210 protein-coding genes, 1 tRNA gene and 1 pseudogene (2 of these 212 running past the window's edge) are annotated in these 225,708 nt (G+C 72.7%); 95 read left to right on the top strand and 117 right to left on the bottom strand.

The window, feature by feature from the left end:
* The 3 genes from ABTZ91_RS00330 to ABTZ91_RS00340 form a co-directional block, all read left to right on the top strand.
* Positions 1-644 carry the final stretch of an ATP-binding protein gene (locus ABTZ91_RS00330; protein ID WP_352074851.1) on the top strand. Its footprint begins 832 nt before the window's first position, so only the last 644 of its 1,476 coding nucleotides appear in the window; its start codon lies beyond the left edge, outside the window; the stop codon is at positions 642-644.
* Between the two features lie 500 nt (positions 645-1,144).
* On the top strand, positions 1,145-1,351 hold the full coding sequence (locus tag ABTZ91_RS00335; RefSeq protein WP_345486319.1) for a helix-turn-helix domain-containing protein: 207 nt from the start codon (positions 1,145-1,147) through the stop codon (positions 1,349-1,351).
* Positions 1,348-2,733: a tyrosine-type recombinase/integrase gene (locus ABTZ91_RS00340; protein ID WP_352074852.1), complete on the top strand. Its 1,386-nt coding sequence runs from the start codon at positions 1,348-1,350 to the stop codon at positions 2,731-2,733. The genes ABTZ91_RS00335 and ABTZ91_RS00340 overlap by 4 nt, the downstream gene beginning before the upstream one ends.
* A 151-nt stretch (positions 2,734-2,884) precedes the next feature.
* Here ABTZ91_RS00340 and ABTZ91_RS00345 read toward each other — a convergent pair.
* Positions 2,885-2,966, bottom strand: a tRNA-Tyr gene (locus ABTZ91_RS00345).
* A 170-nt stretch (positions 2,967-3,136) separates the two neighbouring features.
* On the opposite strand from ABTZ91_RS00345, the gene ABTZ91_RS00350 reads away from it, so the two are divergent.
* From ABTZ91_RS00350 to ABTZ91_RS00360, 3 genes are all read left to right on the top strand, one after another.
* Complete coding sequence (locus ABTZ91_RS00350; protein WP_345486323.1) at positions 3,137-3,628, top strand: YajQ family cyclic di-GMP-binding protein; 492 nt, start codon at positions 3,137-3,139, stop codon at positions 3,626-3,628.
* Positions 3,629-3,720: 92 nt separating this feature from the next.
* Complete coding sequence (locus tag ABTZ91_RS00355) at positions 3,721-4,245, top strand: methylated-DNA--[protein]-cysteine S-methyltransferase (RefSeq protein ID WP_352074853.1); 525 nt, start codon at positions 3,721-3,723, stop codon at positions 4,243-4,245.
* Positions 4,245-4,871: an alpha-ketoglutarate-dependent dioxygenase AlkB gene (locus ABTZ91_RS00360; protein WP_352074854.1), complete on the top strand. Its 627-nt coding sequence runs from the start codon at positions 4,245-4,247 to the stop codon at positions 4,869-4,871. Before ABTZ91_RS00355 ends, ABTZ91_RS00360 begins: the two co-directional genes overlap by 1 nt.
* 98 nt (positions 4,872-4,969) lie before the next feature.
* On the opposite strand, the gene ABTZ91_RS00365 is transcribed toward ABTZ91_RS00360, so the two are convergent.
* Positions 4,970-5,239 carry a GlsB/YeaQ/YmgE family stress response membrane protein gene (locus ABTZ91_RS00365; protein ID WP_345486325.1) on the bottom strand — a complete coding sequence of 90 codons (270 nt, stop codon included), beginning with the start codon at positions 5,237-5,239 and terminating at the stop codon, positions 4,970-4,972.
* 57 nt (positions 5,240-5,296) lie between these two features.
* Here ABTZ91_RS00365 and ABTZ91_RS00370 point away from each other — a divergent pair, with 57 nt between their 5' ends.
* Positions 5,297-6,529, top strand: a complete 1,233-nt coding sequence (locus tag ABTZ91_RS00370; protein ID WP_352074855.1) for an amino acid permease — start codon at positions 5,297-5,299, stop codon at positions 6,527-6,529.
* Between the two features lie 146 nt (positions 6,530-6,675).
* Here ABTZ91_RS00370 and ABTZ91_RS00375 read toward each other — a convergent pair whose 3' ends face one another.
* From ABTZ91_RS00375 to ABTZ91_RS00435, 13 genes are all read right to left on the bottom strand, one after another.
* A complete protein-coding gene (locus ABTZ91_RS00375; protein ID WP_352074856.1) occupies positions 6,676-7,083 on the bottom strand; it encodes a YccF domain-containing protein in 408 nt (135 codons plus the stop codon).
* The gene (gene htpX / locus ABTZ91_RS00380) at positions 7,080-7,943 is read right to left on the bottom strand and encodes a zinc metalloprotease HtpX (RefSeq protein WP_352074857.1); all 864 of its coding nucleotides are present in this window, start codon (positions 7,941-7,943) and stop codon (positions 7,080-7,082) included. Before htpX ends, ABTZ91_RS00375 begins: the two co-directional genes overlap by 4 nt.
* A 128-nt stretch (positions 7,944-8,071) precedes the next feature.
* The gene (gene mscL / locus ABTZ91_RS00385) at positions 8,072-8,542 is read right to left on the bottom strand and encodes a large conductance mechanosensitive channel protein MscL (protein ID WP_352074858.1); all 471 of its coding nucleotides are present in this window, start codon (positions 8,540-8,542) and stop codon (positions 8,072-8,074) included.
* A gap of 35 nt (positions 8,543-8,577) precedes the next feature.
* Entirely contained in the window at positions 8,578-10,113 is a 1,536-nt protein-coding gene (locus ABTZ91_RS00390) for an NADH-quinone oxidoreductase subunit N (RefSeq protein ID WP_352075259.1), read from the bottom strand.
* Between the two features lie 47 nt (positions 10,114-10,160).
* Positions 10,161-11,714, bottom strand: coding sequence for an NADH-quinone oxidoreductase subunit M (locus tag ABTZ91_RS00395; RefSeq protein WP_352075260.1), 1,554 nt, complete (start codon positions 11,712-11,714; stop codon positions 10,161-10,163).
* 27 nt (positions 11,715-11,741) lie between these two features.
* Positions 11,742-13,742: an NADH-quinone oxidoreductase subunit L gene (locus ABTZ91_RS00400; protein WP_352074859.1), complete on the bottom strand. Its 2,001-nt coding sequence runs from the start codon at positions 13,740-13,742 to the stop codon at positions 11,742-11,744.
* Positions 13,739-14,098, bottom strand: a complete 360-nt coding sequence (gene nuoK / locus ABTZ91_RS00405; RefSeq protein WP_352074860.1) for an NADH-quinone oxidoreductase subunit NuoK — start codon at positions 14,096-14,098, stop codon at positions 13,739-13,741. Before nuoK (ABTZ91_RS00405) ends, ABTZ91_RS00400 begins: the two co-directional genes overlap by 4 nt.
* Positions 14,098-14,661 (bottom strand): NADH-quinone oxidoreductase subunit J, encoded by a 564-nt coding sequence (locus tag ABTZ91_RS00410; protein WP_352074861.1) that lies wholly within the window; start codon positions 14,659-14,661, stop codon positions 14,098-14,100. The genes nuoK (ABTZ91_RS00405) and ABTZ91_RS00410 overlap by 1 nt, the downstream gene beginning before the upstream one ends.
* A complete protein-coding gene (locus ABTZ91_RS00415; protein WP_352074862.1) occupies positions 14,658-15,281 on the bottom strand; it encodes an NADH-quinone oxidoreductase subunit I in 624 nt (207 codons plus the stop codon). Before ABTZ91_RS00415 ends, ABTZ91_RS00410 begins: the two co-directional genes overlap by 4 nt.
* Positions 15,281-16,252 carry a complex I subunit 1 family protein gene (locus tag ABTZ91_RS00420; protein ID WP_352074863.1) on the bottom strand — a complete coding sequence of 324 codons (972 nt, stop codon included), beginning with the start codon at positions 16,250-16,252 and terminating at the stop codon, positions 15,281-15,283. Before ABTZ91_RS00420 ends, ABTZ91_RS00415 begins: the two co-directional genes overlap by 1 nt.
* Positions 16,249-18,327 carry an NADH-quinone oxidoreductase subunit C gene (locus ABTZ91_RS00425; protein ID WP_352074864.1) on the bottom strand — a complete coding sequence of 693 codons (2,079 nt, stop codon included), beginning with the start codon at positions 18,325-18,327 and terminating at the stop codon, positions 16,249-16,251. The genes ABTZ91_RS00420 and ABTZ91_RS00425 overlap by 4 nt, the downstream gene beginning before the upstream one ends.
* Positions 18,324-18,959 (bottom strand): NADH-quinone oxidoreductase subunit B family protein, encoded by a 636-nt coding sequence (locus ABTZ91_RS00430; protein WP_352074865.1) that lies wholly within the window; start codon positions 18,957-18,959, stop codon positions 18,324-18,326. Before ABTZ91_RS00430 ends, ABTZ91_RS00425 begins: the two co-directional genes overlap by 4 nt.
* Positions 18,950-19,378: an NADH-quinone oxidoreductase subunit A gene (locus ABTZ91_RS00435; protein WP_407077871.1), complete on the bottom strand. Its 429-nt coding sequence runs from the start codon at positions 19,376-19,378 to the stop codon at positions 18,950-18,952. The genes ABTZ91_RS00430 and ABTZ91_RS00435 overlap by 10 nt, the downstream gene beginning before the upstream one ends.
* Before the next feature lie 161 nt (positions 19,379-19,539).
* Between ABTZ91_RS00435 and ABTZ91_RS00440 the strand changes: the two genes are divergently transcribed.
* From ABTZ91_RS00440 to ABTZ91_RS00470, 7 genes are all read left to right on the top strand, one after another.
* Positions 19,540-20,901, top strand: a complete 1,362-nt coding sequence (locus ABTZ91_RS00440; protein ID WP_352074867.1) for a sensor domain-containing protein — start codon at positions 19,540-19,542, stop codon at positions 20,899-20,901.
* A 374-nt stretch (positions 20,902-21,275) separates the two neighbouring features.
* Positions 21,276-22,562: a sensor domain-containing protein gene (locus ABTZ91_RS00445; protein ID WP_352074868.1), complete on the top strand. Its 1,287-nt coding sequence runs from the start codon at positions 21,276-21,278 to the stop codon at positions 22,560-22,562.
* 164 nt (positions 22,563-22,726) lie between these two features.
* Positions 22,727-23,380 (top strand): response regulator transcription factor, encoded by a 654-nt coding sequence (locus ABTZ91_RS00450; RefSeq protein ID WP_352075261.1) that lies wholly within the window; start codon positions 22,727-22,729, stop codon positions 23,378-23,380.
* Between the two features lie 341 nt (positions 23,381-23,721).
* On the top strand, positions 23,722-25,659 hold the full coding sequence (locus ABTZ91_RS00455; protein WP_352074869.1) for a 2-oxoacid:acceptor oxidoreductase subunit alpha: 1,938 nt from the start codon (positions 23,722-23,724) through the stop codon (positions 25,657-25,659).
* Positions 25,652-26,704, top strand: coding sequence for a 2-oxoacid:ferredoxin oxidoreductase subunit beta (locus ABTZ91_RS00460; protein WP_352074870.1), 1,053 nt, complete (start codon positions 25,652-25,654; stop codon positions 26,702-26,704). The genes ABTZ91_RS00455 and ABTZ91_RS00460 overlap by 8 nt, the downstream gene beginning before the upstream one ends.
* A gap of 306 nt (positions 26,705-27,010) precedes the next feature.
* Positions 27,011-28,117, top strand: a complete 1,107-nt coding sequence (gene rarD / locus ABTZ91_RS00465) for an EamA family transporter RarD (protein ID WP_352074871.1) — start codon at positions 27,011-27,013, stop codon at positions 28,115-28,117.
* Positions 28,118-28,213: 96 nt separating this feature from the next.
* Positions 28,214-29,083, top strand: a complete 870-nt coding sequence (locus ABTZ91_RS00470) for a mechanosensitive ion channel family protein (protein ID WP_352075262.1) — start codon at positions 28,214-28,216, stop codon at positions 29,081-29,083.
* Positions 29,084-29,177: 94 nt separating this feature from the next.
* Here ABTZ91_RS00470 and ABTZ91_RS00475 read toward each other — a convergent pair whose 3' ends face one another.
* Positions 29,178-29,510, bottom strand: a complete 333-nt coding sequence (locus tag ABTZ91_RS00475; protein WP_352074872.1) for a DUF6401 family natural product biosynthesis protein — start codon at positions 29,508-29,510, stop codon at positions 29,178-29,180.
* 29 nt (positions 29,511-29,539) lie between these two features.
* Positions 29,540-31,117 carry an MFS transporter gene (locus ABTZ91_RS00480; protein WP_352074873.1) on the bottom strand — a complete coding sequence of 526 codons (1,578 nt, stop codon included), beginning with the start codon at positions 31,115-31,117 and terminating at the stop codon, positions 29,540-29,542.
* Between the two features lie 100 nt (positions 31,118-31,217).
* On the opposite strand from ABTZ91_RS00480, the gene ABTZ91_RS00485 reads away from it, so the two are divergent.
* On the top strand, positions 31,218-31,724 hold the full coding sequence (locus ABTZ91_RS00485) for a helix-turn-helix domain-containing protein (RefSeq protein WP_352074874.1): 507 nt from the start codon (positions 31,218-31,220) through the stop codon (positions 31,722-31,724).
* A 215-nt stretch (positions 31,725-31,939) separates the two neighbouring features.
* On the opposite strand, the gene ABTZ91_RS00490 is transcribed toward ABTZ91_RS00485, so the two are convergent.
* Positions 31,940-32,605, bottom strand: coding sequence for a DUF4097 family beta strand repeat-containing protein (locus ABTZ91_RS00490; RefSeq protein ID WP_352074875.1), 666 nt, complete (start codon positions 32,603-32,605; stop codon positions 31,940-31,942).
* A 248-nt stretch (positions 32,606-32,853) separates the two neighbouring features.
* On the opposite strand from ABTZ91_RS00490, the gene ABTZ91_RS00495 reads away from it, so the two are divergent.
* Entirely contained in the window at positions 32,854-33,588 is a 735-nt protein-coding gene (locus tag ABTZ91_RS00495; RefSeq protein ID WP_352074876.1) for a helix-turn-helix domain-containing protein, read from the top strand.
* On the opposite strand, the gene ABTZ91_RS00500 is transcribed toward ABTZ91_RS00495, so the two are convergent.
* Positions 33,585-34,184 (bottom strand): ABATE domain-containing protein, encoded by a 600-nt coding sequence (locus ABTZ91_RS00500; RefSeq protein WP_352075263.1) that lies wholly within the window; start codon positions 34,182-34,184, stop codon positions 33,585-33,587. The genes ABTZ91_RS00495 and ABTZ91_RS00500 overlap by 4 nt on opposite strands.
* A gap of 36 nt (positions 34,185-34,220) precedes the next feature.
* Here ABTZ91_RS00500 and ABTZ91_RS00505 point away from each other — a divergent pair, with 36 nt between their 5' ends.
* The 4 genes from ABTZ91_RS00505 to ABTZ91_RS00520 all read left to right on the top strand — a co-directional run bounded on the left by ABTZ91_RS00505 (position 34,221) and on the right by ABTZ91_RS00520 (position 37,559).
* On the top strand, positions 34,221-34,673 hold the full coding sequence (locus ABTZ91_RS00505) for a VOC family protein (protein WP_352074877.1): 453 nt from the start codon (positions 34,221-34,223) through the stop codon (positions 34,671-34,673).
* A 72-nt stretch (positions 34,674-34,745) separates the two neighbouring features.
* Complete coding sequence (locus tag ABTZ91_RS00510) at positions 34,746-35,717, top strand: HEAT repeat domain-containing protein (RefSeq protein WP_352074878.1); 972 nt, start codon at positions 34,746-34,748, stop codon at positions 35,715-35,717.
* A gap of 190 nt (positions 35,718-35,907) precedes the next feature.
* Positions 35,908-36,558 carry an RNA polymerase sigma factor gene (locus ABTZ91_RS00515; RefSeq protein WP_407077880.1) on the top strand — a complete coding sequence of 217 codons (651 nt, stop codon included), beginning with the start codon at positions 35,908-35,910 and terminating at the stop codon, positions 36,556-36,558.
* Entirely contained in the window at positions 36,555-37,559 is a 1,005-nt protein-coding gene (locus ABTZ91_RS00520; protein WP_352074879.1) for a CU044_5270 family protein, read from the top strand. The genes ABTZ91_RS00515 and ABTZ91_RS00520 overlap by 4 nt, the downstream gene beginning before the upstream one ends.
* Before the next feature lie 13 nt (positions 37,560-37,572).
* Here ABTZ91_RS00520 and ABTZ91_RS00525 read toward each other — a convergent pair whose 3' ends face one another.
* Positions 37,573-38,406 carry an aminotransferase class IV family protein gene (locus tag ABTZ91_RS00525; protein ID WP_352074880.1) on the bottom strand — a complete coding sequence of 278 codons (834 nt, stop codon included), beginning with the start codon at positions 38,404-38,406 and terminating at the stop codon, positions 37,573-37,575.
* A 65-nt stretch (positions 38,407-38,471) separates the two neighbouring features.
* Here ABTZ91_RS00525 and ABTZ91_RS00530 point away from each other — a divergent pair, with 65 nt between their 5' ends.
* Positions 38,472-38,822, top strand: coding sequence for a MerR family transcriptional regulator (locus tag ABTZ91_RS00530; protein ID WP_352074881.1), 351 nt, complete (start codon positions 38,472-38,474; stop codon positions 38,820-38,822).
* Here the strand turns inward: ABTZ91_RS00530 and ABTZ91_RS00535 are convergent.
* The 4 genes from ABTZ91_RS00535 to ABTZ91_RS00550 form a co-directional block, all read right to left on the bottom strand.
* Entirely contained in the window at positions 38,798-39,316 is a 519-nt protein-coding gene (locus tag ABTZ91_RS00535; protein ID WP_352074882.1) for a DUF1203 domain-containing protein, read from the bottom strand. The genes ABTZ91_RS00530 and ABTZ91_RS00535 overlap by 25 nt on opposite strands.
* 85 nt (positions 39,317-39,401) lie before the next feature.
* Positions 39,402-40,514 (bottom strand): hypothetical protein, encoded by a 1,113-nt coding sequence (locus ABTZ91_RS00540; protein WP_352074883.1) that lies wholly within the window; start codon positions 40,512-40,514, stop codon positions 39,402-39,404.
* A 42-nt stretch (positions 40,515-40,556) separates the two neighbouring features.
* Positions 40,557-40,748, bottom strand: coding sequence for a DUF397 domain-containing protein (locus ABTZ91_RS00545; RefSeq protein WP_352074884.1), 192 nt, complete (start codon positions 40,746-40,748; stop codon positions 40,557-40,559).
* A complete protein-coding gene (locus ABTZ91_RS00550; protein ID WP_352074885.1) occupies positions 40,745-41,611 on the bottom strand; it encodes a helix-turn-helix transcriptional regulator in 867 nt (288 codons plus the stop codon). Before ABTZ91_RS00550 ends, ABTZ91_RS00545 begins: the two co-directional genes overlap by 4 nt.
* Positions 41,612-41,753: 142 nt before the next feature.
* Here ABTZ91_RS00550 and ABTZ91_RS00555 point away from each other — a divergent pair, with 142 nt between their 5' ends.
* The 5 genes from ABTZ91_RS00555 (at position 41,754) to ABTZ91_RS00575 (ending at position 47,074) form a co-directional block, all read left to right on the top strand.
* Positions 41,754-42,206: an ATP-binding protein gene (locus ABTZ91_RS00555; RefSeq protein ID WP_352074886.1), complete on the top strand. Its 453-nt coding sequence runs from the start codon at positions 41,754-41,756 to the stop codon at positions 42,204-42,206.
* Between the two features lie 226 nt (positions 42,207-42,432).
* The gene (locus tag ABTZ91_RS00560; protein WP_352074887.1) at positions 42,433-43,395 is read left to right on the top strand and encodes a helix-turn-helix domain-containing protein; all 963 of its coding nucleotides are present in this window, start codon (positions 42,433-42,435) and stop codon (positions 43,393-43,395) included.
* A 10-nt stretch (positions 43,396-43,405) separates the two neighbouring features.
* A complete protein-coding gene (locus tag ABTZ91_RS00565) occupies positions 43,406-44,011 on the top strand; it encodes a Uma2 family endonuclease (RefSeq protein ID WP_407077872.1) in 606 nt (201 codons plus the stop codon).
* Between the two features lie 200 nt (positions 44,012-44,211).
* Positions 44,212-45,444 carry a serine hydrolase domain-containing protein gene (locus ABTZ91_RS00570; protein WP_352074889.1) on the top strand — a complete coding sequence of 411 codons (1,233 nt, stop codon included), beginning with the start codon at positions 44,212-44,214 and terminating at the stop codon, positions 45,442-45,444.
* Positions 45,445-45,754: 310 nt separating this feature from the next.
* On the top strand, positions 45,755-47,074 hold the full coding sequence (locus tag ABTZ91_RS00575) for a M28 family metallopeptidase (RefSeq protein WP_352074890.1): 1,320 nt from the start codon (positions 45,755-45,757) through the stop codon (positions 47,072-47,074).
* A 94-nt stretch (positions 47,075-47,168) separates the two neighbouring features.
* Here ABTZ91_RS00575 and ABTZ91_RS00580 read toward each other — a convergent pair whose 3' ends face one another.
* A complete protein-coding gene (locus ABTZ91_RS00580; protein WP_352074891.1) occupies positions 47,169-48,362 on the bottom strand; it encodes a sigma-E factor regulatory protein RseB domain-containing protein in 1,194 nt (397 codons plus the stop codon).
* A gap of 272 nt (positions 48,363-48,634) precedes the next feature.
* Between ABTZ91_RS00580 and ABTZ91_RS00585 the strand changes: the two are divergent.
* Positions 48,635-48,730: pseudogene (locus tag ABTZ91_RS00585) on the top strand (IS5/IS1182 family transposase); the annotation flags it as partial.
* A gap of 745 nt (positions 48,731-49,475) precedes the next feature.
* On the opposite strand, the gene ABTZ91_RS00590 reads toward ABTZ91_RS00585, so the two are convergent.
* Genes ABTZ91_RS00590 through ABTZ91_RS00600 form a run of 3 tightly spaced genes read right to left on the bottom strand, consistent with a single transcriptional unit; the run spans position 49,476 to position 51,426 of the window.
* Positions 49,476-49,895, bottom strand: coding sequence for a hypothetical protein (locus ABTZ91_RS00590; protein ID WP_352074892.1), 420 nt, complete (start codon positions 49,893-49,895; stop codon positions 49,476-49,478).
* A gap of 58 nt (positions 49,896-49,953) precedes the next feature.
* Positions 49,954-50,367: a VOC family protein gene (locus ABTZ91_RS00595; protein ID WP_352074893.1), complete on the bottom strand. Its 414-nt coding sequence runs from the start codon at positions 50,365-50,367 to the stop codon at positions 49,954-49,956.
* 48 nt (positions 50,368-50,415) lie between these two features.
* Positions 50,416-51,426: a polyprenyl synthetase family protein gene (locus tag ABTZ91_RS00600; protein WP_352074894.1), complete on the bottom strand. Its 1,011-nt coding sequence runs from the start codon at positions 51,424-51,426 to the stop codon at positions 50,416-50,418.
* 309 nt (positions 51,427-51,735) lie between these two features.
* On the opposite strand from ABTZ91_RS00600, the gene ABTZ91_RS00605 reads away from it, so the two are divergent.
* Positions 51,736-53,739: a CocE/NonD family hydrolase gene (locus tag ABTZ91_RS00605; protein WP_352074895.1), complete on the top strand. Its 2,004-nt coding sequence runs from the start codon at positions 51,736-51,738 to the stop codon at positions 53,737-53,739.
* A gap of 84 nt (positions 53,740-53,823) precedes the next feature.
* Here the strand turns inward: ABTZ91_RS00605 and ABTZ91_RS00610 are convergent, their stop codons facing one another.
* Positions 53,824-55,113 carry an LAETG motif-containing sortase-dependent surface protein gene (locus ABTZ91_RS00610; protein WP_352074896.1) on the bottom strand — a complete coding sequence of 430 codons (1,290 nt, stop codon included), beginning with the start codon at positions 55,111-55,113 and terminating at the stop codon, positions 53,824-53,826.
* A gap of 304 nt (positions 55,114-55,417) precedes the next feature.
* Here ABTZ91_RS00610 and fahA point away from each other — a divergent pair, with 304 nt between their 5' ends.
* On the top strand, positions 55,418-56,653 hold the full coding sequence (gene fahA, locus ABTZ91_RS00615) for a fumarylacetoacetase (RefSeq protein WP_352074897.1): 1,236 nt from the start codon (positions 55,418-55,420) through the stop codon (positions 56,651-56,653).
* A 9-nt stretch (positions 56,654-56,662) separates the two neighbouring features.
* On the opposite strand, the gene ABTZ91_RS00620 is transcribed toward fahA, so the two are convergent.
* Together ABTZ91_RS00620 and ABTZ91_RS00625 are read right to left on the bottom strand one after the other, a co-directional pair.
* Positions 56,663-57,418, bottom strand: coding sequence for a carbohydrate-binding protein (locus ABTZ91_RS00620; RefSeq protein WP_352075265.1), 756 nt, complete (start codon positions 57,416-57,418; stop codon positions 56,663-56,665).
* Positions 57,419-57,682: 264 nt separating this feature from the next.
* Entirely contained in the window at positions 57,683-58,639 is a 957-nt protein-coding gene (locus ABTZ91_RS00625; protein WP_352074898.1) for an AraC family transcriptional regulator, read from the bottom strand.
* Between the two features lie 209 nt (positions 58,640-58,848).
* Here ABTZ91_RS00625 and ABTZ91_RS00630 point away from each other — a divergent pair, with 209 nt between their 5' ends.
* Entirely contained in the window at positions 58,849-59,406 is a 558-nt protein-coding gene (locus tag ABTZ91_RS00630; RefSeq protein ID WP_352074899.1) for a hypothetical protein, read from the top strand.
* 119 nt (positions 59,407-59,525) lie between these two features.
* Here ABTZ91_RS00630 and nuoN read toward each other — a convergent pair whose 3' ends face one another.
* The 14 genes from nuoN to ABTZ91_RS00700 all read right to left on the bottom strand — a co-directional run bounded on the left by nuoN (position 59,526) and on the right by ABTZ91_RS00700 (position 75,530).
* Positions 59,526-61,175 carry an NADH-quinone oxidoreductase subunit NuoN gene (gene nuoN / locus ABTZ91_RS00635; protein ID WP_352074900.1) on the bottom strand — a complete coding sequence of 550 codons (1,650 nt, stop codon included), beginning with the start codon at positions 61,173-61,175 and terminating at the stop codon, positions 59,526-59,528.
* A complete protein-coding gene (locus tag ABTZ91_RS00640) occupies positions 61,172-62,776 on the bottom strand; it encodes an NADH-quinone oxidoreductase subunit M (protein WP_352075266.1) in 1,605 nt (534 codons plus the stop codon). Before ABTZ91_RS00640 ends, nuoN begins: the two co-directional genes overlap by 4 nt.
* 5 nt (positions 62,777-62,781) lie before the next feature.
* Positions 62,782-64,722 carry an NADH-quinone oxidoreductase subunit L gene (gene nuoL, locus ABTZ91_RS00645; RefSeq protein WP_352074901.1) on the bottom strand — a complete coding sequence of 647 codons (1,941 nt, stop codon included), beginning with the start codon at positions 64,720-64,722 and terminating at the stop codon, positions 62,782-62,784.
* A 10-nt stretch (positions 64,723-64,732) separates the two neighbouring features.
* Positions 64,733-65,032 carry an NADH-quinone oxidoreductase subunit NuoK gene (nuoK, locus tag ABTZ91_RS00650; RefSeq protein WP_030214504.1) on the bottom strand — a complete coding sequence of 100 codons (300 nt, stop codon included), beginning with the start codon at positions 65,030-65,032 and terminating at the stop codon, positions 64,733-64,735.
* Complete coding sequence (locus ABTZ91_RS00655) at positions 65,029-65,934, bottom strand: NADH-quinone oxidoreductase subunit J (RefSeq protein WP_352074902.1); 906 nt, start codon at positions 65,932-65,934, stop codon at positions 65,029-65,031. The genes nuoK (ABTZ91_RS00650) and ABTZ91_RS00655 overlap by 4 nt, the downstream gene beginning before the upstream one ends.
* Positions 65,931-66,548 (bottom strand): NADH-quinone oxidoreductase subunit NuoI, encoded by a 618-nt coding sequence (nuoI, locus tag ABTZ91_RS00660; RefSeq protein ID WP_352074903.1) that lies wholly within the window; start codon positions 66,546-66,548, stop codon positions 65,931-65,933. Before nuoI ends, ABTZ91_RS00655 begins: the two co-directional genes overlap by 4 nt.
* Positions 66,541-67,869, bottom strand: coding sequence for an NADH-quinone oxidoreductase subunit NuoH (gene nuoH / locus ABTZ91_RS00665; protein ID WP_352075267.1), 1,329 nt, complete (start codon positions 67,867-67,869; stop codon positions 66,541-66,543). The genes nuoI and nuoH overlap by 8 nt, the downstream gene beginning before the upstream one ends.
* A gap of 29 nt (positions 67,870-67,898) precedes the next feature.
* Positions 67,899-70,379 (bottom strand): NADH-quinone oxidoreductase subunit G, encoded by a 2,481-nt coding sequence (locus ABTZ91_RS00670; protein ID WP_352074904.1) that lies wholly within the window; start codon positions 70,377-70,379, stop codon positions 67,899-67,901.
* Positions 70,376-71,725, bottom strand: coding sequence for an NADH-quinone oxidoreductase subunit NuoF (gene nuoF, locus ABTZ91_RS00675; RefSeq protein WP_352074905.1), 1,350 nt, complete (start codon positions 71,723-71,725; stop codon positions 70,376-70,378). The genes ABTZ91_RS00670 and nuoF overlap by 4 nt, the downstream gene beginning before the upstream one ends.
* Positions 71,725-72,462 (bottom strand): NADH-quinone oxidoreductase subunit NuoE, encoded by a 738-nt coding sequence (gene nuoE, locus ABTZ91_RS00680; RefSeq protein ID WP_352074906.1) that lies wholly within the window; start codon positions 72,460-72,462, stop codon positions 71,725-71,727. The genes nuoF and nuoE overlap by 1 nt, the downstream gene beginning before the upstream one ends.
* Positions 72,459-73,781: an NADH-quinone oxidoreductase subunit D gene (locus ABTZ91_RS00685; protein ID WP_352074907.1), complete on the bottom strand. Its 1,323-nt coding sequence runs from the start codon at positions 73,779-73,781 to the stop codon at positions 72,459-72,461. The genes nuoE and ABTZ91_RS00685 overlap by 4 nt, the downstream gene beginning before the upstream one ends.
* Entirely contained in the window at positions 73,778-74,509 is a 732-nt protein-coding gene (locus ABTZ91_RS00690) for an NADH-quinone oxidoreductase subunit C (RefSeq protein ID WP_352074908.1), read from the bottom strand. The genes ABTZ91_RS00685 and ABTZ91_RS00690 overlap by 4 nt, the downstream gene beginning before the upstream one ends.
* Before the next feature lie 88 nt (positions 74,510-74,597).
* Entirely contained in the window at positions 74,598-75,152 is a 555-nt protein-coding gene (locus tag ABTZ91_RS00695) for an NADH-quinone oxidoreductase subunit B family protein (protein ID WP_265863904.1), read from the bottom strand.
* A gap of 18 nt (positions 75,153-75,170) precedes the next feature.
* Positions 75,171-75,530 carry an NADH-quinone oxidoreductase subunit A gene (locus tag ABTZ91_RS00700; protein WP_003956195.1) on the bottom strand — a complete coding sequence of 120 codons (360 nt, stop codon included), beginning with the start codon at positions 75,528-75,530 and terminating at the stop codon, positions 75,171-75,173.
* A gap of 690 nt (positions 75,531-76,220) precedes the next feature.
* On the opposite strand from ABTZ91_RS00700, the gene ABTZ91_RS00705 reads away from it, so the two are divergent.
* Entirely contained in the window at positions 76,221-77,048 is an 828-nt protein-coding gene (locus ABTZ91_RS00705; RefSeq protein ID WP_352074909.1) for a C40 family peptidase, read from the top strand.
* Between the two features lie 75 nt (positions 77,049-77,123).
* Here ABTZ91_RS00705 and ABTZ91_RS00710 read toward each other — a convergent pair whose 3' ends face one another.
* The gene (locus tag ABTZ91_RS00710; protein ID WP_352074910.1) at positions 77,124-77,999 is read right to left on the bottom strand and encodes an NAD(P)-binding domain-containing protein; all 876 of its coding nucleotides are present in this window, start codon (positions 77,997-77,999) and stop codon (positions 77,124-77,126) included.
* Between the two features lie 85 nt (positions 78,000-78,084).
* On the opposite strand from ABTZ91_RS00710, the gene ABTZ91_RS00715 reads away from it, so the two are divergent.
* Positions 78,085-79,062 carry a helix-turn-helix domain-containing protein gene (locus ABTZ91_RS00715; RefSeq protein ID WP_352074911.1) on the top strand — a complete coding sequence of 326 codons (978 nt, stop codon included), beginning with the start codon at positions 78,085-78,087 and terminating at the stop codon, positions 79,060-79,062.
* Here ABTZ91_RS00715 and ABTZ91_RS00720 read toward each other — a convergent pair.
* On the bottom strand, positions 79,028-80,314 hold the full coding sequence (locus tag ABTZ91_RS00720) for a geranylgeranyl reductase family protein (protein WP_352074912.1): 1,287 nt from the start codon (positions 80,312-80,314) through the stop codon (positions 79,028-79,030). The genes ABTZ91_RS00715 and ABTZ91_RS00720 overlap by 35 nt on opposite strands.
* Positions 80,315-80,436: 122 nt before the next feature.
* Here ABTZ91_RS00720 and ABTZ91_RS00725 point away from each other — a divergent pair, with 122 nt between their 5' ends.
* Together ABTZ91_RS00725 and ABTZ91_RS00730 are read left to right on the top strand one after the other, a co-directional pair.
* Positions 80,437-81,186: a peptidase inhibitor family I36 protein gene (locus tag ABTZ91_RS00725; RefSeq protein ID WP_352074913.1), complete on the top strand. Its 750-nt coding sequence runs from the start codon at positions 80,437-80,439 to the stop codon at positions 81,184-81,186.
* Complete coding sequence (locus tag ABTZ91_RS00730) at positions 81,183-82,562, top strand: phosphodiester glycosidase family protein (protein WP_352074914.1); 1,380 nt, start codon at positions 81,183-81,185, stop codon at positions 82,560-82,562. The genes ABTZ91_RS00725 and ABTZ91_RS00730 overlap by 4 nt, the downstream gene beginning before the upstream one ends.
* 15 nt (positions 82,563-82,577) lie before the next feature.
* Here the strand turns inward: ABTZ91_RS00730 and ABTZ91_RS00735 are convergent, their stop codons facing one another.
* The 3 genes from ABTZ91_RS00735 to mqnC form a co-directional block, all read right to left on the bottom strand.
* A complete protein-coding gene (locus ABTZ91_RS00735) occupies positions 82,578-83,273 on the bottom strand; it encodes a demethylmenaquinone methyltransferase (protein ID WP_352074915.1) in 696 nt (231 codons plus the stop codon).
* 86 nt (positions 83,274-83,359) lie between these two features.
* A complete protein-coding gene (locus tag ABTZ91_RS00740) occupies positions 83,360-83,959 on the bottom strand; it encodes an imidazolonepropionase-like domain-containing protein (RefSeq protein WP_352074916.1) in 600 nt (199 codons plus the stop codon).
* A 7-nt stretch (positions 83,960-83,966) separates the two neighbouring features.
* Positions 83,967-85,181: a cyclic dehypoxanthinyl futalosine synthase gene (gene mqnC, locus ABTZ91_RS00745; protein WP_352074917.1), complete on the bottom strand. Its 1,215-nt coding sequence runs from the start codon at positions 85,179-85,181 to the stop codon at positions 83,967-83,969.
* A gap of 228 nt (positions 85,182-85,409) precedes the next feature.
* Between mqnC and ABTZ91_RS00750 the strand changes: the two genes are divergently transcribed.
* Complete coding sequence (locus tag ABTZ91_RS00750; protein WP_352074918.1) at positions 85,410-86,462, top strand: alpha/beta hydrolase-fold protein; 1,053 nt, start codon at positions 85,410-85,412, stop codon at positions 86,460-86,462.
* A gap of 108 nt (positions 86,463-86,570) precedes the next feature.
* Here the strand turns inward: ABTZ91_RS00750 and ABTZ91_RS00755 are convergent, their stop codons facing one another.
* Positions 86,571-87,446: a menaquinone biosynthesis protein gene (locus tag ABTZ91_RS00755; protein ID WP_352074919.1), complete on the bottom strand. Its 876-nt coding sequence runs from the start codon at positions 87,444-87,446 to the stop codon at positions 86,571-86,573.
* Positions 87,447-87,705: 259 nt separating this feature from the next.
* On the opposite strand from ABTZ91_RS00755, the gene ABTZ91_RS00760 reads away from it, so the two are divergent.
* The 5 genes from ABTZ91_RS00760 (at position 87,706) to ABTZ91_RS00780 (ending at position 94,778) form a co-directional block, all read left to right on the top strand.
* Positions 87,706-87,909, top strand: a complete 204-nt coding sequence (locus ABTZ91_RS00760; protein WP_345486399.1) for a cold-shock protein — start codon at positions 87,706-87,708, stop codon at positions 87,907-87,909.
* A 139-nt stretch (positions 87,910-88,048) separates the two neighbouring features.
* Positions 88,049-88,459, top strand: a complete 411-nt coding sequence (locus tag ABTZ91_RS00765; RefSeq protein WP_352074920.1) for a DUF1992 domain-containing protein — start codon at positions 88,049-88,051, stop codon at positions 88,457-88,459.
* Between the two features lie 104 nt (positions 88,460-88,563).
* On the top strand, positions 88,564-91,983 hold the full coding sequence (locus tag ABTZ91_RS00770) for a FlgD immunoglobulin-like domain containing protein (protein WP_352074921.1): 3,420 nt from the start codon (positions 88,564-88,566) through the stop codon (positions 91,981-91,983).
* Between the two features lie 131 nt (positions 91,984-92,114).
* Positions 92,115-94,211: a serine/threonine-protein kinase gene (locus ABTZ91_RS00775; protein WP_352074922.1), complete on the top strand. Its 2,097-nt coding sequence runs from the start codon at positions 92,115-92,117 to the stop codon at positions 94,209-94,211.
* A gap of 60 nt (positions 94,212-94,271) precedes the next feature.
* On the top strand, positions 94,272-94,778 hold the full coding sequence (locus ABTZ91_RS00780; RefSeq protein WP_352074923.1) for a mycothiol transferase: 507 nt from the start codon (positions 94,272-94,274) through the stop codon (positions 94,776-94,778).
* A 127-nt stretch (positions 94,779-94,905) separates the two neighbouring features.
* Here the strand turns inward: ABTZ91_RS00780 and ABTZ91_RS00785 are convergent, their stop codons facing one another.
* A complete protein-coding gene (locus tag ABTZ91_RS00785) occupies positions 94,906-95,808 on the bottom strand; it encodes an isocitrate lyase/PEP mutase family protein (RefSeq protein ID WP_352074924.1) in 903 nt (300 codons plus the stop codon).
* A gap of 183 nt (positions 95,809-95,991) precedes the next feature.
* On the opposite strand from ABTZ91_RS00785, the gene ABTZ91_RS00790 reads away from it, so the two are divergent.
* Positions 95,992-96,246, top strand: a complete 255-nt coding sequence (locus ABTZ91_RS00790) for a type II toxin-antitoxin system Phd/YefM family antitoxin (protein WP_352074925.1) — start codon at positions 95,992-95,994, stop codon at positions 96,244-96,246.
* 52 nt (positions 96,247-96,298) lie between these two features.
* Here the strand turns inward: ABTZ91_RS00790 and ABTZ91_RS00795 are convergent, their stop codons facing one another.
* A complete protein-coding gene (locus ABTZ91_RS00795; protein WP_407077873.1) occupies positions 96,299-96,724 on the bottom strand; it encodes an ATP-binding protein in 426 nt (141 codons plus the stop codon).
* Between the two features lie 91 nt (positions 96,725-96,815).
* Here ABTZ91_RS00795 and ABTZ91_RS00800 point away from each other — a divergent pair, with 91 nt between their 5' ends.
* Together ABTZ91_RS00800 and ABTZ91_RS00805 are read left to right on the top strand one after the other, a co-directional pair.
* Positions 96,816-97,679 carry a helix-turn-helix transcriptional regulator gene (locus ABTZ91_RS00800; RefSeq protein ID WP_352074927.1) on the top strand — a complete coding sequence of 288 codons (864 nt, stop codon included), beginning with the start codon at positions 96,816-96,818 and terminating at the stop codon, positions 97,677-97,679.
* Complete coding sequence (locus tag ABTZ91_RS00805; RefSeq protein ID WP_352074928.1) at positions 97,676-97,918, top strand: DUF397 domain-containing protein; 243 nt, start codon at positions 97,676-97,678, stop codon at positions 97,916-97,918. The genes ABTZ91_RS00800 and ABTZ91_RS00805 overlap by 4 nt, the downstream gene beginning before the upstream one ends.
* A 14-nt stretch (positions 97,919-97,932) precedes the next feature.
* Here ABTZ91_RS00805 and ABTZ91_RS00810 read toward each other — a convergent pair whose 3' ends face one another.
* On the bottom strand, positions 97,933-98,364 hold the full coding sequence (locus ABTZ91_RS00810; RefSeq protein ID WP_352074929.1) for an SSI family serine proteinase inhibitor: 432 nt from the start codon (positions 98,362-98,364) through the stop codon (positions 97,933-97,935).
* A gap of 18 nt (positions 98,365-98,382) precedes the next feature.
* On the opposite strand from ABTZ91_RS00810, the gene ABTZ91_RS00815 reads away from it, so the two are divergent.
* Entirely contained in the window at positions 98,383-99,009 is a 627-nt protein-coding gene (locus tag ABTZ91_RS00815; protein WP_352074930.1) for an HAD-IA family hydrolase, read from the top strand.
* Here ABTZ91_RS00815 and ABTZ91_RS00820 read toward each other — a convergent pair.
* A complete protein-coding gene (locus ABTZ91_RS00820) occupies positions 98,996-99,367 on the bottom strand; it encodes a MerR family transcriptional regulator (protein ID WP_352074931.1) in 372 nt (123 codons plus the stop codon). The genes ABTZ91_RS00815 and ABTZ91_RS00820 overlap by 14 nt on opposite strands.
* Positions 99,368-99,468: 101 nt before the next feature.
* Between ABTZ91_RS00820 and ABTZ91_RS00825 the strand changes: the two genes are divergently transcribed.
* Positions 99,469-100,602, top strand: a complete 1,134-nt coding sequence (locus tag ABTZ91_RS00825) for an alkene reductase (RefSeq protein ID WP_352074932.1) — start codon at positions 99,469-99,471, stop codon at positions 100,600-100,602.
* Between the two features lie 7 nt (positions 100,603-100,609).
* On the opposite strand, the gene ABTZ91_RS00830 is transcribed toward ABTZ91_RS00825, so the two are convergent.
* The 3 genes from ABTZ91_RS00830 to ABTZ91_RS00840 all read right to left on the bottom strand — a co-directional run bounded on the left by ABTZ91_RS00830 (position 100,610) and on the right by ABTZ91_RS00840 (position 103,453).
* Positions 100,610-101,854, bottom strand: a complete 1,245-nt coding sequence (locus ABTZ91_RS00830; RefSeq protein ID WP_352074933.1) for an MFS transporter — start codon at positions 101,852-101,854, stop codon at positions 100,610-100,612.
* A gap of 77 nt (positions 101,855-101,931) precedes the next feature.
* A complete protein-coding gene (locus ABTZ91_RS00835) occupies positions 101,932-102,534 on the bottom strand; it encodes a TetR/AcrR family transcriptional regulator (RefSeq protein ID WP_352074934.1) in 603 nt (200 codons plus the stop codon).
* A gap of 142 nt (positions 102,535-102,676) precedes the next feature.
* Complete coding sequence (locus ABTZ91_RS00840) at positions 102,677-103,453, bottom strand: MerR family transcriptional regulator (protein ID WP_352074935.1); 777 nt, start codon at positions 103,451-103,453, stop codon at positions 102,677-102,679.
* A 199-nt stretch (positions 103,454-103,652) separates the two neighbouring features.
* Here ABTZ91_RS00840 and ABTZ91_RS00845 point away from each other — a divergent pair, with 199 nt between their 5' ends.
* On the top strand, positions 103,653-104,543 hold the full coding sequence (locus ABTZ91_RS00845) for an AraC family transcriptional regulator (protein WP_352074936.1): 891 nt from the start codon (positions 103,653-103,655) through the stop codon (positions 104,541-104,543).
* Here ABTZ91_RS00845 and ABTZ91_RS00850 read toward each other — a convergent pair.
* Both ABTZ91_RS00850 and ABTZ91_RS00855 read right to left on the bottom strand, forming a co-directional pair.
* Positions 104,524-104,937 carry a Zn-ribbon domain-containing OB-fold protein gene (locus tag ABTZ91_RS00850; protein ID WP_352074937.1) on the bottom strand — a complete coding sequence of 138 codons (414 nt, stop codon included), beginning with the start codon at positions 104,935-104,937 and terminating at the stop codon, positions 104,524-104,526. The genes ABTZ91_RS00845 and ABTZ91_RS00850 overlap by 20 nt on opposite strands.
* Positions 104,938-105,005: 68 nt before the next feature.
* On the bottom strand, positions 105,006-105,455 hold the full coding sequence (locus ABTZ91_RS00855) for a DoxX family protein (RefSeq protein WP_352074938.1): 450 nt from the start codon (positions 105,453-105,455) through the stop codon (positions 105,006-105,008).
* A gap of 161 nt (positions 105,456-105,616) precedes the next feature.
* Between ABTZ91_RS00855 and ABTZ91_RS00860 the strand changes: the two genes are divergently transcribed.
* The 5 genes from ABTZ91_RS00860 to ABTZ91_RS00880 all read left to right on the top strand — a co-directional run bounded on the left by ABTZ91_RS00860 (position 105,617) and on the right by ABTZ91_RS00880 (position 111,933).
* Entirely contained in the window at positions 105,617-106,780 is a 1,164-nt protein-coding gene (locus tag ABTZ91_RS00860) for an NAD(P)/FAD-dependent oxidoreductase (RefSeq protein ID WP_352074939.1), read from the top strand.
* 355 nt (positions 106,781-107,135) lie between these two features.
* Positions 107,136-108,023 carry a class A beta-lactamase gene (gene bla / locus ABTZ91_RS00865; RefSeq protein ID WP_352074940.1) on the top strand — a complete coding sequence of 296 codons (888 nt, stop codon included), beginning with the start codon at positions 107,136-107,138 and terminating at the stop codon, positions 108,021-108,023.
* A gap of 146 nt (positions 108,024-108,169) precedes the next feature.
* Entirely contained in the window at positions 108,170-110,404 is a 2,235-nt protein-coding gene (locus ABTZ91_RS00870) for an acetate--CoA ligase family protein (RefSeq protein WP_352074941.1), read from the top strand.
* Between the two features lie 79 nt (positions 110,405-110,483).
* Complete coding sequence (locus ABTZ91_RS00875) at positions 110,484-111,209, top strand: enoyl-CoA hydratase-related protein (RefSeq protein ID WP_352075268.1); 726 nt, start codon at positions 110,484-110,486, stop codon at positions 111,207-111,209.
* 103 nt (positions 111,210-111,312) lie between these two features.
* A complete protein-coding gene (locus ABTZ91_RS00880; RefSeq protein ID WP_352074942.1) occupies positions 111,313-111,933 on the top strand; it encodes a flavin reductase family protein in 621 nt (206 codons plus the stop codon).
* Positions 111,934-112,171: 238 nt separating this feature from the next.
* On the opposite strand, the gene ABTZ91_RS00885 is transcribed toward ABTZ91_RS00880, so the two are convergent.
* From ABTZ91_RS00885 to ABTZ91_RS00895, 3 genes are all read right to left on the bottom strand, one after another.
* Positions 112,172-113,032: a hypothetical protein gene (locus tag ABTZ91_RS00885; RefSeq protein WP_352074943.1), complete on the bottom strand. Its 861-nt coding sequence runs from the start codon at positions 113,030-113,032 to the stop codon at positions 112,172-112,174.
* Between the two features lie 161 nt (positions 113,033-113,193).
* Positions 113,194-114,510, bottom strand: a complete 1,317-nt coding sequence (locus ABTZ91_RS00890) for an MFS transporter (RefSeq protein WP_352074944.1) — start codon at positions 114,508-114,510, stop codon at positions 113,194-113,196.
* 99 nt (positions 114,511-114,609) lie between these two features.
* The gene (locus ABTZ91_RS00895; RefSeq protein ID WP_352075269.1) at positions 114,610-115,830 is read right to left on the bottom strand and encodes an MFS transporter; all 1,221 of its coding nucleotides are present in this window, start codon (positions 115,828-115,830) and stop codon (positions 114,610-114,612) included.
* A 175-nt stretch (positions 115,831-116,005) separates the two neighbouring features.
* Here ABTZ91_RS00895 and ABTZ91_RS00900 point away from each other — a divergent pair, with 175 nt between their 5' ends.
* Complete coding sequence (locus tag ABTZ91_RS00900; protein WP_352074945.1) at positions 116,006-117,001, top strand: helix-turn-helix domain-containing protein; 996 nt, start codon at positions 116,006-116,008, stop codon at positions 116,999-117,001.
* A gap of 31 nt (positions 117,002-117,032) precedes the next feature.
* On the opposite strand, the gene ABTZ91_RS00905 is transcribed toward ABTZ91_RS00900, so the two are convergent.
* Both ABTZ91_RS00905 and ABTZ91_RS00910 read right to left on the bottom strand, forming a co-directional pair.
* Positions 117,033-118,088, bottom strand: coding sequence for a Zn-dependent alcohol dehydrogenase (locus ABTZ91_RS00905; protein WP_352075270.1), 1,056 nt, complete (start codon positions 118,086-118,088; stop codon positions 117,033-117,035).
* Positions 118,089-118,260: 172 nt separating this feature from the next.
* On the bottom strand, positions 118,261-119,175 hold the full coding sequence (locus ABTZ91_RS00910; protein WP_352074946.1) for an SDR family oxidoreductase: 915 nt from the start codon (positions 119,173-119,175) through the stop codon (positions 118,261-118,263).
* Positions 119,176-119,277: 102 nt separating this feature from the next.
* Between ABTZ91_RS00910 and ABTZ91_RS00915 the strand changes: the two genes are divergently transcribed.
* A complete protein-coding gene (locus ABTZ91_RS00915; protein WP_352074947.1) occupies positions 119,278-120,237 on the top strand; it encodes a cyclase family protein in 960 nt (319 codons plus the stop codon).
* A gap of 178 nt (positions 120,238-120,415) precedes the next feature.
* On the opposite strand, the gene ABTZ91_RS00920 is transcribed toward ABTZ91_RS00915, so the two are convergent.
* From ABTZ91_RS00920 to ABTZ91_RS00935, 4 genes are all read right to left on the bottom strand, one after another.
* Positions 120,416-120,928 carry an ATP-binding protein gene (locus ABTZ91_RS00920; RefSeq protein WP_352074948.1) on the bottom strand — a complete coding sequence of 171 codons (513 nt, stop codon included), beginning with the start codon at positions 120,926-120,928 and terminating at the stop codon, positions 120,416-120,418.
* Positions 120,929-121,294: 366 nt separating this feature from the next.
* Entirely contained in the window at positions 121,295-122,326 is a 1,032-nt protein-coding gene (locus ABTZ91_RS00925; RefSeq protein WP_352075271.1) for an acyl-CoA dehydrogenase family protein, read from the bottom strand.
* A gap of 8 nt (positions 122,327-122,334) precedes the next feature.
* Positions 122,335-123,468: an acyl-CoA dehydrogenase family protein gene (locus ABTZ91_RS00930; protein WP_352074949.1), complete on the bottom strand. Its 1,134-nt coding sequence runs from the start codon at positions 123,466-123,468 to the stop codon at positions 122,335-122,337.
* Positions 123,469-123,481: 13 nt separating this feature from the next.
* Entirely contained in the window at positions 123,482-124,672 is a 1,191-nt protein-coding gene (locus ABTZ91_RS00935; RefSeq protein WP_352074950.1) for an amidohydrolase family protein, read from the bottom strand.
* 135 nt (positions 124,673-124,807) lie between these two features.
* Here ABTZ91_RS00935 and ABTZ91_RS00940 point away from each other — a divergent pair, with 135 nt between their 5' ends.
* Positions 124,808-126,487, top strand: coding sequence for an AMP-binding protein (locus tag ABTZ91_RS00940; protein WP_352074951.1), 1,680 nt, complete (start codon positions 124,808-124,810; stop codon positions 126,485-126,487).
* A gap of 55 nt (positions 126,488-126,542) precedes the next feature.
* On the opposite strand, the gene ABTZ91_RS00945 is transcribed toward ABTZ91_RS00940, so the two are convergent.
* Together ABTZ91_RS00945 and ABTZ91_RS00950 are read right to left on the bottom strand one after the other, a co-directional pair.
* Entirely contained in the window at positions 126,543-127,199 is a 657-nt protein-coding gene (locus ABTZ91_RS00945; RefSeq protein ID WP_352074952.1) for an NAD(P)H-dependent oxidoreductase, read from the bottom strand.
* Positions 127,200-127,328: 129 nt separating this feature from the next.
* A complete protein-coding gene (locus ABTZ91_RS00950; protein ID WP_352074953.1) occupies positions 127,329-127,703 on the bottom strand; it encodes an STAS domain-containing protein in 375 nt (124 codons plus the stop codon).
* Positions 127,704-127,961: 258 nt separating this feature from the next.
* Between ABTZ91_RS00950 and ABTZ91_RS00955 the strand changes: the two genes are divergently transcribed.
* Together ABTZ91_RS00955 and ABTZ91_RS00960 are read left to right on the top strand one after the other, a co-directional pair.
* A complete protein-coding gene (locus tag ABTZ91_RS00955; RefSeq protein ID WP_352074954.1) occupies positions 127,962-128,549 on the top strand; it encodes a sigma-70 family RNA polymerase sigma factor in 588 nt (195 codons plus the stop codon).
* Positions 128,546-129,874: a zf-HC2 domain-containing protein gene (locus ABTZ91_RS00960; protein ID WP_352074955.1), complete on the top strand. Its 1,329-nt coding sequence runs from the start codon at positions 128,546-128,548 to the stop codon at positions 129,872-129,874. The genes ABTZ91_RS00955 and ABTZ91_RS00960 overlap by 4 nt, the downstream gene beginning before the upstream one ends.
* A 183-nt stretch (positions 129,875-130,057) precedes the next feature.
* Here the strand turns inward: ABTZ91_RS00960 and purU are convergent, their stop codons facing one another.
* Entirely contained in the window at positions 130,058-130,909 is an 852-nt protein-coding gene (gene purU, locus ABTZ91_RS00965) for a formyltetrahydrofolate deformylase (protein ID WP_352074956.1), read from the bottom strand.
* Between the two features lie 60 nt (positions 130,910-130,969).
* Positions 130,970-131,413 carry an SCO4402 family protein gene (locus ABTZ91_RS00970; RefSeq protein WP_352075272.1) on the bottom strand — a complete coding sequence of 148 codons (444 nt, stop codon included), beginning with the start codon at positions 131,411-131,413 and terminating at the stop codon, positions 130,970-130,972.
* 273 nt (positions 131,414-131,686) lie between these two features.
* On the opposite strand from ABTZ91_RS00970, the gene ABTZ91_RS00975 reads away from it, so the two are divergent.
* On the top strand, positions 131,687-132,958 hold the full coding sequence (locus ABTZ91_RS00975; protein ID WP_352074957.1) for an ABC transporter substrate-binding protein: 1,272 nt from the start codon (positions 131,687-131,689) through the stop codon (positions 132,956-132,958).
* Between the two features lie 116 nt (positions 132,959-133,074).
* On the opposite strand, the gene ABTZ91_RS00980 is transcribed toward ABTZ91_RS00975, so the two are convergent.
* Together ABTZ91_RS00980 and ABTZ91_RS00985 are read right to left on the bottom strand one after the other, a co-directional pair.
* Entirely contained in the window at positions 133,075-134,472 is a 1,398-nt protein-coding gene (locus tag ABTZ91_RS00980) for a hypothetical protein (protein WP_352074958.1), read from the bottom strand.
* Between the two features lie 129 nt (positions 134,473-134,601).
* Entirely contained in the window at positions 134,602-135,984 is a 1,383-nt protein-coding gene (locus tag ABTZ91_RS00985; protein ID WP_352074959.1) for a transcriptional regulator, read from the bottom strand.
* A 282-nt stretch (positions 135,985-136,266) separates the two neighbouring features.
* On the opposite strand from ABTZ91_RS00985, the gene ABTZ91_RS00990 reads away from it, so the two are divergent.
* The 4 genes from ABTZ91_RS00990 to ABTZ91_RS01005 all read left to right on the top strand — a co-directional run bounded on the left by ABTZ91_RS00990 (position 136,267) and on the right by ABTZ91_RS01005 (position 140,346).
* Positions 136,267-136,944, top strand: coding sequence for a bifunctional DNA primase/polymerase (locus ABTZ91_RS00990; RefSeq protein WP_352074960.1), 678 nt, complete (start codon positions 136,267-136,269; stop codon positions 136,942-136,944).
* Between the two features lie 135 nt (positions 136,945-137,079).
* Positions 137,080-137,922 carry an ABC transporter ATP-binding protein gene (locus ABTZ91_RS00995; RefSeq protein WP_407077874.1) on the top strand — a complete coding sequence of 281 codons (843 nt, stop codon included), beginning with the start codon at positions 137,080-137,082 and terminating at the stop codon, positions 137,920-137,922.
* On the top strand, positions 137,919-139,574 hold the full coding sequence (locus tag ABTZ91_RS01000) for a transporter (RefSeq protein ID WP_352074962.1): 1,656 nt from the start codon (positions 137,919-137,921) through the stop codon (positions 139,572-139,574). Before ABTZ91_RS00995 ends, ABTZ91_RS01000 begins: the two co-directional genes overlap by 4 nt.
* Before the next feature lie 328 nt (positions 139,575-139,902).
* Complete coding sequence (locus tag ABTZ91_RS01005) at positions 139,903-140,346, top strand: subtilase-type protease inhibitor (RefSeq protein WP_352074963.1); 444 nt, start codon at positions 139,903-139,905, stop codon at positions 140,344-140,346.
* A gap of 149 nt (positions 140,347-140,495) precedes the next feature.
* On the opposite strand, the gene ABTZ91_RS01010 is transcribed toward ABTZ91_RS01005, so the two are convergent.
* The 3 genes from ABTZ91_RS01010 to ABTZ91_RS01020 form a co-directional block, all read right to left on the bottom strand.
* Positions 140,496-141,242 (bottom strand): hypothetical protein, encoded by a 747-nt coding sequence (locus ABTZ91_RS01010; protein ID WP_352074964.1) that lies wholly within the window; start codon positions 141,240-141,242, stop codon positions 140,496-140,498.
* A gap of 158 nt (positions 141,243-141,400) precedes the next feature.
* Entirely contained in the window at positions 141,401-142,252 is an 852-nt protein-coding gene (locus ABTZ91_RS01015) for an alpha/beta hydrolase (RefSeq protein WP_352074965.1), read from the bottom strand.
* A gap of 525 nt (positions 142,253-142,777) precedes the next feature.
* Positions 142,778-143,470: a metal-dependent transcriptional regulator gene (locus ABTZ91_RS01020; RefSeq protein ID WP_345486450.1), complete on the bottom strand. Its 693-nt coding sequence runs from the start codon at positions 143,468-143,470 to the stop codon at positions 142,778-142,780.
* A 159-nt stretch (positions 143,471-143,629) separates the two neighbouring features.
* On the opposite strand from ABTZ91_RS01020, the gene ABTZ91_RS01025 reads away from it, so the two are divergent.
* Positions 143,630-144,385 (top strand): SIS domain-containing protein, encoded by a 756-nt coding sequence (locus tag ABTZ91_RS01025; protein ID WP_352074966.1) that lies wholly within the window; start codon positions 143,630-143,632, stop codon positions 144,383-144,385.
* Positions 144,386-144,492: 107 nt separating this feature from the next.
* Here ABTZ91_RS01025 and ABTZ91_RS01030 read toward each other — a convergent pair whose 3' ends face one another.
* From ABTZ91_RS01030 to ABTZ91_RS01040, 3 genes are all read right to left on the bottom strand, one after another.
* Positions 144,493-148,287, bottom strand: a complete 3,795-nt coding sequence (locus ABTZ91_RS01030; RefSeq protein ID WP_352074967.1) for a hypothetical protein — start codon at positions 148,285-148,287, stop codon at positions 144,493-144,495.
* Positions 148,288-148,458: 171 nt separating this feature from the next.
* The gene (locus tag ABTZ91_RS01035) at positions 148,459-149,787 is read right to left on the bottom strand and encodes a PAS domain-containing protein (RefSeq protein ID WP_352074968.1); all 1,329 of its coding nucleotides are present in this window, start codon (positions 149,785-149,787) and stop codon (positions 148,459-148,461) included.
* A gap of 178 nt (positions 149,788-149,965) precedes the next feature.
* On the bottom strand, positions 149,966-151,090 hold the full coding sequence (locus ABTZ91_RS01040) for a helix-turn-helix transcriptional regulator (RefSeq protein ID WP_352074969.1): 1,125 nt from the start codon (positions 151,088-151,090) through the stop codon (positions 149,966-149,968).
* Between the two features lie 215 nt (positions 151,091-151,305).
* Between ABTZ91_RS01040 and ABTZ91_RS01045 the strand changes: the two genes are divergently transcribed.
* From ABTZ91_RS01045 to ABTZ91_RS01085, 9 genes are all read left to right on the top strand, one after another.
* Positions 151,306-151,935 carry an NAD(P)-binding domain-containing protein gene (locus ABTZ91_RS01045; protein ID WP_352074970.1) on the top strand — a complete coding sequence of 210 codons (630 nt, stop codon included), beginning with the start codon at positions 151,306-151,308 and terminating at the stop codon, positions 151,933-151,935.
* Between the two features lie 67 nt (positions 151,936-152,002).
* On the top strand, positions 152,003-152,842 hold the full coding sequence (locus ABTZ91_RS01050) for an AfsR/SARP family transcriptional regulator (RefSeq protein ID WP_352074971.1): 840 nt from the start codon (positions 152,003-152,005) through the stop codon (positions 152,840-152,842).
* Positions 152,843-152,995: 153 nt separating this feature from the next.
* A complete protein-coding gene (locus ABTZ91_RS01055) occupies positions 152,996-154,369 on the top strand; it encodes an FAD-binding oxidoreductase (RefSeq protein ID WP_352074972.1) in 1,374 nt (457 codons plus the stop codon).
* Between the two features lie 377 nt (positions 154,370-154,746).
* A complete protein-coding gene (locus ABTZ91_RS01060; protein ID WP_352074973.1) occupies positions 154,747-156,108 on the top strand; it encodes an MFS transporter in 1,362 nt (453 codons plus the stop codon).
* Positions 156,109-156,253: 145 nt separating this feature from the next.
* Complete coding sequence (locus ABTZ91_RS01065; RefSeq protein ID WP_352074974.1) at positions 156,254-157,303, top strand: phenazine biosynthesis protein; 1,050 nt, start codon at positions 156,254-156,256, stop codon at positions 157,301-157,303.
* On the top strand, positions 157,303-158,715 hold the full coding sequence (locus tag ABTZ91_RS01070; protein ID WP_352074975.1) for an aldehyde dehydrogenase family protein: 1,413 nt from the start codon (positions 157,303-157,305) through the stop codon (positions 158,713-158,715). Before ABTZ91_RS01065 ends, ABTZ91_RS01070 begins: the two co-directional genes overlap by 1 nt.
* Before the next feature lie 43 nt (positions 158,716-158,758).
* Positions 158,759-159,151, top strand: a complete 393-nt coding sequence (locus ABTZ91_RS01075) for a tyrosinase family oxidase copper chaperone (RefSeq protein WP_352074976.1) — start codon at positions 158,759-158,761, stop codon at positions 159,149-159,151.
* A gap of 30 nt (positions 159,152-159,181) precedes the next feature.
* Complete coding sequence (gene griF / locus ABTZ91_RS01080; RefSeq protein ID WP_352074977.1) at positions 159,182-160,102, top strand: grixazone synthase; 921 nt, start codon at positions 159,182-159,184, stop codon at positions 160,100-160,102.
* A gap of 98 nt (positions 160,103-160,200) precedes the next feature.
* Complete coding sequence (locus ABTZ91_RS01085; RefSeq protein WP_352074978.1) at positions 160,201-161,562, top strand: MFS transporter; 1,362 nt, start codon at positions 160,201-160,203, stop codon at positions 161,560-161,562.
* Positions 161,563-161,622: 60 nt separating this feature from the next.
* Here ABTZ91_RS01085 and griH read toward each other — a convergent pair whose 3' ends face one another.
* The 4 genes from griH to pdxH all read right to left on the bottom strand — a co-directional run bounded on the left by griH (position 161,623) and on the right by pdxH (position 166,055).
* Complete coding sequence (gene griH / locus ABTZ91_RS01090) at positions 161,623-162,729, bottom strand: 3-amino-4-hydroxybenzoic acid synthase (RefSeq protein WP_352074979.1); 1,107 nt, start codon at positions 162,727-162,729, stop codon at positions 161,623-161,625.
* Between the two features lie 26 nt (positions 162,730-162,755).
* On the bottom strand, positions 162,756-163,559 hold the full coding sequence (locus tag ABTZ91_RS01095) for a 2-amino-3,7-dideoxy-D-threo-hept-6-ulosonate synthase (RefSeq protein WP_352074980.1): 804 nt from the start codon (positions 163,557-163,559) through the stop codon (positions 162,756-162,758).
* Between the two features lie 108 nt (positions 163,560-163,667).
* On the bottom strand, positions 163,668-165,017 hold the full coding sequence (locus ABTZ91_RS01100; protein ID WP_352074981.1) for an aspartate kinase: 1,350 nt from the start codon (positions 165,015-165,017) through the stop codon (positions 163,668-163,670).
* 408 nt (positions 165,018-165,425) lie between these two features.
* Positions 165,426-166,055, bottom strand: coding sequence for a pyridoxamine 5'-phosphate oxidase (gene pdxH / locus ABTZ91_RS01105; protein WP_352075273.1), 630 nt, complete (start codon positions 166,053-166,055; stop codon positions 165,426-165,428).
* Between the two features lie 276 nt (positions 166,056-166,331).
* Between pdxH and ABTZ91_RS01110 the strand changes: the two genes are divergently transcribed.
* Positions 166,332-167,432 carry a citrate synthase 2 gene (locus tag ABTZ91_RS01110; protein WP_345486466.1) on the top strand — a complete coding sequence of 367 codons (1,101 nt, stop codon included), beginning with the start codon at positions 166,332-166,334 and terminating at the stop codon, positions 167,430-167,432.
* On the opposite strand, the gene ABTZ91_RS01115 is transcribed toward ABTZ91_RS01110, so the two are convergent.
* From ABTZ91_RS01115 to ABTZ91_RS01135, 5 genes are all read right to left on the bottom strand, one after another.
* Positions 167,411-168,466: a 2-oxoglutarate and iron-dependent oxygenase domain-containing protein gene (locus tag ABTZ91_RS01115; protein WP_352074982.1), complete on the bottom strand. Its 1,056-nt coding sequence runs from the start codon at positions 168,464-168,466 to the stop codon at positions 167,411-167,413. The two genes, ABTZ91_RS01110 and ABTZ91_RS01115, sit on opposite strands and share 22 nt — an antisense overlap.
* A 45-nt stretch (positions 168,467-168,511) precedes the next feature.
* Positions 168,512-168,586 carry a putative leader peptide gene (locus ABTZ91_RS01120; protein ID WP_352075274.1) on the bottom strand — a complete coding sequence of 25 codons (75 nt, stop codon included), beginning with the start codon at positions 168,584-168,586 and terminating at the stop codon, positions 168,512-168,514.
* Positions 168,587-168,750: 164 nt separating this feature from the next.
* On the bottom strand, positions 168,751-169,422 hold the full coding sequence (locus ABTZ91_RS01125) for a TetR/AcrR family transcriptional regulator (RefSeq protein ID WP_352074983.1): 672 nt from the start codon (positions 169,420-169,422) through the stop codon (positions 168,751-168,753).
* A gap of 1 nt (position 169,423) precedes the next feature.
* Complete coding sequence (locus ABTZ91_RS01130) at positions 169,424-170,206, bottom strand: enoyl-CoA hydratase family protein (RefSeq protein ID WP_352074984.1); 783 nt, start codon at positions 170,204-170,206, stop codon at positions 169,424-169,426.
* Positions 170,203-171,798 (bottom strand): 4-coumarate--CoA ligase family protein, encoded by a 1,596-nt coding sequence (locus ABTZ91_RS01135; RefSeq protein ID WP_352074985.1) that lies wholly within the window; start codon positions 171,796-171,798, stop codon positions 170,203-170,205. Before ABTZ91_RS01135 ends, ABTZ91_RS01130 begins: the two co-directional genes overlap by 4 nt.
* Before the next feature lie 354 nt (positions 171,799-172,152).
* Between ABTZ91_RS01135 and ABTZ91_RS01140 the strand changes: the two genes are divergently transcribed.
* From ABTZ91_RS01140 to ABTZ91_RS01150, 3 genes are all read left to right on the top strand, one after another.
* Positions 172,153-173,574 carry a hypothetical protein gene (locus ABTZ91_RS01140; protein WP_352075275.1) on the top strand — a complete coding sequence of 474 codons (1,422 nt, stop codon included), beginning with the start codon at positions 172,153-172,155 and terminating at the stop codon, positions 173,572-173,574.
* A 126-nt stretch (positions 173,575-173,700) separates the two neighbouring features.
* Entirely contained in the window at positions 173,701-174,963 is a 1,263-nt protein-coding gene (locus ABTZ91_RS01145) for an AAA family ATPase (RefSeq protein ID WP_352074986.1), read from the top strand.
* The gene (locus ABTZ91_RS01150; protein ID WP_352074987.1) at positions 174,960-176,231 is read left to right on the top strand and encodes a DUF2201 family putative metallopeptidase; all 1,272 of its coding nucleotides are present in this window, start codon (positions 174,960-174,962) and stop codon (positions 176,229-176,231) included. Before ABTZ91_RS01145 ends, ABTZ91_RS01150 begins: the two co-directional genes overlap by 4 nt.
* 26 nt (positions 176,232-176,257) lie before the next feature.
* On the opposite strand, the gene ABTZ91_RS01155 is transcribed toward ABTZ91_RS01150, so the two are convergent.
* Complete coding sequence (locus ABTZ91_RS01155; protein ID WP_352074988.1) at positions 176,258-176,734, bottom strand: nuclear transport factor 2 family protein; 477 nt, start codon at positions 176,732-176,734, stop codon at positions 176,258-176,260.
* Positions 176,735-176,890: 156 nt separating this feature from the next.
* On the opposite strand from ABTZ91_RS01155, the gene sigJ reads away from it, so the two are divergent.
* Positions 176,891-177,916, top strand: a complete 1,026-nt coding sequence (gene sigJ, locus ABTZ91_RS01160) for an RNA polymerase sigma factor SigJ (protein ID WP_352074989.1) — start codon at positions 176,891-176,893, stop codon at positions 177,914-177,916.
* Here the strand turns inward: sigJ and ABTZ91_RS01165 are convergent.
* The 8 genes from ABTZ91_RS01165 to ABTZ91_RS01200 form a co-directional block, all read right to left on the bottom strand.
* Positions 177,873-178,442, bottom strand: a complete 570-nt coding sequence (locus ABTZ91_RS01165; RefSeq protein ID WP_352074990.1) for a hypothetical protein — start codon at positions 178,440-178,442, stop codon at positions 177,873-177,875. The two genes, sigJ and ABTZ91_RS01165, sit on opposite strands and share 44 nt — an antisense overlap.
* 202 nt (positions 178,443-178,644) lie before the next feature.
* Positions 178,645-179,778 (bottom strand): acyl-CoA dehydrogenase, encoded by a 1,134-nt coding sequence (locus ABTZ91_RS01170; protein WP_352074991.1) that lies wholly within the window; start codon positions 179,776-179,778, stop codon positions 178,645-178,647.
* A complete protein-coding gene (locus tag ABTZ91_RS01175) occupies positions 179,775-181,694 on the bottom strand; it encodes a biotin carboxylase N-terminal domain-containing protein (protein ID WP_352074992.1) in 1,920 nt (639 codons plus the stop codon). The genes ABTZ91_RS01170 and ABTZ91_RS01175 overlap by 4 nt, the downstream gene beginning before the upstream one ends.
* Positions 181,695-181,701: 7 nt before the next feature.
* The gene (locus ABTZ91_RS01180; RefSeq protein ID WP_352074993.1) at positions 181,702-183,303 is read right to left on the bottom strand and encodes a carboxyl transferase domain-containing protein; all 1,602 of its coding nucleotides are present in this window, start codon (positions 183,301-183,303) and stop codon (positions 181,702-181,704) included.
* A complete protein-coding gene (locus tag ABTZ91_RS01185; protein WP_352074994.1) occupies positions 183,300-184,979 on the bottom strand; it encodes an acyclic terpene utilization AtuA family protein in 1,680 nt (559 codons plus the stop codon). Before ABTZ91_RS01185 ends, ABTZ91_RS01180 begins: the two co-directional genes overlap by 4 nt.
* Positions 184,976-185,782 carry a TIGR03084 family metal-binding protein gene (locus ABTZ91_RS01190; protein WP_352074995.1) on the bottom strand — a complete coding sequence of 269 codons (807 nt, stop codon included), beginning with the start codon at positions 185,780-185,782 and terminating at the stop codon, positions 184,976-184,978. Before ABTZ91_RS01190 ends, ABTZ91_RS01185 begins: the two co-directional genes overlap by 4 nt.
* Before the next feature lie 125 nt (positions 185,783-185,907).
* Complete coding sequence (locus ABTZ91_RS01195) at positions 185,908-186,090, bottom strand: DUF1272 domain-containing protein (RefSeq protein ID WP_352074996.1); 183 nt, start codon at positions 186,088-186,090, stop codon at positions 185,908-185,910.
* A 234-nt stretch (positions 186,091-186,324) separates the two neighbouring features.
* Complete coding sequence (locus ABTZ91_RS01200) at positions 186,325-187,272, bottom strand: EamA family transporter (protein WP_352074997.1); 948 nt, start codon at positions 187,270-187,272, stop codon at positions 186,325-186,327.
* Positions 187,273-187,405: 133 nt separating this feature from the next.
* Here ABTZ91_RS01200 and ABTZ91_RS01205 point away from each other — a divergent pair, with 133 nt between their 5' ends.
* Both ABTZ91_RS01205 and ABTZ91_RS01210 read left to right on the top strand, forming a co-directional pair.
* Positions 187,406-188,308, top strand: a complete 903-nt coding sequence (locus ABTZ91_RS01205; RefSeq protein WP_352075276.1) for a LysR substrate-binding domain-containing protein — start codon at positions 187,406-187,408, stop codon at positions 188,306-188,308.
* A 154-nt stretch (positions 188,309-188,462) separates the two neighbouring features.
* Complete coding sequence (locus tag ABTZ91_RS01210; protein WP_352074998.1) at positions 188,463-189,110, top strand: DUF4232 domain-containing protein; 648 nt, start codon at positions 188,463-188,465, stop codon at positions 189,108-189,110.
* Positions 189,111-189,165: 55 nt separating this feature from the next.
* On the opposite strand, the gene ABTZ91_RS01215 is transcribed toward ABTZ91_RS01210, so the two are convergent.
* On the bottom strand, positions 189,166-192,201 hold the full coding sequence (locus ABTZ91_RS01215; protein WP_352074999.1) for an FAD-binding and (Fe-S)-binding domain-containing protein: 3,036 nt from the start codon (positions 192,199-192,201) through the stop codon (positions 189,166-189,168).
* A 51-nt stretch (positions 192,202-192,252) separates the two neighbouring features.
* Between ABTZ91_RS01215 and serC the strand changes: the two genes are divergently transcribed.
* Positions 192,253-193,371: a phosphoserine transaminase gene (gene serC / locus ABTZ91_RS01220; protein WP_352075000.1), complete on the top strand. Its 1,119-nt coding sequence runs from the start codon at positions 192,253-192,255 to the stop codon at positions 193,369-193,371.
* A 206-nt stretch (positions 193,372-193,577) separates the two neighbouring features.
* On the opposite strand, the gene ABTZ91_RS01225 is transcribed toward serC, so the two are convergent.
* Entirely contained in the window at positions 193,578-193,943 is a 366-nt protein-coding gene (locus tag ABTZ91_RS01225; RefSeq protein WP_352075001.1) for a hypothetical protein, read from the bottom strand.
* Positions 193,944-194,053: 110 nt separating this feature from the next.
* A complete protein-coding gene (locus ABTZ91_RS01230) occupies positions 194,054-195,073 on the bottom strand; it encodes a WD40 repeat domain-containing protein (RefSeq protein WP_352075002.1) in 1,020 nt (339 codons plus the stop codon).
* A 162-nt stretch (positions 195,074-195,235) separates the two neighbouring features.
* Here ABTZ91_RS01230 and ABTZ91_RS01235 point away from each other — a divergent pair, with 162 nt between their 5' ends.
* Positions 195,236-195,940, top strand: a complete 705-nt coding sequence (locus ABTZ91_RS01235) for a GDSL-type esterase/lipase family protein (RefSeq protein WP_352075003.1) — start codon at positions 195,236-195,238, stop codon at positions 195,938-195,940.
* On the opposite strand, the gene ABTZ91_RS01240 is transcribed toward ABTZ91_RS01235, so the two are convergent.
* Both ABTZ91_RS01240 and ABTZ91_RS01245 read right to left on the bottom strand, forming a co-directional pair.
* On the bottom strand, positions 195,937-196,329 hold the full coding sequence (locus tag ABTZ91_RS01240; RefSeq protein WP_352075004.1) for a RidA family protein: 393 nt from the start codon (positions 196,327-196,329) through the stop codon (positions 195,937-195,939). The two genes, ABTZ91_RS01235 and ABTZ91_RS01240, sit on opposite strands and share 4 nt — an antisense overlap.
* Before the next feature lie 4 nt (positions 196,330-196,333).
* Entirely contained in the window at positions 196,334-196,801 is a 468-nt protein-coding gene (locus ABTZ91_RS01245; protein ID WP_407077875.1) for a carboxymuconolactone decarboxylase family protein, read from the bottom strand.
* A gap of 27 nt (positions 196,802-196,828) precedes the next feature.
* Here ABTZ91_RS01245 and ABTZ91_RS01250 point away from each other — a divergent pair, with 27 nt between their 5' ends.
* Together ABTZ91_RS01250 and ABTZ91_RS01255 are read left to right on the top strand one after the other, a co-directional pair.
* Complete coding sequence (locus ABTZ91_RS01250) at positions 196,829-197,398, top strand: MarR family winged helix-turn-helix transcriptional regulator (RefSeq protein ID WP_352075005.1); 570 nt, start codon at positions 196,829-196,831, stop codon at positions 197,396-197,398.
* Between the two features lie 110 nt (positions 197,399-197,508).
* Positions 197,509-198,096 carry a Uma2 family endonuclease gene (locus tag ABTZ91_RS01255; protein ID WP_352075006.1) on the top strand — a complete coding sequence of 196 codons (588 nt, stop codon included), beginning with the start codon at positions 197,509-197,511 and terminating at the stop codon, positions 198,094-198,096.
* A gap of 72 nt (positions 198,097-198,168) precedes the next feature.
* Here the strand turns inward: ABTZ91_RS01255 and ABTZ91_RS01260 are convergent, their stop codons facing one another.
* Both ABTZ91_RS01260 and thpR read right to left on the bottom strand, forming a co-directional pair.
* On the bottom strand, positions 198,169-199,158 hold the full coding sequence (locus ABTZ91_RS01260; protein ID WP_352075007.1) for an aldo/keto reductase: 990 nt from the start codon (positions 199,156-199,158) through the stop codon (positions 198,169-198,171).
* Between the two features lie 235 nt (positions 199,159-199,393).
* On the bottom strand, positions 199,394-199,978 hold the full coding sequence (thpR, locus tag ABTZ91_RS01265) for an RNA 2',3'-cyclic phosphodiesterase (protein WP_352075008.1): 585 nt from the start codon (positions 199,976-199,978) through the stop codon (positions 199,394-199,396).
* Positions 199,979-200,024: 46 nt separating this feature from the next.
* Between thpR and ABTZ91_RS01270 the strand changes: the two genes are divergently transcribed.
* The gene (locus tag ABTZ91_RS01270) at positions 200,025-200,537 is read left to right on the top strand and encodes a GNAT family N-acetyltransferase (RefSeq protein ID WP_352075009.1); all 513 of its coding nucleotides are present in this window, start codon (positions 200,025-200,027) and stop codon (positions 200,535-200,537) included.
* Between the two features lie 178 nt (positions 200,538-200,715).
* Here ABTZ91_RS01270 and ABTZ91_RS01275 read toward each other — a convergent pair whose 3' ends face one another.
* Together ABTZ91_RS01275 and ABTZ91_RS01280 are read right to left on the bottom strand one after the other, a co-directional pair.
* Positions 200,716-202,074, bottom strand: a complete 1,359-nt coding sequence (locus ABTZ91_RS01275) for an MFS transporter (protein WP_352075010.1) — start codon at positions 202,072-202,074, stop codon at positions 200,716-200,718.
* Between the two features lie 26 nt (positions 202,075-202,100).
* The gene (locus ABTZ91_RS01280) at positions 202,101-202,544 is read right to left on the bottom strand and encodes a MarR family transcriptional regulator (protein ID WP_352075011.1); all 444 of its coding nucleotides are present in this window, start codon (positions 202,542-202,544) and stop codon (positions 202,101-202,103) included.
* Positions 202,545-202,676: 132 nt separating this feature from the next.
* Between ABTZ91_RS01280 and ABTZ91_RS01285 the strand changes: the two genes are divergently transcribed.
* On the top strand, positions 202,677-202,877 hold the full coding sequence (locus ABTZ91_RS01285) for a ribbon-helix-helix protein, CopG family (RefSeq protein WP_345486498.1): 201 nt from the start codon (positions 202,677-202,679) through the stop codon (positions 202,875-202,877).
* 77 nt (positions 202,878-202,954) lie between these two features.
* Here ABTZ91_RS01285 and ABTZ91_RS01290 read toward each other — a convergent pair whose 3' ends face one another.
* Positions 202,955-204,406 carry an NCS2 family permease gene (locus tag ABTZ91_RS01290; RefSeq protein ID WP_407077876.1) on the bottom strand — a complete coding sequence of 484 codons (1,452 nt, stop codon included), beginning with the start codon at positions 204,404-204,406 and terminating at the stop codon, positions 202,955-202,957.
* A 223-nt stretch (positions 204,407-204,629) separates the two neighbouring features.
* On the opposite strand from ABTZ91_RS01290, the gene ABTZ91_RS01295 reads away from it, so the two are divergent.
* On the top strand, positions 204,630-204,914 hold the full coding sequence (locus tag ABTZ91_RS01295) for a DUF2530 domain-containing protein (RefSeq protein WP_352075012.1): 285 nt from the start codon (positions 204,630-204,632) through the stop codon (positions 204,912-204,914).
* Positions 204,915-205,080: 166 nt separating this feature from the next.
* Positions 205,081-207,540, top strand: coding sequence for an HAD-IC family P-type ATPase (locus ABTZ91_RS01300; RefSeq protein WP_352075013.1), 2,460 nt, complete (start codon positions 205,081-205,083; stop codon positions 207,538-207,540).
* Positions 207,541-207,574: 34 nt separating this feature from the next.
* On the opposite strand, the gene ABTZ91_RS01305 is transcribed toward ABTZ91_RS01300, so the two are convergent.
* The 4 genes from ABTZ91_RS01305 to ABTZ91_RS01320 form a co-directional block, all read right to left on the bottom strand.
* Positions 207,575-208,432, bottom strand: coding sequence for a hypothetical protein (locus ABTZ91_RS01305; protein ID WP_352075014.1), 858 nt, complete (start codon positions 208,430-208,432; stop codon positions 207,575-207,577).
* 304 nt (positions 208,433-208,736) lie between these two features.
* On the bottom strand, positions 208,737-209,315 hold the full coding sequence (locus ABTZ91_RS01310; RefSeq protein ID WP_352075015.1) for an HD domain-containing protein: 579 nt from the start codon (positions 209,313-209,315) through the stop codon (positions 208,737-208,739).
* Positions 209,316-209,331: 16 nt separating this feature from the next.
* Entirely contained in the window at positions 209,332-209,715 is a 384-nt protein-coding gene (locus ABTZ91_RS01315; RefSeq protein WP_352075016.1) for a hypothetical protein, read from the bottom strand.
* Positions 209,716-209,732: 17 nt separating this feature from the next.
* On the bottom strand, positions 209,733-210,326 hold the full coding sequence (locus ABTZ91_RS01320) for a hypothetical protein (protein WP_352075017.1): 594 nt from the start codon (positions 210,324-210,326) through the stop codon (positions 209,733-209,735).
* Between the two features lie 734 nt (positions 210,327-211,060).
* On the opposite strand from ABTZ91_RS01320, the gene ABTZ91_RS01325 reads away from it, so the two are divergent.
* Complete coding sequence (locus ABTZ91_RS01325) at positions 211,061-212,239, top strand: methyltransferase domain-containing protein (RefSeq protein ID WP_352075018.1); 1,179 nt, start codon at positions 211,061-211,063, stop codon at positions 212,237-212,239.
* Positions 212,240-212,378: 139 nt separating this feature from the next.
* Positions 212,379-212,984: a hypothetical protein gene (locus ABTZ91_RS01330; RefSeq protein ID WP_352075019.1), complete on the top strand. Its 606-nt coding sequence runs from the start codon at positions 212,379-212,381 to the stop codon at positions 212,982-212,984.
* Positions 212,985-213,009: 25 nt separating this feature from the next.
* Here the strand turns inward: ABTZ91_RS01330 and ABTZ91_RS01335 are convergent, their stop codons facing one another.
* Entirely contained in the window at positions 213,010-216,249 is a 3,240-nt protein-coding gene (locus ABTZ91_RS01335; protein WP_352075020.1) for a sacsin N-terminal ATP-binding-like domain-containing protein, read from the bottom strand.
* 913 nt (positions 216,250-217,162) lie between these two features.
* Positions 217,163-218,089, bottom strand: coding sequence for a DUF3027 domain-containing protein (locus ABTZ91_RS01340; protein ID WP_352075021.1), 927 nt, complete (start codon positions 218,087-218,089; stop codon positions 217,163-217,165).
* Positions 218,090-218,445: 356 nt separating this feature from the next.
* On the opposite strand from ABTZ91_RS01340, the gene ABTZ91_RS01345 reads away from it, so the two are divergent.
* The 4 genes from ABTZ91_RS01345 to ABTZ91_RS01360 all read left to right on the top strand — a co-directional run bounded on the left by ABTZ91_RS01345 (position 218,446) and on the right by ABTZ91_RS01360 (position 222,319).
* Positions 218,446-219,825: an MFS transporter gene (locus ABTZ91_RS01345; RefSeq protein WP_352075022.1), complete on the top strand. Its 1,380-nt coding sequence runs from the start codon at positions 218,446-218,448 to the stop codon at positions 219,823-219,825.
* Positions 219,826-220,105: 280 nt separating this feature from the next.
* The gene (locus ABTZ91_RS01350) at positions 220,106-220,582 is read left to right on the top strand and encodes a DUF2771 domain-containing protein (RefSeq protein ID WP_352075023.1); all 477 of its coding nucleotides are present in this window, start codon (positions 220,106-220,108) and stop codon (positions 220,580-220,582) included.
* A gap of 1 nt (position 220,583) precedes the next feature.
* On the top strand, positions 220,584-221,471 hold the full coding sequence (locus ABTZ91_RS01355) for a futalosine hydrolase (protein ID WP_352075279.1): 888 nt from the start codon (positions 220,584-220,586) through the stop codon (positions 221,469-221,471).
* Complete coding sequence (locus tag ABTZ91_RS01360) at positions 221,468-222,319, top strand: 1,4-dihydroxy-6-naphthoate synthase (protein ID WP_352075024.1); 852 nt, start codon at positions 221,468-221,470, stop codon at positions 222,317-222,319. The genes ABTZ91_RS01355 and ABTZ91_RS01360 overlap by 4 nt, the downstream gene beginning before the upstream one ends.
* Before the next feature lie 17 nt (positions 222,320-222,336).
* Here ABTZ91_RS01360 and ABTZ91_RS01365 read toward each other — a convergent pair whose 3' ends face one another.
* Positions 222,337-222,720 (bottom strand): cold-shock protein, encoded by a 384-nt coding sequence (locus tag ABTZ91_RS01365; RefSeq protein WP_031073201.1) that lies wholly within the window; start codon positions 222,718-222,720, stop codon positions 222,337-222,339.
* Positions 222,721-222,887: 167 nt separating this feature from the next.
* On the opposite strand from ABTZ91_RS01365, the gene ABTZ91_RS01370 reads away from it, so the two are divergent.
* Entirely contained in the window at positions 222,888-223,166 is a 279-nt protein-coding gene (locus ABTZ91_RS01370) for a hypothetical protein (protein WP_352075025.1), read from the top strand.
* On the opposite strand, the gene ABTZ91_RS01375 is transcribed toward ABTZ91_RS01370, so the two are convergent.
* On the bottom strand, positions 223,154-223,810 hold the full coding sequence (locus tag ABTZ91_RS01375; protein WP_352075026.1) for an HAD family hydrolase: 657 nt from the start codon (positions 223,808-223,810) through the stop codon (positions 223,154-223,156). The genes ABTZ91_RS01370 and ABTZ91_RS01375 overlap by 13 nt on opposite strands.
* Positions 223,811-224,006: 196 nt before the next feature.
* On the opposite strand from ABTZ91_RS01375, the gene ABTZ91_RS01380 reads away from it, so the two are divergent.
* A complete protein-coding gene (locus tag ABTZ91_RS01380; RefSeq protein WP_352075027.1) occupies positions 224,007-225,020 on the top strand; it encodes an iron ABC transporter permease in 1,014 nt (337 codons plus the stop codon).
* A protein-coding gene (locus ABTZ91_RS01385; protein ID WP_352075028.1) for an iron chelate uptake ABC transporter family permease subunit crosses the window boundary here: on the top strand, positions 225,017-225,708 show its 5' portion. Its footprint extends 388 nt past the window's final position; only the first 692 of its 1,080 coding nucleotides appear in the window; it begins with the start codon at positions 225,017-225,019; the stop codon falls past the right edge of the window. Before ABTZ91_RS01380 ends, ABTZ91_RS01385 begins: the two co-directional genes overlap by 4 nt.

Consider the following 225,708-nt stretch of genomic DNA (forward strand, 5'->3'; position numbering starts at 1 on the left):
GGGCCCGCTACCGTCGGCCGCTGCTGCTGACCGGCATCGACGTCGGCGTCATCCGGCCCGACCTCGCCGAACGCCTGCTCCCGCTCCGCCTGGAACGCCCCCGGGTGCGGCGGACCGAGGCGGAGCTGTGGGCGGAGTTCGAAGAGGCCCTGCCCGTCATCCTCGGCTCCCTGCTCGACCTGACCGTGAAGGTCCGCGCGACCGAGGCCGACATCCCCACCGACCTGCGGATGGCCGACTTCGCGCACCTGTGCGCGCAGCTGGACGCGGCCACCGGCTTCGGGGCGCTGGACGCCTACCGCGCCAGCCTGGACGACCTCAACGACGACGTCATCGAGGGGGACCTGCTCGCTCAGACCGTCCTCAAGCACGCCGCCGGCATCGAGCCGGGCACCGAGATCCGGATGACGTCGGCGGAGTGGCTGCACTGCCTCACCCAGCTCTACACCGGCGAGGACTTCCGGCCGCTGCCCAAGGGGTGGCCCACCACCGGCAAGGTCCTCTCCGACCGTCTCAAGCGCCTGCAGCCCGTCTTCACCGCCCGGGGCGTCCTGGTCGACTGGGGCCGGACCCGCACCGCCCGCTACATCGAGATGGCCCGTCCGGCGACCCAGGCGCCGGACGAGCAGAGCGAGATGTTCTAGGCCCGGGACCGGACAGCCCGTCCGCACAAGCAAGAGGAGCACCCCCGCCCGGCGCGGCGTGCTCCTCTTGCTCTTCGGCGGCAGCGCCGCCGCTCAAAGGACGCGCCGCTCTGCGGCTCCTTCTTCATGCCTGAAGGCACGCGCAACAACAGACACTCCCCTCTCTTTTCCTAAGAGAAGAGATCCTGCGTCACCTGCGTCACCCCGCCCCCGAAAAAGATCTCTGAGCTGGAACGACGGCCGTGACGCAGGCCAGCGACGCGTGCGTCACGCCGCGTCGCCTGCGTCACCGGTGACAGAAGCGTGTGTCACGGGTGACGCACGCCGGAACCCCCTGCGTCACCCAAACCCCCAGGTCAAGCGGCACAGGAGACGCAGATGTCGCGGTGACGCAGAAATCCGCACCTCGGACAGCGCGGACCGTCCCGACTCGCCGTCCCTGCCCGTCTTCGCCCCCGCCGACGACGGTGCTCCGACTCCCACACCCAAGGAGGGACCCGATGGCCCGTACCGCCCGCCGCCGTGAGCCCGCCGACGAGTGGCTCCCCCTGACAGACGTCCTCGCCGAGATCGGCATCACCCGAGCCACCTACTACCGCTGGCGCAACCGGGGCTATGGCCCCGAGGTGAAGCGCCTGCCCAACGGGCACCTGCGCGTCCGCCGCAGCGTGCTCGACGCCTTCCTGAACGAACTGGAGACCGCGTGACCGAGTGGAGCTACACCGTACGGATCTGGAGCATCAGGAAGCGGCCGTACCGCAAGCCGTACCAGCTCCGGTGGCAGGTCGGCACGCGGCCGCACTCCGAGTCCTTCCTGACGCTCGGGCTCGCCGAGAGCCGGCGGGCGCAGTTCATCACGGCGACCCGCGAGGGCGAGCCGTGGGACGTCGACAGCGGCCTGCCGAAGTCGATGGTTCAGAAGGCCAAGGACATCTCCTGGTACCAGCACGCCAGGAACTACGTGGAGATGAAGTGGGACCACTCCCCCGCCTCCACCCGCCGGAACCTCGCCGAGGCCATGGCCACCGTGACACTCGCCCTGGTGAGGGACACCAAGGGCATGGGTGACAAGAGGGCCGTCCGTCGCTCGCTCTACACCTGGGGCTTCAACGTGAACCGGTGGAAGGAGGAGCCCCCCGAGGAAGTGGCGGCGCACCTCGCGTGGGTCGAGCGGAAGTCGGTCCCCACCTCCCAGCTCTCCGACCGGATGCTCGTCCGCCGGGCCCTGGACGCCTGTGCCCGGCGGCTGGACGGGAAGACGTCGTCCGGCTCGGTCATCGCCCGGAAGCGGGCCATCTTCCACCAGGCCCTCAGCATCGCGGTCGACGCCGAGTTGCTGGGCGAGAACCCCATGGCCGCCCTCAAGTGGAAGGCGCCGGAGCGGGTGGAGGAGGAAGTCGACCCCGAGGCCGTACCGGATCCGGCGCAGGCGGCCGCGCTCCTGGCCGCCGTCGGCCGGCAGGGAGACCGCGGGCGCCACTTGGCCGCGTTCTTCGGGTGCCTGTACTACGCAGGCGCCCGGCCCGGTGAGCTGGTCGGGATCCGGCTCCAGGACTTCGAGCTGCCCCGACGCGGGTGGGGACTCGTCCGCCTCCGGGAGAGCCGTGCGCGCTCCGGCAGCTCCTGGACGGACAGCGGGGAGGCTCACGACCGTCGCGGCCTGAAGCACCGGACCCGGAAGACCGTCCGGCACGTGCCGATCCCGCCCGAGCTGGTCGCCATGCTCCGGTGGCACGTCACCCTGTACGGCACCCACGCCGACGGCCGGCTCTTCCGGACCGCCCGGGGCGGCATGGTTCAGGAAAGCGGGTACGGCGAGGTCTGGGCGAACGCCCGGCAGGAAGCGCTCAGCCCGTCCGAACAGGAATCGAAGCTCGCCAAGCGGCCGTATGACCTTCGTCACGCCGCCGTTTCCACGTGGCTCAGCTCCGGCGTGGAGCCACAGCTCGTCGCCCAGCGGGCCGGCCACTCCGTGGCTGTCCTCTTCCGGGTGTACGCGAAGTTCCTGAAGGGCGGCGACGAGGCCGCGAACGCGAAGATCTCGGCCCGGCTGAACCAACACCGCGCCGGGGTACCCACCGGGGTCTGACCGGCTTGGCCGACCGTCCACGGCCCGTCCACACACGCTGGTAGAAGGTGGGATCGGGCGAGACGCAGTGAGACAGTGCGCCACACCGGTCCAAAATCAACAAGACGGCCCCTGATCGCATTTCCGCAGATCAGGGGCCGTCTTCATCGCGTGGCGGCGCCAGGATTCGAACCTGGGTAGGCTAAGCCGACGGATTTACAGTCCGCTCCCATTGGCCACTCGGGCACACCGCCATGGGATCGCTGCCTCGGAGCCGCTTTTCGGCGGTGCTCCCTGGCAACGACGTAAACAATACCTGATCCCCGGGGGTGCTTCGCCACCGGATTGATCACGGGTTCGCGGCGGCGCGGGTGGCTACGCTTTGTGTCGTACCCGAACGCATCCGAGCAAGGAGCCCCACCTCATGGCCGACTCCAGTTTCGACATCGTCTCCAAGGTCGAGCGGCAGGAGGTCGACAACGCCCTCAACCAGGCCGCGAAGGAGATCTCCCAGCGCTACGACTTCAAGGGCACCAACGCGTCGATCTCCTGGTCGGGCGAGAAGATCCTCATGCAGGCGAACGGCGAGGAGCGGGTCAAGGCGATCCTCGACATCTTCCAGTCCAAGCTGATCAAGCGGGGCATCTCGCTGAAGTCGCTGGACGTGGAGGGCGAGCCGCAGCTGTCCGGCAAGGAGTACAAGCTCTTCGCCTCCATCCAGGAGGGCATCTCCCAGGAGAACGCCAAGAAGGTCTCCAAGATCATCCGCGACGAGGGCCCCAAGGGCGTCAAGGCGCAGGTGCAGGGCGACGAGCTGCGGGTCAGCTCGAAGAGCAGGGACGACCTCCAGGCCGTGCAGCAGCTCCTCAAGGGCAAGGACCTGGACTTCGCGATCCAGTTCGTGAACTACCGGTAGGACCTCAGGACCTCAGGGCCTCAGGACCAGGCCCTCAGGGTCGCGTCCGAAAACCGCCAGCCGTCGGCTCCGGCGGCTCGCACACTGGACCCATGACGACGATGAGCACTCTCTACACCCACGTCGACGGCCCCCTCGGCCCGATGCTCCTGGTGGGGCACGTGGCCGACGGGGGCCGGGTCGTGCTGCGGTCGCTGTCGCTGGAGGGCCAGAAGGGCGGCGCCGTCGTCCAGGACGGCTGGACTCACGAACCGCGGGCGTTCGAGGAGGTCGTCCGGCAGCTCGGCGAGTACTTCGCCGGGCAGCGGGACCGCTTCGACGTCCTCTGCGACGGGCAGGGCGGGACGGAGTTCCAGCGGCGGGTGTGGCGGGCCCTGGAGGAGATCCCGTACGGGACGACCGTCTCGTACGGGGAGATCGCCCGGCGGGTCGGCTCCCCCGGCGCCGGGGTACGGGCCGTGGGCACCGCGATCGGCCGCAACCCGCTGCTCGTGGTGCGGCCCTGCCACCGGGTGATCGGGGCCGACGGGGCCCTGCGCGGCTACGCGGCCGGCCTGGACCGCAAGGAGCGGCTGCTCGGGCTCGAAGGCGCGCTCCAGGGTGCGCTCGCCGGCTGATGGAGGGCCTCTTCCCGCGCGAGCGGACGGAGCCCGCGCCCGGGGCGGTGCACGTGCCCGGCTGGCTGCCGTTCGAGCGCCAGCGGGAACTGGTGGCCGCCTGCCGGGAGTTCGGGCGCGGACCGGTCCGGTACGAGGCGACCGTGCTGCCCGGCGGCGGGGTGATGTCGGTGCGCTCGCTGTGCCTCGGGCGGCGCTGGGAGCCGTACCGCTACCTCGGGCCCGAGCAGAACCTCCTCGAACTGCCCGGCTCGCTCGCGGAGCTGGGCCGTGAGGCGCTGGTCGAGGCGTACGGCGCGCACGGCGGTTTCGCGCCGGACACCGCGCTCGTCAACTTCTACGCGGACGGTGCCCGGATGGGCATGCACCAGGACAGGGAGGAGCGGTCCGGTGCGCCCGTGGTGTCGCTGAGCCTCGGCGACACCTGCGTCTTCCGGCTCGGCAACACCGAGGACCGCGGCCGGCCCTGGACCGACGTGGAGTTGGTGTCCGGGGACCTCTTCGTCTTCGGCGGGCCGTCGCGCTTCGCGTACCACGGCGTACCGAAGGTGTACGCCGGGACCGCCGCCCCCGGCCTCGGCCTCGCCGGGCGGCTGAACATCACCCTGCGCGAGACCGGGCTCTGAGCGGCCGGGTCCTGAGGGGCCGGGTCCTGAGCGACCCGACTGTGAACCACCAGGCTCTGGGCGGCCGGGTCCTGAGGGGGCCGGGCTCTGAGCCTTCCTCAGCGCTCCCTGGAATGGCCGAAAAGGATCCGGTACGCGATCAGCAGCACCAGAGAGCCGCCGATCGCCGACAGCCAGGTGGCCCCGTCGTAGAAGTCCGCGCTGATCGGTCGGTCCAGGAAGCGGGCCGACAGCCAGCCGCCGAGGAACGCGCCGACGATGCCGATGACCGTCGTGCCGATCAGGCCGCCGGGGTCGCGGCCCGGCAGCAGGACCTTCGCGATGACACCGGCGAGCAGGCCGAGAACTATCCAGCTGATGATGCTCATGCCCTGGAGGACGCCCGCCGGTCCCGGCCGGTTGCCGGGTCCCCTAGTGTGCGGGGCATGACACCTGAACTGCGCCGCACGCTCGGCGTCTTCGACGCCGTCGTCGTCGGGCTCGGGGCGATGCTCGGCGCGGGGATCTTCGTGGCGCTCGGGCCGGCCGCCGGCGCGGCCGGCACGGGGCTGCTCCCGGCGCTCGGGGTGGCCGCCGTCGTCGCGTACTGCAACGCCATGGCGTCGGCCCGGCTCGCCGCCCGTTATCCGGCCTCCGGCGGCACCTATGTGTACGGGCGGGAGCGCCTCGGCCCGTTCTGGGGCTATCTGGCGGGCTGGGCGTTCGTCGTCGGCAAGACGGCCTCGTGCGCGGCGATGGCGCTGACCGTCGGGGCGTACGTGTGGCCGGGGCAGGCGCACGCGGTGGCGGTCGCCGCCGTGGTGGCGCTGACGGCCGTGAACTACCGGGGCGTGCAGAAGTCGGCACTGCTGACGCGGCTGATCGTGGCGGTCGTCCTCGCCGTGCTGGCCGCCGTCGTCACGGCGAGCGCCGGCGCGGGGCAGGCCGGGCGGCTCGGCCTCGACGCGGACGTCCCGGCGGGCGGGGTGCTCCAGGCGGCGGGCCTGCTGTTCTTCGCGTTCGCCGGGTACGCGCGGATCGCCACCCTCGGCGAGGAGGTGCGCGACCCGGAGCGGACCATCCCGCGGGCCGTGCCGATCGCCCTCGGCATCGCGCTCGCCGTCTACGCGGCCGTCGCGGTGTGCGTGCTCGCCGTGCTCGGCCCGGAGGAGCTCGCGGCCTCCCTCGCCCCGCTCGCGGACGCGGCGCGCGCGGCGGACGCCGACTGGCTGGTCCCGGTGGTCACCGTGGGCGCGGCGGTCGCCGCGCTCGGCTCGCTCCTCTCGCTGATCCTCGGCGTGTCGCGGACGACCCTCGCGATGGCCAGGGACGGCCATCTGCCGGCCACGCTCGCGGCCGTCCACCCGCGCTACCGGGTGCCGCACCACGCGGAGCTCGCGGTGGGCGCCGTGGTGGCCGTCGTGGCGGCGACGGCGGACGTGCGGGGCGCGATCGGTTTCTCGTCGTTCGGTGTGCTGGTCTACTACGGCATCGCCAACGCCTCCGCCTGGACCCTGGGCCGCCGCGAGCGGCCCCTGGCCGCCCTGGGCCTGGCCGGCTGCGGAACGCTGGCCTTCGCCCTTCCGCCGGCCACGGTGCTGGCGGGGACGGGAGTGCTCGCGGTGGGTCTGGTCGCGTACGCGGTCAGCCGCGGGCGACCGGCGCCGCCACGGGGTTGAGCGGGACACCGGAGCCGGGGCCAGGGGCCCGGGGGCCCGGGGCCCGAAACGGGCCCGGAGCCTGGAGCCGAGGGCCCGGAGACACCGGGGCCGGCCCGGGGCCGAGGGGCCGGAGCCAGCCGGGCACGCACAGCCCGGCGTCCCCCCTACCGCGGCTGGTACCCGTACGCCCCGTACGGCTGGTCCGTCGGGACGATCTCCTTGCCCAGGGGCAGCAGCGAGACCGGGATCATCTTGAAGTTCGCGATGCCGAGCGGGATGCCGATGATCGTGAGGCAGAGCGCGATGCCGGTGGTGATGTGGCCGAGGGCCAGCCACCAGCCGGCGAGGATCAGCCACAGCACGTTGCCCACGCACGAGGGCGCGCCCGCGTCGCGGCGGTCGACGACCGTGTGGCCGAAGGGCCACAGGGCGTAGACGCCGATGCGGAAGGCGGCGAGTCCGAAGGGGATGCCGATGATCGTGACGCAGAGCAGGACGCCGGCGGCCAGGTAGCCGAGGAACATCCACAGTCCGCAGAGGATCAGCCATACGACGTTGAGGATCGTCTTCACGGGCGGCGACCTGCCATCTGCTCGAGCCGGGCGATGCGTTCGGCCATCGGCGGGTGGGTGGAGAACATCTTCGAGAGCCCCTGTCCGGGCCGGAAGGGGTTCGCGATCATCATGTGGCTCGCGGTCTCGATCTTGGGCTCGGGCGGCAGCGGCAGCTGCCTGGTGCCCGTCTCCAGCTTGCGCAGGGCGCTGGCGAGGGCGAGCGGGTCGCCGGTGAGCTGGGCGCCGGAGGCGTCCGCCTCGTACTCGCGGGAGCGGGAGATGGCCAGCTGGATGATCGACGCGGCGACCGGGCCCAGGATCATGATCAGCAGGAAGCCGAGGATGCCGGGGCCGTCGTCGTCGTCGGAGCGGCCGACCGGGATCAGCCAGGCGAAGTTGACCAGGAACATGATCACGGAGGCGAGCGCTCCGGCGACCGAGGAGATCAGGATGTCCCGGTTGTAGACGTGGCTGAGCTCGTGGCCGATGACACCGCGCAGCTCGCGCTCGTCGAGGATCGCGAGGATGCCCTCGGTGCAGCACACGGCCGCGTTGCGCGGGTTGCGTCCGGTCGCGAAGGCGTTGGGCGCCTGGGTGGGCGAGATGTAGAGCCGGGGCATGGGCTGGCGGGCCTGGGTGGAGAGCTCGCGGACCATCCGGTACAGGCCGGGGGCCTCGAACTCGCTCACGGGCCGGGCCCGCATGGCGCGCAGCGCCAGCTTGTCGCTGTTCCAGTAGGCGTACGCGTTGGTGCCGAGCGCCACGAGGAGCGCGACGATCAGCCCCGTACGTCCGAAGAAGCTGCCGATGACGATGATGAGGGCGGAGAGCCCTCCGAGGAGTACGGCGGTCCTCAGGCCGTTGTGCCGGCGGTGCACGGTACGCCCTCCAAGTGGTGCGGCAGGGGAACCCTTCTGTCCAGTGGACCCTCCCTACCTGGTCAACGCCACGCGGGAGGTACGGGTTCCCCGGCCGCGCCGGGGGGTGGCGCGGTCCGTACGGGTGATCAGCGCTGCAGGGGCACGGGGGTCAGGTCCAGGCCGGCCTTCTCCAGGGCGGCGGGGAGCGGCTCGACCTCGCTGGTGCAGTGGCCGCAGCGGGAGGCGATGGCCGGGATCTCGGTGAAGCAGCGGGGGCAGTCGCGCTTCTCCGACTTCGGGTCGGCCGCCTCCTCCCGGGCGAACCGCTCCTGGAACTTCGTCATGGGGACGACGATCAGGAAGTACAGGACGGCGGCGGTGATGACGAAGGCGATGGCGGCGGCGATGGCCAGACCGTAGGGGAAGACGGTCTTGCCGACGGTGAAGTGCGCCTCGCTGAAGTCGCCGACCGAGCCGGTGGCGAGGCCGATGAGCGGCGTGATGAAGGCCTTGCTGAAGCCGGTGACGACCGCCGTGAACGCCGATCCGACGGCCAGGCCGATGGCCATCGAGACGACGTTCCCGCGAAGGATGAAGTCCTTGAAACCGCTCAGCACGGGTCCTGCTCCTTGGTGTTTCTCGGTGTGGGGGGTCAGAAGAGGCTGTTCGCCGCGAAGCGGAGGGCGAACTGCGGATAGCCCGACAGCACGACGCCCGCGAGGGCCGTGAGGGCGATCGCCAGGGTGACCGGCGCGGTGGCCCGCTGCGGCACGGACACCCCCTCCGGCGCGCGGAAGAGCAGCGCCGTCCACCGCAGGTAGTAGTAGAGGGCGATCACGACGTTGACGCCCATGATCACGGCGAGCCAGCCGAGGCCCGCGTCGACGGCCGCCGAGAAGACGGTCACCTTCGCGAAGAGACCGATGATACCCGGGGGCAGCCCGGCCAGGTTCAGCAGGAAGAAGCCCAGGGCGAGGGCGGCGGCCGGGCTCGCCGCGTACAGGCCGCGATAGTCGGAGATCCGGTTCTGCGGGTTCGCACGTGCGACGAGCGCGAGGACCGCGAAGGCGCCGAGGTTCACGACCGCGTACATCAGGGCGTACGCGACGGTCGCGCCGATCTGGTCGTCGCTGGAGTACGCGGCGGCGGCGATCGGCACCAGGAGGTAGCCGGCCTGGGCGACGGAGGACCAGGCGAGCAGCCGTACCGCGCTCCACGCGCGCGTGGAGACCTGGCGCAGGGCGGCCACGTTGCCGACGGTCATGGTCAGGGCGGCGAGGACGGCGAGCGCCGGACCCCACACGTCAGCGTAGGTGGGGAAGGCGACGACGGTGACGAGGATGAGGCCGGTGAAGCCGACGGCCTTGCCGACCACGGAGAGGTAGGCGGCGACGGGCAGCGGGGCGCCGACGTAGGTGTCGGGCACCCAGAAGTGGAAGGGGACGGCCGCCGTCTTGAAGGCGAAGCCGACGAGGGCGAGCGCCACGCCGGCCTGGGCGATCGTCTGCAGCTGGTCCGGCACGTCGCCGAGGCGCTGGGCGACCTCGGTGAGGTGCAGGGTGCCGGTGGCGGCGTAGACGAAGCTGACGCCGAGCAGGGTCACGGCGGTCGCGGTCACGGAGGAGAGGAAGAACTTCAGCGCCGACTCGCCGGACATGCGGTCGCCGCGCTTGAGGCCGACCAGCGCGAACGCGGGCAGCGAGGCCACTTCGAGGGCGACGACGAGGGTCGCCAGGTCGCGGGACGCGGGCAGCAGGGCGGCGCCGGCCGCGGAGGCCAGCAGCAGGAACCAGAACTCGCCGGCCGGCAGCCTCTTCCGGGTGTCGGCGAACGAGAGCAGTCCGGTGAGCAGCGCGCCGGCGAGCACCAGGAACTGGATGACCAGGGTGAAGTGGTCGGCGGTGTAGCTGCAGGCGCGGAGCTGGGTGTCGGCGGTGAGGCAGAAGGTCGAGCGGTCACCGGCGCGCAGCGGGACGAGCAGGACGAGCGCGGCGGCCAGGCCGGCGACCGAGGTCCAGCCGAGGAGCTGCTTGCGCCCGGCGGGCACGAAGAGGTCGGCGACGAGGACGGCGAGGGCGACCACGGCGACCAGGGTGGGCGGCGCGATCGCGAGCCAGTCGACGGACTGGACGAGGTCGGCGGACTGGACGAGGTCGGCGGACCGGGCCAGACCGGTGGACCGGGCCAGGTCGGTGGACCGGGCCAGGTCGGCGGCGGCGGGGGCGGTCACGGGGCTCACTGGGTGCCTCCGGCGAGGAGCTGCTGGACGGCCGGGTCGGTGAGGCCGAGGAGGACCGCGGGCCAGAGTCCGGCGAGGACGGTGAGGGCGACGAGCGGGGTCCAGGCGGCGAGCTCGTACCCCTGGACGTCGGCGATCGCCGCCTCGCCGGCCGGGCGGGGGCCGCCCATGCAGACGCGGCGGACGACGACGAGGAGGTAGGCGGCGGTCAGGAGGGTGCCGAAGGCGCCGATCGCCGTGTAGGTGAGGAAGGCGGGGCGGCTGAGGCCCGCGGCCGGGTCGAAGGCGCCGAACAGGGCCAGCATCTCGCCCCAGAAGCCGGCCAGGCCGGGCAGGCCGAGCGAGGCGACGGCGGCGAAGGCGAGGAGCGCGCCGAGGCGCGGGGCGCGGCCGTAGAGGGCGGCGCCGGTGGCCCCGGCGAGGGTGTCGAGGTCGGCGGTGCCGTAGCGGTCCTTGACGGCGCCGGCGAGGAAGAAGAGCAGGCCGGTGACGAGACCGTGGGCGATGTTGGCGAAGAGGGCGCCGTTGACGCCGGTGGGGGTCATGGTGGCGATGCCGAGCAGCACGAAGCCCATGTGGCCGACGGAGGAGTACGCGATCAGGCGCTTGAGGTCGCCCTTGGCGCCGGGCCTGGCGAGGGCGAGGCAGGCGAGCGATCCGTAGATGATCCCGGCGACGGCGAAGGCGGCGAGGTACGGGGCGAAGGTGCGCATGCCGTCGGGGGCGATCGGCAGCACGATCCGCACGAAGCCGTACGTGCCCATCTTCAGGAGCACACCGGCGAGGAGGACGGAGCCGACGGTCGGGGCGGCGGTGTGGGCGTCCGGCAGCCAGCTGTGCAACGGCCACATCGGGGTCTTCACGGCCAGCCCGATCCCGATCGCGAGAACGGCGATGACCTGCACCGACGCGGTCAGTCCGCGGCCGTTGTCAGTGGCGAGTGCCACCATGTCGAACGTGCCCGCCTTCAGGCCCACGAGGAGGAGACCGAGCAGCATGACGACGGAGCCGAGCAGCGTGTAGAGGACGAACTTCCAGGCGGCGGCCTGCCTGCCCTCGCCGCCCCAGCGGGCGATGAGGAAGTACATCGGGATGAGGACCATCTCGAAGGCCAGGAAGAACAGCACGAGGTCGAGGACGGCGAAGGTCGCCAGGGTGCCGGACTCGAGGACCAGGAGCAGGGCGACGAAGGCCTTGGGCGCGGGGCCTGTGGGGGGCTTGAAGTAGCTGTACAGCGCGCACAGGAAGGTGAGCAGCGCGGTCAGGACGAGAAGGGGGAGGGAGATGCCGTCGACACCGAGGTGGATGCGCACGTCGAGTGCCCTGATCCAGCTGATGTCGGTCGTGGCCTGCATCGTCGAGGGGTGGTCGTGGTCGAAGCCGAGGGCGAGGACGACCGTGGCGAGCAGGACGGCGCCGGTGACGGTGACGCCGTGGCGGAGCACGGCCTGGTCGGGTGACGATCCCTTCAGGCCGGGCGGGGCCGGCAGGAGGGCGGCCACGGCGCCGACGAGCGGGCCGGCGACGATCAACGCGAGAAGGAACTGCATCACGGATTCGCTGATATCGATCACGGCTCACGCTCCGGCGGCGACGTTGGCGAGGACGACGGCGACGATCGCCAGGACGACGGAGCCGGCGAGCAGGGCGCTGAGGTAGGTCTGCACGTTGCCCGTCTGGGCGCGGCGGACGAGCCAGCCGAGGCCCCTGGCGCTGTCGCCCGCGCCGCGTACGTAGGTGTCGACGACCTCGCGGTCCAGGAAGCGGACCAGGGAGGCGGCGGCGAGGACGGGGCGGACGAAGAGCGTCCGGTAGACGGCGTCCAGGCGGAAGCCGGCGGCAGCCGCGCTGTGGAGCGGGCCGAGCAGGGCGCGGCCGGGGTCGGCCGGGTCCGGGGCCGAGGCGACGTCCCCGTAGGCGGGGGCGTGGCTCGCGATGGCCTCCGCCTCGACCAGGCCGGCGTCGCCCTCGGGATGGGCGGCGACGGCGCCGAGCGGGGTGCGGGCCGCGAGGGCGCGGGTGCGCTGCCAGACCGCGTAGGTGACGGCGGCGCCGACGACGGCGAGACCGGTGCCGAGGACGGCGGTGGTGACGGTCGGGGTCAGCGGGTGGCCGTCGAACCAGTCGTCGAGGTGGCCGGCGGTCAGTCCGAAGCCGAGGGAGGGGACGGCGAGGACCCACAGGACGGCCGTCATCGTGACGGGCTGGCGGCCGTGGTCCGGGGCTTCGGCGCCCCGGCCGCGGAAGGCGAGCAGCCACAGGCGGGCGGCGTACGCGGCGGTGAGCAGCGCCGTCAGCAGGCCGGCGACGAGCACGATCCAGCCGGCGCCGGCGGGGGCGACGGTCCGGTCGCCGACGGCGGTGTGCTCGGCGGCGACGAGGACGGCTTCCTTGGAGAAGAAGCCGGCGAACGGCGGGATCGCGGCGAGCGCGAGGAGGCCGACGGTCATCGTCCAGTAGGCGTCCGGGACGCGCTTGGTCAGTCCGCTCATGCGGGACATGGCCGAGAGCGAGTTGGTGCCGGCGGCGTGGATGACCGCACCGGCGGCGAGGAAGAGCAGCGCCTTGAAGGCGCCGTGCGACAGGAGGTGGAAGACGGCGGCCCCGCGGTCGGCGACGGCGAGGGCGCCCGCCATGTAGCCGAGCTGGCCGATCGTCGAGTAGGCGAGGACCCGCTTGATGTCGTCCTGGGCGAGCGCGGCGAGCGCCGAGCCGACCATGGTGACCGCGGCCATGACGGCGAGCACGGTCAGCGCGGCGCCGGAGGCGGCGAAGACCGGCAGCAGCCGGGCGACGAAGTAGACGCCGGCGGCGACCATCGTCGCCGCGTGGATCAGCGCGGAGACGGGGGTGGGGCCGGCCATGGCGTCGGGGAGCCAGGTGTGCAGCGGGAACTGGGCGGACTTGCCCGCCACGCCCGCGAGGAGCAGCAGCGCCACCAGGGTGGGGTGGTCGAGGCCGCCGCTCGCGACCGCGCCGAGCACGCCGGTGATGCGGAAGGTGCCCGCGTCGACGGCCAGCGCGAACAGGCCGATCAGGAAGGGCACGTCACCGAGCTTGGTGACGAGGAAGGCCTTTAGGGAGGCCGAGCGGGCCTCGGGGGTTTCCCAGTAGTGCCCGACGAGGAAGTACGAGCAGATGCCCATGATCTCCCAGCCGACCAGGAGCACCATCAGGTCGCCGGAGTAGACGACGAGCAGCATCGCGGAGGTGAAGAGGGAGACCAGCGCCGCGTACGAGGGGTAGCGGGGGTCGTCGCGCAGATAGCCGGTCGAGTAGATCTGCACGCAGGTGGCGACCACGCCGACCAGGACGGCGACGACGGCGGCGAAGCCGTCGATGTGCAGGGCCAGGTCGATGGGGACGGAGCCGGTGGGGGTGAGCTGGGTGGCGGCGTCGATGGCCTTCTCGCCGCCCTGCCGGAGGGCGACGAGCACGGCGAGGACGGCCGCGGCCAGCGTCGGGAGCACGGCGAGCGGGCGCACGAAGCCGGGGGCGGTCCGGCCGAGGAGCAGCCCGGCGGCGGAGCCGAGGAAGGGGAGGAGGGGGACGAGGACGGCGAGGGTCGTGGTGGTCACGCGGTGGCCTCGGCCTTCTCGTCGGCGGACGGCGTTTCCTCGGTGCCGCGGGGCTCGGCCGTGTCACGGAGGCGGTCGACGTCGGCGGTGCCGCGGTTGCGGTGGACCATCAGGACGATCGCGAGACCGATGCCGATCTCCGCGGCGGCGATGGCGATGGTGAAGAGGGTGAGGGCCTGGCCCGCGTGGAGGGCGTCGCGGAGCCACACGTCGAAGGCGACCAGGTTGAGGTTGACGGCGTTGAGCATGAGCTCGACGGACATCAGGACCAGGATCGCGTTGCGGCGGGCGAGGACTCCGTACAGGCCGACGGAGAACAGCAGGGCGGCGAGGACGGCCGGGTAGGCGAGGTGCATCAGCCTTCCTCTCCGTTCTTCTTCCGGGACAGGACGATGGCGCCGACGAGGGCGGCGAGCAGCAGCACGGACAGCGCCTCGAAGGGCAGCACCCAGTGCCGGAAGAGGATCTCGCCGGAGACCTTGGTGGAGCCCTGGGCGGGTCCGTCGAGGTCGATCCACGTGGTGCGGAACGCGTCCACGACCACCCACACCAGGGCGGCCGCGGCGGCCAGCGCGACGGCGACGGCGACCGGGCGGTTGCCCGAGTCGGAGTCCGGGGAGCGGCCGATGGGGGCCTTGGTGAGCATGAGGCCGAAGAGGAGGAGGACGACGACGGAACCGACGTAGATCAGCACCTGTACCCAGGCGATGAACTCGGCGGTGAGCAGCAGGTACTCGACGGCGAGGCCGCCGAGCGCCACGACCAGCCACAGGGCGGCGTGGACGAGTTGCTTGGTGGTGACGGTGACGAGGGCCGCGCCGAGGGTGACGAGTCCGACGAGGAGGAAGGCGATCTCGACGCCGGTGGGCGAGAGGAAGCCGGGCGTCTGGGCGGCGAGGGTCACGGGGCTCGGGGTCACTGCGGGCCCTCCTGCCGGGGCGCGTCGGCGGGGGTCTCGGCAGGGGTCTCGGCAGGGGTTTCGGCGGCGGCCCGGGCGGCGGCCTCGGCGGCCGCGGCTTGGGCGGCGGCCTTCTCCGCCGCCTTGCGGGCCGCGGCGAACTCCTTCGGCTCCTCCGCGCGCGGGTCGAGCGCGGGCGGCTCCGGCACCGTCCACATCCACTCGCGCAGCTTGTCGCGCTCGTGGGTCAGCTCGTGGATGTCGGTCTCCGCGTACTCGAACTCGGGCGACCAGAACAGCGCGTCGAAGGGGCACACCTCGATGCAGATGCCGCAGTACATGCACAGCGAGAAGTCGATCGCGAAGCGGTCGAGGACGTTGCGGCTGCGCTCGCGGCCGCCGGGGGCGGCCGGCGGGACCGTCTCCTTGTGGGAGTCGATGTAGATGCACCAGTCGGGGCACTCGCGGGCGCACAGCATGCACACCGTGCAGTTCTCCTCGAACAGCCCGATGACCCCGCGGGTGCGGGGCGGCAGCTCGGGCTGGGCGTCCGGGTACTGCGCGGTGACGTTCTTGCGGGTCATCGTCCGCAGGGTGACGGCGAGGCCCTTGGCGAGGCCGGAGCCGGGAATGGGAGGCATTACTGGATCGCCACCTTCACGATGCCGGTGAGCGCGATCTGCGCGAGGGCGAGCGGGACGAGCGTCGTCCAGGCGAGCTTCTGGAGCTGGTCCTCGCGCAGGCGGGGGTAGGACACCCGGAGCCAGATCACGACGAAGGCCAGGACGGCGGTCTTGAGCAGGGTCCAGAACAGGCCCCAGCCGAGACCGTCGCCGAAGGGGCCGTGCCAGCCGCCGAGGAAGAGGACGGTGGTCAGACCGCACAGGACGACGATGCCGGCGTACTCGGCGAGCAGGAAGAGCGCGAAGCGCAGACCGGTGTACTCGGTGTACGCGCCGAAGATGATCTCCGAGTCGGCGACGGGCATGTCGAACGGGGGCCGCTGGAGCTCGGCGAGACCGGCGGTGAAGAAGACGAGCGCGCCGACGATCTGCCAGGGCAGCCACCACCACGCGAAGGCGTCCAGGATCCCCGGCAGCGAGACGGTGCCGGCCGCCATCGCGACGGAGGCGGCGGCGAGCAGCATCGGCAGCTCGTACGCGAGCAGCTGCGCGGCGGTACGGAGCGCGCCGAGCAGCGAGAACTTGTTCGCCGACGCCCACCCGGCCATCAGGCTCCCGAGCACCCCGACGCCCATCACGGCCAGCACGAAGAACACGCCGGCGTCGACGACCTGCCCGACGGCGCCCTCGCCGGGGGCGATCGGGATCGCGACGAGCACGAGGAGATACGGGAGGAGCGCGACGGCCGGCGCGAGCTGGAAGATCCGCCGGTCGGCGTTGGCCGGTACGACGTCCTCCTTCTGCGCGAACTTCACCCCGTCGGCGACGAGCTGCGCCCACCCGTGGAACCCACCCGCGTACATGGGCCCGAGCCGGCCCTGCATGTGCGCCATGACCTTGTGCTCGGTCTGCCCGACGACGAGCGGCAGCACGAGGAAGACGGCGAAGACGACGAGCAGCCGGAGGGCGACGTCGAGTACGTCGTTCACGCGGGATCGCCTCCGGCGGGGTCGGTGGGGGTCGGGGGGCCGGCGGGGGGCCGCGGGGTGCGGCCTTCGCCGGGAGCGGACGGCGGGGCGTCCGGGGCGGTGCCGTCGTCGGGGGCGGCTTGGCGGGGGGCGCCGTGCGGGGCGGTGCCGTCGGCGTGGCCCTGGGCGGGCGCGGCATCCGGTCCGGCTTGGCCGGGGGCGCCAGCCGAGCCGGTGCCGTCCGCGTCGCCCTTGGCGGGCGGGACGTCCAGTCTGGTTTCACCAGGAGCGTCCGGGGCGGCTACACCGGGAGCCTCCGGAGCGGCTTCGCCGGGGCCGTCGCCCTGGGCGGTGCGGTCCCCGTCGCCCTGGGCGGTGCCGTCCACGTCGCCCTGGGCGGGCGGGGCGTCCGGGGCGGCCTCGCCGGGGGCGCCACCCGAGGCGGTGCGGTCCGCGTCGCCCTGGGCCGGCGCGGCGTCCGGTCCGGCTTCGCCCGGGCCGTCGCCCTGGGCCGGCGCGGCGTCCCGTCCGGCTTCGACCGGGCCGTCGCCCGGCGCGGGCGCAGCCTTCGAGGCGGGCGCGGCATCCGGTCCGGCTTCGCCCGGGCCGTCGCCCTGGGCCGGCGCGGCGTCCCGTCCGGCTTCGCCCGGGCCGTCGCCCTGGGCCGGCGCGGCGTCCCGTCCGGCTTCGCCCGGGCCGTCGCTCGGCGCGGGCGCGGCGTCCGGGGCGGTGCCGTCCGCGTCGCCCTGGGCCGGCGCGGCCTTCGAGGCGGGGGCCGGGGGCTCGGCGGAGTCGGCCTCCCCGGCCGTGGGGCGAGCGGCTTCGCCCTCGGCGGCGGCCGGGGCGGCCGGGACGGCCTTCGGGCCGGTGGCCGGGGCCTCGGTGGTCGGCTCGTCGTCGAATGCCGGGCGGGCGTGGTGCCACGGGGCGTCGGAGCTACGGGTACGGGGTGCGGGCGCAGGACGCTGCTGCGCCGCCGCGCGCTGGCTCGCGGAACCCGCGCCGGCGCTGCGGTTGCGGCGCGGACCGGCAGGGGCTGCATCCGGGTTCACCGCGGCGGACGGGTCCGCCGCACCGGTCACCGGCGTATCCGGCGCCTGAGCGCCCTGAGCGCCCTGAGCGCCCTGGACTGTCGAAGCGTCCGCCACCTCGGAGGCGGCGGCGGTCTCGGCGCGCTGGGTCGCCGAGCCCTCGCTCGCGCTCCGGGCGCGGCGCGGACCGGCGGCGGGGGCGTCCGCCGCAGGCGTCTCCGCGCGCTGGCTCGCCGAGCCGGCACTCGCGCTCCGCGCCCGGCGCGGACCGGCCGGGGTCGCACCAGGCGTCGCCTCCGCCGGCTCGTCCACGGCAGCGGTCTCCGTGGCCTCCGTGCGCTGGCTCGCCGAGCCCGCGCTGACGCTCCGCGCCCGGCGCGGGCCGGCGGTGGGCGCCTCCGTGCCCTCCGCCGTGGGGCGGGGGCGGCGGGCGGGGCGGTCGGCGGCGGCCGTGGCCCCGCGGGCGGGGCGGGTGGGGGCAGGGGGGAGCTGGCCCTTGAGGGGGCCCCACTCGTTGGGGTCGGGGACGCCCGGGGGAAGCATCTGGCGGCGCTTGGGGGCGTTGGGGTCGTGGGACTCGCCCGGTTCCTTGGCGCCCGGCCATGCCTTGGCCACGCGTGCGGCCAGGACGAAGTCCTTGCGCAGCGGGTGGCCCTCGAAGTTCTCCGGCAGGAGCAGGTGCACCAGGTGCGGGTGGTCGGTGAAGGTGACGCCGAACATCTCGTACGTCTCGCGCTCGTGCCACGCCGCTCCGGCGTAGACGGACACCGCGGAGGGGAGGGACGGGGAGGCGTGCGGGACCGTGGTGCGGAGCAGCAGGCGGCGGACGTGCCCCGCCTCCAGCGACGCCACGTGCGCGCACACGCGGAAGCCCGTGCCCGGCTCGTCGACCGCGCTCAGCCAGTCGAAGTACGTGCAGCCCAGCTTGTCCCGGGCGATCTCGAGCGCCGCGATCCACGAGCCGGTCGGGACGTCGACGGTCAGCAGGTCGTAGGCCCGCTCCGCCGTCGCCTCCTCGCCGAAGATCTCGGTGACGGCGTCGGGGAGGGTGTCGTACGGGTTCACCGGTCGTCACCGCCCGGCTTCGGCGGGGCCACCAGGCCGCTGGTCAGCTGCGACACCGACGGTGCCCCGGCCCCGGCCCCGGCCCCGGCTCCAGCTCCGGCCCCGGCTCCCGCCCCGGCCCCGTACCGCTCGCCCAGGTTCTCCCGCGCGATCTTCTCCTGGAGCTTGAGGATGCCCTGGAGCAGCGCTTCGGGGCGCGGCGGGCAGCCCGGCACGTACACGTCCACCGGGATGATCTGGTCGACGCCCTTGGTGACGGAGTACGAGTCCCAGTACGGGCCGCCGCAGTTCGAGCAGGCGCCGAAGGAGATGACGTACTTGGGCTCGGGCATCTGCTCGTACAGCCGCTTCACGGCGGGCGCCATCTTGTCCGTCACCGTGCCGGAGACGATCATCAGGTCGGCCTGGCGCGGGCCGGGCGCGAAGGGGATCACGCCGAGCCGGATGAAGTCGTGGCGGGCCATCGACGCGGCGATGAACTCGATCGCGCAGCAGGCGAGGCCGAAGTTGAACACCCAGAGGCTGTAGCGGCGGCCCCAGTTCAGGACCACCTTCATCGGCTCGGGGGCCAGACGGGCGAGCGGGCCGAGCTTCGGGGCGGGAAGGGGGGCGGGGAGCGGGGTCACGTCCATGTCAGGACGCCCTTCTTGTACGCGTAGAGCAGTCCCACGGCCAGGAAGCCGAGGAAGACGAACATCTCGACGAGGGTCGTCGCCCCGTAGCCGGGCGCGGCGAAGACCGTCGCCCAGGGGAAGAGGAAGATCGAGTCGACGGCGAAGATCACGTAGAGGAAGGCGTAGACGTAGTAGCGGACCTGGGTGTGGGCCCAGCCCTCGCCCACCGGGTCGACGCCGCACTCGTAGGTGAGGAGCTTCTCGGGGGTCGGTGCGACGGGGCGCAACAGCCGCCCGGCGCCGAAGGCGACCGCGACGAAGAGCACGCCGAGGACGGCCAGCAGGCCGACGACGGAGTACGTCTGGAAGTAGTCCGCCGCGTGGTCCGCCGCGTAACCCGTCGCGTGGTCCGCCGCGACAACGGTCGGTTCCCGCACGTCCGCCCCTCGGTCTCGGTGTCTCATCCCTCAGTGTTTACGCAGGCGAGTCTAGGCCCTGCTAAAGGGAGCGTAAGCAGTCGCGGTGGGGTTATCCCCCCTCCGCTCCCGGCACCCTTCCCCATGGCGTGTCCGGCCCCGCTACCGGCAGTCTTTCGGTCATGAGCGACCGCCGCACCGACACCCCCACCGACGCCCGGACCGCAGCCGGGGCCGACGCCCGGACCGCAGCCGGGGCCGACGCCCGGACCGAAGCGGGGGCCGACGCCGGGGCCGACGCCCGGGAAGCCCGGACCGAGGCCGGAACCGGAGCCGGGGCCGACGCCCGGGCCGAAGCCGGGACCGACGCCTCGCTGCCGCCCGCGCGGTTCGCCCTGGGCCGGCACACCTGGAAGGAGGTCGCGCACCTCCTCGCCGACCTCCCGTGCGCGCTCGCCGGTTTCCTGTACTCCGTGGTGACCGTCTCGCTCGGTGTGGGCCTCGCGGTCACGGTCGTCGGCCTGCCGCTGCTCGCGCTCGGCCTCTCCGGTGCGCGGGGCATGGCCCGGGCGGAACGGGCGCGGGCGCGCGGGCTGCTCGGTGTCCGGGTGGACGAGCCGAGCCGGCTGCCGCGCGGGGACGGGTTCTTCGGCTGGCTGTGGTCGTGCCTCAAGGACCCGGTGGCCTGGCGCAGTCAGCTGTACGGGTTCATCCGGCTGCCGTGGGGGGTGCTGACCTTCACGGTGACGCTGGTGTCGCTGTTCGTGCTGTGGCCGGTGCTGCCGTTCCTGGCGCGCGGGCTCGCCAACGTGGACCGGGCCCTGGTGCGCGGGCTGCTCTCGCCCTCCGACGAACTGGAGCGGCGGATCGCCGAGCTGGAGTCGGACCGGGGCGTGGTGGTCGACACCGCCGCCGCCGACCTGCGCCGCATCGAGCGCGACCTGCACGACGGCGCCCAGGCCCGGCTCGTCGCCCTCGCGATGGGGCTCGGGCTCGCGAAGGAGAAGCTCCTCGACGACCCGGAGGCGGCCGCCGCGATGGTCGACGAGGCGCACGGCGAGGTCAAGCTCGCCCTCCAAGAGCTGCGCGACCTGGCCCGCGGCATCCACCCGGCCGTCCTCACCGACCGCGGCCTCGACGCCGCGCTCTCCTCGATCGCCGCCCGCTGCACCGTCCCGGTGCGGGTCTCGGTCGATCTGGCCGAGCGGCCCGCGGAGGCGATCGAGGGCATCGCCTACTTCACCGTGTCCGAGCTGCTGCAGAACGTCTCCAAGCACGCGCGGGCCCGTTCCGCCTCGGTGGAGGTGTGGCGGGCGAAGGACCGGCTGATGCTCCAGGTCCGCGACGACGGCGTGGGCGGCGCGCGGCTCGACGGGGCACGTCCTGACGGCGGCGGGGGTACGGGGATGGCGGGGCTCGCGGAGCGGCTGGGCGCGGTCGACGGGGTCTTCGTCGTGGACTCGCCGGCGGGCGGGCCGACGGTGATCACGGCGGAACTGCCCTGGCGGGACCGCACCCCGCCGACGGCCGGAGCACGCCGGTAGGCCCCAGGGCGAAGGGCGAAGGGCGGAGCACGCCGGTAGGCCCCAGGGCGAAGGGCGAAGGGCGGAGCACGCCGGTAGGCCCCAAGAGCGGAGGGCGGAGGGCGGTGGTGCCGTCGACGGCGGCGGCGCCGGGAGGGCCCCTGCCCGGAGTGCCGCGGGAGAGCCGCCCTCCCCGAGCACGCTGGTAGTCCCCCGGCCCGACGCGACGGGAGCCACCCTGGCCGGAGCACGCCGCCAGACCCCCGCCCCGAGCCCCACGGTAGGGACAACCCCCGGTCGCAGACGCCCACCTTCCTCATGGTCCAAGCCCCTTCCCTCCCGCGAGGGTGGGAGTACTGACCGCAGCTCCCTCCCGGATGAGAAACGGACTCCCGATGGCCTCCCTCCGTCCCCCCGCCGCCGTCCGCGCGCCCTTCGAGGGGCGTACGTGGCGAGAGTTCGGCTACGTCCTGACCGGTCTGCCGCTGAGCGTCCTGTCCTTCTGTCTCGCCGTCACCCTCGTCTCGGCCGGTGCCGGGCTCCTGGTGACCTTCCTCGGCATCCCCGTCCTGGCCGGCGCGCTCACCGTCTGCCGGGGGTTCGGCGCGGTGGAGCGGGCGCGGGCGCGGGGGCTGCTGGGGCTCGACGTGCGGGCGCCGGAGCCGGTCCGGGGGCGGACCGGCGGGGCGCTGTCGTGGATGGGCGCGACGCTGAGGAGCGGGGCGTCCTGGCGGCACCTGCTCTACGCGCTCGCGCACTTCCCCTGGGCGGTCCTCACCTTCTCCGTGGGCGTGGCGCTGTGGGCGTGGGGCTGGGGCCTGTTCACGTATCCGCTGTGGCAGTGGGTGTTCCCGATGTACGCCGGTCAGGACGGGCTCCAGGTGTACGGGGACGAGACGCACGCCCTCTACCTCGACTCCCCGTTCGAGATCGCCGTCACCTCGCTGGTGGGCCTGGTCTTCGTGCTCGCCTGGCCGTGGGTGACGCGGGGCCTGGTGGCGGTCGACCGGCTGATGGTGTCGGGGCTGCTCGGACCGTCGCGGCTGGCCGACCGGGTCACGGAGCTGGAGTCGGACCGGGGCGTGGTCGTGGACACCGCCGCCGCCGACCTGCGCCGCATCGAGCGCGACCTGCACGACGGCGCCCAGGCCCGGCTCGTCGCTCTCGCGATGGATCTGGGCCTGGCGAAGGAGCGGCTGGCGCGGGATCCGCTGGCCGCGGCGGCGATGGTCGACGAGGCGCACGGCGAGGTCAAGCTCGCCCTCCAGGAGCTGCGCGACCTGGCCCGTGGCATCCACCCGGCCGTCCTCACCGACCGCGGCCTCGACGCCGCGCTCTCGGCGGTGGCCGCCCGCTGCACCGTCCCGGTGTCGGTGGAGGTGGACCTGCCGGGCCGGCCGGCCGCGTCGATCGAGGGCATCGCCTACTTCACGGTCTCCGAGCTGCTGCGGAACGTCTCCGAGCACGCGCGAGCCCGGCGGGCCTGGGTCGACGTGTGGCGGAGCGAGGACCGTCTGATGCTCCAGGTGCGGGACGACGGCGTGGGCGGTGCGGCCCCGGGGGCGGGGCGCGGCCTGGCGCGCCTGGCGGAACGGTTGGACGCGGTCGACGGCGTCCTGGCGGTCGACTCGCCGGCGGGCGGCCCGACGACGGTGACGGCGGAGCTGCCCTGGCGGGCCTGAGCCACCAGGGCCCCGGAACCCTCACGGCGCCCACCGCGTCCCTTCTGCTGCGATGCTGGGGATCACTCAGCTCGATCAGAAAGGCAGGGGCCGTGACGGACTTGGGGCCGGACAGGGGCGCGGCGTGGGGGTCCTCCCGGGAGGAGGCCCGAGAGGGCGTACGGGTGGTCATCGCCGAGGACTCGGTGCTGCTGCGCGAGGGGCTCACCCGTCTGCTGACCGATCTGGGGCACCAGGTGGTCGCCGGGGTCGGGGACGGGGAGGCGCTGGTGAAGACCGTGTCCGACCTCGCGGCGGAGGGGGCGCTGCCGGACGTGGTGGTGGCGGACGTCCGGATGCCGCCGACGCACACGGACGAGGGCGTCCGGGCGGCGGTGCGGCTGAGGAAGGAGCATCCGGGACTCGGGGTGCTGGTCCTTTCGCAGTACGTGGAGGAGCAGTACGCGACGGAGTTGCTGGCCGGATCCAGCACGGGCGTGGGCTATCTCCTGAAGGACCGGGTCGCCGAGGTCCGGGAGTTCGTGGACGCGGTGGTGCGGGTGGCCAGGGGCGGTACGGCGCTCGATCCGGAGGTGGTGGCGCAGCTGCTCGGCCGCAGCCGCAAGCAGGACGTGCTGGCGGTGCTGACCCCGCGTGAGCGTGAGGTCCTGGGGCTGATGGCGGAGGGCCGTACGAATTCGGCCATCGCGAAGCAGCTGGTGGTGAGCGACGGGGCGGTGGAGAAGCACATCGGGAACATCTTCCTGAAGCTGGGCCTGTCGCCGAGTGACGGGGATCACCGCCGGGTACTCGCGGTGTTGACCTACCTGAACTCCTGAGTACCTGACACCATGTCAGATACGGGGCGGCGGGGAACGGGCGACGCGCGGTCGCCGCTCCATCGCCGCTGATCACGGGCCGGTCCCCCTCCGTGACCGAGAATGAGCGGAGCGCGATCCTCCGGTGGACTCGGGGGCTCACGGAGAGCGACAATTGACGACGAAAGGGCGTGTCGGGGCGTCTCAAAACGCGGTCCACGACGCGAGAAGTCCCGGGACGGTCCACCTGACGGACGTAGGGTGGGCCACGGGACGACCGGGTCCACCGGCCGTCTCCCGAGCCTTCTCCGCGGGTGACGTCTCGACGGAGAGAACCCTTTCCGCGAGGGAGGTCCAGTTCAGTGACCAGCCAGGTCAGTAGCGAGGCCGGTGAGGCCCTGGTCGGGGAGCAGCGCACATCCCCGGCGACGGCCGATCACGGCTCCGCGAAGGAAGTCCGCCGGCTCGACCGGGTGATCATCCGCTTCGCGGGCGACTCCGGTGACGGCATGCAGCTCACGGGTGACCGGTTCACCTCGGAGACGGCGTCCTTCGGGAACGACCTCTCCACGCTGCCCAACTTCCCGGCCGAGATCCGGGCGCCCGCAGGCACCCTGCCGGGCGTGTCCTCGTTCCAGCTGCACTTCGCCGACCACGACATCCTGACCCCGGGCGACGCCCCGAACGTGCTGGTCGCGATGAACCCGGCCGCACTGAAGGCCAACATCGGGGACGTGCCGCGCGGCGGCGAGATCATCGTCAACACCGACGAGTTCGCCAAGCGGGCCATGGCGAAGGTCGGCTACGAGACGTCCCCGCTGGAGGACGGCTCGCTCGACGGCTACCAGGTCCATCCGGTGCCGCTGACCACGCTGACGGTCGAGGCCCTGAAGGACTTCGGGCTCTCCCGCAAGGAGGCCGAGCGCTCCAAGAACATGTTCGCGCTCGGACTGCTCTCCTGGATGTACCACCGGCCCACCGAGGGCACCGAGACCTTCCTGCGCCAGAAGTTCGCGAAGAAGCCCGAGATCGCCGAGGCGAACGTGGCCGCGTTCCGGGCCGGCTGGAACTTCGGCGAGACCACCGAGGACTTCGCCGTCTCCTACGAGGTCGCCCCCGCGACCCGGGCCTTCCCCACCGGCACGTACCGCAACATCTCCGGGAACCTGGCCCTGTCCTACGGTCTGATCGCCGCCGCCCGCCAGGCGGACCTGCCGCTCTACCTCGGCTCGTACCCGATCACGCCGGCCTCGGACATCCTGCACGAGCTGAGCCGGCACAAGAACTTCGGCGTGCGCACCTTCCAGGCCGAGGACGAGATCGCCGGCATCGGCGCGGCGCTCGGCGCCGCCTTCGGCGGCTCGCTCGCCGTCACCACCACCAGTGGCCCCGGCGTGGCGCTCAAGTCCGAGACGATCGGCCTCGCCGTCTCCCTCGAACTGCCGCTGCTCATCGTCGACATCCAGCGCGGCGGCCCGTCCACGGGTCTGCCCACCAAGACCGAGCAGGCCGACCTGCTCCAGGCCATGTACGGGCGCAACGGCGAGGCCCCGGTGCCCGTCGTCGCCCCGCGCACGCCCGCCGACTGCTTCGACGCGGCACTCGACGCGGCCCGGATCGCGCTCACCTACCGCACCCCGGTCCTGCTGCTGTCCGACGGATACCTCGCCAACGGCTCCGAGCCCTGGCGGATCCCGGAGGTCGACGAACTCCCCGACCTCACCACACCCTTCGCCACCGGCCCGAACCACACCCTCGCCGACGGCACCGAGGTCTTCTGGCCGTACAAGCGCGACCCGCAGACCCTCGCCCGGCCCTGGGCCCTGCCCGGCACCCCCGGCCTCGAACACCGCATCGGCGGCATCGAGAAGCAGGACGGCACCGGCAACATCAGCTACGACCCGGCCAACCACGACTTCATGGTCCGCACCCGGCAGGCCAAGGTCGACGGCATCGAGGTGCCCGACGTCGAGGTCGACGACCCGGACGGCGCGCGGACCCTCGTCCTCGGCTGGGGCTCGACCTACGGGCCGATCACCGCCGCCGTACGCCGGCTGCGGGCCGCCGGTCACCCCATCGCGCAGACCCACCTGCGCCACCTCAACCCCTTCCCGAAGAACCTCGGGGAGGTGCTGCGGCGCTACGAGAAGGTGGTCGTGCCCGAGATGAACCTGGGCCAGCTCGCCACCCTCGTCCGGGCGAAGTACCTCGTCGACGCCCGCAGCCACACCCAGGTCAACGGCATGCCGTTCAAGGCCGAGCAGCTCGCAGCCGCTCTGAAGGAGGCCATCGATGAGTGAGTCGCTCCTGCAGCTCGTGCCCAAGGCGGACGCCGCCCAGTCGATGAAGGACTTCAAGTCCGACCAGGAGGTGCGCTGGTGCCCCGGCTGCGGCGACTACGCCGTCCTCGCCGCCGTCCAGGGCTTCCTGCCCGAGCTCGGCCTGGCGAAGGAGAACATCGTCTTCGTCTCCGGCATCGGCTGCTCCTCCCGCTTCCCGTACTACATGAACACCTACGGGATGCACTCCATCCACGGCCGCGCGCCGGCCATCGCCACCGGCCTCGCGACCTCGCGCCGCGACCTGTCGGTGTGGGTGGTCACCGGTGACGGCGACGCGCTGTCCATCGGCGGCAACCACCTCATCCACGCACTGCGCCGCAACGTCAACGTGAAGATCCTGCTGTTCAACAACCGGATCTACGGCCTCACCAAGGGCCAGTACAGCCCCACCTCGGAGCTCGGCAAGGTCACCAAGTCGACCCCGATGGGCTCGCTCGACGCGCCCTTCAACCCGGTCTCGCTGGCGCTCGGCGCGGAGGCGTCGTTCGTGGCGCGGACCGTGGACTCCGACCGCAAGCACCTCACGGAGGTGCTGCGCCAGGCCGCCGAGCACAACGGCACCGCCCTGGTGGAGATCTACCAGAACTGCAACATCTTCAACGACGGCGCCTTCGAGGTCCTCAAGGACAAGGACCAGGCCAAGGAGGCGGTCATCCGCCTGGAGCACGGGCAGCCGATCCGCTTCGGCGCCGAGCTCGACAAGGGCGTCGTCCGCGACCCGGCCACCGGCGACCTGAAGGTCGTCACCGTGACGGCGGACAACGAGGACCGGATCCTGGTCCACGACGCCCACGCCGACTCCCCCACCACGGCCTTCGCCCTCTCCCGCCTCGCCGACCCCGACACCCTGCACCAGACGCCCATCGGGGTGTTCCGGTCGGTGGAGCGTCCGGTGTACGACACGCTGATGGCAGAGCAGCTGGAGAAGGCGGTGGAGCAGCAGGGCAAGGGCGACCTGGCGCAGCTGCTGACGGGCAAGGACACGTGGACGGTGGTGGGCTGACCCCGCCGGCTCCGGGACCCGGGTCCCGCTCTACGGACGGCCGCTCTCCTCAGGGAGGGCGGCCTTCGCGTTACCGGCCTCGCGCCTCGCACGTCATGGCCAGGACCGTATGACCGGGACCGTACGACCGGGACCGTATGACGGGACCGTATGACGAGGACGGTACGACCGGGGCCGTATGACCGGGACCGTACGACCGGCTTCGCATGGTCAGGACCGTATAGCGATACGGGCATGACAGGTGGGCCTGTGCGGCGCTACCGTCGACAGGACGCACGGCGCAGGGCCGGCAGGGCAGGAGGTCCGGTGAAGACGGAGCACGAGGCACGAGCAGGGCTGATCTACGGGATAGCCGCCTATGGCATCTGGGGCCTCTTCCCCCTCTACTGGCCGCTCCTCGAACCCGCCGGCGCGGTCGAGATCCTCGCCCACCGGATGGTCTGGTCGCTCGTCGTGGTCGGCCTCGCCCTGCTCGCGCTGCGCCGCTGGGGCTGGGTGCGCGAGCTGCTCGCCGACCCGCGCCGGCTCGGACTGATCACGCTCGCCGCCGGTCTCATCACGGTCAACTGGGGCGTCTACATCTGGGCCGTCAACGCCGGCCACGTCGTGGAGTCCTCGCTCGGCTACTTCATCAACCCGCTCGTCAGCATCGCCCTCGGCGTGCTGGTCCTCAAGGAGCGGCTGCGGCCCGCGCAGTGGGCGGCGGTCGGCATCGCGCTCGCGGCGGTCGTCGTGCTCGCGGTCGGTTACGGACGCCTGCCGTGGATCTCGCTCGTGCTCGCCTGCACCTTCGGCACCTACGGGCTGGTGAAGAAGAAGGTGAACATCGGCGGCCTGGAGTCGCTGGCCGCCGAGACCGCCGTCCAGTTCCTGCCCGCCTTCGGCTACCTCGTCTGGCTCGGCGCCCAGGGCGAGTCGACCTTCACCACCGAGGGCGCCGGGCACACCGCCCTGCTCGCGGCGACCGGCCTGGTGACGGCGCTGCCGCTGGTCTGCTTCGGCGCCGCGGCGATCCGCGTGCCGCTGTCGACCATCGGGCTGCTCCAGTACCTGGCCCCGGTCTTCCAGTTCCTCCTCGGCGTCCTCTACTTCCACGAGGCGATGCCGCCGGAGCGCTGGGCCGGCTTCTCGCTGGTGTGGCTGGCCCTGTCCCTCCTCAGCTGGGACGCCCTGCGCACGGCGCGGCGCAGCCGGGCGGCCCTGGCCGCGGCGGCGGCCGACGCGGCAGCGGCCGAAGTGGCGGCGGCCGAAGTGGCGGCGGCAGCGGCAGGGGCTCCGGTGGCCGAGGCGGCGGCAGCGGCAGGGGCTCCGACGGCCGACGCGACGGCAGCGGCGGCGGTTGACGCGGCGGCGGCGGCTCCGGCGGCCGATCCCGCCCCGCTTTCCACTCCATCGGCCCAGCCCGGCCGCTGACCGCGCGCGAGGGCGACCGGGCGGTGTTACGCAGGGAGTCCAGGGGCTCGCTCCCCGTGCGGGCCCGCCCCTCCTCCCGAGATGAGTGAACGCGCCATGTCGCAGCCCCTCGCCCTCTCGGTCGACTTCGGCAAGGGCTTCACGGACGCCTGGTCCGCGGTCGCCGAGTTCGTACCGAAATTCATCGGCTTCCTCGCGATCCTGCTCATCGGCTGGTTCGTGGCGAAGGTCATCGCCCGCGTCGCCGACCGCCTGCTGCGGAAGGTCGGCTTCGAGCGGATGGCCGAACGCTCCGGTGCCGCGAACGCCCTGAAGGGCTCGAAGTACGACGCCACCGGCATCATCGCCAAGATCCTCTACTACGCGATCCTGCTGATCGCGCTCCAGCTGGCCTTCGGCGTCTTCGGCCCCAACCCGGTCAGCGTCATGATCAACGGCATCGTCGCCTGGCTGCCCCGGGCGATCGTCGCCGTCGTCATCGTCGTCGTGGCGATGGCCATCGCCCGCGCCGTCCGGGACATCGTGACGGGCGCGCTCGGCCAGATGTCGTACGGCAAGGTCGTCGCGACGGCGGCCTGGGCCTTCATCGTCGCCCTCGGTGTGATCGCCGCGCTCAGCCAGGCGGGCATCGCCACCGCGATCACCGGCCCGGTTCTGACGGCCGTCCTCGCCATGATCGCCGGTGTGGTGATCGTCGGCGTCGGCGGCGGACTGATCACCCCGATGCGGTCCCGCTGGGAGCGCTGGCTCGCCGCCGCCGAGTCCGAGACCGGCCGCGCCAAGGACCAGATCTCCGCCTACCAGCGCGGTCGCCAGGACGCCCAGCGCGGGATGCCCGCCCCGCAGGAGCGGATGGAGCAGATGGAGCGCCGCCCCGGGCAGCAGCAGATGCCGGGCCAGGAGCCGCTTCCGGGCCAGGAGCCCGGCCAGGGTCCGCGCCGGGAGCCCCCGACGGACCCGATGTGACGGACCCGATGTGACGGACGCGATGTGAAGGACGCCCCCATGGGACTGCCGGCGCCGGACCCGATGCCGAGGGGACGGGCCGCCCGGTGGCGGCTCAGGCCCCCAGCAGGTCGTACTCGCGGATCAGCCAGCAGACGGCGGTCAGGCGCAGGGTGGCGAAGTCGTGGGCGACGGGCTCGACCCAGTCGACCTCGGCGAGCCAGTCGGTGAAGCCGAGCACGTAGTCGGCGAGTTCCTCGCGGCGGACGGTCCGGGGTCCGGGGATCCGGTCGCGCGGACCGCGCTGCGCGGGGATGAGCGCGTCGCACACGGCCGCCGCGTGCTGATCGACGGCGGCCACCAGCCCCGGCTCGAAGGAGAACTCCGAGAGCCGGGGCATGTACGTGGCGGCGACACCGACCAGGGGGCAGTCGGGCGAATCGTTCATCCCTCCACATTAGGCGCGGAGGGCGCCGTTCAGGCCGTGAGCTTGGTCGCAGCTCCGGGTGCCTCGCCCCCGGCGGCCGCCGCGGTGTCCGGGAGACCGGCGGTGTCCGGAAGACCGGCCGGGCCCTGCGCCGGGGTCTTCGCCCGTACCCCCGTCGCCGTGATCACCGCACCCAGCGCCACCATCACCAGCGGTACGGCGAGCGCCGCCCGGAAGCCGTCGAGGCCGCCGCCCGCGATCCCGTACACCGCCGTCACCGCCGCGACGCCCACGGCCGAACCGAACTGGGTGGCCGTGGTGAGCAGTCCGCTCGCCAGCCCCTGCTCCTCCTCCGCCACACCGTCCGTACCGGCGATGGTCAGCGGCCCGTAGGCGAGGCTGAAGGCCAGGCCGGTGAGCAGCAGGGCCGGGAACATCGCCGCGTACGACCAGTTCGGGCCGACCGGCAGGAACAGCGCGTACGCCAGGACGGCGAGGAGGAAGCCGCCGAGGATCACCCGGGCGTTGCCGTACCGCGCCACGAGCCGCGGCGTCAGCGTCGGCGCGAGCACCGCGTCGCAGCCGATCACCAGCAGGGCGAGGGCGGTCTGGAGCGAGGACCAGCCGCGCAGCTCCTGGAGGAAGAGGGTCGCGACGAACTGGAAGCCGAAGAAGGCGCCGACGAAGAGCAGCGCACCGAGGTCGGCGCGGACGAGCGGGGCGCTGCGCAGCAGGCCGAGGCGGACGAGCGGGGCGGCGGCCCGGCGTTCGACGGCGACGAAGAGCGCGGCGAGGAGCAGCCCGGCGGCCAGGGCCCCGGCGGTGACGGGCCAGCCGGTGAGGCCGTGCTCAAGGCGGACGATCGCGTACGAGAGCAGGAGCATCGCCCCGGCGGCGGTGAGCGCGCCGGGCAGGTCGAAGCCGCCCCGTGCGGCCCCGGCCGGCCCCCGGTCGAAGCCGCCCCGTGCGGCCCCGGCCGGCTCCCGGTCGTGCCGGGCGGCGGGCTCGGCGGAGGAGGAGGCAAGGTCACCGCCAGCGGGCCCGTCGTAGCCGGCGGCCCCGTGCGGCTCCTCGCGCGGGATCAGCCGGAACGCGGCGGGCAGGAGCACCGCGGCCAGGAGGACCGGGGCGAAGAAGACCCAGCGCCAGCCGCCGGCCGTGGTGAGCAGCCCGCCGACGACGAGGCCGAGCGAGAAGCCACCGGCGGCGGTGCCGGCGAAGACCAGGAGCGCCTTGTTGCGTTCGGGTCCCTCCGCGTAGGAGGTGGTGATGATCGACATCGCGGCCGGGGTCATGAAGGCGGCGGCGACACCGGTGACGAAGCGGGCCACGACCAGCATCCAGCCCTCCTCCGCGAAGCCGCCGAGGCCGGAGAAGAGGAGGAAGACGGTGAGCCAGCCGAGGAACATCCGGCGGCGGCCGAGGAGGTCGGCGGCCCGGCCGCCGAGCAGGGTGAAACCGGCGTAGCCGAGGACGTAGGCGGACATCACCCAGGCGGCGGTGCCGGTGGTGAGGTCGAGGTCGGCGCGGATCGTGGGCAGGGCGACGGCGAGCATGGCGACGTCGATGCCTTCGAGGAAGATCGTTCCGCAGAGGACGAAAAGCAGGCTCCAGGCGCGTAAGGACACAACTGTCTCCAGAGCAAGGGAGGTTGGGGAGAGGGTGGTTACGGAGAAGATGACGGTTCTCTCTTGTAACCACCTGCATCCTGCGGGAGCATCGGGTGCCATGGAAGAAGGCACTTCGAAGTCACCGAGTCACTGCGCGGGTACCGAGGTGAGCTCCCCGGACACGGATCCCTTCCAGTGGGACACCCGGGAGGACTGCGAGGTACGGCAGATCCTCGACCGGGTCGCGGACAAGTGGTCGCTGCTCGTCATCGCCCTGCTCGACCAACGCACGCTGCGCTTCACGGAGTTGCGCCGGGAGATCGACGGCATCAGCCAGCGCATGCTGACCGTGACGCTGCGCCAGCTGGAGCGCGACGGCCTGGTCAAGCGGACGGTGCACCCGGTGGTGCCGCCGCGCGTGGAGTACGAACTGACGCCGCTGGGCGGGACCTTGCACACCACGATCCGTTCGCTGGTGACCTGGACCGAGCAGCACCAGAGGGAGATCGCGGCGGCCCGGGAGGCGTACGACGCGCGCGAGGCGGCCGCCGCGAAGGAGGCGGCCGCCGCGCAGGAGGTACGGGAGGCAGTGCCGGTGCGGCGCGGCGCGCCCGCGTTCGGCTGAGCACCGCCGCCCACTTCAGCCGAACCCGGCGTCAGCCGGACACCGCCCCGACGAGGTTCCGCGTGGCCTTCGGGAACGGCTCGGCCAGGGACATGCCCGCGTCGTCGACGCGGTTCAGGGCCTTCCGCAGCTCGGGTCGGCCTGCCGGCCGTCGGTGTGGGCGTGGACGTGGATGTCGGACAGGGCGGTGCGCTCCTTGACGGGAGGGTGGGCGTTCAGAGGCTGCGGGCGGTGATGTCGCCGTACGAGGTGGTCGCGTGGACGGCCAGGTCGGCGGCGCCGTCGCTCTTCAGGGAGTTGCTGACCCGGCCGTAGCCGGTGCCGGCGTCCAGGGAGGCGGAGACGCCGGCGGCGGCGCCGACGGTGATGTCACCCTTGTCGGTGCGCAGGGTGACGGTGCCGCGCACGGCCTCGTCGACGCGGATGTCGCCGTGCGCGGTGCTGATCTCGGCCGGGCCGCCGAGCCGGCCGATCGTGATGTCGCCCTCGACCGCGGTGAGCCGGACGCTCGCGGCCTCGTCGATCTTGATGTGGTGGTAGGCACCCTCGAAGGCCACGTCGCCGAGGCGCCCGACGCCGCGCAGCTCGGCGGCGGCCGCCTTGCCCTCGACGGTCGAGCCGGCGGGCAGCTGGACGGTGACCTCGACGGCTCCGGAGGTGCCGATGAGCCGGTGCTTCGGCTCGGGGGCCTCGATGCGCAGGACGCCGTCGGTGCAGGTGACCGCGATCTGCTCGGCGGCCTTCACGTCGCGGCTCTTGGAGGCGTCGGCGGGCAGGATCTCGACCGTGGTGTCGGTGCGGTCGGCGGCGATGAACCGGAGGCGTCCGGCGGGAACGGCGAGGACGGCGGCGACCGGGGCGGGGGTCTGGAACTTCTGCATGATGCTGCTCTCCTGTGGTGTGTGGTGCTCGGCGTCAGGCGTCGTTTCCGACAATAGAAACGCTACGTTGCGTTCGCGTTCCCGGCAACACCACCGTTGCACAAGAAACACATCACCCCAGGTCGCGGCCCACAATTCGTTGCAACGTCCCTGTCGATAACGCAACGCTCCGAGCGTAATCAATTGCAATGAATTGAGCGTGAACGCTATGCTGAGCGGGCACCTGAGGAACCATGAAGGAGACCGCGATGCCGGGAGGCAGACTCACCCAGGCCGAGCGCCAGCAGATCGCCCTGGGACTGGCCGACGGCCTCGCCTACGCGGAGATCGCCCGCCGCCTCGACCGTCCGACCTCGACCGTCACCCGCGAGGTGATGCGCAACGGCGGACCGACCTCCTACCGCGCCGATCTCGCCCACCGAGCGACCGAACGCCGCGCCCAGCGGCGCAGGCAGGCCGCGCCCCGGGGGACGCAGGCGCCTCCGCCGGCATACGGGCGCGACCCCGAGGCCGTGCGCGCGTACGAGGAGCTGTTCACCACCGTCATGATGGCGTCGGGCATGCCGAAGATGATGGCCCGCGTGATGGCCTGCCTCACCCTGACCGACTCGGGCAGCCTCACCGCGGCCGAACTCGTCCAGCGCCTTCAGGTCAGCCCGGCGTCCGTCTCCAAGGCCGTCACGTTCCTCGACAGCCAGGGCATGGTCCGTCGCGAGCGCGACGAACGCCGCCGCGAGCGCTACATCGTGGACGACGACATCTGGTACCGGTCGATGATGGCCAGCGCGAAGGCGATCGCCCAGGTCGTCGAGACCGCCCGCCAGGGCGTCGGCGTCCTGGGCGCCGGCACCCCGGCCGCCGTGCGCATGGAGAACGTCGCCCGCTTCCTCGACTTCGTCTCGGAGAGCACCGCCCGCGCCGCCGAACAGGCCCGCGAGATCCTCCACACCAAGCCGGAGTCGACGACCGCCGACGAGGACTAACCGCTGCCGGTCTCCTCCTGGGTACGGGCCCGGTGCGCCCGGACCTTGTGCCGGTTTCCGCACCGTTCCATGGAGCACCAGCGGCGGCGCCCCGGGCGGGAGGTGTCGACGAAGAGCAGGGCGCAGTTGTCGGCGCCGCAGACGCGGACCCGGTCGGCGTACGGGCCGGTGAACAGTTCCACGGCGTCCCGGGCGACCGTCCCGAGCAGCCCGGTCCCGGTCGCGCCGGGCGCCCACGCGCGCGTGCCGTCGGGGACGATCCGGGTCACCAACGGGGGCAGGGCGGCGGCCTTGTTGACGATGCCGAGGTCCTCGGGCGCGAGCGCCCGTCCCTCGGCGCGGGCGAGCCCGAGCCGCCACAGGGCGTCGCGGGTCTCCCGTACGGCGAGGAGTTCGGCCGGCGTGACCGCCAGCTCGCGGTCGAGGCCGCCGGGCGCGAGGCGGCAGTCGCGCACCCAGCCGAGCAGCCCCTCGACCCGGTCGAGCACCTCGTACCGCGCGGCGACCGGTCCCGGGCCACCGGTCAGCAGCAACTCCAGGCACAGGGCTCCGGCGTCGAACGAGAAGACGCGGCCGTCGAGATGACGCAGGGTCATGGGCTTTCCGGTCACGTAACCAGTATAAAGAGTTACATGACCGCACTGCACTGGAAGCTCGTCATCGACGCGTCCGACCCGCACGCCCAGGCCGCCTTCTGGGCCGCCGCGCTCGGCTACCGGCAGGAGGACCACAGCGCCTTCATCGGCCGCCTCCTCGACGCGGGCGCCGCCCCGCCCGAGGCCACCGTCACCGTCGACGGCCGCCTCGCCTGGCGCGACCTGGCCGCCGTACGCCACCCCGAGGAGCCCTACGACCCGAACAGCGACGCCGGCCTGGGCCACCGCATCCTCTTCCAGCGCGTCCCCGAGCCGAAGACCGTCAAGAACCGCGTCCACCTCGACGTCCACACGGCCCCGGGCACCCGCACCGCCGAGGTCGCCCGCCTGGAAGCGCTGGGAGCGACGGTGCTGCGGGAGGTCGCGGAGCAGGGCGGGTCGTGGACGGTGATGGGGGACCCGGAGGGGAACGAGTTCTGCGTGCAGTGAGCGGGGAGAGGCGCACGGGCGGTGCCCGGGACCGCGGACCCGCAGCCCGGAGCGGCCGTACCATCGGGCCGCATGGCCACCTTCGTGCACCTCACGCCCGCCGCCCTCGCCGCCCGGATACGCCGGGGCGGCGTGCGGGCCGGCAATGGCCGGTCCGGGCGCGGGGTGTACCTGTTCCCGGTGCTCCCCTCCTACACGCTCACCCACCAGTGGCTGCGTGAGCTCGCCCGGCGTCCGGGGTCACGCGGCCTGGTCGCCGTGCACGTACGGCTGCCTGACGGGGAGCCCGTGACCGTCGGGCGCTACAACGACCGGGAACCGGCCCGGACGACGGCCGCCGAGGCGGTCCGGCGGATCGGGGCGCTGGACGACGCCCGCGGCTGGGAGGTCTTCCTGCCGCGGGCGGTCGCGCGGGCCGAGGTACGGCAGATACGGTCGGTCCACCAGGTCACCGGCTGGCGGTACTTCCCCGACGCGCACGGGGTCGCACCCTGCACGTGCGACGGCTGCCGGGTCCGCGGCGAGTACGGCTCGCGCCGCCTGCGGTCCCGCCGCCCGCACCCCCTGGACGGCCCGCCGCCCCCGCCGCGGGTCCTGCTGGCCCGCCTGGAGCGGGCGATGGCCCGGGACGACACCGCGTCCCTGCGCGAGACCCTGCAGAGCTACGGGCTCCGCCGCCGCGGCCCCCTCCTCCGCCTCCTCCCGCTCGCCGCCCACCCGGACCCCGCCGTCCGCACGGCCCTCGCGACGGCGGTGGCCCGCTGGTCGACACCCGGAGTGGACGCGCTTCTGGGGGAGTTGGCAGCCGCCCCCGAACCCGACGTACGCCGCTCGGTGACCGAGCACCTGGCCTACCGCCCGACCCCCGAGGCGGCGAGCCTCCTGGCGGCCCTGTCCACCGACCCCTCCCCAGCGGTCCGCGAGGCGGTCGTCGAGGGCCTGGCCCACCGCGAGACCCCCGAGGCCGCCGCCGCCCTGGCCCGGCTGGCGGCCGACCCGGACCCGGACGTGCGGGAGGCGGTGGCGGTGTTCGGCGACGAGTGAGTCGCGCAACGGCTTCGGAGCACGGCTTCGGAGCCACCGCTGAGCCTCCGTGTCACCAGGCGATCGGCCGGTCCGCCGACGCCTGACGTGCTCTTCCGTGACCGGCCGCCGGGACGGCTGGGCCCCGTTTCCGTCGATCTCTGTCATGGTCGGGAGAAAAGTGGAACCGGTGGGGACCTGCGGACACTTGCTGGGTGTGGAGTCCCCCTTGAATGAACGGATCCGCTCCGGCGATCGGGCGGCGTTCGCCGAGATCTTCGACGCGCACGCGCGCGCCGTCTACGCCCATGCCGTCCGGACGAGCGGCGACCGGGCTCTCGCCGAGGACGTCATGTCCCTCACCTTTCTGGAGGCGTGGCGGTTACGCGACAAACTGCGCGACGAGGTCGGCAATGTCCGGGCATGGCTGCTGGGCATCGCGACCAACGTGCTGCGCAACACCGCCCGAGCCGCCCGCCGGCATCGAGAGGCGATGGCCCGTCTGCCGCCACCCGAGGCGTCGCCCGACTTTTCCGACGAGGTGGTCGGGCAGATGGCCGACGCCCAGCGGCTGGCCGCCGTGGCCCGTGCGCTGCGGCGCCTGAGACGGACCGAGCGCGAGGTCTTCACGCTGGTCGTCTGGTCCGGTCTGGGCTACGCGGCGGCGGCCGAAGCGATGGGAATCCCCATCGGCACCGTGCGCTCCCGGCTCTCGCGGGCCAGGGAGAAGCTGCGCGGGCTCGTGGAGGCGGAGTTGGCGGAACAGCCGCCGCGTCGGGTGGAACCGGAGACCGGCGGCGGACACATACCCGGCGGCGGGGCGGCCGCGGCCCGCGCTTCCCACAGGAGGGGGACACGATGAATCCGGCGCAGCGAGAACAGGCCGAGCGACTGCAGGCGAGCCGGGTGCTGCCGCCGCCCGTCCACCCGGAGCCGGCACCCGACCGCTTCGAGGCCCGCCGCCGCCACCTGCTGAACGAGATCGACCGGCAGACACGAGCCCGGCCCACCGCCCACCCGGCATCACGACCGAGGCGGCGCCTGGCGCTGGTCCTGGGCACGACCGTGGCCGTCGGTGCGACCGTCGCCGTTCTCGGCCTCGGCTCCGGACCCACCGGCGCTCCGCCCCACGTGCCGTCCGCCTCGGCGGCGTCCGTCCAGCTGTTGGAGAGGGCTGCTCTGGCCGCCGGTACGACGGTGCCGGCGAAGGTACGTGCCGGCCAGTACGCGTACGTCAAGACGGTCGGTCACACGTCGGTGCTGTCCGAGAACGAGGACGGCCGGACGGAGCTCCTGCGCCGGAACGAGGGCATGGAGCAGTGGACATCGGTGGACGGCAGCGAACGCACGCTCCAGCGCAGGAACGGCAAGGACACCTTGCTGCCGCACACCCCGGGCAGAGGAAATCTGAACGCACCCACGTACGACTTCCTGGCCGCCCTGCCGACCGATCCCGAGGCTCTGCTGAAGCGGATCCGCGACGACGCCGAGAAGAACCACGGCGCCGGTTCGGACTCCACAACGGGACCGGACCAGGAAGCCTTCGTCACGATCGGCGACCTTCTGCGCAACGGGGTCACTCCCCCCGCGACCGCTGCCGCGCTCTACCGCGCCGCCGCTCTCGTCCCCGGAGTCGATGTCGTCCCCGATGCCGTGGACGCCGCAGGACGCCACGGCGTCGCCGTGGCCCGGGTGCACGACGGCGAACGCACCGAGTGGATCTTCGACAAGAACACGGCCCGCTTGCTGGGCGAGCGCACGGTCCTCCTCAGGGACGGCGCCTGGGGCAAGGCCGGCACCACGGTCACCTCCGTCGCCCTCGTCAGCAGGGGCATCGTCGACGAGGCCGGGCAGTACCCGTAGCGACCCCGGCCCCTCACGGCGCCACCCACGCCTCCGTCTCGTACGCGTCGTGCAACAGGCGCAGGAAGTCCGGGGCCGGGGGCAGGGTGACGGGGCCCAGGCGGTGGACGGGGATGCCCGGGGTCCAGGAGTTCATGACGGCGGCGCCCGCGAGGGCGGGCAGGTCGGACGGGGTGATCGGGGTGGTGCGCTGGGGGACGCCCAGGGCGGTGAGGCGGCGGCGGACGGCGGACATCGTCGTGCCGGTCAGCATCGCGGCCTGGGGCCACAGCACCGAAGTGCCGTCCCAGAACACCAGGTTCCAGATCGTGGCCTCGCTCAGCCGCCCCTCGCCGTCCAGGAACGCGGCGTCGTCGAAGCCGTCGGCGACCGCGCGGCGCAGCAGGAGCGTCTTGGCGATCTCGCCGACGTGCTTCACCTCGGGCAGCACGCGCTCGTGCGGGACGAGCGCCAGGGCGAGCGGCCCCTCGGGCCCGGTGGCGGGCGGGCCGGTGCGGACGAGGAGGCGCGGGGCGGCGGAGGGGTGGGCCCGTGCGGTGAACTCGCCTTCCGGGGAGTACACGGTGACCGTCACCGAGACGTCCGCGGGGCCCGCCGCCAGCGCCGTACGCAGCCGGCCGCGCACCTCCTCGTCGGGCACGGCCCGCCCGAAGAGGGTGAGCGACGCGGCCCGCAGGCGCTCCAGGTGCAGGTCGAGGCCCCGGATCCGCCGGTCCCGTACCTGCGCCGCCGTGAAGTGGGCGTACCCGGCGAAGGCGAGCGGCGCCAGGTCGGCGGCGGTGGCGGGGCGGCCGTCCAGTTCGGTGACGTAGGGGGAGGCAGAGATCGGTGTGGAATCAGCGCTCATGCGCGGGACGTTAAGCCTTGACACCGGTGGAAAGGTCAAGGCCCGCACACGGCGAGGAGGCGCAGTTGCTGATCGGGGAGTTGTCACGGCGTACGGGCGTCAGCGCGCGGTCCCTGCGCTACTACGAGGCCCAGGGCCTGCTCACCGCCCGCCGTGGCGCCAACGGCTACCGGGAGTACGACGAGGACGCGGTCCTCACCGTGCGCCAGGTGCGCGCCCTGCTGGGCGCCGGGCTGTCCACGGACGTGATCCGTGACGTGCTGCCGTGCGCCCGCGGCGAGCGCCCGGAGATCGAGCTCTGCGTCGATCTCCAAGAGGTCCTCGGGCAGGAGCTGATGGTCAAGGACGAGCTCATCGACGACCTCCGGCGCGAACGTGACGCCCTCGCCGGCTACCTGGGGCGCCGCACCTCGTAGTGGAAGCAGCCGTACTCCACGGCCCGTACGTGCACGAGGACGACCGCCGGGTCCGCGAAGGCCTCCGCGAACGCCTGGCCGAAGCCCTCGGTCGGCTCCTCGGGGATCTCCAGGAGCCGCCCGCCGACGATCCAGCCGCGCTCGTCGTAACGGCGCAGGGTGCGCAGCGCGCCCGGCCGGTCGAAGGGGTACGCCTTCGGGTCCGGGTCCGGACCCGCGCAGTCCCCGGCCCCGGCGTGGATGAAGACCGGCCCCTGTTCGTCGTACGCCCCCGGCTCCGCGCCGGTCTCCGCCGCCCAGCGGCGCAGCGGCGCGTACGAGACGAGCGCGACCCGCTCGCCTTCCTCCAGTGGCCGCAGGCAGCAGCGCAAGGGGCTCCCGACCGGGTCGCCGGTCGCCGTGAACGGTACGCAGGGCCGCCCCGCGTCATCGGTCCGGCGGAGCTCGGCGAGGGCGGCGGGCGGGATGGGCCGTGCGGTGTAGGTGGTGGTCATGGAGCCAGCCTCACGCGCGCGCGTGGCCGGCGCTGGCGCTTTTCGGACCTCGCGCTCGCCGCCCGCCCGCGCGGCGGCCGGACCTTCAGAGGCGGCGCAGCACCTGCGCCTGGGCGCGTTCCACCGAGGCCCGGCCGTGGACGTGGACGAGGGCCAGGTGGAAGAGGGACGGGGCGACGGGGGCCCAGCTGTGCAGGCGCTCGGGGTCGAGCAGGAAGCGGGTGACGTCGGCGGTGCGGAAGGGCACGTACTCGATCCGCTGGTGTTCCCAGCGGTCCGCCACGCCCCGGCTCATCCGCTCGCGCAGGCCCTCGCCGGTCAGCTCCTTCAGCCGGGCGTAGAAGTGGGCGCACCACTGGCGCCGTTCGACGTCGAGGGCGAAGGCGAGCAGCTCCAGCGTGTACTCGTGGGGCTCGACGGCCAGTTCCTCGCGCATGCCCCGGCGGGCGACGGCGTGCAGGTCGGGGGCGTTGCGTCCGGCGGAGTCGATGTGCCGGGACAGGCCCTCGTTGACGGAGGAGTTCCAGACGCCGGATCCGGTCCGCACCCGGTTGCTGCGGCGGGTGACGACCAGGAGGTGGTCGGCGGTGACCACGGCGACGTTGGCGCCGAAGCTGCACTGGAGGAAGGCGGGCGCGGCGAGCGGGTCGGCCGGGTCGAGCCAGCGGCCGCGCGGGGTCGTGCCGTCGGGGAAGCGGCGGTCGAGCTGCTGGGCGGCGAGGAAGGTGTAGTAGTCGGTGGGGCGCAACCGCAGGTGCACCTCGGGCCGTTCGTCGAGGGCCGTACGGGAGACCTCCAGGGACTCGACCGCGTACCGCGGCCCGTTCCACACGGGCGCCCGCTCGCCGGAGTCCGCGGCCCGCGCCTCCTCCGCCTCGATCTCGTCGCGCCAGGCCGCCATCTCCTCCGGCAGCCGCACCTCCTGATCCAGCACCTGCACGTGCACGGACTCGGGGGCGATGGCCCGGTCGCCGTCGCCCTCGACGAGCAGCGCGGAGGTCTGCAGCGGCCCGAGCGAGAACGTCGACCACGCGACCGGTCCGCCGTCCCGGCCCCGCCGGTACGTGAGGCTGCGCACGGCCCCGGCCGAACGGCGCCGTATGCGGAACCACACGTCCTGCGTCCACTGCTGGAAGAGGGTCGCGAACACCACGCCCAGGATCGCGCCGACGATGCCGTTGCCGAGGTCTATGTCCACGCGGAGCAGCGTAAGTCAGCGCCGGGCGCTGCCCACTCGCCCCTACTCCCCGGACGCGTGCGCCACGAATCCGGCCCAGGCGCCCGGGCCGAAGGCGAGGCGGGGGCCGTCGCTGTTCTTGGAGTCGCGGACGTGGACGGTGCCGGGGGTGGCGGCGACCTCGACGCAGTCTTCGCCGTTCGAGCTGCTGCTGTAGCTGCTCTTGAACCACTCCAGCTCGGGCTTGCGAATCATGTCTCTCCCAGCAGTCGTTCGATAAAGGACCGCGACTCCCCCGGGGTGAGAGCCTGAGCCCGGATGATGCCATAGCGCAGCTCCAAGATCCGGAGCCTTCTGGGGTCGGACACCGGGCGACCGTTGAAGTCGCCGTCGGAACGCCCTACGGCTGTGCCGTCCCCGAACTTCAAAATCTCGATCAGCCCGCCCGTACCGGGATGGTCAGCCCGCTCGGTCGGCATCACCTGGATCTCGACGTTGGGCAACTCACCCACCTCCAAGAGACGTTCAAGCTGACGCCGCAGCACCATTCTCCCCCCAATGGGTCGCCGCAGCGTCGCCTCTTCCTGAACGAAGCTGAGCTCGGGCCCCGGAGACCTCTCGAAGATCGACTGGCGCGCCATACGTGCTGCGAGGAGCCGTTCGAGGTCCTCCGGCCCGTACGCGGGACGCCAGGTGCGAAGCAACGCCTGCGCGAACTCCCTGTTCTGCAGAAGGCCGTGGATGTTGATGGTGCTGTACAGGCAGAACTCGACCGCCCGCGCCTCCAGTTTCTTCAGATCACGCACCTTCTTCGGGTAGCGGACCTCCTCAACGTCCTTCTTCATCGCCGAGACCAGCCCGGCCGCCCCCACCGCCTCGTCCACCTTGTCCAGGAACTCCGGTCGCGGGATACGAGCTCCTCGCTCGACCTTCCGGATCAGATCCTCGCCGTAGCCGATCCGGTCCCCGAGTTCCGTCGCCCGAAGGCCCTTCGCCTCCCGCCACAGCTTGATCTGGCGGCCCACCGTAGCCACGACCGCCGCGCCCGACTCATCGCCTGGCTCGACCTCCCAGCCGGAGTCCTCACTACCCGTACCGTCCACACCGTTCACGCTCATGCGCGCCCACCTCCTTGCGGCCTGCCCTACCCGGAGCGTCGCGCGGGACAGTCGGGACACGACCGGACAGTCTCGGGACAGTCACCGTACGTAAGGGCCTGTTCGATGGGCAGCGTAAGCACGTCCCGCCACTCTGAGTGACATGAATCAGGGACCCACCCAACTATTGGCAGATGTACGCCAATTCGGAATCCAGCTCTCCGCAACCCCGCGCGGCGCCCGGCTCGCCCGGCTGCTCGCGGTGGAACAGTTGCGCTCCTGGGAGCTGGAAGCGGTGGCGGAGCCGGCCGCGCAGATCGTGGCCGAGCTGGCCGCGAACGCCGTGACGCACGGGCGCGTGCCGGGCCGGGACTTCCGGCTCGCCCTGCTGGCGACGGAAGCCGCCCTCCGCATCGAGGTGACCGACACACGGGGTGACCGGCTCCCGGTGATCCACCGCCCCGGCGGGTCGGCCGAGTCGGGGCGCGGGCTGCTGCTCGTCGAGGCCATCGCGGGGAGCTGGGGCGTGCGGCCGGGGCCCGTGCCCCGCAAGACGGTCTGGGCCGAGGTGCCCCTGCCGCGAGCGACCGCGTCGCAGGCGTACGCGACGCGGTGACCTGGGACGTAAAAGAGAGAAGTACCGGGGCAAGTACCCACCCGACCCCTCCAGCCTCCCCCGGAGCGCCCGTCACTCACTTGGGTGACATGCGCCAACTGGGCTGGATTTGAGGCGGGTTGCCTGGCATATGCTCACGCCGCAACCACCAGACATGCGTCGGCCCTCGGCCGGGACTAGCGATCCCGATCGAGGGCCTGACCACCGAGGAAGCGACACCTTCCCGATGGCTTCGACTCACCCTAGCGCGCGTCGGCGCGCCTCCGGGCTCATTCACCGAAACGTCCGCCACACGACCGGCTACACGGTCGTCGGCAACCACCTCGCCCGGCACCGCGAACTCTCGCTCGTCGCGCGGGGCCTGGCGCTCTACCTCCAGTCGCTGACCGCCGGGGCGCCCGTCGGCATCAAGGACATCGCCGCCGTGGTTCCCGAGAGCGAGCTGAGGGTCGCCAAGGCCATGCGGGAGCTGGAAGCCCATGGCTACCTGGTCCGTTACCGGGAACGCCTGCCCAACGGGCGGATCATGCACCGCACGGTCTCGTACAACCGCCCGGTGGATGAATCGGGGCCACCAGAGGTGACGCCACCGGACGACACACCTCCGGGCGAGATGCCCCCGGACGGCGGGCGTCTGGACGACACGCCTCCGGACGACACGCCTCCGCCTCCTCCGCCGAAGCGCCCCCAGCACCCCCAGCACGCGCCGCGCCCGCAGCGCCCCCAGCGCCCGGCGCCGCCGTCACCCCAGCCGCCCCAACCGCCTCAGCCGCCCCGACCGGCCTCCTCGGCCCCACCATCCCCGCCGCCCCCGGCCTCCCCGCCCCCGCTCGCCGAGCGGCACCGGCCCGCCGCCGCCGTCCTCGCGAGCCTGCACCGCCATGAACCCCGACTCCTCCTCTCCGAACGCGACATCCTGCGGCTCGCGCCGGAGCTCACCACCTGGCTCGAACGGGGAGCCCGCCCGGACGCTGTGCTGCGCACGCTGGCCGCCTGCCTTCCCGACGACCTCGTCCACCCGGCCGGCCTCCTGGCGCACCGCCTCAGGGTCCTCCTCCCGCCTCCCCTCCCTGCCAGGCCCCCGACCCCCGACCCCCTCCAGACCTGCGACTCCTGCGACCGCGCCTTCCGGTCGCCACACCCGGGGCGCTGCCGCGACTGCCGCCCAGCCGAGAGAGAGGCCGCCTAGCATGAAGCTGATGACTCGGGCCCCAGGGCACACACGAGGAGCCAGCGCGATGACGACCGTCTCCCCCCTCTACCGGACCATGCGCGAAGCCCTGGACCGTCTGGACGACACCGTGCCGGGCAAGTTCGAGATCACCAAAGAAGGAATCGTTCACGACATGATGGCGCCAGGAGGCCCCCACGAGCTGACCGTCCTGCGGGTGCGCAAGCGCCTGGAAAAGGTGATGCCGGAGGAGCTCGCAGCCCATACAGGTGAGCCCGATGTCGCGGACGACACCCAGGGCGTCATGCGGCACCCTGACGTGATGGTCATCGCCGAGGCCGACATGGAGGTCGAGTTCTCCTTCGACCCCCGTACCCTCCTCGCCGCCATCGAGGTCGTCTCCCGCTCGAACCCGGACAACGACTGGGTCGGCAAGCTCCGCGACTATCCCCTCCTCGGCGTCCCCGTCTACGCGATCTTCGATCCCCGGACGGGCTCCGGCGCGGTCTTCTCCGACATCCACGCCACCCCCGAGGGGCCGCGCTACGCGACCCGTAAGGACTTCTTCTACGGCGAGGACGTCACCATCGCCGAATGGACGATCTCCACCGACGGCCTGCCCCGCTACCCGTAGCCCACACCTTCACTTTTACCTCATTGCAACGACCGCAAGGCTTTCATTGCATTCAGTCGCACGCGCGTTGCAACACTTTCGCTTCGCTGACCAGCATAATCGCCGCCACTACGCCGCTCTGGCCGTTGCCAGCATCGTGAACGCAATGTAGCTTCCTCCTCGTTCACAGATTCGCGAACAACGAACGGGCGGGGACACACATGAGCGGCACCACCACCGGCGGCTTCTCCGAGGCCGGACTGCGCAGGATCCGTGACGTGCTCGCGCGGCACGTCGACTCCGGGAAGATCCCGGGGGTCGTCGCCCTCGTCAGCCGTGGCGACGAGACGCACGTCGAGGCGATCGGCACCATGCGCCACGACGGCGGCCCGGCCATGAGCCGGGACACGATCTTCCGGATGGCCTCGACGTCCAAGCCGGTCGGCGTCTCGGCGGCGATGGTCCTGCTCGACGAGTGCCGGCTGCGGCTCGACGACCCGGTGGACCCGTGGCTGCCCGAACTCGCCGACCGGCAGGTGCTGCGGCGGGTGGACGGACCGCTGGACGACACCGTGCCGGCGCGGCAGCCGATCACCGTACGGGACGTGCTGACCTCCACGTTCGGGCTCGGCATGGACCTGACCTCGCTCGGCACCCCGATCATGAACGCGGTCTTCGAGCAGGGGCTCACGCCCAACCTGCCGGAGCCGATGCCCGAGCCGGACGAGTGGATGCGCCGCCTCGGCACGCTGCCGCTGATGCACCAGCCCGGCGCGCGCTGGCAGTACCACATCGCCGCCGACCTCCTCGGCGTCCTCGTCGCCAGGGTCTCCGGGCAGTCGTACGAGTCGTTCCTGCGCGAGCGCGTCTTCGGGCCCCTGGGCATGAAGGACACCGGCTTCCACGTGCCGGAGGACAAGATCGACCGGCTGCCTCCCCTCTACGCCCCCGATCCCGCGACCGGCGAGTTCCACGTCTGGGACGAGGCGAAGGGCGGCCGGCACAGCGCGCCGCCGGCGTTCCAGGGCGGGGGCGGCGGGCTGGTCTCCACCGTCGACGACTACCACGCCTACTTCCGGATGCTGCTGAACCAGGGCACGCACGGCACCGAGCGGATCCTGTCCCGGCCCGCCGTCCGGCTGATGACCACCAACCGCCTCTCCCCCGAGCAGCAGGCCGCCCGGCACGCGATGGCCGTCGACAACGTCCACATCTCCTTCGGGCAGGGTCAGCACGGTGGCTGGGGCTTCGGGATGGCGGTACGCACGTACCGCGGGGACTACGCGCCGCTCGGTCAGTTCGGCTGGGACGGCGGAAGCGGAACCTCGACCTACGCCGACCCGGAGAACGGACTCACCGGCATCCTGCTCACCCAGGTCGGCACGTCCGTCCCGGACCCGGCGCGGCTCGTCCACGACTTCTGGACGACGGTCTACCAGGCCATCGACGACTGAAGACGACCGGCTCCGCCAACTCCTCGGTCAGGAGCGTTCGCTGAGCGAACACTCCTGACCGAAATCTGCTCTTGACGGCAAGTGAAACTCTCACTGAACATTCGTCACACAAACCGCAGCCACTCAGCCGCGCGTTCGCACAGCTCGTCACGCACAGCTCGTCTGCACCGCACAGCTCGTCTGCACAGTTCGTCACGCACAGCACGTCCTGCACAGTTCGTCCCGCACAGCTCCAACGCCTCGCGCCACCCACGACGCGAGGCGCTCGTACGTTCCGTCCCATCCCCAGTTCGGAATCCGGAGCCCCCACATGAAACTCTCCGTGAGACTGTCCGCCCTCGCGGGCGCCTCGGCCCTCGTGCTCGGCGCCTTCGCGGGCGCCGCACCGGCCACCGCCGCCGCGGGCAACACCGCCTCGGGCACCGCCGCCGCCGCGCCCGACATCTCCCTGACCAACGTCAAGCAGCACCTGACCGACCTCCAGTCGATCGCCACGAACAACGGCGGCAACCGCGCCCACGGCCGGCCCGGCTACAAGGCGTCCATCGACTTCGTGAAGGCCAAGCTGGACGCCGCCGGGTACACCACCGCGGTCCAGCAGTTCTCGTACAACGGCACCACCGGCTACAACCTGATCGCGGACTGGCCGGGCGGCGACCCGAACCAGGTGATCATGGCCGGTTCGCACCTCGACTCGGTCAGCTCGGGGCCGGGCATCAACGACAACGGCTCCGGCTCGGCCGCGATTCTCGAGACGGCCCTCGCCGTCTCCCGGGCCGGGTACCAGCCCACCAAGCACCTGCGCTTCGGCTGGTGGGGCGCGGAGGAGCTCGGTCTCGTCGGCTCCAAGTACTACGTCAACAACCTGCCGACCACCGAGCGTTCAAAGCTCAAGGGCTATCTGAACTTCGACATGATCGGCTCGCCGAACCCGGGCTACTTCGTCTACGACGACGACCCGACGATCGAGAAGACCTTCAAGGACTACTTCGCCGGCCTCGGCGTGCCGACCGAGATCGAGACCGAGGGCGACGGCCGCTCCGACCACGCCTCGTTCAAGAACGTGGGCATCCCCGTCGGCGGTCTGTTCACCGGCGCCAGCCGGACGAAGACCTCCGCCCAGGTGCAGAAGTGGGGCGGCACGACCACGGCCTTCGACCGCTGCTACCACTCGTCCTGCGACACCACGTCGAACATCAACGACACCGCCCTGGACCGCAACAGCGACGCCATCGCGCACGCGGTCTGGACCCTGTCGGCCGGTACGACGACCCCGCCGACCGGCAAGGTCTTCGAGAACACGGCGGACGTCTCCATCCCGGACAACGGCGCCGCGGTCTCGTCCTCGGTCACCGTCTCCGGCATCACCGGCAACGCGCCGAGCAACCTCGCCGTCGGCGTGGACATCGTCCACCCCTACAAGGGTGACCTGATCGTCGACCTGATCGCGCCTGACGGCTCGGTCTACAACCTGCACAACCGCTCCGGCGGCAGCGCCGACAACATCGTCCAGACCTTCACGGTCAACGCCTCCACCGAGGTCGCCAACGGCACCTGGCAGCTGCGCGCCCAGGACCGGGCCTCGGCCGACGTCGGCTACATCAACGGCTTCAAGCTGACCTTCCCGTAAGCGCGGACGGAGAAGGTTCCCGCGAAAAGCTCCCGGGCGGGTCGGTGACGATCGCCCCGACCCGCCCGGGGTCCCAACATCCGCTTGCTGACCGCTACTTGCCGGAGTTCGCCGCGTTCACGAGCGCGTCCGGGGTCACCGCGCCGACGTAGACCTTGCCGTCGTCCGTCATCAGCGCGTTGACCAGCTTCGTCTTGAAGACGGTGCCGGAGCCGAACTTCCCGCTGACCTTGTCGCCGAAGGAGTCCAGGAAGCCCTGGACCTCCTTCGGCGCCTCGTCCGTCTTGGGGGCCGGAGCACCGGTGTCCAGCTTCGCGATGGCGGTCCAGCCCTCGCCGATGACGTTCAGGCCGTGGCCGTCCTTCCCGCCCTTGCCGCCCTCGGCGCCCATGTCGCCGAACAGCCCTTCCAGACCCGGGGGAAGCTCGCCGTGCTTCCCGGGCGCCGTCCCGGGCGCCGCCTCGTCGGCCGCCTTGTCCGCCGCGCCCTCCGTCACCTTCGCGCCCTTCGGGGCCTTGAAGTCGAAGGTCGAGGCGGCCGGCTTGGCGAAGTCCACCTTGGTGAAGCCCGCGTCGACGACCGGCTTGCCGCCGCTGGTCGAGGCGAGGGTGAACTTCAGCGGAGTGCCGGTGGCCGAGTCCACCGCGATCTTGACCGACTCGACCGTCGAGCCGGACTGCTTGGGCTTGATCACCAGCTGGTACGCGTCACGGCCGGCCACCTTCGCGGTGCCGCCGACGGTGATCGACGTGGTGTCGCCCGCCGCCTTCAGGACCTCGTCCGCGAGCTCCTTCGGGGTGCCGGGGAGCTCCTTCTCCGGCGTACCGGCCGGGCCGTCCGCCTTCTCGTGGAAGACCTCGTCGGACTTGCTGTCGTACGCCCAGACGTCGTTGCCGTTGTGGATCAGGCTGTACTCGTCCGAGCCGTCGAGCAGCGTCAGCTTCTGCCGGTCCGGCCCGTCGGCCGCCACGCGCAGCGTGTGCGTGCCGGAGACCAGCTCGGTCAGCCTGGCCGAGGGGTCGGCGGAGGACGACGAGGAGCCCGACGGGACGAGGCCAGCGAAGGACGGCAGCCCCAGGTCGGTGCTGATCTTGAACGTGCCGGACAGCGTCTGCGTCTCCGAGGCGGCGATCTTCTCGATGAGCTGCTGCGCGGTGATCTCCGGCAGATCCGGGTCACCGGCCGCCGCCAGCGCCGGGACGAGCCCGATGGTGGCCGCGGCGACACCCGCCACCGCGACGGGGACGACGTAACGGCTCGCCTTGCGACGGGTTTCGTTCGTTGCCATGGTCTGCGCTACCTCCGTGGTCGATGTCCCCATCTCACCAAGGCGGCACCACGAAATCGTCAGCCCCCGGGATCAACCTCGCGTACGCCTACGGGATGACGTGCCCCTAGTGACCCCTAGCCCGTACGGCTACCGCGCCGACCGCAGCGTCCTATCGCGTGGTGCGCCGTGTGAGGCCGGCCTACGACGTCGGATCGGCACCCCGGAGCGCGTCGTTTGCCGGTGGCTTGGACGGTCTGGCGGACGAACCCGACCTTGCGACGTTGGCTCCCTGGAGGATCCTCCGCAACTGCCGCTTGAAAGGCGACGGCGTCCACCACGTCGTGCTCGGCATCACCCGCCTACACAACCTCACCCTGACCGGATAGCGCATCTACGCCAACGACCGATGAGGAGCACGTCCGAGATCACGTGCAAGACAGCCCTTCGTTACACCATGTTCAAGACACCGCCGCGGCCGGCGCGACGATTTGATGAGGAGCAGGACGTGGGAAGTCTTTTGAGAAGTGTCTCCGGGGTCCGCTGGGGAGATTTGCGGGACGCGACGGGCGCCGCGGCCAGCGATATTCCCTCTCTGCTGTCCCGGATCGCATAGGGGGATGAGGACACGGCCCGCATCGCCATCGATGATCTGAGCGATGCCATCTGTGCGCTGGGGTTCGTCGTTGGCGAGGCGACAGCTCCTATGGCCGTTCCTTCTTGAACTGGTCGGGTCTCCTACTTGCAAGGCCGTGTTGTTAGACCTTCTGGGAAGTATCTGCCGGACCGACCAGTGGCACTCCGCCGCCGCAGCGACGCAGGACCGCAAGCACGACTCGAGCTACCGGCGGCAACCTGGTTGGGAGGCAGCCTCAAGGACAGCCGTGTACGCAGGCCGGTCAGCCATCGAGGGCGTTGCCTTCTCCATGCGGCCAGAAGAGGCGACGCCTGCTCGGAAGCTGTTGCAGGTGATGGACGACACCCCGCCGTTCCCGGAGCTATGAGCGGTCGTTGCGGAACAGCCCTCAGTGCCGTCCCGGCGCTCTGAAACCCCACCACAGATCACACCTGATGGAGACTCACATGCAGGAAAGGCAGGCGGTGATCGAGAAGCGCACCCGGACGCCTACCAGATCAAGCCTCGCAGTCGGCTTTCGCGCGCGCGAGGACGGCAGTAGCCTCACGAACGGCCCCGATGAGCGCGCACTTCTCCTGGTTGACTTGTGAAATCTTCCCGCCCGCCAAACCGTATGCCCTTTCGTAATCGACCCAGGATTCATAAACGATTCGCAGGCCCTCCGAATGTGCGCGGCCCACAGCGAACTTCTGGCCAAGCGTCAGAGCGGGTTCCCGGTGCCCCATCCACAACTCAATTCGGGCTTTGGTGGCAACGAACTCCGCAACAACCTCGATGACGTCGTTGCCGATCATGTTGCTACCCATCATCTGAACAGCAAGATTGACCGTCGTGGAAGCCGTGGGGCGCCGCAAATTCTCGGGTGCTTCCCAGTTCGGCGACTGGCCCTTGAGGGACTCCCAACCCTCATCTGACACGACTAGAGCCTCCTCTGCGGGTGGGGAGATCATCGCGGAGACACCGTGGGAATGGCCTCTACTCCTCGCGCTCCGGCCAGACCGGCCCCTGCTCCGTCCAGACGACGCCCCTGTTGCGGCAGAGGCAGAAGGGGTGGCCGATGGGGTCGGTGTAGACGCGCCAGCCGTAGCCCTCGGGGCCGATGCAGTCCCGCTGCAGGGTCGCGCCGAGGTCCAGGACGCGGCGCTGTTCGGCCTCGATGTCGTCGACCTCGAAGTCCAGGTGGAACTGCTTGGGGTGCTCGCCGTCGGGCCACTGCGGGGCGCGGTAGTCCTCCACGCGGATGAAGGCCAGCTCGATCTGGTCGAGCCGGATGCCGGCCCAGTTCTCGTCACTGCCCTTCTTGACCGGCAGCCCGACGACCTCGGAGTAGAAGGCCGCCAGCTTCATCGTGTCCGGGCAGTCGATGATGAAGTCGGTGAGTCGAAGCATTCCGCGATCTTGCCACAGGATCACAGGAGCCGGGCGTAATAATCGGCCCTAGCCCGCGCGGTGCACCACCGCGTCGCACAGCTCCTCCAGGGCCGCCTTCGCGTAGCCCTCGGGCAGCGGGGCCAGCATGGCGCGGGCCTCCTCCGCGTAGCGGAGGGTGTCGCGGCGGGCCTGCTCGAGGGCGGGGTGGGCGCGCAGGCGGCGCAGGGCCTCGGCGTGGCGGTCGTCGTCGGTGAGGTCGCCGTCGACGAGGGCGAGGAGCTCCAGGTCCTCGGGGCGGCCGTGGGCGGCCGCGGCGGCCCGCAGGTAGAGGACGGGCAGGGTGGGGACGCCCTCGCGGAGGTCGGTGCCGGGCGTCTTGCCGGACTCGTGGGAGTCGGAGGCGATGTCGAGGACGTCGTCGGCCAGCTGGAAGGCGACGCCGAGCCGCTCACCGTACTGGGTGAGGATGTCGACGACGCTCTCGTCGGCGCCGGCCATCATCGCGCCGAAGCGGCAGGACACGGCGACGAGCGAGCCGGTCTTGCCGGCGAGGACGTCGAGGTAGTGCGCGACCGGGTCGCGGCCCTCCTGGGGGCCGGCCGTCTCCAGGATCTGGCCGGTGACGAGCCGTTCGAACGCCTCCGACTGGATCCGCACGGCTTCCGGTCCGAGGTCCGCGAGCGTGTGCGAGGCGCGGGCGAAGAGGAAGTCACCCGTGAGGACGGCGAGCGAGTTGCCCCAGCGGGTGTTCGCGCTGGGCACCCCGCGCCGTACGGTCGCCTCGTCCATGACGTCGTCGTGGTAGAGCGTGGCCAGGTGCGTCAGCTCGACGACCACGGCCGAGGGCACGACACCCGGCGCGTACGGGTCGCCGAACTGCGCGGCGAGCATCACCAGCAGCGGCCGGAACCGCTTGCCGCCGGCGAGCACCAGGTGCTGGGCGGCCTCCGTGATGAACGGCACGTCGCTCTTGGTGGCGTCGAGGAGGCCGGCCTCCACGGCGGCCAAACCGGTCTGGACATCGGCTTCGAGAGCCTGGTCCCGCACGCTAAGACCGAACGGCCCGACGACGGTCACGAGGGGATCTCCTGTCTGCTGACGCCTGCTGACGCTGCCTGTCGCGTCCGACACTGTCCACGCTGTCCGCGCTGTCAGACGCTGCCTGTGCTGCCTGTGCTGCTGCCTGTCGTGGCCGGACCGCACGCCGTCGATCACTCGGATTGTCGATGTGTCGGTCCATTCACTCAAGCCAGCGTATCCGGTCACGTTTCGATCACCGTGGGCGCCTTCCCGTCACCCCCGGTATGTTCGTGATCAGCTCATACGACCGGTGGTAGGCGTTTTGTCCCGAACATCGTTCGACGCGGCGGCCAGCGAGGTGACCCGATGCCGAGGATCCGTACCGACTTCCCGTACGAGACCCGCCACGAGGACCTCCGCATCCCCATGCCCGACGGAACCCTGCTCCACGCGCGCGCGTGGCGGCCGCTGACCGACGAACCGGTCCCCGCCCTCCTGGAGTACGCGCCCCACCGCCTCACCGACGCGACCGCGCCCCGCGACCAGCAGCGCCACCCCTGGTACGCGGGCCACGGCTACGCCTCCGTACGGGTCGACGTGCGCGGCCACGGGAACAGCGAGGGCCTGCCGGGCGACGCGTACGACCCGACCGAGCTCGCCGACGGCGTGGCCGTCATCCACTGGCTGGCCGCGCAGCCGTGGTGCACGGGCCGGGTCGGCATGTTCGGCATCGGCTGGGGCGCCTCGAACGCGCTCCGGATCGCCGCGCTCGCCCCGCTCGCCCCCGAGCCGCTGAAGGCGGTCGTCCTCGTCGGCGCGACGGACGACCGCTACGACGGCGACGTCCACTACCGGGGCGGTTCCGTCCTCGCCGCCGGACTGCCCGCCCGGTCCGCGACCCTGCTCGCCTTCGCCTGCCGGCCGCCGGACCCGCGCCACGCGGGCGAGGGGTGGCGCGAGCTGTGGCTGGAGCGCCTGGGGGTAGTGGAACCGCTCGTCCACACCTGGCTCGCCCACCAGACCCGCGACGCCTATTGGCGGCGCGACAGCGTCCGCGAGGACCCCACCGCCACCAGGGCCGCCGTGCTCGCCGTCGGCGGCTGGCACGACCCGTACCGGGACACCGTCCTCCGGCTCGTCGAGCACCTGCCCGCCGACCGGGTGCGGGGCGTCATCGGTCCCTGGCCGCACCAGTACCCCGACCGCGGCCTGCCGCCCGGCCCGGCGATCGGCTTCCTCCAGGAGAGCCTGCGCTGGTGGGACCACCACCTCAAGGGCGTGGAGAACGGTGTGATGGCCGAGCCGCTGCTGCGCTCCTGGATCAGCGGATCGCACCCGCCGGCCACGGTGTACGAGGAACTGCCGGGCCGCTGGGTCGCCGCCCCCGCCTGGCCCTCCCCGCACGTCACCCCCGTCACGTACGGACTCCAGGGCGACCCGGTGGTCGTCGCCTCGCCCCCGTGGACCGGCCTGGACGCGGGCGCCCTCGTCCCGTACGGCAACGACGCCGACCTGCCGCCCGACCAGCGCGCCGAGGACGCCCACTCGGCCTGCTTCGACTTCGCCGTGCCGGCGGACGGTCCGGCGATCGAGATCCTGGGACGGCCGTCCGCGCACCTCCGCCTGACGGCGCACGCCCCGAGCGGCCAGGTGATCGCCCGCCTCTGCGACGTCGCCCCGGACGGGTCCTCCACGCTCGTCACCCGGGGCGTGCTCAACCTCTCCCGGGTCGTCGGGGCGCTGACCGGCCGGACGGAGTCGTACGCCATCGAGCTGTACGGCACCGGCCACGCCTTCCCGCCCGGCCACCGGGTCCGGCTCGCCGTCTCCTCCGCGTACTGGCCCTGGGTCTGGCCCCGGCCCGACGCCGCCGGCTTCACCCTGGACCCGGCCGGCTCCACCCTCACCCTCCCGGTCCGCGACCCGGCCGGTGACGCGGGGGCCGTCGCCGTCGCGTTCGACGAACCTGAGCAGTCCGAGCCGCTCGGCGCCGGCGTCCCGGGCACCCTGGAGGAGCCGCGCCCGGAGCGGCTTGTGGTCCGGGACGTCGCCAGGGGCGAGTGGCGGCTGGAGGTGGACCCGCGCCACGGCGGCACGCGGGTCTTCCCGGACGGCCTTGAGTACACCGAGGACGCCCTCGACACGTACACGATCGACGCGTCCGGCCCGCTGTCCGCCCGTACGCGCTCGGACCGGACGATCCGGCTGCACCGCCTGGAAATGGCCTGGGACGTGACGATCGATACGAGATCGGAGATCTCGTGCGACGCGGACGCGTTCCTCACCTCCGACGAGGTGATCTGCACGGAGGGCGGGGAGATCGTCTTCCACCGGACGTGGGAGAAACGCATTCCGCGTACGGTCGAGTGAATTCCCCCTCGCTCTTCCGGTGTACGGAAAGCGAACGGGCCCGCATTCCGTCACGGAATGCGGGCCCTTCAGCGCGCTGCGTTATCAGGCGTCCGCGCCGGCCTTACGGCGTCGCACGACGACCATCGCCCCGGCACCGAGCACCACGGCCGCGGCGCCCGCGAGGGCGATCGGCATCGTGGAGGAGTTCGAGCCGGTGTTGGCCAGGTTGCCACCGGTGGTCGAGCCGGTGGTGCCACCCGTCACGGCGGTGTTGGACTGACCGCCCTGCGGGGAGGTGTTGCCGTTGCCGCCGGTGGAACCGGTGCCCGGCTTGCCGGGCTTGCCCGCCTTGACGATGCCGAACTCCGCGTAGGAGCCCTCCTCGGACCAGCCGCAGGAGCCGTCCTTGTTCATGTAGGCGCCGCCGGCGACCACGATGCCGTCACCGGCCGGGGCCTTGGCGTCGACCGCGACCTTCAGCTTGAAGTCGAAGGACTTGCCCGGCTTGAGCGAGGAAAGGCTGGAGAAGCCCTTCTCCTCGTCGATCGCCTGCCACTTCGGGCTGGTGGCGGAGGACCAGGTCAGCTTGAGGTACTTGTCGAGGGCGTCGTCGAGGTTGAACGCCTCGGCGTAGCCGCCGACCTCACCGAGCTCGGTCTGGCCCTTGTTCGTGATGCGGAAGGTGAAGACGCCGCTGGTGCCGGCGGTGATCTTCTTCGGGCCGGTGAGGGAGGTGACGAGGTTCTTGTCGTCCTTGCACTCCTGCTCGCCCGGCAGCTCCTCCAGAGCCTCGTCGAGGGCCTTCTTGGCGGCGTCGAGCTCCTTGGCGGCCTTCTTCTTGGTCTTCTGGGCGTCGGCCAGCGCGGCGAAGGCGGCGACGGAGGCGTCGTCGTACGCCTTCTGCGCCGTCTTCGCCTCGGTGGCCTTCGCCTCGGCGTTGGTCTTCGCGGTGTCGGCGGCGGTCTGGGCGTCGGTGACCGCCTTCTCGGCCTCGGTCTTCTTCTCGGGCGTGGCGTCGGCGGGCAGCTCGGCCAGCGCCTTCTGCGCGTCGGCCAGCTTCTGGTCGGCGAGCACCTTGGCGGCGGCGGCCTCCTCGGACGCCTTCTTGGCGTCGGTGGCGGCCTTCCTCAGCGGGTGGTCGGCGTTGTCGAGCGCCTCGACGGCCTCCTGCGCCTTCCCCTCGGCGATGACCGCCGCGTCGTACGCGGCCTGCGCCTTGGTGACGGCGCGGCGCAGCTCCTCGACGGTCTGGTTCTGGTCCTTGTTCTGGTCCTGCGTCTGGGCGGGCGTGGTCGGCTTCGTGTCGGCGAAGGCCGGCGCGGCGGAAAGCAGGACGACCGGCGTGGTCACGGCGGCGGCCACGGCGGTCGCGAGAATACGGCGGATCTTCAAGGTGGACCTTTTCTGGTCGGGCGAAGATGAAAAGCGGAAACGGAGTTGTGGGGCCACGCCAGCGGATACCTCACGCGGCGCGGCGCACCGCGATCGTATGACCGGAATAAGGGCCCGGAATAGCGGTATTGACGAGTCCACCTCACGCGCCCCACGCCACAGCGCCTTCACAGCAGTCACAAACCCCGTGAAGCCGGACAGTTGCCCACGGAGGCCGCACTTTCTGTGTGACACATGTCATCCGCGCCTCGGCGGCCGACCCGTAACGTGTCCCCCACACACCCGGAAAGCGAGGCAAGCACCGATGCCCGAGCAGAGCAGCCCGCTCGACCTGCCCGAGGGCGACCCCTTCGGCCCGCACAACCTTCCGTACGGCGTCTTCTCCACCGCCGACGAGCCCGACCGGCGCCGGCTCGGCGTCCGGATCGGCGGGCACGTGCTCGACGCGGGGGCCGCGGCGCACGCGCTCGGGTCGCCGTATGCCGCGCTGCTCGCGCAGCCCAGCCTCAACCCGCTGCTCGCGGCCGGCCGCACCGCCTGGCGCGATGTCCGGCGGGCGCTCACCGGCTGGCTGACCGTGCCCGCGCACCGGCCCGTCGTGGAGCCGCTGCTGCACCCGCTGGACGCGGTCACGCTGCACCTGCCGTACGAGGTCGCGGACTACGTCGACTTCTACGCGAGCGAGCACCACGCCACCAATGTCGGCCGCATCTTCCGCCCGGACGGCGAGCCGCTCACCCCGAACTGGAAGCACCTGCCGATCGGCTACCACGGCCGCTCCGGCACCGTCGTGGTCTCCGGCACCGACGTCGTCCGCCCGGCCGGACAGCGCAAGGCGCCCAGCGACCCGGCGCCGGTCTTCGGGCCCTCGGTCAAGCTGGACATCGAGGCGGAGGTCGGCTTCCTGGTCGGCACCCCGTCCGAGCTGGGCCGCCCGGTCGCGCTCGGCGACTTCCGCGAGCACGTCTTCGGACTGACCCTGCTCAACGACTGGTCGGCGCGGGACATCCAGGCCTGGGAGTACGTGCCGCTCGGCCCGTTCCTCGGCAAGTCCTTCCAGACCTCCGTCTCGGCCTGGGTGACCCCGCTGGAGGCCCTGGACGCCGCCCGCGTCGCCCCGCCGGCGCGTGACCTCCCGCTGCTGCCGTACCTGGACGACTCCGGCGAGGAGGAGCCCGGCGGCTTCGACCTGCGGATCACCGTCACCATCAACGGCGAGGTGGTGGCCGAGCCACCGTTCTCCACCATGTACTGGACGGCCGCCCAGCAGCTCGCCCACATGACCGTCAACGGCGCCTCCCTGCGCACCGGCGACCTCTACGGCTCCGGTACGGTCTCGGGCCCCGAGGTCGGCCAGCGCGGCTCGCTGCTCGAACTCACCTGGAACGGCCGCGACGCCCTCGAACTGGCCGACGGCAAGCGGACGTTCCTGGAGGACGGCGACGAGGTCACGCTGACCGCCTGGGCCCCGGGACCGGACGGCACCCGGGTCGCCCTCGGCGAGGTCACCGGCCGGATCGCGCCGAACCCGGCCGGCTAGGACCGGGACTCAGACCGCCCGCCACAGCGCGGGCACCGACGGCGGTTCCCAGCCGGGCTGGGCCGTGTGCGCCTGGAGGCACACATAGCCCCGCCCGGCGTACGTCACCGCGTCCCCCGCCCGGTATGCGGTGCCGACCGCCCACGTACCGCCGGGCGAGGTCTGCGTGGGCGTGGGCGTCGGGGTCGGCCCCGGGTCCTGCGGCACGTCCAGGACGAAGTCGAAGGCCGCCTGCTTCGCCCCGCCCGCGTCCCGCACGCCCATCAGCAGCCGCGCGTCGAAGATCGGGTCCGTGGTGTTGCGCGGTTCGCCCGGGAAGTACAGCTGCGTGGTGAGCACGGGCCGTCCCGGCGCCTGCACCTTGACGTGGATGTGTCGGGTGCGGCCCGGATAGAGGCCCGGCACGATCGTGTCCAGGCGGAAGGCGCCGTCCGCGCCGGTGAACTGGTGGCCCCGGAAGCGGAACCCGGTGTTGTCGTAGGCGCCGTTCACATCGGCCTGCCAGAAGTCGAGCAGCACCCCGGCGATCGGCCGGCAGGCCCGCCCGAAGACCCAGCCGCTGACGGAGAGCCGCGTCCCGGGCGTGCCCGGCTCCACCAGACTGGTCCGGCGCGGGGAGTTGGGCTTGAAGTACGGCCCTTCCATCTGCGGCGGCGTCGGGTCGTCGCCGTCGTCGCACGCCGGGGTGAGCGCGGGCGCGCCCGTACCGTCGGTGAGGGTACGGGCGAGCGCCGGGACGCCCATGAGCACGGCCGGTGCGGCCATGCCGGCCGCGAGCGCGGCGCGCAGGACCGCCTTGCGGGTGACGTGCCCGGTCCCGGTGTGGGTGCCGGTCCCGGTGTGGGTGCCGGTGTGGGTGCCGGTGCCGGTGTCGGTGGCACCCGTGCCGGAGCCGGTCCGGGTGCCCGTGGGGGTGCCGGCCTGGGTGCCCGTCGGGGTGCCGGTGCTGGTCTCGCTGTTCCTGCGGCTGTCCATGCCTGCTGCTCCTCGTGTGGGGTCGGGGTGCGGGGCGAAGGTGCGAGCAGAAACCTAGGCCCGGCCGGCTTCCGCTTCGATGGACGGAGCGCGGCGGTCGTGGTGTTTCCGGAAGTCCCCCGGGCTCATCCCGGTCTCCCTGCGGAAAAAGCGGCAGAAGTACGCGGGGTCGTCGAAGCCGGTCCTCACCGCCACCTGCCGGACGGACAACTCGGTGCGGGCCAGCAGGCGTTGTGCCTCCCGCGTGCGGGCCTCCCGGAGCAGGCTGCCCGGCGTGCGGCCGAGGGCCGCCCGTACCGCCTCGGTGAGATAGCCGGGCGTGACCCCGATCCGTTCGGCGCACTCCCGTACGGACCGCGGCCCCCCGGCCGCTCCGTCCGCCGCCGTACGGGCGAGCAGCCGGGTGAAGGCCTCGGCGACGGCCGCGTACCGGCCGGGCGGGGGCTCCTGCCCGGCCGCCGGCCCCGCGGGTCCGCCGAGCCGGGCCGTACGGACGAGGAGGACGTGCAGCAGGGAGCGGAGCACCGTGGCGAAGCCGGTGTCGCCGTGGCGGTACTCCTCGGCGAGTTCTGCGATCAGGCGGGCGGTGCGGGCGTGGGCGGCCGGGTCGAGGCGGAGCCAGGGGCGTTCGCCGATGCGGCGCAGCAACTCCTGGTCACCGGGGTGGTCGACGAGGAACTCGGGGGTGAACAGCACCACGGAGCCGTCGAGTTCCCGGACGTCCTCCCAGTGGTGGAGCTGGCCGGGCAGGATCAGGCCGAGGTGGGGCGGGCGGAGCTCCCAGCGGGCGAGGTCCACGACATGGGTGCCGCTGCCGCGGGTGACGTGGACGATCTCGTAGAAGGTGTGCCGGTGCGGGAAGTCGGCCCGGGACATCGGGCCGATGGTGTCGAAGGTCCCGACGGCGAACGGGACGTCGTCCGGCAGCCGCACCTCCAGGCGGTGGACGGGCGGTTGGCCCTTTCTCGGTGTGACGCACGGGGTCCCCGGTAAGGCCGTGGTGCCGCGCATCGCGCCGCTCCCTTCTCCTCGACTGGTACAGACCATTGGGTTTCACGATGGCACGCGGCGGCCCTGCGGGACACCCCCCAATGGGTCACCCGGCGTGCGCCGACCCCACACCGAGGGTGACGCTGCTGGAGGTGGCGGGCGTGGGGAGAGCCCGCCGACGACAGGCGCCCCGCACAGGGCGCGCCCACCCTCCCAAGGAGCAGACACACATGTCCGCACGACCCCGCCCCCTCATGGCCGCTCTCGCGCTGGCCGCCGTCACCTCGCTGGCCCTGGGGGCCGCCCCGGCCGCCACGGCTGATCCCGCCCCGAAGCCGGCGGGCAAGGACTGGCCGCACCCGGACCTGAAGAGGACGTACGAGGCCACCAAGAAGTACAAGTCGGAACAGGCGGCCATCGCCGACGGCTACCTCCGCACCGACGAGTGCGTGGAGGACCCGGAGCTCGGTGGCATGGGCTACCACTACGTGAAGCCCGCGTACGTCGGCTCGACGGACCCGACGAAGCCGGCCGCCGTGCTGTACGAGGAGGACCACAAGACCGGCAAGCGCGAGCTCGTCGCGGTCGAGTGGGTCGTCCCCAACACCGGTCAGCCCCGGCCGACGCTCTTCAACCGGGGCTTCGACGGGCCGTTCGACTTCGAGCCCGTGGGGCCGCACTACTCGCTGCACGCCTGGATCTTCAAGAAGAACCCGAGGGGCGTCTTCGCCCCGTTCAACCCGCGGGTCCACTGCACGCCGTGCCCTGAGGACCACCCGAAGGCGTAGGCGTACGACGAAGGGCCCGGATCCCGCCGTGACGGCGGGATCCGGGCCCTTCGGCCGTCCGGGACGGATCTCCTGGACGGACGTACGGATCGGGTGTACGGGTCGGGTGTAGGGGACCGCTAGCGCACGAACACGCTCGCCTGGTTCGCCAGGTCCAGGAAGTACTGCGGCGCGAAGCCGAGCGCCAGCGTGACCACCACACCGGCCGTGATCGCGACCGAGGTGAGGCCGGACGGCACGGCGACCGTGGGGCCGTCCGCCTTCGGCTCACTGAAGAACATCAGCACGATCACCCGGATGTAGAAGAACGCGGCGATCGCCGACGAGATGACGCCGATCACGACGAGCCCGGCCGCGCCGCCGTCCGCCGCCGCCTTGAAGACGGCGAACTTCCCGGAGAATCCGGAGGTCAGCGGGATGCCGGCGAAGGCGAGCAGGAAGACCGCGAAGACCGCCGCGACGAGCGGCGAACGGCGGCCGAGCCCGGCCCACTTGGACAGGTGGGTGGCCTCGCCGCCCGCGTCCCGCACCAGCGTGACCACGGCGAAGGCGCCGATCGTCACGAAGGAGTAGGCGCCCAGGTAGAACAGCACCGAGGAGACGCCGCTGGGCGTGGCCGCGATGACACCGGCCAGGATGAACCCGGCGTGGGCGATCGACGAGTAGGCGAGGAGCCGCTTGATGTCGGTCTGGGTGATCGCGACGATCGCGCCGCCCAGCATGGTGACGATGGCGACCGCCCACATGACCGGCCGCCAGTCCCAGGTGAGGCCGGGCAGCACCACGTACAGCAGGCGCAGCATGGCGCCGAAGGCGGCGACCTTCGTCGCGGCGGCCATGAAGCCGGTGACGGGGGTCGGGGCGCCCTGGTAGACGTCCGGGGTCCACATGTGGAACGGGACGGCGCCCACCTTGAACAGCAGGCCCATCAGCACCATGGCGAAGCCGATGAGCAGCAGCACGTCGTTGCCCATGGTGTCGGCGAGCGCCGGGTCGATCGCGGTGACGTCGCCGCTGACGACGCCCGCGATCGTCGCGTACGAGACGGAGCCCGCGTAGCCGTAGAGCAGGGCGATGCCGAAGAGCAGGAACGCGGAGGAGAAGGCGCCGAGCAGGAAGTACTTGACCGCGGCCTCCTGCGACATGAGCCGCTTGCGGCGGGCGACGGCGCACAGCAGGTAGAGCGGCAGCGAGAAGACTTCCAGGGCGATGAAGAGCGTCAGCAGGTCGTTGGCGGCCGGGAAGACCAGCATGCCGGCGACCGCGAACAGGGCCAGCGGGAAGACCTCGGTGGTGGTGAAGCCGGCCTTGACGGCCGCCTTCTCGTGGTCGCTGCCGGGGACGGCGGCGGCCTCGGCGGCGAAGGAGTCGACCTTGTGGCCGTGGCGGGCCGGGTCGAGCCTGCGCTCGGCGAAGGTGAGGATCGCGACGACCGAGGCGAGCAGGATGGTGCCCTGGAGGAACAGCGCGGGTCCGTCGACGGCGATGGCGCCCATGGCAGCGATGTGGGCCTTGGTGGAGCCGTAGCCGCCGGCGGCCAGGCCGACGACCGCGGCGAAGGCGGCGGCGAGGGCCAGGACGCTCAGGAACACCTGGGTGTAGTGGCGGCCCCGTCGCGGCACGAAGGCCTCGACGAGGACGCTGAGGACGGCCGCGCCGACCACGATGAGCACGGGCGACAGCTGGGTGTACTCGATGTGGGGCGCCGGGATCTTCTGGATCGGCTCGGCGGCCGTCGTCCACAGGGTGTGGACAGCCGTGGAACTCACTTGGCCGCCTCCAGGTTCTCGATCGGCACTGTGGGGCTGGGGTCCTTCTGCTGGACATCGGACATGGTGTGCCGCACCGCCGGGTTGACGACGTCCGTCAGCGGCTTCGGGAAGACCCCGAGGAAGATCAGCACCGCGATCAGCGGGGCGACCACCGCGAGCTCCCGGGCCCGCAGGTCCGGCATGGAGCGGTTCTCCTCCTTCACCGGGCCCGTCATCGTCCGCTGGTAGAGGACGAGGGTGTACAGCGCGGCGAGGACGATGCCGGTGGTGGCGATGATGCCGGCCACCGGGTAGCGGGCGAAGGTGCCGACCAGGACCAGGAACTCGCTGACGAACGGGGCGAGTCCGGGCAGCGACAGGGTGGCGAGGCCGCCGATCAGGAAGGTGCCGGCGAGCACCGGGGCGACCTTCTGCACCCCGCCGTAGTCGGCGATGAGCCGCGAGCCGCGCCGGGAGATCAGGAAGCCGGCGACCAGCATCAGCGCGGCCGTCGAGATGCCGTGGTTGACCATGTAGAGCGTCGCGCCGGACTGGCCCTGGCTGGTCATCGCGAAGATGCCCATGATGATGAAGCCGAAGTGGGAGATCGACGCGTAGGCCACCAGGCGCTTGATGTCCCGCTGGCCGACGGCGAGCAGCGCTCCGTAGACGATGCTGATCAGCGCGAGGGCGATGACCACCGGCGTGGCCCACTTCGACGCCTCGGGGAAGAGACCGAGGCAGAAGCGGAGCATCGCGAAGGTGCCGACCTTGTCGACGACGGCGGTGATGAGGACGGCGACCGGGGCGGTGGCCTCCCCCATCGCGTTGGGCAGCCAGGTGTGCAGCGGCCACAGCGGCGCCTTCACCGCGAAGGCGAAGAAGAAGCCGAGGAACAGCCACCGCTCGGTGGCGGCCGCCATCTCCAGGGAGCCGTTGGCCCGGGCCTCGGCGATCTCCGTCAGGGAGAAGTTGCCGGCGACGACGTACAGGCCGATGACCGCGGCCAGCATGATCAGGCCGCCGACCAGGTTGTAGAGCAGGAACTTGACCGCCGCGTAGGAGCGCTGGGCCGCCGCGTTCTCGTCGGAGCCGGCGTGCGCGCGGTCGCCGAAGCCGCCGATGAGGAAGTACATCGGGATCAGCATGGCTTCGAACAGGATGTAGAAGAGGAAGACGTCGGTGGCCTCGAAGGAGAGGATCACCATCGCCTCGACCATGAGGATCAGGGCGAAGAAGCCCTGGGTGGGCCGCCACCGCTTCGAGGAGGTCTCCAGGGGGTCGGCGTCGTGCCAGCCGGCCAGGATGACGAACGGGATGAGCAGCGCGGTGAGCGCGATCAGCGCCACCCCGATGCCGTCCACGCCGAGTTCGTAGCGGACGCCGAAGTCCTTGATCCAGGAGTGCGATTCGACGAGCTGGTACCGGTCGCCGCCGGGCTCGAACCGTACGAAGACGACGGCGGCGAGCGCGAGCGTGGCGAGCGAGACGAGCAGCGCGAGCCACTTGGCGGCGGTGCGGCGGGCCGCGGGGACGGCGGCGGTGAGGATCGCACCGGCCGCCGGCACCGCCGCCGTCACCGTGAGGAGCGGGAAGCCCGCGTTGACCACTTGGGACATGACAGTCACACCGCCCTCATCAGCAGGGTCGCGGCGATGAGCACCGCCGTACCTCCGAACATGGAGACCGCGTACGACCGGGCGTAGCCGTTCTGGAACTTGCGGAGCCGGCCGGACAGCCCGCCGACCGAGGCCGCGGTCCCGTTGACCACCCCGTCGACGAGGCTGTGGTCGACGTAGACGAGGGAGCGGGTCAGGTGGGTGCCGCCGCGGACGAAGACGACGTGGTTGAAGTCGTCCTGGAGCAGGTCGCGGCGGGCGGCCCGGGTGAGCAGCGAGCCGCGCGGGGCGACCACCGGCACCGGGCGGCGCCCGTACTGGAGGTACGCGATGCCGACGCCGAGGACCATGACGGCGACGGTGGAGGCGGTGATGGCGGCGGCGCCGATCGGCGGGTGGCCGTGCTCGAAGGAGGTGACGGGCTCCAGCCAGTGCACGAACCGGTCGCCGATGCCGAAGAAACCGCCGGCGAAGACCGAGCCGAAGGCGAGCAGGATCATCGGGATGGTCATGGACTTCGGGGACTCGTGCGGGTGGGGCATGGTCCCGGCCGCGTGGTCCGCGGCCGGCTCGGCGCTGGGCGCCTTGTCCGCGTCCGGCGCGGGCTGCCAGCGCTTCTCGCCGAAGAAGGTCAGGATCATCACGCGGGTCATGTAGTACGCGGTGATGGCGGCGCCGAGCAGGGCGACGCCGCCGAGGATCCAGCCCTCGGTGCCGCCCTTGGCGAAGGCCGCCTCGATGATCTTGTCCTTGGAGAAGAAGCCGGACAGGCCCGGGAAGCCGATGATGGCGAGGTAGCCGAGGCCGAACGTGACGAAGGTGACCGGCATGTACTTCCTCAAGGCCCCGTACTTGCGCATGTCGACCTCGTCGTTCATGCCGTGCATGACCGAACCGGCGCCGAGGAAGAGCCCGGCCTTGAAGAAGCCGTGGGTCACCAGGTGCATGATCGCGAAGGCGTAGCCGATGGGGCCGAGGCCGGCCGCGAGGATCATGTAGCCGATCTGCGACATCGTGGAGCCGGCCAGCGCCTTCTTGATGTCGTCCTTCGCGCAACCGACGATCGCACCGAAGAGGAGCGTGACGGCGCCGACGATGGTGACGACCAGCTGGGCGTCGGGCGCGGCGTTGAAGACGGCGGCGGAGCGGACGATCAGATAGACACCGGCGGTGACCATGGTGGCGGCGTGGATGAGGGCGGAGACCGGGGTCGGGCCCTCCATCGCGTCGCCGAGCCAGGACTGCAGCGGCACCTGGGCGGACTTGCCGCAGGCCGCGAGGAGCAGCATCAGGGCGATCGCGGTCAGCGTGCCCTCGCTCGTCTCGCTCGCCGAGCTGAGCACGGGGCCGAAGGCGAAGGTGCCGAAGGTGGTGAACATCAGCATGATCGCGATCGACAGGCCCATGTCGCCGACCCGGTTGACCAGGAAGGCCTTCTTGGCGGCGGTGGCCGCGGAGGGCTTGTGCTGCCAGAAGCCGATCAGGAGGTACGAGGCGAGGCCGACGCCCTCCCAGCCGAAGTAGAGCAGCAGGTAGTTGTCGGCGAGGACGAGCAGCAGCATCGCCGCGACGAACAGGTTGAGATAGCCGAAGAAGCGGCGGCGGCGCTCGTCGTGCGCCATGTACCCGATCGAGTACACGTGGATGAGCGTGCCGACGCCGGTGATCAGGAGCACGAAGGTCATCGACAGCTGGTCGAGCTGGAAGGCGAGGTCCGCCTGGAAGCCCTCGACCGGGATCCAGCTGAACAGCCGCTGGTGCAGGGCCCGGTCGTCGGCGCTCTTGGAGAGCATGTCGGCGAACAGGACCAGGCCGATGCCGAAGGAGACGGCGGCGAGCAGGGTGCCGAGCCAGTGCCCGGCCTTGTCGAGCCGCCGGCCGCCGCACAGCAGCACGGCCGCTCCGAGCAGGGGCGCCGCGACGAGCAGCGCAATGAGGTTGTCCACGGTCAGCCCCTCACAGCTTCATCAGGCTGGCGTCGTCGACCGAGGCCGAGTGACGGGCACGGAAGACGGACACGATGATCGCGAGTCCCACGACGACCTCCGCGGCGGCCACGACCATCGTGAAGAAGGCGATGATCTGGCCGTCGAGGTTGCCGTGCATGCGGGAGAAGGCGACGAACGCGAGGTTGCAGGCGTTGAGCATCAGCTCGACGCACATGAAGACCACGATCGCGTTCCGCCGGATCAGCACCCCGGCCGCGCCGATGGTGAACAGCAGGGCGGCGAGATACAGGTAGTTGACGGGATTCACCGGGTGGCCTCCTCTTCGTCCCGAGCCGAGTCGCGAGCCGAGTCCCCAGTCGCGCCCTGGGCCGAGTCCCGGACCTTGTCCCGGATGTCGCGGACGTCCTCCCGGTCCCGGCCGAGGCGCTCCTCTGCGCGCTGCTCCAGGGCCTTGAGGTCGGCGAGCGCCTCCGTGGACACGTCGCGGACCTGGCCGCGCTTGCGGAGGGTGGAGATGACGGTGAGCTCGGATGGGGTGCCGTCGGGCAGCAGACCGGCGATGTCCACCGCGTTGTGCCGGGCGTAGACGCCGGGCGCCGGGAGCGGCGGCAGGTGCTTGCCTTCCCTTACACGCTGCTCGGACAGCTCGCGCTGGGTGCGGGCGCGTTCGGTGCGCTCGCGGTGGGTGAGGACCATGGCGCCGACGGCGGCGGTGATCAGCAGGGCGCCGGTGATCTCGAAGGCGAGGACGTACTTGGTGAAGAGGAGGGCGGCGATGCCCTCCACGTTCCCGCCGTGGGCGGTGTTGGCCGCGCCCAGGCCGTTGAACTCGGTCAGCGCGGCCTGGCCGATGCCGGCGACGAGCAGGACGCCGAAGCCGAGGCCGCAGGCCGCGGCCCACCAGCGCTGCCCCTTGATGGTCTCCTTCAGCGAGTCGGCGGCGGTGACGCCGACCAGCATGACCACGAAGAGGAAGAGCATCATGATCGCGCCGGTGTAGACGACGATCTGGACGACGCCGAGGAAGTAGGCGCCGTTGGCGAGGTAGAACACCGCCAGGACGATCATGGTGCCGGCGAGGCAGAGCGCCGAGTGGACGGCCTTCCTCATGAGGATCGTGCACAGCGCGCCGACGACGGCGACGGTGCCGAGGACCCAGAACTGGACGGCCTCGCCGGTGGAGGTGAGGGAGGCGGCGAGCGCGCTCATCGGCCGACCACCTTCCCCGACGCCGGTTCGGCCTCGCCGAAGGTGGACTCGCCCTCCTGCACCACCTCGCCCTTGGAGACGGCGGTCTGCCGGACGGTGCCGGGCGCGGCCTCGGTGACCAGGCCCCGGTAGTAGTCCTGCTCGTCCATGCCGGGGTAGATGGCGTGCGGGGTGTCGACCATGTTCTCGTCGAGGCCCGCGAGCAGCTGCTCCTTGGTGTAGATCAGGTTCTCGCGGGAGGAGTCGGCCAGCTCGAACTCGTTGGTCATCGTGAGCGCGCGCGTGGGGCACGCCTCGATGCACAGTCCGCACAGGATGCAGCGGGCGTAGTTGATCTGGTAGACCCGCCCGTACCGCTCGCCCGGGGAGTAGCGCTCCTCGTCGGTGTTGTCGGCGCCCTCCACGTAGATGGCGTCGGCGGGGCAGGCCCAGGCGCACAGCTCGCAGCCGACGCACTTCTCCAGACCGTCGGGGTGACGGTTGAGCTGGTGCCGGCCGTGGAAGCGGGGCGCCGTCGTCTTCTGCTGCTCCGGGTACTGCTCGGTCAGCCGCTTCTTGAACATGGCCTTGAAGGTCACGCCGAAGCCGGCCACCGGATTCTGGAAATCAGACACCGTCCGTCTCCTTTCCATCACTCGCAGTAGCAGTATCGGGGCCACCACTGACAATCAGCTCCCGCTCGTGGCGGGGCCGTCGCCGCGGTACGGGCGGCAGGGACTGTCCGGGCTTGGGCGGTACGGGGAAGCCGCCGGCCATCGGGTCGAACGCGCCGGTCTCCTCGGGCACCGGCTCGGCCCCCTTCGCCTTGCGGTCGCGGAAGACGTCGGCGACGAAGGAGAGCAGCAGCACCGCGAGGACCGCCCCGGCGACGTACAGCACGATCGTCTGGAAGTCGTAGTTCTCGTTGCGCAGTGCCCGGACGGTGGCGACCAGCATCAGCCAGACCACCGAGACCGGGATGAGGACCTTCCAGCCGAGCTTCATCAGCTGGTCGTAGCGGACGCGGGGCAGGGTGCCGCGCAGCCAGATGAAGAAGAACAGCAGCAGCTGGACCTTGAGGACGAACCAAAGCATCGGCCACCAGCCGTGGTTGGCGCCCTCCCAGAAGGTGCTGATCGGCCACGGGGCCCGCCAGCCGCCCAGGAACAGGGTCACGGACACGGCCGAGACGGTCACCATGTTCACGTACTCGGCGAGCATGAACATCGCGAACTTGATGGACGAGTACTCGGTGTTGAAGCCGCCGACCAGGTCGCCCTCGGACTCCGGCATGTCGAAGGGGGCGCGGTTGGTCTCGCCCACCATGGTGACGACGTAGATGATGAAGGAGACCGGCAGCAGCACGATGTACCAGCGGTCGGCCTGCGCCTCCACGATCGCCGACGTCGACATCGACCCGGAGTAGAGGAAGACGGAGGCGAACGCGGCGCCCATCGCGATCTCGTACGAGATCATCTGCGCGCAGGACCGCAGTCCGCCGAGCAGCGGGTAGGTGGAGCCGGAGGACCAGCCGGCGAGGACGATGCCGTAGATGCCGACGGAGGCGACCGCGAGGACGTACAGCATCGCGATCGGCAGGTCGGTCAGCTGCATCGCGGTGCGGTGCCCGAAGATCGACACCTCGTTGCCGGCCGGGCCGAACGGGATCACCGCGATCGCCATGAAGGCGGGGATGGCGGCGACGATCGGGGCCAGGACGTAGACCACCTTGTCGGCCCGGCGGACGATCACGTCCTCCTTCAGCATCAGCTTGATGCCGTCGGCGAGCGACTGGAGCATGCCCCAGGGGCCGTGCCGGTTGGGGCCGATGCGCAGCTGCATCCAGGCGACGACCTTGCGCTCCCACACGATGGAGAAGAGCACGGTCACCATCAGGAACGCGAAGCAGAAGACCGCCTTGATCGCGACGAGCCACCAGGGGTCCGTGCCGAACATGGAGAGGTCTTCCGCGGCGAGCAGCGTGTTCACGCCTGCACCTCCTTCGAGGTCGCCGGGCCGATGCGGACCAGGTCGCCGGGGCGGGCGCCGGTGTCGGCGAGGACGCCGTGGCCCGTGGAGTTCAGCGGGAGCCAGACCACCCGGTCGGGCATCTCGGTGACGGCGAGCGGGAGTTCGGTGCTGCCGGCCGGGCCGGTGACGGCGAGGACGTCGCCGTCCTTGACGCCGGTGGCGGCGGCGGTGGCGGGCGACAGGCGGGCCACGGCGGCGTGCCGGGTGCCGGCCAGGGCCTCGTCGCCCTCCTGGAGGCGGCCCAGGTCGAGCAGCAGCCGGTGGCCGGCGAGGACCGCCTCGCCCTCGGCCGGGCGGGCCGCGGCCTGGGCGGGCTCGGTCGGCTCGGAGGCCCGCTCGCCGGTCCAGCCGCCGAGCCGGTCCAGCTCGCGCCGCACCGACCGCAGGTCGGGCAGCGCCAGGTGGGCGTCCAGGGCGTCGGCCAGCATGTGCAGGACCCGGGCGTCGGTCGGGGCGAGCGGCCGGGTCATCTGCTCCGGCTTGAGCGCGGCCTCGAACATCCGCGCCCTGCCCTCCCAGTTGAGGAAGGTGCCGGGCTTCTCGGCGACCGCGGCGACCGGCAGGACCACGTCGGCCCGCTCGGTGACCGCGCCGGGGCGCAGCTCCAGGGAGACGACGAAGGCCCGGTCGAGTGCCTCACGCGCGCGTGCCGGGTCCGGCAGGTCGTCGACGTCGACGCCGCCGACGAGCAGCGCGGCGAGCTCGCCGATCGCGGCAGCCTCGACGATCTGGCCGGTGTCGCGGCCGTAGCCGTGCGGGAGTTCCCGCACGCCCCAGACGGCGGCGACCTCCTCGCGGGCGCGCGGGTCGGTCGCGGGCCGCCCGCCGGGCAGCAGCGCCGGAATGGCGCCCGCCTCGACGGCGCCGCGCTCACCGGCCCTGCGCGGGATCCACACCAGCTTCGCGCCGGTGGCGGTCGCGGCCCGCACGGCGGCGGACAGCGCGCCCGGCACCCCGGCGAGCCGCTCGCCGACGACGATGACCGCGCCTTCCTGGCGCAGCGCCTCGGCGGCGGCCAGCCCGTCCTCGGAGAGGCCGACGCGGGAGGTGAGGGCGTCCAGCCACTCGCTCTCGGTGCCGGGCGCGGCGGCGAGCAGGGTGCCGCCCGCCTTCTCCAGGCCGCGGGTGGCGTAGGCGGCGACCGCGTACGTCTTCTGGCCCTTCTTCCGCCAGGCCTTGCGCAGCCGCAGGAAGACGCCGGGGGCCTCCTCCTCGGACTCCAGGCCGACGAGGAGCACGGCGGGCGCCGCCTCCAGGGAGGTGTACGTGACGCCGCTGCCGTCCAGGTCGCGGCCGCGTCCTGCGACGACGGAGGCGAGGAAGTCGGCCTCCTCGCCGGAGTGGACGCGGGCCCGGAAGTCGACGTCGTTGGTGTCGAGGGCGACCCGGGCGAACTTGGCGTACGCGTAGGAGTCCTCGACGGTCAGCCGGCCGCCGGCCAGGACACCGGTGCGCCCGCGCACCAGGCCGCGGGCCGCTGCTTCGAGCGCCTCGGGCCAGGAGGCGGGTTCGAGGACGCCGAGCTCGTTGCGGACCAGCGGGGTGGTGAGCCGGTCGCGCTGTTGCGCGTACCGGAACGCGAACCGCCCCTTGTCGCAGATCCACTCCTCGTTGACCTCGGGGTCCTCGGCGGCGAGCCGCCGCATGACCTTGCCGCGCCGGTGGTCGGTGCGGGTGGCGCAGCCGCCCGCGCAGTGCTCGCAGACGCTCGGCGAGGACACCAGGTCGAAGGGGCGGGAGCGGAAGCGGTAGGCGGCTGAGGTGAGCGCGCCGACCGGGCAGATCTGGATGGTGTTGCCGGAGAAGTACGACTCGAAGGGGTCGCCCTCGCCGGTGCCGACCTGCTGGAGCGCGCCGCGCTCGATCAGTTCGATCATCGGGTCGCCGGCGACCTGGTTGGAGAACCGGGTGCAGCGCGCGCACAGCACGCAGCGCTCGCGGTCGAGCAGCACCTGCGGGGAGATCGCGACCGGCTTCTCGTACGTCCGCTTCTTCCCCTCGAAGCGGGACTCGGCCTGCCCGTGGGACATCGCCTGGTTCTGCAGCGGGCACTCGCCGCCCTTGTCGCAGACCGGGCAGTCCAGCGGGTGGTTGATGAGCAGCAGCTCCATCACGCCGTGCTGGGCCTTCTCGGCGACGGGGCTGGTCAGCTGCGACTTGACCACCATGCCGTCGGTGCAGGTGATGGTGCACGACGCCATCGGCTTGCGCTGGCCCTCGACCTCGACGATGCACTGGCGGCAGGCGCCGGCGGGGTCGAGGAGCGGGTGGTCGCAGAAGCGGGGGATCTCGATGCCGAGCTGTTCGGCGGCCCGGATCACCAGGGTCCCCTTGGGGACGGAGACCTCGATGCCGTCGATGGTCAGCGTGACGAGGTCCTCCGGCGGAACCGCCGGGCTGCCGCCGCCGGACGGGGTCGACGTGGTGACGGTCATGCGTTCACCTCCCGGTGCTTGTCCGCCCAGGCCGTCGACTTGGCGGGGTCGAAGGGGCAGCCCTTGCCCGTGATGTGCTGCTCGTACTCGTCGCGGAAGTACTTCAGCGAGGAGAAGATCGGCGAGGCGGCGCCGTCGCCGAGGGCGCAGAAGGACTTGCCGTTGATGTTGTCGGCGATGTCGTTCAGCTTGTCGAGGTCGCTCATGACGCCCTTGCCGGCCTCGATGTCGCGGAGCAGCTGGACGAGCCAGTAGGTGCCCTCGCGGCAGGGCGTGCACTTGCCGCAGGACTCGTGGGCGTAGAACTCGGTCCAGCGGGTGACGGCGCGCACGACGCAGGTGGTCTCGTCGAAGCACTGGAGCGCCTTGGTGCCGAGCATGGACCCGGCGGCGCCGACGCCCTCGTAGTCGAGCGGGACGTCGAGGTGTTCGTCGGTGAACATCGGGGTGGAGGAGCCGCCGGGGGTCCAGAACTTGAGCCGGTGGCCGGGCCGCATCCCGCCGCTCATGTCGAGGAGCTGGCGCAGGGTGATGCCGAGCGGGGCCTCGTACTGGCCGGGCGAGGCGACGTGGCCGCTGAGCGAGTAGAGCGTGAAGCCGGGGGACTTCTCGCTGCCCATCGACTTGAACCAGTCCTTGCCGCGGTTGAGGATCGCGGGAACCGAGGCGATGGACTCGACGTTGTTCACGACGGTGGGGCAGGCGTACAGACCGGCGACCGCGGGGAAGGGGGGACGCAGCCGGGGCTGGCCGCGCCGTCCTTCGAGCGAGTCGAGCAGGGCGGTCTCCTCGCCGCAGATGTACGCGCCGGCGCCGGCGTGCACGGTGAGTTCGACGTCGAGCCCGCTGCCGAGGATGTCGCGGCCGAGGTATCCGGCGTCGTAGGCCTCCTTCACCGCGTGGTGCAGGCGGCGCAGGACGGGGACGACCTCGCCGCGCAGATAGATGAAGGCGTGGCTGGAGCGGATCGCGTAGCAGGCGATCACGATGCCCTCGATGAGCGAGTGCGGGTTGGCGAAGAGGAGGGGGATGTCCTTGCAGGTGCCGGGCTCGGACTCGTCGGCGTTGACGACGAGGTAGTGCGGCTTGCCGTCGCCCTGCGGGATGAACTGCCACTTCATTCCGGTGGGGAAGCCGGCGCCGCCGCGGCCGCGCAGACCGGAGTCCTTGACGTACGCGATGAGCTCGTCGGGCGACATCGCGAGGGCCTTGCGCAGGCCCTCGTAGCCCTCGTGGCGCCGGTAGGTCTCCAGGGTCCAGGAGTCCGGCTGGTCCCAGAACGCCGACAGTACGGGTGCGAGCAGCTTCTCGGGGCTGCTGTTGTTGATCTCGGCTGCCAAGGTCATCACTCCCCCTCCCCACTGGCCGATTCGCCGCGCGGGTGGACGATCTTGTGGTGCGGGGTCTCGCCCTTGGCCAGCCGCAGCCCGACGAGCGAGGCCGGGCCGGCCCCTCCGGTGGCCTCGACGGCCCCCTCGCGCTCGTCGGGGAAGCCCGCCAGGATGCGGGCGGTCTCCTTGAAGGTGCACAGCGGCGCGCCGCGGGTGGGTGCGACGGGGCGGCCGGCCCGCAGGTCGTCGACGATCCGCTTGGCGGACTCGGGCGTCTGGTTGTCGAAGAACTCCCAGTTGACCATCACGACGGGTGCGAAGTCGCAGGCCGCGTTGCACTCGATGTGTTCGAGGGTGATCTTGCCGTCCTCGGTGGTGCCCTCGTTGGCGACGCCGAGGTGTTCCTTGAGCTCCTCGAAGATGGCGTCGCCGCCCATGACCGCGCACAGCGTGTTGGTGCAGACGCCGACCTGGTAGTCGCCGGAGGGCCGGCGGCGGTACATGGTGTAGAAGGTGGCGACGGCGGTCACCTCGGCGGTGGTCAGGCCGAGCATGTCGGCGCAGAACTGCATGCCGGTGCGGGTGACGTGCCCTTCCTCCGACTGCACGAGGTGCAGCATCGGCAGGAGCGCGGAGCGGGACCCCGGGTAGCGGTCGATGATCGCGCGGGCGTCCTGTTCGAGGCGGGCGCGGACCTCGGCCGGGTAGTCGGGGGCCGGCAGCTGCGGCATCCCCAGCTGGATGTCGGTCATCGGTCGACACCTCCCATCACGGGGTCGATGGAGGCGACGGCGACGATGACGTCGGCGACCTGGCCGCCCTCGCACATCGCCGCCATGGCCTGGAGGTTGGTGAAGGACGGGTCGCGGAAGTGGACCCGGTAGGGGCGGGTGCCGCCGTCGGAGACGACGTGGACGCCGAGCTCGCCCTTGGGGGACTCGACGGCCGCGTAGGCCTGTCCGGCGGGGACCCGGAAGCCCTCCGTGACCAGCTTGAAGTGGTGGATCAGGGCCTCCATGGAGGTGCCCATGATCTTCTTGATGTGGTCGAGGGAGTTGCCGAGGCCGTCGGGGCCGAGGGCGAGCTGGGCGGGCCAGGCGATCTTCTTGTCGCCGACCATGACCGGTCCGGGCTCCAGGCGGTCGAGGCACTGCTCGACGATCCGCAGCGACTGGCGCATCTCCTCCAGGCGGACGAGGAAGCGGCCGTAGGCGTCGCAGCTGTCGGCGGTGGGGACCTCGAAGTCGTAGGTCTCGTAGCCGCAGTACGGGTCGGTCTTGCGCAGGTCGTGCGGGAGGCCGGCGGAGCGCAGGATGGGGCCGGTGGCGCCGAGCGCCATGCAGCCGGTGAGGTCGAGGTAGCCGACGTCCTGCATGCGGGCCTTGAAGATGGGGTTGCCGGTGGCGAGCTTGTCGTACTCCGGCAGGTTCTTCTTCATGGTCTTCACGAACTCGCGCACGGCGTCGACGGCGCCGGGCGGGAGGTCCTGGGCGAGGCCGCCGGGGCGGATGAAGGCGTGGTTCATGCGCAGGCCGGTGATCAGCTCGTACAGGTCCAGGATCATCTCGCGGTCCCGGAAGCCGTAGATCATGATCGTGGTGGCACCGAGCTCCATGCCGCCGGTGGCGATGCAGACCAGGTGCGAGGAGAGCCGGTTGAGCTCCATCAGGAGCACCCGGATGACGCTCGCCCGGTCCGGGACCTGGTCGGTGATGCCGAGCAGCTTCTCCACGCCGAGGCAGTACGCCGTCTCGTTGTAGAACGAGGTGAGGTAGTCCATGCGCGTGACGAAGGTGGTGCCCTGCGTCCAGGTCCGGTATTCGAGGTTCTTCTCGATGCCGGTGTGGAGGTAGCCGATGCCGCAGCGGGCCTCGGTGACGGTCTCGCCGTCGATCTCCAGGATGAGCCGGAGCACGCCGTGGGTGGACGGGTGCTGGGGGCCCATGTTGACGACGATGCGCTCGTCGTCGGCCTTGGCGGCGGACTGGACGACCTCGTCCCAGTCGCCGCCGGTGACCGTGTAGACGGTGCCTTCGGTCGTCTCACGCGCGCTTGCAGAAGGGGTGGTCACGAGTACGACCTCCGCTGGTCCGGAGCCGGGATCTGGGCGCCCTTGTACTCGACGGCGATGCCGCCGAGGGGGTAGTCCTTGCGCTGCGGGTGGCCCTGCCAGTCGTCCGGCATCATGATCCGGGTGAGGGCGGGGTGGCCGTCGAAGACGAGGCCGAAGAAGTCGTAGGTCTCGCGCTCGTGCCAGTCGTTGGTCGGATAGACCGGGACGAGGGACGGGATGCGCGGGTCGGCGTCGGGGGCCGAGACCTCCAGGCGGATCACGCGACCGTGGGTGAGCGAGCGCAGGTGGTAGACGGCGTGCAGCTCGCGGCCCTTGTCGCCCGGGTAGTGGACGCCGGAGACGCCCGTACACAGCTCGAAGCGCAGGGCGGGGTCGTCGCGCAGGGTGCGGGCGACCCGGACGAGGTGCTCGCGCTCGACGTGGAAGGTGAGCTCGCCCCGGTCGACGACCGTCTTCTCGATCGCGTTCTCGGGGACGAGGCCCTGCTCCTCCAGGGCGCCCTCCAGCTCGTCGGCGACCTCGTCGAACCAGCCGCCGTAGGGGCGGGTGGCGGGCCCGGGGAGCCGGATGGAGCGGACCAGGCCGCCGTAGCCGGAGGTGTCGCCGCCGTCGTCGGCGCCGAACATGCCGCGCTGGACGCGGACCTCCTCACCGTGCTCGCCGCGCTGCCCCGGCAGGTTCTGCGCGCTGAGGTCCTTCTCGGGGTTCGGGGTCTCGTCGCTCATCGCGCACACCCCCTCGCTTCTCCGCCCGCGCGGCGCAGAGGCTCGCACATCGTCGTCGTCTGCGGCCCGGCGGCCGCGCGTACGTCGCTCACCTCAGCAGCCCCTTCATCTCGATCGTCGGCAGCGCCTTCAGCGCCGCCTCCTCCGCCTCGCGGGCCGCCTCCTTGGCGTTCACGCCGAGCTTGGAGCCCTGGATCTTCTGGTGGAGCTTGAGAATCGCGTCCATCAGCATCTCCGGGCGCGGCGGACAACCCGGCAGATAGATGTCGACCGGAACAATGTGATCAACGCCCTGCACAATCGCGTAATTGTTGAACATTCCGCCTGAAGAGGCGCAGACGCCCATCGAGATGACCCACTTGGGGTTCGGCATCTGGTCGTAGACCTGCCGCAGGACGGGCGCCATCTTCTGGCTGACGCGGCCGGCCACGATCATCAGGTCGGCCTGGCGCGGCGAGCCCCGGAAGACCTCCATGCCGAAGCGGGCCAGGTCGTAGCGGCCGGCTCCGGTGGTCATCATCTCGATGGCGCAGCAGGCGAGGCCGAAGGTCGCGGGGAAGACGGAGGCCTTCCGGACCCAGCCCGCGGCCTGTTCGACGGTCGTCAGCAGAAAACCGCTCGGCAGCTTCTCTTCGAGTCCCATGGGTGCTCCTAACGCCCCTCAGTCCCATTCCAGGCCGCCGCGCCGCCACACGTACGCGTAGGCGACGAAGACGGTGAGCACGAAGAGCAGCATCTCCACGAGCCCGAAAAGCCCCAGGGCGTCGAAGCTGACGGCCCAGGGGTAGAGGAAGACGATCTCGATGTCGAAGACGATGAAGAGCATCGCCGTCAGGTAGTACTTGATCGGAAAGCGACCGCCTCCGGCCGGCGTCGGCGTGGGCTCGATGCCGCACTCGTACGCCTCGAGTTTTGCCCTGTTGTACCGCTTTGGCCCGATGAGCGTGGCCATGACCACGGAGAAGATCGCAAACCCCGCTCCCAGGGCACCGAGCACGAGGATGGGCGCGTACGCATTCACGCTCCTCGCTCCTTCCAGTCGTCCTTGACCGTTGGACCGCACACCGGCTTCGCGTCGTCCTCATCCGGGTCACCGAAGATCGCCACATGTGAGGCAGTTCACAAGCCGACTGCCGCGTATCTTAAGCCCGCCCCTCTGTGATCTGCGACACGGGGTACGGCAAGGACTTTGTGATCTCCACCACCTGACGAACGATCATGAAGTCGGATGAGCGGTGATCTTGCCACGCGAAGCGCCCAGGTGATCACCAAATGTGACATCCGCATCGGAAATCGCTGGTCGGAGGGGGTGTTGCACTATCAAGAGATGGCGGCTACAGGCAAATTGGCAGTGGAACGCCCACGAGTGATATGGGAACCGGCCATCGCCCGGTCGGGGGTCGCGGCGTACGGCGGTGGACGTGTGCACGCGTTCACGAGCCGGGACGCGACCTCACTGTGACCTGCGCCACACGCACCGGGGGTCCGGAAGAACGGGGCTTGGCCATCCACGTGAAGAGGTGGTAAGCGACGGGCAATTCGGGCGTTTCATTGAAAACACATGATCAAGGCCCCATTGAGCCCTGACCGTTTTGCCCGTTACGGCGTCAATAAGGGCGCCAGCGAAGCGGATTCGAAGGTTCCGGACGTAACTGTGGCGCAACCCACGTTTCTTGAAGGGAACCGTGAAGCCCTGATAGCGGTTGTACTCATGTCCCAGACCGCTCACATACCCAGCCACCGGAAGCCCCGCCGCAGCGCCTCGAAGCTCGCGTTCCGGGCCGGAGTTGCCGGTGGCGTCTTCAGCACCATCGCGGTGGCCGGAGCCGCCGCCCCGGCGAACGCCGAGCCGGTGACCGAGACGACCCTCGAGATGCCCACCCTGGGCTCCCTCGACGCCGACCTCGCCAGCGCCGTCTCCGCCTCCGCCGAGGCGAGCCAGCAGGAGGCCCTGGACCAGAGCCTCGCGGCCCAGGAGAAGGCGGCCCTCGAGAAGGCCGCCAAGGACGCCAAGAAGGCCAAGGCCGAGGCCGACCGCAAGGCCGAGGCCGAGAAGGCGGAGAAGGCCCGCGCCGAGGCCCGCGAGCGCGCCTCCCGCACCTCGGAGCGCACCTCCCTCTCCGCCGCCTCCTCCTACAGCGCCTCGGACAGCGGCTCCGACAGCGGCAGCTCCCAGGTCGCCACCGGCTCCGCCGCCGCCATCGTGGCCTTCGCCCGGGCCCAGGTCGGCGACGCCTACGTCTCCGGCGGCACCGGCCCCAACTCCTGGGACTGCTCCGGCCTCGTCCAGGCCGCCTACCGCCAGGCCGGCATCGACCTGCCCCGCGTCTCCAGCTCGCAGTCGAGCATGGGCACCTCGGTCTCCCTGAGCAACCTCCAGCCGGGCGACATCCTGTACTGGGGCAGCCGCAGCGGCTCGTACCACGTCGCCATCTACGTCGGCGGCGGCAAGTACGTCGGCGCGCAGAACCCGTCGACCGGTGTCGTCGAGCGCTCCCTGGACTGGGACACGCCGTCGGGCGCCGTCCGGATCCTCTGATCCGTACCGAAACAAGGCGAAGGGCCGTCACTCCTCGGGGGAGCGACGGCCCTTCGGCTTTGTCCGGTTACCGTCCTACTTCTTGCGGAACGCCTCGATGATCCGGGCGTAGCTGTCGCCGCCGTGTCCGGCCGCCACCGCCTCCCGCATCAGCTCCAGGTGCAGCCGCGGCAGCCGGTCGTCCACCCCCCGCGCCTCGCCGGCGTGCAGCAGGTGGCCGATCGCCGCGACCTGGACGTCGATCGTGGCGTCGTCCCCCGGGTACGCGCCGGCGTCGATCTGCCCCGCGTACCCGGACATGAACCAGGCGACCGTCCGCAGCCAGCGGACGGCGACCTCGGTGAACTCCTTCGCCGGGACGCCGTCGGCACCGGTGAGCGCCGTCGCGTGCAGCCAGCCGCCGAAGACCGACCACATCAGGCCGAGCAGTCCGGCGTCGTACAGCGAGGCGAGGCCCGCGTCCGTGCCGAGGTCGACCGGGTCGCCGAGGACGGCGAGGGTCTCGCGATGCGCGGCCAGCAGCTCGGGCGAGCCCGCGTACAGGATCATGTTGGCGCTGTCGCCGATGCCGGGCGGCGTGGTCATGACGCCGCCGTCGAGATATCCGATGCCGTGGGCCGCCGCCCAGGCGGCCTGCTCGCGGGCCTGCTCGGGCGAGCCCGAGGTGAGGTTCACCAGGACCCGGCCGCGCAGGGCGTCCGCGACGGGGACGAGGAGTTCGCGGACGGCCGCGTCGTCGAGGACGCAGACCACGACGAGCTCGCTCGCCGCGACCGCCTCGGCGACGCTCGCGGCGCTCCGGGCGCCCCGGGCGACCAGGGGACCGGCCTTGTCCGGGGTGCGGTTGTAGACGGTGGTGGGGTGGCCCGCGGTGAGGAAGGCGTCGGCGAGGGCGGTGCCCATCCGGCCGAGCCCGATGACGGTGACGTGCTGCTTCGTGCTGTCGCTCATGCACCCCACGCTCCCAGCGGCGGACGGCCGCCGACAGCGGCGGAACCGCCCGCGTGCGCACGGATCCTGCCATAGGCTCGTGACCATGAGCGCAGGAGTGGTGGCCGTCGCCCTCGTCCCCGGCGAGACACCCGGGATCTCCCCCTGGGACCTGTACGAACTGTCCGTCGCCACCATGGTCTTCGGCATCCCGCACACCGACCTGGCCGACCCCTGGTACGCGCTGCGCGTCGTCGCCGGCCCCGGCCCCCAGAGCACCCACGGGCTCGACGGGCTCGCCGACGCGGACACGGTCATCGTGCCGTCGGTGCCGGACGGCGTCGTCAAGGGCCGCGAGAGCCTGCCCGGCGATCTCGTCGAGGCACTGCGGGCGGCGGCGGACGGCGGCGCTCGGATGGTGTCCATGTGCAGCGGCGCCTTCGCGCTCGCCGCCGCCGGACTGCTCGACGGCCGCAAGGCCACCCTCCACCGGGAGTACGCGCCCGAACTCGCCGCCCGCCACCCCCGGATCGACGTCGACGCCTCGGTCCTCTACACCGACGAGGACACCGTGCTCACCAGCGCGGGCGCCGCCGCCGGCCTGGACCTGTGCCTGCACCTCGTCCGCAAGGACCTCGGCGCCTTTGTCGCGGGCGCCCTCGCCCAGCGCCTGGTCGTCCCGGCGCCGAGGGAAGGCGACCGCCCCCAGTTCGTCGAGACGCCGCTGCCGCCCGGCGAGCGGGACCTGCTCGGCCCCGCGCTCCAGTGGGCCCTGGAGCACCTGCACGAGCCCCTGACCGTCGACGACCTGGCCCGGCGGGCCCGGATGAGCCCGCGGACCTTCCACCGCCGCGTCCGCGAGACCCACGGCACCACGCCGCTGCAGTGGCTGCTGCAACAGCGGGTCGCCCGCGCGCAGGCGCTCCTGGAGTCCACCGACCTGCCGGTGGAACGCATCGGCGAGCACAGCGGCCTGGGCACGGCGGCGAACCTGCGCCGCCACTTCACCCGCGCGCTCGGCCTCTCCCCGACCGCCTACCGGCGTTCGCTCACGCCTTCGGCGCCACCTTCGACAGACCGTTGATGATCCGGTCCATCGCGTCGCCGCCCGTCGGGTCGGTCAGGTTGGCGAGCATCTTCAGCGTGAACTTCATCAGCACCGGGTGGGACAGACCGCGCTGGGTCGCGATCTTCATGACCTTCGGGTTGCCGATCAGCTTCACGAAGGCGCGGCCCAGCGTGTAGTAGCCGCCGTAGGTGTCCTTGAGGATCCGCGGGTAGTTGCGCAGCGCCAGCTCGCGCTGGGCGGGGGTGGAGCGGGCGTGGGCCTGCACGATGACGTCGGCGGCGATCTGGCCGGACTCCATCGCGTAGGCGATGCCCTCGCCGTTGAACGGGTTGACCAGGCCGCCCGCGTCGCCGACGAGCAGCAGGCCCTTGGTGTAGTGCGGCTGGCGGTTGAAGGCCATCGGCAGGGCCGCGCCGCGGATCGGGGTCGTCATGTTCTCCGGCGTGAAGCCCCAGTCCTCCGGCATGGACGCGCACCACGCCTTCAGGACCTCGCGCCAGTCCAGCTCGCGGAAGGCGGAGGAGGAGTCGAGGATGCCGAGGCCCACGTTGGACGTGCCGTCGCCCATGCCGAAGATCCAGCCGTAGCCGGGCAGCAGACGGTCCTGCGGGCCGCGCCGGTCCCACAGCTCCAGCCAGGACTCCAGGTAGTCGTCCTGGTGGCGCGGGGTCGTGAAGTACGTGCGGACGGCGACGCCCATCGGCCGGTCCTCGCGCCGGTGCAGACCCATCGCGAGCGACAGCCGGGTGGAATTGCCGTCGGCGGCGACGACCAGCGGGGCGTGGAAGGTGACCTCGCGCTTCTCCTCGCCGAGCTTGGCGTGGACGCCTGTGATCCGGCCGGTGCGGTCGTCGACGATCGGGGCGCCGACGTTGCAGCGCTCGTAGAGCCGCGCCCCGGCCTTCTGCGCCTGACGGGCCAGCATCTCGTCGAAGTCGTCCCGCTTGCGGACCAGTCCGTAGTCCGGGTACGAGGCGAGGTCCGGCCAGTCGAGCTGGAGCCGCACCCCGCCGCCGATGATCCGCAGGCCCTTGTTGCGCAGCCAGCCGGCCTCCTCGGAGATGTCGATGCCCATCGCGACGAGCTGCTTGGTGGCGCGCGGGGTGAGCCCGTCGCCGCAGACCTTCTCGCGCGGGAACGCGGTCTTCTCCAGGAGCAGGACGTCGAGTCCCGCCTTGGCCAGGTAGTACGCGGTGGTCGAGCCGGCCGGGCCCGCCCCGACGACGATCACATCTGCGCTGTGCTCGGAGAGGGGCTGCTCGGTCACGGCGGTGTCTCCCGAAGACTAGGGCGGTAGAGGGTGGTACGGACGGTACGGACGTACCGGGGCAGTCTATGGGGGGCCGTGTCGGCCTGTCCGGAGGGCCACCCGTGGGTGAGGATCGCCGCATGACGATCATGCGAAGACACGGACGCCCCCTCCGGCGGCGGGGCGCGCTGATCACGGCGGTGCTCGCCCTGTTCTGCTCGGCGTTCCTCGTGCTGCCCGCCGGCGCCGACCCCGTCCCGTACGAGGACTGCCCGGCGAACACCCTGTGCCTGTACAGCGGCCCCGCCGGGAGCGGCGAGCGGCGGGACTTCACCGACCGGCAGAACGTGGAGAGCCACGACCCGGCCTGGGACGACCGGACGCTGTCCCTGAAGAACAACACGAGGCTGTGGGCGTGCGTCTACGTCGACGCCGGATACGGCGGCCTGCTCCAGACCGTCTCCCCGGGCAACGACGACGACTACGCCGGCGGCGACGCCCGCTGGGTCAACACCATCAGCTCCCACAAGCCGGTCCCCTCCCGGGCCCACTGCTTCACCGGCTACGAGCGCTGCCCCGACGACCGGATCTGCACCTTCGCCCAGGAGCGCGGCCGGGGCCCGATGACCGTGCACGTGCCCGCGACCGACCCGGTCACCGGGAACCTCGGCAACAGCTACTCCACCACCGCGGCCCGGTCGGTCCGGAACCGCACCGGCAAGCACGTCTGCTTCTATCCCGAGCCCACCTTCACCGGCACCTGGACCGACGGCGCGAAGGTGTACGGGGCGTACGTGGTCCTGCGCGGCGACAGCACGACCGTGCCGGCGCCGTTCACCGGCACCTTCCGCTCGCACGAGCTCGTCGACGGAACGGCGGAATGCCAGTGACCCGGACCCCCCGCCGTATGCTCGCGGCCCTCGCCGCCACCGTCGCCGCCCTGGGCCTCGCCGCCTCCGCCGGCGCGGCACCCGCCGCCGAGGAGCCGTCGAGCCCGCTGGCCCTCGGCTGGACGCAAGGGACCCCGGTGGTCCTCGCGCCCGGCGTCACCCACACCACCTGGACGGAGAAGGCGCCCGACAACCGGCTGCGGGCCCGCGTCCTCCAGGTCGTCGAGATCGACCCGAGCGCCGGCGCGGTGACCCTGGAGAGCGCCATCGGCACGAGCGACGCCGCCGCCGAGACCGTCCTCGAACAGCTGGCCGCCGTGACGCCCGTCGCCGCCCGCCGGCCCCACGCCGGGGTCAACGGCGGCCTGTTCCAGCGCGAGCCGCTGCCGTCCGGCGCCGCGGGGAACGCGGTGCACACGAGCGTCGCCGTCACCGACGGCGTCCTGCACGCCGCCAGTTGCTGGAACGGCGGGCGGGGCAGCAGCGGGGCGGTGATCCAGTACGGCATCCCGTACGTCACCAAGCTCGCCACCGAGCTGAGGCTCATCGCCTCGCCCACCGCGAGCGTGCGCGTCGACGACGTCAACCGGACGCCCGGCCGCATCCCGCAGTGCGCGCGGGACGCCGAGGACACCCGGGTGAGCGACACGCCCCGGGTCTACGCCGACCCCGACGAGATCGTGGTGTTCACCCCCGACTACGGCACGCCCACCCCCGCCCTCACCACGGGCCACGAGGTCGTCCTCGACGCGAAGGGCGTGGTCACCGCCGTCCACGAGAACCGGGGCGGCAGCACCGTCCCCGCCGGCGGCCGGATCCTCCAGGGCATCGGCACCGGGGCGGCGTGGCTGCGCGCCCACGTGCCGGTCGGCAGCAGGCCGGTCGTCGAGACGAGGCTCCACGACAAGACGCTGGGCCGGGAGATCCCGCTCGACGAGTCCGTCGACGTGGTCAGCTCCCCCCACCAGCTGCTGCGCGGCGGCGCGGTGCCGCCCTCGGGCGACCTGCCCAACTCCTGCACCCGTTCCGGCGTGGAGCCCGGCCGGCTCGACCCCCAGAGCACGATCTGCACCGACTCGCGCACCGCACTCGGCGTCGACCTCCAGGGCCACCCCCTGATGATCACGCTCACCGGCCAGGACAACGAGGACGGCGACTACCTGCGCGCCTTCGCCGCGCTCCTTGATTCCCGGGAGCTCGGCCTGGTCGACGTGCTCAACCTCGACGGCGGCGGCTCGACCACGCTGGTGACGGGCAGGAAGACCCGTACCCCGCCGACGGACACCGACAACGCCACCGGCGCCAAGGTGTACCGGAAGGTGGCCGACGCCGTGTACACCGGCGTCGGCGGCTACGGCATGTACGTCAGGCCGTAGGGGGCCGGTCAGGCCCTACTCGGCCTTGAACCCGCGGTGCAGCGCCACGATCCCGCCCGTGAGGTTCCGCCAGGCCACCTGCGACCAGCCGGCCTTCTGGAGCATCCCGGCGAGGGTCGGCTGGTCGGGCCAGGACTGGATGGACTCGGCGAGGTAGACGTACGCGTCGGGGTTGGAGGACACCGCGCGCGCGACCGGCGGCAGCGCCCGCATCAGGTACTCCTCGTACACCGTGCGGAACGGCGCCCAGGTGGCGTGCGAGAACTCGCAGATGACGATCCGGCCGCCGGGCTTCGTCACCCGGTGCAGCTCGCGCAGCGCCCGGTCGGTGTCCTGGATGTTGCGCAGCCCGAAGGAGATGGTGACGGCGTCGAAGACGTCGTCCTTGAAGGGCAGGTTCATGCCGTCGCCCGCGGTGAACGGCATCCACGGGTGCTTCCGCTTGCCGACCTGGAGCATGCCGAGGGAGAAGTCGCACGGCACGACATAGGCCCCGGCGCGGGCGAACGGCTGCGAGGAGGTCGCGGTGCCGGCGGCGAGGTCGAGGATCTTCTGCGCGGGCCGCGCGTCGACCGCCTTGGCGACCTCCTTGCGCCAGCGCCGGTCCTGGCCGAGGGACAGGACGTCGTTGGTGAGGTCGTAGTTCGCCGCCACGTCGTCGAACATGGAGGCGACTTCGTGCGGCTGCTTCTCCAGGGTGGCGCGGGTCACTGGCGTTCGCCTCACTCGTGTCGTACGTGTCGTGGTGCCGGATGACGTTACGCCCGCATTGTCGCAGGGCCGCCCCGCCGCCGCCGTCAGCGGGCCCGGTAGACCAGCCGGCCGCCGAGCACGGTGGCCACGCAGGTGCGCGCGCCCTGGCGGACCAGGGCCGCCGTGTCGGGGACGTCGAAGACCGCGAAGCGCGCCGGTGCGCCCGCCGTCAGGGGCGGGAGCAGCACCAGTGGCACCGGCGAGAGCGACGGCGGGCCGGGCAGGCCGTCGGGCCGCCGGCCGATCGCGAGGCCGGCGCGGCGCACCGCGTCCTGGGCGGCCCGGGTGCGGAGCTCGCCGGCGACGGCGACCGTCCCGTGGGCGAGGAGGCGCTGCACCCCGCGGCGCGCGCTGGCGCCGAGCCGGGCCGGGTCGGCGCGGAACAGGGCCCGGGCGCGCTCCCCCGTGACCGGCTCGGTGCCGTACGTGTCGGCCTCGCGCGGGTCCGGGTGGTAGGTCTGCTCCAGCAGTTCGGGACCGTACGGGTTGAGGAGCCCCGGCAGCAGGAGGCCGGGCCAGCGGCGCAGCCGGGCGCCCGGGTGGGCGGCCGCCAGTTCCTCGTACGGGCCGACGGCCGCGATCCGCGCGCCGTCGACGAGGACGGCGGTCTCCGGCGACGCGTCGGCGGCATGCAGGGTCGGCAACGTGGCCTCAGTTCGCGTTCAGCAGCTTCAGCTCGGGGTGGGCCGTGCCGCCCTCGATCGCGATCGACGAGATGTGCGAGGCGACGCGCTCGTCGACCGGGTCGTTCGCCGGGTCGTCGTGGACGACGAGGTGCTCGTACGTGGTGGAGCGCTGGGCCGGCACGCGGCCGGCCTTGCGGATCAGGTCGATGATCTCCAGCCGGTTCGAGCGGTGCTTGGCGCCCGCCGAGGAGACCACGTTCTCCTCCAGCATGATCGAACCCAGGTCGTCCGCGCCGTAGTGCAGCGACAGCTGGCCGACCTCCTTGCCGGTGGTGAGCCAGGAGCCCTGGATGTGGGCCACGTTGTCGAGGAAGAGCCGCGCGACGGCGATCATGCGCAGGTACTCGAAGAGGGTCGCCTGCGTGCGGCCCTTCAGGTGGTTGTTCTCCGGCTGGTACGTGTAGGGGATGAAGGCCCGGAAGCCGCCCGTCCGGTCCTGCACGTCACGGATCATCCGCAGGTGCTCGATGCGCTCGGCGTTGGTCTCGCCGGTGCCCATCAGCATCGTGGAGGTGGACTCCACCCCGAGGTTGTGGGCGATCTCCATGATCTCCAGCCAGCGCTCGCCGCTCTCCTTCAGCGGGGCGATGGCCTTGCGCGGCCGCGCCGGGAGCAGCTCGGCGCCCGCGCCGGCGAAGGAGTCGAGACCGGCCTCGTGGATGCGGGTGATGGCCTCCTCGACGGAGACGCCGGAGATGCGGGCCATGTGCTCGACCTCGGACGCGCCGAGGGAGTGGATGACCAGCTGCGGGAAGGCCTTCTTGATCGCGGCGAAGTGCTTCTCGTAGTACTCGACGCCGAAGTCCGGGTGGTGACCGCCCTGGAACATGATCTGGGTGCCGCCGAGCTCCACGGTCTCCGCGCAGCGGCGCAGGATGTCGTCGAGGTCGCGGGTCCAGCCGTTCTTGGTGTCCTTCGGCGGGGCGTAGAAGGCGCAGAACTTGCACGCCGTCACGCAGACGTTCGTGTAGTTGATGTTGCGCTCGATGATGTACGTGGCGATGTGCTCGGTCCCCGCGTACCGGCGGCGGCGCACGGCGTCCGCGGCGGCGCCCAGCGCGTGCAGCGGCGCCGAGCGGTACAGGTCGAGCGCCTCCTCGGGGGTGATCCGCCCACCCGCGGCGGCGCGGTCGAGAACGGCTGCGACATCAAGAGACGTGAGTTCGGCCTTCTCGGTCACCGGCTGTGTCCCTTTCGGAGGGGTGCGTACGCGTTCCGCGCGTAACGAGCGGACCGAGCCAGCCTACGCCAGGGCCTCCGCGCGGATTCGTCCCGGTCCCGAGCCAACCGATCGGGTCCCCGATCCCTCTCCTTCTCCGGAATCCGCCGTATCACCCGAAACGCACCGGCACCGCGCCGCACCTCTCACCAGCACCGCCTCTCACCAGCACCGCACCGGAGACCCTCCATGACACGTCGCCGCCGTCCGATCCGCGCCCTCGCGGCAGCCCTCGCCCTCGGCACCACGCTGGCCGTGGTGACCGGCTGCTCGGACGAGGGCGAGGCGATCTCCTTCGACACGCCGAAGAGCGACCGCCCCACGAACCACCGGGCCGTCCAGCAGCACAAGGAGAAGCCCGGCGCCCCGGTGCCCGAGACCGTCTTCCCCACCGGGCCGAAGGCGGAGTTCACCACGGCCAACACCGTCGAGGACGGCACGAAGATCGGTGTCACCGAGATCCGGGGGGAGAAGTCCGGCTTCACGGGCAAGGTGTGGGTGTGGGCCCCGAAACAGTATTTCGATCCGAAGTATGCGGACAGCGGCTTCCCCGTCCTCATAGCGCTGCCCGGAGGACTCGGCTATCCCACGAATTACTGGATGGGCACCGACCTGAAACTGCAGTCGAGCATCGCCCGGTGGTCGGAGGAGGGAAAGAGCCTTCCGTTCATCGTCGCGATGCCTGTTCTCAACCCGAACGACAAGGCGTACTACGACGGCAGTGATATCCCCGGCCAGCCGAGAATGGGCACCTGGCTGACCGAGGACGTGCCGGATTTCGTCCGGGCGAATTTCCGCACGTTCAAGTCGCGGGACGGCTGGGCCTTCATGGGGTCGTCGTCGGGCGGCTTCGTCGGGCTGAAGTCCGTCCTGCAGAAGCCGGACCGGTTCAAGGCGGTCATCGCCTCCGGACCGGACCTCGTGCCGGACTCGCCGCTGTGGAAGGGACACGAGAAGGAGCGGCAGGCGAACGATCCGGGGCGGCTCGCCAAGGCGCTGGGCGCCAAGCCGGACACCAAGGCGAACCAGGTCTACCTGGCGTTCCAGATGGGCACGAAGGAGACCTGGATGGCGCCGCGCCTGAACGCCTTCATCAGGACGTACACCAAGGGCCCGGTGAAGTCGCGGCTGCAGATCATCCCGGACGGCGGGCACAACGCCAAGAGCTATGTGCGGGGGATGGACATGGGTTCGATCGCCTGGATCAGCAAGCAGCTCCAGGCGCCCGTCCCCTCCTCCTGATACCCCGGCCTGCCCCCGGCCGTCCCGAACCTGCGGCCTCCCGAGGCCCCCGGCCCTCCTGAGGCCCCGGCCCTTCTGAGGCGCGCGCCCCCCCTGAGGCCCCGCGCCTCAGGAGGGGCGCCGGGCCTCGAGCAGCTCCACCCGTACGTCCGCGGGGAAACCGGTCGTCGGACCGGTCCTGCGGGCGAACTCGCGCACGCCGGCGAGCTGCTCGGGCCCGAAGCGGAAGTCGAGCGTGCGGAAGTACCGCTCCAGGAGCTCCGCGTCGAAGGCCTCCCAGCGCGCCGCCTGCTCGGCGACCTTGGCGACCTCCTCCAGGGACAGGTCGCGCGAGGCCAGGAAGGCCCGGTGCACGTCGTGGACGGTCTCCGGCTCGCGCGCCAGGAAGTCCTTGCGGGCCGCCCACACGGCGAAGACGAACGGGAGCCCCGTCCACTCCTTCCACATCAGCCCCAGGTCGTGGACCCGCAGCCCGAGCCGGGGCGCGTCGTGCAGCGAGGCCCGCAGTGCCGCGTCCCCGATCAGGACGGCCGCCTCGGCCTCCTGCATCATCAGACCGAGGTCGGGCGGGCACGTGTAGTAGTCGGGCGACACGCCGTACCGCTCGGCGAGCAGCAGCTGCGCCAGGCGCACGGAGGTGCGCGAGGTGGAGCCGAGCGCCACCCGTGCGCCGTCCAGGTCCTCCAGCGGCAGCTGGGAGACGATCACGCACGACATGACCGGCCCGTCGCAGCCGACGGCGATGTCGGGGAGGGCGACCAGCTCGTCGGCGTGCCGGAGGTATTCGACGAGGGTGATGGGACCGATGTCGAGATCGCCCCGGACGAGCCGCTCGCTGAGCTTCTCCGGGGTGTCCTTCGTGAGCTCGAGATCGAGGAGCGTTCCGGTGCGGGCCAGGCCCCAGTAGAGGGGGAGGCAGTTCAGGAACTGGATGTGTCCGACCCGGGGCCGGCTGCGCTGGTGGTCATCGGATGCATTGTCCACATCGCGAGGCTAGACCCGTCTCGAACGGTGGACATCGCCGGGGCACGTGTCAGCACGTACGTCCGGATCAAACATGCGGGTGACGTGATCTTTACCTCTACCGCTTCGCGCACTCTGCGTGCTACGCTCAACGCAAGTTGCAGTTTGGTTTCCCTTGCAGTACAGAGCCTGCGGAGCATGTGACCCGCAGGCTTTTGTAGTTTTCAGACTTGTTTGCAGGTTCTGGAGCAGGGCGACCCTTTGGCCCATAGGAGGGCTCATGGCTACCGGAACCGTGAAGTGGTTCAACGCTGAAAAGGGCTTCGGCTTCATTGCCCAGGAAGGCGGCGGCCCGGATGTCTTCGTCCACTACTCCGCGATCAACGCGTCTGGTTTCCGCTCCCTTGAGGAGAACCAGCAGGTGACCTTCGACGTCACCCAGGGCCCGAAGGGTCCGCAGGCGGAGAACGTCACCCCGGCCTAAGGCCACCGGGTCGACTTATCGCGATCTTCGAGAGCAGTACCCAAGGAGCCCCGCTCCGTGCACGTCAGCGCACGAGCGGGGCTCCTGCCGTTCCTGCCCGTTCCTGCCGTTCCGGCCGCCGGATTCGTAGTCTGGTCGTATGACCGAACGGAAACCGCCCGGAGTCAGTTTCGAGTCGTTCGTCGACAAGCAGATCCGCGAGGCGGCCGAGCGCGGCGAGTTCGCCGGCCTGTCCGGCTTCGGCAAGCCGCTCCCGGACGAGGCCGCGCCCTACGACGAGCTGTGGTGGGTCAAGCAGAAGCTGCACCGCGAGGGCGCCTCGGTGCTGCCGCCGTCCCTGGCCCTGCGCAAGGCCGCCGAGGACGCGGCGGAGGCGGCCCGCACGGCCGTCTCCGAGTCCCAGGTCCGCCGGATCCTCGGCGAGATCAACACCCGCATCGCCGAGGCCCTGGCCCGCCCCCCGGCAGGCCCGCCGCTGAACCTGACACTCTTCGACGTGGAGGCGGCGGTGGCGGAGTGGCGCGAGACGAGAAACCGCACCGGCTCTTGAACGCGTTCGGCTAGGATCCCGCGCATCCGGGGGGTGATCGGGGGGCTCGGCGCGCACAGGCGTCCGGGCGGGATCTCCTTCCGTGTCCAGGAGGGGATTCCCAGATGCTTCGCCCAGCTCGCCGCCGTGCCTTCCCGCGCACCGCGCTCGCCACCGCCGTCGTCCTGGCCGCCACCAGCGGCCTGACCGGCACCCTGACCCTTCCCGCCGCCGCCGAGGACCCGGCGCCCGCGCCGGCGGCGGACGAGGTGGTGGCGGACGAGGTGGTGATCCCGGATCCGGGGCGGTTCATGCCGCGTGGCGAGAAGATCGATCACGCCGGGACGACCGGATACGTCCACACGCAGGAGGGCAGCTCCCTGCGCTGGAGGGACCTGGCGACCGGCACGGACTCGCCGCTGCCGCCGAAGTACCTCACCGCCGACACCGCCCGGCACTCGGGCCACTTCGCGTACTACAACCGCGACACACGACAGTTCACCGTCACGGACCTCGCGACCGGCCTGGCCACCGCCACGCTGGAGGTTCCCGCAGGCCAGAACTGGACGCGCGCCTTCACGGCGGACGGCCTGGTCAGCGCCACCAAGACGGCCGACGGCGCATACGACGGACTGCGGCTGCTGCGGAAGACCGGCGGTGAGGTGACCGAGCAGGTGATCACCGGCCTGCGCGAGCCGGTCGCCAAGCTGTACGTCCTGGAACAGGACATGCGCGGTGCGCTGCTGACGACACAGAAGGTCGCGGAGGGCCCGTACACCTCGTACCTCCTCGACTACGCGACGGCGACGTTGACGCCCACGACGACGGTCTCCCTCTTCGCCGACCGGAGCCTCGGGCACGACCGCCTGCTCGTGGAACAGTCCAACGACGCCGTCCTGACCGTGCCCCGTGACAACCCCTCGGCCACGCCGGTGGTGACGCCGCTGCCCGCGAAGGGCGTGAACGAGGCCGCCTGGTCGACGTCGACCGTGCTCGGCGACTGGATCCTGGTGCGCCACGACCTCGATCCGTTCTGGGGGAAGTACAGCGCGGGCGGGAAGCTGTACGCCGTGCCGCTCGGCGGCGGCACCGCGCGCGAGCTGCTCCCCCACGGGGCCGACAAGCTCACCGTCACGCCCGACGGCAGCGTCCTGGTCGTCGGTGGCAGCAGCGCGCAGGACTGGGCCGTGCACCGGGTCACCCTGGGTGAGGACGGGGCGCCGCAGCTCACCACCGTACGGAAGGTTCCGCAGATGCCGGCCACGTACCGCGGGATCGCCGTGGGCGGCGGTCGGGTGCACTACCTGAGCGACACCAACCCGGGACAGACCCTCTACGAGGTCGACACCCGAACGCCCACCGAGGCGAGACGACGCGACTGGTACCCCACGGACAACATGCCCGCGCCGAAGGGGCCGCTCTCGCTCGGCGACGGAGAGAGCGCCGTCGCCTGGAGCAGCTCGGTCCAGACGCCCATCACCGAGAACTCCGGCCGGAGCCTGTACCTGTCGGCCGACGCCACCCTCCTCGACGCCGGAGGCCGCTACACCCTCTCCACCGACGGCTCGACGCAGTACGTCGGCGACTTCGGCGACACCCAGGGCTCGCAGATCCTGCTCAAGCGTCCGCAGGGCGCCGCAGCCCTGTGGGGCACCAAGCTGTGGAAGCCGGCCACCGTGACCGGCAAGGTCAACGCGTACGACCTGGTGACCAAGGCGACGACCCCCGACATCGATCTCGGCTCCGGCTGCGTGCCCGCCGAACTCCAGGCACTGGGCCGCTGGCTGTACTGGGCCTGCGCGGGCGGCGCCAAGGCCGGCGTGTACGACCAGCAGGGGAAGAAGAGCGTCGCCGTCCCGGCGGGCGAGGCGCTGCTCGGGGACGGCTACGTCGTGCGGCGGGACAACGCGGCCGGCAAGCTGCTGCTCACCGACGCGGCCACCGGCCGGACCTCCGAGTTCGCCGACATCCCGGTCAGGACCGCGGCCGGGTCCGGCCGCCGGGTCGACTGGGCCGTGGACAAGTTCGGCGGCGGCGTCGCGTTCGTCGACGCGCAGAAGAACATCCACGTGAAGCGGGTGCCGATCGCCCCGCAGGCCCTCACCGTGCTGCACGCCTTCGAGATGGGCAAGTACGCGTCCGACCCGACCTGGACGCACCTGTGGCGGCTGTCCCGCCCGGCGGGCGCCTGGAAGGTCACCATCAGGACCGCCGGAGGAAACGTCGTCCGCACCCTCAGCGGCGAGGGCGGCGAGGGCGCCTCCATCCGCGCCGTCTGGGACGGGAAGGACGACGCCGGCAACGGCGTCCTGGAGGGCTCCTACCGCTACGACCTGGAGGCCCACGAGCCGGGCGGCACCACGACCGCCCTGCGCGCCGGCGGCACCATCCAGGCGTACGGCACCGTCCTGACCACCAGCCCCTCCTCCTACCAGCCCCTCGCCCCCAAGCGCATCCTCGACACCCGGGCCGGCGTCGGTATCCGGAAGGCGAAGCTCGTCCCGTGGCAGCGGTTCCAGCTGAAGGTGGCGGGCGTCGGCGGGGTGCCGGCCACCGGAGTCGGCAGCGTCGTCCTGAACGTGACGGCGACCAACACCACCAAGCCCGGCCACATCACCGTGCTGCCCGGCACGGCCGGCCCTTACCACTCGTCCAACGGAACCTCGCAGGTCAACTTCACCGCCGGGCAGACGGCTTCCAACCTGGTGACCGTGCCCGTCGTGGACGGCAAGGTGGAGTTCTTCGCCAACACCAGCGGCAGCACGGACCTCGTCGCCGACGTGTCCGGCTACTACACCCCCGGCACCGGCGGTTCCGCCTTCCAGCCGCTCACCCCCACCCGCTTCATGGACACCCGCAGCGGCATGGGCGTGCCCCGCGCCAAGATCGGCCAGGGCGGCACCGCCCGGCTCCAGGTCACCGGGGTCAAGGGCGTGCCGGCGAGCGGGGTCACGGCCGTCGTCATGAACGTGACCGCCACCAACGCGACCAGGTCGACCTACGTCACCGCCTACCCGGACGGCACCCCGCGCCCGGGCACGTCCAGCCTGAACGTACCGGCGGGCCGGACGGTCGCCGGGGCGGTCGTCGTGCCCGTCGTCAACGGCAAGGTCGCCTTCACCAACGGCTGGGGCTCGGTCGACCTGCTCGGTGACGTCGTCGGCTACTACACCGGCGGCGAAGGGGCCGCCTTCACCGGAAGCGAGCCCCGCCGTCTCATGGACACCCGCCTCGGCTTCGGCGTCCGCAAGGGCGCGGTGGGTCCGGGGCAGTCCGTGACGCTCCAGGTCGGGGGCTCCGGCGTGATCCCGGAGAAGGTCAGGGCCGTCGTCCTCAACGTCACGGCGACCCAGCCGACGACCGCCGGTTACGTCACGGTCCACCCGGCGGGCACCCCGCGCGGGACCACGTCCAGCCTGAACTTCCGGGCCGGGCAGACCGTGCCGAACCTGGTCGTCGTCCCGGTCGTGGACGGCAAGGTGACGTTCTCCAACCACTCCGGCGACGTGCACCTGATCGCGGACGTGGAGGGCTGGTTCCTGTAAGGGAGGCGCGCGGAGGAGTACGTGCAGGAGGAACCCAAGTCCCTGCTCGCCGCGTCCACTTGACGCGTACTCATCTACGCTGTGCGCGTTCGACCGACCACGGACCAGGAACGACCAGGGGGACCACCGGCATGAGCGGCGGGGACGGCACAGGGAAGAAGAGGGACGGCGGGGGCAGCGGGATGGAGCCGCTCAAGCCCGGTGACCCGCGCCGGATCGGGCCCTACCGGTTGCTCGGGCGGCTCGGGTCCGGCGGGATGGGGCGGGTGTTCCTGGGGCGCTCCGAGGGCGGGCGCACGGTGGCCGTGAAGGTCGTGCACGAGGAGCACGCGCAGGATCCGCGGTTCCGGGCCCGTTTCCGCCGGGAGATCGACTCCGTGCGGAAGGTCGGCGAGCACTACACCGCCCCCGTCCTGGACGCCGACCCCGACGCGGACCGGCCCTGGGTCGCCACCGGTTTCGTGCCGGGGCCGTCCCTGGAGCAGGTCGTACGGGAACACGGCCCGCTGCCCGCCGACTCCATCCTCGCCCTCGCGCTCGGCCTGCTCCGCGCCCTCCAGGGCATCCACGGCGCCGGGATCCTGCACCGGGACCTCAAGCCGTCCAACGTGATGCTCACCGTCGAGGGCCCCCGGGTGATCGACTTCGGCATCGCGCGGGCCCTGGAGCCCTCGGTCGAGTCACTGCTGACCAGCACCGGCATGGTGGTCGGCTCGCCCGGCTTCATGGCCCCCGAGCAGGTGCGCGGCGAGGCCCTCGGACCCGCCGCCGACGTCTTCGTGCTCGGTTGCGTCCTGATGTACGCGGCGACCGGCCGGCTGCCCTTCGGCCACGGCGCCAGCAACCAGCACGCCATCATGTTCCAGATCGTCGAGGCCGAGCCCGACCTCGACCGGATCGAGTCCGAGGAACTGCGCGGCTTCGTCGCCCGCTGCCTCGTCAAGGACCCCGAGGAGCGGCCCGCCATCGCGGCCCTGCTCGCCGACCCCGCCCTGCCCGGCGAGGAGACCGGCCGCCCCGCGGCCGCCGGCGCCTGGCTGCCGCCCGAGCTGGTGGCCCGGCTCGCCCGCCAGGCGGCCCGGCTGCTCGACGCCGAGGCCCTGTCCGAGGAGCTGGAGCGGGGAGCCGCCGAGAAGGCGGCGGGACAGGCCGACCGGGACGGCGGGGCGGGCGGAGACGCCAAGGACGACAGGTCCGACCGGGCTGACCGGGACGGCAGGGCCGACACGGACGGCACTGACGGCAGGGCTGACCGGGGCGGCCGGGCGGACCGGGACGGCAAGGCCGACAGGGACGACAAGGCCGCCGGGGCCGCTGCCGGCGCCGCCGACCCGTCCGGCACCGGCACGCTCGGGCTGCTCCCCAAGGACGGCAAGCCGGCGGCCGAGACCCCCGGCGCCACCCCCGCCACCGCCGGCACCGGCCGCCGCGAGCCGCGCCGCGCCTCCCGTGTCTGGGCGGTCGTCGCCGCCGTCTTCGTCGTCCTCGGCGTCAGCGGCACCGTCGTCAAGCTCATCGACGACGGCGCCCGCGAGCGCGACCTCCAGGCCTCCCCCGGCGCCTCCGCGAGCACCGCGCCACCCACCACCGGCACCGGCCCCTCTTCCGCTCCCCCGTCCGGCACGCCCACCAAGGGCCCCGGCCAGGCTCCGACGACGGCCGCGCCGCCGCCCGGCGGCCCGGGCGGCGGCGCGGTCGGCGGCGCATCCGGCGCCTCCGGCGGATCCGGCGGCGGCCTGCCCGCCAGCGGTGGCGGTACGGCCTCGGGCGGCGGCTCCACCACCACGTCCGGCGGCTCGGTCTCGGGCGGCTCGTCCTCCGGCGGCACCACCACCCGTCCCCCCGCCACCAGCGCCCCGAAGCCGCCCGCCACCAGCGACAACCGGGTCCCGTCGGCCTTCGTCGGCACCTGGACGTACACGGCGGACTACAACATCAACCGGCCCGAGACGGTCTACATCTACCGGGTGGCCCCCGGCCAGATCGCCGCCCGGATGATCACCAACGTCAACCAGGCCCACTGCGAGTACGTGGCCAAGCTGGTCTCCGTCACCGACGGCGGCAAACGCATCAACCTGGGCACCACCACCGTCGACCGGTCCAAGTCCGCCGGGTACCCCTCCTGCGTGAACGGTGACGCGTCCGCGTTCAAGCTCGCCGTCCCCAGCGGCATCCTCCACGACGTGGGCCCCTCCCACGGCGAGGGCTACCACTACCACCGGGCCTGAGGGAGCGGCGGGCGCGTGTGAGGGAGGCGGGCCGCCGGTCTCCGTCGTACGGTGGGCCCCATGAAGAGCGCCGAGCTTCTCCTTGATGCCTTCGGCCGGGTCCAGGAGGCCGTCCACGAGGCCGTCGAGGGCCTGTCGGAGGACGACCTGGCCGTGCGGATCGATCCCGACGCCAACTCGATCGCGTGGCTCGTCTGGCACCTCACCCGGATCCAGGACGACCACATCGCCGACGCGTTCGGCACCGAGCAGGTGTGGACGGCCGACGACTGGTCCGGCCGCTTCGGCCTGCCCTTCCCCGAGGACGCCACCGGCTTCGGCCACGGCAGCGAGGAGGTCGCCGCCGTCCGCGCGCCCGCCGACCTGCTCCTCGGCTACTACGACGCCGTCCACGCCCGCACCCTCGACCACGTCGGCTCCCTGAGCGACGACGACCTGGACCGGATCGTCGACACCCGCTGGACCCCGCACGTCACCCTGGGCGTCCGGCTGATCAGCGTGATCGCCGAGGACAACCAGCACGCGGGCCAGGCGGCGTACGTACGCGGAGTCGTCGAGCGCCGCTGAGGACGGGGGCGTGGCGCGGGGCCGCACACCCGGGGTCGTCGAGCGCCGCTGAGGACGGGGGCGTGGCGCGGGGCCACACCTACCCGGGATCGTCGGGCACCGCTGAGGAAGCGGGCGTGGCGCGGGGTCACACCTCCGCGCGATCGGGCGCCCCTCGGTGCCGGGCGAGGTTCCGCTCCAGGAGCCGCGTCGAGGCGGCGACGCCGACCCCGCTCGCCGGATCGACGGCCGGCAGCCGGCCGTCGGCCCGCTTCAGCTCCGCCAGCGCCGCGTCCATCGCCTCGTGGGCGGCGAAGAGACAGGGCGTGCTGTAGATCGCCACGTCCACGCCGAGCTCGGACAGTTCGGAGAGCGAGAGCCGGGGCGACTTGCCGCCGGCGATCTGGTTGAAGAGCAGCGGCTTGCCGTCCACGACCTTCCGGATCCGCCGGATCCACTCCACGCTCCGTACCCCGTCCACGAGGACGGCGTCGGCGTCCGTGGCGGCCAGGCACTCCGCCCGCCGCAGGATGTCGTCCTCCTCCGTCGCGTCCGTCCGGGCCACGACCACCAGATCCCGCCGGGTCCGCAGCACCATCTCCAGCTTGGCCAGGTACTCCTCCAGGGGCAGCACCTGCTTCCCGTCCGCGTGCCCGCACCGCCGGGGCCGCTTCTGGTCCTCCAGGATCACCCCCGACGCCCCGATCCGCTCCAGGCTCTCCACGACGTGGCAGGCCACCTCGGCGTCCACGTACCCGTCGTCGATGTCGACGAGCAGGTCGTGCCGGGGGAACGCCCCGCGCAGCCGCTGCACGAAGCCCAGCATGTCCGGCCACGCGATGAAGCCGATGTCCGGCAGCCCGTAGTACGAGGCCGCGAAACCGAACCCGGACACGAACATCCCGTCGTAGTGCCCGGCGGCGACGGACGCCGAGTACATGTCGTACACCCCGACGAGGGGTGTCGTGCCGGGTGCGGCGATCCGGTCGCGCAGGGCGGTGCCGTAGGGGGCGTGGGGGTGGGGGTGGGAGGTGTGGGGGTGACTGGTCACTGCATGACTCCTCAATCGTCGCGTCGTCGGCACGATGGTTGAGGGAGGCGGGCGCGAAATGCGCGTGACGGGGGCGGCCTCACCCTCCAGGCGGAGGCGTTTCACCTGAAGAAACGTCACTGGGGGTGAGCGGGAACCGTAAACGGACCGGCCGAGCAGAGGCGCAAAGTGTACGTTCCTTACATGAGCGAGACGCTGCCGATGTCAGAAGCCCGGGCGAGATTCGGAGCGCTGGTGCGCCGCGCATCCCACGCCCGCGAACGCGTCACGATCACCGACCACGGCCGGCCGGCGGCGGTGCTCATCAGCCCCCAGGAGCTCGCAGACCTGGAAGACGCCCTGGCCCTGGCCCTGTACCGCGAGCGCCAGGCCACCGGAAAGTCCGTCCGCGTCCCTCATGATGAGGCGCGCACCCATCTCGGTCTGGAGCGTGGGTGACGGACCCCGGGCCGTCGTCACACCTTCATATCGGCTGGACCGCGAACCCGGCTCACGGGACCGCCACCGTCGCCCAGACCGTCTTGCCGACGGACCGGCTCTTCACGCCCCAGGCGGTCGCAAGGGCGGCGACCAGCGGGAGCCCGTAGCCGCCCTCGTCCGGATACGGGTTCGGCTCCGGCTCGCGTTCGGCGCGGGCGTCGGAGACCTCGATACGGAGGTGGCCCTCGGCGGCCAGCATCAGCCGGACCTCGAAGTCACGGCCCCGCACACGACCGTGCGTGACCGCGTTGTTGGCCAGCTCCGCCACCACCAGCTCCGCCACGTCCGTGTCCGTCAGCCCCCAGTCCCGCATCTGCTGCACGGCCAGCAGGCGCGCGAGCCGAGCGCCCCGGCGCGTGGATGAGAGCCGTTGCGCGAACACGCCCTTGAACTCGCTCGCGGGCTCACCGGTTGGGGTGGTCATTTCCGTCTTCATGCCCCCGAGACTGGAGCCCCGGCCGTACCCTGACCAGGGGCGACACCACGACGCTGAGTAGCGGTACGAGCACGCCAAGAGGGCGGTACGGATGTCGGGAAACGAGGAGGAACGGCCGGAACGGCCGTCCGAAGTCGACGGTACGGCGCACCTGTTCAGGGCGCTCGGGAAAATCATCAAGGTCCTGCGCAAGAACGCGGGCCTGAGCCAGGCGGACCTGGCGGACGCCACGCACTGTAGCGAGGACCTGGTCTCCTCGGTAGAGCGCGGGGTCCGCACCCCGCAGCCGGACTTCCTGATCCGGGCGGACCCGATCTTGCGGGCGGACGGGGTGCTGATCGCGGCGGTGGACGACGTACGGGAGGCGCTGGCGCGGGCGCGGGTGCGGCATCCGGACTGGTTCAGAGACTTCGCCGACGAGGAGTCGAAGGCGGTGGCGATGCACTACTACGAAGTGCAGGCCGTGCCGGGGATCCTGCAGACGCGACCCTATGCGGAGGCTGTCTTCCGCCACCGGCGTCCGCTGTACGACGAGGAGACGCTGGAGAAGCGCATCTCCGATCGGATCTCACGCCAGGCGATCTTCGATAAGTGGCCCGCGCCGACGATCAGCTTCGTCATCGAGGAGGGCGTGTTACGTCGTCCGCTGTGCGGTCGGGAAGCTTTTCGAGAGCAGCTGCGACGCATCATCGAGGTCGCCCAACGGCGGACCGTACACCTCCAGATCCTGCCCTTCGACTGCACGGAGCACCCTGGTTTGGAAGGCGCCTTCACCCTTCTCACGCCCAAGGGGCGGCGGGAAGTTGCGTACATCGAGAGCTACGGTCACGCCCGGCTGATCACCGACCCGGAAGAAGTACGCATGTACACCGAGCGCTATGGGATCATCCGGGCGCAGGCACTCACGCCCCATGAGTCCCTGGACTTGATCGAGAAGATGCTGGGAGAGCTATGAGCACCGCGGATTCGGCCTGGTTCAAGAGCAGCTACAGCGGCGGCGAAGGCGGCGAGTGCATCGAAGTCGCCTATCACTGGCGCAAGTCGAGCTACAGCGGCGGCGAGGGCGGCAACTGCGTCGAGGTCGCCGCCCACCCCACCACCGTGCACGTCCGCGACTCCAAGAACCCTGACGGGCCCCAGCTCGCGCTGGCGCCCGCCGTGTGGTCGTCGTTCGTGTCGTACGCGCGGGTCTGACCGAGCGGGAACGGTCAGAAGACGAAGACGGGGGCCGTCGCGGCTTCCATCTCGCACGCGTTCCCGAAGGTCTTCGTCCAGGAGACGGGGACGTCGTTGAACGTGCCCTCCGCCTTCGCCGTGACCGGGTCCTGCTGCTGCGTGCAGGCCCGCAGCTCACCCTTCAGCTTGCCGAAGTCGCCGGCGGCGACGTGGAGGGCGTCGCACGCGGCGTCCGGGGACGGGTGGTTGCCGCCGTTCGGGCGGCAGCCGAGGAAGACGTCCTTCGCGACACCGGCCGAGTCGGTGACCGTCAGGTGCAGGCGGGTGGGCGGCTTCGGGGCCCACTCGGCGGCGGCCGGGTTCTCCCCCGGTACGGGGACGGCGGTCGCGGCGCCGGGGAGGCCGAGGCCCAGGGCGACGGCGCAGGTGGCGGCGGAAAGGGCGTAGGCAAGAGTTCGTTTCATGTCTACGATCTCCCCCCTATGACCAGCACCTTCATCCTCTTCGACGTCGACGGCACCCTGATGGACGCAGGCGAGAACCAGCGGCGCGTCTGGCACGCCTGGGCCGCCCGCCATGGACTGGACGGGGACGAGGTGTACACCGTCGCGCTGCGGACGCGGCCGGTGGAGACGTTCGCGGCCGTCGTGCCGGGCGCCGACCCCGAGGCGTGCCTCGCCCTCCTGCATGCGCTGGAGGACGAGGACGTGCGGACGGGCACGTACAGCGCCTTCGAAGGCGCCGCCGAGCTGCTCGGCGCCCTGCCCGCCGACCGGTGGGCGCTGGTGACGTCGAACTACGAGCACCGCGTGCGCGGGCGGTTCGAGCGGACCGGGCTGCCGCTGCCCGGCCTGATCGTGGACGCGGCCTGCGTGAGCGAGGGCAAACCCTCGCCCGTGCCGTACCTGATGGCGGCCGAGAAGCTGGGCGCGGACCCGGCAGACTGCCTGGTCATCGAGGACGCGCCGTCCGGTGTACGGTCCGGGCGGGCGGCCGGGATGACGGTCTGGACCGTCAACACGCCCACGGCCGCCGAGGGCTCGCACCGGCACTTCGCCACGCTGGCGGAGGCCGCGCCCGAGATCCTGGCGAGCCTCAGGACGCCTTGACCGCCGCCGAGGCCGTCTCGATGAACTCGTCCAGGACCTCGCGGGAGCGCAGGAGGTCGGCGATCAGGCGGTCGATGCGGGCGCGTTCCTCGATGAGTTCGTCCACGAGCTGCCCGGAGGTGAGCTCGGTCGGGCCGGCGTCGACGTCCCTCATGCAGGGCAGGACGTGGCCGATCTTCTTGCTGTTCAGACCGGCCGCGTAGAGCGACTGGATGCGGATGACCCGGTCGACCGCCCATTCGCCGTACTCCCGGTGGCCGCCGGGGGTGCGCTCGGAGCGGAGCAGGCCCTGCTGTTCGTAGTAGCGCAGGGAACGCTCGCTCACGCCGCTGCGGCGGGCGAGTTCGCCGATTCGCATGTCCACCTCATCACTCGGAAGCGCTGGGAATCGCTGGGAATAGCCGGCAATCGCTCTGACGGCTTGAATCTGACATCCGTGTCAACTTCTACGGTACGGGCATGACGAACGACACCGCAGGCGAATCCCGCCTCTTCGAGCCCACCACCCTCGGCCCTCTCGCCCTGCCGCTGCCCAACCGGCTGGTGATGGCCCCGATGACCCGTAACCGCGCGGACGCCGACGGGACGCCCGGCCCGCTCATGGCGACGTACTACGCGCAGCGCGCCTCCGCCGGGCTGATCGTCGCCGAGGCCACGACGCCGAACGCCGTCGGCCAGACCTACGCGAACATTCCCGCGCTGTACGACCCCGCGCACGTGGCCGGGTGGCGGACCGTGACCGACGCCGTACGGGAGGCGGGCGGGCGGATGTTCGTGCAGCTCCAGCACGGCGGGCGGGTCGGCCACCCGGACAACAGCGGCTACGTGCCGATGGCGCCGTCAGCGGTGGCGCTGCCCGAGGAGATCCACACGCCGGGCGGGCGGAGGCCGTCCGTCGTCCCGCGGGAGATGACCCTCGACGACATACGGTCCACCGTCGCCGACTTCGCCGCCGCCGCGCGGCGGGCCGTGGAGGCGGGCTTCGAGGGCGTCGAGGTGCACGCCGCCAACGGCTATCTGCTCCACCAGTTCCTGGCGAAGAACACCAACCTGCGGGACGACGAGTACGGCGGCCCGGTCGAGCACCGGATCCGCTTCGTGGTGGAGGTCGTGCGGGCCGTGGCGGACGCGATCGGGCCCGAGCGGGTCGGGGTGCGGATCTCCCCCGGGGTCGCGGTCAACGGCGTCGAGGAGGGGGACGAGACGGAGGAGCTGCACCGGGCACTCGTCACCGCCCTCGCCGGGCAGGAGGGCCTGGCGTACCTGCACGTGGTGTTCGCGGACCCGGGGCAGCCGCTGTTCCGGGAGATCCGGAAGATCTGGCCGGGCACGCTGATCGCGAACCCCGTCCTCGGATGGGGCGGCCCGCTCCCCGCCGACGGCGGCCGCCAGGCCGGCGAACGGCTCCTCGCCGCCGGCGCCGACCTCATCTCCCTGGGCCGCTCCTTCCTGGCCAACCCGGACCTGGTCGAACGGCTGCGGACGGGCGCGCCGCTGAATGCCGTACGGGAGGCGGGGCTGATGTACGCGGGCGGGGAGACGGGTTACACGGACTACCCGACGCGGGAGGGGGCGAGGGTGCTGGTGGGGTAGGGCGGGTTCATCGCGCCTCGACCACCTCGCCCTCCCTGGCCCGGACTTGCTCGCGGTGTCCGCCGCGCAGGTACGCGCTCGAAAGGGCGGGCAGGATCGCCAGGATCGCGAGGACGGCCAGGGCGATGCCCAGGGCGATGGGGGCACGGAGCCCGTAGGTCGGGATCAGGGCCGATCCGATCGCGGAGCCGAGGATGACGCCGAGGGTGATGAACGATGCGTGGATGGTGTTGACCAGCGGTGTGGTGCTGCCGGCTCGCTGCACGCGAACGGCCATTGCGGGGTTCATCGTCACGCCGACCAGGCCGATGCCGAGCATGAACACCAGGGCCGGCGGCGGGACGTCGGTGAAGAGTCCGAGTCCGGTCAGGAATATGACGTTGAGGCCGGTGCCGGCCAGCAGGGTCGAGATGGTGTGCCGATCGGCCAGACGGGCGACGACCATGTTGCCGACCAGGGTCGCGGCGCCGTAGGCGAGCAGGAGCAGCGGAACCAGGCTCTCGGGAAAGCCGGTGATCTCGGTGAGGATCGGCGTGAAGAAGCTGAACACGGAGAACGTCGCCCCGATGATCAGCGTGCTGGAGATGAGTGCCAGCTGGAACTGCGGCCTCCGCAAGACCGCGAGATCATCCCGCATCAAGCGTGGCGCTTCTTCAGGGACGTCGGATCCGGCGGGGTTCTGGACGAAGGCGAGGGTGAGGAGTGCAGCGATCACGGTGAGCAGTGAGATGGTCCAGAAGGCAGCCTGCCACCCCAGCTGTCCGCCGACGAACGTCGCCAGTGGCAGTCCGAGCAGGGTCCCGAGCATCAGGCCGTTCATCGCGACACCGTTCGCTCGGCCGCGCATCCGCTCGTCCACCAGTCGTGCGCTCACTGACACCGCAATGCCGAAGAACGCCTGCGAGGCGATGCCGCTGATGATCCGGGCGACCACCATGACCGCGTAGGACGTCGCCAGCGCCGCGATGACGTTGCCGACGAGGAAGACGACGATGATCGTCAGCAGCGCGTTCTTCGGCGGGATCCGCAGCAGCGACAGGGTCAGGATCGGCCCGCCGACCGTCATCGCGACGGCGAAGATCGTGACGAGGTAGCCGATCTGCTCGATTCCCGTGCCCAAGCCCTCGGCGAGCTGCGGCATGAGTCCGGCGACGGCGAACTCGCTGGTCACCATCGCGAAGATGCCCGCAGCGAGGACATAGACGGCCAGCGGGACCGCCCTGGTCGACGTGTGCCTTGTTGACGTGGTCACATCGGCTGCTTTCTGTGATGGAGAATCCAAAACGAGAGCGTGCGAAAGCCCTCGGACAGGAGACGTGGAGTGAGGGACTAGCTCAAGAGGGCGCGGAGTCCGGCGAGTGCGATCCGCCGCAGGGTCTCGGCATCGACGCCGGCCTGTGCGGTGACCCGGATCCCGGAGATGACGGTGCTGACCAGCAGTGCGCCGTCATCTGGATCGATGTCCTCAGGAACGCTTCCGTCGACCTGACCGCTACGGATGGCCTCAGCCAGAAGCGAACTCCGCTCGCGCAGGTCACGATCGAGAATGCGGGCGATGCGCTCGTCCCGCTCCCGCAGGTCGGGATTCATGAAGCTCTGCACCACCATGCAGCCGGCGGCGTGCCCCTGACAGGCAGCCGCCCGCTCCTCGGCGATGACGAGGTCGACCAGCGCCCGCAGCCGGTCCGCGCCGCGGAGTCCGCCCTCGGTGAGGACTGCGGTCTGCCGCCCGCGGATCGTGTCGATGTAGTGCTCCAAGGCGCGCACGAACAACTCGTCCTTGGAGGTGAAGGCGTTGTAGAGGCTGCTGCGCCGGACGCCGGCCGCCTCACAGAGCTGCCCGGTCGAGGTGTGGGCGAACCCGTACACCCGGAACTCACCAGCCACGGCGTCGAGCACCGCGCTCTCGTCGAACGTCCGCGGTCTCCCCATGGGCAGCACCCTAGCAGATTCTGGATAGCGGAATCCAAAATCGGAATGGCCCGTCCCAGCGTGACGCCGTCGACGGTCTGCAGCCCGTCGACAGCGCATGATCCGGCCGTCGGCGTCAGCCGTCAGCCGCTGGCCTGAGCCGTCAGCTCAGCCGCGCATCCGCGTACACGTCCATCGCCGCCCGCTGGTACTCGGCGAGGCCCTCGGCGATGCGGTCGAAGTTCTCGCGGAACCTCGGGTCCTCCGCGTACGTGGCGCCCAGGCCCCGGTACGCCTCCGCGTTCGGGGTCCAGAAGCGGCAGACACCCTGGTAGTGGGCGTCCACCTCGGCCTGGACCGCCGGGTCGTCGGCGGGGGTGCCGGCGGCCATGAACTCGGCGAAGCGGATCATCTGCGCGGTGACCTCGCGCTGCCACGCCTCGCCGGCCTCCGGGGTCATCGCCTCGACGGCCTTCCGGGACTCCTCGTACGCCTCCGGCCAGCGTTCCCTGACCTCGGCGTCCATCGCGGCGTCCATCTCGGGGTCGGCCTGGAAGCCCTCGAAGAGGTTCTCCGGTCGGTTGATCTTGGTCATGGTGTCGTCGTCCTCGCTTTCCTCTAGTTCGGCGATGGTGCGGGCCACCGTCCCGGCCAGGGTGCCGATCCGTTCCTGCTCCGCGAGCAACTGCGCGTGGTGCTCGCGGAGCACCGCCACGCGGTCGACCCGGCTGTCCAGGACGGCCCGGATCTCGCGCAGCCCCACGTCCAGCTCCCGCATCAGCAGGATCTGCTGGAGGCGCAGCAGCTGGGACTCCTCGTAGTAGCGGTGTCCGTTGCTCGCGGTCCAGGCGGGCGGCAGCAGTCCGATCTCGTCGTAGTGCCGCAGGGTCCGGGTGGTGACCCCGGACATCCGGGCCACGTCCGCGATCGACCAGGCCATGGCGGTGTCCTCCCGTCGCCGAGGCCGGTCGGTCCGGCCTCGTACGAAGACCGTAGGAGTTTCCGCAGCGTCAACCGCAAGCCGCTCGCCGTGCTCCCCCACCCGGCCGTTCCGCACCCGACCGTTCCGGGCACGGCTTGTCGGGTCCTGGGAGGGTGGTCGTTCCTACGGTGAAGGCACCAGAGGGAAGGACACAGGCGTGCTGGAGGAGCTGAACCGGGCCCTGGAGCATGTGGAGCGCCACCTCGACCGTGAGGTGGACGTCGCCGAGGCGGCCCGGATCGCGATGACGTCGGAGTACCACTTCCGGCGGCTGTTCTCGGCGCTCGCCGGGATGCCGCTCTCCGTGTACGTACGGCGCCGGCGCATGACGCTGGCCGGGGCCGAGGTGCTGGCCGGGGAGCGGACGCTGCTCGACATCGCGGTGCGGTACGGCTACGGGTCGGGCGAGGCGTTCGCCCGGGCGTTCCGTTCCGTGCACGGGGTGGGGCCGGGCGAGGTCCGGCGTACGGGAGCGGTGCTCACGTCACAGCCGCGGATGTCCTTCCGTGTCGTCGTCGAAGGGAGCAGCACCATGCGGTACCGGATCGTCGAGAAGGACGCCTTCCGGATCGTCGGCAGGAAGGCCCGGATCCCGCTCGTCCACCAGGGGGTGAACGCGGCCGCCGCGGCGCACGTGGAGAACCTGGGCGAGCAGGCGATCGTCCGGATGAAGGCGCTGTCCGACCGGGACCCGGAGGGAATCCTGACGGCGGTGGAACACCTCTCCGACAGTCGTGAGGAGGGCGCCGAGGTCGACTACTGGATCGGTGTGGCGACCGGCCCGGGGGCGATGGCGGAGGACCTCGGCACCGCCCTCGACGTCCTCGACGTGCCGGCCGGGACCTGGGCGGTCTTCGACAACCGCGGGCCCTACCCGAGCGCCCTCCAGGAGCTGTGGCGGGACGTCTTCACGCAGTGGTTCCCCTCGAACCCGTACGCGAGCCGGCCGGGTCCGGAGCTCCTGAAGACCCAGCCGGTGGAGATCGGCGCGGAGACGGGGGCGCAGTTGTGGGTCCCGGTGGAGCGGGTCACTGGCGAGCGGGCCTGAACACCGGGACGTGGAGGTCGCCCTCTGGGAGCCGTTCGCGGCGGAAGGCGACCTCGACGTCCATGCCGATGCGCAGCTCGCGCTCCGGGCAGTCGACGATCTCGGTCATCATGCGCGGCCCCTCGGCGAGGTCGACGACCGCCGCCACGTAAGGGACGCGGCCGTCGAAGGGCGGCAGGTCGTTGCGGTGGACGACGGACCAGGTGTAGAGCACCGCGCGGCCGCTCGCCCGGCGCCAGGTGACGGCCTCGCTCCAGCAGTGGGGGCAGAACTCGCGCGGGTAGTGGTGGGGCCGGTCGCAGTCGGCGCAGTGGCGCAGGAGGAGGCGGCCTTCGGCGGCGGCGTCCCAGTAGGGGCGGGTGAAGGCGTCGATGTCCGGGAGGTGCGCGGGCATGGGGGCGGAAGCCCGGGCGGAAGCCGGGGTGGAAGCCGGAGCGGGGCCGGGAGCCGGGGTGGCCGTCATCAGAAGAGTCCGATCGCGTGGTCGAGGGACCAGGTCTGCCAGGAGACGGCGAAGAGGGCGACGAGGGAGATCAGCGCCATCATCGCGTTCTGCCCCTGCTCGGCCCAGTCGTGGATCATCAGGGTGAGGTAGAGCAGGTTGAGGAGCAGGCCGCCGGCCAGGGCGACGGGGGTGAGGAAGCCGGTGATCAGGCCGAGGCCGAGGGCGAGTTCGGCGTGGACGACCACGTAGGCCATGAGCTTGGGGCGCGGGGCGACGACGGCGTCGAAGCCCTTTCTCACCAGGGGCCACCTGTGGTCGGCGGCGACCTCGGCGGCCCAGGCGATGCCGGTGCCGCGCTCGAACCAGCCCTTCCTGTCCTTGTGCCGCCAGCTCTCCAGCCACCACAGGCCGAGGCCGATGCGGAGGACGGCGAGCCATTCGGCGCCGGTGAGCCAGACGGTCTGCATGCGCGAGCCTCCCGTGACATCGATCTGACGGTACGTCAGTTCAGCGCAGGAGCAGTGCGGACACAAGGGGTGGCGAGGGACGGGCGCGCGTGACCGTTTCGCAACCGAAACCCCTCTTGACCGAGACCCACAGCGTGTACACGTCATTACGCTCAGAATCCATGGTCACCACCCCCCAAGCACCACCCTCACAGGCCGTCCACCCGGTGTACGTCATCGGCGGCGGCCCCGGCGGACTCGCGGTCGCCGCCACCCTGCGCGCCCGCGGCGTCCGGGCCGTCGTCCTGGAGAAGTCCGACGCCGTCGGCGCCTCCTGGCGCGGCCACTACGACCGGCTGCGCCTGCACACCACCCGGCGCCTCTCCGCGCTCCCGGGGCTCAAGATCCCGCGCTCGTACGGGCGTTGGGTGGCGCGGGCGGACGTGGTCCGCTACCTGGAGGCGTACGCGGAGGAGCACGAGCTGGAGATCGTCACCGGGGTCGAGGTCTTCCGCGTCGAGCGGGACGGCACGGACTGGGTGCTGCACGCGACCGGCGGGCGGCGGCTGGTCGGCAGCGCCGTGGTCGTGGCCACCGGCTACAACCACACCCCGCGGCTGCCGGCGTGGCCCGGCCGCGGCACGTACGAGGGCGAGCTCACGCACGCGCGGGAGTACCGCAACCCCGTGCCGTACGAGGGCAAGGACGTCCTGGTCGTGGGCGTCGGCAACACCGGGGCCGAGATCGCCGCCGACCTGGCGGAGGGCGGCGCCGCCCGGGTGCGCCTCGCGGTGCGGACCGCCCCGCACATCGTGCGCCGCACCACGCTCGGCTGGCCCGCCCAGCGCAGCGGCATCCTGGTCCGGCGGCTGCCGGTGGCCCTGGTCGACCTGCTGGGCCGGGCCCTCGTCCGGTTCGCGTCACCGGACCTGACCGCCCACGGGCTGCCCCGCCCGGACACGGGCCTCGCGACCCGCACCCGGGCGGGGGCGGTGCCGGTGCAGGACGTGGGGCTGGTCGCCGCCGTACGGTCCGGGAAGGTGGAGGTCGTCGCGGCCGTCGAGGCGCTGGACGGCCGCGAGGTCGTCCTCGCGGACGGCAGCCGGATCACCCCGGACGCGGTCATCGCCGCCACCGGCTACGACCGCGCCCTCGAACCGCTCGTCGGACACCTGGACGTCCTGGACGCGGCCGGCAGACCGGTGGCGCGCGGGGCGCGCTGCCCGCGGACGGCGCCGGGGCTGTACTTCACCGGATTCACCAACCCGATCAGCGGGATGCTGCGGGAACTGGCGAGGGACGCGGAGAAGATCGCACGTCGGATCGCGAAGGGGCGGCGGCGGTAGGTGCCGGGCGGGCCCGCGCGGGCCGGGCGGGTCGGGTCCCGTCGGTGCCGGGCATGCCGCGCGCCCGCGCGTGCCAGGCGGGTCCCGCCGGTGCCGGGCATGCCGGGCGGGTCCCGCGCGTGTCCCGCCAGCGCCAGGCGCGCCCCGTCGGTGCCGAGCATGCCGGGCGGGTCCCGCGCGTACCGGGGGCGGTCCCGTCGGCGCCGGGCATGCCGGGCGGGTCCCGCGCGTGTCCCGCCAGCGCCAGGCGCGCCCCGTCGGTGCCGGGGGCCGTACGGTGCCGCCGTGCAACCGGTCGTACGGGTGGGGACGTCACCTCACACGTCCCACCCGTAACGACGAAAGGCACCGAACCGTGCGTCCCACCCGTCGGACGATCCTCGCCACCGGCGCCGGTGCGGCCCTCGCGGCCGCCCTGCCCCTGACTCCGGCGCATGCCGCGCCCGGCCGCCCCCGGCAGCGGTTGCGCGCCCTGGAGCAGGAGCACGGCGCCCGCCTCGGCGCGTACGCGTACGACACCGGCAGCGGTCGCCTCGTGACGTACCGCGCCGACGAACGCTTCCCCATGTGCTCGCTGTTCAAGACCCTGTGCTCGGCGGCGGTCCTGCGGGACCTGGACCGCGACGGCACGTTCCTCGCCCGGCGGATCCACTACACGCAGGCGTACGTGACGCGCTCGGGCTGGTCGCCGATCACGAAGGACCACGTGGACACCGGCATGACGGTGGCCGAGCTGTGCGAGTACGCCATCACCCACAGCGACAACACGGCCGCCAACCTGCTGCTGCGCGAGCTGGGCGGCCCGACGGCCATCACCCGCTTCGCCCGCACCCTCGGCGACGACGTGACCCGGCTCGACCGCTGGGAGCCGGAGCTGAACTCGGCCGAGCCCTGGCGCGAGACGGACACGACGACCCCGCGCGCCATCGCCCGCTCCTACGCCCGGCTGGTCCTCGGCGGGGCCCTCGCGCCCGACGACCGGCAGCGGCTGACCGGCTGGATGCTGGCCAACACGACCAGCGGCGAGCGGTTCCGGAAGGGACTGCCGGCCGACTGGACGCTCGCCGACAAGACCGGCGGCGGCCGCTACGGCGGCAACAACGACGCGGGCATCGCCTGGCCGCCGGGCCGGCCGCCGGTCGTCCTGGCCGTGATGACCACCAAGCCCGCCGAGGACGCGGCGGCGGACGACGTGCTGGTGGCGCGGGCGGCGGAGGTGCTGGCGGACGCCGTGACCTCGTGACCCCTCCCGTCGCGCTCCCCCGGACGCCCCTCTCCGCCCGCCCTATTCCTGACTGACCGTCAGTTCGGTAATCTGACTACTCGTCAGTTCAAGCCGGGCGGCCCGGGGCGGGCGGCTCCGGTCTTCGGGATGGGCGGTGCGGAACGATGCTGGGATCGACTCACGGGACCTTCACGACCGACCTCCGGGCCCGCGTGGACGCCTGCGGCGAACAGCCGGGCCGGACCGTCGTGCACGGCGTCGCCGCCGTCGAGGGCGACACCGACGTCAGCGGCCGGCCGCTGCACGCACCCGTGCCCGACCTCGACCGGTTCTTCCGCCCCCGGGTGGTGGCCGTGGTCGGCGCCTCCGACACCGAGGGCCGGCCCCGCACCGGGATCACCCGGCAGCTGCTCGACTGGGCCGGGCGGGTCGGCGCGCGGGTGGTGCCCGTGCATCCGACCCGTGGGAGCGTCTTCGGGATCGACTGCCTGCCCTCCGTCGACGACCTCGCGGCCCTCGGCGAGCCCGTCGACCTCGCCGTGCTCCTCGTGGCCGACCCGTTGCCGGTCATCGAGCGGCTCGCCGAGTCCAAGGTGAGGTTCGCGGTCGCCTTCGCCTCCGGCTTCGCCGAGACCGGGGAGGCGGGGGCGCGGGCCCAGGAACGGCTCGCGGCGGCCGTCGGGCGGTCCGGGATGCGGCTGCTCGGCCCGAACACCAACCTCAACGCCTTCGAGCGCTTCCGGGACGACCTGGAGGGGCCGGCGGTCGCGCTGATCACCCAGTCCGGGCACCAGGGCCGGCCCGTGTTCACGATGCAGGAGCTCGGCGTCCGGCTCTCCCACTGGGCGCCCACCGGCAACGAGGCCGACCTGGAGACCGCCGACTTCATCTCGTACTTCGCGCACCGGCCCGAGGTCGGGGCCATCGCCTGTTACGTGGAGGGCCTCAAGGACGGCCGTTCCTTCCTGCTCGCCGCCGACCAGGCCGCCCGCCGCCGGGTGCCGGTCGTCGCCGTGAAGGTGGGCCGCACCGAGACCGGGGCGCGGATGGCCGCCTCGCACACCGGCAAGCTCACCGGCGCCGACCGGGTCGTGGACGCGGCCATGCGGCAGTTCGGGGTGATCCGGGTCGACGGGCTCGACCAGCTCCAGGACACCGCGGCCCTGCTCGCCCGCGCCCGCAGGCCGGTCGCCGACGGTGTCGTCGTCTACTCCATCTCCGGCGGCACGGGCGCCCACTTCTCCGACCTGGCGACCGCGGCGGGCCTGAAACTGCCCACGCTGTCGGCCGCCAAGCAGGACGAGCTGCACCAGTGGATCCCGCCGTACCTGAGCGTGGCCAACCCGGTCGACAACGGCGGCCACCCGGTCGGCGACTGGCGCGGGCGGAAGATCATCGACGCGATCCTCGCCGACCCGGAGGTGGGCGTGCTGATCTGCCCCATCACCGGGCCGTTCCCGCCGATGAGCGACAAGCTGGCACAGGACCTGGTGGACGCGGCCGAGCGGACGGACAAGCTGGTCTGCGTGGTGTGGGGCTCGCCGGTCGGCACGGAGGACGCGTACCGCACGACCCTGCTCGGTTCCTCGCGGGTCGCGACCTTCCGCACCTTCGGCAACTGCATCGGCGCGGTCAGGGCCTGGCTCGACCACCACCGCTTCACCACCGGCTACCGCTCCCCCTTCGACGAGGCCCCGCGCACCCCGTCCCCGTCCCTCCGCAAGGCCCGGGCCCTGCTCCGGCCCGGCGAGCGGCTGAGCGAGCACGCGGCGAAGCAGCTGCTGCGGGCGTACGGGATACGGGTGCCGCGCGAGCAGCTCGTGACCAGCGCCGCGGCGGCCGTACGGGCGGCGGGCCTGGTGGGCTACCCGGTGGTGATGAAGGCGTCGGGCGCCCGGCTCGCGCACAAGACGGAGCTGGGGCTCGTGAAGGTCGGGCTCACGTCCGCGAGCCAGATACGGGACGCCTACCGGGAGTTGACGGACATCGCCCGCTACGAGGGGGTCGACCTGGACGGCGTCCTGGTGTGCCAGATGGTGGGGCGGGGCGTCGAGATGGTGGTGGGCGTGAGCCAGGACTCCCTCTTCGGACCGACGGTCACGGTCGGGCTCGGCGGGGTGCTGGTGGAGGTCCTGGACGACACGGCCGTGCGCGTGCCGCCGTTCGGGGAGCGACAGGCCCGGGACATGCTGGGCGAACTGCGCGGGCGGGCGCTGCTCGACGGGGTGCGGGGGGCGCCGGCGGCGGACGTGGACGCGCTGGTGGAGGTCGTGCTGCGGGTGCAGCGCATGGCGCTCGAACTCGACGGGGAGCTCGCCGAGCTGGACGTCAATCCGCTGATGGTGCTGCCGCGGGGGCAGGGCGCGGTGGCCCTGGACGCGCTCGCGGTGTGCCGGTAGTCGAGGAGTTGTCGTGCCGGACGTCCTGCACGCCGTGGAGAACGGCGTCTCGTGGATCACGCTCAACCGCCCCGAGGCGATGAACGCGGTCACCTGGGAGCAGCGGGAGCGGATCGTCGCCCTGCTGGAGGGGGCCTCGGCCGACCCGGGGGTGCGGGCGGTGGTCCTGACCGGCACCGGGCGGGGCTTCTGCGCGGGGGCGGACCTGCGCGGCGGGCCGTCGGCCCCGGCGGAGGACCGGGTCGCGGGGGACGTGGCCCGGATGATCCGGCGGGGCGCGCAGCGCTTCGTCGGGGCCGTGCTGGACTGCGAGAAGCCGGTGATCGCGGCGGTGAACGGGACGGCCGCCGGGATCGGGGCGCATCTGGCGTTCGCGTGCGACCTGGTGCTGGCGGCGGAGTCGGCGCGGTTCGTGGAGGTGTTCGTACGTCGTGGGATCGTGCCGGACGGCGGCGGGGCGTATCTGCTGCCGCGGCTGGTGGGGCCGCAGCGGGCGAAGGAGCTGATGTTCTTCGGCGACGCGCTGCCGGCGGCCGAGGCGCGGGTGATGGGCCTGGTGAACCGGGTCGTCCCGGCCGGGGACCTGGAGAAGACGGCCCGCGCCTGGGCCGACCGCCTCGCCCAGGGCCCCACCCGGGCCCTCGCGCTCACCAAGCAGCTGGTCAACGCCTCCCTGGACGCGGACCGGGCGACCGCGTTCGCGGCGGAGGCGGCGGCGCAGGAGATCTGCATGACGACGCGGGACGCGCGGGAGGGCGTGGCGGCGTTCGTGGAGCGGCGGGCGGCGGAGTTCGAGGGGCGGTGAGGGCGCGGCGCGCCTGCGAGGCCGGCGCGCGCGTAGCCGGGGGCCGCCGAGACGGCGGCGCGCGCGTGCGCGGGGCTTCCTATCTGATGGGTCGTCAGTTTCAATGGGCGGTGTGATGGGACACGCTGGGATGGCCGTCGCCGCCGTCCGCTACCTCAGGTCGGCCGGTGCGCCCACGGCCGTGGACCCACTCCCCCGCCACCCGCGCCGGCCGGCGCTGCGGGCGGTGCGGGAGGACGAACGGAGGGCGGTCGACCCGGGCGAGTTCCGGCGCGTGCTCGGGAACTTCGCGAGCGGGGTCACGATCGTCACCGCCCTCGACGAGGACGGCCCGGCGGGCTTCGCCTGCCAGTCCTTCGCCTCCCTCTCGCTCGATCCGCCGCTGGTCGTCTTCATGGTGTCCCGCACGTCGACGACCTGGCCCCGGATCGCCCGCGCGGGCCGGTTCTGCGTCAACGTCCTGGGCGCGGAGCAGGGCGCGCTGTGCCGTGCGTTCGCGGTGAGCGGCGCGGACAAGTTCGCGGGCGTGCCCTGGACCCCGTCCCCGTCCACCGGCTCCCCCCGCCTCCCGGACGCCCCCGCCTGGATCGACTGCACGATCACCACCGTCCACACGGGCGGCGACCACCTGATCGTGGTGGGCCGCGTGGAGGCCCTGGGCGCGGTGGAGGACGGTGAGCCGCTGCTGTTCCACCGGGGGCGGTTCGGGCGGTTCGCGGGCTAGCTGCGTACAGCCGAACCGGCCGAGACCGTGCGAGCACGGTGCGTGCGTGGACACGGTGCGTGGCGCAGGAGCACACAACGGACGAGGGGTGAGCGATGACCAGCCGCGGAAACTGGGCCGAACTACGCGAGGACGCCCTGCGCGATCCCGAGGCCGCCGAGTCGTACGAAGCCGCTCGGCTGCGATACGAGCTGGGGCGCGATGCGGAGCGGCTCGGCGATTCCGGTCGGGTCACGGGTCAGCGCGGTGACTTGCGCAGCTCGTACAGATCCCAGGCGTCGGGGTCGCCGAGGTACTGATAGAGGGTCGGAGCGGACTGTGTGCCGCTCACCTCCCAGGGGGGCCACTGGCAGGTGCCGATCGTGACCTGGACCTCCTGACGCCACGGGTTGTCGGCCGGACGATGGATCCACGTCCCCGTTCCGTCGCACTCCTTCGACACCGTCTCGAAGGACTCGGGCGACTCCCCCACCTCGTAGCGGACGCCCTCGGCCGTGACCCGGCCGTCCGCCGTGAAGGTCAGCGTGCCGCCCGTACCGTCCGACCAGGAGCCGGTCAGCATCGCGGCGGACATGCGCGGCGGGGCGTACGGGGTGAGGAAGCCGGTGTACAGGGCGGCGCCGCCGAGCATGCCGGCGCTCACGACGGCGAGGGTGCCCCAGACCAGGACGGTGACGAACGTGCCCCGACGGGCACGTGCGGTGACGGTGACGGCCACCATGAGTGCCGCCCAGCCGCCGGGCCACCACCACGGGCCGAGGAGCGGGGCGAGGGGGATCGTGACGGCTCCGGCGAGTGCCGACTGCCACCAGGCGGCCCGGCCACCGGCCCGGCGCGCCAGGAGCTCGCCCGAGCGGACCGCCGGCAGGACGAGGGCCAGGGACAGGACGGCCCCGACGAGCGTGCCGCCGACCACCAGGAACGGCAGGGCGATCAGGCCCAGCGCGTTGTAGCCGACGCTGGGCGACGGCCTCGTCTCGCCGATGACCAGTGCGCCGACCGCGAGCAGCGCCGTCTCCAGGAACAGCACCAGCATCGAGACCATCAGCATCCGGCGGAACGTGCGCCCCGGCGCCGGGTCGCCGCCCGGGCCGGTCACGTCCGTGGACCTCCCGGCCGTCTTCCGCCGTGTGGCCCCCGCCGTCGGCGCGACACCCGCACCCGTCCACTCTTCTGAACGCATTCAAATCCCCTCCTGGCCCGCATCCTCCTCCATCCGGGCCAGGACCGCTCCGCCGGGGTGCCCTGAGCGCCGTCGTGCTAGATCGCCGACAGGGCCTGGGGGGTACGCGGTCGCCTGATCACCAGGGCCATCAGCGCCGCCATCGCGCAGAGGGCGCCCGAGGCGTACCAGACGATGTCGTAGGAGTGGAAGACGTCGCGGGCGACGCCGCCCGCGAAGGCGATGGCGGCGGCGCCGACCTGGTGGGAGGCGAGCACCCAGCCGAAGACGATGGCGCTGTCCTCGCCGTAGTGCTCGCGGCACAGGGCGATGGTCGGCGGCACGGTGGCGACCCAGTCGAGACCGTAGAAGACGATGAACAACAGCATCGGCGGGTGCACCGTCGGGGCCAGCAGCATCGGCAGGAACAGCAGCGAGACGCCGCGCAGCGCGTAGTAGACGGCGAGCAGGCGGCGGGCCTCGAAGCGGTCGGTGAACCAGCCGGAGGCGATCGTGCCGACGACGTCGAAGACGCCGATCACGGCGAGCAGTCCGGCCGCCGCCGTGACCGGCATGCCGTGGTCGTGCGCGGCGGGCACGAAGTGGGTCTTGACCAGGCCGTTCGTCGAGGCCCCGCAGATCGCGAAGGTGCCCGCGAGCAGCCAGAACGGGCCGGTGCGGGCGGCCTTGAACAGGACGGTGACGGCCCGCCGCGCGGCGCCCGGCACCGGCGCCGGCTTCTCCGCGTAGACACCGCCGTACGGGGCGAGCCCCACGTCCGCCGGGTGGTCGCGCAGCAGCAGCCACACGAACGGCACGACGGCGAGCGCGGACAGGGAGACGGTGACGGCGGCGGGGTGCCAGCCGTGGTGCTCGATCAGCCAGGACAGCAGCGGCAGGAAGACCAGCTGGCCCGAGGCACCGGCCGCCGTCAGGATGCCGGTGACCAGGCCGCGCCGGGCGACGAACCAGCGGTTGGTGACGGTCGCGGCGAAGGCGAGGGCCATCGAGCCGCTGCCCAGGCCGACGAGGACGCCCCAGTACAGGACGAGCTGCCAGGGGGCCGTCATCCACACGGTGAGCAGCGAACCGAGCGCGATCACCGACAGCGCCACCGCGACGACCCGGCGGATGCCGAAACGGTCCATCAGCGCGGCGGCGAACGGTGCCGTCAGGCCGTACAGCGCGAGGTTCACCGACACCGCGAAACCGATCGTGCCGCGCGACCAGCGGAACTCGGAGTGCAGCGGCTCGATCAGCAGGCCCGGCAGCGAGGCGAAGGCGGCCGCGCCGACGATCGTGACGAAGGTGACGGCCGCGACGAACCACGCGCGATGGATACGGGGGGTACGGGGCCGGTGCGGGACGGGGCTGGGGGCCGGGGGCTGGGTTGTCTGGGTCACGTCACCCAGCATCGAGCGAGGGCACGCCTCCGACCATTGGCCCCCATGACAGCTTTCCAACGGATCGGGCCATCGGCCCGCCACCCGGGGCCGCGGCCGGTCCCGTGCCCCTCACACCCGCGGCAGCGTCCTGATCGGCCGTACGACCAGCAGCGCCGCCACCACCACGACCGCGATCCCCGCCCCCGCGAGCAGCACCTCCTCCGTACCGAGGGCGGCCGCCACCGGCCCCGACAGGCTGCGCCCGACACCCATCATCAGCAGGGATCCGGCCACGTCGTACGCGTGCATGCGGTTCAGGGCGTCCTGCGGCACGTGCGTCTGCACCGCCGTCGACCACATCACCAGCCAGAAGGCGAAGGCGGCGCCGCCGACGAACTGGCCCGCGTGCAGCAGCGGCACCGGTGCGCCCGCGCCGAGCAGCAGCAGGTTCACCGGCAGCCCGAGCAGCGCCAGGGCCCCGGCGGCCAGCGGGCGGACGGGGCGCAGGCGCAGCGCGAGGAGGCCGCCGACGGCGCTGCCCGCCCCGCCCGCCGCCATCAGCACGCCGTACGTGGCCGAACCGTGCTCCCCGGTCACCAGGTTCGCGGTCAACGGCACCATCGGTCCGGCGACGGTCAGCCCGTACACCGTCCAGATGGCGATGACCCCCCACAGCCAGCTGCGTGACCGGAACTCCCGCCAGCCGAGGGCCATTTCGGAGCCGAGCGAGCCGCGCCTGACCCGGTCGGAGGGGATCGGGGCGAGCCGCATGAGCGTGAAGCAGACGGCGCTGACGGCGAAGGTGGCGGCGTTGACGGCGAAGGCGGCGCCCGCGTTCCACAGGGCGACGAGCAGACCGGCGAGCGCCGGGCCGGCCATGGTCATGAGGGCCTCGACGACCCGCAGGACCGCGTTGGCCCGCTGCACGTCGGGCGCGATGCGCGGGATCGTGGAGGCGACGCCCGGCTGGAACAGGGCGGCGCCGACCCCGGCGACGGTGGACAGCGCGTACACCGCCCACAGCGGCGGGCTGCCGAGCGCGAAGGTGACGCCGAGGAGCACCGCGCCGGGCAACCGGAGGAGATCGGCGAGGATCATCATCCGGCGGGCCGTGAAGCGGTCGGCGAGGACGCCGCCGAAGAGGACGAAGACGGCGAAGGCGGCCGTCCACAGGCCGAGCGCGTAGCCGACGCTGGAGCCGGGGTGCCCGGCGCCGAGCAGTCCGGCGGCGAAGGCGACCGGGACCATGCCCTCGCCGAGGACGGCGACCGCGCGGGCGACGAAGAAGAGCCGGAAGTTACGGTTCCACAGGGCGGGCGGGTCGGCGGGCAGTGCTTCGGGAACGGGAATCCGTTCGGCGGCCTCAGACTTGTACGTGTTGTCCGTCACGAAGAGACACAGGTACCAGCCTGTGGTCTGGACCACCACTGTTTTACGTGTCCGTACGTGTCTGTAGGTTTCCGTACGTCCCGCAGGACTCCGTACGACTCCGTACGTCCACGTCGCTCACCGGAGGGAGCTCGCCGTGCAGCCACCGCACCGGCCCCATCGCGTCGCCGTCCTCGCCCTGCCCGGCCTGCTCCCCTTCGAGCTCGGCATCCCGCACCGGATCTTCGGCCGCGCCAAGGACCCCGAGGGCCGGCCGCTGTACGAGACCGTGACGTGCGCGCCGGTCGCCGGACCGGTCCAGACCGACGCCGACTTCGCCATCCACGTGGAGCACGGGCCGGAGGCGCTCGCGACCGCCGACACGGTGGTGGTGCCCGCCTCCTACGAGCTGGGCCCGGTGTACGAGGAGGGCAGGCTCACCGAGCCGCTGGCCTCGGCCCTCGCCCGCATACGGCCCGGGACGCGGCTGGTGTCCATCTGCACCGGCGGTTACGTGCTGGCCGCGGCCGGCTACCTGGACGGGCGCCCGGCCACCACCCACTGGGCATCCGCCGACCACTTCCAGCGGCTGTTCCCGCGGGTGCGGGTGGACGCCGACGTGCTGTTCGTGGACGACGGGGACGTGCTGACCTCCGCCGGCGTGGCCGCCGGGATCGACCTGTGCCTGCACATCGTCCGCCGCGACCACGGCACGGCCGTCGCCAACGAGGTCGCCCGGCGCACCGTCGTGCCTCCGCACCGGGACGGCGGCCAGGCCCAGTACATCGCCCGCCCGGTGCCCGACCCGGCGGTCTCCACCACGACGGCGGCCCGCGCCTGGGCGCTCGCCCACCTCCACGAGCCGATCCAGCTGCGGGACCTGGCGGTACGGGAGTCGATGAGCGTACGGACCTTCACGCGCCGGTTCCGCGACGAGGTCGGCGTCAGCCCCGGCCAGTGGCTCACCCAGCAGCGCGTGGAACGGGCCCGCCACCTCCTGGAGACCACCGACCTCCCCGTCGACCAGGTCGCCCACGACTCCGGCTTCGGCACCGCCCAGTCCCTGCGGGTGCACCTGCAGAGCGCGATCGGGGTCACCCCGACCGCCTACCGCCGCACCTTCCGCGCGGCCGCGGCCGACTCCCCGGCCTGAGCCGCCCCTCGTCGAGGAGGCCGCCGACCGCTCAGAAGGTGAGGACGGCCCGTGCCACCGTGCCGCGCGCCGCGTCCTCCGCCGCCCGCCGGAAGTCCTCCACCGGGTAGGTGGCGGTGACGAGTTCGTCGAGGAGGAGGCGGCCGGTGCCGTAGAGCTCGGCGTAGAGCGGGATGTCCTTCTGGGGGCGGGAGGAGCCGTAACGGCAGCCGAGGATCGACTTGTCGAGGAACATCGCGGCGGGCGGGAAGCTCGCCTCGGCCTTCGGCGCGGTCATGCCGAGCAGGACCGCCTGGCCGTGCCGGTCGAGCAGGTCGACGGCGGTACGGACGAGTCCGGTGTGGCCGACGCACTCGAAGACGTGGTCGGCGCCGGTGGGCAGGATCTCGCGGACGCCGTCCGTCGAGGTCAGGAAGTGGGTGGCGCCGAAGCGGAGGGCGATGGGCTCCTTCGCCGGGTTGGTGTCGACGGCGACGATGGTGGTCGCGCCGGCGATCCGGGCGCCCTGGAGGACGTTGAGGCCGATCCCGCCGGTGCCGATGACCACGACGGTCTCGCCGTGGGCGACCCTGGCGCGGTTGAGTACGGCTCCGACGCCGGTGAGGACGCCGCAGCCGATGAGGGCGGCGGAGGTCAGCGGGACGGTTTCGGGGATCTTCACGGCCTGGACGGCCTTGACGACGGTCCGTTCGGCGAAGGAGGAGTTGGCGGCGAACTGGAACAGCGGCTCCCCGCCTCCGCGCCGCGAGAAGGGCCGGCCGGGCATCCCGATGGCCTTGCGGCACATGGTGGGCCGGCCGCGGTCGCAGTCGGCGCAGGCGCCGCAGTTGGCGAGGGTGGACAGGGCGACGTGGTCGCCGGGGGCGACGTGGGTGACGCCGGGGCCGACGGCCTCGACGACTCCGGCGCCCTCGTGGCCGAGGACGACGGGGACGGGGAACGGGATCGTGCCGTCGACGACCGCCAGGTCGCTGTGGCAGAGCCCGGCGGCGGCGACGGCGACGAGGACGTCGCCGGGGCCGGGGGCGCGAACGGTCAGGTCGTCGACGACCTGGATCCTCGTGCCGTCGAAGACGACGCCTCTCATGTCCATCCACCTCCGTCACGGGAGTGCGGGCTTCTCCCCCACCCCAGCCCTTCCCGAATCCCTGCCAGGACCTGGGGATCACCCCGGGCCCCTTCGTGCCGACCGCCCGGAAGCGGGACGACGTCCGGAAGCGGGCCGATGCCCCCACGGGCCGGGGTCGGCCCCCACGGTGCTACGCGTTCGGGCGGGAGCCCTTCGCCGCCGCCCGGGACATTTCCTCCAGGTGGTGGAGCAGCGGCATCGGGTCCGTGCCCACCGTTCCCGGGAGTGCGTCGGCGATCCGTTCCGGGGTCCACGCGCCGCCCTCCGCATAGGCCGCGCGCAGTTCCCTCGGCTGGGCCCAGACCGCGATCTTCGGGCCGGCGATCGTGTAGACCTGGCCGGTGATCCTCTCCGCCCTGGCGCGGTCGGAGAGGAGGTAGACGACGAGCGCGGCCACGTCCTCCGGTTCGCCGATCTCCTTGAGTTCCATGGGCACGTTGGCCGACATGCGGGTGCGGGCCACGGGGGCGACGGCGTTGGCCGTGACGCCGTACTTGTGGAGGCCGAGGGCGGCGCTGCGGACGAGGGAGATGACGCCGCCCTTGGCCGCCGCGTAGTTGGCCTGGGCGACCGAGCCCTGGTGGTTGCCGCTGGTGAAGCCGATGAGGGTGCCGGAGCCCTGGCGGCGCATGACGGCGGAAGCGGCCCGGAAGACGGTGAAGGTGCCCTTGAGGTGGGTGGCGACGACGGGGTCCCACTCCTCCTCGGTCATGTTGAAGAGCATCCGCTCGCGCAGGATGCCGGCCACGCACGCGACGCCGTCGATGCGTCCGTACTCCGCGAGCGCCACGTCCACGACCCGCTGTCCGCCCGCCATGGTCGAGATGTCGTCGGCGACGGCCACCGCCCGGCCGCCCGCCGCCTCGATCTCCTTGACCACCGCATCGGCGATCTCGCTGGTCGGTTCGGCGCCCTCGACGGAGACCCCGTAGTCGTTGACGACGACCTTCGCGCCCTCGGCGGCGCAGGTGAGGGCGACGGCGCGGCCGATCCCCCGGCCCGCTCCCGTGACGGCGACGACCTTTCCTGCCAAGAAGTTCCCCACGCCCGGCCCCTTCCCGCATTTTCTGACGGTCCGTTAGATTCGTGCGTCGACAGGATTCTACGACCCGTCAGATACCGGAGAACAAGACCTCGGAGGCCCCCGATGTCCGCCACCACCCGCGCCGCCCCCGGCCCGAGCGCCCTCCCGCCGGAGTTCCACGAGATCGCCAAGCGCGTCAACAACTGGGGCCGTTGGGGCCGCGACGACGAGATCGGCACCCTCAACCTGATCACCGACGCCGTGGTACGGGAGGCCGCCGCGACCGTACGGACCGGCCTGCGGATACCGCTGGCCGTCGACCTGAAGCAGGACGGCGTGCAGACCGGCGTGATCCCCGGCCGGGTCAACCCGCTGCACGTCATGGTCCAGATCAACCAGGAGCTCTTCGGCCCCGGCACGGTCGCCACCAGCGACGACGCCGTGACCCTCGGGCTCCAGGCGGGCACCCACTGGGACGCCCTCACCCATGTCTCCCACTCGGGCCGGATCTACAACGGCCGCCCCGCGGCCACCGTCACCGCGCACGGCCGCTCCGAGTTCAGCGGCATCCACACCGCCCGCCACATCGTCTCGCGCGGTGTGCTGCTCGACGTGGCGGCGGCCAAGGGCGTCGACCGGCTGCCCGGCGACCACGCCGTCACGCCCGAAGACCTCGACGAGGCGGCGAAGTTCGGTGGTGTCACCGTACGGTCCGGTGACATCGTGCTCGTACGGACCGGGCAGATCCGGGCCTACCTCGCCGGCGACCGGCACGGTTACGCCTTCCCGTCGCCCGGCCTGTCCGTGCGGACGCCCGAGTGGTTCCACGCCCGGGACGTGGCGGCGGTCGCCAACGACACGCTCACCTTCGAGATCTTCCCGCCGGAGATCGAGAACCTGTGGCTGCCCGTGCACGCCCTCGACCTGGTCGAGATGGGGATGCTCCAGGGGCAGAACTGGAACCTGGAAACCTTGTCCACAGCCTGTGCACAAGAACGGCGCTACGCGTTCCTGCTCTCCGCGATGCCCGAGCCCTTCGTGGGCGGCACGGGCACACCGGTGGCACCGGTGGCCGTGCTGTAGCCGTCACCGCGATGGCCGCCGCAGAGGGTTCCGCGGGTGGCGGCGCACTCGCGCGCGCCCCGAGCACGGCACGACAGCCGCCACCCGTCACGACCCGCGTGCGCCGAGGGGCCATGCCCCTCGACTCCCCTCGCAGAGCGAATCGCTCACCCAAGGGTGGTCAATTCACCACGAACCGTCAACAGCGCACCCGGAAGGGTGACACCTGCGCACCCTGGTCCGAGACCCGGCCCACCGCCTGGGCGGCGACGGGGACCACCATCGGGGTCACCATCTGGTCCGCCACCGGCGCCGGGGGCGGGGCCGGCGCCCGGTCCACCTCGCACCAGATGCTCTTGCCCGCGCCCTCGCGCTGCCAGCCCCACCGGTCCGCCAGGCCGTCCACCAGCTCGAGGCCGCGCCCGTTGGTGTCCTCACCGGCCGCGTGCCGGGGCCGCGGCGGGCGGTCGCTCGTGTCGGCGACCTCGACCCGCACCCCGCCCCCGCCGAAGAGCATCCTCAGCACGGCCGGGCAGCCCGTGTGGACCACCGCGTTGGTGACCAGCTCGGAGATGAGCAGCACGAGCGTGTCCGCCAGCGGCTCGTCGTCCCCTATGCCCGACCCGGCCAGCCGCGAACGCGCCCATCGCCGGGCGCGCCCCACCTCCGCCGGGTCCGGCCCGACCTCCAACTGAACCTGAAGCACCTGCACCGTTCACACCATCCGAACCGGCGTCCTCGACGACCTAACGGAACGTGATTCCCTTGTGGGACAGCATGGTTGACGTACAGTCACCGCAACAAGCGCTTCGGGCATATTCCAGCGCGAAGGAGTACGCATGGTCCATACTGTGCGACGCACATTCCGGCGAGTCGAACAGGGGCGCCCGATGCGCCTCCACGGGGCGCGAGCGGCGGGCATTCCCGAACCCGGAGCCGCCGCAGGGGCGGCACCGGCGCGATCCGGGCCCACAAGCACTCGCATCCCACGGAGCGTACCGGAGGCGGAGGCCGACTCCGGCCCGTGACGGCCCCGCCGAAGGACACGACCCGGTATCGACGCTGCGTGACGCGCACGCTACAAGCCGGCGGCCACGCGCTCCTCCGCCGCCGCCCCGGAGAGCCCGCGCTCGGCCCGTACCCAGGCCCGTTTCAGGTGCAGGTGTACGTCGGCCTCCCAGGTGAAGCCCATGCCGCCGTGCACCTGGAGGCAGTCGCGGGCGCAGCCGACGGCGGCCTCGTCGGCGAGCAGCCGGGCCCCGGCGATCTCGACCGGGTCGGCGGTGACGGCGGCGGCGTAGACGGCGGCGCGGGCTACTTCCGTTCGTACGAGCATCTGCGCGCACAGGTGCTTGACGGCCTGGAAGCCGCCGATCGGCTGCCCGAACTGGGTGCGGGTCCGGGCGTACGCGACGGCCGCCTCGGTCGTACGGGCGGCACTGCCGAGCTGCTCGGCGGCGGTGAGGAGGGAGACGAGGTCCCGGTCAGGGGCGGGGGCCGGGCCCGCGCCGGGACCGGAGGCCGGGCCCGCGCCCGCGCCGGGACCGGAGGTCGGGCCGCCGCCCGCCGCGCCGGGGCCGAACACCGTGTCCACGCCGGGGCCGGGCACCGTGTCCATGCCGGGACCGGAGGTCGGGTCCGCGCCCGGCACCCGGTGCAGCGGTGTCAGCGGGTCCACCGACGTCATCGGGACCGCGCCCGTGGCGTCGCCCAGCACCACGTCGGCCGCGTCCAGCCACTCGACGAGCCCCCCGTCGACGGCGGTCACGACCGTGGTGCCCTCCGCCGCGCCCGCCACGCTGCCCGCCGCCAGGTGGGTGGCGACGAGCGGCCCCGGCAGCAGCGCCCGGCCCGCCTCCTCGAAGAGCAGCACCGCTTCGGGCAGACCGAGCCCGGCCCCGCCCCGCTCCTCCGCAAGCCGCAGCGAGAAGAAGCCGGCCGCGCCCAGCTCCCGCCATACCTTCCGGTCCAGCACCCCGCCCGCGCCCCCGTCCCCGTCCGCCGCGGCCCGGAGCGCGGCCCGGAGGGCGTCGCGCGGGAAACGGCGCTCCAGAACTTCCCGTACGCCCCGCTTCAGCGCCCGCTGGTCGTCCGTCAGCCGGAAGTCCACGTCCGCCGTCACCGCCCCTTCGGCAGGCCGAGGATGCGCTCGGCGACGATGTTCCGCTGGATCTGCGAGGTGCCCGCCGCGATCGTGTACGAGAGCGAGGACAACCGGTCGAGGGTCCACGCGCGCCCCAGGTCGAGCGCGTCGGGCCCGAGGACGGCGGCGGCCGTGTCGTACAGCTCCTGGCGGGCGTGGGAGTAGCGCAGCTTGAAGACGGAGCCGCCGACGCCGGGCACGCCGCCGGTCGCCTGGGCCTCGCTGACGTTCCACTGGATGAGCCGCCACAGGGCCTGGAACTCGGCGCCGAGGCGGCCGAGGCGGCGGCGCAGGGCCGGGTCGTCCCAGCGGCCGTTCTTTCGGGCGGTGCGGGCGAGTTCGCCGAGGACGCGGCGGCAGGCGACGACCTCGCCGACGAAGGCGGTGCCGCGCTCGAAGGACAGCGTGACCATGGTGACGCGCCAGCCGTCGTTCTCGGCGCCGACGCGGTTCGCCACCGGCACCCGCACCTCGTCCAGGAAGACCTCGGCGAAATCGGCGGACCCGGCGAGGGTGCGCAGCGGCCGTACGGTGATGCCGGGGGCGTCCATGGGCAGGGCGAGCCAGGTGATGCCGCGGTGCTTCGGCGCCTGCGGATCGGTGCGGACGAGGAGTTCGCACCAGTCGGCGACCTCGGCGTGCGAGGTCCAGATCTTCTGCCCGGTGACGACGTACGCGTCCCCGTCCCGGACGGCCCGCGTCCGCAGCGCGGCGAGGTCGGAGCCGGCGTCGGGTTCGCTGAAGCCCTGGCACCACACCTCGTCGCCCCGCAGCACCGGCTCCAGCCAGCGTGCGCGCTGCTCCGGCGTCCCCTCGGCGGCGATGGTGGGCCCGGCGTGCAGGAGGCCGACGAAGTTGGCGCCGACGTAGGGCGCACCGGCGCGCTCGGTCTCCTCCAGGAAGATCAGGCGCTGGGTCGGCGAGGCGTCCCAGTGGACGTGTCCGTACCCCGCGTCGTAGAGCCGTCGCTGCCAGCCGCAGTCGTACGCGCGGCGGGCGGGCCAGTCGCGCGGGTCGGGCCGGGGCGGCAGTCCGGGCAGTGCGGCGGCGAGCCATTCCCGCAGCCGGGCCCGGAACTCCTCCTCCTCTTCGCTGTACGCGAGGTCCATGTCCGGGCCTGCCTCAGACGATGCCGAGGTCGAGCATGCGGATGGCGTTGCCGCGCATGAGTTTGTAGACGGTCTCGTCGTCGAGGTCCTTGACGTGGTCGAGGGCGACTTCCCTGGTGTGCGGGAAGGTGGAGTCGACGTGCGGGTAGTCGGTCTCGAAGGTGGCGTTGTCGCGGCCGACGACGTCCAGGGACGCGATGCCGTGCTTGTCGCGGAAGAAGCAGCAGAAGATCTGCCGGTAGTAGTACGTGGACGGGGGCTCGGGGATCAGGTCGCGCACGCCGCCCCAGGCGCGGTGCTCCTCCCACACGTCGTCGGCGCGCTCCAGGGCGTACGGGATCCAGCCCATCTGGCCCTCGCTGTAGGCGAGCTTCAGGCGGGGGAACTTCACGAGCACGCCGCTGAAGAGGAAGTCCGTCATCGAGGCCATCGCGTTGTTGAAGGAGAGCGCGGCCTGGACGGCGGGCGGGGCGTCGGGGGAGGCGGCGGGCATCTGGGAGCTGGACCCGATGTGCATGTTGACCACCGTCCCGGTCTCCTGGCAGACGGCGAAGAAGGGGTCCCAGTAGCCGGAGTGGATCGACGGCAGACCGAGGTGGGTGGGGATCTCGGAGAAGGTGACGGCCTTGACGCCGCGGGCGGCGTTGCGCCGGATCTCGGCGACGGCGAGATCGATGTCCCAGAGCGGGATGATGCAGAGCGGGATCAGCCGGCCGCCGCTGTCGCCGCACCACTCCTCGACCATCCAGTCGTTGTAGGCGCGGACGCAGGCGAGGGCGACCTCCTTGTCCTTGGCCTCGGCGAAGGTCTGGCCGCAGAAGCGGGGGAAGGTGGGGAAGCAGAGGGAGGCCTCGACGTGGTTGAGGTCCATGTCCTTGAGGCGCTCGACGGGGTCCCAGCAGCCACGGCGCATCTCCTCGCGGGTGATGCCCTCCAGGGTCATGTCGTCGCGGTCGAATCCGACGGCGGCGATGTTCCGCTTGTACGGGAACTTCAGGTCCTCGTAGATCCACCAGTCGGCGGGCGGCCCGTCGGGGTCCATCGTGATCCGGTACTTGCCGCCGACGTAGGCGAGCTCTCCGATGCCGGCAGTGAGGGGCTTGGGGCCCCGGTCGCGGTATCGGGCCGGGAGCCAGGTCTCGAAGAGGTGCGCGGGCTCGATCACGTGGTCGTCGACGCTGATGATGCGGGGCAGTTCCGTCATGACCCCTCCGTCATTTTCTGATGGACCGTCAGATCCTGATGGGGTCAGGCTAGCCCCGCACCCCTGGACCGACAAGGACCGGCCCTCTACGCTCTCGGCACGATCTGACGTGGCGTCAGCTGAAGGGGTGCGGACATGCCCGAGACGCGGAACGAGACCCAGAGCGAGACGCGGAACGAGACGCGGAACGAGACGCGGAGCCGGACGCGGAATGGGACGCGCGACGAGACGCGGGACGGGACCCAGAGCCTGACGCGGAACGAGAACCGGGGCCGGACGCGGAACGAGAACCGGGGCCGGACGCGGAACGAGAACCGGGACGGGACCGCGTACGCCCTGGGCGCCTCCCGCACCCTCTGGGAGCTCGTCGCACGCCGCGCCGCCCTCACCCCCGACCGGCCCGTCCTCCTCCAGGGCGACCGCACCCTCACCTTCGGCGAACTTCGCGACCGCGCCGAGCGCTGCGCCGCCGGCCTGTACGGCATCGGCGTGCGCCCCGGCACCGTCGTCGCCTGGCAGCTGCCCACCCGCGTCGAGACCGCCGTGCTCTCCTTCGCGCTCGCCCGCCTCGGCGCCGTACAGTCGCCCGTCATCCCCTTCCACCGGGACCGGGAGGTCGGCTTCGCGCTGCGCGAGTCCGGTGCCGAGTTCTTCGCCGTCCCCGGTGTCCTGCGCGGCTTCGACCACACCGCGATGGCCCGGCGGCTCGGGGCACGCGGGGTCTTCGAGGCGTACGAGGAGCTCCCCGACGGGGACCCGGCGCTGCTCCCCGACCCGCCCGCCTCCGGCACCGACGTCCGCTGGATCTACTGGACCTCGGGCACCACCTCCGACCCCAAGGGCGTGCTGCACACCGACCGCTCGCTCATCGCCGGCGGCTCCTGCCTCGCCCACGCCCTGCGCCCGACCGCCGACGACGTCGGCTCGATCGCCTTCCCGTACGCACACATCGGGGGGCCCGACTACACGGTCATGCTGCTGCTGTGCGGCTTCCCCGCGGTCATGTTCGAGCAGTTCGCGCTGCCGGACGCGCTGGCGGAGTACCGCAGGCACGGTGTGACCGTCGCCGGCGGGTCCACCGCCTTCTACTCGATGTTCCTCGCCGAGCAGCGCCGGCGGCCGGGCGAGCCGGTCATCCCGACCCTGCGGCTCCTCGCGGGCGGCGGGGCGCCCAAGCCGCCGGAGATCTACCACGCGGTCGTGCGCGAGCTGGGCTGTCAGCTCACCCACGGCTACGGCATGACCGAGGCACCCATGATCACCATGGGTGACCCCGAGGACAGCGCGGAGAACCTGGCGACGACGGAGGGCCGGCCGCCCGCGGGCATGGAGATACGCATCGCGGCAAGCGGCGAGGTCCGGCTGCGCGGCGAGGCCGTCTGCCGCGGCTACCTGGACCCGGCGCAGACCGCCGCCGCCTTCGACGAGGAGGGCTTCCTGCGCACCGGCGACCTCGGGCACCTGACCGAGAGCGGTCATCTGGTCCTGACCGGCCGCCTCAAGGACGTGATCATCCGCAAGGGCGAGAACATCTCGGCCAAGGAGATCGAGGACCTCCTGCACACCCACCCGGACGTCGGCGACGCGGCGGTCATCGGCCTGCCGGACGCCGAACGCGGCGAGCGGGTGTGCGCGGTGATCGAACAGCCCGAGGGCGCCGCACCCCTCACCCTGGAGACGGTGACGGCGTTCCTGCGCGGGGCGGGACTCTCGGTCTTCAAGCTGCCGGAGCAGCTGGAGGTGGTGGAGGCGCTGCCGAGGAACGAGACCCTGCGCAAGGTGCTCAAGTACAAGCTGCGGGAGCGGTATTCATGAGGCTCGGGGTCCTGGGGTCCTGGGGTCCTGGCGTCCCGGGCTTCGGTGGTGCGCGCTACGCGGCCAGCCGCCCCAGGCTCTCGTACGCGCCCGCGAGGGACTTCTCCGCCAGCGGCCGGAGGGCGGCCATCTGCGGCACCACGGCGGCGAGGGTCAGCTCGGCGTGGACGAAGCTCAGGTCGTCGGCGAGACCGATGGAAGCGAACACGGAGCGCAGATACGGCTCCTGGTGGTCGAAGCCCTCGCGCGGGGTGCCGGGGGCGTAGGAGCCGCCGCGGGCCGTGACCACGACGACCGTCTTGCCGCCGAGCAGGGCGGGGCCGCCGTCGGGCGGGACCAGGTGGGCCGGGGTGACCAGGCGGTCCAGCCACGCCTTGACCGTCGAGGGGATCGCGTAGTTGTACATGGGGGCGCCCAGAACGATCGTGGTCGCGGCGCGGACCTCGGCGGTCAGCGCCTCGTTGAGCGCCCGTTCGGCCGGGGACGCGCCGTGGTCCTCGCCCTGGTACCCGTCGTCGAGCAGGGCTTCGCGGACGGCGTGGGTGAGGTGGGGTACGGGCTCGGCGGCCAGGTCGCGGTAGGCGTGGTCGCCACTGGGATGGGCGCGGCGCCACGCGCGCGCGAAGTGGCCGGTCAGCTCACGGGTGACGGAGTCGGCCGTGCGGATGCTGGCGTCGAGGTGCAGGAGGGATGCCTGCGCGGGGGAAGTCATGGGCCGACCGTAGGGATTGCCGTCGAGGGCAAGGCAAGGGGCGGCGGGGCGCGGCCGGGCGGGCCGGGAGGTGCGAGGCCCGGCAGGCCGGGAGGGTTCGGGCGGAGAACGGCTCAGGCGGAGAGCGGCTCAGGCGGAGAGGGGCTCGGTCGTCTCGTCGAGGGCGGCGGGCACGTCCTCGTACACCTCGAACAGGCGGCGGACGCCGAGCGCGGCGAGCACCCGGTTGACGTGCGCCCCGTCCTCGGCGCCGCGGGCCGGGAGGATCAGCCGGAGCCGGCCGCCGCAGGAGCGCATCAGGCGGCGGGAGGCGACGAGGACGCCGACGCCGCTGGAGTCGCAGAAGCGGACCGCGGACAGGTCGAGGACCACGTCGTGACGGCCCCCCGCGACGGCCGCGTGGACGCGTCTGCGGATCAGCGGGGAGCTCACCAGGTCCAGTTCGCCGCTGATCCGCAGCACGGTCCAGGGGTCCTGCTCGGCCTCGTCGACCTGAATCGTCACGAGCGGCGCCTTTCAGACGGATCAAGGTTCAAAGGTTCAGCGAATCAACGGATCAGCGGATCGGCGAATCAAACGGAGGCAGTCCTTCCTGTCATCACCCGCTGCCCAGCCAGGGGACGTTGAAACCCCCGTGGTCGGGCTTGTCGCTTTCCTTACCATTGGCCGTCCCGTCAAGGGCGCACTTGCGGCAAAGAGAGGTGCGCCGGAGCCGGGCGCATTACTTTGGAGGAGAACTCGGGTCGGTCGGGAGGGCTTCGGATGGCGGCGAAGGACACACCACCGCGCTGGGACCGCAGGATGCAGCAGCGGCTGGCGCGCGGTGAGGCGGCCGCGCTCGGCGAGCTCTACGACCGGTTCGCCTCCCTCGTGCACAGCCTGGCGCACCGCGTGCTCGACGACGACGAGGCCGCCGACCAGGTCACCCGCGAGGTCTTCGGCTACATCTGGGAGAACCCCGACGCGTACGACCCGAAGCAGGGCAACATGCGGTCCTGGGTGGCCCGGCTGACCCAGCGGCAGGCCGTGCACCGGCTGCGGCAGTCGGAGACGGTGGCGTACGCGGAGCGCGGCGAGGGCTCGGCGGAGGAGCTGGAGCAGAAGGTGCGGCGGGCGTCGGTCGCGGCCCGCGCCGACTACATCGTGACGTCCATGCCGACGCCGCTGCGGCAGGCCCTGGAGCTGGCGTACTTCCAGCGCCGGGACTACCGGCAGACGGCGGCGGACCTCGGAGTGACGGAGGACGAGGCCCGGCGCCGGCTGCGGCTCGGGCTCCAGCTCCTGTCGACGGCCAACACGCGTCCGCTGGAGGGCTCTTCGCCGCCCGGCGGCTACGGGCGGTCGCTGTGAGCGGGGCGAACGACGATCACGAGGAGGTCGCACGCGCCCCATGGATACCGGGTCCGCGCCCGGCGGCGGACGACCACGCGGATCTGAGCTCGCCCTTTCAGGACCTGAGTCCCGCACGGGAACCGGAAGCGGTTCCGGAGCCTTCGCCGGCTCCCGAGCCGGAGCCGGAGCCTGAGCCGGTGCCCGCGTGGGAGCTGGAGCCGGACCTCGCCCCCGTGGCGGAGCCGTTGCCCCACCGGGTGCTCAAGTCGCTGCTCGGGGCGTGGGCCTTGTCGGCGTGTTCGGCGGAGGAGACCCAGGCCGTCGAGGAACACCTGACCGAGTGCGCCCCGTGCGCGGACGAGGCGCTGCGGCTGCGTGACGCGGTCGGGCTGCTGCACGCCGAGCGTGACCTGGACCTCGACCCGCTGCTGCGCTCCCGCGTCCTGGAGAACTGTCTCGGCCGGCGCCCGGCCCGGATCCCCGTGCCCACGTGGGCGACGCCGTACGACGCGGAGACCGCGCGGCTCGACGCGCTGCTGCGCGACATCGGCGAGTCGGAGTGGCACGCGCCGGTGCGGCTGAAGTGGTTCGAGGGCGAGCGCGGGGTGCACCGGAAGACGACGGTGGCCGGGGTGATCGGCCACCTCCTCGCCGTGGACGGTCTGGTGGCGGCCTCGCTCGGGCTGGACGACCCGCTGGGCACGGCCGCGGCGGAGATCCCGCCGACCGAGCGGACCGAGATGTGGTGGAACGGATCGCACCGGCCGCCGACGCGCGCGGTGCGCGAGCCGTGGCGGGACCAGAGCCACTCCCTGATCCGTACGGCCTCCTTCGCGGGGCGCGGGGTCGCGGACCTGACGGTGACGTACGGGGACTTCGCGCTGCCGCTGCGGGACTCGCTCCTGGAGCGGGCCTTCGAGTGCTGGGTGCACGCGGAGGACATCGCGAACGCGGTGGCCTACCCCTACGAGCCGCCGAGCGGGACGCACCTGCACGGGATGATCGACCTCGCGGCCCGGCTGCTGCCGGCGGCCCTCGCCGGACGCCGCCGATCGGGGCTCGCGGCGCCGCCCCGCGAGCTGGTCACGGCCGGCTCGCCCGGCCGCTCCCTCCACCTGGAGATCGAGGGCGCGGGCGGCGGCCACTGGTACATCGCCCTGGACTCCCCGGCCGCCCTCGGCTCCCGCGAGCACGCGGTGGCGCAGGTCGCCATGGACGGCGTCGAGTTCTGCCAACTGGTCGCGGGCCACGTGCCTCCGGAGGAGGCTGCCGCCGGCCAGGACGGCGACCGCGAGGCCATCCGCGACGTCCTCTTCGCGGCGGCGTCGCTGAGCCGGATGTAGGGCGCCGGGGCGCCCCGGGTGCGGGGTGCCCCCGGGTGCGCCTGCGGCCCCGCCGGGGCGGCGCCCGCCCCGCGCCCCGCCCGAGTGGGCCCGCGTCCCGCCCGCCTGGGCCGTCGCGCCGCCCCCGGCACATGCGCCCGCGCGGGCACCCGCCGCAGGTCCCGGCCCCCGCCCCGACAGGGGCTACGCGAAGACGACCGTGCGGCGGCCGTTCAGGAGGATGCGGTGTTCCGCGTGCCACTTCACCGCGCGGGCCAGCGCCTGGCACTCCACGTCCCGGCCGATCGCCACCAGCTGGTCCGGCGTCACCTCGTGGCCCACGCGTTCGACCTCCTGCTCGATGATCGGGCCCTCGTCGAGGTCGGCCGTCACGTAGTGGGCCGTGGCGCCGATCAGCTTGACGCCACGGGCGTGGGCCTGGTGGTAGGGCTTGGCGCCCTTGAAGCTGGGGAGGAAGGAGTGGTGGATGTTGATGATCCGGCCCGACAGCTGCTTGCACAGGTCGTCGGAGAGGACCTGCATGTAGCGGGCGAGCACGACCAGCTCCACCCGCTGCTCACGCACCAGCTCCAGGAGCTCCGCCTCGGCCTGCGGCTTGGTGTCCTTGGTGACCGGGATGTGGCGGAAGGGGATGCCGTACGAGGCGACCAGCTCGGCGAAGTCGGTGTGGTTGGAGACCACGGCCACGATGTCCACCGGCAGCGCGCCGATCCGCGAGCGGAACAGCAGGTCGTTCAGGCAGTGGCCGAACTTCGACACCATGAGGACGACGCGCATGCGCTCGTCGGCCCGGTGGATCTGCCAGTCCATCGCGAAGGAGTCGCCCACGGCGGCGAAGCTCGCCCGCAGCTTGTCCACCGTGACGGGGGCCTCGGCCGAGAAGTGGACCCGCATGAAGAAGAGACCCGTGTCACGGTCTCCGAACTGCTGACTGTCCTCGATGTTGCATCCCGTGATGAAGAGGTAGCTCGACACGGCGTGCACGATGCCCTGCTTGTCGGGGCACGAAAGGGTGAGGACGTACTGGTCGGTCATTCGTCTAGCCTGCCACACCGGAAAGCGGCGGAAGTCCGGCCGTCCGTCAGACGGAACGCCTCACGACCGGGTCATGATACGGAGCACTTCCAGTGAGCGCGGCGGGACGTCCGGGTCCTCGCCGTCGGCCGTCGCCATCCGTACGTGCGCCTCACGGGCCGCCCGTACGGCCTCCGGCCAGGCGTGGTGCTCCAGGTACGCCGAGACCGGGGCGTCCGCGCCGACCTGGTGCATGATCCGCAGCACCCGCAGCACGGCCACGTCGACGAGCGCGGCCTCGCCCGAGTCGCGGAATATCGTCCCCACGTACTTCTCGGCGGACCAGTTGTCGAGCCAGGTGTCCTCCACCAGTCGGTAGACGGCGTCGGTCACGTCGCCGTACCCCTCCTGGCCGGCCAGCCAGGTCGTCTCGTGGAACCCGGGGTCGGAGAGCATGTGCAGCGCGGAGCGCACGTTGGCGCGCCAGCGCCACCACGGCATGTCGTTGAGCGGCATGCCGCCCATGGTGAAGGAGCGACGGCCGCGACGGGAAGAGTTCACCGAACCGGAGGCGGGGGTGGAGCCGGTGGAGCTGGTGGTGGACGTGGGACTGGACATCGTTCGATCGTACGTTCACCCACTGACAGCGCCCTTCCCGGGCCCGGCCCGCCCCCGGACCGCTCCCCGCCCGGCTCCGGCCCCGCCCTGATCACCGACGCCTGCAATTCACCTTGACGTCACCCAGCGTTGAAGCGGCCTCACTCCCGCGTTACCCATGGGGCGGAAGTGTGCATGCCCATGACCGGTAGGCGACTGACCTCACTCCTTGCGTACGTCTCGACAGCGGCGGCCGGAGCGTCGCTGCTCACCGGCTGTGGCGTTCTCCCTGGTGCCACGGGGGGCTCCAGGGAGCCCGTCACCGTGATGACCTGGGCGCCCGACCAGACCCGCGCCACCAATATGCCCGGAATGCCCGCCATGGCCCAGGCCTACGCCCGCTGGGTCAACGCCAACGGCGGCATCGACGGCCACGAACTGCGCGTCCTCACCTGCAACGAGCAGAACACCAACGCGGGCGCCTCCGCCTGCGCCCGCCGCGCCGTCCGTGAGGGCGCCGTGGCCGTCGTCGGCTCCTACAGCCAGAACGGGCGCGCCTTCATGGCCCCGCTGGAGGCCGCCGGCATCCCGTACATCGGCGGCTACGGCATCTCGGAGGACGAGTTCACCAGCCCGCTCTCCTATCCCGTCAACGGCGGACTGGCCTCCCTCGTCGCCGGCCACGGCATGCAGCTCGCCGCCAGCTGCCGCACGGTCTCCCTCGTCCGCCCCGACACCATCGCCGGTGACAGACTGCCGGACCTGCTGAACTCCGGCCTGCGCAAGGCCAGCCACCGCAGCGCCGTCGACATCCCGGCGGTCGAGGACGCCGCCGAGTACACCCAGCAGGCCAGCCGGGCCCGCAGCCGGGCCGCGGGGGAGGACGGCTGCGTCACCGCCGTCCTCGGCGAGCGCACCCAGACCTTCTTCGACTCCTTCCGGCGCCTTCCCGAACAGAAGGCCGGGAAGGGCAAGGGCGGCGACACCGTCCGGATCTCCTCCGTCCTCGGCAGCGTCGGCCAGCCGGTCATCGACCGCACCGGCGGCGCCGACAGCCCCTTCGAGGGCGCCTACGTCACCGGCTGGTACCCGGACGCCGACCACAGGGCCTGGGATCCCATGAAGAAGGTGATCAAGGAGCACGCCTTCGTCGACAACCGGGTCGACCCGGCGGACGCGGGCGTGCAGACGACCTGGATCGCCTACACCGTCCTGCGGCAGGTCATCGAGTCGCTGGACAGCGACCGGATCAGCGCCCTGCAGATCTCGCACGCCCTCGACCAGGGGGTGACGATCGACACCGGCGGCCTCACGCCCGACCTGCGCTGGCGGTACGACGATCTGCTCGGCGCCCCCGGCTTCCCCCGGATCGTCAATCACGACGTGACGTTCCAGGTGGTCCGCGACGGACGCCTCGTGGCCCAGAAGCCCGGCTTCGTGGACGTCGGCGAGACGGTCCTGACCGCACCCTGACGGGCAGGACGGGCGGCGGCCAGGACGGGCTGCGGCCGGGACCGGCCGAGACCGGCGGCAGCCGCGACCGGTGGTAGCCGGGACCGTCGGCACCACGCCCCGTGGCCCGGCCCCGCTCACAGCTGGGTCGGGCTGCGCTTCTCCAGTCCGTACTTCTCGGCGGTCGGGTTCCAGAGCGTGGCCGCCTCCCGCTTGGCGATGGTCGCCTCGCCGCTCTTCTTGTTCGCCTCGATCGTCTGAGGCGTCGACCGGGCCTTGCCGCCCTTGCAGACCTTCTTGTTCTTCGCCTGGTCCGCCCAGGCCGCGTAGTGGTCGTCGGCGGAGGCGGACGCCTGCCATGCCCGGGTGAGCGCCCCGGTCAGCGCCGTGCTGTTCGGCAGCTGGTCCACGGACAGGGACTGGAGCCGGGTCACCAGGCCCCGGCGCTGCTCGGCCGCGCCGCGCAGATCGGCCGCCGCCTGGTCCAGGTTCTTGCAGCTCTTGATCGCCTCGACCGAACGGATCACCGCGTCCCGGCTGTTGTTGCTGTCCGCGAGCAGCTTGTCGAGGGCCTTCGCCTGGGCCTCGGCGGGATCGGCCGGCTTCTCGCTCGCCCCGCCGGAGGGGGGCGCGGCCGAACTGGCGGCCACGTTCTGCCCGCCCTTGCCGGCCGTGTCGTCCTTCTCGTCCCCGCCGCTGAGCAGCGCCCCCGCCCCGAGCCCGACCACGGCGCACCCGGCGACCACGGCCGCGATCAGCACGAGCGGCGACTTCCGGCGCGGCGGCTCGGGCTCGTCGTCGTAGTACGCGTCCTGGAAGCCGCCGCCGTACTGCGGCGGCTGGGGCGGCTGGTGATGCTGCTGCGGCTGGTGGTGGTGTGGGGGCTGGGGCGGCTGCGGGTAGCCGTACCCCGGCCGTGGCGCCGCCGGGGGCGGGGAAGCCTGGGCCGGGGTGTCGCTGCGGAACAGGTTGTCGAAGTCGGCGAGCGGCGGGCGCTCCCCGTACCCCGGCTGCGGCCCCGGCGCCGGCTGCGGCGCGGACTGCGGGGCGGGAGACGGCTGCTGTACGGGCGCCATGTACTGGGTCGCCTGCGCGTCCGGGCCGCCGGTGACCGGCGGCAGGTACTGCGTGGACTGCGCGTCCGGAGCCTGCTGGGCTTGGGGAGCCTGCGGGGCCACCGGCGGCAGGTACTGCGTGGCCTGCGCGTCCGGAGCCTGCGGGCCCTGCGCGCCCTGGGCGCCCTGGTGGGCCTGGTGGGCCTGGTGGGCCTGGTGGGCCTGGTGGGCCTGGGGCGCCACCGGCGCCATGTACTGCGTCGGCTGGGCGTCCGGGCCCGGGTAGCCGTAACCGCCCTGGGCCGCCTGCGGATAGCCGTACCCGGGCTGCGCGGCCGGGGGCGCCGCCGGAGGCTGCGCCGGGACCGGCGGCAGGTACTGCGTCGCCTGGGCGTCCGAGGGGCCACCAGGGGTCACCTCAGGTGGGAGGGGCTGCGCGGCCGGATACTGCGGCTCCGGACCCTGTCCGCTGTGCGTCACCGGGACTCCTACTGATGGACCTACGGAACTACGGAATCGTCGGCTCACGCTACCGGGTGCGCCCCGTCCCCCGCACACGCGTCCGAGACTCGTGTGAGCCATGCCGCAGCCATGCCGCAGCCGCGCCGCTCAGGCGGCGTGCAGGTCCAGCCGCGCCTCGAACTCCCGCACCGCCGCCTCCCGCGCGTACGGCTCCAGGCGCTCCCGCAGATCGTCCAGGTACTCCGCGCCGCGCGAGGACCGCAGGGTGGCGAGGAGTTCGAGCGCGCGGGTGCCGGTGCGGCAGGCCTCCTCCACCTCGCGCTGCTGGATCTGCGCGGTGGCGAGCAGCGCCAGGCCGATCGCCCGCCGCCGTGCCCTGGTCTCGGGGTGCCCGGCGAGGGAGCGTTCGGCCGCGCGGGCCGCCTCCCGGGCCTGGCCGAGGTCGCGATGGCAGTGCGCCAGCTCGTCCGCGAGGTAGGCGTCGTCGAAGTGGGCGATCCACGCCGGGTCGTCGCCCGACTCGGGGTCGGCCCGCTCCAGGGCCTCCTCCGCGCGGCCCGCCACCCGGCCGAAGGCGTGCGCGTCGCCCAGCAGGGCGTGGCCGCGGGCCTCCGCCGCGAGGAACATCGCCTCGGCGCGCGGCGACACCTGCCCCCGCGCGCCCTCCTGCGCCGCCCGCGCCAGCTGGGCGATCTCCCTGGGGTTGCCGAGCTGCGCCGCCAGGTGGCTCATCGACGCGGCCAGCACATAGCCCCCGTACGCCCGGTCGCCCGCGGCCTGCGCGAGCCGCAGCGCCTGGATGTAGTAGCGCTGTGCCAGGCCCGGCTGGCCCGTGTCGACGGCCATGTACCCGGCGAGCTCGGTGAGTCGGGCGGTGGCCGCGAACAAGTCCCGTCCCACCGCCTCCCGGTAGGAGCCGGAGAGCATCCCCGACACCACGCTGTTGAGGTAGTGGACCACCACCGGCCGTACGTGTCCGCTGCCGTACTGCCGGTCCAGGTCGACCAGGGCGGCCGTCATCGCCCGTACCGCCTCGACGTCCGAGGGACCGACCCGCGCCCCGGCCGCCCGCGCCACCTGCGGGTCCGCGCCGCTGATCAGCCAGTCGCGGCTGGGCTCGACCAGCGCGGAGGCGGCGACGGTCGAGCCGGAGAGGAAGTCCCGCCGGCCGACGTCGCTGCGCCACAGCTCGCAGACCTGCTCGATCGCCCCGAGCACGGTGGGGGCGAACTGGAGCCCCACGCCCGAGGCGAGGTTGCGGCCGTTGGCCATGCCGACCTCGTCGATGGTGACCGTGCGGCCGAGCTTGCGGCCGAGGGCCTCGGCGATGATGCCGGGCGCCCGTCCGCGCGGCTGCTGGCCGCGCAGCCAGCGCGCCACCGACGTCTTGTCGTAGCGCAGGTCGAGGCCGCGCTCCGCGCCCACCATGTTGACCCGGCGGGCGAGGCCGGCGTTGGAACACCCCGCCTCCTGGATGAGCGCCTGCAGGCGTTCGTTGGGCTGGCGGGCGACGAGTGGTCTGGCTGCCATGATGACTACCCCCTGTGGCCGGCAAGAGTGATCGACTGGCTGATCACTGCCCGGCGAATATCCGGTCAATGCAGATGTGAACACGCGAAACCGGACACGTCGGCCACGAAGCCCCTGGGGCCTTCACCACCGACGCCCCCCACCCTGGGTACCCGCCCGCCGCTCCCCGGCCCCACGCGCGCCCCCGCCCGTGCACCCGTGCGCCCCGCATGCAGGATCGATGCGCCACCCCACTCTCGGCCGGGCCCGTAACCCCAGGTGACGGCGGCAGTTGAGTTCGACGTGGAAGAGACCATCGGAGTCACGGAAGCCGCACAGATCCCCAAGCAGCGAGGCGAGCTGCTGCTGGACAGCGCCGTGCGGTACGCGGAAGAGCGGCACTGGGACGTGGTCCCCGGGACCTGGCTGGAGGCGGTCGAGGGCAAGGAGCGCTGCTCCTGCGGCGCGGAGGCGTGCCCGATGCCCGGCGCCCACCCGGCGAGGCCGGACTGGTCGACCCAGGCGACGGGCAGCGCCGTCGGGGCCCGGCGGATGTGGTCGAAGACGCCGAAGGCGTCGATCCTGCTGCCGACCGGCCGTACCTTCGACGCGATCGAGGTCCCCGAGTCCGCCGGTTTCCTCGCCCTGGCCCGTATGGAGCGCATGGAGCTGACGCTCGGCCCGGTGACCTGCACGCCGGACCGCCGGATGTTCTTCTTCGTGCTGCCCGGCGCGGCCGCGAAGGTGCCGGACCTGGTGCGCAAGCTGGGCTGGGTGCCCACCTCCATCGACCTGGTCACGCGCGGCGAGGGCTTCTACGTGGCGGCGCCGCCCACCCGGGTCGGCGGTTTCGGCGCGGTGCAGTGGGCCCGTAAGCCCACGCCGGCGAACCGCTGGCTGCCGGACGCGGAGGAGCTGATCAGCCCGCTGGCGTACGCGTGCGGGCGGGAGGCGGCCGACGCGCGCAGCCGGCGGGCGTAGGGACGGCGGGCGTACGGACGGGGGCGTAAGGAACGGCGGGCCCCGCGGGGGTCTTTGGCCATGTGGCCGGAAAGACGCCCACCCGTAAGGTGGTTCCCGACTGTACGGGGACAACCGAAGGGTTGACGGAACATGATGCCTGACCAGGCATTCGACGGAGGGTCCGAAGCGGCGGGCGGTGCACCGGGATCCGGTGCGGTGCCCGCCGTTCATGTCGAGGGGCTGTGGAAGCGCTTCGGGCAGCAGATCGCGGTGAACGGGGTCGACCTGGTCCTGCCCGCGGGCCGGTTCATCGGGCTCGTCGGGCCCAACGGTGCCGGCAAGACCACCACGCTGTCGATGATCACGGGCCTGCTGCGGCCCGACGCGGGCCGCATCCGGGTGGCCGGACATGACGTCTGGGCCGATCCCGAGTCCGTGGCGCAGGTGAAGGCCAGGATCGGCATCCTGCCGGAGGGCCTGCGGCTCTTCGAGCGGCTGTCGGGCCGCGAACTCCTCGCGTACACCGGGCGGCTGCGGGGACTGCCCGGCGCGGAGGTCGACAAGCGCGCGACGCAGCTGCTCGACGTGCTCGACCTCGCGGGCTCGCAGCACAAGCTGGTGGTGGACTACTCGACCGGCATGCGCAAGAAGATCGGCCTTGCCGCGGCCCTGCTGCACAATCCGGAAGTCCTGTTCCTCGACGAGCCGTTCGAGGGCGTCGACCCGGTGTCCGCGCAGACCATCCGCGGGGTCCTGGAGCGGTACACGGGCTCGGGCGCCACCGTGGTGTTCTCCAGCCACGTCATGGAGCTGGTGGAGTCGCTGTGCGACTGGGTGGCCGTGATGGCCGCCGGGCAGATCCGCGCGCAGGGCCCGCTGGAGCAGGTGCGGGGCGCGGCGCCGTCGCTGCAGGCCGCGTTCCTGGAGCTGGTCGGCGCGCACGGGCGGGACGACGCCGGAGACTCCCTCGACTGGCTGGGCGGTCCGGCCCGATGAGCACCACCAGCACCGCCTCGGCCCCGGGGGCCACGCCGTCGGCCGGCCCGTCGCCTTCGGTCCCGTCGCTGACCGGCGTCTTCGTCCGGCTCAAGCTGTCGCTCCTGAAGAACGGCCTGAAGCAGTCGGGCGGCCGGACCGCCGCCTACGTCTCCTCGATCGTCGTCGCCGCGGTCTTCGCCGCCTTCCTGGTGCTCGGCGCGGTCCTGCTGCGCGGTGACGACGACGCGGCCGTCGTCACCGTCCTGCTCACCGGGGTCCTCGCCCTGTCCTGGGCGTTCATGCCGCTGTTCGTGCCGGGCGGTGACGAAACCCTCGACCCGTCGCGGCTCGTCATGCTTCCGCTGCGGCCCCGGCCGCTGGTCCGGGCGCTGCTCGTGGCCTCGCTGGTCGGCATCGGCCCGGCGTTCACGCTGTGCGTCACGGTCGGCGCGGCCCTCACGCTGGCCCGGGGAGCGGCGGGGATCGTCGTCGCCGTCCTCGCCGTACCGCTGGTCGTCCTGGTGTGCGTGGCGCTCTCGCGGGCGGTCGCCGCCGCGAACGTACGGCTCCTCACCTCACGCAAGGGCCGGGACCTGGCCGTGCTGTCCGGCCTGGTCATCGCGGTCGGCGTCCAGGTGGTCAACTTCGGTGCCCAGCGGCTCAGCCAGGCCGGGGGGCTCGCGACGCTCGAACCGGCGGCGGAGGTCGTGGCCTGGCTGCCGCCGGCCTCGGCGGTGTCCGCGATCGACGCGGCGGGCGACGGCGACCACCTGGTCGCCGCGGCCAGGCTGCTGATCTCGGCGCTCGCCCTGGTGGCGCTCGTCTCCTGGTGGCGGCGGTCGCTGGTCCGGCTGATGGTGGAGCCGGACGGCTCGACGATCGGCGCGGCGTCCGGCGGGGCCAAGGAGAAGGCCGCCACCACGGGGCTGCTCGGCCGGATCCTGCCGGGCGGGCGCACGGGCGCGGTGATGGACCGCACCCTGCGCTACATCTGGCGCGACCCGAAGACGAAGGCGGCGTGGGTCTCCTCCCTCGCCGTCGGTGCGATCGTCCCGCTGTTCAACGCCCTACAGGGCACCGGCTCGGTGTACTTCGCCTGTTTCGCCTCGGGCATGCTCGGCATCCAGATGTACAACCAGTTCGGCCAGGACACCTCCGCCTTCTGGATGGTGGCGCAGACCCTCTCGACGACGGCCGACGCCTACGCCGAACTGCGGGCCCGTGCCTACGCCCTGCTGGCCGTGACCGTGCCGTACACCGCCCTGGTGACGACGGTGACGGCGGGCGTCCTCGGTGACTGGAGCCGGCTGCCGGAGGCGCTGGGCGTGGCGTTCGCCCTGCTCGGCGCGATGATGGCGACGGGCGCGGTGGCCTCGGCGAACTACCCGTACTCGATCCCGCAGGACGGCGCCTTCAAGAACGTGGCGCCGGGCCAGGGCGGTCTGGCCTGGATCTCCATCTTCGGCGGCATGCTCGCCGCGGCCCTGCTGTGCGCCCCGGTCATCGTCACGACGGTCCTGCTCCACCTGTGGGCGGGCGAGCTGCTGTGGATCGTGCTGCCGATCGGCACGCTGTACGGCGCGCTGGTCGCCTGGGGCGGTCTGCGGCTGGCGGCGCCGCGGGTGGCGCGGCGGCTCCCGGAGATCCTGGCGGCGGTGAGCAAGGGGTAGGTCCGTACGGGCGCCGGCCGGGGCGTCGGGGCCGGATCGGTGGCTGCCTTCCGGCCGATCGACGGCGTCCTGAAATCCTCCAATTCCGAACATTCCGTGCGGCATTGCAGGTCAGAGGGTCGTTCCGACGTGAACGACCGGTGCCGCGGCGGTACGTCGGGGTGACGCGGCGGGCGGCGCACCCCGCCTCAACTGCCCGAACGACCGGTCGGTCCCGACCGATGCGTACACACGGCCGGAAATTTGCGACGGATGTGCGATCACCCTGAGCGTCGACAAGACTCCGTTCCGCATCCGTACCCGTAGCCACAAGCGAAAGGGACTTACCGTGCGTTACTTCCGTGCCGTGGGCGCCACCGCGCTCGCCACCGCCACCGGCCTCACCCTCCTCGGCACCGCCATAGCCGGCGGCACCGCCGAGGCCGCCCCCACGAGCCTCTACGCGCCGTCGGCGCTCGTCCTCACCGTCGGCGAGGGCGAGAGCGCCGAGACGGCCACCGTCCTGCGCGCGGTCACCCTGACCTGCGCCCCGACGCCCGGCGGCACCCACCCGGACCCGGTCGCCGCATGCGCCGAACTGGCGGATGCCGACGGCGACTTCGGGCGCCTGACGGCCCTGGCGGCCGACCGGCCCTGTACCCGCGAGTGGGACCCGGTCACGGTCACCGGGGACGGCGTCTGGCAGGGCCGGCGGGTGAGCTGGCAGGCCACCTACGGCAACCCGTGCGAACTGCGGGCCCGTACGGCGGAGAGCGCGACCCTCGGGTTCTGACCGCGCCCGACCGGAGCGCCGTCCGGCCCCCGCCGCTCCCGGTCCGCGGCTGCCCGGCCCCCGCCGCTCCCGGTCCGCGGCTGCCCGGCCCCCGCCGCCCCGGGGCCGCGGCCACCCGGCCCCCGCCGCCCCGGGGCCTCGCTCCGTCGTCAGGAGCAGAAGTAGCCGCCGACGGACTTGTCGGCTCCCGCGTGGAGGTCCACCGCGTTGACGGTCCACGCGGTGTAGCAGCGGTGGATCTGCGTCGGGGTGAAGGTGAACTGGAAGCCGTGGGCGTCCCCGTAGCCCGGGTGCGCCGCGCCGACGTCCGTACGGGTCAGGTTGGCCGGGTACGGGCCGTAGGTGTTGCCGTCGCTGTACTGGACGTACACCTGGGTGGACTGGGTGGTGTCCGGGTCCAGGGCCCAGCCCCACATCGTGACCGAGTTGCCGTCGATCCGGTAGCCGTCGAGGTTGCCGATGGGGTCGTGGTTCACCGAGATCGAGCAGCCGAGGGCGGTGTTCGTGCCGTAGCCGGTGTTGAGGGCGGTGGCGCAGACCTGGCCCGTGGCGGTGGGGACGCCGACGAACCCGGAGAAGCCGCCGCCGGACTGGTTGGCGTCCAGCGTGGCCACCCACGTACCGCCCACGGTGATCTTCACGCGGACCGGTCCGGTGCCGTCGGGGTCGGTGGCCCAGCCGGAGACGTTGATGCCGCCGGGGGCCCGGGTCGCCGAGTTCAGCTTGCCCTGGGGGTCGTAGTCGACCGGCGGGTCCTCGACGCCGCCGCCGTCGCACCACGCGGGCGGCTCCGGTCCGTCACAGATGCTCTGGGCGTGGGCGGTCGGGGCGGCGAAGAGGCCGGCCCCGAGCGCCAGGGCGGCGGTCACGGTGGCCAGCCGGGAACGTATCGACATGCCGGTGTCCTTAACTGAGAGAGCGTCTCATGGCGCCTTCAGCGTGGCAGTCGGCGAGCCCGGGGCCCATCCCAGAAATCTGGGGTCTTTCGCTCGGCGGTCGGCGGCCGGACGGGGTGCTCGACGCCCGCTCCGGCCCGAGCGGCGACGCGGGGGCGTCAGGAGGTGAGGACGCCGTTCAGGAAGGGCTCGACCGCCTCGCGCCAGGCGTCGGCGTGCTCGTAGTGCAGGAGGTGGCCCGCGTCGGGGATCTCCGCGTAGGCACCGCGCGGGAGGACGCGGACCATCTCCTGGGCCTCGGCGCGGCCGAGTTCGCCGTCGAGGCCGCGGACGACGAGGGTGGGGCAGCGGACCTGGGCCAGGGAGTCCCAGTGGGCGTCGTGGACCCAGGTCGCGCGGGAGGCGAGCATCTGGGCGGGGTCGAAGACGGGCCGCCAGCCGTCGGGGTGCTCGGTCATCACCTCGGCGAAGAAGGCGCCGCGGGCCGGGCGGGGGCCCTCCACCCAGGGGTCCTCCTCGCCGAACCACCGGCGGACGGCGTCGAGCGAGGCGAAGGGCACGGGCCAGCGGCGGAACCAGTCCTGCCACTCCCGCTGGGACGCGGCCCCGAGCGCGGAGGCCCGCATGTCGCAGATGACGAGGGCGCGCACGAGGTCGGGCCGCTCGGCGGCGAGCTGCCAGGCGGTGAGCGCGCCCATCGAGTGCCCGACCAGGGTGACGGGGCCGAGGCCGAGCCGCTCGACGACGGCGGCCGCGTCGGCGACGTACGCCTCGCGCGTGAAGGGCCCGCCCGCCGGCTTCTCGCTGTGGCCGTGGCCGCGCTGGTCGAGGGCGATCGTACGGTGCCGGGCGGCGAGCCAGCGGGCCGTGGGCTCCCAGTGGGAGGCCCTGCCCATCAGGCCGTGGAGGAGCAGGACGCCCGAGCCGCTCTGCGGCGCGGTCTGTTCCGTGTAGTCCCAGGCCGCCAGGCGTACGCCGTCGGCCCCCGTGACGTCGAGTCGTCGCACCATGATGCTCGGCACCCCCTCTTTCCCATGGCCCCGGGAATGAACCCGTGGAGCTGCGCCAGACTATCGAACCTGTATTCGAAAATGCGCTTCTGCCGCTCAACACCCCACGTTCGAGTGACAGCGCTCAAGGATTGACGGCCGCGGCCGAGGGGAGATCTTCAACGGGAGGCGGACCGCTCGGGGAAATCGGTCCGAGGGGAATGACCCTGGGAGCTCGGGGCTCCGGGTCAGCACAGGGGAGGACGGACCCCGGCGCCTCAGGGCGCCGGGGTTCACCGTTGTCGTACGAAGGACGACCCTCATCCCACCAGCGTGGCACGGGAAGGGCCGTGGGCGTGGCGATTCCGCCGTAAAACGGGCCCGGCGGTGAGACGGGCCCCGCCGGAAAGCGGGTCGGCCGTACGACGGGCCCCGCCGGAAAGCGGGTCGGCCGTACGACGGGCCCCGCCGGAAAGCGGGACCGCCGCGAGACGGAGCCCGCCGGAAAGCGGGACCCGGCTCAACCGCCCGACCGGGCGGCGGACGCTAGCGCTTGGCGACGAAGACGTGCGCCGCGACCTCGGCGTCCAGCTCGGCCGCCTCGCCGCTGCTGCCCACCAGGACACCGCCCGGGGACTCCGTCACCGACACCACGGAGCCGGGCTGCACGCCCGCGCGCCGCAGCGTGTACATCAGCTGGGCGTCCGTCTGGATCGGCTCGCCGATACGGCGGACGATCACCGTCTTGCCCTCGCCACCCGCGTCCAGGTCGGCCAGCGAGACCATCGAGTCGTCCAGGAACGACTCGGCCTCGGCCTTCTCGCCCAGCTCCTCCAGGCCCGGGATCGGATTGCCGTACGGCGACTCCGTCGGGTGACGCAGCAGCTCCAGGACCCGGCGCTCCACGGCCTCGCTCATCACGTGCTCCCAGCGGCACGCCTCCGCGTGGACCTGCTCCCACTCCAGGCCGATCACGTCGACGAGCAGGCACTCGGCGAGCCGGTGCTTGCGCATCACGCGGGTGGCCAGGCGGCGGCCCTCGTCCGTGAGCTCCAGGTGGCGGTCGCTCGCGACGGCCACCAGGCCGTCGCGCTCCATGCGGGCCACCGTCTGGCTGACGGTCGGACCGCTCTGGTCCAGCCGCTCGGCGATACGGGCGCGCATGGGGACAACACCTTCCTCCTCAAGCTCAAGGATGGTGCGGAGATACATCTCCGTGGTGTCGATCAGTCCGGACATACGTGCCCCTCGATGAGTCGTGCGCTGGCCCTGCACCAATTCTGACGCATCGCACCGACAACCGGGGCGTGCCGGGGGGAAGCGGGCGGGACGGTATTGACAGAGCAATGGTCCAGACCGCACCGTGATCGGCGACCACGACGAGAAGGAGCCGCCGCCATGGGCGAGAGCAAGCTGGCCGGACAGTTCTTCGACGCCGCCATCGGGCTGCTCCAGAAGGTGCGGGACGAGGACGCGGCGGACATCGCGGCCGCCGGCACCGCCATCGCCGAGGCCGTCGCCGCGGGCGGCCGGCTCTTCGCGTTCGGCGCGGGCCACTCGTCGCTCGCCGCACAGGACGTCGTGTACCGGGCGGGCGGCCTCGCGCTGATGAACCTGCTGGCCGTCCCCGGGGTCGTCGGGGTCGACGTCATGCCCGCCACCCTCGGCTCCGCCCTCGAACGGGTCGACGGCCTGGCCGGCGCGGTCCTGGACTCCTCCCCCGCCCGCTCCGGCGACGTCCTGATCGTCATCTCGCTGTCCGGGCGCAACGCCCTGCCGGTCGAGATGGCGATGAACGCGCGCGCCCTCGGCCTCACCGTGATCGGGGTGACCTCGGTGGCGTACGCGACGGAGACCAGGTCCCGGCACGTCTCGGGCACGTATCTGAAGGACCACTGCGACATCGTCCTCGACTCCAAGATCGCCGTCGGTGACGCCGAACTCACCCACGAGGGCATCGAGGCCCCCTTCGCCCCCGCCTCCACGGTCGTCACCAGCGCCCTGATGCAGGCCACGATGGCCGCGGCGGCCGAGGAGATGGTCCGCCTCGGCGTCGAGCCGCCGCTGCTGCGGTCGGGGAACGTGGACGGCGGGCACGAGTGGAACGGGCGGGTGATGGCGGAGTACCGGGACCGCATCTTCTTCCGCCACTGAGGGGCGCGCCCCCGGGCATCCGGCCACCGGGGCCGGAAACGGACGCGGGGGCCGCGGCGACTTCTCGCCGCGGCCCCCGTGTTCTTCTGTCGTTTCTCTGTCAGGTCCTACGAGGCGTAGTAGCCGGCGACATCCGCCAGCAGGTCCACGGACCCCGCGTGGTTGTAGAAGCTCACCTTGCCGTTCACGACCGGGACGACGACCAGGTTGGGGATGGTCGTCCCGGCGGTGAAGTTGAGGTTCGACGTCGCCGGGCGCGGGGCGCCGTCCGGGAAGACCGAGACGTAGCCGGTCGCCGTCGGGGCGACGGCCGTCACGTTCATCACGACCGCCGTCACGCCGGTGGCCGGGATGCCGGAGTTGCCCGCGATCTGGAGGGTGACGGTCTTGCCGGGTCCGACCTTGCCCTGGGGTACGCCCAGACCCGCGATCGTGTTCATGAGGCGGGTCGGCGCCATCGGCTTGAACGAGGAGCCGGTGCTGTCCGTGGTGAAGTAGCCGGCCACGTCGGCAAGCAGGTCAACCGAGCCGGAGTGGTTGTAGAAGCTCACCTTCCCGTCGGCCGACACGGGCACGATCACCATGTTGGGGATGGTCGTGCCGGCGGTGAAGTTGAGGTTCGACGTCGCCGGGCGGGCGGTGCCCGCCGGGAAGACCGACACGTAGCCGGTGGCCGTAGGCGCCACCGCCGTCACGTTCATCGCGACCGCCGTGACTCCGCCGGCCGGGATGCCGGACTGGCCGGTCACCTGGAGGGTGACCGTCTTGCCCGGCCCCACCTTCGCCTTCGGGACGCCCTGCCCCGCGAGGGTGTTCATCACGCGGATAGGGCCGAGGGCCTTGTACGTGGCTCCCGCGCCGTCGCCGAAGTAATAGCCGGAGACGTCCGCGAGCAGGTCCACCGCCCCGCTGTGGTTGTAGAAACTCACCTTGCCGTCCGCCGACACCGGGACGACCACCAGGTTCGGGATGGTCTGGCCCGCCTTGAAGTTGAGGTTCGACGTCGTCGGACGGGTCGTCCCCGCCGGGAAGACCGACACATAGCCCGCTGCCGTCGGCGCCACCGCCGTCACGTTCATCACCACAGCCGAGACGCCGGTCGCCGGGAGGCCCGGTCTGCCCGCCACCTGGAGGGTGACCGTCTCGCCCTTGCCCACCTTGCCCTGGAGAACCCCCAGACCGGCCATCGTGCTCATCACACGGGTCGGGGCGATCGCCTTGTACGTGTTGACTTCTGCGGAGGGAGTCACCGAGAACGTCCCTCTCCACTTCACACCGAGCCGCGTGGAGAGGGCCGCCGACCAGGTGCCGACAGGAGCGCGTCGCACATCCACCGTCGCCGTCAGCGTCGTGGCGTCCGGCGAAACCGAGACCGTGGTGGCTGTCAGCGGCGCCGGGCCTTCGGACAGGCTGATGCGGTCCTTGAGCGTCAGCGACGTGCCCTTCACGGTGACGGTCGCCACGCTGCCGGCAGGGGTGGTGATCGGAGAGACCGATCCGACCTTCACCGGCACCAGGCCACACGTGTAGGACAGGCACTTCAGCGTGGTGTCGTACGTGGTCTTCGACGCGGTTCCCGGCAGGCCGAGGACCAATGTGCTCGGCGAAGGCCGCTGTATGCCCCCTTCGTACAGAGAACACGAGTAGTGAGTGCCGGAACCAGTGCAACGGTTGTCATGCCCGGCGTCGTACAGCATGGGCACCGGCCCGGCCGGCCCCCCAGCGGTGTCAACGGTGGCGACGTCGAACCGGTCCAGGTTCGACGTCGGAAGCGTCGCGCAGGAGGTCGCGTGCGCTTCGTCCAGCGTGCCCGTGACAGGGCCATAGCCGAAGACGACGTTCTGCACCTGCGTGCACTCGGGCGCCGGGCCGGCGGGCGTGGCGATGCGTACGGCGTCCATGCGATACGAGCCCGAGGACTTCCTGAACCAGGGGACATGGACGATCACCTGGTGGGCGACTCCCGTGATCGTGCACGCCGGGCCGTCCGTGCAGGTATTTCGCTCCCCGCCGGGTCCGTAGACGTCAGCCCACGCGTTGCCGAGGGTGTCGCGCACGCGCAACAGGAGGACATCTCCGGCGTCGGCCGTGGTCACCTGTCGGCACACGAGCTCACCCGGAGCGCTGAGGGGACCGCCCGTGGAAGGGCCGCCGACCGCGGCCGCGGGGGTGGGCGTACAGCCCTTCGCCGTGGCTGTGACATCACGGCGGGACAGGTCACCGGTCCATTCGGCGGCCCTTCCGAGAACCAGAACCGTGTGGGCGGCTCCGGGGGTCAGACCACAGGAGGCCCAGGTCTCCTGCAGGTACGTGGTCGCACAGACCTCTCTGCCCGACCGGTCCACGACCGCCACCTGCGCCAGAGCCTTACTGCTCGCCCCCTTGAGCTGGACGATCTCACGCACCGAATGGTCCGCCGCCGGGATGGAGTAGCAGTGGAAGTAGGCGTCCGCACTGCCGGTGACCTGGACGCTCGGAGGCGAAGCCGTGAAGTCTCCCGCCGGCAGGACGGGGCAGTCGTTGTCCGCGTCGGTGCGCTGAAGTGCCAAGCGGTAGGTGCCCGTGAACGCCTTCGAGTCTGGGGCCGCTGAAACGAGAAGGCGATGCGGGGCAGGACCGGTGAGCTCGCAGGAGAAGCGGCTGCACGTCACGCGCGCCCCCGCACCGTCCACAACCTCGAACGTGGCGTGTGGCCAATAGGCTCCGATCGGCACCAGTGCCGCCACGCGGGATCCGGCAGGCAGGGGAAGCGCCAGGCAGTCGGTCTCACCCAACTGCCCGAGCGTGCCCACCATCGTGCCGAGCGGAGGGACCTCGCAGTTCTGCGTGGCGGAACGGTCCAGGACGAGGGTCTGCCCCGTCGTCAGCACGGTGTACGTGCTCCCGCCGGTCAGCGCGCAGGAGGCGAAGGGAGTGCAGACCGTCCGGCCGTCCGCGTCGTACACCTGGAGTCGAGTGCGCTCCGAGGTGGCCGCGTCGAAGCGGTACACGTCGTACGGGCCGGTGACGGTGGCAATAAAGGTCCTGCACTCGGACGCCAGGGGCGACTCCGGTCCGGATCCGTACGGGGTGACTGAGATCGTCGCGCAGCCCGCCGGGTCGGACAGACGGCGGACCTTCAGGGTGTAGGAGGCAGGGAAGGCGTCGTCGACATCACTGAAGCGGCCGAGAACCCGGTAGGGGCCGTCACCGGTCAGCACGCACCCGTCGCCCTTGTCCGCCGGCCGGTCGCACGCGGGGGCTCCGGTCTCGTCGGCGATCCAGGAGGAAGCCTGCTTGCCGGTGACCGCCATGCGGAGGTCGACGGTGATGCGGTCACCCGACCGGCCCGGGAAGGGATGGCAGATGAGGTCCAGTCGGCTCGCCACCGTACCTGTCCCGAGCTCCTGGTCCCAGGACACACCGGTCTCCGGCAGGCAGCCGGTCGTGTCGGAGAGCGGCGTGACGGCGGCGGACACATCGCGGGTGGGATAGCTCTCGGGATTGTCGATCCGCAGCGTGTACGTGCCCCCGCTCGGCAGGTCGCACACGCGGGGGAGCGCGCACTCCAGCGGCGTCGTCCCCTCGTAGAACCAGACTGAGACTCCGCTCGCGTCCACCGCCGCGTAGTGCCGGCCGGGTCGGTCGACGGTGAGGACGAAGCACGCGGTGCCGCCGGGCTCCAGCGATGCCTTGCCGACCGCCGCCCCCGGATCACCGAACGAGGCGAGTGCCAGCGGCGCACAGGTCCCGGCTGCCGGAGCGGCGGGCGCCTCGCTCGTGGGAGTGGCGGGGGCGGCGGCCTCCTCTGTGGCTGCGGGCTTCTCGAAGGCCTCCGGTTCGGACTCGGACGCCGGAGCGGTGGACGCTTCGGCCGCCTGGGCCGGTGCCGTGGTGAACACCGGAAGCAGCAGGGAGAGCACGAGCGTGAGTGTGGCGAGCAGAGCGGTGTACGGCGCGGGTCTCGGCGCCGTACCCGACGGTTGTTGCATTCCCGGTCCCCCCAGGAGCGGTGGTGGTCGCGATCGTCGTCGCGGAGTTCGCCGCATGATCGCACAGGTGACCGACAGCGGTCCCGGCGGATTCAGCCCCCGCTACTGCGCCCCCTCCAGCGCCGCCGCCACCCTCCCCGCCACCGTCTCCGCGTACTCCGCGTCCTCCCGCTCGAACGCCGGCCGGGACGGGGAGCGGAGGAAGGTGGCGATGCCGACCGTGCGGGCGCGGGTGCGCAGGGGGACGCAGAGGGCGTGGGCCGTGTCGGCGGGCCAGAGGCGGTCGGCGGCCCAGCGCGGGGTGTGGGGGGCGGCGCTGGTGCGGGTGGGGCCCTGGCGGGCGAGGGACTGGAGGGCGGGGTGGGTCGGGGCGTAGCGCAGCGGGATGCCGCCGGCGGCGACGGGGGCGACCGGCCCGGGGGCGCCGCCGGGGCTCGCGAGGGCCCGGACCAGGCGGTCGCCGGGGGCGGTGCGGTCGACCAGGACGTGGTCGGCGAAGCCGGCCAGGGCGAAGTCCAGCAGGACGGCGGCGGCCCGGAGGGGGTCCTCGCACTCGGCGGCGGCCACGCTCGCGCGGTGCAGCTGGCTCCAGCGGAACCGCAGCCGGTCGGCGTCCTGTTCGGCGAGGCGGGCCTCGGTGACGTCCTGGAAGAGCCAGCCGACGCCCAGCGGGACCGGCTCGGGCTCCTCGGCGAGCGGGGAGGCCAGCCGGACGAAGCCGCACCGCCAGCAGCGGCGGCGCTCGCCGCGGGCGCCGCGCAGGGTCACCCAGACGTCGGCCGGAGCGGGCGGCGAGCCCGCGGCCAGGACGTGCCGCAGGGCGCCCTCGAGCTCTTCCACGCCCTGGGTGACGAGTTCGCCGAGGGGGCGGCCGAGCAGCGAGCCGCGGGAGGTGCCGAGGGCGCGGGCGGCGTAGCCGTTGACGACGGCGGGGCGCAGGTCGACGTCGACGAGGATCACGCCCCAGGCGGCGTCCGCGAGCAGCGCCTCGCTCAGTCCGAGGGACCGCTCCAGGTCGATCTGGACGTGCACCTCGCTGAACGCGCAGTACACCCCGGCCGGTTGTCCGTCGGCGCCGCGCACGCCCGCGGTCTGGGTGCGGACGAGGATCCGTCCGCCGTCCTTGCGCAGCAGCGGGAACTCGTGGACCTGGCGGCCGGGCACGGCCATCGCGCGCAGCAGCCGCTCCAGGATCTCCTCGGCGTCGGCGCTGCGGGCCGCCCAGCCGTCGAAGCCGCGCCGCCCGACGGCCTCGCGCGCGCTCCAGCCGAGGATCCGCTCGGCCTCCCGGTTCCAGTGGGTGACGGTCCCGGACGCGTCCAGCGCGCAGAGCGCCGCGTCCATGCCGTCCAGCAGGGCGGCGAGCAGATCGGCCCCGGGAACCCCGGGAACCCTCGCCGTGTCGGCCGTGTCACTCGCAGAGCCACTCATGCGGGCACCCCCCGGGCCTCATTCAACTGGAACGTGACCCAGGACACAGCCTTTTCAGCGAAACCGATACGCGGTGGATACGAGGGGGACACACACGGACGGCGAGGTGACGCGGAGGTGGCGGACCGGGCCCCCGGGCCTCAGTCGTGGAGGCGGAGTGGCGGCCCGGCGCCCGGCCTCAGTCGTGGACGCGGACGATGCCGCGCTCCGCGAACGGCGCGTAGTACTCGGTGAACAGCTTGCCCACCAGCTCGCCCCGGCTGGACACGCCGACCTTCTCGAAGATGCCCTTGATGTAGTCGCGGACGGTGTGCGGCGACAGGTGGAGCTGCTCGGCGATCTTCCCGGTGGGCAGCCCGCGCGCGATGCACTGGGTCACCTCGGTCTCCCGGTCGGTCAGTTCGAAGGCGTCCACGATCAGCGGCACGATCTCGGAGGTCTTCGCCGGCTCGATCACCACGGCCGACGGGCCGAGGCCGCCGTCCGCCTCCCGCAGGCAGGAGGCGTGGCACACCAGCCAGTGGCCGCTGCGGGTGCGCACCCGGACGCGCGCGTGGCCGCGGTCGCGGTCCTGGGAGATGGCGCGGGCCTTGAGCGCGGTGGCCTGCACCCAGGCGGGCACGCGGAGTCCCGCGGTGGTGACGGCGGGCCCGTCGGGCAGGTCGGCGAGGTGGGCGCGGGCGTCGTCGTTGGCGGACAGCAGGGCGCCGGAGGCGTCGAAGAGGAGCAGGCCCGGTCCGTGCCGCCCGTCGGGCAGGGGCTGCGGGGCGGTGCCGGCGAAGGAGCGCAGCCGGCGGGCGAGCGGGGTGACCAAACCCTCGATCAGCTTGGTCTCGGCGGCGCCGAACGCGGGCCGGCCGTGGGCGCGGAAGAGGCTGATGTGACCGTGCGGACGGCCGCCGACGCGCAGCACGGCCCGTAACTCGTCCTGGAGACCTCGGGGTTTCATGAAGGAGTGGTAGAGGCTGCTGCGGGCCGGCAGGTCGCCGGTGGCCTCGCGCAGTCCGGCGACCGGCACCTTGGCCTGGGCGAGGTCGCGGAAGAGGTTGACGTTCTCGGTGAAGAGCTCGGTCTCCCAGTAGACGGCGCAGCCGTGCTCGTCGAGGTTCTCGGCGCGGATGGGGGCGGCCATCATGCCGGTCTCCGGGTCCGTGACGCGCCAGACGGCGGCGTCGTACGGGATGAGCCGGCGCACGTGGTGGGACGCCTCGGCGAACATGCCGAGGGCGTCGCCGCTCTTCGCGGCCCGCGCGAGCAGTTCGGCACGGCCGATCTCGATTCGGGAAACACGGTCACTGGTCACCCCTTGATCCTGACAGTCCGCGGGCGGAGCGCCAACCCCTCACTTGAGGGGTGTGGAAAAAGGGCCGAAGAACACGGTCGCTCGCGTCGTCCATTTGAAGAACGGAGCACCTCCTGCGCAACCCCCTCGAATGCGGGGATGAAACAGGACGCGGCGCGCGGGAGAATTCCGGAACTTCTCGGACGGCACTTTCCGGCAGGCGGTGGGGAACGCGTATGAGGGTGGGCATCATCGGCGCGGGCGCGATGGGCAGGGCGATGGCACGGCGGGCGGCGCTCGCCGGAGCGGTCGTCCTGCTCGCCGACCGCGGCGCCGGCCACGCCACCGGCCGGGCGCGGCGGGTGGCCCGGGAGGCGATGGCCGGAACGCCGGGGGTCGTGACGGCCGTGACGCCTCGCGCCGCGCTGCGGACGGGCCTGGTGATCCTCGCCCTGGACCGGGGCGAGTCCGTGGAGTTCGTGCGCCGTCACCGCCGTACGCTGACCGGAAAGGTGCTCGTCGAGGTGACCGTCCCGCGTGCCGAGCCGCACGGCACGCGGATGGGCGACCTGATGGCCGCCGCGCCGGGCGCCCGCTGGGTGAGGGCCTGTGCCGCCGGTGACGCCGAGTCGATCCACCGGGGACTGATCGACGGTCATCCCGTCGACGTGTTCGTGGCCGCCGACGACGTTCCGGCCAAGATTCGGGTGATCGAGCTCGCCGACCGGTCCGGTCTGCGTGCCCTCGACGCGGGACGGATCGACCGCGCGGGCGTTCTCGACGAATTGACATCTCTGGGTAGGGAAATCAGCCATCGACTGGCCACTCCGGAAGGCTGGGCAATAAAGTTGCTGCCCAGCTGGTGAGCGCCGGAACAGCACCTCGACCAATTCACCGGCCATCCGATCTCGGGGGAATCTTGGGGGAAGATCCATGACCAGAGAACCGGCTTTTCTCGCCCTGGGGGCCCTCGTCGTGCACGGTCCGCACGGCGAGGTGAAGCTCAGCGGAAACCGTCAGCGCATTCTGCTGACCATGCTGTTGCTGGAGGGCAACCGGGTGGTGGGCGTCGACCGGCTCATCCGTGCCATATGGGGCGATTCGCCACCCGCCACGGCCCGAAGCCAGATCCGTATCTGCGTGTCCTCGCTGCGCCGTCAGTTCGCGGCCGGCGACGTCCCCGCGACCATCGAGACCCACAAGACCGGCTACCGGCTGCGCGCCCCGGAGGCCACCATCGACCTGCACCGCTTCGGACAGCTCATATCCCGCGCCAGAGGCGGGGCGGCGGACCGTCCCGACCTGGAACTGGCGTCGCTCTACCGAGAGGCCCTCGCCCTGTGGCGGGGGCCTCTCGGCGAAGGGCTCGGCAGTCCGCTCCTGGACACCGTCGCCCTGAAGTACCACGAGGACTACCACTCCGCCCTGGAGGACTGCTACGAGCTGGAGCTCCGGCTCGGCTACCACCGCAGGGTCCTCGGCGAACTCACCCACCACGTCTCCGAGCACCCGTTCCGCGAGACGCTCATCGCCCAGCTGATGATCGCCCTCTACCGCTCGGGGCGGACGGCGGACGCCCTCGCCCTGTTCCGCGACACCCACCGCCGTTTCCGCGACGAGCTCGGCATCGCCCCCGGCGAACGGCTCCAGTCGATCGAGAGCCTGATCCTCGGCGCCACCGACCACGCCCACCAGCACGGCGACCGGCAGCCGCACGCCGACGAGACCCTTCTCTTCGGGCAGCCGGCCGCCGCCGGACCCACCCGCCACTGACCGGTCCTTCCCCCTCAGCTGAGGGGGGAGGCCGGGGCGGAGTCCCTCCTCCGCAGGGGATGGAGCGCCCCGCGCCGTACGGAAAGACTCGGAGGCGTTCCCAGGCACGGCACTCACAGGCCGTAGCGCCGTACGCAGAGAGAGGGGCCGTCCATGGCTCGCCAGCCTCAGTACTCCGTCATCCCGGACAGCGCGGTGGACCGGCTCGTCTCCGACGTCAAGGGCGAGGTCTTCCTTCCGGACGACCCGGGGTACGAGGCCGAGCTCGACGGATTCAACCGGATCGGCCGGCACCGGCCGGCGATCGTGGTGGGCGCGGTCACCGCCGAGGACGTCGCCGCCGCCGTCCGCCTCGCCGCCGAACTCCGGCTCCCCGTCGGCGTCCAGGCCACCGGCCACGGCATCGCGGCCCCCGCCGAGAACGCCGTCCTGGTCACCACGCACCGGATGAACGCGGTCGCCGTCGACCCGATCGCCCGGATCGCCCGCGTCGAAGCCGGCGCCCAGTGGCACCAGGTCATCGCCAGCGCCGCCTACCACGGCCTGGCGCCCCTCAACGGCTCCTCGCACCTGGTCGGCGTCGTCGGCTACACCCTCGGCGGCGGCCTCGGACCGCTCGGCCGGCTGTACGGCTACGCGGCCGACCACGTCACCCGCGTCCACCTCGTCACCGCCGACGGGGACCACCTCACCGTCACCCCCGACACCCACCCCGACCTCTTCTGGGCGCTGCGCGGCGGCAAGGGCAACTTCGGCATCGTCACCGCCCTGGAGTTCCGCCTGATGCCGGTCGCCCGCCTGTACGGAGGCGGGCTCTACTTCCCCGGCGCCGAAGCCCCGGCGGTGCTCGACGCCTGGCGGGAATGGATCGCGACCGTCCCCGAGACCCTGACCTCCTCGGTGGCCCTGCTCCGGCTGCCCGGCCTGCACCAGGTGCCGGGCCACCCGGCCGGCGAGCTCGCCGTCCACATCCGGATCGCGTTCACCGGCGACGAGGAGGAGGGCGCGCGGCTGCTGCGCCCGCTGCGGGAGGCGGGCACGCTCCTCGCCGACACGGTCGCCGAGATGCCGTACGGCGACGTCGCCGAGATCCACCAGGACCCGACCGAGCCGTTGCCGTACCACGAACGCAACACCGTGCTCCGGGAGTTCGGCGTGGACGCCCTGGCCGAACTGCTCGCCGCCGCCGGACCCGGCACGGCCTGCACCGACCCGATGGTGGAGCTCCGGCACCTGGGCGGGGCGCTGTCCCGGCAGCCGTCCGTGCCGGGCGCCGTCGGCCGGGACGGGGCGTTCACCCTGTCCACGCTGTCCCTGCCGGGCTCGCCCGACGTCGTCCTGGGACGGCTGGCCCGCTGGTCCACCGGCCGCCGCTACCTCAACTTCCTGGCGGGCGCGGACACCGCGGACCTGGCCGCGGACTGCTTCGACCAGGAGACGCTGGCCCGGCTGCTGCGGGTGAAGCGGCACTACGACCCGCACAACGTGTTCCGCCTCGGGCACGCGCTGGTTCCCGAAGCGGGCTGACCGGAGCCGGTGCCTTCACGACGTCCTGACCTTCTGACCTCCTGGGCCTGCCGACCTCCCGACCTCGCGATCCGCCGGCCCGCCGACCTCCTGGGCCTACCGGCCGCCTGACCGCCTGACCGCCTGACCGCCTGACCTCGCGACCTGCCGGCCTCCCGACCTCCCGACCTGCTGACCTCCCGGACCTGCCCGGAGCCGCCCGACCTGCCCTGGACGCTCCCGACCGCCGGTCCGGGGCCGCGCGCCGGGCCGGGCCCGAAACCCCCGTGCGGGCCCGGCCCGGCCCCTTCTCCCCGGGTCGCCGACCCCCGTCCCGACCACCGACCGTCAACCCCCGACCACCACGCCGCCCCGCTCGCCTCCGTAGGAGGAGCCCCATGACCACCGACCAGGCCCTGTCCACCGCCCCCGGGCAGCCGGCTGCCGTCCTCAGCGCCCGCTCCGCCGGGCTCCGCTACGGCGCCCTCTTCGGGCCCGCCGTCTTCGGCGTCACCGCCGCCGGCGTCGCCCTGCCCGACGTCGCCATGGCCCTCGGCGCCACGCCCGCCACCGCCGCCTGGGTGCTGACCGCCCACGCCCTCGCCCTCGGCGTCGGCACCGCCCTCTTCGGGCGGCTCGCCGACTCCCGGGGCGTGCGCACCTCGCTGCTCGTCGGCTCGATCGTGCTCGCCGTCGGCACCGTCGTCTGTCTGCTCGCCCCGAACATCGGCGTCCTCGTCGCCGGCCGCTTCGTGCTCGCCACCGGATCCGGCGCCATGACCTCCGGCGCCCTCGCCCTGTCCGCCGCCGCGCCCCCGGCCGACCGGCCCAAGGTGCTCGGCGGATTCGGCGCCACCATGGCCGTCTTCTCCGCCAGCGCCACCCTCGCCGGCGGTGTCTTCACCCAGTGGATGACCTGGCGGATCGCGCTCGTCCTGCCCGCCCTGTCGCTGCTCGCCGTTCCGCTGTGCCTGCGCGCCGCCGCGGCCCGGGCCGGCAGCGGCCGCAAGCTCGACCTGCCCGGCGCCGTCCTGCTGACCGTCGCCGCCATGTCGTTCCTGCTCCTGATCCAGTCGTACGCGCTCGGCCTGTCCACCGGTGTCGTCATCGCCCTCGCCGCCGCGCTCGTGGTGTCCCTGGGCGGCCTGATCCAGCGGGTGCGCTCGACCGAGGGCGCGTTCGTGCCGCGCCGGCTCGTCGCCGACCGGGTGTTCCTGCGCGCCTCGCTGACCGGCGTCGGCGCCTACGCGGGTCTGTTCGCCGCCATGTACCTGGTGCCGCAGATCCTCGTCGGCGGCCACGGCTGGAGCGTCCTGGCCGTCGGGGCCTGGCTGCTGCCGGGCGCGGTCGTCGGCGCCGTCCTGTCCCGGTTCGCCGGCAGGTTCGCGGGCGGCAGCGCCGGGTCCGTGATGCTGAGCGTCATCGCCCTGGCGATGGCCGTGGTCCTCGCCCTGTCGGCCGCCGTGACCAACCCGACGCCGCTGCTGATCGGCGCCTCGCTCGGCTTCGCCGCCTTCGCCGTCACCCAGGTCATCACCACCGCCCTGATGTCCGCCCATGTCGAACCCGCCCTGCGCGGCGGCGCGATGGGCCTGCTCAACCTCACCTTCTTCGTCGGCGGAGGCGTCGGCAGCGCCACCGCCGGCGCGCTGGTCAAGTCGATGTCGATGACCGGCGTGCTCGCCGTCGTCGCGGTCTTCCCGCTGCTCGCCGCCGCCACCGCGCTCACCCTGCGCACCGGAAGCGGCCCCAAGAACTGACCCGGCGGGCCGGGCAAAGCCCCCGACCCGGCCCGCCGGGTCGCCGAGACCCGCTCGAAACAACACCAATACAGCCGCGATAGGCGCCGACCGAAGGATGAACAGCGTCGGCGCCTCTTCGCGTTGAAGGAGACCAGTACTCGCCATGACCGACACGGAATTCGACCTTCACATACGGAAGTCGATGGCCTGGCACTTCGGTGCGGACACCGGCTCCCCCTTCTGGCTCGCCAAGCGCGACAGCCTCGGCTTCGACCCCCTCACCGACATCACCGGCCTCGCCGACCTCACCCGTTTCCCCGACGTCAGCGCCGAACTGCGCACCGTGCCCGTCGGCGACCTCATCCCGCGGGCCCTGAAGGACCGGGTCTTCCGGGTGTACGACTCCGGCGGCACCACCGGCTCCCCCAAGCGGATCGTCGACAGCGCCGCCCGCGCCGAACTCCTCGTCTGGGCCCGCGAACGGCTCGTCGAGAGCGGGGTGCCCGCCGAGGGCGACTGGCTCCACCTCGGCCCCAGCGGCCCCCACGTCATCGGCTACGACGTGTCCCGCTACGCCGCCCTGTCCGGCGCGCTCTTCCACACCGTGGACCTCGACCCGCGCTGGGTGAAACGTCTCCTCGCCGACGGCCGCGAGGACGAGGCCGACGCCTACGTCCAGCACCTGCTCGACCAGGCCGAGACGATCCTCACCACCCAGAAGGTCGCCGTCCTCAGCTCCACCCCGCCGCTCCTGGAGGCCATCTGCGCCCGCCCCGGCCTCTACGAGCTGGTGCGCTCCCAGGTGAGGGCCGTCATCTGGGCCGGCACCTCCATCAGCGCCGAGAACCTGCGCATGCTGGACCAGGAGTTCTTCCCCGACGCCGCCGTCGTCGGCGTCTACGGCAACAGCCTCATGGGCGTGGCCCCCCAGCGCCCGGCCGCCCCCGGCGACAGTCACCCCTGCGTCTTCGAGCCGTACCCGGCGACCACCCGCCTCGAACTCGTCGACGACGAGGGCCGTCCCGTGGCGTACGGGGAGCGCGGCCGGGTCCGGCTGCACCTGGTCGCGGAGGAGATGTTCCTGCCCAACGTCCTGGAGCGGGACAGCGCGATCCGGATCGCCCCGCGCCCCGGCTCGCCCGTGGACGGCCTCGCCGACGTCCAGACGTACCGGGCCATCGACGACGTCCGCGTCATCGAGGGGGTCTACTGATGGCCGACGGCACCCCGCTCACGATCGACCCGCTGGTCTGCGGCCGCACCCTCACCAGCTCCGACCGCACCCGGCTGCCCGACGTCCGCGGCGGCGACCTCGCCGACGTCGGCGCCGCGCCCCGGCTCATGGCGCTGGCGGCACTGCGCGAGCTGCGCGCCCACGCCGACGGCCGCCCGGTGGGCCAGGACGTCTTCGACAAGGCCGCGGAGCTCTTCGAGCACGCCGTCCTGGAGGGCGAGTCGCCCGAGGAGTACGCGGCCCGCGTCTCGTACGCCACCGGCCTCACCGCCGCCGCCGTCGCCCAGTCCGTCCGCGACCTCGTCGACGAGCTGCGCGAACTGACCGAGACGACCGCCGCCGAACTGCCCGGCAGCCGCTTCGGCCCGGCCGCCGGGACGCGGCGGGGCCCCCACTCCGGCTCCGGCTTCACCACCCGCTGGGTGCCGCGCGGCCGGGTCTTCGCCGCCGTCATGGCGAGCAACCACCCCACCCCCAGCGTCACCTGGGCCCAGGCCCTCTTCCACGGCTACAGCGTCGCCGTGAAGCCCGGCAGCCGCGACCCGTTCACCCCGCTGCGCCTCGCCCGCGCGCTGCTCGCCGCCGGACTGCCCGCGCACAAGCTGGCGTTCCTGCCCGCCTCGCACCAGACGGGCGAGTTCCTCCTCAGGGAGGCCGACCGGGGCATCGTGTACGGAGGCGACAGTGCCGTACGGCGCTGGCAGGGCGACGAGTCCGTCGCCGTACGCGGTCCCGGCCGCACCAAGGCCCTGCTGGACGCCGAGCCGGACGACGCCGTCATCGGGCATCTGGCGCTGTCCGCCTCCTTCGACGGCGGCACCCGCTGCACCAACCTGTCGGCCGTCCTCACCACCCGCCCGGTGGACGTGGTCGCGGACGCGCTCGCCCGCCGGCTCGCCGCGCTGCCGAGCGTGCCCGCCACCACGCCCGGGGCGACCCTGCTGGTCGCCGACCGCGAGCGGGCCGAGCGGATCCGCCGCCAGGTGGACGAGCTGCGCACGGCCGCCGGGGTGACCGACCACAGCGCCCGCTTCGACCCGGCGGCGGCCGGGACCCTCGTCGAGCTGGCCGACGGCTCGCTGCTCCCGCGCCCGCTCGTGCTCTCCGTGGACCGGGCCGACCATCCGGCGGTCGGCACCGAACTGCCCTTCCCCTTCGTGGTCGTCGCCCCCTGGACGGCCGCCGACGGGGTGGCCCCGCTGCGCGCGTCCCTCGTCCTGAACCTCCTCACGGACGACGAGGAACTCCTCGACGCGGCCGTGCGCGAGCCGACCGTCCGCAAGGTCACGCGCGGGACGGTGCTGCCGTGGACGGCGGTCCCCGGCATCCCGCACGACGACAACTACACCCAGTTCCTGCTGGAGCCGAAGGGCGTCGTGGCCGCCGCCTGACCGCCCTCCCCCGTACCCCCGTACCCCCAGGAAGGAAGCCACCGTGTCCATCAAGCGACGCGACATGGTCAAGCTCACCGCCGGCGCGGCCCTCGCCGCCTCCGCCGCCGCGGTCCCGTTCGCCACCGGTGCCGTCGGCGCCGAGGACGCCGATGCCGCTGCCGCTCCCGTGGCCGACGGCGACTACGCCGAGACGTACCAGGGCCGCACCATCCGGGTCGCGTCCGCCGCGGCCGGCGGCGGCGTCTTCATCGACGGGCGTCCGCTGCACCTCATGAAGTTCGCCGAGGACGCCTACCTCAGCTCCCTGTGCCACTACGAGATGGCGCCGACCCCGCTGGTCGCCGCCCGCCGCGCCGTCGAGGAGCTCCGTGGCGCGCAGCTGCTCCCGAACGTCCACGGCGCCCACGTCATGGACGCCACGACGACCGCCTGACCCGCCGCCCGCCCGAGAGGGAGCTCCGCCATGGTGCACGTCCGCAAGAACCACCTCGACATGACCCGCGAGGAGAAGCGAAGGTTCGTCCACGCCGTCAAGGAGATCAAGCGGAGAGGGATCTACGACCGCTTCGTCGACCTGCACATACGCGTCAACTCGCAGGACTACCTGGACAAGGTGACCGGCAAGCGGCTCGGCCACATCAACCCCGGCTTCCTGCCCTGGCACCGCCAGTACCTGCTGCGCTTCGAGCGGGAGCTGCAGAAGGTCGACCCGCGGGTCACCCTGCCGTACTGGGACTGGACCACCGACCACGGCGAGGACTCCCCGCTGTGGGCCGACACCTTCATGGGCGGCAACGGGCGCCCCGGCGACCGGCGGGTGATGACGGGCCCGTTCGCCCGTGACAACGGCTGGGTCCTCAACATCAGCGTCGTCCCGGTCGGCGACGAGCACCCGGCCCTGAACGGCAACTACACCCACGACGACCGGGACTACCTGGTCCGGGACATGGGCACCCTGACCGACAAGCTGCCCACGCCGAAGGAGCTGGACGACACCCTCGCCCTGAAGGTGTACGACTCGGCGCCCTTCAACCACACCTCCGGCAGCGAGCCGCCGTACGCGAGCTTCCGCAACCACCTGGAGGGCTACACCAAGTTCGCCTGGGAGGAGGCCGCGGGCAAGCTGCACGCGGCCGGCCACGTGTGGGTCGGCGGCCACATGATGTACATCGGCTCGCCCAACGACCCGGTGTTCTTCCTCAACCACTGCATGATCGACCGCTGTTGGGCGCTGTGGCAGGAATGGAACCCGGAGGTCCCGCACTACCTGCCGCTGGAGCCGACGACGGACGTGCCGGACATCGACACGCCGCTGGGGCCGTGGCACACGATGACGCCGCGGGACCTGATCGACCACACGAAGTGGTACCGGTACGACAAGTGACACCCGGCAGGCGCCGGATCGCGGAACTCCTCGGAGGCCGCGGTCCGGCGCCTTTCGTTTCTCTCCGAAAACAATCCCGCCCCGCTCTGGAGGTACTCGTGCCCGCCCGAAGACACGCCTCGCTGACCGTCCTCGCCCTGTGCTGGGCGGCGGTCTTCTTCGACGGCTTCGACGTCATGGTGTACGGCGCCGGACTGCCGTACATGCTGGACGACACCTCGTTCGGCCTCGACGCGCGGACCGCCGGCACCATCGGCAGCTGGACCACCCTCGGCATGCTGCTCGGCGCCCTCGGCTGCGGCAGCCTCACCGACGGCCTGGGCCGCCGCCCGGTCCTCGTCGGCTGCGTCCTCGCCTTCTCCGTCGGCTCCGGTGTGTGCGCGGTGGCCGGTTCGGTCGGCGTCTTCGGCGCCGGGCGGTTCCTCACCGGCATCGGCCTGGGCGGGCTCATCCCCGTCTGCCTGGCCGTCGTCGCCGAGTTCACCCCCGCCGCCCGGGTGCCGCTGGCCACCGGCATCCTGATGTCGGCGTACCACGCGGGCGGCATGACCGCGACGGGCGTGGGCCTGTGGCTGGCGCCCGGCCACGGCTGGCGCTGGGCCTTCGCCGCCGGCGTGCTGCCCGCCGTCGTCGCCGTACCGCTGCTGCTGCGCTTCCTGCCCGAGTCCCCCGGCGTGCTCTGGGCCACGGGGCGGCGGCGGAAGGCGGCGGAGACCGCCCTCGCGTACGGACTGCCCGACCCGGCGGCCGGTCCGGGAGGTGCCGGTCCGGGCGGGGCGGCGCGCGGCGGGGCGGAGCCGGGACGGTCCGGCGGCCGACTGCGGGCCGTGGCCGCGCTCGTCGGACGGGAGCACCGCGCCGCCACGCTGCTGCTGTGGCTGGCCTCCGCCTGCGGGCTGATGCTCGTGTACGGGCTGAGCACCTGGCTCCCGCAGCTGATGCGGGCCTCCGGATACGGGCTCGGCTCCTCCGTCGGCTTCCTGATGGCCGTCAACGCGGGCGGCATCGCCGGCATGCTGCTGGCCGGCTGGGTCGCCTCCCGGTTCGGCGCCGTGCCGGTGGCCGGGACCTGGTTCGCGCTGACCTCGGTGTCGCTGCTGCTGCTCTCGGTGCGGATGCCGGTCCCCGTCACGTACGTCCTCGTCACCGTCACCGGGACCTGGCTCTACAGCGCCTCGACGATGGTCTACGCGGTGGCCGGCGGCTTCTACCCGGCGGCGCTGCGCGCCCCGGGGCTCGGCTGGGTGGCGGGGGTGGGCCGGCTCGGAGCGGTCCTTTCGCCGTGGCTCGGCGGCTTCCTGCTCTCCCGCGGCCACGGCGCCTGGGGCTTCCCCGTGTTCGCGGCGGCCGGGGTGGTCGGCGCCGTGGCGGTGGTGCTGAGCCGGCTGGTGCGGCGCGGGCCGGTGCCGGACGGTGCGCCGGGGGCCCGGGAGGCCGGGCGGGCAGCGCGTACCGCCTGAACCGCCCCGGCCGTGCCACCCGCGAGGGGTGGCACGGCCGGGGGCACTGCGGAGGAGGACCTACTTCTCCAGGCAGAACTCGTCGATCGGGTAGCCGACGTGACGGTCCTCGCTGGGCAGGTATCCCAGCACGACGTCGCCCGGCTTCAGCTCCGTGCTGTTGAGGACGACGCCGCCCGGGCCGAGGACCCGCACGTGCCAGTCGTCCTGGAGGATCAGGTTCACCCGCTGCCCGTTGGGCGCCTCGGCGTCGATGGAGATCAGCGGGCGGGACTCGATCTTGACCCGGCCGACGGTGACCAGGCGCGTGTTGCCCTTCACGTCCACCGCGGTGACCTTGCTGCCGGCCTTGAGCTCGCTGAGGTAGTTGGTGCGCTCGTCCTTGCCCAGCGTGTACGAGTGGATGGCGCCGGCGTTCACGCGGAACGGGCGGGTCGGCATGTACGGCAGCGGGTGGGTCTCGCTGACGCACAGGATCATGCCCTTGGAGTGCGAGCCGACCAGGATGCCCTCGTCCTCGCGGAAGTGGGTGCAGGTGTCGACGCAGGCGCGCTCGCCCATGCCGATGTGGGCGGTCTCCACGATCCGCAGCTCGGTGAGGTTGAGGTTCGGGACGTCGGCATCGGCGGCCCGCTTGAGGGCGGCGGTGTCGCCGACCTTCGCCGGGGCCATCATGACGCCGTCCGAGCCGTGCTCCAGGACGCCGAAGATGATCTCGGCCTCCTCCACGTCACGCGCCACGGTGATGAGCGAGCCGGTGGCGCGGGCCGCCGCCGCGATGACGATCTCCAGCGGGATCTTGGTGGGGTCGCGGAACAGCAGCACGCTCCACTTCTCCGTACGCGCCGACTCGCAGGCGTCCTCCAGGGTCGGCGCGTCGACGATCTCGACGAACCGGCCGACCTCCACCTCCGGGTGGCGCAGGGCGAGTTCGGCCGGCGTCACACCGTGCCCGGCGGGGTCGACGATGACGACGGTCGCGTCGCCGAAGTCCTCCGGCAGCGGCTTGCCCTGCGGGAAGAGGACCTTGGTGACGGTCGGCGGCAGGTCCTTGAGGTGCTCCACGTCGTCGGCGACGACGGCCTCCACACGGTGGTGCAGCGCCTCCTGGAGGATCGCCTCGCGGGCCTCGCCGAGCGAACGGATGTCGAGCCAGCTGATCTTCACGGAACTCTCCTGATCTGTCGGATTCTCTAGCGGGCCGCGGCGGCGGAGTCGGCGGTGCGCCGTCCGTGCACGAGGTCGGAAAGCTTGTCGGTGAGGGCGCCGGGGTTCGGGGCCTGGAAGACGTTGCGGCCCATGGCGATGCCGGCGGCGCCGCCGCTGAGGGCCTCCTCGACGTACGCGAGGGTGGCGGCCTCGTCGTCGTTGCGGGGGCCGCCGGTGACGATGACCGGGACGGCGGCGGTGGCGGTGACGTCCCGCATCGCGGCCACGGAGCCCACGTAGGGGCTCTTGACGACGTCGGCGCCCAGATCGGCGGCGAGCTGGATGGCGTGGGCGACCAGCGCGGGGTCGCGCGGGTTGTCGATCTTCGGCCCGCGCGGGTACATCATCGCGAGCAGCGGAACGTTCCAGCGGTCGCAGGCGTCGCCCACCGCCGCCAGGTCCGCGATCTGCTCGCGCTCCTCGTCGGCGCCCAGGTTGACGTGGACGCTGACCGCGTCGGCGCCGAGCCGCAGCGCCTCCTCGACGCCGGCGACCAGGTACTTGGCGTTCGGGTCGGGGGCGTGCACGGTGCTGGCGCTCAGGTGCACGATCAGGGAGGTGTGGGCGAACCACTCGGGGTCGATGCGCCGCAGCGCGCCCTTGTGCAGGACGACGGCGTCCACGTGGTGGCGGGCCAGTTCGCCGACGAGCGCGCCGACCCGGCTGCCCCCGGTCACGGGGCCGTCGGTGACGGAGTGGTCGAGCGGCACGACGAGGAGCCGGTCCGGTGCGTGGCGGTACAGCCGCCGCAGCCGTAAGCGGCGGGCGAAGGACAACTGGTCGGTCATCGGTTCTCCCAGGGGGCAGGGGGCGGGGGCCAGGGGCGGGTCGGGCCGGGTGAGCGTCTGAGGGGCCGGATTCCGGGGGCAGGGCCGGGCTGGTCAGGGCCGGGCTGGTCAGGTGCGGGTGGCGAGGGTCAGCGGGCTGTCGTCGGGCGAGCCGTCGAGTTCGAACTCGGTGTGGAGCAGCCGGACCGCCCGGCCCGCCTCGGTGCGCGGCACGGTCACCGAGATCCGCAGCTGCGAGGCGGAGAACGCGCCCGCGGGGATCCCCCGGTCGGTGAGCGCGGACAGCATCCGGGCCGCGTACTGGGGGCGGCTGAGCAGGCCCTTGCCGACGATCGACACCTTGGCCACGGTGTCGTCCACGGTGAGCGCGTCGGCGCCGTCGGCGGCGTGCGCGGCCAGGAACTCCCGTACCGCCGCGACCCGGGTGTGCGGCACGGTCAGGCCGATGGTGTGGCCGCCGCCGCGCTCCTCGTGGACGGACGTCATGTCGGCCGGGACGGCCTCCTTGCCGAGCGCGCGGAAGACCGTGAGCGCCGGGTTCTCCGCCGTGCCCGCGGTGCGGACGGTGACCCGTGCCGCGTCCTGGTCGTGTACGACCGCCATGACGGCGGCCTGGGTCTCGAGCATCGTCTCTCCGTCGGTCGCGTGGATTCCGTTCGAGGGGTCGATCGAGAGGTCTGTCGAGGAGTGGTGGGCCGTCGCCGTCGCGTGGATACGGGTGCCGACCTCGGCGGCCGCGGAGTGCCCGACGTGGATGTCCAGGCCGCACAGCGCGGCCAGTTCGACCGCGCGCGAGTGCATGACCTTGGCGCCGGCGAAGGCCATCTCCGCCATGACGTCCATGTCGAGCCGGGGCATCAGACGGGCGGTGGGGACCAGGCGCGGGTCGGCGGTGAGGACGCCCGGGACGTCGGTGTAGATCTCGCAGTGGCTGGCGCCCAGTTCGGCGGCGGCGGCCACGGCGGTGGTGTCCGAGCCGCCGCGCCCCAGGGTGATGACGTCGCCGTCGGCGCCGACGCCCTGGAAGCCGGCGAGGACGACGACCCGGCCGGCGTCCAAGAGGCGCTCGGCGCGCTCGGTGTCGATGGCGACGATGACGCCCGAGCCCGGCGGCCCGGAGGCCAGGATCCCGGTGCGGTCGCCGGCGAGGGCGGTCGCCGGGGTGCCGAGGCGCTGCAGGGCCATCGCCATGAGCGCCGCGGAGGCCGCCTCGCCGGTGGCGAGGAGCTGGTCGAGCTCGCGGCCGTCGGCGTCGGGGTTGATCTCCGCGGCGGTGCGGAGGAGGTGGTCGGTGGTCTTGCCCTGCGCGGAGACCACGACGGCGACGCGGCGGCCGGAGGCGGCGACCCGGGCGACCCTGCGGGCCACCCGGCGCACGTGTCCGGTGGTCGCGAGCGAGCTTCCGCCGAACTTCTGCACCACCGTGCCGCGCGTGCGCTCCTCGCCAAGGGTTGCCATCTGTCCCCCGCTCGTCGGTCTCGGTCAACTGGTGACGAGCCAACCGGAGGGCCGTATCGGGGCGCGTATCGCGTGGGCTACCCGCTCCGCATCGGGACCGCATCGGAGCGTGACGGTGGGAAAAAACAGTTGAGCGAGGGAGAAGCGGTTCTTAGGGTGGGGGCACACGCGAAAGGAGGTGATCCGAAAAAATGGTTTCTTTTCGGACTCGTGAGGTGACTGCGGGCTAAGGCCTGCCGTCGCACTCTTGTGCACCTCGGCAGGCCCTCTGCCGACACCAACGCAGTCACCCGACCCGTGGGCCGCCGGTCAGTCCGGCCGGCTCCCGTCCGGACCTAGGCGGACGGGACCCAGGCCCACGGGTCGTCTGCGTTCCCCAGGCAAGAAGCGCGAGAGGCGCGAGAAGGCTTACGGGGACAGCCGCTCGACCCGCCAGGAGCCGTCGCCCTCGCGCACGTACCGCAGCCGGTCGTGCAGCCGGTTCTCGTGTCCCTGCCAGAACTCCACGGTGTCCGGTACGACCCGGACGCCGCCCCACTCCGGCGGCACCGGCACCTGCTCGCCCTGCGGGTAGCGGGCGGCCAGCTCCTCGTAGCGGGCGAGCAGCTCGGCCCGCGACGCGATCACCGAGGACTGCCGGCTCGCCCAGGCGCCCAGCTGGGAGCCGTGCGGGCGGGTGCGGAAGTACGCCACGGTCTCGTCCCGTCCGGTGCGCGCCGCGCGGCCCGTGACGATCACCTGGCGGGCCAGCGGGTGCCAGGGGAAGAGCAGCGAGACGTACGGGTTGGCGTCCAGCTCCCGGCCCTTGCGGGAGTGGTAGTTGGTGAAGAACACGAATCCGGCCTCGTCGTAGTGCTTGAGCAGCACGGTGCGGGAGGACGGGCGGCCGTCGGGGGTGGCGGTGGAGACGACCATCGCGTTCGGCTCGTGGATCGCCGGGTTGGCGGCGGTCTCCTTGAACCAGCGCGCGAACTGTTCGACGGGTTCGGGTGCGAGGTCCGCCACGTCGAGCTCCATGGTGCGGTACTGCTCGCGCATGTCGGCGGGATCGAGAGCGTCATCGAGAGCGTCGGTCACGTGGCCATCCTGCCGTAGCCGCCCAGTCTGCCCGCCACCGCGTTCCGCTAATCCTTCGTCGCCGGAACGGCGCACTGTGCCGGATGTCACCTTTCCCCGCATCATCGGAACCGTACAGACTCATCCGCTGGATCACTGTTCCGTTCCGCCAACCGGCCGCCGGGATGATTGATCATCGATCGCATCGACGTATCGATCACACCGGCGTCACGCCACATCGCGCAGAGGAGCCGCCTCATGTCTGACTTCGTACCCGGACTCGAAGGAGTCGTCGCGTTCGAGACGGAGATCGCCGAGCCCGACAAGGAGGGCGGCGCCCTCCGCTACCGCGGGGTCGACATCGAGGACCTGGTCGGTCACGTCTCCTTCGGCAACGTCTGGGGCCTGCTCGTCGACGGCGCCTTCAACCCGGGCCTGCCGGCCGCCGAGCCGTTCCCCATCCCGGTGCACTCCGGTGACATCCGCGTCGACGTCCAGTCCGCGCTCGCCATGCTCGCGCCGGTCTGGGGCCTCAAACCGCTCCTGGACATCTCCGCCGAGCAGGCCCGCGACGACCTCGCCCGCGCCGCCGTCATGGCCCTGTCGTACGTCGCCCAGTCGGCGCGCGGCCAGGGCCTGCCGATGGTGCCGCAGAGCGAGATCGACAAGGCGGAGACGGTCGTCGAGCGGTTCATGGTCCGCTGGCGCGGCGAGCCGGACCCGAAGCACGTCAAGGCCGTCGACGCCTACTGGACCTCGGCCGCCGAGCACGGCATGAACGCCTCCACCTTCACCGCCCGCGTCATCGCCTCCACCGGCGCCGACGTGGCCGCCGCCCTGTCCGGCGCCGTCGGCGCCATGTCCGGCCCGCTGCACGGCGGCGCCCCGTCCCGGGTGCTCGGCATGATCGAGGAGATCGAGCGCACCGGCGACGCCACGGCCTACGTGAAGCAGGCCCTCGACAAGGGCGAGCGGCTCATGGGCTTCGGCCACCGCGTCTACCGCGCCGAGGACCCGCGCGCCCGCGTCCTGCGCCGCACGGCCAAGGAGCTCGCGGCGCCCCGCTTCGAGGTCGCCGAGGCGCTGGAGAAGGCCGCCCTGGAGGAGCTGCACAACCGCCGCCCGGACCGGGTCCTGGCGACGAACGTGGAGTTCTGGGCCGCGATCGTCCTCGACTTCGCCGAGGTCCCGGCGCACATGTTCACCTCGATGTTCACCTGCGCCCGCACGGCCGGCTGGTCGGCGCACATCCTGGAGCAGAAGCGCACCGGCCGCCTGGTCCGCCCGTCCGCGCGCTACGTGGGCCCGGGCCAGCGCGACCCGCGCGAGATCGAGGGCTACGCCGACATCGCCGGCTGACCCGCCGCCGTGAGCAGGTCCGCGTGGTGGCGGGCCGCCGCGAGCGGGTGGGCGCGGAGCTTGCCCTTCAGCTCGTTCCGGCCGTACTCGGCGAACAGCGGGTTCGCCGGGTCGGCCGTGACGCCGGGCGCGGCGGCGGCGTACGGGAACTCCAGCGGGCGGATCCGGGCGTCGAGCCGGGGGTTGTAGAAGAACGGCACGGAGTACCGTTCCGTCGCCCCCGGCGGCGACACCACGCGGTGCTTGGTGGCGACGAGGTAGCCGTTGGTCGCCACCTCCAGGAGCTCGCCCAGGTTCACCACGAACGCGCCCGGCAGCGGCGGCACGTCGTGGAAGACCCCGTCCTCCCGCTCCACCTGCAGGCCGCCCACCTGGTCCTGGAGCAGCAGCGTGAGGAACCCGTAGTCCTTGTGCGCGCCGACGCCCTGGTCGTCGCCCTCGTCGCCGCTGCTGCCCGGGTAGCGGACCAGCTTCAGGTGCGGGTGGGCGCGCGGGCCGAAGACGTCGTCGTAGAAGTCGGGCCGGGCGCCGATCGAGGCGAGCAGCTCGTGCAGCAGCCGCTCGGCGACCCCGGAGAGCCGCTCGATCCAGTTCAGCGCGGCGAGCCGCAGCTCCGGCAGGGCCTCGGGCCACTGGTTCGGGCCCTGCAGCCACCAGTACGGCGGCTCCCCGGGCCCGGGGACGTGCGCGGGCCGCTCGGCCCCGATGTCCAACTGGTCCCGCCAGTCCCGCGCCCCGCCGGTCCGCTCGTCACCGACGCGGGTGTAGCCGCGGAAGTGGGGCGAGTTCGTGGTGTCCAGGGCGAGCCGCTCGGCCTCCGGCAGCGCGAAGAAGGCCCGCATGGCGCGGTTGAGCGCCCGCGTGTCGGCCTCGGTGACGCCGTGCCCGACGAGCTGGAAGAAGCCCACGTCATGGGCGGCGGAGTGGAGCTGCGCGTGCAGCAGACGACGGGCCTGGGGGCCCCGTCCGGCGGCGGCGAGGTCGACGATGGGCAGCTGGGAGGCGTACGACGGGTACGGCGAGGGATGGCTCATGGCGTGCGTCCGCGAAGAGGTACGAGAAGGGGCCGGGCGACGGGGTCAGAGACGACCCGTACACCCCGAGCTCGCGACGCGGAGCAGATCCACGTGGCGGCGACGTACGAGCGCAGGCATGCGACCAGCGTACTGCGGGGCCTCCGGCGCCGCCCCGGCGCGCGCGCTCCTCGGCCGGCGGCTCGCCGAGCGGCCCTCAGCCCGCGCCTCGCCGAGCGACCCCCACCCTCAGCCCAGCGTCCGGGCGCGCCACCCTCAGCCCAGCGTCCCGGCGCGCGCCGCCCTCAGCCCAGCGCCTCGTCGAGCAGCCGCGCCCACTGGTCCACCACCCGCTCGCGGCGGGCCCGGTCGTCGGTGAGGAGGGTCGCGAGGCCGAGGCCACGGGCCATGTCGAGCAGGCCCTGCACGGACTCGCGGACGCCCGGCCGGGACTCGTCCGCGCCGAGCAGTTCGACGGCGATGCGATGCGACTCGCGGCCCACCCGGGCCTCCAGCTCCGTGACGCGGGGGCGCAGCTGCTCCTCGTTCGAGGCGGCCACCCACAGGTGGAGGGCGGCGCGGAAGAGCGGGCCGGTGTAGAGGTCGACGAGGGCCGCGACGACCGAGCGGCGGTCCTGCGTGGGCAGGGTGCGCAGGGCCTGGGAGCGTTCCTCGGCGACGTACTCGACGGCCGCCGTGAACAGGTCCTCGCGGGTGGGGAAGTGGTGCTGGGCCGCACCGCGCGAGACCCCGGCCCGCTCGGCGACCACGGCGACGGTGGAGCCCGCCCAGCCGTGCTCGGCCAGGCAGGCCACCGCCGCCTCCAGGAGCCGCTGCCGGGTGGCGCGGCTCCTGTCCTGCTTGGGGCCGGCCTTGGCGGGTGTCGCACCGGTCGGGCCGGCCTTGGCGCCGCCGCTCCCGGGGCCGTCCTGGAGGCCGCTTCCGGCGCCGTCCCGGGGGCCGGTCACGTCCGCCATGTCACATCCGCCATGCTGGGTCCCGTCGTTCGAGGAAGGCCGTCATCCCTTCGCGTGCCTCGGCCGAGGCGAACAGCGAGGCGGACAACTGGACCAGTTCCTCCGCGTCGCGCTCGAAGGCTGCCAGGACTCTAGCCGTGACCAGGCGCTTCGCCTCGCGCAGCCCCTGCGGGGAGGCCGCGCGCAGCCCGTCGAGGACCCCGGGCAGCTCGTCCGCGCCGGCCGTGACCAGCCCCATCGCGCGGGCCTCCGGCACGCCGAAGCGCTCCCCCGTCAGGTAGTAGCGGGCCGCCGCCCGGGGTTCCAGCTTCGGCAGCAGGGTCAGCGAGATCACGGCGGGCGCGACCCCGATCCGTACCTCCGTGAGCGCGAAGTCGGAGCCGTCCGCCGCGAGCACCACGTCGCACGCCCCGAGCAGCCCGAGCCCGCCGGCCCGGGCGTGGCCGGAGACGAGGCCCACCACCGGTTTCGGCAGCTCGACGATCTGCCGGAGCAGGTCGACGAAGGCGTACGGCCCGGGCGGTGCCTTCAGGTCGGCGCCGGCGCTGAACGTGCTGCCGGTGTGGGCGAGCACCACCGCCCGTACCGCCGGGTCCTTGGCGCAGGCGGTGAGCGCCTCGGCGAGCTCGGTGACGAGCGGCGCCGACAGGGCGTTGCGGTTGGCCGGCGAGTCGAGGGTCAGGGTGGTGATCCCGCGCTCGTGGGCGGTGGCGACGAGGCTCGTGCGCGGGGTCGCGTGCGGGGTCGTGTGCGGACTCGTGTGCGGACTCGTGTGCGGGCTCATGTGCGGTCCCTCAGTTCTCGGCGCAGGATCTTGCCCGACGCCGCTCGGGGCACGGTGTCGATGAACTCCACCTGCCGGATCTTCTTGTACGGGGCGACGCGCTCGGCGACGTACGTCATGACCTCCTCGGCGGTGAGCCCGGCCGCGGCCGGCTGGCGCACCACGAACGCCTTCGGGACCTCGGCCCCCTCGGCGTCCCGTACGCCGATGACGGCCGCGTCGGCGACGCCCTCGTGGGTGAGGAGCAGGGCCTCCAGCTCGGCCGGGGCGACCTGGAAGCCCTTGTACTTGATGAGCTCCTTGACCCGGTCGACGACGAACAGCCAGCCGTCCTCGTCGACCCGCCCGATGTCGCCGGTGTGCAGCCAGCCGTCGGCGTCGACCATGGCGGCGGTGGCCTCGGGCCGGCCGAGGTAGCCCTTCATGACCTGCGGGCCGCGGATGGCGATCTCGCCCTCCTCGCCGGGGGCCGCGTCCTTCGCCGGGTCGTCCAGGGAGACCAGCCGCATCTCGGTGGAGGGCAGCAGCTTGCCGACCGTGCCCGGCGGCGGGTTCCGGGCGTCGAGCGGCACCAGGTGGGTCGCCGGGGAGAGTTCGGTCATCCCGTACGCCTGGAGGATCGGCGGCAGGCCGAGGCGGGCCGAGCACGCCTCGGCGAGCGCCGCGTCCAGCGGGGCGGCCGAACAGACGATGTACCGCAGCGACGACAGGTCGTAGGCGGCGACCGACGGGTGCTTGGCGAGCGCGAGGACGATCGGCGGCGCCACGTACAGGGCGGTGATGCGGTGCTTCTCGATGGCGGCGAGGAAGCCGTCGAGCTCGAAGCGGGGCAGGACGACGACGGTGGCGCCGCGCCGCAGCGGGGCGTTCATCAGCGCCGTCAGGCCGTAGACGTGGAAGAAGGGCAGCACGGCGAGGATGCGGTCGCCGGGGCCCATCGGCATCAGCGGTTCGAGCTGGGCGAGGTTGGTGGCGATGGAGGCGTGGGTGAGCATCACGCCCTTGGGGATTCCGGTGGTGCCGGAGGAGTACGGGAGGGCGGCGAGGTCCGTGGCCGGGTCGATGTCCGGTGCGGGGCCGGGCCCGGTCGGGCCGAGGAAGGTCTGGAGCGAGCGGACGCCGTCCCCCTCGGGGCCGGCCGGCGGCTGGTCGCAGACGAATATCTCCCGCACCCCTCCCGCGCGTTCGGCGGCGGCGCGGGCGGTCGCGAGCAGCGGTGACACGGTGACGATCCAACGGGCGGAGGAGTCGCGCAGCTGCCGGGCGAACTCCTCGGGCGTGGCCAGCGGGTGCACGGTGGTGACGGCCGCACCGGCGCGCGTGGCGGCGTAGAAGGCGACCGGGAACAGCACGGTGTTGGGGCTGTGCAGGGCGAGGACGTCGCCCTTGCGGACGCCCGCTTCGGCGAGTCGGGCGGCGACCCGCCGGTGGAAGGCGTCGACCTGCCCGTACGAGAGGGTGAGCGCCCCCTCCCCGCCGGTGCCGTCGATCAGGGCCGGGGCGTCCCCGCGTTCGGCGGCGCCGCCGAGGACGGCGTCGTGGATGGGCAGGGAGACCACCGGAACATCCGCGAACTCGCTCTGAAACACCATGCGTGCGTGCCCCCTGACTCTGGGTGGTTGGTGGCGACAGGATGGCTTGTGCGGGTGCGACTTGGGGAGACCTTGGCAGCAGCCGGAGAAACAAGCAAGCACGCATGCATGGTTTACGGAATTGCCTGGCGACGGCGTGTGGGCGAGGGCTACGATCACCGCGATGACGACTCATTCTCCGAACAGATGGGGGGTCCCGTCCGCGCAAGGTGAGTGCTGATGGCCACTCAGTCCTTCGTCGCGAACGGCGTATCCCGTTCCCGTTTCCGTTTCCCCTCCCGTTCCCTTTCCGGCTCCTCCCACTCCCGCCTCTCGTTCTGGCCGCGTGTGCGCGCGTTCGCCGTGCCGGCCGGCATGATCGAGACGGCGACCGCCCGGCGCCTCGCCGGTGACTGGGCGGGTGCGTGCGCCGCCGCGGGCTTCGACGTCGACCTCGACCTCGCCGCTCTCGCACGGGCCCGGGGTGCGGACCTCGCCGCCCGGGTGCGCTCCGACCTGCGGCACCTGGCGCCCGACCTGTTGCGCTGGCACCTGCCCAGGGTCGCCCCCGACGGGCTCCTCCGGCCCGGTCTCACCGTCCCGCTCGCCCGGTACGACGCGGTGCACCTGGTGGTGCGCACGGCGCCGGCCTGGGCGGACGGCGGGCAGCGGCTCAGCCTGGCGCTGTGGGACGGCACGCCCGCGTTCACGCCGACGGGCCCGCATCCGCATCCACGGCCCAGCCGGCGCTTCCGCTTCGACCTGCACCGACACCTGTGGGACGCGCGCCGGACCGGCGAACTGCGGTCCAGGTCGGGCGCGGACCGGGCGCCGTCCGCCGGTCTCGACCCCACCTGGTCCGATCCGGAGGAACCGACCGGCCCCGAGGGGCTGCCCGGGGCCTCCTTCGGGCTGTCCGGTCCGAAGGGGCCGGCCGGGCTCCTCGGCGGGCCGGCCGGGCCCGCCGGGCTGCGCCCCGCCGTCGGCCGGTGGGCGGACGAGGCCGCGATCGTGCTCCGGGCCGAGGGCCGGTCGCAGGGGGCCGTGGCCGTACGGGCCGGAGGCCGGCGCCTCGTGCTCGAACTCGGACCGGACCGGGGCGACGACGGCAATGCCGCCGACGTCGGCAACAGCCCCAACCCCCGCACCGGCGTGCGGATCACCGCGGCGCCCCGGAGCGGCGCCGCTCTGCCCCTGCTGCCCGACGCGGCGACCTGGATCCCGCCCGACCTGGAGCTGCTCCGGGCCGGCGCGATCGAGCCCGGCCGGCTCCACCCGCTGGTCGCCGCCGCCCTCGTACCGGGACACGAACCGGCTCCGGGCCCGGCGCCCCACGATCCGGGGCGGCCCCGGATCGTCGAGTGCCGTGGGTCCCTGCACCGGATCGGCTTGGTCGACGGTGTCCTGTCCCCGCTGGACCACGAGCCCGCCGAGATCCGGCGGGAGGAACTCCTGGCCGCCCTGTCCGGACCCCCGCTGCCGTGCCTGCGGGCCATCGACGAGGCGCACCGGCACCCCGAGTGCCTCAGCGGCGTCCGCGAGCGCCTGGACCACGGGGACACCGCCGGAGCCCTTGCCGTCGTCGAGGGCCTGCTCGGGCCCGGGGCGGTGCTGCGCGGCGGCGCCCTGCGGGACGCCCTGGAGGCGGCGGCGGAGCGGCGGATCGCGTACGGGCTGTACCGGGCGGGTCTGAGCGGGCCCGCGCGCCCGATCCCACCGGGGCGTCCCCGCCCCAGGGATCACCGCACACGTCCGCGCCTCGCCGAATCCGCCGCCCCGGTGCCGGTCCGCTGCTGACCGAGCACCGCCCCGGCCCGTCCCCGCGCCGCACACCTACCGCCGTACCCCGCCCGCCATGCCCGCGGTCACGGCCGCCCGGCCCCCACGTCCTCCTTCCGCCCCACCCAGCCACAGGTGACCCTTATGACCACATATGCCCCTGACTCCGCCCCCCGGCCCCCTGCCGCCTCCGGGCTCGATGTCGCCGCCGCTCTGCTCGCCCTGCTCCGTGACACCACCACCGAACCCCGGCCGAACCCGCAGCTCGAAGCCCTGACCCTGGCCGTGGCCGCGGATCTGCCGGTCCTGCTGTGGGGCGAGCCGGGCATCGGCAAGACCGCCGCCCTGACCCAGCTCGCCGAGTCCCTCGACCTGCCGCTGACCACGGTGATCGCCAGCGTGCACGAACCGTCGGACTTCTCCGGCCTGCCCGTCCTCGGCGACGACCCGGCGGAACAGGGCGTGCCACTGGCCCCGCCGGACTGGGCCGTGCGTCTCGTACGGGCCGGCCGCGGGCTGCTGTTCCTGGACGAGCTGTCCACCGCCACCCCGGCCGTCCAGGCCGCCCTGCTGCGTCTCGTACTGGAACGGCGGATCGGGTCGCTCCGGCTCCCGCCCGAGGTACGGATCGTGGCCGCGGCCAACCCGCGCGCCTCGGCCGCGGACGGCTGGGAGCTGAGCGCGCCGCTGGCCAACCGGTTCGTGCACCTCCAGTGGACCCACGACCACGAGGTGGTGGTCCGCGGCCTCGGCGGCACCTGGCCCCGGGCCACGCTCCCGCGGCTCGACCCGGACGCACTGCCGAAGGCCGTGGACGTCGCCCGCCGCGCGGTGTGCGGACTCCTCACGGCCCGGCCCGCGCTCGTGCACCGGCTGCCGGGCAACGAGAGCCTGCGGGGCGGTGCCTGGCCGTCGCCCCGCAGCTGGGACATGGCCCTGTCCCTGATCGCCTTCGCCACCGCCGCCGGTTCCTCCCGGGACGTGCTCGCGCTGCTCGTCCGGGGAACGGTGGGCGACGGCCCCGGGCTCGAACTGCTCGCCTGCCTCGACCGGATGGACCTGCCCGACCCCGAGCTGCTGCTCTCCGATCCCCGGAACGCGGAGCTGCCCGAGCGGGGCGACCGCCGCCAGGCCGCCCTCGAAGGAGTGGTGGAGGCCGTCAAGTCCCGCCCGGACCGGGAGCGCTGGGACGCCGCCTGGGTGCTGCTCGTCCGCGCGCTGGAGACGGGGGCGCCGGACCTGGTGGTCGTGCCGGCCACCACCCTGGCCGCGCTGCGGCGGGAGGAGTGGGACGTCCCGGCGGAGATCGAGCGGCTGGCCGGCGCCGTGTCGCTGTCCCGGCGGACGGACCGCTCGGTGGCACGGGCGAAGGCCGCGAGCGGCACCGGGACAGGGACGGGCCGATGAGCGACCCCGTGACCGGCGCGGTGCGCGGCCCGGTGGGGGCAACGACGGGACTCGACCGCGAGAAGCTGTTCGCCGCGCGCCTCCACGCCGTACGCGTACGGCCGTATCTGGCGACCGCGCTGTTCGCCCTGCACGTCGTCGAGTCGCGGCGGGTGCCGACGATGGCCGTCGACCGGCACTGGCGGTGCTACGTCTCGCCCGGCTTCGTGGCCCGCACACCGGTCGAGGAGCTGGCCGGCGTGTGGGTGCACGAGGTGTCCCACCTGCTGCGGGACCACCACGGCCGCGGCGACCGGGTGGTCCGCGAGCGCGGTCTCACCGGGGCGGGCGAGCGGTTGCGGATCAACATCGCCGCGGACTGCGAGATCAACGACGACGTGTACGGCGACGGTCTCGTACGGCCCGAGGGCGCGGTGCTGCCGGAGACGCTGGGGTTGCCGGCGGGCGATCTGATGGAGGACTACCTGCGGCAGTTCCGGCTGGGGCCGTGGCTGCCGGACACGGCGGCGTGGCTGGACTGCGGCAGCGGCGCCGACGGCCTGGAGCGCGACTGGGACCTCGGCCCGGACGGCGCGCACGGACTGAGCGAGCAGGAACAGGACGCGGTCCGGTTCCGGGTCGCCCAGGGCATCACCGGCGCCCCGGGCAGCACGCCGCGCGGCTGGCGGCGCTGGGCGGAGGAGGCGTTCCATCCGCCGCAGCCGTGGCGGCGGCTGCTCGGCGCGGCACTGCGTTCGGCCGCCTCCGGAGCCGGCGCGGGCCAGGACCACAGCTTCGGGCGCCCGTCGCGCCGCCAGGTGGCCCTGCCCGGCACCGTGCTGCCGAGCCTGCGCCGCAGGCCGCCCCGGGTGTCGGTGATCATCGACACCTCGGGCTCGGTCAGCGACGCCGAGCTCGGCAGTGCCCTCCTGGAGGTGGCGGCGATCTCCCGTGCCGTCGGCGGCCGCCGTGACCTCGTGCGGGTGCTGCCCTGCGACGCGTCGGCCGGCGTGGTCCATCCGCTGTGCGCGGTGGAGGGCATCCCGCTGCTCGGCGGGGGCGGCACGGACCTGCGCACCGGCTTCGCGACCGCCCTGCGCGTGCCGCCCCGCCCCGACGTGATCGTCGTCCTCACCGACGGCCAGACGCCCTGGCCGTCCCGCCCGCCGTGCCGCACCGTCGTCGGCCTGTTCCCCCGCCTCGGCCCGGCCCGGCGGGTGAACGAGGACAACCCCGACTACACCCCGAAGGGCCCGCCGGACTGGGCCCGGGTGGTCCGCATCGGATGACGACGGGCCGGTGTGACGAAACGCTGCTACGCCCAGGCCGGGGCGGGCTGGTCCTTGTCGGACGGGAGCCAGACGCCCATGGTCGTCGGGTCGAGCGGGATCGAGATGTGCTCGTGCGTGATGGCCCAGGCCCCGGCGCCGGTCCCGCCCTCCGAGCGGCGCAGGCAGACGCTCTCCCGTACCCAGATCGACGCCTGGAGACCACCCTTGCGCTCCCCGGAGTCCAGGTGGAGCATGTGCGCGAACGCGGTGTCCTCGCCGGCCACGAGGGTGAGGTCGTGCGTTTCCAGGCCGATGGGGCCGACGTATCCGTCGAACCAGCGCAGGAAGTTGCGGCGGATCTCGTCGGCGCCGGTGAACCGCAGCGGAGGGACGACGTCGTAGTAGACGGCGTCGGGGGCGTAGAAGGACATGAGCCGGTCGATGTCCTTCTCCTGCTGGGCCTCGGCGCGGGCCGCCAGGAGCGCCCGGATCTCGGTCTCGTGGGTCGTCCGCGCGGTCATCGTGTACTCCTTCGGTGGGGGTGCTTCCGTGCCGGTACGACGACACGGCCCGCCGGAATGTGAGGCGGAAGGCCAGGCGGGGCGCCGGCCTCACATTCCGGGGCGCCGATCCGTCAGAGAGGTGAGGGACGTACCGACCGAGGGAGCCGCGAGACCATGACGACCATCCCGCCGGCGCCGGAAGCCGGCGCGCACCGGCCGCGCCCGGCCACGGAAGAGCCGGCTCCGGGCACGGACCAGCCGACTCCGGGCGCGCCCCGGCCGACTCCCGGCACGGACGAGCCGGCGCCGGGCGCCGTCGCCGCCGAACGCCGTCGGCTGATCAGCCTCGCCTACCGGATGCTCGGCTCGCTGGCCGAGGCCGAGGACGTCGTCCAGGAGACGTACGCCCGCTGGTACGCGATGTCCCCGCGCGAGCGGGAGGCGGTGGTGTCCCCCGGCGCCTGGCTGACGAAGGTCGCCGGGCGGATCTGCCTCGACGTGCTGCGCTCGGCGCGGGCACGGCGGGAACGTTACGTGGGGGAATGGGTGCCCGAGCCGCTGCCCGGGGGCGCCGAGTGGTCCTCCGGCGCGGTGGACGGCAGCACGGCCGATCCGGCGGACCGGGTCACGCTCGACGAGTCGGTGAGCATGGCCTTCCTCGTCGTGCTGGAGTCGATGACGCCGGCCGAGCGCGTCGCGTTCGTCCTGCACGACGTCTTCCGCTACCCCTTCGCGGAGGTGGCCGACATCGTCGGCCGTACCCCGGCGGCCTGCCGTCAGCTGGCGTCCTCGGCCCGCCGCCGTATCGACGCCTCCCGGGCACCCGCCTCGCCGACGGCCCAGCGGGCCCGGGTGGTGCGGGAGTTCCGGCAGGCGTGGGAGGCCCGGGACATCGGCGCCCTCCTCGGCCTCCTCGACCCGGACGCCACCGCCGTCGGCGACGGCGGCGGGCTCGTCACGGCCACGCTCCACCCGATCGAGGGCGCCGAGCGCATCGCCCGCTTCTTCGCCGAACGGGTCCATCCGGGCCACCTGACGGTCCGCGAGTGCACGGTCAACGGCCAGCCCGGCCTGGTGGCCCACCTGGACGGAGTCGTGGTGTCGGTGTACGCCTTCGACATCGCGGACGGCCGGATCCGCAGGATCTGGGCCGTGCTCAACCCCGAGAAGCTCCGGCCGTGGACGACACCGTGCCCCTGACCCCGTCGCCCGCCAGCCGCCGGTCCACGGCCCGCTGGCCCTTCGCCAGCCAGCGGACCGGCCAGTGGAGCAGGACCGCGAGGCACAGGAGCCAGCCGACCGCGTGCACGGCCCAGACACCGGCCAGGGTGGGGCCGCCCCATGCCTGGTGGTAGTCGGTGCCGGCGTACCAGAGCGGATAGGCGACGTTGCGGGCGGAGTTGAACAGGGCGTAGCCGGTCAGGACGAACGCCGCCGCGTCGAGGGGCAGTCCGAGCACCGTACGGCCGAGGGTCCGCCCGCCGGTCCACGCGCCGCCGCCCGAGAGCCGGGCCCGCAGCCGCGCGGCCGACGCGGGCCGGCCGACGAGGACCAGTCCGGCGGCGGCGAGACCGGCCGGCAGCGCCAGGAAGGCGCGGCCGGCGGTCCGGACGTCGGCGCGGGCGGTACGGGAGATGCGCGCGGTACGGGAGATGCGCGCGGTACGGGGGATGCGCGCGGCGGGCGTGACGGGGGCGGTACGGGCGGGGCGGTGGAGCGGGGACATGGCGGGACCTCACCTCTTCCGGGTTGGTGTCCCGTACCGTCCCGCCCCCACGGCCCCACCGTCGTCGGACCAGGGAGCCAACCCCGACGTCATACCGGGGTACCACCGGGGCGAGCGGTCGAAAGAGAGGGTGCGGGTCCCGTCCGACCTGGGCAGCCCCCGGGTGGGGGCGGACACCGAGGCGGGCGGAGCGCGGCGGGCGTCAGTACGACTTGGGCAGCCCCAGCGTCTGGGTGGACACGTAGTTGAGGATCATCTCCCGGCTGACCGGGGCGATCCGCGCCACGCGGGCCGCCGTGATCAGGCGGGCGAGGCCGAACTCGCGGGTGAGACCGTTGCCGCCGAGGGTGTGGACGGCGGTGTCGACGGCCTTCACGCACGCCTCGGCCGCCGCGTACTTCGCCATGTTGGCGGCCTCGCCCGCGCCGGCGTCGTCACCCGCGTCGTACAGTGCGGCGGCCTTCCGCATCATCAGGCGGGCCAGTTCGAGCTCGATGTGGGCCTGGGCGAGCGGGTGGGCGATGGCCTGGTGGGCGCCGATGGGGGCCTTCCAGACCTGGCGTTCCTTGGCGTACGTGACCGCCTGCGCCAGCGCGTAGCGGCCCATGCCGATCGCGAAGGCGGCCGTCATGATGCGCTCCGGGTTGAGGCCCGCGAAGAGCTGGAGCAGGCCGCCGTCCTCGTCGCCGACGAGGGCGTCTGCGGGCAGGTGGACGTCGTCGAGGGTCAGCTCGAACTGCTTCTCGTGCGCGTCGAGTTCCATCTCGATGGGCCGGCGGCCGAAGCCGGGCGTGTCGCGCGGGACGACGAAGAGGCACGGCTTGAGGGTGCCGGTGCGGGCGTCGGAGGTGCGGCCGACGATCAGGGTCGCGTCGGCGATGTCGACGCCGGAGACGAAGACCTTGCGGCCGTTGAGCACCCAGCCGTCCTCGGTGCGGGTGGCGGTGGTGGTGATGCGGTGGGAGTTGGAGCCGGCGTCGGGCTCGGTGATGCCGAAGGCCATCGTGCGGGTGCCGTCGGCGAGTCCGGGCAGCCAGGCGGCCTTCTGCGCGTCGGTGCCGAAGCGGGCGATGACCGTGCCGCAGATCGCGGGCGAGACGACCATCATCAGCAGCGGCGCGCCGGCCGCGCCGGCCTCCTCCAGGACGATGGACAGCTCGGCCATGCCGCCGCCCCCGCCGCCGTACTCCTCGGGCAGGTTCACGCCGAGGTAGCCGAGCTTGCCGGCCTCGGCCCACAGCGCGGCCCGGTCGAAGCCCGGCCCGTGGCGGTGGCCGAGGGCGGAGACGGCGGCGCGGAGGGCGGTGTGCTCCGGGGATTCCACGATGGTGCTCATGCGGGGGCTTCCTCCTGGGCTTCGGTCGGTACGTCGGCCCGTTCCTCGGGCTGTACGACGGCGAGCAGGGCGCCGACCTCGACCTGGCGGCCGGGGGCGGCGTGGAGCGCGGTGAGCGTGCCGGAGACGGGCGCGGCGACCCGGTGTTCCATCTTCATGGCCTCCAGCCAGAGCAGGGGCTGCCCGGCCTCGACCCGGTCGCCGACGGCGAGTCCTTCGGCGACGCGGACGACGGTGCCGGGCATGGGGGCGAGCAGGGAGCCGGGGGCGGTCTGCTCGCGGGGGTCGGTGAAGCGGGGGCGGGCGGTGAGCCGGTGCGGGCCGGCGTGGACGGTGCCGTCGGGGTACGCGGTGACGTCGAAGTCCCGCGCCACTCCGCCCACTTCGAGGCGTACGCGGTCGGGGGCGGCCGCCAGGACGCGGATGCCCTGCGGGGACGTCACCTCGTAGCCGCCGCCGCGCAGGGGCCGGTAGCGGACCTCGTGCGTGCCGTAGGTCCGGGTCTCGTCCTGGGAGCGGACGTTGCGCCAGCCGCCGCCGAAGCGGCCCCGGCGGGCGGCGGCCCCGGCGAGCGCGGCGGCGACGGCGGCGTGCGCCTCGCCGTCCCGGGGGCGGGTCAGCTCCTCCAGGTGGCGCCCGTAGAAGCCGGTGCCGAGCCGGGCGGGGTCCTGGAAGCCGGGGTGCCGCAGGGAGGCGACGAGCAGGTCCCGGTTGGTGACCGGCCCGTGGACGCGGGCGCGGTCCAGGACCTGAGCCAGTTTGCGTACGGCGGCGGCGCGGGTGGGCGCGGTGACGACGACCTTGGCGAGCATGGCGTCGTAGTGCACGGGGACGGTGTCGCCGGAGGCGTAGCCGGTGTCGCCCCGGACGCCGGGCCCGGCCGGGAACTCCAGGGCGTGCAGCCTGCCGGTCTGCGGGGCCCAGCCGGCGGCCGGGTCCTCGGCGTAGAGCCGGGCCTCGACGGCGTGGCCGCGCGGTGCCGGGGGCTCCGGGTCGAGGGCCGCGCCTTCGGCGATCCGGATCTGGAGGGCGACCAGGTCCACCCCGTGGACCTCCTCGGTCACCGGGTGCTCGACCTGGAGGCGGGTGTTCATCTCCAGGAAGTGGGCCCGGCCGTCGGCGACGAGGAACTCGACGGTGCCCGCGCCGACGTAGCCGACCGCCTTCGCGGCCGTCGCCGAGCGCTCGTACAGCTCGTCGACGAGCGCGGCGGGCAGGCCGGGCGCCGGGGCCTCCTCGACGACCTTCTGGTGGCGGCGCTGGAGCGAGCAGTCGCGGGTGCCGAGGGTCCACACGGTGCCGTGGGTGTCGGCGAGGACCTGCACCTCGACGTGGCGGCCGTTCTCCACGTACGGCTCGACGAACACCTCGCCGTCGCCGAAGGCGCTCGCCGCCTCGGCCGACGCCGCCGCCAGCTCTCCCGGCAGGTCGGCGAGGTCGCGTACGACGCGCATGCCACGGCCGCCTCCGCCGGCCGCCGCCTTCACCAGGACCGGCAGGTCGGCCTCGGTGACGTCGGTGAGGGGCCGGACGCCCATGAGTTCCTTGGCCCGGGTCTTGGACGCCATCGCCTCGATCGCCTCCGGCGGCGGCCCGATCCACACCAGGCCCGCGTCGATCACCGCCTGCGCGAATTCTTTGTTCTCGGAGAGGAATCCATAGCCGGGGTGGACGGCGTCGGCGCCGGCCGCGAGGGCGGCCGCCACCACCAGGTCGCCGCGCAGATACGTGTCGGCGGGCGCCGCCCCCGGCAGCCGTACGGCCGCGTCGGCCTCCCGCACGTGCAGGGCGCCGGCGTCCGGGTCCGCGTACACCGCCACCGTGGCGATGCCGAGGTCACGGCAGGTGCGGAAGACCCGGCAGGCGATCTCGCCCCGGTTGGCGACCAGGACGGTGGAGATCGGTCGTTCGGTCATCAGTGCCTCACATCCTGAAGACGCCGAAGCCGCCGCGCGCGCCCTCGACCGGTGCCGTGTGGATCGCGGACAGGCACAGTCCGAGGACGGTGCGCGTGTCGCGCGGGTCGATGACCCCGTCGTCGTACAACCGCCCGGAGAGGAACATGGGCAGCGACTCGGCCTCGATCTGTGCCTCCACCAGGGCGCGGAGACCGGCGTCGGCCTCCTCGTCGTAGGGCTGCCCCTTGGCCGCCGCCGAGGCACGGGCCACGATCGACAGCACGCCGGCGAGCTGCTGCGGGCCCATGACGGCGGACTTGGCGCTCGGCCAGGCGAAGAGGAAGCGCGGGTCGTAGGCCCGGCCGCACATGCCGTAGTGCCCGGCGCCGTAGCTCGCCCCCATGAGGACGGAGAGATGGGGGACCCGCGAGTTCGACACCGCGTTGATCATCATCGCGCCGTGCTTGATGATGCCGCCCTGCTCGTACTCCCTGCCGACCATGTAGCCGGTGGTGTTGTGCAGGAAGACCAGCGGGATGTCCCGCTGGTTGGCGAGCTGGATGAACTGGGCGGCCTTCTGCGACTCGGCCGAGAAGAGCACACCCTGGGCGTTGGCGAGGATCCCCACCGGATAGCCGTGCAGGCGCGCCCACCCGGTGGTCAGCGAGGGCCCGTACAGCGGCTTGAACTCGTCGAAGTCGGAGCCGTCGACGATCCGCGCGATGACCTCGCGCGGGTCGAACGGGGTCTTCAGGTCGCCGGGGACGATGCCGAGGAGTTCCTCCTCGTCGTACTTCGGCGGTGCGACCGCGCCCGGCTCCGGGGGGTGGGCCTTGCGGTGGTTGAGGCGGGCGACGATCCGCCGGGCCTGGCGCAGGGCGTCGGCCTCGTCGACGGCGTAGTGGTCGGCGAGGCCGCTGGTCCGCGCGTGCATCTCCGCGCCGCCGAGCGACTCGTCGTCGCTCTCCTCGCCCGTCGCCATCTTCACCAGCGGCGGCCCGCCCAGGAAGACCTTCGACCGCTCCTTGATCATCACGGTGTGGTCGGACATGCCGGGGACGTAGGCGCCGCCGGCCGTCGAGTTGCCGAAGACGACCGCGATCGTCGGGATGCCGGCGGCGGACAGCCGGGTCAGGTCGCGGAAGAGCGCCCCGCCCGGGATGAAGATTTCTTTCTGAGAGGAAAGATCCGCCCCGCCGGACTCGACGAGCGAGACGACCGGCAGCCGGTTGGCGTACGCGATCTCGTTGGCCCGCAGCGCCTTCTTCAGGGTCCAGGGGTTGGAGGCCCCGCCGCGCACGGTGGGGTCGTTGGCGGTGATCAGGCACTCGACGCCCTCGATCACCCCGATGCCGGTGACCAGCGAGGCGCCGACCGGGTAGTCGCTGCCCCAGGCGGCCAGCGGGGACAGCTCCAGGAACGGCGAGTCGGGGTCGACGAGCAGCTCGATCCGCTCCCGGGCGAGCAGCTTGCCGCGCTTCCTGTGCCGCTCGGTGTACTTCTCCCCGCCGCCCGCGAGCGCCTTGGCGTGCTCGGCGTCGAGGGCGGCCAGCTTCTCCAGCATCGCGGCGCGGGCGGCGGCGTAGTCGGGTCCGCCGGTGTCCAGGGCGGAGGCGAGGACGGTCACAGCAGTACCTCCGGTACGTCGAGGTGGCGGGAGCGCAGCCACTCCCCCAGGGCCTTGGCCTGCGGGTCGAAGCGGGCCTGGGAGGCGACGCCCTCGCCGAGCAGTCCGGTGACGGCGAAGTTCAGCGCCCTGAGGTTCGGCAGCACATGCCGCTCCACCGGGAGTTCCTTCGTCTCGGGAAGCAATTCCCGGAACCGGTCGGCGGTGAGGGTGTGGACGAGCCAGCGCCACTCCTCCTCCGTGCGGACCCAGACGCCGACGTTGGCGTCACCGCCCTTGTCGCCGCTGCGGGCCCCGGCGATCCGGCCGAGCGGCACCCGCCGCACCGGTCCCGGCGGGAGCGGCGGCGGAAGGTCCGGCTCGGGTACGGGTTCCAGGGCTCGGGTCCCCGGCGGTACGGGAACGGACACGCGGGTCCCGTCCGGGAGCACGGCCGTGTGCGGGACCTCGCCGACGGGCACGTACGCGCTCTCGAAGACCCCGTAGGGGGCGCCCTTCCCGGGCGGGGCGGTGACGTGGAAGCCCGGGTAGCTCGCGAGGGCGAGCTCGATCGCGGCCCCGGTCAGGGCGCGGCCGACCTTCTCGGGGTCGGGGTCGCGCACGACGAGCCGCAGCAGGGCGCTCGCCGTCTCCTCGCTGGCGGCGTCCTCGCGGTCGGTGCGCACCAGCTCCCAGCGGACCTCGCGCGGGGGCGGCTCGGCGAGGGCGTCGGCGATCTGGTCCCGCACCAGGGCCGCCTTGGCCTCGATGTCGAGGCCGGTGAGCACGAAGACGACCTCGTTGCGGAAGCCGCCGAGCCGGCAGAGCCCCGCCTTGAGCGTCGGCGGCGGCGCCTCGCCCCGTACGCCGTCGATCCGGACCCGGTCCGGGCCGTCCTGGGTGAGCCGGACGGTGTCGAGCCGTGCGGTCACGTCGGGCCCGGCGTAGCGGGCGCCGGCGGTCTCGTAGAGGAGCTGCGCGGTGACGGTGCCGGTGTCGACGAGGCCGCCCGTGCCCGGGTGCTTGGTGATCACGGCGCTGCCGTCGGCGTGCAGTTCGGCGAGCGGGAAGCCGGGGCGGCGGAGGACGGCCGGGTCGTGGCCGGTGAAGAAGGCGTAGTTGCCGCCGGTGGCCTGGGTGCCGCACTCCAGGACGTGCCCGGCGACGACCGCGCAGGCCAGCTCGTCGTACGCCTCGGGGCCCCAGCCGAAGAACCACTGCGCGGGCCCGGTGACGAGCGCGGCGTCGGTGACCCGGCCGGTGACGACGACGTCGGCGCCGGCGGCGAGGCAGGCGGCGATGCCGCCGCCGCCCAGATAGGCGTTGGCCGCGAGGACGTCCGGTCCCGGCGGCAGCCGGTCGCCCTCCACGTGGGCGATCCGCGCCGGGATGCCGAGCCGGCCGGCGAGGGCGCGCAGGGCGTCGGCGAGACCGGCCGGGTTGAGCCCGCCGGCGTTGGCGACGATCCGCACCCCGCGCTCGTGGGCGAGAGCGAGGCCCTCCTCCATCTGCCGCAGGAAGGTCTTCGCGTATCCGGCGGACGGGTCCTTCATCAGGTCGCGGCCGAGGATCAGCATGGTCAGTTCGGCGAGGTAGTCGCCGGTGAGGACGTCGAGCTCGCCGCCGGTGAGCATCTCGCGGACCGCGTCGAAGCGGTCGCCGTAGAAACCGGAGGCGTTGCCGATCCGCAGGATCACGACCCGGCCCCCTTCGGGGCGCGGCCCCCTCCCGCCGGACCGGCGAAGGCCTGGGCGATGTCCAGCCACGCGTCGGCGTCGGCGCCGTGCGCGACGAGGGCGGTGTCGGCGCGGTGCACGCGCTGGGTGACCAGGAGACAGAAGTCGAGGGCCGGGCCGGTGATCGTCTGCGGGGCGTCGTCCGGCCCGAACGACCACACGGAGTCGCCGGACACCCCGCCGGGCGCGGTGAGTTCGAGGCGGAAGGGAGCGGCGGGCGGGGTGAGTCCGCGCACCAGGTAGGCGTAGTCGCGGGCCCGCAGCCCGATCCAGGCCACGTGCCGCAGCCGGGCCGTGGGCGCCCGCACGACCCCGAGGGCGTCGGCCACGTCCTGTCCGTGCGCCCAGGTCTCCATGAGCCGGGCGGTCGCGAGCGCCCCGGCGCTCATCGCGGGCCCGTACCAGGGGAACCTCGTCCCCGGCGGCGCCTCCCGGAGCACCCGGTGCAGCCGCTCCCGCCCGTCCCGCCAGCGCGCGAGCAGCACCCCGGGCGGCAGCGCCGCGCCCTCCTCGGCCCCCTCGTCCACGAAGCGGTCGGGCGCGGCGAGGGCCTTGTCGACCTCGGCGGCGAAGGCCCCGGGATCGGTCGCGGCGAGCAGGGCCGCCGCGTCGGTCCAGGCGAGATGGGCGATCTGATGGGCGACCGTCCACCCCGGCGCGGGCGTCACCGCCGCCCACTGTTCGTCGGACGCCTCCCGCACGAGGGCGTCGACCTCCTCGCTCTCGGCACGCAGGTCGGCAAGAACGCCGGCGGGGTCGGACACGGAGCGCTCCCCTCGGGGACGGGCGGGTCACGGACGTGCGTGAGGAGCATGGCAGCCCGACCAGAAACAATCAAGCATGCTTGCTTTAAAGATCCCGACCGGGAGGGGAGGGTGGCGAGCCGGGATCAGGCGGCTGCGCGGCGGGGCCTCGGGACCAGTTCTCCGCCGCAGTTGGGGCAGACGCCCGCCATCGCCTCGGCGCACGGCACGCAGAAGGTGCACTCGTACGTACAGATACGGGCGGGGGCGTCGACGGGCAGGGTGGTCGTCTCGCAGCGTTCGCAGCGTTCGCGCATCTCAAGGGCCATGCGCCCATCCTGCGCGAGGGCCCGCGGCCGGGAAACCGGCCGCGGGCCAAAGATCACTGCAATCGGGCCAGGGAGCCCAGCGGGCCACCGACGCGGCCGGGCCGCAAGGGCCTCTGGGCCACCGCGTCAGCGCCATCGGGTCACCGGGGCGGCCGGGGTCGCAAGGGCCGTCCGGGCGTAGACGGCGGGGAAGCGGCGGCGGCGCGGGGCGGCCGGGCCGCGAGGGCCCGTCCCTCACTGGGATCGGGACATCTGCGTCCGCACCGCGCCCATGCTCGCCGCGATGACCAGCGCGATCGCGAGGGCGTCCGTCACTCCGAGCGCCTGGTGGAGGACGAGGAAGCCGGCGGTGGCGGCGATGGCCGGTTCCAGGCTCATGAGGATGGCGAAGGTGGGCGCGGGCAGGCGGCGCAGCGCGAGGAGTTCGAGGGTGTAGGGCAGCACCGAGGACATCAGGGCGACGGCGAGGCCGAGGCCGATCGTCGACGGGACGAGCAGCCGGTCACCGGCCTCCAGGATGCCGAACGGCAGGCTCAGGACCGCGCCGAAGGCCATCGCCAGCGCCAGGCCGTCAGCCTGCGGGAAGCGGCGGCCGGTGCGGGCGCTGAAGACGATGTACGTGGCCCACATGGCGCCCGCCGCGAGGGCGAAGCCCGCGCCGACCGGGTCGAGCCGGTCGAAGCCGCCGCCGTGGAGCCCGCCGCCGAGGAGGACGACGCCGCCGAGGGCGAGTCCCGCCCAGAGGAGGTTCACCAGGCGGCGCGAGGCGAGCACGGACAGGGCGAGCGGGCCCAACACCTCCAGGGTGACGGCGGCCCCGAGCGGGATCCGGTCGACCGAGAGGTAGAAGAGGATGTTCATGCCGGACATGGCGGCGCCGAAGGCGAGCACGGTGCCCCAGTCCGCACGGCCGTAGCCCCTGATCCTGGGCCGGCAGACGGCCAGCAGGACGACGGCGGCGAGCACGAGCCGCAGGGTGACGACACCGAGGGCGCCGGCCCGGGGCATGAGCAGCACCGCGAGGGCGGAGCCGAACTGGACGGACAGGCCGCCGGCCACGACGAGGGCGACCGGCCCGAGCCGACCGCCCCGGCGGTCCGCGACGGCGGCTGTCGCCGCCGGGGCCGTCGCGGGGTCGGCGGCCGGGGCCGTGCCGGCTATGTCCTTGACCGGGCTGTCCACCGGCGTGCTCCTTGCCTAGCTGCTGACGATCATGAGTTCACTGCACTGGACCAACAAGTCCAGAGTAATGTACTCCCCCGACGGCTCCCACCCCGCCCGCTTTCACGCTACGAGCCACCGCGCGGCGCGTGAAATGCCGATTGCGCTGCGGTTATGCTCGGCACGCATGAGCCGTACGAGCATCGAGCTCCGCCACCTCCGCTGCTTCCTCGCCATCGCCGAGGAGGGCAACCTGACCCGCGCCGCCGCCCGCCTCCACCTCACCCAGCCCGCCGTCTCGCGCACCCTCGCCGCCCTGGAGAAACAGCTCGGCGCCCGGCTCGTCGACCGCTCCACCCACCACCTCGCGCTCACGCCCGAGGGCCGCGCGTTCCACGAGCGGGCCGCCGCCGCGGTCGCCGCCTTCGACACGGCCGTCGACCCCGACCGGCTCCGGCACCGCCCCCTCCGCCTCGGCCACGCCTGGTCGGCCTTCGGCCCGTACACCACCCCCCTCCTGCGCCGCTGGCAGCGCGACCACCCCGAAACGCCCCTGGAACTGCTCCGCGTCGACGACCGCACGGCCGGACTGCTCCGCGGCGAGGTCGACGCGGCCCTGCTGCGGGGCCCGGTGGAGATTCCCGGCCTCGCCACCGAGGAGCTGCTGACCGAGGACCGGGTGGCCGCCCTGCCGGCCGACAGCCCGCTCGCCGCGCGGCCCGCGCTGACCCTGGCGGACCTGGGCGCCGAGACCGCGATCCTCAACCCGGTCTCCGGCACCACCACCCTCGACCTGTGGCCGCCCCACGCCCGCCCCCGCGCCACCCTGACCGTCGCCAACACCGACGACTGGCTGACCGCGATCGCCGCGGGCCGCGGCATCGGCGTCTCGGCCGCCTCCACGGCCGCTCTCCACGCGCACCCCGGCGTCACCTACCGACCCCTCACCGACGCCCCGCCCCTCCCCGTCCTCCTTGCCTGGCGGGACTCCGCGCGGCACCCGGCGACGGGGGCGCTGGTGGACCTGGCCCGGCGGATCGCCCACGAAGCGCGGTGAGCCGCGGTGCACCGCGGCCGTGATGAACGGCGGCCGTGATGAACCGCGGCCGTGATGAATTCGGTGAACCGTCGTCACGAAGCCGTGAAGCCACGGCGGGACGCTGGTGCTCACCAGAGCGCGTCCGCGCTTCGTCATCGGGGGGAGCACCACCATGAGCACCACACGCAGAACCGTCCACGGCGCCGCCCTCGCCCTCGCCGCCCTGTCCACGCTGGCCCTGACCGCCTGCGGGCCCTCCGAGGACCCAGCCGCCGGCGGTGCCACCACCCCGCCGGTGAAGCCGGCCACCCCCACCACATCGCCGGCGAAGCCCGCGCCCACGACGCCCACCACGCCGCCCGCACCCACCACGCCGCCCACCAAGCCGTCGGCCGACCCCGACGCCGGGGTCTTCCCGTGCAGCACCTTCGACGTGACGTTCAGCGCGACCCTGGCCGAACCCACCACCAGCAGCTATCTACTGAAGATCACCAACAGGACCGGCAAGCCCTGCCGGGTGCTCGGCCACCCCGTCGTCACCTTCGGCGAGCTCGACGGCGCGGCGACGGAACGCGGCAAGGCCCCCGATATCGAGCACGCCATCCGGCTCGCACCGGGCGCGTCGGCCTACGCCGGGCTCATGGGCGGCCCGCTCACCGCGGACAGCAAGACCGTCTCGTACATCCGCATGACCATGAGCACCGAGTCCGATCTGGAGCAGATGCCGCTCAAGGCCGCCACCCCCGGCCTCCACATCACCCCCGACAAGGAGTCGGTCACCCCGTGGGTCGACAACGCCGAGGACGCGCTCAGCCTGTAGTGGCTCCCCCGGGGTGAAGGCGTTCCACCACCGCCAGGAGAACGTCCGCGTCCCCTCACGCGTCCAGCGCCTCCGCCAGCACCTCCGCCAGGTGGCGCGGGTGGTGGTGGGGGGCGAGGTGGGTGATCTGGGTGCGGCAGGAGAAGCCGTCGGCCAGGACGATGGCGTCGGGGGGCGCGGAGCGCAGGGCGGGCAGCAGCTGGTCCTCGGCACAGGCGACGGAGACCTCGTAGTGGCCGGGTTCGAAGCCGAAGTTGCCGGCGAGGCCGCAGCAGCCGCCCGCCGGTTCGCCGTCGAGGCCCGCCTGCCGGCGGAGGCGGCGGTCGGCGGTGTCGCCCAGGGCGGCGTGCTGGTGGCAGTGGGTCTGGCCGGTGACCGGGCGGTCGAGGCGGGGCGGGGACCAGTCCGGGGCGAGTTCGGCCAGGGCCTCGGCGAAGGTGCGGACGGAGGCGGCGAGGCGGGCGGCGCGCGGGTCGTCGGGGAGCAGTTCGGGCAGGTCGGTGCGCAGGGTCGCCGCGCAGGAGGGCTCCAGGACCACGACGGGTCGGCCACCCCGCCCCGCGCCTCCGGGCGCCCCCGGAGCCGCAGCCCCGTCCGCACCCGGATCCACACCTGGACCCGTACCCCCGTCCGCGCCCGGGGCCGCACGCGAGCCCGCACCCGCTCCCGGGCCCGCACCCCCGTCCGCACGCGAGCCCGCACCCGAACCCGCACCCCCGTCCGCGCCCGAGCCCGCGCCCGGAGCCAGGGCCGGGACCTCGCCGCCCTCGCCCACCACCTGGTCCATCACGTCGAGCGTGCGGCGCATCACCCGGCGGGCCGTGTCGAGCCGGCCCGTCGAGACATAGGTGAGCCCGCAGCAGACCCGGCCGGGCGGCAGGGCCACCCCGAGCCCCGCGGCGTCCAGGACGCGTACCGCCGCCCGGCCCACCTGGGGCGCCAGGTGGTCGGTGAAGGTGTCGGGCCACAGGGTGAGGACCGGCGGCCGGTCCGAGGCACGCTCGCCGAACCAGGACACGAAGGACCGCTCCGCGACCCTGGGCAGCGCCCGCTCCGGCGTGACGCCCGCGAGCCGGGCCGCGTACGGCAGGCGCATCGCCGTGTTCAGGCCCCGGCCGAACAGGTCGAGCCAGCGCGGCAGCCCGCCCATGGTCCAGTGCGAGCGGGGCCGCTTCAGCGCCCGGAGGGGACCCGCGTAGTAACCGTCCAGGAACCGCGCCTTGTACGCGGCCATGTCGACGCCCACCGGGCAGTCGCTGCGGCAGCCCTTGCAGGACAGGCACAGGTCGAGTGCCTCCCGGACCTCCTCGGCGCGCAGCCCGCCGGTGACGGTCTCGCCGAGGGCCATCTCGTGGAGCAGCCTGGCCCGGCCCCGGGTCGAGTGCTTCTCCTCCCCTGTCGCCCGGTACGAGGGGCACATCACCCCGGGCCCCGAACTCGGGCCCTCCACCCGGCATTTGGCGACGCCCACGCAGCGGGCGGCGGCCCGGCCGAGTTCGGCCACCGCCCGGTCCGCCGCGCCCCGCCGACCGTCCTCACGCCCGTCCTCCTGGCCGACGACCGGCAGGCCCGTGAACCGCAGCCCGGTGTCCAGCGGCTCCGGCCGCACCAGCACGCCGGGGTTGAGGCCGCCGTCCGGGTCCCACAGGTCCTTGACCGCGCCGAACAGGGCGACGAGCTCGTCCCCGTACATCCGGGGCAGCAGCTCGGCCCGCGCCTTGCCGTCGCCGTGTTCGCCGGACAGCGAGCCGCCGTGGGCGACGACGAGGTCGGCGACCGCCTCGGAGAAGCGGCGGAAGTCCCGTACCCCGTTCCGAGTCCACAGGTCGAAGTCGATCCGCACATGGACGCAGCCGTCACCGAAGTGGCCGTACGGGGTGCCCCTCAGGCCGAATTCCTTCAGCAGGGAGCGGAATTCACGCAAGTAGGCGCCGAGCCGGGCCGGCGGCACCGCGCAGTCCTCCCAGCCCGGCCAGGCCTCCCCGCGATCCGGCGTCAGGGTCGCCGTCCCGGCCGCGTCCTCCCGGATCCGCCACAGCGCCCGCTGCGCCGCCGGGTCCCGCACCACGGCGCTGTCGACCGCGTCCGCCGCCCGCACCAGGGCCGCGGCCGCGTCCTCCCCGTCCATCTCGCAGAAGAGCCAGGCCGCGCCCCGGGGCAGCCCCTCGGCGCCCCGCACCAGGTCGGCCGCCATGCCCTCCACGGTGAGCGGCCCGTACGGCAGGAGTCCGGCCGCCGCGTCCGCCGCCCTGCTCTCGTCGGCGTATCCGAGGACCACCAGAATTCGTTCCGCCGGGAGCGGAACCAAACGCACCTCGGCCTCCGTGACCACCCCGAGCGTGCCCTCGCTGCCGCACAGCGACCGGGCCACGTCCCTGCCGCGCTCGGGCAGCAGCGCGTCCAGGGCGTAGCCGGAGATCCGGCGCGGCAGCCCGTCCGGATAACCGGTCCGCAGCAGCGCGAGCCGGTCGCCCACGAGGTCCAGGAGTCCGGGCGGAGCTCCCCGCCCGCCCGGCCCCGCCGTCAACCGCTCGCCCCGGTACGTCACCACATCCAGCGAGCGCACGTTGTCCGCCGTGGTCCCCCAGGCCACCGAGTGCGCCCCGCACGCGTTGTTGCCGATCATCCCGCCGAGCGTGCAGCGGCTGTGCGTGGACGGATCGGGCCCGAAGGTCAGCCCGTACGGCCGGGCCGCCGCCCGCAGCCGGTCCAGGACGAGCCCCGGCTGGACGACCGCCGTCCGCGCCTCCGGATCGAGCAGAACCAGCTCGTCCATGTGCCGTGTGAAGTCCAGCACGACCCCCGTGCCGGTGGCCTGGCCGCCGATCGACGTGCCCCCGCCCCGCGCCACGACCGGTGTGCCGTGCGCCCGGCACACCTCCAGGGCCGCGGCCACGTCGTCGGCGTCGCGCGGCGCGACCGTACCGAGCGGCACACGGCGGTAGTTGGAGGCGTCCATCGACGTCAGGGCCCGTGCCGTGACGGAGAAGTCGACGTCTCCCGCGACGGCGGAACGCAGGTCGGCGGCGAGCTCCGGGGCGTGTTCCTCGTGTCTTCCCACAACCCCAGGATGTCTCAGTGCTCGTCTCATCGGGCGGACATCCCGCGACCGGCCCCTTCCCGAACCGATACTCTCCGCCTCGTGGCCGATATCCAGATTCCCGCTGACATCAAGCCCGCCGACGGCCGTTTCGGCGCGGGCCCCTCCAAGGTGCGCACGGAGGCGCTGGACGCCCTGGCCGCCACGGGCACCTCCCTCCTCGGCACGTCCCACCGCCAGGCTCCGGTCAAGAACCTGGTCGGCGAGGTGCGTACCGGCATCCGTGACCTCTTCTCGCTGCCCGAGGGCTACGAGGTGATCCTGGGCAACGGCGGATCGACCGCCTTCTGGGACATCGCGACCCACGGTCTGATCGAGAACAAGTCGCAGCACCTCACCTTCGGCGAGTTCTCGTCCAAGTTCGCGAAGGCCGCGAAGCTGGCCCCGTGGCTGGCCGAGCCGACCGTGATCTCCGCCGACCCGGGCACGCACCCGGAGCCGGTGGCCGAGGCGGGCGTCGACGTCTACGCGTACACGCACAACGAGACCTCCACCGGTGTCGCCGCCCCGCTGAAGCGGGTCGCGGGCGCCGACGAGGGCGCGCTCGTCCTGGTCGACGCGACCTCGGGCGCCGGCGGTCTGCCGGTCGACATCGCCGAGACGGACGTCTACTACTTCGCCCCGCAGAAGTCCTTCGCCGCCGACGGCGGTCTGTGGCTGGCCGCGTTCTCGCCGGCCGCCCTGGAGCGGGCGCAGCGGATCCACGCGTCCGGCCGTCACATCCCGGAGTTCTTCAGCCTGCCGACGGCGATCGACAACTCGCTGAAGAACCAGACGTACAACACCCCGGCCCTCGCGACCCTCTTCCTGCTGAACGAGCAGCTGAAGTGGATCAACGGCCAGGGCGGTCTGGACTGGGCCGTGGCCCGGACCAAGGAGTCCTCGCAGGCGCTGTACGGCTGGGCCGAGGAGTCCAAGTACGCGACCCCGTTCGTCACCGACCCGGCGAAGCGCTCGCAGGTCATCGGCACGATCGACTTCGCGGACGAGATCGACGCGGCCGCGGTCGCCAAGGTCCTGCGCGCCAACGGGATCGTGGACACCGAGCCGTACCGCAAGCTGGGCCGCAACCAGCTGCGGATCGCGATGTTCCCGGCGATCGACCCGGCGGACGTGCGGGCGCTGACGGCCTGCATCGACTACGTGATCGAGAAGCTCTGACCTTCTCGCGCCTTCTCGCGCCTTGTCGCGGTACGGCGAAGGGCCCGGCGTCGGACACACCGATGCTGGGCCCTTCGCCGTGCCGGGCCGGGTACGGGGCCGTCTCCGGGCCGGGCACAGGGCCCGGGCACGGGGCCCGGGCCGGACTGTGTACGGGGCCGGGCCCGGGGCGGTCTCCGACTCTGTACGGGGCCGGGGCCCGGGGGTCAGCCGGCCTGCGCCTTCACGTGGTCGATGACCGCCCGGAACTCGGCCGTCGGCGAGAACTCGACGACATCGGAGTCCTCCAGGGCCTCCGGGGCATGGCCGGGCCCCCAGTAGTAGGCCTGCCCCGCCTCGTAGACCTCCTCGCCCGTGGCCGTACGCATCCTGATCCGGCCCTTGAAGAGGTAGCCCCAGTGGGGGCACGGGCACAGGTCGCCCTCCAGGCCCTTGAGGGCCGGTGCCATGTCGGTGCCCTTCGGAAGGTGGATGAAGGCGACGGTCATGTCACCGCCGGCCTCCTGCATACGGAAGTCCAGGCCGTCGCCCTCGATGGCGACGGGGGTGTCCTCGCGCGTGAATGACGTCATGACTCCTCCGCCCTCTCGGTCTCCCTTCCAGTCTCGACCCGGTGGTGCGCCGGGTCGACGCGGGCGCCGGGGCGAGGGGAAACCGCAGGTCGGTCGCGGGGCGGCACCGGTCAGTCGCGGCGCAGCAGGCGCTTCCCGCCGAGGACGGCGGCGGTGGCCAGGGCGAGGACGAGGAAGCCGACGGTGGTGTTCCCCTCGCCGCCCGGCGCACCCGTGCCGCCCGCGCCGGAACCGGAACCGGAACCGGGGGCCTGCGGGTCGCCGCCGGGGGTGGTGCCGCCGGGGGCGGGGGTGGCGCCGGGGCGGTCGACGCGGATCACCCGGCTTTGATTCCCCTCCGAGCCGAACATAAAGGCCGAGCCGTCCCGCGTGTACGTGACCGACTCGGCCTGCCCCTGGAAGGGCGCTCCGACGGACGTGCCCTCGCCGACCGGCCGGCCGTCCTTCCACGCGTACTCCTCGGCGAGGAGGTAACCGCGCAGGACGAGCCGGTCGCCGGCCGGCGAGAAGGCGCCGTCGGTGACCCACGGGACCTCGGCGATCCGCCGGAAGACGTTGGTGCGGGAGGCGGACAGGCGCGCCGGGCCCTCGTAGAGGCCGCCGCCGTCCTTGTGCTTGCTGGCGATGTAGACCCGGCCGGTCTTCGGATGGACCATCAGCGCCTCGGCGTCGCGGGCCCCGTCGGCGTACCGCACGTCGTACTGGGTGGCCCGCACGGTCTGATCCCGGAGCTCCTTCGGCTCGGGGAAGCGGTAGATCCAGACGTGGTCCCAGGTGCCGTTGAGGTTGTCGCCGATGTCGCCGACGTATATGTCGCCGTCGGGGCCGACGGAGATCGCCTCCATGTCGCGGGGGGTCCCGACGCCCTTCAGGGTGAGGGTGGCGACGGTCTTCCCGGTGCGCGAGTCGACGCCGTAGATCAGCGGCGCGTCCTGGTCGTTGTGCGTCCAGTAGATCCCCGGGTGCGCCCGGCTGGCGGCGAGGCCGCTGGACTCGGTGATGCGGGGGTCCTGCAGGGTGAAGTCCCGGTCGGCTTCGCCGCCGTCCGCCGCGGCCGCGGTCGCGGGGGCGGTGGCGGCGAGGACGGCGAGGGCCGTGGCCCCGAACACGCGCAACACAGCAGTTCGCATGCCCTCCAGCCTGCCACGGCCCCGCCACCGCCCCGCCGGGCCCGCGTTGCCGCCGGCCAGTTTCCCTGGTGGCGGGTCCTCGTCATGGCCGGTTTCCCTGGTGGCCGGGATCACGTCGCCCGCCCGGACCGCCCCGGTCCCGCGTCGGTGATGATGTCCCTCATGCGTTTTCTGTTCGTCGGCGACAGCATGACCATCGGACGCGCCGGCGACTTCACCTGGCGCTACCGGATGTGGCGGCACCTGGAGGCCGTGCTGCCCGGGGCGTACGAGATCGTCGGCCCGCGCACCGCGTTGTACGAGGCGGCGACCGACGCGGCGACCTCGGACGCGTACGCCGACCCGGACTTCCCGGCCGCGGCCCGCCGTCATCTGGCCGGCTGGGGCGAGGGCTGGCTGCACATGGCGCCGGTGGTCGGCGAGACGGTGCGGGAGACCCGCGCGGACGTGCTGCTGATCTCGCTGGGCCTGATCGACCTGGGCTTCTACACCAACAGCGACCAAACGGCCGAGAACGTCCGCGCCTTCCTCTCCGCCGCCCGCACCGCGAACCCGCGCGTCCGCGCCGTCCTGCTGCCCGTCATCCCGAACGTCCGGGCCACCTACGACGCCCCCTTCGCCGCCGAGTGCGCCCGCTTCAACGAGCTGCTCGCGAAGACGGTCGCGGACCTGGACACCGCTTCCTCGCCCCTCCTCCTGGCGACGGTCCCGGAGTCGTACGACATCCACCACGACACCTACGACGGCACCCACCCCGGCCCGACGGGCGAACACAAGCTGGCGGCGGCCTTCGCGACCGCCCTGCACCAGGCGTGGGGCGTCGGCGGCCCGTACGGAGCCCCGGTCGACCAGCCGCGCGCCGGCTAGTCGGTGACGGCGTCGACCTCGATCTCGACGAGCCAGTCGGGGTCGATGAACCGCGAGACCTCCACGAAGGTGGTCACCGGCCGCACGGCGCCGAACCGTTCGCCGTGTGCCCTGGCCGCCTCCTTCCAGGTCGTGATGTCGGTGAGCATGATCCGGGTCCGTACGACGTCGTCGAGGGAGGACCCGGCGGCCTTGAGGGCGGTCTCGGCGATGTCGATGCACCGCACGGTCTGCGCGTAGACGTCGCCGACGCCGGCGGTCCCGCCGTCCTCGGCGATGGGCGCGGTGCCGGCGACGGCGATGTGGGAGCCCTTGCGGACGGCGCGGGAGAAGCCGATCTCCGGTTCGAGCGGCGATCCTGAACTGACGTGCTGCCTCGTGTTGTTCATGGTGTCATGATGCGCGAGTGAGACGGTTGGCGAAGGTGGAGACGGTGTACGTGCCGATGCCGAGGACCACTTCGAGGGCGTTCTGCCGGGTGTAGCCGTGGGCCAGGAAGGCGTCGAGCTCGGCGTCGCTCACCGCGCCCGAGGCGGCGAGGACCTGGAGGGTGAAACGGCGTACGGCGTCGAGGCGTTCGCGCGCCGGGGCCGGGCCGAGGGCGGCCAGCTTGGCCTCGTGCATGTCGACGCACAGGTGGCACTGGTTGCGGGCGGCAACCGTGAGGATCACGGTCTCGCGGGAGTGCGGGTCCAGGGTGGTGGACTCGAAGAGCTCACTGAGCTTGAGGAAGCCGTCGAGGGTGTGCGGGGACTCTTTGAGGAGCGCGACGGCGTGGGCGGTACGGGTGGACAGGTCGGCGGTCTGGTCGGCGGTTCGGTCGGTGGACAGGTCGAGTGAGGTGGACAGGTCGAGTGACACGTGGGCCCCTCCGATAGGATCGACAACATGGTTGACCATGTCGGCGGAGAAAACGTAAACCAGGTTGTCGATAACGGCAAGAGGGTTCCTCCCGAGGCCCCCGGTGAGGCACCGGACCGGGCGCCCGACCGCCCCGGCTTCGAGCTGCCCCTGCTGCTCTTCGCCGGCTTCCGCACCCTGATCGACCGCCTCCACGCCGAGCTCGCCCGCCAGGGCCACCCCGACCTGCGCCCCGCGCACGGCTTCGCCCTCCAGGCCGTCGCGGCGAGCCCGTACGGCTCCACGGCCAGCGACATCGGCCGCCGGCTCGGGGTCTCCAAGCAGGCGGCCGGCAAGACCGTCGACCGGCTCCTCGCCCTCGGCTACGCCGAACGCGCCGACGACCCCGCCGACGCCCGCCGCAAGCTCGTCCGCCTCACCCCGTACGGCGCCGACGCCCTCGCCCGCTCCGCCGCCGTCTTCGACGAGCTCCGCGCCGAGTGGTCCGCCCGCCTCGGCGCGGACCGCGTCCGCGACCTGGAGGCCGCCCTGCGCACCGTCGTCCCCGCCGAGGCCGCCTTCCGCCTGGACGCGCCCAGCTGGCTCGGCGGGGCGTGACACGCCGTTCCAGGTGGCGAGTTGTCGCCAACGGCGTGTCGGCACGGGCGTGCGTACCGTTGACTGCGGCGACTACATGCGGACGCGCGGCAGCGGGGAGGAGCGCCACGATGACCGTCGTAGAGGACGACAGGATCGAGCTGGCCATGAGCGAGAACGACGTGCCCTTGGACAAGCTGTTCGAGTGGCTTGAGATCGCCCCCGAAGGACACAAGAGCGAAGTCGTCGGCGGGGTCGTCTTCATGGTTCCGCAGCGGGACACACACTGGGACATCACTCGCCGGATCGTCCGCGCCCTGGAGGATCAGTTCGGATTGGACGTGAAGGTGAAGTCGGACGTACGCATCGACTTCCCCGGCGAACGCAACGCGTTCTGCCCGGACGTCGCCAAGATCAGGGACGACGCCGAGAAGAACGACAAGGGCCGCTGGAACTACGAGGACGTGGAGTTCGTCGCCGAGGTGATCTCCAAGGGCACCGGCATCAACGACTACGGCCCCAAGAAGACCGCCTACGCCACCGCCGGTGTCCCCGTCTACGTCATCGCCGACCCCTACACGGGCCGGTGCATCGCCTACACCAAGCCCGAGGACGGCGACTACACCGAAGAGGTGCGGGTCCCCTTCGGCACCGACCTCGACCTGACCAAGACCCCGCTGGAACTCGTCCTCAAGACCGACGGCTTCCCCCGCGACTGACACGGGGCAAGCCGTCGGCCGGCCCGCACGGCGGTGCGCCGGCTCACCCTCGCCCAGGCCCTGACGAAGCCGTCACCAGGCGAAGGCCTCCGGCGAAGGCCCCGGGCCCGGGAAGATCTCGTCGAGGGCGGCCAGCAGCTCCTCGCCGAGCGTCAGCTCCACGGCGCGCAGGGCGCCCGTCAGCTGCTCCGGAGTGCGCGGGCCGATGATCGGGCCCGTCACGCCCGGCCGGGTCAGCAGCCAGGCCAGCGCCGTCTCGCCCGGATCCAGATCGTGCTTGGCGAGCAGGTCCTCGTACCGCCGGATCCGCTCCCGCGCCGCCGGATCGGCGAGCACACCGGACGACCGGCCGCCCGCACGGCGCCCCTCCTTCGCCGTCTTGCGCAGCACACCGCCGAGGACGCCGCCGTGCAGCGGGGACCAGGGGATGACCCCGAGCCCGTACTCCTGCGCGGCCGGGATGACCTCCATCTCGGCGCGCCGCTCGAAGAGGTTGTAGAGGCACTGCTCGCTGACCAGGCCGACCATCCCGCGCCGGGCGGCGGCCTCGTTGGCCTGGGCGATCTTGTAGCCGGGGAAGTTGGAGGACCCGGCGTAGAGGATCTTGCCCTGCTGGATCAGTACGTCGACGGCCTGCCAGATCTCGTCGAAGGGGGTCAGGCGGTCGATGTGGTGGAACTGGTAGACGTCGATGTAGTCCGTGCCGAGGCGCTTCAGGCTGCCCTCGACGGCCCGCCGGATGTTCACGGCGGACAGCCGGTCGTGGTTGGGCCACACCTGCCCGTCGACGCCCATGTTCCCGTACACCTTGGTGGCGAGGACCACCTTGTCGCGGCGGGACGGGTCCGCGGCGAACCAGGAGCCGATGATCTCCTCGGTGCGGCCCTTGCCGGCCGTCTGCCCGTAGACGTTCGCCGTGTCGAAGAAGTTGAGGCCCGCGTCGAGCGCGGTGTCCATGATGGCGTGGCTGGTGGCCTCGTCGGTCTGGGGACCGAAGTTCATCGTCCCGAGGACGAGCCGGCCGACCTTGAGTCCTGTGCGTCCGAGCTGCGTGTACTCCATGGCGCTCAAGCCAACGCCTTGGAGTCCACTCGAAGCAAGGGCTTCCTACGGATCGCTGCGGCGCGCTACGGCTTGCCAGGCTTGCCGCGACCGCGTGCCACGGCCTGCCACGGCCTGCCGCGGCCTGCCGCGGGGTCTACAAGCCGGCCACCGACGCCACCGCGATGATCGCGAACATCAGTACGAGCACGCCGGCCATGATCCGGTTACGGGTCTTCGGGTCCACCCTCCGAGACTAACCCGCCCCTTCCGCCGACCCGCCCAGGGGCCACGTGGCGATCGTCTCGTAGCGAGGCTGCTCCCCCGGCACTCCGCCGCCGGGCAGGTTGCTGCGCACCAGGGCGAGCTCCGAGACCTGCCACCGGGAGCCCTCGAAGGCGTCGAGCCGGGCGACGAAGGGCCGCAGGTCCAGGTCGGCGGCGCGGGAACGGGCGACGGTGAGGTGGGCCTGGTAGCGGCGGTGCTCGTCCATCGGCACCCCGGCCCGGCGGGCGGCGGCGTCCGCGCGCTCGGCGAGCAGCCGCATCTCGTCGAGCCCGCCCGCCGCGCCGGTCCACAGCACCGCCCGCCCGAAGTGCCCGCCGCCGTGCAGCCGCAGCGGGAAGGGTGCGGTGCGGTGGGCGGCCCGCCCGAGCCGGGCGGTCAGGTCGGGCAGCAGGGCGTCGTCGACCTCGCCCATGAAGGCGAGGGTGAAGTGCCAGCCGGGCCGGGAGGTCCAGCGCAGCCGCTCGGCACCGGGCAGTCGCGTGAGGAGGTCCACCTCGCGGGCGAGCTCGGTGAGCTGCGGGGGCGGCGGCAGAACGGCGGCGAAAAGCCTCATGGGGTGAGTCTGGCAGGCGGACGCGGCAGCCCCTAGCCTCGGCGGGATGAACTCCGGGATCAAGATCAGGCAGGGCGGGCGCGAGGACGTTCCCGTGATGCTCGGGATATTCGACAGCGCCGTGGCGTGGCTCAACGGGCGGGGCATCACGGCCCAGTGGGGCACCGATCCGTTCAGCGCGCGGCCGAAGACGGTGGAGATGGTCGAGCAGGTCGTCGCCGAGGGAAACCCCTGGATCGCCGAGATCGACGGCACGCCCGTGGGCACCCTCACCCTCACCCCGCACCCGGGCACGTACGTGGCGCCGGCCACCGAGCCGGAGCGCTACATCCGCTTCCTCGCCACCCACGGCCGCTTCCACGGCCACGGCGTCGGCGCGGCCCTCCTCGCCCACGCCGCCGACGAGACCCGCCGCGCGGGCGTCTCCCTGCTGCGCGTGGACTGCTTCGCCGGCAGCGAGGGCCGCCTGGTGGAGTACTACGAGCGCCAGGGCTTCACCCGTACGGAGTCCTTCACGGTGGGCGACTGGCCGGGGCAGGTGCTGGAACGGCGGGTCTGACGGCCCGAACACGACACCAGGGGGCAAGCGGTTGTACGGGGGCGGGCCCGGGTCCGTCGTGGACCCCGGCCCGTGCCCGTAACCCCCGTGCCCGTAACCCCCGGGCCCGCTCCTACACCGGCGCTCAGGTCCGGTCCTTCGTCGGCCCCGACCCCGTGCCCGTAACCCCGGCCCGCTCCTACGCCGCCGTCGCCAGGCTCTCGCGGCGCCCGTTCGGGACGAAGCGGACGCTCGGGTGGCCGTGGTGCCAGCCCACCGCCACCTTCAGGCCGCCGACCCGGGCCAGGACGAGGCCGATCGCGGCGGCTGCCGCGAGGGAGACCAGGCCGCCGGTGGCGAAGCCGACGCGGGGGCCGTAGGTGTCGGTGACCCAGCCCAGCAGCGGGGCACCGATCGGGGTGCCGCCGGCGAAGACCATCATGTAGAGGCTCATCACCCGGCCCCGCATGGCGGGGTCCGTCGCCATCTGGACGGCCGAGTTGGCGCTGATGTTGACGGTGAGGCCGATCATGCCGATCGGTACGAGCAGCAGCGCGAACAGCCAGAACGACGGCGACAGCGCCGCCGCGATCTCCAGGACGCCGAAGACACCGGCCGCGACCACCAGCATCCGCAGCCGGGTCGAGCCGCGCCGGGCGGCGAGCAGCGCGCCCGCGAGGGAGCCGGCGGCCATCAGGGTGTTGAGGAAGCCGTAGGTGCCGGCCCCGACGTGGAAGATCTCCTCCGAGAAGGCGGTCAGCCAGATCGGGAAGTTGAACCCGAAGGTGCCGATGAAGCCGACGAGGACGATCGGCCAGATCAGATCGGGCCGCCCGGCGACGTACCGCAGTCCCTCCCGCAGCTGGCCCTTGCCGCGCGGGGCGCGCTCCACCTTGTGGAGTTCGCTCGTCCGCATCAGCAGCAGGCCGGCGAGCGGGGCGAGGAAGGACAGGCCGTTGATGAGGAAGGCCCAGCCGCTGCCGATGGAGGCGATCATCAGGCCGGCGACGGCGGGCCCGACGAGCCGGGCGGACTGGAAGTTCGCCGAGTTCAGCGAGACCGCGTTGCGCAGCTGGGCGGGACCGACCATCTCGGAGACGAAGGACTGCCGGGTCGGGTTGTCGACGACGGTGACCATGCCGAGGAGGAAGGCGACCAGGTAGACGTGCCACACCTGGACGTGCCCGGACAGGGTCAGCGCGGCGAGGGTCAGTCCGCACAGGCCGAGCGCGGCCTGGCTGACGAGCAGGATCCGCCGCTTCGGGTAGCGGTCGGCGAGGACGCCGCCGTACAGGCCGAACAGCAGCATCGGCAGGAACTGGAGGGCCGTCGTGATGCCGACGGCGGCGGCCGAGCCGGTGAGGCTCAGGACCAGCCAGTCCTGGGTGATCCGGGCCATCCACGTACCGGTGTTGGAGACGATCGCTCCGGTGAAGAACAGCCGGTAGTTCCGGATCGCGAGCGAGGAGAAGGTCCCCTTGCCCGGGCGGGTGCGCGGGTGCGCGTCGGTATCGGGTTTGTGGACGGGTGCGGAGTCTGCTCCGGGTCCCGTACTCAAAGTGCGTCGCCTCCTTGGGTCCAGGTCTACAGGTGGGCGAGCTTCTCCAGGACGGGGGCGGCCGCGCGCAGCTTCGCCCATTCGTCCTCGTCCAGACCTTCGGCGAGGGATGCCAGCCAGGCGTTCCGCTTGCGGCGGGACTCCTCGAGCATGGCCTCGGCCTGCTCGGTCTGGCTGACCACCTTCTGCCGGCGGTCGTCGGGATGCGGCTCCAGCTTGACCAGGCCCTTGGCCTCGAGCAGCGCGACGATGCGGGTCATCGACGGCGGCTGGACGTGCTCCTTGCGGGCCAGCTCACCGGGGGTGGCGCGGCCGCAGAGCGACAGGGTGCCGAGCACCGACATCTCGGTGGGGCTCAGCGATTCGTCGACGCGCTGGTGCTTCAGGCGTCGGCTCAGCCGCATCACAGCGCTGCGGAGTGCGTTCACGGCCGCGACGTCGTCGGCGGTGCCGCGGGACAGGTCAGGCATGTTCCTTAGCGTAACTCATTACTCTAACTAAAGACCAATCGAAAACCTCTGGTCACCATTTGTCACCCATACGAGTGAGAGCGATCCGGAAAGTGACGCACTCGGGCCACTCATGGCGCGAACCTGACGGGCATGGAATCGACCGTGCTCAGCCTGCGCATCGACGGAGAGCTGCTCGAACGGCTCCGCGGACACGCCGCCAGAAGAGGAATGAGCGTCCAGGACTATGTCGTCCGGACGCTCATTCGGGAGGATTTCGACGAGCGGTTCCAGACCGCCGTCGAGGAGACGGAGAAGTTCTACGGGGCGGCCACGCGCCCCGCGATCACGTGAGGCCCGCGATCACGTGAGGCCCGCGATCATGCGAGCCGGTGGCCACGTGGGTCGGCCGATCACGTGAGGCCGGTCGATCACGTGAGGCCCAGGGCCGGCATCGCGTAGTAGAAGACGAAGACCGCCGACACCACGTACATCGCCACCGGGACCTCGCGGCCCCGGCCCGCCGCGAGCCGCAGCACGCTGAAGGCGATGAAGCCGATGCCGATGCCGTTGGTGATGGAGTACGTGAACGGCATCATCACCATCGCCAGGAAGGCCGGCACGGCGATCGTGAAGTCGCTCCAGTCGATCTCCCTGACCGACCCGGCCAGGATCAGGAAGCCGACCGCCAGCAGGGCGGGGGTCGCCGCCTGCGAGGGCACCATCGTGGCCAGCGGCGTGAGGAACAGCGCGACCGAGAACAGACCACCGGTCACCACCGAGGCCAGACCCGTACGGGCGCCCTCGCCGACACCGGCCGTGGACTCCACGAAGCAGGTGGTGGCGGAGGAGGAGGTGGCGCCGCCGGAGGCGACGGCCAGGCCGTCGACCAGCAGGACCTTGTTGATGCCCGGGAAGTTGCCGTCCTTGTCCATCAGCTTGGCCTCGTCGCCGACGCCGAGGATCGTGCCCATGGCGTCGAAGAAGCAGGACAGCAGCACGGTGAAGACGAAGAGGACACCGGTCAGGACGCCGACCTTGTCGAACCCGCCGAACAGGCTGACCTGACCGACCAGGCCGAAGTCGGGCGAGGCGACCGGGTTACCGGGCCACTCGGGGGTGGTGAGGCCCCAGGAGGGGACGGTGGCGACGGCGTTGATCACCATGGCCACGATCGTCATGACGACGATCGAGATCAGGATCGCGCCCGGCACCTTGCGGACGATCAGCGCGAGAGTGAGCAGGGTGCCCAGGACGAAGACGAGCACCGGCCAGCCGGTGAGGTGGCCGTCGCCGCCGAGCTGCAGCGGGACGGTGGTGTGGGCGGCGTCCGGGATGCGGGAGACGAAGCCCGAGTCGACCAGGCCGATCAGCATGATGAACAGGCCGATGCCGATCGCGATGCCCTTGCGCAGTCCGACCGGCACCGCGTTCATCACCCGCTCGCGCAGGCCCGTCGCGACGAGCAGCATCACGACGATGCCGGCGAGCACGACCATGCCCATGGCGTCCGGCCAGGACATCTTGGGCGCCAGCTGGAGCGCGACGACCGTGTTGACGCCGAGACCGGCCGCGAGCGCGATCGGCACGTTGCCGATGACACCCATGAGCAGGGTCGAGAAGGCGGCGGTCAGGACGGTCGCGGTGACGAGCTGGCCGCCGTCGAGCTGGTGCCCGTACATGTCCTTGGCGCTGCCGAGGATGATCGGGTTCAGCACGATGATGTAGGCCATCGCGAAGAAGGTGGCGAAACCGCCACGGACCTCACGGGCGACGGTCGAGCCGCGCTCGGAGATCTTGAAGAAGCGGTCGAGGGCGCCGGCCGGTCCCTGCGGGGCCGGGGGCTGCGGGGGCATGGCCTTGGCGGCGGCCGTGGTGCTCATGGGGGGTTCCTCTACGGAGGTGTGAAGACGTCCATTTGGCGGTTCATACGAAGGGAACCCGCCAGAGGCAAACCGTTTCAGTATGAACACATGAACGAGGACCAGTCCATCTCCGCGCGTAGACCGTACGAGGGAGCGGGAGCAGGAGCGGGAGCGTGCGGGGGACGGGGCCGGTGCCGACGACCGCACGAGGGACCGAAAACCGGCCGCCTAGACTGGCCGCATGGCGAAGTGGACACCGAAGTACGAGGCACCCGAGCCCCTGGAGGGGCCCGTCGTCGCCACCATCACCGGCGGCACGATCCTCTGGTTCGTCCTGTTCCTCGTCCAGGTCCCCTTCTACGGCTGGTTCGACGACCGCGACCTCACCTGGTGGGTGTGGACCTGCCTGGCGGGCGGCGGTCTCGGGCTCATCGGCATCTGGTACGTACGGAAGCGGGACGCGGCGATCAAGCGCCACGCGGCCGAGGCCGCCGAGCGGCAGGGGCCGGAGGCCGGTCCCGCGTAGTGGCCCCCGGCACCCAGTGGCCCCGGCGCCTCGTAGGACCGGGCACCCCCTCCCGTAGGCCGGGCACCCGCCCCGTACTACCTGGGGACCATTCGTGTCCTCCCCCGGTCCGATCTTCGGGCTTCTCGGCGGGTGAGCGGCCCGGTCCGGTCGTAACGTCGAGAACATGAGTCAGCGGGCGAAGATCGACACCGACGGAAGCGAGACGGCGGGCGGAGCCGCGACCGCCAGTGGCGGGCCCGGGGTCGGGGTCGGGGACCCGGACACCTCGCCTCCCGTCGTGCACCGGATCGCCGGACTGACCTCCGCCGAGGTCGCCGAGCGGGTCGCGCGCGGGGAGGTCAACGACGTCCCGGTCCGCAGCTCCCGCTCCACCGCCGACATCATCCGCGGCAACGTCTTCACCCGCTTCAACGCGATCATCGGCGTGCTGTGGGTGATCATGCTCTTCGTCGCGCCGATCCAGGACAGCCTCTTCGGCTTCGTGATCATCGCGAACACCGGCATCGGCATCATCCAGGAGCTGCGCGCCAAGAAGACCCTCGACGGGCTCGCCGTCATCGGCGAGGCCAGGCCCACGGTCCGCCGCGACGGCATCTCCGCCGAGATCTCCACCTCAGAGATCGTCCTCGGCGACCTGATCGAGCTCGGCCCCGGCGACAAGGTGGTCGTGGACGGCGAGGTCGCCGAGGCCGACAGCCTGGAGGTCGACGAGTCACTGCTGACCGGCGAGGCCGATCCCGTCGTGAAGCAGCCCGGCGACCGGATGATGTCGGGCTCGTTCGTGGTCGCGGGCGGCGGCGCGTTCACCGCCACCAAGGTCGGGCGCGAGGCGTATGCCGCCCAGCTCGCCGAGGAGGCCTCGCGCTTCACCCTCGTCCACTCCGAGCTGCGCTCGGGCATCTCCACGATCCTCAAGTACGTGACGTGGATGATGGTCCCCACCGCCATCGGCCTCGTCATCAGCCAGCTCGTCGTCAAGGACACCGACTTCAAGAACTCCGTCGCCCGCACCGTCGGCGGCATCGTCCCCATGATCCCCGAGGGGCTGGTCCTCCTCACCTCCGTCGCCTTCGCGATCGGCGTGATCCGCCTCGGCCGCAAACAGTGCCTGGTGCAGGAGCTCCCCGCCATCGAGGGCCTCGCGCGCGTCGACGTCGTCTGCCTCGACAAGACCGGCACGCTCACCGAGGGCGGCATGGACGTCACCGAGCTGCGCATGCTCAACGGCGCGGAGGAGGGTTACGTACGGAAGGTGCTCGGCGCCCTGGGCGAATCGGACCCGCGGCCCAACGCCTCCCTCCAGGCCGTCATCGACGCCTACCCGGACGCGGTCGACTGGCGCTGCGTCCAGGCGCTGCCCTTCTCCTCCGCCCGCAAGTACAGCGGCGCCGCCTTCAGCGAGGGCGACGGCCAGACCTCCACCTGGCTGCTCGGCGCGCCCGACGTGCTCCTGCCGGCCACGGACCCCTCCCTGGCCGAGGTCGACCGGCTCAACGAGCAGGGCCTGCGGGTGCTGCTGCTCGCCCGCACCACCCGGGAGCTCGACTCCCCCGACGTCGCGGCCGACGCCCGCGCCACGGCCCTCGTCGTCCTCGAACAGCGGCTGCGGCCGGACGCCGCCGACACCCTCGCCTACTTCGCCGACCAGGACGTCGCCGCCAAGGTGATCTCCGGCGACAACGCGGTCTCCGTCGGCGCCGTCGCCGGCAAGCTCGGCCTGCCGGGCGCCGAGCACACCGTCGACGCGCGGCGGCTGCCGACCGACCGGGAGGAGATGGCCCGGGCCCTCGACGACCACGCGGTCTTCGGCCGGGTCACCCCGCAGCAGAAGCGCGAGATGGTCGCCGCGCTCCAGTCCCGCGGGCACACCGTGGCCATGACCGGCGACGGCGTCAACGACGTGCTCGCGCTCAAGGACGCCGACATCGGCGTCTCCATGGGCTCGGGCTCGGAGGCCACCCGCGCGGTCGCCCAGATCGTGCTGCTCAACAACTCCTTCGCGACCCTGCCGTCGGTGGTGGCGGAGGGCCGGCGGGTCATCGGCAACATCACCCGCGTCGCCACCCTCTTCCTGACGAAGACGGTCTACTCCGTCCTCCTCGCCGTCCTGGTGGTCTGCTCCCAGGTCGAGTACCCCTTCCTGCCGCGGCACCTCACCCTGCTGTCGACCCTCACCATCGGCGTCCCCGCCTTCTTCCTGGCCCTCGCCCCCAACAAGGAGCGCGCCAAGCCCCACTTCGTACGGCGGGTGATGCGGTACGCGATCCCGGCCGGCGTCATCGCCGCGGCGGCCACCTTCACCAGCTACCTCCTCGCCCGCCACCACTACACGGGCCCCGGCGCCCTCGACGCCGAGACGAGCGCGGCGACCCTCACCCTCTTCCTCGTCTCCATGTGGGTCCTCGCGATCATCGCCCGCCCCTACACCTGGTGGCGCATCGCCCTGGTCGCCACCATGGGCGGCGCCTTCCTCCTCGTCCTCGTCGTCCCCTGGCTCCAGGACTTCTTCGCCCTGAAGCTGGTCGGCGTGACGATGCCGTGGGCTTCGGTCGCGATCGCGGCGACGGGGGCGGCGGTCCTCGAGTTCGCGTGGCGGTGGGTGGGACGGAGGTTCCCGGCGTAGGGAGCGGGGCGGGGGGCCGGGGGGCGGCAGCACGTCATGCGGCGCCTCTGCAGTCGCCGCACATGGCGTCGGAAGCGTGACTGCGGAACGCCCGCTCGCACCCGTCGCAGGTGATCAGCGGCGGGGCCATCGGCACGGGGGCCGCGACCGGAAGCGGTGGCGGGAGGAGGGTGGCGAGCCGGTACGCGAGGAACCGGGCCGGGTGGTGGATGGGCACATGGCCGGGCGGCAGGGCCGCGGTGAGCGTACGGGTGATCTGCTCCGGGCTCGCGGACCGGCCGAGCCATCGGTCGACGGCAGGTGCCAGCTCGCGTACGTCGCGCCAGGACAGCAGCAGCCGGGAGTCGACGGTCCGCAGCCGGGCGAGGATCGCGACGGCGGGCCCGTCGGGCGGGGGCGGGGCGGCGGTCTCCGGCCTTGGCTCCGACACGAGCTCGGGTTCGGGCTCGGGGTCGGGGTCGGGCTCGGGCTCGGGCTCGGGCTCGGGCTCGGGGTCGGGCTCAGGCTCGGGTACGGGTGCCGGGCCTGCCGTCGTGGTGCGGCCACGGCCCGGCTTGTCGTACGAGATCACCCGCGTCGCGAACCGACCGCCCCCGAGCGGCACCCGCCTTCGCTCCAGGTACCCGGCGGCCACCAGCTCGTTGAGCGCCCGCCGGATGGTGATCTCGCCCTCCCGGAAGCGCAGGGTGAGCCGCTTGACGCTGACGTCGGCGCCGTCGGGCAGCGACTGGATGTGCACGGCGAGCCCGATGGCCACGGCCGACAGGCTCGGATGCTGGGCCAGGTGATGTCCCACGACGGTGAACCGGTCGCGGTGCCGGTGCCGTACGCGGATCACTCCTGAGCGTGGCGCGTCGGCGGGAATCTCGAACAGGACGGGGGACGCGGACACGGCCGCGTTAGACTGCGGATCATCCATCGGGAAGGTACTGCTTCCTGGTTGGTAGGCCCTCGTCAGGATGCCAGTCCTGCCGGGGGCCGATTTGCATATGCCAGTCGGTCGAGGCCGACCGTACCGCACCCGTCCGGTCACCGGACACTCCTTCACCCGATCGTGTAATCACGGCAGTTGGCGCCGGCGCGGGGGACGGAGGGGGTGGGTTTGGTGTTTCTCTCCCATCGTTCTTTAAAGGGCGCCGAGCGCCGCCGGGGCCCTGCCCGCCACGCCCCGGTGGCATCGGAGAAGCGAGCGCGAATCAGCTCAGGAACGTCCGGCGCCACTCCAGCGGCGACATGGTCAGCGCGGCCTCGGCGAGGGCCTGCGCGGAGGCGGTCTTGAGGCTGTTCAAGGACGTGTCGATCCAGTCCTGAACCAGGGTGTTTCCCTGCGCCCGGTACTCCACGGCCTGCACCAGACACTCCAGCTTGTCGGCGTCCCTGGCCACGATCGCCTCGGGGCTCTCCTTGGCCTCGTACTCCTCGACCACCCGCTGGACCCCGTCCCGCACCGCCGGATGGGCGGCGGACACCTGGTCGGCGGTGACCGTCTGGTTGGTGGCGGCGTCGATGTAGCGGCGGCCGATGTGGGGGATGTCGCCGATCCGCGTCTCCTGCGTGTCGTGGAACAGGCACATCAGCGCGACCTTCGCGGGATCCACGCCCTCCATCATCGCGAGCACGGCACCGATGATCCCCACCCTGAACGAGTGTTCGGCGATCGACTCGGGATTGTTGTTGCCGGTGAACCACCACCCGGTGCGCTTGGCGTTCTTGAGCACGCCCATCTCGAAGATGAACCCGGCCGTGCCCTCGGCGTTCGCCGTGTCGTCTGCCATGTGGTGACCTCCGGTGTCAGATGCGATCCAGCAAAACGTAATGCAGGGAGTGCAGTTCACGACGTGCCCTCCGGGAGACGCCGCCACTGTCCAGGAGGCGCGCTGCACGGTCCGCCAACTCGCGAGCCAGGACAGGGGATGCCTGGGGCAGCCACGGATGTGCGGTGATCAGCGCCCACAGGGTATGCACATATAAGTCGACATATCCGGGAGCGTGGTGCATCCCGTAAGCCAGTCCTCGAAGCACCGTCATGGGGTCCCAGGCGACGAGCTCCCGATCACGCATGAACTCGTCATCGGTCTGCGGTAGGCGCACACCGCCGAGCCAGTACGCCCAATAGTTGAGGTTGGCGGTTTCCGCGACGTCGTCACCGGCGAGCGATCGCTCGATGAAGTCCAACAGTGGCTGCGGATCCCCTAGACGGGCCACGCCGTCGCGGTCGAACGGGCTTCGGCCCAGTGTTCCGACCAGCCGCGACGGGCAAGCGCCCCTCGACGGGCGTGAAGGGCATGTGCCATCCAGGAAGCCGCTTCCGCGCTGCGGTCGTACGAGGCCAGATAGAGCGCTTGGCGGTGCAGGAGCGCGCCGCCGCCCGGCCGCCGTGCCGCCTCGGCGACTTCACGCAGGTGGGCGAAGAACAGACTCCGGTCCGCCGCACCGAGCAGTGGGGCAGGCGATGCCGGCCCGCGCCTGGGGCGGGGAAGGCGGTTTCTCAGTGCCGGAGGCGTCACCCCGTTCAACGCCCAGGCAACCATGTGAGCCGTGTCCCGTGTGTGGACCCAGGACGCAAGCGGGTGCAGGCCGAAGCCGTCCGTTCCCAACGCGGCACCGATGATCTGATCGGCGTCCATCGCCGAGTCCAGCAGACCGACCACCACCGCGTCCGCACCCAGGACACCCAGACGACGCCGAAGAGTCAAAAGTGCACCGGCTTTCACGTTCGCCAGCGGCCTGCGTCCTGACTCCCAGCCCTGCAGCGTGCCCAGATCCACCCCGAGGGCTTCTGCCATCGCCGACTGCGTACGGGGGATGCTCTCCCGCGCCAAGCGGAGCACGAAACCCGCGACAGATCCAGTGGCCCCACGTCCCCGTGTGGACGGGTTCACCGCCATATCCAGCTCCCTGAGAGCGCTGTCTCCCCCAACACGTACTGCCAGTCAGTCCTACCGCGTCTGCACCGACCGTACGTTCAAGATGCGAGAACGACCGGCGGTCTCGCGGGTTATGGGCACTGTCGCTCCGCGTCCTCCGACCAGAAAGGACTCAGCAGATGACCACGTCCGATCCACCCCCGGGCGCCCCGAGCCGCGCACTTCGCCTCCGCGCGGCCGACGGCTGGGAGAGGTTCATGCGGCGGGTCGAAGCGAGGGGCGAGCACCCGGTCGGGCCGGACGGAGTGGAGGACCACCCGCTGCTGAACGAGACGGTGCGCGATGTCGCCTCCGGTTGCGAGGGAACGCTGACCGCCGTTGTGCACGAGGTCCACAAGGACGGCCGCGTGGTCCGCATCGCTTACATCCGACCCGCGTCCGGCGTGGAGTTCACCACGTCGGCCGACAACATCCATTCAGCAAGGAGTCACACCATGTCCAACGCCAACGAAAGCGGAAGCGGTAGCGGAGGAAGCAGCGGCGGGGGAGGAAGCCACGGCGGAGGCTCCGCACCGATCTCCACCCCGCCCCCGCCACCTCCCTCCAACCCGGACACCAGCACGCCCCCCGGCGGCGGAAAGCACCGCTGACCCATGACCGCGACAGCACACCAGGCGCGCCCCGGCCGTACCGAGCTGGGGCGCCGCCTCATCGCATCCGGAGCCCTCTCCTCCGACTGGGCGCCTACGTTCGCCGCCGTCGACCGGGCTGCCTTCCTGCCCGACGTCATGTGGCCGTTCACCCCGGACGGCCGTCCACCGGCTCCCGTGGACCGGCGCAGCGCCCCCGCCACCTGGTACGAGTACGCCGACTCCGATCTGCCGATCGTCACGCAGTGGGACGACGGTGACCACCGGGGAACCGAACCGGGCACGGTGGCCACCTCCTCCTCGTCGCAGCCGAGTGTCGTCTTCCGGATGCTCGGCGCCCTCGACGCCGACGCGGGCATGAGCGTGTTCGACGCGGGCACCGGCACCGGCGAGACGGCTGGGCTCCTCGCCCACCGGTGCGAGGCGGGCCGTGTCACCACCTCCGACATCGACCACCGGGTGTCGGCCACCGCCCGCGAACGGCTGCGTGAACTGGGTCTGCACGTTCGCACCCTCGCTGGAGACGCCCTCACCGGCGCACCCACAGGCGCCCCGTACGACCGGCTGCTGTGCACGTTCGGTGTCCGCACGATCCCCTTCCCCTGGCTGGAGCAGGTCCGGGCGGGCGGGGTGATCGTCGCCCCGTACGGAACCCACTACAGCCACCGCGACGCCGTCGTGCGCCTCACCGTACGGGCCGACGGCACCGCCTCCGGCCCCTTCGTCGCTCCGGTGGAATTCATGAAGGCGCGGGCCCACCGACTCCCGTGGCCGAACGCCCAGGAGTACGTGAAGCACTGGCCCTCGCCGTCACGCACCGATATCCAGCCCGAGCAGCTCGATGCCGCCGCGTTCGTCATCAGCCACGCCGTACCCGACATCACCCACACGACCCACACCGAACCCGACGGCGCACCGACCGCCTGGTTCTACTCCCTCACGGACCGGTCATGGGCGGCCGTCCGGTGGACGAGCGGCGACGGCCGGGACGGCGAGGTCTACCAGCAGGGACCGAGACGCCTGTGGGACCGGGTCGAAGCCGTGCATCGTTGGTGGGAGAGGCAGGGGCGGCCGGGGCTCGAACGGTTCGGCCTCACCGCGACTCCGGACGGAGTCACGCCATGGCTGGACGGTCCCGCGGACCCCCTCCCCGGCCGACACGACAGTCGCCAGAGGGAGTGACAGACTGAAGACGAACCACGTCGTACGGGTGGAGGTCCGTGACAGGACGCCCCGGCGACGCCCCATCTCCCTTCAGCACACTCGCCTTGGCCGGTCGCGTCAGGGACGCGGTCCCGGCGGGGCGGGGAAGAAGCCTGAAATGACCACGACCAACAGCCACGTCAAGCGCGGCCAGCCGCCGCGTGCCAGCACCGTGATGGATCTGGGGAACGACCACGCCCTGCAGATCCTCGACTTCCCCTCCGGGATGCGGGCGATCGTCGAGGGCGGCCGGGCCGTGGAGCACCTGCCCGCCACACCGGGTGAGGCCGAGGCCCCGCCCGACGCCGGTAAGCAGGAGGCGGGTGAGCGGGCCGCCGGCTACGAAGACGCGGCGGTGCGCACCACCGATGAGCAGATCTGGTTCAAGAACACCTTCTGCAACGGCGCCCAGGCCTGTGTCCAGGGCTGGGACTGGGCGATCTGCGGCACGAACCGTGCCGTCGGCTACGGGACCGGGATCGCGATGGTCGGCTCGGAGGGGTCCCGTAACGCCACCCTCTTCGTCGACGTGTGGGAGTGCGTCTGCGTCGGCCCGTTCTGCCTGGGCGGCACCGAGTGCTTCTGGGTGCAGAACTGGCACGGCGCCGTCGTCCCCGGTCACTGGCTGTCCGTGAACACGAACGCGCCGGATCCCAAGTGGTTGCGGTGGCGTCTGGAAGGGGCGGGCGGCGACACCCAGGTGAGTCTCGCCGCCAAGTACTGAGCCCGCCGCCCCTCCCCCGGTCCGGCTAGTCGAACCACCTGTCGCGGGCCAGTTCCGCCGTCCGGGACGGGTCCTCCAGGAGGGCTGCCACCTCGAAGCGGCGGGGCCACTGGCCCGCGGCCCAGGCGAGGCCCGCGGCGACGCCTTCCAGGGTGGCGGCGTGGATGACGCCGTCGGGGGTGCGGCGCCAGTCGAGTTCGACGCCGGCGGCGCGCAGTTCGTCGTGCTCGACGTACGTGGCCGGGGTCGCCGGGCCGAGGAGGGCGTGGACCGCGGGCGGGACCTCGTGTTCCTCGCCGACCGTCGTCACCTCCGCCTCGACCGCCTCGCTCAGGCGCCGGACCTGGAACAGTTCGGCGAGGTCGGCCGCGCGGGACGGGGCGACCGGGAGCAGGGGCAGACCGGTGGTGAGGGGCAGCAGGTCGGGGGCGTCGGCAACCAGGGCGTCGGCCGCGTCGACGACCACCAGAGCGCCGTCCACGACCGCCCGCAGCTCGTCGGGCAGGGTGACCTGGTCCGGGTCGAGGTCGGCCAGGGCCGTGTACAGGGCGTGCAGTTGGGCTCCCGAGACCTCGCGCGACGGGTCGGCGAGGCGGGCCAGGAGTTCGGCGGCGCCGCCCGGCTCGTCCAGGAGGGCGTGGACCGAGGTCCGTACGCCCAGCGCCCGCAGCACCTGCTCGTCTTCAAAGCCGGTCGCGTCGGCGGAGTCGTACAGGCCGATCAGGAGCGGGTCCGTGCCGGCGGCCCGCAGGCCCGCCGGGCGGCGGCCGTCGAGGACGGGGTGGTCGCGCAGCCACCAGGCGGTGTACGACCGCACGGCCTCCGTCGTCCCGTCCGGCAGCAGCACCCGCACCGGCTGCGTCAGCGCGTCCCGCAGCGGCGGCCGCGCGAGCAGGGCGAGCGCCTGCGGCCAGGCGTCGTCGTCGACCAGGTCCAGATCCCGTACGGCGACGATCTCCGTCGCCACCGGCGGCACCGGCGTCTCGGGCAGCCGGTCGAGCACGTCCTCGCACCACACGTCGACGGCGTCGAGCAGCCCGGCGTCGTCCGGCTCGGCGAAGTCGCCCTCGCGGGGCTCCAGTTCGTCCGGGTCGAGCACCAGGTCGGTGGCCCGTACCAGCTGGAAGTCGGCGAGCACACCGCAGGCGGCGAGCGGCTGTTCACCCCAGCGCTCGGCCAACTCGGCGTCGACAAAGGCCAGTTCGCCCTCGCGCATCACGGACGCGAACGGCGAGCCGGGCATGACCAGTTCCCCCGCCGGGGCGAGCTCGCCGTCCTCGTCGGGCAGCGCGAGCGCGCCCAGCCACGGCTCGTCGCCGGGGGCGAGGTCCGCGTCCCGTACGAGGGTGAGCACGGTCTCCGCGAGCTCGTCCGCGTCCAGGGCGTCGGCGTCCTCGTCCCAGATCTCGCCCGCGTCGAGGGAGGCCGCCACCGCCGCCCGCACCTGCGGTGTGGTGAGCACCGCGCGCGGCGTCGCCGGTACGGCGCCCAGCTTCTCCAGGATCGGGTGCGCCGCGTCCGGGTGGGCGACCTTCAGACCGAGCCGGGCCAGGTCGACGGGCGTGTGGTCCTGCGGCAGGAGGACCTGACGGGGACCGATGGTCGTGCGGACCCGGGCGGCGAGCGGGATCTCCTCGTCCTCCCCTGCGGCCGGGGCGAGAGCGTCCGTGTCCGCCGCGTCCGGGGCCGCCTCCGGTGCCGTGGGCGCCGCGCCCATCAGCGGCACCGGCAGGCCCGTCAGGCGGTCCGGGTCGACTCCCGCGAGCGAGTCGTAGAGCCGCCACCACCACTGCGGCGACCGGTGGACGCCCGCCAGCCGGTCGATCGCCTCCGTCAGCGGCAGCCGGCCCACCCCGAGGGTCCGCAGCTCCGTACGCCGCTCCAGGCCGGCCGGCAGCAGCGTCGGGAACACCTCCGCCAGCACCGCGACCGTGTCGGCACCCGCGCCTTCCACCGCCTCCGCCTCGATGGGGCGCAGCGCCGGCAGCTCCTCCGACGCGGCGGCCGGCGCCAGGAACGCCACCCGCGGCAGCCGCTCCAGTACGGCGGCGCGCAGCGCCCCGTCGAGGGCGCCCTTGCCGAGCGGCCCGGGAACCAGGTCGAGGGTGCCGGTCGTCACCGGCTGCCAGTCCGCGAGCAGCTCCGCGTACGCCTCTCCGGCCCGCTCCACCAGGAAGTCCGTGAGCGGGCCCGGCGCGGGGTGACGGCGGGCCGTGTCCAGCGGGAAGGACGCGATGAGCAGGGCGGGGATGCCGAGCGGCTCGTCGGTGGGGGTCGGGGCGTGGACGACGGGGGCGGTGCGCGGGTACTGCGGCGCGCCCTCCTGGTCGACCGGTACGGCCCAGGTCACCGACCAGTGCGGGCGGAGCCGCTCCTCCACGGGGCGGTCCTTCAGCAGCTCCGGGTCGAGGGGCCCGGCATGGCTGACGGTCCGCCAGCGCTGGGTCAGGGTCACCGAGTCGGCGGTGTCGGTGATGTGGACGTAACCGTCGCGCTCGGTGCGGGTGAGGGTGCGGACGCGGCCGTCCGCCGTCTCGACGACGATCTCGGTCAGGCCGGGCAGGGTGAGCAGCAGGGCGTCGTCGACGGCGGCGAGGAGGCGTTCGGCGAGGTCGACGGCGGCGGCGTCGCGCAGCGGGAGGACGACGACGGTGTCGTAGCCCTCGGGCGCGGTGCCCTCGGCGGGCAGCGGAAGGCGCAGGAGCGGCACGTGGCCGTCGCGGCGGCGCAGTTCGTCACCCAGGCCGGGGCTGTGCCGGGCGGTCTCGGCGGCCAGCTCGCGGGCCTCGGCGAGGGACCAGCGGACGCCGCCGTGGCGGCCGAGGACGGCCGGTTCGTCGGTGACGGCGAGCACGGCGGCGAAGCCGACGCCGAACCGGCCGACGGCGCCGGCGTCGCGCTCCGACCGCTTGGCGGACGCGCGGAGGGTCGACAGCGACTCGACGCCGGCCGCGTCCAGCGGGGCGCCGGTGTTGGCGGCGGCGAGGGCGGCGGGGCCGTGGGCGTCGGCCGGGTGCAGGGTGAGGCGGAGCCGGCCGGTGACGCCGGCGCGGCGGGCGGCGTCGGCGGCGTTCTGGGCCAGCTCGACGACGAGGCGGTCGCGGTAGCCGCCGAGAACGAGGTCCTCCTCGGCGTTGGCGTCCTCGCGGAAGCGGGCGGGGCCGGCACCCCATGCGTCGAGCACGCCTCTACGGAGCCGTGCGGTACCGAAAGGGTCGGCTCCGTCGGTCGACGTCCTGACGCTGACGCTCACGTCTGACTCCACTCTGCGGTACGGGGATGTGGCCGGGGCCCGAAGGTACCGCGCCGTGGGCCACGGGGGCGCCCACCCCCGGCTCGGTGTGGGGCGTCCCGCACATCGCGACGCGGGGTCAGGGGACTTGTCACCCCACGCGTGGGGGGCCGGCGTCCGGCCGCGTGGGACCGCGTCCCGCCCGTGGGGCCGGCGGCCGGCCCGTGGGCCGTGGCCCCGCCCGCGTGGGTCCGCGTCCCGCCCGGAAGGGCCCAGTCCCTCGCCGTTGGGACCGTCGCCCCGGGTCCAGGCAGGCCACGCCCCGCGCCGACCACGTGAGCCTCGGTGCCACGCCCGCGTGGGCAGTCGTCCCGCCGAAGCGGGGCGCGCCCCGCCGTGCGTCCCGACGCCCCCGGCCCAGGCAGGCCACGCCCCGCGCCGACCACGTGAGCCTCGGTCCCACACCCGCGTGGGCAGTCGTCCCGCCGAAGCGGGGCGCCCCGCCGTGCGTCCCGACGCCCCCGGTCCAGGCAGGCCACGCCCCGCGCCGACCACGTGAGCCTCGGTCCCACGCCCGCGTGGGCATTCGTCCCGCTTGGGGGTCCCCCCAGGGCGAAGCCCTAGGGGGAGGGACGGGTGGGCACACGGGACGGCGCCCATGCGGGCGCGTTCCGCACCTGCGCCTGGACCCGCACCATGAGTACGCCGCACCAGTGGTGCGGGTCAAAGCACCAGGAGCCTAGGCCCGGCAAAGGGCGCCGTTCCGTTGTGCCCACCCGTTCCGCCTGGGGGCACCCCCGGACGAAGTCTGGGGGAGGAACGAATGCCCACAACGGAGCGGGGCTGGGCACCGCCCCACCGGGGCGCGGCCCGCGGCGGGGGGTCAGCCACCCGGCCGGGCCGTCCCCGGCGGCGCCAGGCGCAGCCCCGCCCCCGGGGCACGCCCCTACGAGTGGCCCAGGTCCTCCGACGCGTCCGGTTCCGTCGTGGAGCCGGAGTCCTTGGCCGGGCGGAGGGGGAACTCGTCGGCGGCCATCGAGTCGAGGACCGGCGGGGCCGGGCGCGGGGGCTTGGGCATGACGGCGGCCTCCGAGTGGCCGCCGCAGCCGTACGAGAGGGAGACGACCCGCCCGTCGGCCGGCGAGAACTCGTTGGCGCAGACGCCGAACGCCTGCTTCAGGGACCCGGCCAGCGGCACCAGGAAGGCGCAGGAGACGCAAGCGGCGGGCGCCGCCTGGGCCATCGGGGTCTTCGCGCCGAAGGCCTCGTCCCAGCGGTCCGCGGCGGTGTGCAGCCCGTAGCGGGACAGCACCCGGGCCCGGCGCATGCCGAGCTCCTCGGCGACCGCGGCGATCGCGCCCCGCGACGGCGTACGGGAGGTGATCTCGGCGTCCTCGGCGTCGAGGTGCTCCTCCATCTCCTCCGTGACGGCCGAGTTCGGCGGCGGCTCGTCCTCGCCCGTGTAGCCGGGCTCCAGGCGCAGGTCGTCCTGCTCGGTGGGCAGCAGGTCGCCCGGGCCCAGGTCGCCGGGCCGCAGCCGCTCGCTCCACGGCACCCACTCGGGGGCCAGGAGGGCGTCCGGGCCGGGCAGCAGGACGGTTTCGTCAAGCGTGACGTTCTTCGCGCGGGAGGCCCGGGTGACGGTGACGGCCCAGCGCCAGCCGCGGTAGCCCGGCTCCTTGCACTCGAAGAAGTGCGTGACGACCCGGTCGCCCTCGGCGACGACCTCCACGTGCTCCCCGACCACGCCGGGCGCGGCCGCCTCCTCGGCGGCCTCCCGGGCGAGGTCTACGGCCTCGGCGCACAGACGGTCGGGGGTACGCGTGGCTCGCGGGGTACGCGGGGTACGGCTTCGCGTCGTCGCAGCACTCACAGGTCTCGCTTCTCTCCTACGCCGTCTCACGGGTGCGCCGGCCGAGGAACGGGAGCGAGCGGGAGCGAAGTCCGGGGCCGTGGGCGGAGCGGACCAGAGGGCCGCATCGACGTCCACGCCCGACATGTCTCTCGTGCTTCTCGCGTGTCTCGGGCACACCTATCGTCATCCATTCTGCGGGATGCCGAAGAGGCGCGCGGCCGAGAACATCCGCCGGTGACGCGCTACGCACGCTACCCCGTTCGCAGCGCTCAGCCCACCTGCCCGACCCAAGTGGCCCGCATCGCGGACCTCGGTCACCGCCTCCCGGGCCCCGTCATCGGTTCGTACGGCGGGTCGTGGGGCACTATGACGGAGTGGCAGCCGCACGGTCTTCCGCACGATCGCACGATCATGCCGGGCCGCTCAGCCGAGCGGGCCGGAAGGTGGGTCGCGCCCTGCACCTGCCGTTCACGGGCACCGCGAAGGGCATCAGAAAGGCCACGCACGCGCACGGCGCGGGCGAGTCGGGGCTCGGGAAGCTGATCGAGCTGCACGCCGTCAACGGCGCCGGCGACGTCATGATCACCGTCGCCCTCGCCTCCACCGTCTTCTTCTCCGTGCCGACCGACGAGGCCCGCGGCCGCGTCGCGCTCTACCTCGCCATCACGATGGCCCCGTTCACCCTTCTGGCTCCCGTCATCGGCCCGCTGCTCGACCGCATCCCGCACGGCCGCCGCGCGGCCATGGCGGGCGCGATGCTGACCCGGGCGGTGCTCGCCGTCGCCATGTCCGGGGCCGTCGCCACGGGGGGCATCCAGCTGTATCCGGCGGCGCTCGGCGTGCTCGTGGCGTCGAAGGCGTACGGGGTGGTGCGCAGCGCCGTCGTACCGCGCCTGCTGCCACCGGACTTCTCGCTCGTGAAGGCGAACTCGCGGGTGACGCTCGCCGGTCTGCTCGCCACCGGCATCGCCGCGCCCGCCGGGGCGGCGCTCCAGCTCATCGGCCCCGGCTGGCCGCTGTACGGGGCGTGCGCGCTGTTCCTGCTGGGGGCGTTCTGGGCTTTCCGCATGCCGCACAAGGTGGACTCGGCGAAGGGTGAGCGGCGCGCCCATCTGCTGACGCACGGCGAGAAGAGGCCGAGTCTGCGGACGGTCGGGCCGTCCGTGCTGCACGGGCTCCAGGCGAACGCGTCCCAGCGCATGCTGGCCGGTTTCCTGATCTTCTTCCTGGCGTTCCTGCTGCGGGAGCATCCGCTGCCGGGGCAGAGCGCGGCGGTGTCGCTCGCGATGGTGGCGGTGGCGGCGGGCGTCGGCAACGCCTGCGGGACGGCCGTCGGCTCGCTGCTGAGGGACCGGGGCCACGGCCCCGAGGTGATCATCGCGACGATGGTGTCGGTGGTGCTCGGCACGGCGATCTGCACGGCGGTCTTCTTCGGCGGCCTGATGGTGGCGGTGCTCGGCGCGGTGGCGGGCCTCACGCAGGCGCTGTCCAAGCTGTCGCTGGACGCGACGATCCAGCGGGACGTGCCGGAGGCGGTGCGGACCTCGGCGTTCGCCCGTTCGGAGACGGCGTTGCAGATGGCGTGGGTGGTGGGCGGCGCCATCGGCATCTCCCTGCCGCTGAACGGGACGCTCGGCATGTCGGTGGCGGCGGGCCTGCTCGGGGTGGGCTGGCTGCTGTCCGTACGGGGCCTGCTGGCGGCCGCCCGCCGCCACCGGCGGCACGGCGACCCGGCGAGGGCCCGGGTGGCGTAGGGCCAGGGAGCTCAGGCGGACGGGGCCGACGGCCCAGGCGGGCCCCGCCGAGCGGGCCGCGTGGCGTGGGGCCCGAGGGCTCAGGCGCGCGGGCCGGGTGGCCCCGCCGAGCGGGCCGCATGGCGTAGGCGCCGGGCGGACCCGCCGGCCCGGCAGACGAGGCCCGTCGCCCAGGCGGACCCCGCCGGCGCGGCCCGGGTGGCGTAGGACGCGAGTGGCGTCGGGCGGCACGCCGTACCCCCGCGTGGCGTGAACGCGGCGGCCCGATAGCCTTCGGCTCATGACCGTTGCGTTCCTCACCCGCAAGCACCGTCGGGCCACCGCGGCCCTCGGGGCCGTCTCCGCCGGGCTCCTCGTCCTCTCCGCCTGCGACAAGCCGTCCCCGGTTGCGACCGTGACGGTCGGCTCCACGTCGGTGAACTCCGAGGCCGCCTGCTACGACGACGGCAAGGCCCTCCCGGAGAAGAAGCTGTCGGAGTGCCTCAACAAGCCCGGCAAGTCCGTCTCCGTCGACCCGAGCGACCGGGTCCGCTTCGGCGTCGACCCGGAGGTCGCCGAGAACGGCTGGACGATCTTCCTGAACGGCCAGAACGTCGAGCCGGAGCCGTTCACCAAGACGTACCGCTCCATCCAGGCCAGCGCCTTCTTCAGCAACCAGATGGGCGAGCCCTCGGACAAGACGAAGGTCACCATCGTCGAGAACTCCGGCAAGAAGGTGACCGGCATCTGGTCCTTCGAGTTCAAGAAGAAGTCCTGACCTGTCCTCTCGCATCCTGGTCGTGACGGCCGTGGCGGCGGAGGCCGACTCCGTCGCCACCGGCCCGGCCGTCGACGTACCGCTGCCCGGCGGCTTCACCCTGCGCCGCCACCTGCCCAAGGCCGCCGGCAAGGGCCCCGTCGTGGACGTCCTCGTCGCGGGTGTCGGCCCGGCCGCCGCCGCCGCGGCCACCGCGACCGCCCTCGCGCACGCCACCACCCACCGCCCCTACGGCCTCGTCGTCTCCGCCGGGATCGCCGGCGGCTTCCGGCCCGTCGCGCCGCTCGGGACCGTCGTCGTGGCCGACGCGGTCGTCCAGGCCGACCTGGGCGCGCGCACGGCCGACGGCTACCTGGCCGTCGAGGAGCTCGGCTTCGGCCGCTCCGCGCACCGGGTCCCGGAGGGACTGACCCGGGCGGCCGCCGACGCGCTCGCCCACGACGGGCCCCCGCACGTCGTCGGCACCGTCCTCACCGTCTCGACCGTCACCGGCACCGCGGACCGCGCCGCCGAGCTGGCGGAGCGTCACCCGGGGGCCGCGGCCGAGGCCATGGAGGGCTTCGGGGTGGCGGAGGCCGCCGCCGCGTACGGCGTGCCCGTCATGGAGATCCGCGCCGTGTCCAACGCCGTCGGCCCGCGCGACCGCGCCGCCTGGCGGATCCCCGAGGCCCTGGACGCCCTGCGGCGCGCCTTCCGGCTGCTGACCCCCACCGTCTTCGCGGACCGCGCCGTCGTGGACACGGTCCTCGCCGGCCCCGACCCGGCCCCGGACCTGGACCCGGCCTCCGACCCGGACCCGCACCCGGCCTCCGACCCGGACTCGCACCCGGCCTCCGGTCCCGTCCCGGCCCCGGACCCGTACCCGGACCCCGAGGGAATCCCGCAGTGAAACTGAAGATCGCCTACTCGCCCTGCCCCAACGACACCTTCGTCTTCGACGCCTGGGCGCACGGCCGGGTCCCCGGCGCGCCGCGCCTCGACGTCACCTTCGCCGACATCGACCTCACCAACGGGTGGGCCGAGCGCGGCGACGCCCCGTACGACGTCCTGAAGGTCTCGTACGCGGTGCTGCCCTGGATCCTCGACGAGTACGCGCTGCTGCCCTGCGGCGGCGCCCTGGGCCGCGGCTGCGGGCCGCTCGTGCTCACCCGCGAGGCGGGCGATCCGGCGGAGCTCGCGGGGAAGACGGTCGCGGTGCCGAGCGAGCGTTCGACGGCCTATCTGCTGTTCCGGCTGTGGGCGGCGGACAGCGTCCCGGGCGGGGTCGGCGAGGTCGTCGTGCTGCCCTTCCACGAGATCATGCCGGCCGTGCGCGACGGCAAGGTCGACGCCGGGCTCGTCATCCACGAGGCCCGCTTCACGTACAAGAACTACGGGCTGCACGCGCTCGCCGACATGGGCGAACACTGGGAGCACACCACCGGGCTGCCCATCCCGCTCGGCGCGATCGTCGCCCGGCGCTCGCTCGGCGCCGACACGCTGCGGCTGCTCGCCGAGTCGGCGCGGGCATCGGTCCGGATGGCCTGGGACGACCCGTCCGTCTCCCGCCCGTACGTACTCGAACACGCGCAGGAGATGGACCCGAAGGTGGCCGATCAGCACATCGGCCTCTACGTCAACGAGTTCACCGCCGACCTCGGCGAGACCGGCTACGCGGCCGTGCGCGGGCTGCTCACGCGCGCCGCGGCCGAGGGGCTCGTACCGCCCCTCGGCCCGGACGCGCTGCGGTTTCCGTAGCGGCGGACCGTCGGTCGTCAGACGTCGAGCTGGTCCGCGACCGCCCGCAGCAGACCGGCGATCTTCTTGCCGTGGACCTTGTCGGGGTAGCGGCCGCGCTCCAGCATCGGCGTGATGTTCTCCAGGAGCGTGGTCAGGTCCTGCACGATCGACGCCAGCTCGTCGGGCTTGCGGCGCTGCGCCGCCGCGACCGACGGGGTCGGGTCGAGGACCGTCACGGAGAGCGCCTGGTCACCGCGCTGCCCGGCGACCACGCCGAACTCCACGCGCTGCCCCGGCTTGAGGGCGTCGACTCCGGCGGGGAGCACCGACGAGTGGACGAAGACGTCGCCGCCGTCGTCGCGGGAGAGAAAGCCGAAGCCCTTCTCGCTGTTGAACCATTTGACCTTGCCGGTAGGCACGTCCGTCCTCGTCCTCGTACTCGATGGGTGCGCCGGGGTCCCGGCTCCGTGTGGGAAAAGAAATACAGCGGGTCACCGACCACGCCGGCATCAAGGCTAATGGGCTGTGGCCCGGTGACAAGACGCCACCGGTCCGTTCCCCTCGGCCAGGGAACTACCCTGGCCGAATGCTTCGTGAAACCCCTTCGGCCCCCTCGGACGACCGCGCCCCCGGAGACGGGCTCGTCCGCGCCGGTGCGATCGTCTTCATCGTCGGCGCGGTCGCGACGCTGGTCACGGTGGCTCCGCTGTTCCTCGGCACCGACCCGTTCCCCACGGTCGCCTACCTCGTGTCGATGCTGATGGGCGTCGGCTTCCTCGTCGCCGGCGCGGGCGTGTTCCGCTCGATCGCCGTCCAGCGCCGCCGGGCCAGGGCCGTGCAGGCGGCGACCGGTCAGCCCAGGTAGCCCTCCCACCAGGGCCGGAAGTCCGTCAGGTCGGCCAGCACGACGTCCGCGCCGGCCGCCCGCAGCTCCTCGGCCCCGCACGGGCCCGTGGCCACCGCGACCGACAGCGCGCCCGCGGTCGCCGCGCCGCGCACGTCGCCGGTGTGGTCGCCGACGTACACCCCGGCACCGTGGGCGCGCAGCGCCTGCGCCTTGCCCTCGGCCCACAGTCCGCCGATGACGGCGTCGGGCTCGATGCCGAGGTGGGCGAGGTGGAGCCTGGCGTGCGGCTCGTTCTTGGCGGTGACGACGATGGTCCGGCCGCCCGCCTCGCGAACGGCGTGAATCGCATCCCGCGCGCCGGGCAGCGGAAGGCTCGGCTCTATCGCGTACGACGGGTAGAGCGCCCGGTAGCGCGCCACCATCTCCTCGACCTGCTCCGCGGGGAACCACTCGGCGATCTCGTGCTCCAGCGGCGGTCCGAGCCGGGAAACGGCCAGGTCCGCGTCGATCGCGACGCCGGTCTCGGCGGTGAGGGCCACATAGGCGGCCCGGATGCCGGGGCGGGAGTCGATGAGGGTCATGTCGAGGTCGAAGCCGACGGTGGGCGCGGCGGTGAGCGTGCCGGGGCGGGCGGCGGCGCGGGGCGATTCCATGGGGGCCATTGTGCCGGTGGTCGAGAATCGGCCACTGTCTAGACTTAGCCGAGCCTTACCGAACCCGAGGCCGAAGCCGAGGACCGAACCCGAGGACCGAAGCGTAAAGCCGAGGACCGAAGCCTCACCGAGCCGAGCCCTCACGCCTCACCGATGCCTCGGCGGCCAAGTCTCGCACCACTGCCCGCAGCTCCGATGGGTGTCCATGACCGCCATACGTTCCCGACGCGCCTCACGGCGTGTCGTCGCGACCACGGCGGCGGTCGTCGCCCTGCTGCTCGCGATTCTCCTCAGTCTGGCGGTGGGCGCCCGCGCCGTCCCGCCCGCCACCGTGTTCGACGCACTGCTGCACGGGGCCACCAGCCCCGACGCCGAGGTCGTACGGGAGCTGCGGGTGCCCCGCACCCTGATCGGTCTCATGGTCGGCGCGGCGCTCGCCCTGGCCGGGACCGCCCTGCAGGGCATCACCCGCAACCCGATCGCCGACCCGGGGATCCTCGGCATCAGCCAGGGCGCCTCGGTCGGTGTCGTCCTCGCCATCGCGGTCGCCGGGGTGCACACCCTCGGCGGCTACGTGTGGTTCGCCTTCGCGGGGGCCGCGCTCGCGTCCGTCGCCGTGTACGGCATCGCCTCCAGCGGACGGGGCGGGGCGACGCCCGTGAAGCTGGCGCTCGGCGGGGCGGCGATCAACGCACTGCTGCTGTCGGTGACCACCGGCGTGCTGACGACGCGGGCGTCCGCGCTCGACGAGTTCCGGTTCTGGCAGATCGGCTCGCTGGACGGCCGTGACACCCAGATCGTCGCCCAGATCTGGCCCTTCCTGCTGCTCGGCGCCCTGCTCGTGCTGTCCGTGGCCCGCGGACTCGACGCGCTCGCCCTCGGCGAGGACGTCGCCAAGGGCCTCGGGCAGCGGGTCGCGACCGTGCGGATCGTCGGCGGGATCGGCGCGACCGTGCTGACCGGCGCCGGGGTCGCCGCGGCCGGTCCGATCGCCTTCGTCGGCCTCGCCGTCCCGCACATCGCCCGCGCCGTCGTCGGCGGTGACCACCGCTGGGTGCTGCCGATGGCCGCGCTCATCGGGCCGGTGATGCTGCTGGTGTCGGACGTCGTCGGCCGGGTGCTGTTCCCGCCGGGCGAGGTGCCGGCGGGCGTGATGACGGCCCTCATCGGCGTGCCGTTCCTGGTGACGCTGGTGCGGCGGAAGGCGGTCCCGGCGTGACGACGACGCTTCCCCCGGTCCGGGCGGCCGGCTCCGCCCCCGTACGCCCCGCCGGCTACGGCCTCGTACGCGCCGGCCGCGCCTCCTTCCTGGTGCACCGGCGGTCCGCCCTGGTCGCCGCCGGCCTGCTCCTCGTCCTGGCGGCGGCCTCGGTCGCGTACCTCTGCGTCGGCGAACGCTTCGTCCAGCCGTCGGAGGTCGTGAAGGTCCTCCTCGGCGACGGGACCTCCTTCGTCGTCGAGGAGCTGCGGCTGCCGCGCCTCGCGACCGGTCTCATGGCCGGCGCCGCCTTCGGGATCGCGGGCGCGCTCATCCAGACCGTCGCCCGCAATCCGCTGGCCAGCCCCGACGTCATCGGCATCAGCCAGGGCGCGGGCGCGGTGACGGTCGCCGCGATGACCTTCGGGCTCACCTCGTACGCCGTTCTCCCGTACGTGTCGATCGCGGGCGGTCTCCTCGCGGCCGGGCTCGTGTACGTGTTCGCCTGGCGCGGCGGGCTGCACGCGACCCGGTTCGTGCTCATCGGCATCGGCTTCGCGATCGCGCTGCGCTCGCTGACCCATCTGTTCATGACGAAGGGCGACTACCTGGTCGCCCAGCAGGCGCAGATCTGGATGACCGGCTCCCTCAACGGGCGCGGCTGGGACGAGTCGCTGCCGCTGCGGGTGACGCTGCTCGTGCTGCTGCC

The organism is Streptomyces sp. NPDC126499, assembly GCF_040302485.1.
GTDB lineage: Bacteria > Actinomycetota > Actinomycetes > Streptomycetales > Streptomycetaceae > Streptomyces.

Bases quoted from the DNA above. Each gene is read 5' to 3' on its own strand.
- ABTZ91_RS00335 (WP_345486319.1), top strand. From the start codon at position 1,145: ATGGCCCGTACCGCCCGCCGCCGTGAGCCCGCCGACGAGTGGCTCCCC.
- ABTZ91_RS00350 (WP_345486323.1), top strand. From the start codon at position 3,137: ATGGCCGACTCCAGTTTCGACATCGTCTCCAAGGTCGAGCGGCAGGAG.
- ABTZ91_RS00355 (WP_352074853.1), top strand. From the start codon at position 3,721: ATGACGACGATGAGCACTCTCTACACCCACGTCGACGGCCCCCTCGGC.
- ABTZ91_RS00360 (WP_352074854.1), top strand. From the start codon at position 4,245: ATGGAGGGCCTCTTCCCGCGCGAGCGGACGGAGCCCGCGCCCGGGGCG.
- ABTZ91_RS00365 (WP_345486325.1), bottom strand. From the start codon at position 5,239: ATGAGCATCATCAGCTGGATAGTTCTCGGCCTGCTCGCCGGTGTCATC.
- ABTZ91_RS00370 (WP_352074855.1), top strand. From the start codon at position 5,297: ATGACACCTGAACTGCGCCGCACGCTCGGCGTCTTCGACGCCGTCGTC.
- ABTZ91_RS00395 (WP_352075260.1), bottom strand. From the start codon at position 11,714: ATGCAGTTCCTTCTCGCGTTGATCGTCGCCGGCCCGCTCGTCGGCGCC.
- nuoK (WP_352074860.1), bottom strand. From the start codon at position 14,098: ATGCACCTCGCCTACCCGGCCGTCCTCGCCGCCCTGCTGTTCTCCGTC.
- ABTZ91_RS00415 (WP_352074862.1), bottom strand. From the start codon at position 15,281: ATGCCTCCCATTCCCGGCTCCGGCCTCGCCAAGGGCCTCGCCGTCACC.
- ABTZ91_RS00430 (WP_352074865.1), bottom strand. From the start codon at position 18,959: ATGGACGTGACCCCGCTCCCCGCCCCCCTTCCCGCCCCGAAGCTCGGC.
- ABTZ91_RS00440 (WP_352074867.1), top strand. From the start codon at position 19,540: ATGAGCGACCGCCGCACCGACACCCCCACCGACGCCCGGACCGCAGCC.
- ABTZ91_RS00445 (WP_352074868.1), top strand. From the start codon at position 21,276: ATGGCCTCCCTCCGTCCCCCCGCCGCCGTCCGCGCGCCCTTCGAGGGG.
- ABTZ91_RS00460 (WP_352074870.1), top strand. From the start codon at position 25,652: ATGAGTGAGTCGCTCCTGCAGCTCGTGCCCAAGGCGGACGCCGCCCAG.
- ABTZ91_RS00470 (WP_352075262.1), top strand. From the start codon at position 28,214: ATGTCGCAGCCCCTCGCCCTCTCGGTCGACTTCGGCAAGGGCTTCACG.
- ABTZ91_RS00475 (WP_352074872.1), bottom strand. From the start codon at position 29,510: ATGAACGATTCGCCCGACTGCCCCCTGGTCGGTGTCGCCGCCACGTAC.
- ABTZ91_RS00485 (WP_352074874.1), top strand. From the start codon at position 31,218: ATGGAAGAAGGCACTTCGAAGTCACCGAGTCACTGCGCGGGTACCGAG.
- ABTZ91_RS00490 (WP_352074875.1), bottom strand. From the start codon at position 32,605: ATGCAGAAGTTCCAGACCCCCGCCCCGGTCGCCGCCGTCCTCGCCGTT.
- ABTZ91_RS00495 (WP_352074876.1), top strand. From the start codon at position 32,854: ATGCCGGGAGGCAGACTCACCCAGGCCGAGCGCCAGCAGATCGCCCTG.
- ABTZ91_RS00500 (WP_352075263.1), bottom strand. From the start codon at position 34,184: ATGACCCTGCGTCATCTCGACGGCCGCGTCTTCTCGTTCGACGCCGGA.
- ABTZ91_RS00505 (WP_352074877.1), top strand. From the start codon at position 34,221: ATGACCGCACTGCACTGGAAGCTCGTCATCGACGCGTCCGACCCGCAC.
- ABTZ91_RS00510 (WP_352074878.1), top strand. From the start codon at position 34,746: ATGGCCACCTTCGTGCACCTCACGCCCGCCGCCCTCGCCGCCCGGATA.
- ABTZ91_RS00520 (WP_352074879.1), top strand. From the start codon at position 36,555: ATGAATCCGGCGCAGCGAGAACAGGCCGAGCGACTGCAGGCGAGCCGG.
- ABTZ91_RS00525 (WP_352074880.1), bottom strand. From the start codon at position 38,406: ATGAGCGCTGATTCCACACCGATCTCTGCCTCCCCCTACGTCACCGAA.
- ABTZ91_RS00535 (WP_352074882.1), bottom strand. From the start codon at position 39,316: ATGACCACCACCTACACCGCACGGCCCATCCCGCCCGCCGCCCTCGCC.
- ABTZ91_RS00545 (WP_352074884.1), bottom strand. From the start codon at position 40,748: ATGATTCGCAAGCCCGAGCTGGAGTGGTTCAAGAGCAGCTACAGCAGC.
- ABTZ91_RS00550 (WP_352074885.1), bottom strand. From the start codon at position 41,611: ATGAGCGTGAACGGTGTGGACGGTACGGGTAGTGAGGACTCCGGCTGG.
- ABTZ91_RS00555 (WP_352074886.1), top strand. From the start codon at position 41,754: ATGAATCAGGGACCCACCCAACTATTGGCAGATGTACGCCAATTCGGA.
- ABTZ91_RS00560 (WP_352074887.1), top strand. From the start codon at position 42,433: ATGGCTTCGACTCACCCTAGCGCGCGTCGGCGCGCCTCCGGGCTCATT.
- ABTZ91_RS00565 (WP_407077872.1), top strand. From the start codon at position 43,406: ATGACTCGGGCCCCAGGGCACACACGAGGAGCCAGCGCGATGACGACC.
- ABTZ91_RS00570 (WP_352074889.1), top strand. From the start codon at position 44,212: ATGAGCGGCACCACCACCGGCGGCTTCTCCGAGGCCGGACTGCGCAGG.
- ABTZ91_RS00575 (WP_352074890.1), top strand. From the start codon at position 45,755: ATGAAACTCTCCGTGAGACTGTCCGCCCTCGCGGGCGCCTCGGCCCTC.
- ABTZ91_RS00580 (WP_352074891.1), bottom strand. From the start codon at position 48,362: ATGGCAACGAACGAAACCCGTCGCAAGGCGAGCCGTTACGTCGTCCCC.
- ABTZ91_RS00595 (WP_352074893.1), bottom strand. From the start codon at position 50,367: ATGCTTCGACTCACCGACTTCATCATCGACTGCCCGGACACGATGAAG.
- ABTZ91_RS00605 (WP_352074895.1), top strand. From the start codon at position 51,736: ATGCCGAGGATCCGTACCGACTTCCCGTACGAGACCCGCCACGAGGAC.
- fahA (WP_352074897.1), top strand. From the start codon at position 55,418: ATGCCCGAGCAGAGCAGCCCGCTCGACCTGCCCGAGGGCGACCCCTTC.
- ABTZ91_RS00620 (WP_352075265.1), bottom strand. From the start codon at position 57,418: ATGGCCGCACCGGCCGTGCTCATGGGCGTCCCGGCGCTCGCCCGTACC.
- ABTZ91_RS00625 (WP_352074898.1), bottom strand. From the start codon at position 58,639: ATGCGCGGCACCACGGCCTTACCGGGGACCCCGTGCGTCACACCGAGA.
- ABTZ91_RS00630 (WP_352074899.1), top strand. From the start codon at position 58,849: ATGTCCGCACGACCCCGCCCCCTCATGGCCGCTCTCGCGCTGGCCGCC.
- ABTZ91_RS00640 (WP_352075266.1), bottom strand. From the start codon at position 62,776: ATGTCCCAAGTGGTCAACGCGGGCTTCCCGCTCCTCACGGTGACGGCG.
- ABTZ91_RS00655 (WP_352074902.1), bottom strand. From the start codon at position 65,934: ATGAGCGCGCTCGCCGCCTCCCTCACCTCCACCGGCGAGGCCGTCCAG.
- nuoH (WP_352075267.1), bottom strand. From the start codon at position 67,869: ATGTTCGGCACGGACCCCTGGTGGCTCGTCGCGATCAAGGCGGTCTTC.
- ABTZ91_RS00670 (WP_352074904.1), bottom strand. From the start codon at position 70,379: ATGACCGTCACCACGTCGACCCCGTCCGGCGGCGGCAGCCCGGCGGTT.
- nuoF (WP_352074905.1), bottom strand. From the start codon at position 71,725: ATGACCTTGGCAGCCGAGATCAACAACAGCAGCCCCGAGAAGCTGCTC.
- nuoE (WP_352074906.1), bottom strand. From the start codon at position 72,462: ATGACCGACATCCAGCTGGGGATGCCGCAGCTGCCGGCCCCCGACTAC.
- ABTZ91_RS00690 (WP_352074908.1), bottom strand. From the start codon at position 74,509: ATGAGCGACGAGACCCCGAACCCCGAGAAGGACCTCAGCGCGCAGAAC.
- ABTZ91_RS00695 (WP_265863904.1), bottom strand. From the start codon at position 75,152: ATGGGACTCGAAGAGAAGCTGCCGAGCGGTTTTCTGCTGACGACCGTC.
- ABTZ91_RS00705 (WP_352074909.1), top strand. From the start codon at position 76,221: ATGTCCCAGACCGCTCACATACCCAGCCACCGGAAGCCCCGCCGCAGC.
- ABTZ91_RS00710 (WP_352074910.1), bottom strand. From the start codon at position 77,999: ATGAGCGACAGCACGAAGCAGCACGTCACCGTCATCGGGCTCGGCCGG.
- ABTZ91_RS00715 (WP_352074911.1), top strand. From the start codon at position 78,085: ATGAGCGCAGGAGTGGTGGCCGTCGCCCTCGTCCCCGGCGAGACACCC.
- ABTZ91_RS00725 (WP_352074913.1), top strand. From the start codon at position 80,437: ATGACGATCATGCGAAGACACGGACGCCCCCTCCGGCGGCGGGGCGCG.
- ABTZ91_RS00750 (WP_352074918.1), top strand. From the start codon at position 85,410: ATGACACGTCGCCGCCGTCCGATCCGCGCCCTCGCGGCAGCCCTCGCC.
- ABTZ91_RS00760 (WP_345486399.1), top strand. From the start codon at position 87,706: ATGGCTACCGGAACCGTGAAGTGGTTCAACGCTGAAAAGGGCTTCGGC.
- ABTZ91_RS00765 (WP_352074920.1), top strand. From the start codon at position 88,049: ATGACCGAACGGAAACCGCCCGGAGTCAGTTTCGAGTCGTTCGTCGAC.
- ABTZ91_RS00770 (WP_352074921.1), top strand. From the start codon at position 88,564: ATGCTTCGCCCAGCTCGCCGCCGTGCCTTCCCGCGCACCGCGCTCGCC.
- ABTZ91_RS00775 (WP_352074922.1), top strand. From the start codon at position 92,115: ATGAGCGGCGGGGACGGCACAGGGAAGAAGAGGGACGGCGGGGGCAGC.
- ABTZ91_RS00780 (WP_352074923.1), top strand. From the start codon at position 94,272: ATGAAGAGCGCCGAGCTTCTCCTTGATGCCTTCGGCCGGGTCCAGGAG.
- ABTZ91_RS00790 (WP_352074925.1), top strand. From the start codon at position 95,992: ATGAGCGAGACGCTGCCGATGTCAGAAGCCCGGGCGAGATTCGGAGCG.
- ABTZ91_RS00795 (WP_407077873.1), bottom strand. From the start codon at position 96,724: ATGAAGACGGAAATGACCACCCCAACCGGTGAGCCCGCGAGCGAGTTC.
- ABTZ91_RS00800 (WP_352074927.1), top strand. From the start codon at position 96,816: ATGTCGGGAAACGAGGAGGAACGGCCGGAACGGCCGTCCGAAGTCGAC.
- ABTZ91_RS00805 (WP_352074928.1), top strand. From the start codon at position 97,676: ATGAGCACCGCGGATTCGGCCTGGTTCAAGAGCAGCTACAGCGGCGGC.
- ABTZ91_RS00810 (WP_352074929.1), bottom strand. From the start codon at position 98,364: ATGAAACGAACTCTTGCCTACGCCCTTTCCGCCGCCACCTGCGCCGTC.
- ABTZ91_RS00815 (WP_352074930.1), top strand. From the start codon at position 98,383: ATGACCAGCACCTTCATCCTCTTCGACGTCGACGGCACCCTGATGGAC.
- ABTZ91_RS00820 (WP_352074931.1), bottom strand. From the start codon at position 99,367: ATGCGAATCGGCGAACTCGCCCGCCGCAGCGGCGTGAGCGAGCGTTCC.
- ABTZ91_RS00825 (WP_352074932.1), top strand. From the start codon at position 99,469: ATGACGAACGACACCGCAGGCGAATCCCGCCTCTTCGAGCCCACCACC.
- ABTZ91_RS00835 (WP_352074934.1), bottom strand. From the start codon at position 102,534: ATGGGGAGACCGCGGACGTTCGACGAGAGCGCGGTGCTCGACGCCGTG.
- ABTZ91_RS00840 (WP_352074935.1), bottom strand. From the start codon at position 103,453: ATGGCCTGGTCGATCGCGGACGTGGCCCGGATGTCCGGGGTCACCACC.
- ABTZ91_RS00850 (WP_352074937.1), bottom strand. From the start codon at position 104,937: ATGCCCGCGCACCTCCCGGACATCGACGCCTTCACCCGCCCCTACTGG.
- ABTZ91_RS00855 (WP_352074938.1), bottom strand. From the start codon at position 105,455: ATGCAGACCGTCTGGCTCACCGGCGCCGAATGGCTCGCCGTCCTCCGC.
- ABTZ91_RS00860 (WP_352074939.1), top strand. From the start codon at position 105,617: ATGGTCACCACCCCCCAAGCACCACCCTCACAGGCCGTCCACCCGGTG.
- ABTZ91_RS00870 (WP_352074941.1), top strand. From the start codon at position 108,170: ATGCTGGGATCGACTCACGGGACCTTCACGACCGACCTCCGGGCCCGC.
- ABTZ91_RS00875 (WP_352075268.1), top strand. From the start codon at position 110,484: ATGAACGCGGTCACCTGGGAGCAGCGGGAGCGGATCGTCGCCCTGCTG.
- ABTZ91_RS00880 (WP_352074942.1), top strand. From the start codon at position 111,313: ATGGGCGGTGTGATGGGACACGCTGGGATGGCCGTCGCCGCCGTCCGC.
- ABTZ91_RS00890 (WP_352074944.1), bottom strand. From the start codon at position 114,510: ATGCTGGGTGACGTGACCCAGACAACCCAGCCCCCGGCCCCCAGCCCC.
- ABTZ91_RS00905 (WP_352075270.1), bottom strand. From the start codon at position 118,088: ATGAGAGGCGTCGTCTTCGACGGCACGAGGATCCAGGTCGTCGACGAC.
- ABTZ91_RS00915 (WP_352074947.1), top strand. From the start codon at position 119,278: ATGTCCGCCACCACCCGCGCCGCCCCCGGCCCGAGCGCCCTCCCGCCG.
- ABTZ91_RS00930 (WP_352074949.1), bottom strand. From the start codon at position 123,468: ATGGACCTCGCGTACAGCGAAGAGGAGGAGGAGTTCCGGGCCCGGCTG.
- ABTZ91_RS00935 (WP_352074950.1), bottom strand. From the start codon at position 124,672: ATGACGGAACTGCCCCGCATCATCAGCGTCGACGACCACGTGATCGAG.
- ABTZ91_RS00940 (WP_352074951.1), top strand. From the start codon at position 124,808: ATGCCCGAGACGCGGAACGAGACCCAGAGCGAGACGCGGAACGAGACG.
- ABTZ91_RS00945 (WP_352074952.1), bottom strand. From the start codon at position 127,199: ATGACTTCCCCCGCGCAGGCATCCCTCCTGCACCTCGACGCCAGCATC.
- ABTZ91_RS00955 (WP_352074954.1), top strand. From the start codon at position 127,962: ATGGCGGCGAAGGACACACCACCGCGCTGGGACCGCAGGATGCAGCAG.
- purU (WP_352074956.1), bottom strand. From the start codon at position 130,909: ATGACCGACCAGTACGTCCTCACCCTTTCGTGCCCCGACAAGCAGGGC.
- ABTZ91_RS00970 (WP_352075272.1), bottom strand. From the start codon at position 131,413: ATGGGCGGCATGCCGCTCAACGACATGCCGTGGTGGCGCTGGCGCGCC.
- ABTZ91_RS00975 (WP_352074957.1), top strand. From the start codon at position 131,687: ATGACCGGTAGGCGACTGACCTCACTCCTTGCGTACGTCTCGACAGCG.
- ABTZ91_RS00985 (WP_352074959.1), bottom strand. From the start codon at position 135,984: ATGGCAGCCAGACCACTCGTCGCCCGCCAGCCCAACGAACGCCTGCAG.
- ABTZ91_RS00995 (WP_407077874.1), top strand. From the start codon at position 137,080: ATGCCTGACCAGGCATTCGACGGAGGGTCCGAAGCGGCGGGCGGTGCA.
- ABTZ91_RS01000 (WP_352074962.1), top strand. From the start codon at position 137,919: ATGAGCACCACCAGCACCGCCTCGGCCCCGGGGGCCACGCCGTCGGCC.
- ABTZ91_RS01010 (WP_352074964.1), bottom strand. From the start codon at position 141,242: ATGTCGATACGTTCCCGGCTGGCCACCGTGACCGCCGCCCTGGCGCTC.
- ABTZ91_RS01015 (WP_352074965.1), bottom strand. From the start codon at position 142,252: ATGGTGCGACGACTCGACGTCACGGGGGCCGACGGCGTACGCCTGGCG.
- ABTZ91_RS01020 (WP_345486450.1), bottom strand. From the start codon at position 143,470: ATGTCCGGACTGATCGACACCACGGAGATGTATCTCCGCACCATCCTT.
- ABTZ91_RS01025 (WP_352074966.1), top strand. From the start codon at position 143,630: ATGGGCGAGAGCAAGCTGGCCGGACAGTTCTTCGACGCCGCCATCGGG.
- ABTZ91_RS01035 (WP_352074968.1), bottom strand. From the start codon at position 149,787: ATGAGTGGCTCTGCGAGTGACACGGCCGACACGGCGAGGGTTCCCGGG.
- ABTZ91_RS01045 (WP_352074970.1), top strand. From the start codon at position 151,306: ATGAGGGTGGGCATCATCGGCGCGGGCGCGATGGGCAGGGCGATGGCA.
- ABTZ91_RS01050 (WP_352074971.1), top strand. From the start codon at position 152,003: ATGACCAGAGAACCGGCTTTTCTCGCCCTGGGGGCCCTCGTCGTGCAC.
- ABTZ91_RS01055 (WP_352074972.1), top strand. From the start codon at position 152,996: ATGGCTCGCCAGCCTCAGTACTCCGTCATCCCGGACAGCGCGGTGGAC.
- ABTZ91_RS01060 (WP_352074973.1), top strand. From the start codon at position 154,747: ATGACCACCGACCAGGCCCTGTCCACCGCCCCCGGGCAGCCGGCTGCC.
- ABTZ91_RS01065 (WP_352074974.1), top strand. From the start codon at position 156,254: ATGACCGACACGGAATTCGACCTTCACATACGGAAGTCGATGGCCTGG.
- ABTZ91_RS01070 (WP_352074975.1), top strand. From the start codon at position 157,303: ATGGCCGACGGCACCCCGCTCACGATCGACCCGCTGGTCTGCGGCCGC.
- griF (WP_352074977.1), top strand. From the start codon at position 159,182: ATGGTGCACGTCCGCAAGAACCACCTCGACATGACCCGCGAGGAGAAG.
- ABTZ91_RS01095 (WP_352074980.1), bottom strand. From the start codon at position 163,559: ATGACCGACCAGTTGTCCTTCGCCCGCCGCTTACGGCTGCGGCGGCTG.
- ABTZ91_RS01100 (WP_352074981.1), bottom strand. From the start codon at position 165,017: ATGGCAACCCTTGGCGAGGAGCGCACGCGCGGCACGGTGGTGCAGAAG.
- pdxH (WP_352075273.1), bottom strand. From the start codon at position 166,055: ATGCGCGAGCAGTACCGCACCATGGAGCTCGACGTGGCGGACCTCGCA.
- ABTZ91_RS01110 (WP_345486466.1), top strand. From the start codon at position 166,332: ATGTCTGACTTCGTACCCGGACTCGAAGGAGTCGTCGCGTTCGAGACG.
- ABTZ91_RS01115 (WP_352074982.1), bottom strand. From the start codon at position 168,466: ATGAGCCATCCCTCGCCGTACCCGTCGTACGCCTCCCAGCTGCCCATC.
- ABTZ91_RS01125 (WP_352074983.1), bottom strand. From the start codon at position 169,422: ATGGCGGACGTGACCGGCCCCCGGGACGGCGCCGGAAGCGGCCTCCAG.
- ABTZ91_RS01130 (WP_352074984.1), bottom strand. From the start codon at position 170,206: ATGAGCCCGCACACGAGTCCGCACACGAGTCCGCACACGACCCCGCAC.
- ABTZ91_RS01135 (WP_352074985.1), bottom strand. From the start codon at position 171,798: ATGGTGTTTCAGAGCGAGTTCGCGGATGTTCCGGTGGTCTCCCTGCCC.
- ABTZ91_RS01140 (WP_352075275.1), top strand. From the start codon at position 172,153: ATGATCGAGACGGCGACCGCCCGGCGCCTCGCCGGTGACTGGGCGGGT.
- ABTZ91_RS01145 (WP_352074986.1), top strand. From the start codon at position 173,701: ATGACCACATATGCCCCTGACTCCGCCCCCCGGCCCCCTGCCGCCTCC.
- ABTZ91_RS01150 (WP_352074987.1), top strand. From the start codon at position 174,960: ATGAGCGACCCCGTGACCGGCGCGGTGCGCGGCCCGGTGGGGGCAACG.
- ABTZ91_RS01155 (WP_352074988.1), bottom strand. From the start codon at position 176,734: ATGACCGCGCGGACGACCCACGAGACCGAGATCCGGGCGCTCCTGGCG.
- sigJ (WP_352074989.1), top strand. From the start codon at position 176,891: ATGACGACCATCCCGCCGGCGCCGGAAGCCGGCGCGCACCGGCCGCGC.
- ABTZ91_RS01165 (WP_352074990.1), bottom strand. From the start codon at position 178,442: ATGTCCCCGCTCCACCGCCCCGCCCGTACCGCCCCCGTCACGCCCGCC.
- ABTZ91_RS01170 (WP_352074991.1), bottom strand. From the start codon at position 179,778: ATGAGCACCATCGTGGAATCCCCGGAGCACACCGCCCTCCGCGCCGCC.
- ABTZ91_RS01175 (WP_352074992.1), bottom strand. From the start codon at position 181,694: ATGACCGAACGACCGATCTCCACCGTCCTGGTCGCCAACCGGGGCGAG.
- ABTZ91_RS01195 (WP_352074996.1), bottom strand. From the start codon at position 186,090: ATGGCCCTTGAGATGCGCGAACGCTGCGAACGCTGCGAGACGACCACC.
- ABTZ91_RS01205 (WP_352075276.1), top strand. From the start codon at position 187,406: ATGCCGATTGCGCTGCGGTTATGCTCGGCACGCATGAGCCGTACGAGC.
- ABTZ91_RS01210 (WP_352074998.1), top strand. From the start codon at position 188,463: ATGAGCACCACACGCAGAACCGTCCACGGCGCCGCCCTCGCCCTCGCC.
- ABTZ91_RS01215 (WP_352074999.1), bottom strand. From the start codon at position 192,201: ATGAGACGAGCACTGAGACATCCTGGGGTTGTGGGAAGACACGAGGAA.
- ABTZ91_RS01225 (WP_352075001.1), bottom strand. From the start codon at position 193,943: ATGACGTCATTCACGCGCGAGGACACCCCCGTCGCCATCGAGGGCGAC.
- ABTZ91_RS01230 (WP_352075002.1), bottom strand. From the start codon at position 195,073: ATGCGAACTGCTGTGTTGCGCGTGTTCGGGGCCACGGCCCTCGCCGTC.
- ABTZ91_RS01235 (WP_352075003.1), top strand. From the start codon at position 195,236: ATGCGTTTTCTGTTCGTCGGCGACAGCATGACCATCGGACGCGCCGGC.
- ABTZ91_RS01240 (WP_352075004.1), bottom strand. From the start codon at position 196,329: ATGAACAACACGAGGCAGCACGTCAGTTCAGGATCGCCGCTCGAACCG.
- ABTZ91_RS01250 (WP_352075005.1), top strand. From the start codon at position 196,829: ATGGTTGACCATGTCGGCGGAGAAAACGTAAACCAGGTTGTCGATAAC.
- ABTZ91_RS01255 (WP_352075006.1), top strand. From the start codon at position 197,509: ATGACCGTCGTAGAGGACGACAGGATCGAGCTGGCCATGAGCGAGAAC.
- ABTZ91_RS01260 (WP_352075007.1), bottom strand. From the start codon at position 199,158: ATGGAGTACACGCAGCTCGGACGCACAGGACTCAAGGTCGGCCGGCTC.
- thpR (WP_352075008.1), bottom strand. From the start codon at position 199,978: ATGAGGCTTTTCGCCGCCGTTCTGCCGCCGCCCCCGCAGCTCACCGAG.
- ABTZ91_RS01270 (WP_352075009.1), top strand. From the start codon at position 200,025: ATGAACTCCGGGATCAAGATCAGGCAGGGCGGGCGCGAGGACGTTCCC.
- ABTZ91_RS01280 (WP_352075011.1), bottom strand. From the start codon at position 202,544: ATGCCTGACCTGTCCCGCGGCACCGCCGACGACGTCGCGGCCGTGAAC.
- ABTZ91_RS01285 (WP_345486498.1), top strand. From the start codon at position 202,677: ATGGAATCGACCGTGCTCAGCCTGCGCATCGACGGAGAGCTGCTCGAA.
- ABTZ91_RS01290 (WP_407077876.1), bottom strand. From the start codon at position 204,406: ATGAGCACCACGGCCGCCGCCAAGGCCATGCCCCCGCAGCCCCCGGCC.
- ABTZ91_RS01295 (WP_352075012.1), top strand. From the start codon at position 204,630: ATGGCGAAGTGGACACCGAAGTACGAGGCACCCGAGCCCCTGGAGGGG.
- ABTZ91_RS01300 (WP_352075013.1), top strand. From the start codon at position 205,081: ATGAGTCAGCGGGCGAAGATCGACACCGACGGAAGCGAGACGGCGGGC.
- ABTZ91_RS01310 (WP_352075015.1), bottom strand. From the start codon at position 209,315: ATGGCAGACGACACGGCGAACGCCGAGGGCACGGCCGGGTTCATCTTC.
- ABTZ91_RS01320 (WP_352075017.1), bottom strand. From the start codon at position 210,326: ATGGCAGAAGCCCTCGGGGTGGATCTGGGCACGCTGCAGGGCTGGGAG.
- ABTZ91_RS01325 (WP_352075018.1), top strand. From the start codon at position 211,061: ATGACCGCGACAGCACACCAGGCGCGCCCCGGCCGTACCGAGCTGGGG.
- ABTZ91_RS01330 (WP_352075019.1), top strand. From the start codon at position 212,379: ATGACCACGACCAACAGCCACGTCAAGCGCGGCCAGCCGCCGCGTGCC.
- ABTZ91_RS01350 (WP_352075023.1), top strand. From the start codon at position 220,106: ATGACCGTTGCGTTCCTCACCCGCAAGCACCGTCGGGCCACCGCGGCC.
- ABTZ91_RS01370 (WP_352075025.1), top strand. From the start codon at position 222,888: ATGCTTCGTGAAACCCCTTCGGCCCCCTCGGACGACCGCGCCCCCGGA.
- ABTZ91_RS01375 (WP_352075026.1), bottom strand. From the start codon at position 223,810: ATGGCCCCCATGGAATCGCCCCGCGCCGCCGCCCGCCCCGGCACGCTC.
- ABTZ91_RS01380 (WP_352075027.1), top strand. From the start codon at position 224,007: ATGACCGCCATACGTTCCCGACGCGCCTCACGGCGTGTCGTCGCGACC.